Consider the following 230,686-nt stretch of genomic DNA (forward strand, 5'->3'; position numbering starts at 1 on the left):
GGTGACCACAAACCACCAGATCCATATCGTATTTCTTGATTGCATCGACCAGAACCTGGCCCAGGTCGCCGCTGCCGCTCAGGGTTTCAGTGATTGGGTAGCCTGCATTAGTGGAAAGCTCGGTCAGCGCATGATGTGTCTCTTCAGAGATGCGTTTCTGCATATCACCCAGATTCACATCAATAAGCCCGGTGTATAGGTCAGAGTAGTTTACATCTACGTGGATCAGAGAAACTTTCGCATTGTAGGGGCGAGCCATAGAGACTGCTTTCTCTACCAGAACTTTGCTTTCCGGGGAGAGATCGACCGCGATGAGAATGTGTTTATAAGCCATAGTGTTACTCCTTCCATAAAGTTGTCGATGACTGGCCAGCTAGCGTTTCTTGTGCCGTTACGTCACCCGCGTCCTGCGAACTACGTGCGCGGGGCTAACCCAGCCGTAAAGATTCAGTGTTAAGACCATCCTTACCTTATAGCGACCCGGATGATCCGTCAATCCGCCTTGCTTACCCGTTAGATAAACAAATTTTCGACATGAATATATTGATAGTGGTTAACCTTCTGGAAAAAAAACAACCTGATCTCCTACACTATCTATAGAGCCGCTCGGATGTTGGTCACCACAAAAGCGGTTTCTCCAGGACCTGGTGTTAACTGATTGGCAGCGTATCGGGAGCGGTAGCCCCGGGGTGGAACTCCGCGGGCAGGTCGCCGGGGAGGAGGTATGATAAGCACCGTCGCATTATTTTGGGCTTTATGTGTCGTTTGCATTGTTAACATGGCGCGCTATTTCTCATCACTACGCGCGTTGTTAGTGGTACTGCGTAACTGCGATCCATTGCTCTATCAATATGTTGATGGAGGGGGCTTTTTTACCTCACATGGCCAACCCAACAAACAGGTGCGTCTCGTTTGGTATATCTATGCCCAACGTTATCGCGATCATCACGATGATGAATTTATTCGCCGCTGTGAGCGGGTGCGTCGGCAGTTTATTCTGACCAGCGCATTGTGTGGTCTGGTGGTGGTCAGCCTGATTGCATTGATGATTTGGCATTAAGCACTTCAGCAATAATAACGCATAAAAAAAGCGGGCCAGTAAACTGACCCGCTCAAGACTGATTACAAACGCAAAATTGCCTGATGCGCTACGCTTATCAGGCCTACATAATCTCTGCAATCTATTGAATTTGCATGTTTTTGTAGGCCGGATAAGGCGTTCACGCCGCATCCGGCATGAACAAAGCGCACTATGTCACAATCTGAAGCGGGCCAGCTGACCCGCTCGTTTTGGTGCGTACGATTACAGGAACTGCAAGGAGAGCCAGTACAGCCCGCCGGAAAGCAGTACCGCAGCCGGAAGGGTAAACACCCAGGCCATCAGAATACTGGTTACGGTTTTACGCTGTAAGCCGCCGCCATCTACCACCATCGTCCCCGCGACAGAAGAGGAGAGTACGTGAGTAGTGGAAACCGGCATCCCGGTATAACTCGCCAGGCCGATAGACACTGCCGCCGTCATCTGGGCAGACATCCCCTGAGCGTAGGTCATGCCTTTCTTACCGATTTTCTCACCGATAGTCGTTGCCACACGGCGCCAGCCAATCATCGTACCGATACCTAACGCCAGCGCGACCGCCATGATGATCCACACCGGTGCATACTCGATGGTGCTAAGCATGTCGGACTTCAGTTTCTTCAACAGGCGCTGATCGTCAGCACTCACGCCAGGCATCTTCACCACTTTGTCGATAGTGTCAGAAACGCACAGCATAATGCGGCGCATCTGGCTACGTTGATCAAGCGACAGCTTGTCGTAGCTTTCCACATCGGTGGTCAACATACCTTTCAGGCGGTTGAGCGCGTTAATGGTATTCGACGGATGGCAGTGGAACTCCGCAGGTTGCGTTGCGCCAGCTTCCGGAGCCGGTACTAACTGATCAGCACCGGTAGCCTGTTTGAGCAGCGCAGGATGCTGCTCAAAGTAAGCTTCGACGTTGTTGATGGCATCACGGGTACGGGTGATTTCGTAGCCAGTGGCATTCATGTTCACCACGAAGCCTGCTGGCGCGACGCCAATCAATACCAACATAACCAGACCAATGCCTTTCTGACCATCGTTCGCGCCGTGCGAAAACGCCACGCCGATAGCGGAAAGGATCAGCGCGATACGTGTCCAGAACGGCGGCTTTTTCTTGCCGTCTTTCTTTTCACGCTCCGCTGGGGTCAGGTGGATACGGGCGCGTTTCTTGGTGCCGCTCCAGTAGCGACGCAGCAAGAAAATCAGACCGCCAGCAAACACCAGGCCGACAATAGGGGAAACGATCAGAGAACCGAAAATACTTAATACTTTCGGGATATTGAGTGCATCCACCACTGACGTCCCGGTCATCAACGCATTGGTTAAACCAATCCCGATGATCGCGCCAATCAGCGTATGAGAGCTGGATGCAGGTAAACCAAAGTACCAGGTACCCAGGTTCCAGATAATCGCCGCCAGCAACATAGAGAACACCATGGCAAGGCCATGAGACGATCCCATATTAAGCAGCAGATCCGTCGGCAGCATATGCACAATGGCATAGGCAACACTCAGACCACCCAGCAAAACACCCAAAAAGTTGAACACCGCCGCCATAACCACGGCGAGCTGAGAACGCATCGCGCGGGTATAGATAACGGTTGCCACGGCGTTGGCTGTGTCATGGAAACCATTGATGGCTTCGTAGAACAGCACAAAAGCCAGTGCAAGCAATAATAACAGCCCGGTATGCAAATCCAGGCCAGCAAACAAATGTAGCATAGGACGTTACGCCATTTTGAGGACATGAACGCGGCGCATTATCAGTGACTTTCGCGGCGCGGGCAAAGTGAAATATAGACTTTTTTTGATTTGCCTCCTGTATGGATTTCACTCAAAAAATAATTATCTTATATAATTCAGGCAAATACTTCCTTTTAGTAATATTGATGCTGGTGCGACCACTGAGGAATCTTTACAATTCACGCCCGTTTTTTCTAAGAGGAGCGCAACGTGGAAAGGTTTGATGCCATTATTATAGGCGCTGGTGCGGCGGGTATGTTCTGTTCTGCGCTGGCAGGTCAGGCAGGACGCCGGGTTCTGCTGATCGATAATGGTAAAAAACCAGGGCGCAAAATCCTTATGTCTGGCGGTGGGCGCTGCAACTTTACCAACCTTTATGTCGAACCAGGCGCTTATCTGAGCCAGAATCCGCATTTTTGTAAGTCTGCACTCGCACGTTTTACCCAGTGGGATTTCATTGATCTGGTCAATAAACACGGCATCGCATGGCACGAGAAAACGTTAGGGCAACTCTTCTGCGATGACTCCGCGCAGCAGATTGTCGACATGCTGGTGGATGAGTGCGAGAAGGGCAATGTGACCTTCAGATTGCGTAGCGAAGTGCTGAGTGTGGCGGAGGATGAAACAGGCTTCACGCTTGATCTGAACGGCATGACTGTCGGTTGCGAAAAGCTGGTCATGGCGACCGGTGGGCTGTCAATGCCGGGGCTGGGCGCGTCGCCGTTTGGTTATAAGATTGCCGAACAATTTGGCCTCAACGTGCTGCCGACCCGTGCGGGTCTGGTGCCATTCACTCTGCATAAACCGTTGCTCGAAGAGTTACAGGTGCTGGCGGGCGTGGCGGTGCCTTCCGTGATTACCGCTGAAAACGGCATCGTTTTCCGTGAGAACTTACTCTTCACCCATCGCGGCTTGTCTGGACCGGCGGTGTTGCAGATTTCCAGCTACTGGCAACCGGGTGAATTTGTCAGTATCAATCTGCTACCGGATGTGGATCTCGAAACCTTCCTGAATGAGCAGCGTAACGCACATCCGAATCAGAGCCTGAAAAACACACTGGCGGTTCATCTACCGAAGCGGTTGGTTGAACGCTTACAGCAACTCGGGCAAATCCCGAATGTTTCGCTAAAACAGCTCAACGTGCGTGACCAACAGGCACTGATTAGCACATTGACCGACTGGCGCGTACAACCCAACGGCACTGAAGGCTATCGCACTGCCGAAGTGACGCTCGGCGGCGTGGACACCAACGAACTCTCTTCACGGACGATGGAAGCGCGCAAAGTGCCTGGGCTGTACTTCATCGGCGAAGTGATGGACGTTACCGGCTGGCTGGGGGGCTATAACTTCCAGTGGGCGTGGTCGAGTGCGTGGGCTTGTGCGCAGGATTTGATTGCAGCGAAGTCGTCCTGACCTGTTACCTAAAGATGAAAATTATTAGAGCCGCATTAAAAATGAGCTAATTTTGATAGTGGCTATCTTGTGATTATTTTCTAATGAGCCCGTGAACTGAAACCCTCCAGGCTTAATATAAGGTGGAAGGAAAGGTGATTGAAAACTCACCCAGTGGCCAGATCTTTATAAAATATGAACAGGCTGAAAAAGACAGTAACTTTGTTGTTTTTTTATCCTTAACCACTATGCATTAATGCTGCGTTATTTCATGATGCCTAAGAAAAACCAGCGTTACGCAAATGGTCAACGCTGGTTTTATCCGGTACGTTGCAATTATTTTTTAGCAGAACCCGCTTCTAATATTGAAACGATTGAGAACAACGTAAAGCATACCGCTCCCAAACCGACCAGAACTCGCGAAGGAATAAAATATCCCATGTCGGTCTGCGCCATTTCCGCAAGAAATGATGCCAGGAAAAGGCAAAACAGGCAGGTGAAGACGGGTATCATCGGTATTCTGTTGGCTAACGAACAGGTACGTCTCCAGACCAGTGCCAGTAGCCAGACTTTTGAGAATATGCTGTAACAGATCATTCCGAGGCAAATAAGAATAATGCCGGGAGCCAGTCGGGCGCTTGCATCGGAACTGACTAAGACGTATATCCCCTGCAGTACCGTGATTGAGCCGAGAAAAATAACCCAATAACACCACAGCCAGTGTTCTTTAGTTGAAAACGTATTACGTGTTTGATGGACAATTGTGGCAACAAGGCCAATTAGACAGGCACAGATTGCGGTTAACCCAAGCAATACGTGACCCGCGACATAATGCGGAGTTATGTCAGCACTACGTAACAGCGTAATAGACCAAATGAAACCGAGCAGGGTGAGTAAAACGGGAACGGCAATGAGGCAATTACCGATTAATGAAGAATAAGCCTGTACCGGCGTTCCATCGCTCTTGCTCCCCGCTGCATTTTTGGGAATGAGCAGAAAGTGACCGGATGACGCTGCCACCGTCGATACACAGGCGGCAATCATACCAACGCCGAAAATAACATGGCCGGCGACAAACTCGTCTGCCATCACATCATTGCCTGCTAACAGTGCCCAACCCCATATCATGGTGATAATTGACCCCGCATAGCCAATAATGGGGAACAATGTATTGTAAAACGTATTAACGCCGCGCGTGAGCTGCGAAATGATAATAAATGCGGTAGTGAATAATGCCAGGCATATGGCCGCCAGAGAAATCAGCACATGACCCGCGACGAAATACTCGCTTTGCCCTGAACTTTCCAGCACAAAGCCACCTAACGCGATGCAAATTAATCCCATAATCAAAGGGATTAATTTGAAAAGCCACCCGATATATATGTTCACTTTAAACTCCTCAGGTATCCCTGCTAATAATGAAATGTGCATTAATGATAATTTCAGCCTGTTAATATAACGACGAGATATCATTAAAGACAAATGCATAGCATAACTATAGCGGGGTTTACTGTGCCGAGTGCCATTTTTTACCGGTTAAAAGGCCATGATAAATAAATATTTATCCTAAGATTAATTCTTATTCTGTTGTTTTTTTTTACAATTATCTTCCAGGGATGGATTGTTTTCCATTATTTAGTAAAAGACCGGATAGTCTCGGTGCTTAAAATCATCGAACATATAAGTATTATTGCTTTGTATCATCGTAAATATGTCTTTCAGACATGTATTGTTTATTTTGTTACTAACAAGTAAAAATATTACAGGTTATTTATGAAAGTATTTCACAATATATTTAAGCACTTCTCTTCAAACCATCAAGATAAGCATTCAGATAAAGTTAACAGTCATCAACACCATGGCAAGGTTGATAAAAAATATCGATCAAACACAGTTGAAGTTAATATGCTGAATGACTTTTCGCAAATAGATAACGATTTAGGCCTGAATATCATCTATTTCCTGCAACATGGTCACTGGAGGGTAAATGAACATAGTCTTCAGATGGAGAAAATATGGTTTTACAATAGTGAGCCATCTATAGATATTCAAGAATATAATAGTTTCGCCGATAATACTACTAACACGTTTATCTTTACAATTATACCAGACAATAACCATGTGATAAAATTATCGTCTCCCATTACAGTTAAGATTGAGTGTAAGGATGGTTATTATTTTATTAATTTCTCCGGAGATAAATCAGACATAATTTATAAATCAGACATAACTTATAAAGTTAATGGGCTTTCTATCATACCTGAAAATTTCTTTACTCTTCTTAGCGGTAATTTTAAAGCTGACTGGCGTTGGGATGTCTCTAAAGAGACGTTTCCTAAGGATAAGTTTGATAGCTATGTTAAATCTGTGTTTTCTAAAATAGACTTTTATAAACAATGTGGTGTGATTAACCCACAAAATGCCAACACGGCTTATTTTGGCGATACAGATGGAAGAGTAGGCGCTGTACTTTATGCATTGCTCGTTTCAGGGCATATAGGCATCAGGGAAAAGGGTTGGAGTTTATTATGTGAATTATTAAAACACGAAAACATGGCTTCATCTGCATACATACATAAAAATAATAAATTGCTCTACAATTTATTAAATACGAGAGACATGATATTGAATGAGTTGCATCAACATGTTTTTTTAAAGGACGATGCGATAACCCCTTGTATCTTCCTTGGGGATCATACAGGCGATAGATTTAGTACTATTTTTGGTGATAAATATATCCTTACTTTGCTAAATTCTATGCGAAATATGGATGGTAATAAAGATAGCCGTATTAATAAAAATGTCATCGTTCTGGCTGGAAATCATGAAATCAATTTTAATGGTAACTATACTGCACGACTAGAAAATTATAAACTCTCTGCCGGTGATACGTATAACTTAATTAAAACGCTCGATGTTTGTCATTATGACTCAGAAACGAAAGTTTTAACCAGTCATCACGGAATAATAAGAAATGAAGAAAATGAATGTTATTGTCTCGGTGCTTTGCAGGTTCCATTTAATCAGATGAAAGACCCAATTGATCCTGAGGAATTAGCAAATATATTTAATAAAAAACATAAACAACACATGGATGATCGTCTTATCCATCTAATTAGAAGCAATGCTGTAGCATCCACACCTGTATATGAAAATTATTTTAATAACACTACTGCTTTCAGACCAAAACCTGAAGATATCTTCAAATGTGGACAGACGCTCAAAAAAACTAAACAGAAATATGGCCATTATGGATTAGGGGTAGATCAGCATCAAAAAATTGATAATTATACCATGGGGCTAAATTCCTGGAAGATAGCACCTAACGAACGTGGTGATAAAAAAGGTGTCCCAGGGCTTAGTTGTTTTCAACCTCAATAAAACTTCATGAGTGCTGTGGTATCTCTTTTTAATTTTGCCAGTATTTCATAGGTTTTCTTAATCGATTGTAGAGGCATGTTCTGATGACGCCTCTACAATCTTTAGGGACTTTCTCTGCTATGAGATAAGAAATTTCATATTATGCTTTAAGGCTGAATGATTTGTGCAAAATATAATTATTTTCCCATCGAACATGAGGTGTATGTCATAAGATTAAATGTTAACTATGTATTCCTCGCGGTAAATAATATGAGGTAAAAGATGAAAATTGGAACTGTGGCAGGCACTAACGACAGTACAACGACAATCACAACAAATGATATGGTGCAAGAGCATGTTACCAACTTCACTAAAGAACTGTTTGGGTATATTGCAAATGGTATAGGTGATGATATATCAAGTATTGCCAGGACAATGCTCGGTGAGGTTGTGGAAAAAATAGATGATTGGCAAATAGAACGGTTCCAACAATCTATTCAAGATGACAAAATTTCATTTACCATACAAACGAATCATTCAGAAAAATATAGTATGCTATCGGGCATGCGCGCTCATATTCTACGTAGGAATAACTGTTATCAGTTTATTGTGACAATTAATAGTAAAAATTACGGTTGCCCTCTTGATAATACCGATATTAATTGGTGCAGCATTGTTTATTTACTTAATAATATGACAATAAATGATAATGCTAATGATGTTGCAGTTACTGAGTCGTACAAACCCATCTGGAACTGGAAAATATCGCAATACAATGTATTTGATATTAAATTCGAAACAATGATAAAACCCCAGTTCGCTGACAGAACCTATTTCTCCAATTGTTCACCTGTTGATCCCACAAGTACCAGACCGACCTATTTTGGCGATACCGATGGCTCAGTCGGTGCAGTTTTGTACGCGCTTTTTGCAACGGGACATTTGGGAATCATGGCTGAAGGAGAAAATTTCCTTAGCCAGTTGCTTAATATAGAAGATGAAGTTCTCAACGTATTGCTAAGGGAGAACTTTAATGAGCAACTTGACACTAATGTTAATATAATAATCAGTATCCTGAACAGAAGAGACATTGTTTTAGAAAGTCTTCAGCCTTATTTGGTTATTAATAAAGACGCAGTCACGCCATGTACGTTTCTGGGCGACCAGACTGGCGATCGATTTAGTAATATCTGTGGCGATAAATTTATCATCGATTTATTAAAACGCATAATGAGTATCAATGAAAACGTTCATGTATTAGCTGGAAATCATGAAACGAATTGCAATGGTAACTATATGCAGAACTTCACGCGCATGAAACCACTTGATGAGGATACCTACTCTGGGATAAAAGATTATCCTGTATGTTTCTATGACCCCAAATACAAAATAATGGCAAATCATCATGGGATAACTTTTGATGATCAGCGAAAACGTTACATTATAGGACCGATAACAGTCTCTAGTGATGAAATGACCAATGCTCTCGATCCGGTCGAATTAGCGGCAATTATCAATAAAAAGCACCATGCTGTAATTAATGGCAAAAAGTTTAAAAATAGCCGGGCTATCTCTTGTCGATCCTTTAATCGTTATTTTTCTGTTTCGACAGATTACAGACCTAAACTTGAAGCACTATTAGCATGCTCACAAATGTTAGGTATAAATCAAGTTGTTGCACATAACGGTAATGGTGGAAGAGAATGTATAGGTGAAACGGGGACAGTTTTAGGTCTTAACGCCCGTGACAGTAAACATGCTGGAAGAATGTTCAGCATGCATAATTGCCAAATTAACCCTGGTGCAGGGCCTGAGATAACCACTCCCTGGAAGTCTTACCAGCATGAAAAAAACAGAAATGGACTTATGCCTTTGATCAGAAGGCGCACAATGTTACAGCTCTGAACCATAGACAACATGAATATTAATGTTACTATCTGGTTGAGACTGTTGATAAAACGTAAAAAGGAATGCTCTGTTCCTGCAACTGAACAGGCGTGAAACGCTATCCAACAGGATGGATACCGTTTTGTCAGCCAGTTTTATAGATCACACTTATGAGTATGCGTGTTTCATTTACGGCCAGGAATGCTGATGATGACAACATTACTACCCGTTTTCACTAAGCCTTCCCCGTTGGCGCTCAATGCTCTGCGCGCTGGTCGTATTTGTCGTTTCCTTCTTATCCCGGATGGAAGAATCCGCTGAACGTCGTTCGGCGGCAGTTGTAACACGCGTCGTTTGCTTGCAGGGATTATGGCGGGTCGATTATGGATAAGAGTAAGCGCCATCTGGCGTGGTGGGTTGTCGGGTTACTGGTGGTGGCTGCCGTCGTGGCGTGGTGGCTGTTGCGCCCGGCGGGTGTGCCGGAAGGCTTTGCTGTCAGCAATGGGCGCATTGAAGCGACGGAAGTGGATATCGCCAGCAAAATTGCCGGGCGTATCGACACCATTCTGGTGAAAGAAGGCCAGTTTGTTCGCGAAGGCGAAGTGCTGGCGAAGATGGATACTCGCGTGTTGCAGGAGCAGCGACTGGAAGCCATCGCGCAAATCAAAGAAGCACAAAGTGCCGTTGCTGCCGCGCAGGCTTTGCTGGAGCAACGGCAAAGCGAAACTCGTGCCGCGCAGTCGCTGGTTAATCAACGCCAGTCCGAACTGGACTCCGTGGCTAAACGTCATACGCGTTCCCGCTCGCTCGCCCAACGAGGGGCTATTTCTGCGCAACAGCTGGATGACGATCGCGCCGCCGCTGAGAGCGCCCGAGCTGCGCTGGAATCGGCAAAAGCTCAGGTATCGGCTTCTAAAGCGGCTATAGAAGCGGCCCGTACCAATATCATTCAGGCCCAAACTCGCGTCGAAGCCGCGCAAGCCACTGAACGGCGTATTGCCGCAGATATCGATGACAGTGAACTGAAAGCCCCGCGTGACGGACGCGTGCAGTATCGGGTTGCTGAGCCAGGGGAAGTGCTGGCGGCAGGCGGTCGGGTGCTGAATATGGTCGATCTCAGCGACGTCTATATGACTTTCTTCCTGCCAACCGAACAGGCGGGCACGCTGAAACTTGGCGGTGAAGCCCGGCTGATCCTCGATGCCGCGCCAGATCTGCGTATTCCGGCGACCATCAGTTTTGTCGCCAGTGTCGCCCAGTTCACGCCAAAAACCGTCGAAACCAGCGATGAACGGCTGAAACTGATGTTCCGCGTCAAAGCGCGTATCCCACCGGAATTACTCCAGCAGCATCTGGAATATGTCAAAACCGGTTTACCGGGCGTAGCGTGGGTGCGGGTGAATGAAGAACTTCCGTGGCCTGACGACCTCGTGGTGAGGTTGCCGCAATGACGCATCTGGAACTGGTTCCCGTCCCGCCTGTCGCGCAACTGGCGGGCGTGAGCCAGCATTATGGAAAAAACGTTGCGCTGAACAATATTACTCTCGATATTCCGGCCCGCTGTATGGTCGGGCTGATTGGTCCGGATGGCGTCGGGAAGTCGAGCTTATTGTCGTTGATTTCCGGTGCCCGCGTCATTGAGCAGGGCAATGTGATGGTGCTGGGCGGCGATATGCGCGACCCGAGGCATCGCCGCGACGTCTGCCCGCGCATCGCCTGGATGCCGCAGGGGCTGGGCAAAAACCTCTACCACACCTTGTCGGTGTATGAAAACGTCGATTTTTTCGCTCGCCTGTTCGGTCACGACAAAGCGGAGCGGGAAGTGCGAATTAATGAGCTGCTGACCAGCACGGGGTTAGCACCGTTTCGCGATCGTCCGGCAGGGAAACTCTCCGGCGGGATGAAGCAAAAACTTGGGCTGTGCTGCGCGTTAATCCACGACCCGGAACTGTTGATCCTTGATGAGCCAACAACGGGGGTTGACCCGCTCTCCCGCTCCCAGTTCTGGGATCTGATCGACAGTATTCGCCAGCGGCAGAGCAATATGAGCGTGCTGGTCGCCACCGCCTATATGGAAGAGGCCGAACGCTTCGACTGGCTGGTAGCGATGAATGCCGGAGAAGTGCTGGCAACTGGCAGCGCCGAAGAGCTACGGCAGCAAACGCAAAGCGCTACGCTGGAAGAAGCATTTATAAATCTGTTACCGCAAGCGCAACGCCAGGCGCATCAGGCGGTAGTGATCCCACCGTATCAACCTGAAAACGCAGAGATTGCCATCGAAGCGCGCGATCTGACCATGCGTTTTGGTTCCTTCGTTGCCGTTGATCACGTTAATTTCCGCATTCCACGCGGGGAGATTTTTGGTTTTCTTGGTTCGAACGGCTGCGGTAAATCCACCACCATGAAAATGCTCACCGGACTGCTGCCCGCCAGCGAAGGTGAGGCGTGGCTGTTCGGGCAACCGGTTGATCCAAAAGATATCGATACCCGCCGTCGGGTGGGCTATATGTCGCAGGCGTTTTCGCTCTATAACGAACTCACCGTGCGGCAAAACCTTGAGTTACATGCCCGTTTGTTTCACATCCCGGAAGCGGAAATTCCCGCAAGAGTGGCTGAAATGAGCGAGCGTTTTAAGCTCAACGACGTTGAAGATGTTCTGCCGGAGTCATTGCCGCTCGGCATTCGCCAGCGGCTTTCGCTGGCGGTGGCGGTGATTCATCGCCCGGAGATGTTAATCCTCGATGAGCCTACTTCTGGTGTCGATCCGGTGGCGAGGGATATGTTCTGGCAGTTGATGGTCGATCTCTCGCGCCAGGACAAAGTGACTATCTTCATCTCTACCCACTTTATGAACGAAGCGGAACGTTGCGACCGCATCTCACTGATGCACGCCGGAAAAGTGCTTGCCAGCGGTACACCGCAGGAACTGGTTGAGAAACGCGGAGCCGCCAGTCTGGAAGAGGCATTTATCGCCTATTTGCAGGAAGCGGCAGGGCAGAGCAACGAAGCCGAAGCGCCGCCCGTGGTACACGACACCACCCACGCGCCGCGTCAGGGATTTAGCCTGCGCCGTCTGTTTAGCTACAGCCGCCGCGAAGCGCTGGAACTGCGACGCGATCCAGTACGTTCGACGCTGGCGCTGATGGGAACGGTGATCCTGATGCTGATAATGGGTTACGGCATCAGTATGGATGTGGAAAACCTGCGCTTTGCGGTGCTCGACCGCGACCAGACCGTCAGTAGCCAGGCGTGGACACTCAACCTCTCCGGTTCCCGTTACTTTATCGAACAGCCGCCGCTCACCAGTTATGACGAGCTTGATCGTCGGATGCGTGCGGGCGATATCACGGTGGCGATTGAGATCCCGCCCAATTTCGGGCGCGATATCGCGCGTGGTACGCCTGTGGAACTCGGCGTCTGGATCGACGGAGCGATGCCCAGTCGTGCCGAAACGGTAAAAGGTTACGTGCAGGCAATGCACCAGAGTTGGCTTCAGGATGTGGCGAGCCGACAATCGACACCCGCCAGCCAAAGCGGGCTGATGAACATTGAGACGCGCTATCGCTATAACCCGGACGTAAAAAGCCTGCCAGCGATTGTTCCGGCGGTGATCCCGCTTCTGCTGATGATGATCCCGTCAATGCTAAGCGCCCTTAGCGTGGTGCGGGAAAAAGAGCTAGGGTCGATTATCAACCTTTACGTGACCCCCACCACCCGTAGCGAATTTTTGCTTGGCAAACAGCTGCCGTACATCGCGCTGGGGATGCTGAACTTTTTCCTGCTCTGCGGCCTGTCGGTGTTTGTGTTTGGCGTACCGCATAAAGGCAGTTTCCTGACGCTCACCCTGGCGGCGCTGCTGTATATCATCATTGCCACCGGAATGGGGCTGCTGATCTCCACCTTTATGAAAAGCCAGATTGCCGCCATTTTCGGAACGGCGATTATCACGTTGATCCCGGCGACACAGTTTTCCGGGATGATCGATCCGGTAGCTTCGCTGGAAGGGCCTGGACGTTGGATCGGCGAGGTTTACCCGACCAGTCATTTTCTGACTATCGCCCGCGGAACGTTCTCGAAAGCGCTGGATCTGACTGATTTGTGGCAACTTTTTATCCCGTTGCTGATAGCCATCCCGCTGGTGATGGGCTTAAGCATCCTGCTGCTGAAAAAACAGGAGGGATGATGCGCCATTTACGCAATATTTTTAATCTGGGTATCAAAGAGTTGCACAGTCTGCTCGGTGATAAAGCGATGCTGACGCTGATTGTCTTCTCGTTTACGGTGTCGGTGTATTCGTCAGCGACCGTTACGCCAGGATCGTTGAACCTCGCGCCGATCGCCATTGCCGATATGGATCAATCGCAGTTATCGAACCGGATCGTTAACAGCTTCTATCGTCCGTGGTTTTTGCCACCGGAGATGATCACCGCCGATGAGATGGATGCCGGACTGGACGCCGGACGCTATACCTTCGCGATAAATATTCCGCCTAATTTTCAGCGTGATGTCCTCGCCGGACGCCAGCCGGATATTCAGGTGAACGTCGATGCCACGCGCATGAGCCAGGCATTTACCGGCAATGGGTATATCCAGAATATTATCAACGGTGAAGTGAACAGCTTTGTCGCGCGCTACCGTGATAACAGCGAACCGTTGGTATCGCTGGAAACCCGGATGCGCTTTAACCCGAACCTCGATCCCGCGTGGTTTGGCGGGGTGATGGCGATCATCAACAACATTACCATGCTGGCGATTGTATTGACCGGATCGGCGCTGATCCGCGAGCGTGAACACGGCACGGTGGAACACTTACTGGTGATGCCGATAACGCCGTTTGAGATCATGATGGCGAAGATCTGGTCGATGGGGCTGGTGGTGCTGGTGGTATCGGGATTATCGCTGGTGCTGATGGCGAAAGGTGTACTGGGCGTACCGATTGAAGGCTCGATCCCGCTGTTTATGCTGGGCGTGGCGCTCAGTCTGTTTGCCACCACGTCAATCGGCATTTTTATGGGGACGATAGCGCGTTCAATGCCGCAACTGGGGCTGCTGGTGATTCTGGTGCTGCTGCCGCTGCAAATGCTTTCCGGTGGATCCACGCCGCGCGAAAGTATGCCGCAGATGGTGCAGGACATTATGCTGACCATGCCGACGACACACTTTGTTAGCCTCGCGCAGGCCATTCTCTACCGGGGTGCCGGATTCGAAATCGTCTGGCCGCAGTTCCTGACGCTGATGGCAATTGGCGGCGCGTTTTTCACCATTGCGCTGCTGCGATTCAGGAAGACGATTGGGACAATGGCGTAAGGAAGGGAAACTTGACTTCATACTGTGATGTCATACTATTGATGTCATAAAGTGAAGTCATAAGGACATGCCATGAGAACCAAGGTACAGGCTTTACGGAAGAAAAAAAAATACATTGGATCAAATATTTAAAACTCCTGTTCCTCAAGGGATCAAGTGGTCTGATATAGAGTCACTGGTTAAAGCATTAGGCGGAGAAATTAAGGAAGGAAGAGGTTCGCGTTGTAAGTTCATACTAAATATGAGCGTTGCGTGTTTCCATCGGCCTCATCCGTCGCCAGATACCGATAAAGGCGCTGTAGAAAGCGTGCGTGACTGGTTACTAAGTATAGGGGTAAAACCATGATCAAACTGAAGACGCCAAACTCTATGGAGATTGCCGGGCAACCAGCTGTTATTACCTACGTGCCAGAACTGAATGCATTTCGTGGCAAATTCCTGGGCTTGTCAGGTTATTGTGATTTTGTCTCTGACAGCATTCAGGGGCTGCAAAAAGAAGGGGAACTTTCCCTGCGAGAGTATCTTGAGGATTGTAAAGCTGCGGGTATTGAGCCGTATGCGCGTACAGAAAAGATTAAGACCTTTACGTTACGCTATCCAGAATCGCTGAGTGAACGCCTTAATAATGCGGCTGCGCAGCAACAAGTCTCTGTTAATACCTATATTATTGAAACACTGAATGAGCGTTTGAATCATTTATAAATTTTAGCGGCGTACATTACGCAGAATATCTGCCTTTACAGGATCTATCTATGCAACTGAACTTAATTTTATAAATTAAGTTCAGTTAATATCTTTTCTTTCCTCGTTTCAGAAATAACTCAATCTTCCTTCGGCAAGCACTGCAAATGCCCATGCCGCACGCCGCGCTGGGCGATAACGTCATCGGCAAAATGCTGCACGTCGCCCATATCACCTTTCAGCACGGCGATTTCCAGACAGTCGTCGTGATTGATATGCACATGCAGCGTGGCGACGGAGAGATCGTGGTGATGGTGCTGGGTGGAGACAATGCGGCTGGCTAAGTCGCGTTTTTCGTGTTCATACACATAGGAGAGCACCGCGAAACCTTGCGTGCCGTGCTGCTGAGTGGCCTCCTGGGCCAGGGCGCTACGCAGAATATCGCGGATAGCTTCGGAACGGTTGTTATAACCACGACGCTGGCTCAGGCTGTCCAGCGTCTCCAGTAAATCGTCATCAAGCGTGATGGTGACTCGTTGCATTTGCGTTAAACCTTTTCTGTGGTGCGACGGCGCACGGGGAATGCGGGTAATACCGCGTTTTGTAGCACACGTCCGGCGTCAGAGGAAAAGGTTAATTTATCTCCCACCACCTGGGTTTCGACGATTTGTCCGTTGTCCATCACCATCACCCGCTGACAGAAGCGTTCCACCAGGCGTAAGTCGTGGGTGATGAACAGGCAGGCGGTGCCAAACTGTTGTTGTAGCTTTTTCAGCAGGCGAATGACGCCCGCCTGTAACACGAGATCAAGGTTAGAAACGGCTTCATCCAGAATCAGTAGTTTCGGTTCGACCGCCAGCGCGCGAGCCAGGCAGACGCGCTGGAGCTGGCCGCCGCTTAACTGCGGTGGGCGTTTGTCGAGAACGCTGTCATCGAGATCGACCGCCTTCAGCATTTCGCTGGCGCGCGCCAGTTGTTCGGATTTTTTCAGTGATAGCAGGTGGCGCATCGGTTCACGCAGGATCTCGCGCACGGTTTTGCGCGGATTCACGGCGCTGATGGAGTCCTGAAATACCATCTGAATATCGCGGCGGAACGCTTTACGCTGGGCGCGATTGAGTTTCGCCAGCGGTTCGCCACGCCAGCTAATATTCCCCTGCGCGGGCGATTCTAAACCCACCAGCAACCGCGCGAGGGTACTTTTCCCGCAGCCGCTGCGCCCCAGCAGGGCGACGGTTTCGCCGCTTTTCAGGGTCAGGGAAACGTTATTCAGCACCGCCTGATGTTGATGTTTTCCGTTAAATCCACCGTGGGCATAGTGATGGGAAAGGCCGGAGACGTTAAGTAAAGTCATGATGCCAGCTCCATACCGTAGAGGGCGAGATGAGCGGAAACCAGGCTGCGCGTTACCGCATGTTTGGGGGCGTTAAACAGCGTTTCTACATCGCCCTGTTCGACAATTTTACCTTGTGACATCACCGCCACGTCATCCGCCAGACGCGCCACAACGCCCATATCATGGGTGACCAGCAGCATTCCCGGCGCTTGTTTTTGCATAATGCTTTCCAGCAGATCGAGGATGCGCGCCTGTGCTACCACGTCGAGGTCGGTGGTCGGTTCATCGGCGATGATAAACGGTGATTCACACAGCACCGCCATCGCAATCATCATGCGCTGCAACATGCCGCCGCTCATCTCGAACGGGTACAGCTTCAGCACGCGCGCGGCGTTTTCCAGCCCCACCGCTTCTATGGCAGCGGTAAGCGTAGCGTCATCGGCGGGTTTCCCTAACGCCAGGCAGGTTTCCCGCGCGTGGGTGTGCATGGTGTGTAGCGGATTAAAGGCGCTGCGCGGGTTCTGCATGATGGTGGCAATTTTGATGCCGCGCAGGGCGCAGGGATAAACCGCTTTGCCATCGGCTAAAATTTCCCCCGCCGTCTGGCGAACGCCAGCGGGCAAAATGCCCAGCGTCGCGGCGCAGGTTAATGATTTCCCGCTGCCGCTACCGCCGACTAACGCCAGCACGCGCCCGCGTTGCAGGGTTAACGATACACCGTGTACCAGCGGCTGCGCGGCCTGTAGCGCGATATTACGTAGTTCAATCTGTTGCGGCATTAGTGTGCGTGCTCCGTCACCAGATGAGGATCCAGATGATCGCGCAGTGCGTCACCCACCAGGTTAAAGGCCATCACGCTGATAAACAGCGCCAGCCCCGGCCAGAACATTTGCAGCGGCTGGGTCCAGATATACTGGCGCGCGTCGTTAATCATCACGCCCCATTCGGCGGTCGGCGCGGTCACACCGAGGCCAAGGAAAGACATCCCCGCGACGTGCAGCATCATATGGCCGATATCCAGCGTTGCCAGCACCAGCAGCGAAGGGATCACCGCGCCTGCCAGATGATCGACAAACACCCGCACATGGCCCGCACCGGAAAGCCGTGACGCCAGCACAAACTCGCGTTGGCGTAGTGAAATCACCAAGCTGCGCACCATGCGTGCATACCACGCCCAGTGCGACAGGGCGATGGCGATAATTACGTTGGTCAGCCCGGTGCCGAGCACGCCAACCATAAAGAACGACAGAATCGAGGTCGGGAAGGTCATAAACATATCGGCGACGCGCATGGTGGCCTGATCAACGCGCCCGCCAATCAACCCGGCGCTGCCGCCAATAACCAGCCCTAATGTCAGCACCAGCAGCAGGCAGGCCATTACCGAACCGAGCGACACGCGGGTCGCTGCCATCAGCCGCGAGAAAATATCGCGACCTAAGTGATCGGTGCCCAGCCAGTGCTGCGCATCCGGCGAAAGCAGGCGCGACGGCAAATCAATCGCCTGGGGGTCATACGGCAGCCACCACTGGCTGGTGAGCGCAATCAGCGCCAGCAGGGCGATAATGATCAGCGCCAGGCGTACCGACCAGCGGGAAGAGAGGAAAAAGTTCACGCGTGCGCTCCTTCATGACGACGAATGCGCGGGTCCAGCGCGGCGTTGAGCAAATCGACAATCAAATTACAGACCACAAAAACCACCACCATCATCAGCGTAAAGCACTGAATCACCGGATAGTCACGGTTAAAAATCGCCGACACCGCATAGCGCCCGACGCCCGGCCAGGCAAAGATGTTTTCGATAATCATCGTCCCGCCAATCAGTTCGCCGATGTGCATCCCCACGGCGGTGATCATCGGCAGCGAGGCATTGCGCAGAATATGGCGGCGTTCGGTCTGTTTGTCGTTCAGGCCGCGCAGACGCGCCCAAGTGACGTGACGCTGACCGGCGACGTCCAGCATACTGGCGCGCAGCAGTCGCGCGTTAATCGCCAGCGACATAAAGGCAATGGAAACCGCAGGCAAAATGATGTGCTGCCAGCCGCCGTAACCCATCGCGGGTAGCCATTGCAGATACACCGAAAACGCCATCACCAGTAAAAACGCCAGCCAGAAGTTAGGCATCGACACGCCAAGAAACGCGATGAAACGTACGGCGAAATCCGGCAGACGGTCGCGATGGCGCGCCGCCCAGATACCGAGCGGTACGGAAGTGAGCAGAATTAATACCAGCGCCGCACCTGCAAGTTCCAGCGTGGCGGGCAGGAAGTTCAGCATATCGTCCAGCACCGGGCGTTGGCTGGCGAATGAGATACCAAAGTCAAGATGCAGCGCCTTCCACAACCAGGTACCGTACTGGACGTACAGCGGCTGATCCAGCCCGAGCATGGTGCGGGTAGAGGCCAGCATCTCCGGCGTCGGCGGCAGGTTAGATAAACGCAGATAATCGAGCGCCGGGTCGCCGGTACCGAGGCGCAGCATCAGAAAAATGATCACCGAGGCGGCGAGCACCATCGGGATCAGCAGCAGAAAGCGGCGTAATACGTAACGCAACATTAAGGTTTCACCGGTTTAATCTGTTCGAACGGAATTTCGGTGGCGATCGGCGCGTAGGGGATATTACCCAGCTCCGGTTTTGATACCACCATCATCGAGATGTAGCTGATAGGCAGATAAACCGCCTCGTCATGCAGACGGGTCAAAATGTCGCGATACAGCGCCTGACGTTGCGTTTCGTCATGGGTCGCCAGCACTTCGCCGATCTCTTTATCAATCAGCGGCTTGTCGGCTAATCCTTGCTGTGCCTGGAAGTCAGCGTGCGACGGTACGCGCATTGAACTCAGGAAGGCGTGTGGATCGTATGGCGCGCCCCAGGTGCGGTGGAAAATCATGCCAAAACGACCGTCGCGCTGACGAGCATAGATACTGCTCTCTTCTTCGCCAATCAGCGAGACATCTGCGCCAATCTGGCGCATATCAGCCTGAATGATTTCCGCCATCGATTTGCTTAACGCATCGGTGCCGATGAACGACAGTTCAATGCGCAGCGGCTGACCATTTTTCTCGCGGATGTCTTTGCCCGCAGGCAGCGTCCAACCGGCTTTTTCCAGCAACTCTTTCGCTTTCTGCGGATCGTACTGGCGCGGTTTCAGGCCGAGATTAGCGTAAGGCACAGAAGGGGCAAACAGGGTGTCGGCGACCTGCTGGGTGCCATATAACGCGTTATCAATCAGCGATTTTTTGTTTACCGCGTAATTAAGAGCTTCACGTACTGCCAGCTCGTTGGTGGGGGCTTTGGCGGTATTGAGCGCCAGCATCACGGTTTCGATCGGCTGTGACAGTTGGGTGTGGTAAGCCGGATTCTGGCTAAAGCGGGCGAAGGTATCGAGCGGTAATAACCCTTCGTTTCCGTACAGCAGGTCGATATCGCCAGTTTCAAACGCCACCGCGCGGGTAGTCGGGTCCGGGATGACGTTAAAGGTGATCTTTTTAATCGCTGGCTTTTCGCCCCAGTAGTTTTCGTTACGGACGAAGACATCGTACTGATTCAGTTTCGATTCCTGCAAAATCCACGGTCCGGTGCCAATCGGCGCTTTAATTCCGTTCATGGTTTCATGGTTTTTAAACTGCGAGGGAGCGATAAAACGGAAAGGACGGGGCAGGGCCAGTTCTTGCAGGAAAGGATAGTAGGCGCTTTTCAGGGTAATTTGCAGCTCTGTTTTACTGAGTGCTTTAACATCAACAATCTGGTTTGCCAGCTCCAGCCAGGCGTGACGTTGACGGTTATCGAGCACTGCGCGGAAGTTTTCTGCCGCCGCCTCGGCATCGAACGGTTCACCGTTGGAGAATTTCACGTCATCACGCAGGGTGAAGGTCCAGGTTTTACCATCTTCTGAATGAGTCCAGCTTTTTGCCAGCCACGGGATCACCGAACCGTCTGCCTGATATTTCACCAATGGTTCATAAACCATGCTCTGGGCGAACATCTGGTTAGGCGTGTAAAGGTGCGGGTTTAGTGGCCCGACATTCACCGGCCAGGCGGTAGTGATTTCATCTGGTGCAGCGGCATGGACGATAAAAGACGCACAAGCCAGCAGCGCAAATAGAGTGCGGCGGAGTGTGGAGAGCATGGTAACCCCAATGGATTAAAATAGATGGCGGAAATAAGTATGACGATTTTAAGTATTCGTCATACTGATTACCTGTTCTGGATCAATAGATGGGCAGTCGGGTGGGCGGATCAGTTAACTGAATCGATCCATTGCACACTGTCGGCGGTGAGCGTAAAGGGGGTGGGGGTGCAGATCGCAAGGCTTAAATTTTCTAGCTGACAATGGCTGACTGACAGCGAGGAGTGATAGGTGCTATCTACGCTGACGATTTGCCAGGCGCTGCCGCCACGCTGTTTAACGATGGCTTCTTTGCGCGTCCAGATGCGCCAGAACATTTCCAGTTGCTGATCAGGATGCACGGCGTCCATTTCAGCGTGTTCCCCGAGGCTGAACACGGCGTTCGCCAGCCAGCGCCAGTTGGCGCGCGGGCGAATCACTTCGATATCGCAGCCGACTTCGCCTTCATCGCTCAACAGCAGAGCGATATCGTCACCGCTATGGCTTAAGTTGAACCATAGCGGCGTTTCCGGCGCGAATGCAGGTTTGCCTTGTTCGCCATAGATGATCTCCGGTAGCGGGGAAAGCGTGTGCGAAAGCAATGCACGCCCCGCCAGCCAGCGTTCGCGTCGTGGACCTTGCGGTGCTTGCTCGCGTAAACCCGGTGGCAGTGGAGCTGCGCTTAAGGTCGAAACTTTCCCCAGAACTATCCGATACATATCAGGGCCAACGTTTAATGGAAAATGAAAGTGCGTATCGTATCACTTGTCGCCTCATCCCGGTAACCGACTTTTCGGTCTGCCTGGCCCCAGTAAAATCGCCAGTTTGCTACCGCCTTTGGTGGTTTCCATCCAGATTTTACACACACTGGTTAATGGCACCGAAAGTAGCATCCCTACCGGGCCGAGCAGCCATCCCCAAATTAACAATGAAAGAAATACCACCATGGTGGACATCCCCAGGCGATGGCCCATCATCCGTGGTTCTAAAATATTGCCGATGACCATATGGACCACTAAAAACAATGCGCCGACCAGAATACATTCGTAAACACCATTAAACAGCAGCACCTGAATCATTGGCGGTACGGCGGAAATTACCGCGCCGATATTGGGCACGTAGTTGAGCAAAAACGCCAGTACTGCCCACATCAGCGCAAACTGCACCCCCATCAGCTCCAGCCCCAGCCAGACGATGACACCTGTCCATAAACTGAGTAGCGTCTTCAATGCAAGATAGTGCGAAACGCCTTTAAGTGCGCGGTGTAATCCTGCGATGTGAATCTGTGGGTTATTCAGCGCAAAACGCATTTTGTAAGGGACGTGGCGCACTTCAAACAGCATAAAAACTACGGTCATCACCAGCAAAAGCACGCTCGCCATTGCCCCGGAAAGCCCGGTCATTAGCGCTGTGGTGAAGGTAACCACTTTTTCCGAGTCCATCCGCTGCAGCATTCGCTCCGGCGACATATGCAAATTAAGAAAAGGCAACATCTCCTGCAATTTAAAAAGTTTGCGCGTCAGCTCCTTATTAAACTTCGGCAGCATAGAGATAAATTCGTTAAACGATGCCGCCAGTACGCCGACCAGCGCGGTTAGTGCGATCAGCATCACCACCACTACAATCGTAATGGCAACGGGGCGTTGTACTCCCCGACGAATAAACCAGGTAACGAGCGGGTTGAGGACGATGGCAAAAAACAGCGCCAGTAACAGCTGCACAATGATATCTGCCGCTGCGTGAATGCCCGCGAGGATCACTACCAGCGAGGCCAGCTTGAGCAGAATGTGCATGCCCGTTTTATCGGGTTGAGGGATTTCCATTGGGGCTTCCTTGTGACTTTTTGTATTAAGTGTAGCGGGAGTCACGCCAGCAATATTCTGATTCTTACTGCTGATTTTCACGTCAGCACGTGGTAAAAATGAAACACTGTTGTAAAAATGTGGTGATCCTCATGCCCGAACCCGTAGCCGAACCCGCGCTAAACGGATTGCGCCTGAATTTGCGCATTGTCTCCATTGTCATGTTTAACTTCGCCAGCTACCTCACCATCGGGTTGCCGCTCGCTGTATTACCGGGCTATGTCCATGATGTGATGGGCTTTAGCGCTTTCTGGGCAGGATTGGTTATCAGCCTGCAATATTTCGCCACCTTGCTGAGCCGTCCTCATGCCGGACGTTACGCCGATTTGCTGGGCCCCAAAAAGATTGTCGTCTTCGGTTTATGCGGCTGCTTTTTGAGCGGTCTGGGATATCTGACGGCAGGATTAACCGCCAGTCTGCCCGTCATCAGCCTGTTATTACTTTGCCTGGGACGCGTGATCCTTGGGATTGGGCAAAGTTTTGCCGGAACGGGATCGACCCTGTGGGGCGTTGGCGTGGTTGGCTCGCTGCATATCGGGCGAGTGATTTCGTGGAACGGCATTGTCAATTACGGGGCGATGGCGATGGGTGCGCCGTTAGGCGTCGTGTTTTATCACTGGGGCGGCTTGCAGGCGTTAGCGTTAATCATTATGGGCGTGGCGCTGGTGGCCATTTTGTTGGCGATCCCGCGTCCGACGGTAAAAGCCAGTAAAGGCAAACCGCTGCCGTTTCGCGCGGTGCTTGGGCGCGTCTGGCTGTACGGTATGGCACTGGCACTGGCTTCTGCCGGATTTGGCGTCATCGCCACCTTTATCACGCTGTTTTATGACGCTAAAGGTTGGGACGGTGCGGCTTTCGCGCTGACGCTGTTTAGCTGTGCGTTTGTCGGTACGCGTTTGTTATTCCCTAACGGCATTAACCGTATCGGCGGCTTAAACGTGGCGATGATTTGCTTTAGCGTTGAGATAATCGGCCTGCTACTGGTTGGCGTGGCGACTATGCTGTGGATGGCGAAAGTCGGCGTCTTACTGGCGGGGGCAGGGTTTTCGCTGGTGTTCCCGGCATTGGGCGTAGTGGCGGTAAAAGCGGTTCCGCAGCAAAATCAGGGGGCGGCGCTGGCAACTTACACCGTATTTATGGATTTATCGCTTGGCGTGACCGGACCACTGGCTGGGCTGGTGATGAGCTGGGCGGGCGTACCGGTGATTTATCTGGCGGCGGCGGGACTGGTCGCAATCGCGTTATTACTGACGTGGCGATTAAAAAAACGGCCTCCGGAACACGTCCCTGAGGCCGCCTCATCATCTTAAAACTTACTGAATAACCAGCGTATTAATGATGTTTTCTGCGGTGGTCTGCGCTTTTTGCTGATCGTCAGCTGGCAGAGTAATTTGCATGGTCAGCAGTTGATTACCCACGTTACCCAGAATAACGGAAGAGTACGCCGTCTGGCCTTTCGCGGAGATAATACTGTCTAACTGCTGCATTTTGTGACCTTTCAGCTCAATGGCTTTGTTGGTTACCACTTGCAGCTGCGGATCGCGGCTACGTTGCTGATCTTCCAGACGCTTCGCCAACACCGCCAGATCTTCTTTCGGATCATCGCCCATGATGACGATGACTGCTTTCTGCCCGGTGGCGTCGGACCAGACATGCATGTTATTGGCCTGCGTTCCCAGCTTACCGCTCTGGTCGGTCATATCCGCTGGCAGCGAGAAACTTAACTTGCCATCAAGCAGGTTGACGGGATTCCCGGTAGCGTTACTTTCCGCGACCGAACCCTGCGCCGTAGCGTTAGTGTCTTTATCATCACAGGCCGCAAGCCCCATAACCAGCAGGCCAATTCCGACATATTTAACCAGATTGCGCATTGACTTCTTCCTTTCGATAAACGGCCATAACGGCTCATTCATCCATCTTATCACAACTCTGATAACGAACCTTTAACTCGCCTGCAAAGCGTTGATTTCGGATTTATCTGCCAGTCTTTTCAACAGAATATTGAGTAATACGCCATACATTGGCAGGAAGAAAACGATACTGATTAACACTTTGAAACAGTAATCGACCAGCGCGATTTCCATCCAGTGTTCAGCCATAAAGGCATCCGGGCTACGCCAGAAGGCAATGAAGAAAAAGGCCAGCGTGTCGCTGACGTTACCGAACAGTGTGGACGCTGTCGGTGCCAGCCACCAGCGGCGACTCTGACGCAGGCGGTTAAAAACGTGCACGTCGAGGATCTGTCCCAGCGCGTAGGCCATGAAACTGGCGGTGGCGATACGGGCGACAAACAGGTTGAAGTGGGCGAGTGCGCCGAATCCCTGCCAGGAACCCATATAGAATAGCGACGAGATGACGTAGGAGATCAGCAACGCCGGGATCATCACCGCAAAGATGATACGACGGGCCAGCGGTGCGCCAAAAATACGCACGGTCAGGTCGGTAGCAAGGAAAATAAACGGGAAGCTAAACGCGCCCCAGGTGGTATGGAAACCCAAAATGGAGACGGGAAGCTGAACCAGATAGTTACTGGAGGTGATCACCAGCAGATGAAATAACGATAACCAGAACAACGCCTTATAGCGTTGAGTTTGCGAGAAAACGTTCATATTGTACCTTTTTGATTAACCATTGGGGTGAGGGAACCCAATACGTACGACACGTCTGTTACCTTAACATAATAACGTGCTTACCCTTTTTTCGAGCCGCCGCATGATACTGCTTTACGTTGACAATGCAATGGTTAATTTTCACGCAATCGTTAACCTGGTTTGCTTACGGACTCACAGGGCGTAAACTAGCGCCGTTTTTTTATGTGATGAGAAGAAAATGACCGATCTCTTTTCCAGCCCTGACCACACACTCGACGCACTTGGCCTGCGCTGCCCGGAACCCGTAATGATGGTGCGCAAAACTGTGCGCAATATGCAGCCTGGCGAAACGTTGCTGATTATCGCCGACGATCCGGCCACTACCCGCGATATTCCTGGGTTTTGTACCTTTATGGAACACGAACTGGTTGCGAAAGAGACGGATGGACTGCCTTATCGTTATTTGATTCGTAAAGGCGGTTGATGGGGAAAGATTGGCTTCGATGCCGCCTTTTCCCCTCACCCTAACCCTCTCCCCAGAGGGGCGAGGGGACCGATCGCGCTCAATGTTGCGATCGGTTTGCCTTATCTCCTGCGCAACAATCTTAACGCATTCGCTGTCACCAGCACCGTCGCACCCGTATCTGCCAGCACCGCCAGCCACAGGCCGGTCATCCCTAACAGCGTGGTGACGAGGAAGATCCCTTTCAGCCCCAGCGCAATGGTGATGTTCTGGCGGATATTGGCGTGAGTGGCGCGTGCCAGTTCAATCATTTGCACCAGGCCGCGCAGGTGGTTATGGGTTAATGCTGCATCAGCGGTTTCCAGCGCCACGTCTGTGCCACTGCCCATTGCAATCCCAATGGCGGCAGCTTTCATCGCTGGCGCGTCGTTAATACCATCACCGACCATCGCCAGGGGCGCATGTTGATTCAGCTTGGTCACCGCTTTGACTTTATCTTCCGGCAATAGGCCCGCTTTAAACTCCAGCCCCAGCTCCCCGGCGATTGCCGCCGCTGCACGTGGATTATCGCCGGTGAGGATCACTCCTTTGACCCCCAGCGCGTTCAGTTCACTGATGGCAGTTGCAGCATCGGCGCGCAGGGTATCCTGCAATGCAATGATACCCAGCACGTCATCATTACGTACTACCAGCACAACCGTTTGCCCGGCGCTTTCCAGTTCATTAATCAAACCAGCAAATGCATCAGCGGGATGTTTCCCGGCAGCGCAAATCAATACGCGCTCACCGTTAACCTGCGCTTCAATGCCAGACCCGACCAGCGCCCGCTGTGATTCGGCGGTGGGAATGGCGAGTTCAGCAACCTGTGCTTCGCGTACGATGGCTTGCGCCAGTGGATGCGTCGCGCCTTGCTCGACCGCCGCCGCCAGTGTCAGCAGTTCAGATTCACTAATACCCGTTGCCGGATGAATCGCGGTAACGCGCGGTTTACCGACGGTCAGCGTACCGGTTTTATCAAACGCCACCTGAGTAACACGACCTAGTTGTTCCAGCGCCGCTCCGCCTTTAATCAACGCCCCACGACGCGCTGCCGCCGCCAGCCCGGAGGTAATCGCCGCAGGCGTTGAGATAACTAACGCACACGGGCAGCCAATCAGCAGCAGCGTCAGCCCTTTATAAATCCACTCCTGCCAGCTGGCGGCAAACAGCAGCGGTGGCACCAGCGTCACCAGCAGAGCGACGGCCATAATCGCGGGCGTATAGATACGGCTGAAACGGTCGATAAACCGCTCAATGGGGGCGCGACGCTCTTCGGCTTCTTCGATCAGTTTCAGAATCCGGTCAATGGCGCTGGCACCCGGTTCTGACAGCACTTCCAGCGTTACCAGACGGTCTACGCTGGTGGCTCCTGCAGGAACTTTATCGCCCGTCGCGCGCTCCACCGGAATGGATTCTCCGGTCAGGGCGCTTTCATCAAAACTGGCAAACGGTGAGAGCAGTTTACCGTCGGCAGGCAAACGCCCACCTGCGGCGACTTCAATCACATCGCCAGGCCGCAGGCTGTTAATCGCCACCTCTTCCCGCTCACCGTTACGCAGGCGCGTGGCGGTTTCTGGTTTCAGCGCCATTAACGCGCTAACGCCCTGACGCGCGCGGCTGGCGGCCCAGCCTTCCAGTCGTTCACCAATCAAAAACAGCAGCAACACCATCGCAGCTTCAGCCGTTGCGCCAATAAACAGTGCACCAATAGCGGCTACGCTCATTAAGGTTTCAATGGCGAAGTAGCTGCCGGATTTGATCAGCCGTAATGCCTGACGAGCAATCGGGTACAGCCCAACCAGCGTGGTCGCGATAAACGCCAGTTGCCCGAACGGATGATTGAACTGCTCCAGACCCCAGCTGATTGCCATCATCACGATTAGTGTAATCAGCGGCAGATTCTCTTTCAGGCGCGATGCTTGTGGCTCGTCGGCGGCCTGCTCATCGCGCAGGGAATAGCCCGCTTTTTGCACCGCAGATTCAACTTGTGCACGAATGTCATTGTCGGCATCAACCACCAGTTTTTCGGTGGCGAACAACACCTGCACCTGATTCACACCTGCAAGCTGGCGCACGGCATTTTCTACCTTGCGCGCACAGGCGGCGCAGTCCATGCCACTGACTTTCCAGCTATAGCGGGTGCCGGAGACGTTTTCAGAGAGCGTTGGCGAGCTGGAGCATGCGCCGTCGCAGCAACAGTCGTTGGCGTTCTGTACCGTGGTTAGCGGTTTGAACGCAGCAAATTGAGGGGCTTTCTTGCCGTGATTGTCAGGTGTCGACATGGCATACTCCGGTTAAGTTTTTTCTCATTAACCGAAGGATACACTCTGGAGTCGACTCCAGAGTCAAGTTTTATCAGAGATACAGTGAGCGGATGATGAGGAAGTGACCGGCAAAGTAGCAGGCCGCAGCAATCGCGTTATCCGCACGGAAGCGTCGGCGATAGTGGCTCCCCAGCCAGACAAAGTTACTGATAAACAGCAACGAAGCGCCAACAAACGCAGAGAGCGCCGGAGCGGTCGGACGGAAGAACCACAGTTCACCTGCCAGCCACACCATCACCAGCGTCATGCCGATAAACGTGCAGATAGGCCAACGATACTCTTCCAGCCGCGTCCAGATAATCGCCAGTAACAGCGCACCCAGAACCAGCAACACCAGTGGCAGAGGCCAGAAGAAAGAGAGCGTCATCTGACTGGCGAAATAGATGGTGTACAGCAGGTGCGAGAGGAAAAACGCGCCGATGGCGTACATCAGACGTTGACGTGGCAACAGGGTTAGCGCATCGCCCAGCAGTGAGGCGCACAGCCCTGCCAGCACCAGATAGCTAATGGCGTCGAACATCGGCGCTTGCCAGGCCAGTAACAGCAGGAGAAGAAGGGTTAACGGTTTAAACACCCAGCGTTGCCAGGTTGGCCCACGATACGATGCATCCACAGATAGCCATGCGGAAAGACAGACAGCGATAAACGACCAAAGCATCTTAGTTCCTTGAATTCGTTATTTTTTCGTAAGCGGAATGCCTACGGTCTTGCTTCCAGTTTAGTGGCGAGGGTGGACGGATGACAACACCATAACTGGCAGGGTATGCTTATTTCCGCATTTTCCGATGAGGGATAAAGATGAGCAAACCACCTCTTTTCTTTATTGTTATCATTGGCTTAATTGTCGTCGCCGCATCGTTTCGTTTTATGCAACAGCGACGGGAAAAAGCTGATAATGATATGGCTCCGCTCCAGCAAAAGCTGGTGGTGGTGAGCAACAAGCGGGAAAAACCGATTAACGATCGCCGTTCGCGCCAGCAGGAAGTGACTCCGGCAGGCACCAGTATGCGCTACGAGGCAAGCTTCAAACCGCAAAGCGGAGGAATGGAGCAGACGTTTCGCCTCGACGCCCAGCAGTACCACGCCCTGACAGTGGGCGATAAAGGTACGCTGAGCTATAAAGGAACGCGCTTTGTTAGCTTTGTTGGCGAACAATAAGGTTATTTTTTAACTTTAAATTTCTTCTGCCAGACCAGCAGTTCAAACACGCCGAAAAGGAAAATCCGTACCTTTTCGGCGGTGGTCATCTGCGGGCCATCTTTCGGTAAAGTGGATTTCAATAGCGCCAGCTGCATACCATGCATCAGCACGGTAAAAATCAGCGCCACGTTAACGAAAATATTTAGCGGGCGCGGGAAGGGATGCACCAGATTGAGGATTAAAAATCCCCAAACGCAGAGCATTAACAAACGACCAATATTAATCAGCATCACTTTCTCCTTGTGCTTCGCGTTGATACAGCCGATAAGCCACCTGACCCGCCACTTTTTCCCGATGTAACGACCAGTTTGCCGGAACGGTGGGCAGACCGTTTTCGACTTCGCTTTCGACATAAATCAGGGCTTCGTCAGCCAGCCAGCCGTTATCTTCCAGTAAATTTATCGTCTCTTCTAACAAGCCACGGCGGAACGGTGGATCGACAAACACGATATTATGCGGTGTGCCTTTTTGCGCCAGGAATGACATCGCGTTGCTGTTCACCACGCGTGCATTGCCTGCTTTTAGTGTCGCCAGATTCTTAATTAACTGCTGAGAAACTGCACGATCCATCTCAATTAACGTGGCCCCCGCAGCGTAGCGCGATAACGCTTCCAGCCCCAGCGCGCCGCTCCCGGCGAAGCAATCCAGACATTGGGCGTCAACAATGACCGGAGCCAGCCAGTTAAACAACGTTTCGCGTACGCGGTCGGTGGTGGGGCGCAGACCTGGGCTATCAGGAACCGGGAGTTTACGGCCTCGCCACTGCCCGCCAATAATGCGGATTTGGCCGCTGCCGGAATGATTCGGTTTTTTCATGATAAATTGCTCAATCCGCCAGATAACACATACTTGCAGGCGGTGATGTGAATTAAGTTAAGTGATAGACTATTTCATCATTTTTTTAGCTGCTATGTACATAGCGTTAACGCTGTGCCATGAAGCAACAGCGAGGAGTGTAGTCGCAAATGGCGAAAGAAAAAAAACGTGGCTTTTTTTCCTGGCTGGGCTTTGGTCAAAAAGAGCAGACCCCGGAAAAAGAGACAGAAGTTCAGAATGAACAACCGGTTGTAGAAGAAATCGTTCAGGCGCAAGAGCCTGTGAAGGCTTCGGAACAAGCCGTTGAAGAGCAGCCGCAGGCGCATACTGAAGCCGAGGCGGAAACTTTTGCTGCCGACGTTGTGGAAGTCACTGAACAGGTTGTTGAAAGTGAAAAAGCGCAGCCTGAAGCGGAAGTTGTTGCACAGCCGGAACCGGTCGTAGAAGAAACGCCGGAGCCAGTGGCTATCGAACGTGAAGAGCTGCCGTTGCCGGAAGACGTCAACGCCGAAGAGGTTTCGCCAGAAGAGTGGCAGGCTGAAGCGGAAACCGTAGAGATTGTCAAAGCGGCGGAAGAAGAAGCGGCTAAAGAAGAAATCACCGACGAAGAGCTGGAAGCACAGGCGCTGGCAGCCGAAGCAGCAGAAGAGGCGGTGATGGTGGTTCCTCCGGCAGAAGAAGAGCAGCCGGTGGAAGAAATCGCTCAGGAGCAGGAAAAACCAACCAAAGAAGGTTTCTTCGCGCGCCTGAAACGCAGCCTGTTAAAAACCAAAGAAAATCTCGGTTCCGGATTTATCAGCCTGTTCCGCGGTAAAAAAATCGACGATGATCTGTTTGAGGAGCTGGAAGAGCAGCTTTTGATCGCCGATGTGGGCGTGGAAACCACACGTAAAATTATCACCAATCTGACGGAAGGCGCATCCCGCAAGCAGCTTCGTGATGCCGAGGCGCTCTATGGCCTGCTGAAAGAAGAGATGGGTGAGATTCTGGCGAAAGTCGATGAGCCGCTGAATGTTGAAGGTAAAACGCCGTTCGTGATCCTGATGGTGGGCGTCAACGGTGTGGGTAAAACCACGACGATTGGTAAGCTGGCACGTCAGTTTGAGCAGCAGGGTAAATCGGTGATGCTGGCGGCGGGCGATACTTTCCGTGCAGCAGCGGTTGAACAGCTTCAGGTCTGGGGTCAGCGCAACAATATTCCGGTGATTGCCCAGCATACCGGGGCGGATTCCGCCTCTGTTATCTTCGACGCCATTCAGGCAGCTAAAGCGCGTAATATCGACGTCCTGATTGCCGATACCGCCGGACGCCTGCAGAACAAATCGCACCTGATGGAAGAGTTGAAGAAAATCGTCCGCGTGATGAAGAAACTCGACGTTGAAGCGCCGCATGAAGTTATGCTGACTATTGATGCCAGCACCGGGCAGAACGCGGTAAGCCAGGCCAAACTGTTCCACGAAGCTGTTGGCTTAACCGGCATCACGCTAACGAAACTGGACGGCACGGCGAAAGGCGGGGTAATTTTCTCGGTGGCTGACCAGTTTGGTATCCCTATCCGCTACATTGGTGTCGGCGAACGTATTGAGGATTTGCGTCCGTTTAAGGCGGACGACTTTATAGAGGCACTTTTTGCCCGAGAGGATTAACAATGATTCGCTTTGAACATGTCAGCAAGGCTTATCTCGGTGGGAGACAGGCGCTGCAGGGCGTTACGTTCCATATGCAGCCGGGTGAGATGGCGTTTCTGACCGGTCATTCCGGCGCAGGGAAAAGTACCCTCCTGAAGCTGATCTGTGGGATTGAGCGGCCCAGCGCCGGGAAAATCTGGTTTAGCGGCCATGACATCACGCGTCTGAAAAACCGTGAAGTTCCGTTTCTGCGCCGCCAGATTGGCATGATTTTCCAGGATCACCATCTACTGATGGACCGTACTGTCTACGATAACGTGGCGATCCCGCTGATTATCGCTGGTGCCAGCGGTGACGATATTCGTCGCCGGGTGTCGGCGGCACTGGATAAAGTCGGGCTACTGGACAAAGCGAAGAACTTCCCTATTCAGCTTTCCGGCGGTGAACAACAGCGTGTTGGCATTGCCCGCGCGGTGGTGAATAAGCCCGCGGTACTGCTGGCGGACGAACCGACCGGTAACCTGGACGACGCGTTGTCGGAAGGGATTCTACGTCTGTTTGAAGAGTTTAACCGCGTTGGGGTAACCGTATTGATGGCAACGCACGACATCAACCTGATTTCACGGCGTTCCCATCGCATGCTCACCCTGAGCGATGGTCACTTGCATGGAGGCGTGGGCCATGAATAAGCGCGATGCAATCAATCATATTCGGCAGTTTGGTGGGCGTCTGGATCGCTTCCGTAAATCGGTCGGCGGCTCAGGCGACGGCGGTCGTAACGCACCGAAACGCGCGAAATCCTCGCCAAAACCGGTAAATCGCAAAACCAACGTTTTCAACGAACAGGTGCGCTATGCCTTCCACGGCGCATTGCAGGATCTGAAAAGCAAACCGTTCGCCACGTTTTTAACGGTGATGGTTATCGCCATCTCCCTGACGCTGCCCAGCGTCTGTTATATGGTGTACAAAAACGTTAATCAGGCGGCGACGCAGTATTATCCGTCACCGCAAATCACTGTTTACTTGCAAAAAACGCTGGACGATGACGCCGCTGCGGGCGTGGTGGCACAGTTGCAGGCCGAGCAAGGCGTGGAGAAAGTGAACTATCTTTCTCGTGAAGACGCACTGGGCGAGTTCCGTAACTGGTCTGGTTTTGGTGGTGCGCTGGATATGCTGGAAGAAAACCCGCTTCCGGCAGTGGCGGTGGTGATCCCGAAACTCGATTTTCAGGGGACGGAATCACTCAATACGCTGCGTGATCGTATCACGCAGATTAACGGCATTGACGAAGTGCGGATGGATGACAGCTGGTTTGCCCGTCTGGCGGCGTTGACCGGGCTGGTCGGGCGCGTTTCGGCGATGATCGGCGTGTTGATGGTGGCGGCAGTGTTCCTCGTCATCGGCAACAGCGTACGTCTGAGCATCTTTGCTCGCCGTGACTCCATCAACGTGCAGAAACTGATTGGTGCGACGGATGGTTTCATCCTTCGCCCGTTCCTGTATGGTGGCGCACTGCTGGGATTTTCTGGCGCATTGTTGTCATTAATTTTGTCAGAAATTCTGGTGCTGCGATTGTCATCGGCGGTTGCGGAAGTGGCACAGGTTTTCGGAACGAAGTTTGATATCAATGGTTTATCGTTCGATGAATGCCTGCTATTGCTGCTGGTATGCTCGATGATTGGCTGGGTGGCAGCGTGGCTTGCCACGGTACAACATTTACGCCACTTTACGCCTGAATAATAAAAGCGTGTTATACTCTTTCCCTGCAATGGGTTCCGTAGCAGGGAAAGAGATCCCGTTGTCTCTTCCCGGTATTTCATCTCTATGTCACATTTTGTGCGTAATTTATTCACAAGCTTGCATTGAACTTGTGGATAAAATCACTGTCTGATAAAACAGTGGATGATAACCTCGTTGCTCTTAAGCTCTGGCACAGTTGTTGCTACCACTGAAGCGCCAGAAGATATCGATTGAGAGGATTTGAATGACTGACAAAATGCAAAGTTTAGCTTTAGCCCCAGTTGGCAACCTGGATTCCTACATCCGGGCAGCTAACGCGTGGCCGATGTTGTCGGCTGACGAGGAGCGGGCGCTGGCTGAAAAGCTGCATTACCATGGCGATCTGGAAGCAGCTAAAACGCTGATCCTGTCTCACCTGCGGTTTGTTGTTCATATTGCTCGTAATTATGCGGGCTATGGCCTGCCACAGGCGGATTTGATTCAGGAAGGTAACATCGGCCTGATGAAAGCAGTGCGCCGTTTCAACCCGGAAGTGGGTGTGCGCCTGGTCTCCTTCGCCGTTCACTGGATCAAAGCAGAGATCCACGAATACGTTCTGCGTAACTGGCGTATCGTCAAAGTTGCGACCACCAAAGCGCAGCGCAAACTGTTCTTCAACCTGCGTAAAACCAAGCAGCGTCTGGGCTGGTTTAACCAGGATGAAGTCGAAATGGTGGCCCGTGAACTGGGCGTAACCAGCAAGGACGTTCGTGAGATGGAATCACGTATGGCGGCACAGGACATGACCTTTGACCTGTCTTCCGACGACGATTCCGACAGCCAGCCGATGGCACCGGTGCTCTATCTGCAGGATAAATCATCTAACTTTGCCGACGGCATCGAAGATGATAACTGGGAAGAGCAGGCGGCAAACCGTCTGACCGACGCGATGCAAGGTCTGGACGAACGCAGCCAGGACATCATCCGCGCGCGCTGGCTGGACGAAGACAACAAGTCCACGTTGCAGGAACTGGCTGACCGTTACGGTGTTTCCGCTGAACGTGTACGCCAGCTGGAAAAGAACGCGATGAAAAAACTGCGCGCTGCTATAGAAGCGTAATTTCCGCTATTAAGCAGAGAACCCTGGATGCGAGTCCGGGGTTTTTGTTTTTTGGGCCTCTACAATAATCAATTTCCCCTCCGGCAAAACGCCAATCCCCACGCAGATTGTTAATAAACTGTCAAAATAGCTATTCCAATATCATAAAAATCGGGTATGTTTTAGCAGAGTATGCTGCTAAAGCACGGGTAGCCATGCATAAAACGAAATAAAGTGCTGAACAACAACATCACAACACACGTAATAACCAGAAGAATGGGGATTCTCAGGATGAACATAAAGGGTAAAGCGTTACTGGCAGGATGTATCGCGCTGGCATTCAGCAATATGGCTCTGGCAGAAGATATTAAAGTCGCGGTCGTGGGCGCAATGTCCGGTCCGGTTGCGCAGTACGGTGACCAAGAGTTTACCGGCGCAGAGCAGGCGGTTGCGGATATCAACGCTAAAGGCGGCATTAAAGGCAACAAACTGCAAATCGTAAAATATGACGATGCCTGTGACCCGAAACAGGCGGTTGCGGTGGCGAACAAAGTCGTTAACGACGGCATTAAATATGTGATTGGTCACCTCTGTTCTTCATCAACGCAGCCTGCGTCTGACATCTACGAAGACGAAGGCATTTTAATGATCACCCCAGCGGCAACCGCGCCGGAGCTGACCGCCCGTGGCTATCAGCTGATCCTGCGCACCACCGGCCTGGACTCCGACCAGGGGCCGACGGCGGCGAAATATATTCTTGAGAAAGTGAAACCGCAGCGTATTGCTATCGTTCACGACAAACAGCAATACGGCGAAGGTCTGGCACGAGCGGTGCAGGACGGCCTGAAGAAAGGCAATGCTAACGTGGTGTTCTTTGATGGTATCACCGCCGGGGAAAAAGATTTCTCTACGCTGGTGGCGCGTCTGAAGAAAGAGAATATCGACTTCGTTTACTACGGCGGTTACCACCCGGAAATGGGGCAAATCCTGCGTCAGGCACGCGCGGCAGGGCTGAAAACTCAGTTTATGGGGCCGGAAGGTGTGGCTAACGTTTCGCTGTCTAACATTGCGGGCGAATCAGCGGAAGGGCTGCTGGTGACCAAGCCGAAGAACTACGATCAGGTTCCGGCAAACAAACCCATTGTTGACGCGATCAAAGCGAAAAAACAGGACCCAAGCGGCGCATTCGTTTGGACCACCTACGCCGCGCTGCAATCTTTGCAGGCGGGCCTGAATCAGTCTGACGATCCGGCTGAAATCGCCAAATACCTGAAAGCGAACTCCGTGGATACCGTAATGGGACCGCTGACGTGGGATGAGAAAGGCGATCTGAAAGGCTTTGAGTTCGGCGTATTTGACTGGCACGCCAACGGCACGGCGACAGATGCGAAGTAATCATTAATCGGCAACTTTGGGTTGCCGCCAAATTGCTAATATCGAGTACGTTGCTTCATGCCGGATGCGGCGTAAACGCCTTATCCGGCCTATAAGATCCAAAGAAATCAGTAAATTGCAACACACATTGTAGGCCTGATAAGCGTAGCGCATCAGGCAATTTCTCGTTGGTCATCACTTTTGAAATCAACTTGACGATTAACGCTTCTCCCAGCCGCCCTGTTGCGCCGTAAATCCCAGTGCCTGCATAAACGCTGTCATCACACCGCGATCTTCCACGCCTGCATCCGCTATCCACCAGCATGAAACGCCAGGATTGTTACGCAAAACCTCTTCCAGCAGATATTGCCCCACACCGCGACGTCGGGTGACTTCCCGCACACGCAGGGAATCCAGTGCTCCCTCGGTGCCGCTTAAGGTTACCCGTACGGCAGCGAGCAGGCGCTCGTTAAAACGCGCGGCGTAGATACGGTGGTTATCGTCAACCTGTAAAGAGGAAGGGGAATACTCCGGCCAGATCTTTTGCAGGTCAATCCGGTCCTGGTCGCTAAAGTTTTCTAATCGAATGATGGTCAGCTTCATGGGTAACCCGTGTAAATCACAAAAGTGGAACCAGTGTAGCGAAATAATTTAATCGGAGGCTTTCTCTTTTTTATTTCTTTTGGCAGGTGATTAATTTTTTAACAGCAATAATTACAAAGTTAAAACATTAGAGAATGAAAAATACCCAGCATAATCCCCTGAATGGTAGTGAATTATTCCGCCCTTTGTGCCGTTATTTTATGCTGACAAAGGCACTTTTTTCTGTTTATCTATCAATAAATTCAGAATATTATCTGTTCTTAATCGACTGAAAAATAGGGATTTTAATCACTGTTATCACAAAATACTGCGCTAAACCCTTAATCAGACAGGCAAAAACAGTGCAGTATAAAAAAAGAACAGTCTGATTTGTTAACACATAAAAACAAAGCAACACAACATCACGAATGGGGATTTTTGACTATGAAACGGAATGCGAAAACTATCATCGCAGGGATGATTGCACTGGCAATTTCACACACCGCTATGGCTGACGATATTAAAGTCGCCGTTGTCGGCGCGATGTCCGGCCCGATTGCCCAGTGGGGCGATATGGAATTTAACGGCGCGCGTCAGGCGATTAAAGACATTAATGCCAAAGGGGGAATTAAGGGCGACAAGCTGGTTGGCGTGGAATATGACGACGCCTGCGACCCGAAACAAGCCGTTGCGGTCGCCAACAAAATCGTTAATGACGGCATTAAATACGTTATTGGTCATCTGTGTTCTTCTTCTACCCAACCTGCATCAGATATCTACGAAGACGAAGGTATTCTGATGATCTCGCCGGGAGCGACCAACCCGGAGCTGACCCAACGCGGTTATCAACACATTATGCGTACTGCCGGGCTGGACTCTTCCCAGGGGCCAACGGCGGCAAAATACATTCTTGAGACGGTGAAGCCCCAGCGCATCGCCATCATTCACGACAAACAACAGTATGGCGAAGGGCTGGCGCGTTCGGTGCAGGACGGGCTGAAAGCGGCTAACGCCAACGTCGTCTTCTTCGACGGTATTACCGCCGGGGAGAAAGATTTCTCCGCGCTGATCGCCCGCCTGAAAAAAGAAAACATCGACTTCGTTTACTACGGCGGTTACTACCCGGAAATGGGGCAGATGCTGCGCCAGGCCCGTTCCGTTGGCCTGAAAACTCAGTTTATGGGGCCGGAAGGTGTGGGTAACGCATCATTGTCGAATATTGCTGGCGATGCTGCCGAAGGCATGTTGGTCACTATGCCAAAACGCTATGACCAGGATCCGGCAAACCAGGGCATCGTTGATGCGCTGAAAGCAGACAAGAAAGATCCGTCCGGGCCTTATGTCTGGATCACCTACGCGGCGGTGCAATCTCTGGCGACTGCCCTTGAGCGTACTGGCAGCGATGAGCCGCTGGCGCTGGTGAAAGATTTAAAAGCTAACGGTGCAAACACCGTGATTGGGCCGCTGAACTGGGATGAAAAAGGCGATCTTAAGGGATTTGATTTTGGTGTCTTCCAGTGGCACGCCGATGGTTCATCCACGGCAGCCAAGTGATCATCCCACCGCCCGTGAAATGCGGGCGGGTTTAGAAAGGTTACCTTATGTCTGAGCAGTTTTTATATTTCTTGCAGCAGATGTTTAACGGCGTCACGCTGGGCAGTACCTACGCGCTGATAGCCATCGGCTACACCATGGTTTACGGCATTATCGGCATGATCAACTTCGCCCACGGCGAGGTTTACATGATTGGTAGCTATGTCTCCTTTATGATCATCGCCGCACTGATGATGATGGGCATTGATACCGGCTGGCTGCTGGTGGCGGCGGGATTCGTCGGCGCAATCGTCATTGCCAGCGCCTACGGCTGGAGTATCGAACGGGTAGCCTATCGCCCGGTGCGTAACTCTAAGCGCCTGATTGCGCTCATCTCGGCAATCGGCATGTCCATCTTCCTGCAAAACTACGTTAGCCTGACCGAAGGTTCGCGTGACGTGGCGCTGCCCAGTCTGTTTAACGGTCAGTGGGTGGTGGGGCATAGCGAAAACTTCTCTGCCTCTATTACCACCATGCAGGCAGTGATCTGGATTGTTACTTTCCTCGCCATGCTGGCGCTGACGATTTTCATTCGTTATTCCCGTATGGGGCGCGCCTGCCGTGCCTGCGCGGAAGATCTGAAAATGGCGAGCCTGCTTGGCATCAACACCGACCGGGTGATTGCTTTGACCTTTGTTATTGGCGCGGCGATGGCGGCAGTGGCTGGCGTACTGCTCGGTCAGTTCTACGGCGTCATTAACCCCTATATCGGCTTTATGGCCGGGATGAAAGCCTTTACCGCTGCGGTGCTCGGTGGGATTGGCAGCATTCCAGGGGCGATGATTGGCGGGCTGATCCTGGGGATTGCGGAGGCGCTCTCTTCTGCCTATCTGAGTACGGAATATAAAGATGTGGTCTCATTCGCCCTGCTGATTCTGGTGCTGCTGGTGATGCCGACCGGTATTCTGGGTCGCCCGGAGGTAGAGAAAGTATGAAACCGATGCATATTGCAATGGCACTGCTCTCTGCCGCGATGTTCTTTGTCCTCGCTGGCGTCTTTATGGGCGTGCAACTGGAGCTGGATGGCACCAAACTGGTGGTCGACAGCGCTTCGGATGTCCGTTGGCAGTGGGTGTTTATCGGCACGGCGGTGGTCTTTTTCTTCCAGCTTTTGCGACCTGCTTTCCAGAAAGGGCTAAAAAGCGTTTCCGGGCCGAAGTTTATTCTGCCCGCGATTGATGGCTCCACGGTGAAGCAGAAACTGTTCCTCGTGGCGCTGCTGGTGCTTGCGGTGTCGTGGCCGTTTATGGTGTCACGTGGGACGGTGGATATCGCCACTCTGACCATGATCTACATTATCCTCGGTCTCGGGCTGAATGTGGTTGTTGGTCTTTCTGGTCTGCTGGTGCTGGGGTACGGCGGTTTTTACGCCATCGGCGCTTACACTTTTGCGCTGCTCAATCACTATTACGGTCTGGGGTTCTGGACCTGTTTGCCGATTGCCGGACTGATGGCAGCGGCGGCGGGCTTCCTGCTTGGTTTTCCGGTGTTGCGTCTGCGCGGTGATTATCTGGCGATCGTTACCCTCGGTTTCGGCGAAATTGTGCGCATATTGCTGCTCAATAACACCGAAATTACCGGCGGCCCGAACGGTATCAGTCAGATCCCGAAACCGACTTTCTTCGGCCTTGAGTTCAGCCGTACCGCCCGTGAAGGCGGTTGGGACACGTTCAGTAATTTCTTTGGCCTGAAATACGATCCCTCCGATCGCGTCATCTTCCTGTATCTGGTGGCGTTGCTGCTGGTGGTGCTAAGCCTGTTTGTCATTAACCGCCTGCTGCGGATGCCGCTGGGGCGTGCGTGGGAAGCGTTGCGTGAAGATGAGATCGCCTGCCGTTCGCTGGGCTTAAGCCCGCGTCGTATCAAGCTGACTGCCTTTACCATCAGTGCCGCGTTTGCCGGTTTTGCCGGAACGCTGTTTGCTGCGCGCCAGGGCTTTGTCAGCCCGGAATCCTTCACCTTTGCTGAATCGGCGTTTGTACTGGCGATAGTGGTGCTCGGCGGTATGGGATCGCAGTTTGCGGTGATTCTGGCGGCAATTTTGCTGGTGGTATCGCGCGAATTGATGCGTGATTTCAACGAATACAGCATGTTAATGCTCGGTGGTTTGATGGTGCTGATGATGATCTGGCGTCCGCAGGGCTTGCTGCCCATGACGCGCCCGCAACTGAAGCTGAAAAACGGCGCAGCGAAAGGAGAGCAGGCATGAGTCAGCCATTATTATCTGTGAACGGCCTGATGATGCGCTTCGGCGGCCTGCTGGCGGTGAACAACGTCAATCTTGAACTGTACCCGCAGGAGATCGTCTCGTTAATCGGCCCTAACGGTGCCGGAAAAACTACGGTTTTTAACTGTCTGACCGGATTCTACAAACCCACCGGCGGCACCATTTTACTGCGCAATCAGCACCTGGAAGGTTTACCGGGGCAGCAAATTGCCCGCATGGGCGTGGTGCGCACCTTCCAGCATGTGCGTCTGTTCCGTGAAATGACGGTAATTGAAAACCTGCTGGTGGCGCAGCATCAACAACTGAAAACCGGGCTGTTCTCTGGCCTGTTGAAAACGCCTTCTTTCCGTCGCGCCCAGAGCGAAGCGCTCGACCGCGCCGCCACCTGGCTTGAGCGCATTGGTTTGCTGGAACACGCCAACCGTCAGGCGAGTAACCTGGCCTATGGTGACCAACGCCGTCTGGAGATTGCCCGCTGCATGGTGACGCAGCCGGAGATTTTAATGCTCGACGAACCGGCGGCAGGTCTTAACCCAAAAGAAACCAAAGAGCTGGATGAGCTGATTGCCGAACTGCGCAATCATCACAACACCACTATCTTGTTGATTGAACACGATATGAAGCTGGTGATGGGGATTTCAGACCGAATTTATGTGGTCAATCAGGGGACGCCACTGGCAAACGGTACGCCGGAGCAAATCCGTAATAACCCGGACGTGATCCGTGCCTATTTAGGTGAGGCATAAGATGGAAAAAGTCATGTTGTCCTTTGACAAAGTCAGCGCCCACTACGGCAAAATCCAGGCGCTGCATGAGGTGAGCCTGCATATCAATCAGGGCGAGATTGTCACCCTCATTGGCGCGAACGGGGCGGGGAAAACCACCTTGCTCGGCACGTTATGCGGCGATCCGCGCGCTACCAGCGGGCGAATTGTGTTTGATGATAAAGACATTACCGACTGGCAGACGGCGAAAATCATGCGCGAAGCGGTAGCGATTGTCCCGGAAGGGCGTCGCGTCTTCTCGCGGATGACGGTGGAAGAGAACCTGGCGATGGGCGGCTTTTTTGCCGAACGCGACCAGTTCCAGGAGCGCATAAAGTGGGTGTATGAACTGTTCCCACGTCTGCATGAGCGCCGTGTTCAGCGGGCAGGCACCATGTCCGGCGGTGAGCAACAAATGCTGGCGATTGGTCGCGCGCTGATGAGCAACCCGCGTTTGCTGCTACTTGATGAGCCATCGCTTGGTCTTGCGCCGATTATCATCCAGCAAATTTTCGACACCATCGAGCAGCTGCGCGAGCAGGGGATGACTATCTTCCTCGTCGAGCAGAACGCCAACCAGGCGCTAAAGCTGGCGGATCGCGGCTACGTGCTGGAAAACGGCCATGTGGTGCTCTCCGATACTGGTGATGCACTACTGGCGAATGAAGCGGTGAGAAGTGCGTATTTAGGCGGGTAATAACACGTTGATTGATAAGGAGTCAAAAGACTCCTTTGAGACAGGTGACAAATGTAAAATTGCCTGATGCGCTGCGCTTATCAGGCCTACTGGGTGAGTTGCAATATATTGAATTTGCACGATCTTGTAGGCCGGATAAGGCGTTTACGCCGCATCCGGCATGAAACGATGAGTAATCTGTAGAGTTTGATTCAGACCTTCTATTTTTCCGCTTATCCGTGCCCCATCTCCCATTTTCCCTCACCCACGCCGTCACCGCCTTGTCATCTTTCTGACACCTTACTTGCAGGTTTATGAAGTTGGCACCGCCACCATGATGGCATCGAAAGCCATTAAACCGGTATATGACGTGTTTAAAGAGGCAGGGATTCAATTCGATGAGTCGCAGTTTGTGCCGACGGTTTCCGGTTACTACTCCGACAGCAAAACGGGCCACTTACTCTCCCAGCCATTCAACAGCTCGACTCCCGTTCTCTATTACAACAAAGACGCCTTCAAGAAAGCGGGGTTAGACCCGGAACAGCCGCCGAAAACCTGGCAGGATCTGGCGGACTCTTCCGCAAAACTGAAAGCCTCCGGTATGAAGTGCGGCTACGCCAGCGGCTGGCAGGGCTGGATCCAACTGGAAAACTTTAGCGCCTGGAACGGTCTGCCGTTTGCCAGCAAAAACAACGGCTTTGACGGCACGGACGCGGTGCTGGAGTTCAACAAGCCGGAGCAGGTGAAACACATTGCCATGCTCGAAGAGATGAACAAGAAGGGCGACTTCAGCTACGTCGGTCGTAAGGATGAATCCACCGAGAAGTTCTATAACGGTGATTGCGCGATGACCACCGCCTCTTCCGGTTCTCTCGCTAATATTCGTGAGTACGCCAAATTTAACTATGGCGTAGGCATGATGCCTTACGACGCCGATGCGAAAGATGCACCGCAAAACGCCATTATCGGCGGGGCCAGCCTGTGGGTGATGCAGGGCAAAAATAAAGAAACGTATACCGGCGTGGCGAAGTTCCTCGACTTCCTCGCGAAGCCAGAAAACGCTGCCGAGTGGCATCAGAAAACCGGTTATCTGCCAATCACCAAAGCAGCGTATGACCTGACCCGTGAGCAGGGCTTTTATGAGAAAAACCCAGGGGCGGATACCGCGACGCGTCAGATGCTGAATAAGCCGCCGTTGCCGTTCACCAAAGGGCTGCGTCTGGGCAACATGCCGCAGATCCGCGTGATTGTGGATGAAGAGCTGGAGAGCGTGTGGACCGGTAAGAAGACACCACAGCAGGCACTGGATACCGCCGTTGAGCGTGGAAATCAGTTGCTGCGCCGCTTTGAGAAATCGACGAAGTCTTAATCAGTGTAATGTCGGATGCGTTTCGCTTATCTGACCTGGCATCGCGTGTAGGCCGGATAAGCGAAGCGCATCCGGCACAGTTCAGGAATTAACCGTAATGTCATCATCCCGTCCGGTGTTCCGCTCGCGCTGGCTGCCTTATCTGCTGGTCGCGCCGCAGCTCATCATCACCGTTATCTTTTTTATCTGGCCTGCGGGCGAAGCGTTGTGGTACTCGCGGCAAAGCGTCGATCCGTTTGGTTTCTCCAGCCAGTTTGTCGGTCTGGATAACTTCGTCACGCTGTTCCATGACAGCTACTATCTAGACTCCTTCTGGACGACGATAAAATTCAGCACCTTTGTCACCGTCAGCGGTTTGCTGGTATCGCTGTTCTTTGCGGCGCTGGTGGAGTACATCGTGCGCGGCAGCCGTTTCTATCAAACCTTGATGCTGCTGCCGTATGCCGTGGCTCCCGCCGTTGCCGCCGTATTGTGGATCTTCCTGTTTAACCCCGGTCGCGGGCTGATCACCCATTTTCTCGCTGAGTTCGGCTACGACTGGAACCACGCGCAAAACAGCGGTCAGGCAATGTTTCTGGTGGTGTTTGCCTCGGTGTGGAAGCAAATCAGCTACAACTTTCTGTTCTTCTATGCCGCGCTGCACTCCATTCCCCGTTCGTTGATTGAAGCCGCAGCTATTGACGGCGCAGGGCCGATTCGCCGCTTCTTTAAGATTGCTCTGCCGCTTATCGCTCCGGTGAGTTTCTTCCTGCTGGTGGTGAACCTGGTGTACGCCTTCTTCGACACCTTCCCGGTGATCGACGCCGCCACGTCCGGCGGGCCGGTTCAGGCCACCACTACGCTGATTTATAAGATCTACCGCGAAGGCTTTACCGGACTGGATCTGGCTTCGTCTGCCGCGCAGTCGGTGGTGTTGATGTTCCTCGTCATCGTGCTGACGGTGGTGCAGTTCCGCTATGTTGAAAGCAAGGTGCGTTACCAATGATTGAGAACCGTCCGTGGCTGACGATATTCAGCCATACCATGCTGATCCTCGGGATCGCGGTGATCCTCTTCCCGCTGTACGTGGCGTTTGTCGCGGCGACGCTGGATAAACAGGCCGTCTATGCCGCGCCGATGACGCTCATCCCCGGCACACATCTGCTGGAAAATATCCACAACATCTGGGTTAACGGGGTAGGCACGAATAGCGCGCCGTTCTGGCGGATGTTGCTTAACAGCTTTGTGATGGCGTTCAGCATTACGCTCGGCAAAATTACCGTCTCGATGCTCTCGGCATTTGCCATTGTCTGGTTTCGTTTTCCGCTACGTAACCTCTTCTTCTGGATGATTTTTATCACCCTGATGCTGCCGGTTGAAGTACGTATCTTCCCGACGGTGGAAGTCATCGCCAACCTGAAAATGCTCGACAGCTACGCCGGTTTAACGCTGCCGCTGATGGCCTCGGCGACCGCCACGTTTCTGTTCCGCCAGTTCTTTATGACCCTACCGGATGAATTGGTGGAAGCCGCGCGGATCGACGGCGCGTCACCAATGCGTTTCTTTTGCGACATCGTTTTTCCGTTGTCCAAAACTAATCTGGCGGCGCTGTTTGTGATCACCTTTATCTACGGCTGGAATCAGTATTTGTGGCCGTTGTTGATTATTACCGACGTTGATCTCGGCACCACCGTGGCAGGGATCAAAGGGATGATCGCTACAGGCGAAGGCACCACGGAATGGAACTCGGTAATGGCGGCGATGTTGTTAACGCTTATCCCTCCGGTGGTGATTGTTTTAGTGATGCAGCGTGCCTTCGTGCGCGGCCTGGTCGATAGTGAGAAATAAGATGGCAGGACTGAAATTACAGGCAGTAACCAAAAGCTGGGATGGCAAAACCCAGGTCATTAAACCGCTGACCCTTGATGTGGCGGATGGCGAATTTATCGTGATGGTCGGGCCGTCTGGCTGCGGGAAATCGACGCTGCTGCGCATGGTTGCCGGGCTGGAGCGGGTGACAGAAGGCGATATCTGGATCAACGACCAGCGCGTGACCGAAATGGAGCCGAAAGATCGCGGGATTGCGATGGTGTTCCAGAATTACGCGCTTTATCCGCATATGAGCGTAGAGGAGAACATGGCGTGGGGGCTGAAAATTCGCGGCATGGGCAAGCAGCAAATTGCCGAGCGCGTTAAAGAAGCGGCGCGCATTCTGGAACTGGACGGTCTGCTTAAGCGTCGTCCGCGTGAGCTATCCGGCGGTCAGCGCCAGCGTGTGGCGATGGGCCGCGCGATTGTGCGCGATCCGGCGGTGTTCTTGTTTGATGAGCCGCTCTCTAACCTCGATGCCAAGCTGCGCGTGCAGATGCGTCTTGAACTGCAACAGTTGCACCGTCGCCTGAAAACGACTTCACTCTACGTTACTCACGATCAGGTTGAAGCGATGACGCTCGCCCAGCGAGTAATGGTGATGAACGGTGGCGTTGCCGAACAGATTGGCACACCAGTTGAAGTCTACGAAAAGCCCGCCAGCCTGTTTGTGGCGAGTTTTATCGGCAGCCCGGCGATGAACCTGCTGACAGGCCGCGTGAATAATGAAGGCACGCATTTCGAACTGGACGGCGGTATCGTGCTACCGCTAAACGGTGGCTACCGTCAGTATGCCGGGCGTAAAATGACTCTCGGCATTCGCCCGGAACATATAGCGCTAAGCTCGCAGGCAGAAGGTGGTGTGCCGCTGGTGATGGACACGCTGGAGATCCTCGGCGCAGATAACCTGGCGCACGGACGCTGGGGCGAGCAGAAGCTGGTGGTGCGACTGGCGCATCAGGAGCGCCCGACGGCAGGCAGCACGCTGTGGCTGCATTTGGCGGAAAATCAGCTGCATCTTTTTGATGGTGAAACAGGACAACGAGTATGAGTAACTGGCCTTATCCCCGCATCGTCGCTCATCGTGGCGGCGGTAAGCTGGCCCCGGAAAACACCCTGGCGGCAATCGACGTCGGGGCAAAATACGGTCATAAGATGATCGAATTTGACGCGAAGTTATCGAAAGATGGCGAGATCTTCCTGCTCCATGACGACAATCTCGAACGCACCAGCAACGGCTGGGGCGTCGCGGGTGAACTGAACTGGCAGGATTTACTGCGCGTGGATGCGGGCAGTTGGTACAGCAAAGCGTTTAAAGGTGAGCCGCTGCCGTTGCTTTCGCAGGTGGCGGAACGCTGTCGCGAACACGGGATGATGGCGAATATCGAAATCAAACCCACCACTGGCACTGGACCATTAACGGGCAAAATGGTGGCGCTGGCGGCACGCCAACTGTGGGCCGGTATGACGCCGCCGCTGCTGTCATCGTTTGAGATTGATGCTTTAGAAGCTGCACAACAGGCGGCACCGGAACTGCCGCGTGGTTTATTGCTTGATGAGTGGCGCGACGACTGGCGCGAACTGACCGCGCGGCTGGGCTGCGTCTCTATTCATCTCAATCATAAGTTACTCGATAAAGCGCGAGTGATGCAGTTGAAAGACGCCGGATTACGGATTCTGGTTTATACCGTCAATAAACCCCAGCGCGCGGCAGAGTTGCTGCGCTGGGGCGTGGATTGCATCTGTACCGATGCGATTGACGTGATTGGTCCGAACTTTACGGCCCAATAGTTTTCAACGGAATGTCAGGCTGCGGCGTGCTGGGCTGATTCAGCATGTCGCCGTTTCTCCTTTCCGGCAGCATATGCTGCTGATTCAACGAACTATCCGGATTACGGTTGCTGTTTAACATCCCGCCGTTGGTGTTGGGCAGCATTTGCTGCCGGGCGGGATTTCGCTCCCCCGGCTGTGACTGCAACACCCGCTGAGAATTATTGTTTATCTGGTTTTCTAAATGCTGCTGTTGCAACTGAGTTTGCGTTTTCAGTTGCTGATTCAGCATCCCTTTTTGCTGGATTTGCTGAGTCTGCATCTGGGTTTGCATCCGCTGCTGGCTGGGTATCTGATACCCCGGCTGGTTAGGGTTGTTCAGAGTATTAATGGGCTGTGCAAAGCCGACAAACGGCAGGAGTGCCGTAAGAATCAGAAGTCGTTTCATCGCGTATCCTCCTCTGAAGATATCCTTTAAGTTTACTCGCTTCCCGACAAAACGATGATTAATTCAGAGTTATATACCAGGCTTAGCTGGGGTTGCCCCTTAATCTCTGGAGAATAACGATGATAAAACCGACGTTTTTACGCCGGGTGGCCATTGCTGCTCTGCTCTCAGGAAGTTGTTTTAGCGCCGCCGCCGCGCCTCCTGCGCCGCCCGTCTCGTATGGTGTGGAGGAAGATGTCTTCCACCCGGTACGCGCGAAACAGGGAATGGTAGCGTCTGTGGACGCCACTGCCACTCAGGTGGGGGTGGATATCCTCAAGGAGGGCGGGAATGCCGTTGATGCCGCCGTGGCGGTGGGCTACGCGCTGGCGGTAACGCATCCGCAGGCAGGGAATCTGGGCGGTGGTGGTTTTATGTTAATCCGCTCGAAAAATGGCAATACCACGGCTATCGATTTCCGCGAAATGGCACCCGCCAAAGCGACCCGCGATATGTTCCTCGATGATCAGGGCAACCCGGACAGCAAAAAATCACTCACTTCGCATCTGGCTTCCGGCACACCGGGTACGGTAGCAGGTTTCTCGCTGGCGCTGGATAAATACGGCACCATGCCGCTGAACAAAGTCGTGCAGCCCGCGTTTAAACTGGCACGCGATGGTTTTATCGTTAACGACGCGCTGGCTGACGATCTCAAAACCTACGGTAGCGAAGTGTTGCCGAATCACGAAAACAGTAAAGCTATCTTCTGGAAAGAGGGCGAGCCGCTGAAAAAGGGCGACACGCTGGTGCAGGCGAACCTGGCAAAGAGCCTGGAGATGATTGCTGAAAACGGCCCGGACGAATTCTATAAAGGCACGATTGCGGAACAGATCGCCCAGGAGATGCAGAAAAACGGTGGCTTGATCACTAAAGAAGATTTAGCGGCCTATAAAGCGGTCGAACGCACTCCGATAAGCGGCGATTATCGCGGGTATCAGGTTTACTCCATGCCACCGCCATCCTCCGGCGGGATCCATATCGTACAAATCCTCAATATTCTGGAAAACTTCGATATGAAGAAATACGGCTTTGGCAGCGCCGATGCGATGCAAATCATGGCAGAAGCGGAGAAATACGCCTACGCCGACCGCTCGGAATATCTTGGCGACCCGGATTTTGTCAAAGTCCCGTGGCAGGCACTGACCAATAAAGCCTATGCCAAATCCATTGCCGATCAAATTGATATCAACAAAGCGAAGCCGTCCAGTGAGATTCGCCCTGGCAAGCTTGCGCCTTATGAGAGTAATCAAACTACCCATTACTCTGTAGTGGATAAAGACGGTAACGCGGTGGCGGTGACCTATACGCTGAACACCACCTTCGGTATGGGCATTGTCGCGGGCGAGAGCGGTATTCTGCTTAATAATCAGATGGATGATTTCTCCGCCAAACCGGGCGTACCGAACATTTACGGGCTGGTGGGCGGTGATGCCAACGCCGTCGGGCCGAATAAACGTCCGCTGTCATCGATGTCACCAACCATTGTGGTGAAAGACGGTAAAACTTGGCTGGTTACCGGTAGTCCTGGCGGGAGTCGGATTATTACCACCGTGCTGCAGGTAATGACTCCAACTTATTGATAGTGTTTTATGTTCAGATAATGCCCGATGACTTTGTCATGCAGCTCCACCGATTTTGAGAACGACAGCGACTTCCGTCCCAGCCGTGCCAGGTGCTGCCTCAGATTCAGGTTATGCCGCTCAATTCGCTGCGTATATCGCTTGCTGATTACGTGCAGCTTTCCCTTCAGGCGGGATTCATACAGCGGCCAGCCATCCGTCATCCATATCACCACGTCAAAGGGTGACAGCAGGCTCATAAGACGCCCCAGCGTCGCCATAGTGCGTTCACCGAATACGTGCGCAACAACCGTCTTCCGGAGACTGTCATACGCGTAAAACAGCCAGCGCTGGCGCGATTTAGCCCCGACATAGCCCCACTGTTCGTCCATTTCCGCGCAGACGATGACGTCACTGCCCGGCTGTATGCGCGAGGTTACCGACTGCGGCCTGAGTTTTTTAAGTGACGTAAAATCGTGTTGAGGCCAACGCCCATAATGCGTGCAGTTGCCCGGCATCCAACGCCATTCATGGCCATATCAATGATTTTCTGGTGCGTACCGGGTTGAGAAGCGGTGTAAGTGAACTGCAGTTGCCATGTTTTACGGCAGTGAGAGCAGAGATAGCGCTGATGTCCGGCAGTGCTTTTGCCGTTACGCACCACCCCGTCAGTAGCTGAACAGGAGGGACAGCTGATAGAAACAGAAGCCACTGGAGCACCTCAAAAACACCATCATACACTAAATCAGTAAGTTGGCAGCATCACCCGCAATGCGTACTTCTTACCAGTCCCTTCAATTTCAAAGCCGTATTTTTTATAGACCTTAATTGCCGGGGCGTTATCGACAAACACGGTTAGTTCAATGCGATCTACCCGCAACCAGTTGTCGCACATTTCAATCATCTCTCGCATCAGGGCGCTGGCGACGCCGCGGTTCTTCCAACGAGAGTCGACACAGATACCAAAATCGGCAACATGACTGCGGCGTGGGTGCTGTTGCACGTCAATGGTGAGATGGCCCACGACGTCTCCATCAATACAGGCGACGAGTTGCTTGATGCCGGGACGATCGGCGAGTCGCTCCTGCCACATATGATCGGAAGGATGAGGCACCTGTAGTGTGTTGCAATACACCTCCGGCTGGGCGTGAATCTGCCTGATGGCCTCGTAATCCCGTGTTTCTGCGTGGCGTATTACTATCTCACTCATTCCTTTGTCCTCTTTGGGGTAAATGTCCCTTTCAACATCATTGACTTTCAAATGCGAGTCAAATGCATTTTTTTTGCAAAAAGTGTTGGACAAGTGCGAATGAGAATGATTATTATTGTCTCGCGATCAGGAAGACCCTCGCGGAGAACCTGAAAGCACGACATTGCTCACATTGCTTCCAGTATTACTTAGCCAGCCGGGTGCTGGCTTTTTTTTTGATCTTTCGTTCTCAATTTATCCACGGGAGTGCTTGTGTTCGTTATGCGCACTCCAGTAGGAACCACGTCCGCTTTGCGCTAAGGTGTAAATAACCACCTTAAAAAGGACGAAATCATGGTCATCAACTGCGCCTTTATTGGCTTCGGCAAAAGCACCACCCGTTACCATCTGCCGTATGTACTTAACCGCAAGGATAGCTGGCATGTCGCGCATATTTTTCGTCGCCATGCGAAGCCGGAAGAACAGGCTCCCATTTACTCTCATATCCATTTCACCAGCGATCTCGACGAAGTGCTAAACGATCCCGATGTTAAGTTGGTTGTTGTCTGCACCCATGCGGACAGCCACTTCGAGTACGCGAAGCGCGCGCTGGAAGCCGGGAAAAATGTGCTGGTCGAAAAAACCGTTCACTCCGACACTTGCGCAGGCGAAAGAGCTGTTTGCACTGGCGAAAAGCAAAGGGCTGACCGTCACGCCATATCAGAATCGTCGCTTTGATTCCTGCTTCCTGACGGCGAAAAAAGCGATTGAAAGCGGTAAGCTGGGAGAGATTGTTGAAGTGGAAAGCCATTTTGACTATTACCGCCCGGTGGCAGAAACCAAACCTGGGTTGCCGCAGGATGGCGCGTTCTATGGCCTTGGTGTGCATACGATGGACCAGATTATTTCTCTGTTCGGTCGCCCGGATCACGTCGCTTATGACATCTGCAGCCTGCGTAATAAAGCCAATCCTGACGACACCTTTGAAGCGCAACTGTTTTATGGCGACCTGAAAGCCATCGTCAAAACCAGCCATCTGGTGAAAATCGATTATCCGAAATTTATCGTTCACGGTAAGAAAGGTTCGTTTATTAAATACGGTATCGACCAGCAGGAAACCAGCCTGAAGGCTAATATTATGCCGGGCGAACCGGGATTCGCAGCGGATGATTCGGTCGGTGTGCTGGAGTATGTCAATGACGAGGGCGTGACGGTCAGAGAAGAGATGAAGCCGGAGATGGGCGATTACGGGCGCGTTTATGATGCGTTGTATCAAACCATCACCCACGGTGCGCCAAATTACGTCAAGGAATCTGAAGTTCTTACCAATCTGGAAATCCTTGAACGCGGATTTGAGCAAGCCTCTCCCTCCACAGTGACTCTCGCGAAGTAAGTTTGATGGCCCCTCGAATAGTTCAATTTTTTTGAACAGAGGGGTCAATTTTCACCCTCTATCATCCCAGGCAGATCGGGTCCACACTAAGCCCATCGAAATCATTCATGGGGCGAATACAAATGATCTACTTACGCAAAGCAAATGAACGTGGTCATGCAAATCATGGCTGGCTGGACTCCTGGCATACTTTCTCTTTTGCCAACTATTACGATCCGAACTTTATGGGCTTCTCCGCGCTGCGCGTGATTAACGACGACGTGATTGAAGCAGGGCAGGGCTTCGGCACTCACCCGCATAAAGATATGGAAATTTTGACCTACGTGCTGGAAGGTACTGTTGAGCATCAGGACAGCATGGGCAATAAAGAGCAGGTTCCGGCGGGTGAGTTCCAGATTATGAGTGCGGGTACGGGTATTCGTCACTCAGAGTACAACCCAAGCAGCACCGAGCGTCTGCATCTGTATCAGATCTGGATCATGCCTGAAGAAAACGGTATTACGCCGCGTTATGAACAGCGTCGCTTCGATGCCGTACAGGGCAAACAGCTGGTGCTCTCGCCGGATGCGCGAGATGGTTCATTGAAAGTGCATCAGGATATGGAACTGTACCGCTGGGCGTTGCTGAAAGATGAGCAGTCGGTGCATCAGATTGCCGCTGAACGCCGCGTCTGGATCCAGGTGGTGAAAGGCAATGTCACCATTAACGGCGTGAAAGCCTCGACCAGCGATGGTCTGGCAATCTGGGATGAGCAGGCAATCTCCATCCATGCGGATAGCGACAGCGAAGTGTTACTGTTCGATCTGCCGCCGGTTTAAAACTCAACGGCATCTTTGAAGCCTGCCTTTTTGCAGGCTTCCTCGCTCGCTCCGGTCGCGTGCTGATGCACGCTTCCGGGGTTTTACCGCGTCGTTAGCACAATGCGATGCAATTGATTTAGTGTATATCTAATAATTGTAAACAAGCACTGTTTTCCCCGGGAAGGTTCTGATGCGTCCGTGTTAAACTAAGAGAATCTATCTCTTTTGTACCTTCAGGACGATGAAAAAGAAAAGACCCGTACTTCAGGATGTGGCTGACCGTGTAGGCGTGACCAAAATGACGGTCAGCCGTTTTTTACGCAACCCGGAGCAGGTTTCCGTCGCTCTACGCGGCAAGATTGCCGCCGCTCTTGATGAACTGGGCTATATTCCCAATCGTGCGCCCGATATCCTCTCTAACGCCACCAGCCGGGCGATTGGCGTCCTGTTACCTTCTCTCACCAACCAGGTTTTCGCGGAAGTATTACGCGGAATCGAAAGCGTCACCGACGCGCACGGTTATCAGACCATGCTGGCTCACTACGGTTATAAACCGGAAATGGAGCAAGAACGTCTCGAATCCATGCTCTCCTGGAATATCGACGGACTGATCCTCACCGAACGTACCCACACGCCGCGCACCTTAAAGATGATTGAAGTGGCGGGGATCCCGGTGGTGGAACTCATGGACAGCCAGTCGCCGTGCCTCGATATCGCCGTCGGTTTTGATAACTTTGAAGCGGCACGCCAGATGACCACCGCCATTATTGCTCGCGGGCATTGCCACATTGCCTATCTCGGCGCGCGTCTCGACGAACGTACTATCATCAAACAGAAGGGATACGAACAGGCGATGCTGGATGCAGGTCTGGTGCCGTATAGCGTGATGGTTGAGCAATCTTCTTCTTACTCTTCCGGTATTGAACTGATTCGCCAGGCGCGGCGGGAATATCCGCAGCTGGATGGCGTGTTCTGTACCAACGATGACCTGGCGGTCGGCGCGGCGTTTGAATGTCAGCGTCTGGGATTGAAGGTTCCTGACGATATGGCGATTGCCGGTTTCCACGGTCATGACATTGGCCAGGTGATGGAGCCGCGGTTAGCGAGCGTGCTGACGCCGCGTGAGCGGATGGGCAGTATTGGCGCTGAACGCCTGCTGGCGCGTATTCGTGGCGAATCTGTGACACCGAAAATGTTAGATTTAGGTTTCACCTTGTCACCGGGCGGATCTATTTAAGCCTACAAATTTGAAGTAGCTCACACTTATACACTTAAGGCACGGATGGATATTGCTTCTGATATTGTCCGGCTGGACAATGTTACCGATAACAGTTACCCGTAACATTTTTAATTCTTGTATTGTGGGGGCACCACTTTGAGCACGACTAACCATGATCACCACATTTACGTCTTGATGGGCGTATCGGGCAGCGGCAAATCTGCGGTCGCCAGTGAAGTGGCGCATCAACTTCATGCCGCGTTTCTTGATGGCGATTTCCTCCATCCACGGCGCAATATCGAAAAAATGGCGTCTGGCGAACCGCTGAATGACGACGATCGCAAACCCTGGTTGCAGGCGCTGAACGACGCCGCGTTTGCTATGCAGCGCACTAATAAAGTGTCACTGATCGTCTGTTCTGCATTGAAAAAACACTATCGCGACTTGCTGCGTGAAGGTAATCCGAATCTCTCTTTCATCTACCTGAAAGGCGATTTTGACGTGATTGAAAGCCGCCTGAAAGCGCGCAAAGGCCATTTCTTTAAAACCCAAATGTTGGTGACGCAGTTTGAAACGCTGCAGGAGCCGGGTGCGGACGAAACCGATGTACTGGTGGTGGATATCGATCAACCGCTGGAAGGTGTTGTGGCAAGCACCATTGAGGTTATTAAAAAAGGCAAATAAGTAGTGACTACATTAACGCTTGTTTTAACAGCAGTAGGGTCTGTTTTACTGCTGCTGTTTTTAGTCATGAAGGCGCGTATGCACGCTTTCCTGGCTTTGATGGTGGTGTCCATGGGGGCTGGCCTTTTTTCCGGTATGCCGCTCGATAAAATCGCAGCGACGATGGAAAAAGGGATGGGAGGCACCCTCGGCTTCCTGGCGGTGGTTGTCGCCCTGGGAGCTATGTTTGGCAAGATCTTACATGAAACCGGCGCAGTCGATCAGATTGCCGTCAAAATGCTCAAATCCTTCGGTCACAGCCGCGCGCATTATGCCATCGGCCTTGCGGGGCTGGTCTGTGCGCTACCGCTGTTCTTTGAAGTGGCGATTGTTCTGCTGATTAGCGTTGCTTTCTCAATGGCGCGCCACACCGATACGAACCTGGTGAAGCTGATAATCCCATTATTCGCAGGCGTGGCGGCAGCGGCGGCGTTCCTGGTGCCAGGGCCAGCGCCAATGCTGCTGGCATCGCAGATGAACGCCGATTTTGGCTGGATGATCCTGATTGGCCTGTGTGCGGCAATTCCGGGAATGATTATTGCCGGGCCGCTGTGGGGTAACTTCATCAGCCGTTACGTTGAGCTGCATATTCCTGACGACATCAGCGAGCCGCATCTCGGCGAAGGTAAAATGCCATCTTTCGGATTCAGCCTGTCGCTGATCCTGTTGCCGCTGGTGCTGGTGGGGCTGAAAACCATTGCCGCGCGTTTTGTGCCAGAAGGCTCTACCGCTTACGAATGGTTCGAGTTTATTGGTCATCCGTTTACCGCGATTCTGGTTGCTTGTCTGGTAGCGATTTATGGCCTGGCAATGCGTCAGGGCATGCCAAAAGACAAAGTGATGGAGATTTGCGGTCACGCGCTGCAACCGGCGGGGATCATTCTGCTGGTGATTGGTGCAGGCGGCGTGTTCAAACAGGTGCTGGTTGACTCTGGCGTAGGTCCGGCACTGGGCGAAGCGTTAACCGGCATGGGCCTGCCGATTGCTATCACCTGCTTCGTGCTGGCAGCTGCAGTGCGCATCATTCAGGGGTCTGCCACCGTTGCCTGTTTAACGGCGGTGGGGCTGGTGATGCCGGTCATTGAACAACTGAACAATTCCGGTGCGCAAATGGCGGCGCTGTCGATTTGTATCGCCGGTGGTTCGATTGTTGTCAGCCACGTTAACGACGCTGGTTTCTGGTTGTTCGGTAAATTTACCGGCGCGACCGAAGCCGAAACGCTGAAAACCTGGACCATGATGGAAACCATCCTCGGCACTGTTGGTGCCATTGTTGGGATGATTGCGTTCCAGCTGTTGAGTTAATTACTGCGACAAATTACTGCGAGCTTGCTCGCAGTAATTCATTTCTCTTATCTCCTGTCTTCATCTTTTTGATCTCTCTCGCAAAAAGACCGGAACATTATCCGTTCTAATCACTGCGTTAACGGACGAGGGAGAAGATGATGGAGAAACACGGAGCTGAATTGCTGTTACAGCGGATGTTAAGTAACACCAGCGCTACTTTCAGGGAAGGGCAATGGGAAGCTATAGATGCGGTGGTTAATCAGCGGCGAAAACTGCTGGTTGTCCAACGCACTGGCTGGGGGAAAAGTGCCGTGTACTTCATCGCCAGTAAAATCTTCCGCGATCGCGGCGCTGGCCCGACAATTATCATCTCTCCTTTGCTTGCCCTGATGCGTAACCAGGTTGCCGCCGCTGAACGGTTAGGTATTACGGCTGAAACGTTGAATTCTACAAACAGGGAAGAATGGCAGCGCATTAGCGATAAGTTGCTGCGGGGTGGTGTAGATTGTCTGCTGATTTCACCTGAACGGTTGGCGAATCAGGATTTTCTTGAAACTGCGAATACCCCTGTTCTGGGTACAACCGCGACAGCGAATAATCGTGTCGTTGAGGATATCCGTCAGCAATTGGGTGACATTGTGATTCAGCGTGGAACGCTGGCTCGCGAAAGTTTGGCGCTTGATGCCTTAGTCTTAGGTGAACAGTCATCCCGTCTGGCATGGTTAGCAACGGTTATCCCTCAGTTTTCCAAATCGGGAATTGTTTATACCCTGACTACTCGCGATGCCGAACTTGTCGCCGAGTGGTTAAGGACAAATGGTATCAGTGCATTTGCTTACTACAGCGGCGTGACTTGTGAAGGCGCGGAAGATTCTAATACTGCCAGGGAATATCTGGAGCAGGCGCTGCTGGCAAATAAAATCAAAGTGCTGGTCGCGACGACGGCATTAGGTATGGGGTTTGATAAACCTGATTTAGGTTTCGTCATTCATTATCAAATGCCGGGGTCTATTGTCGGTTACTACCAACAGGTAGGGCGTGCCGGGCGTGCTATAGATTCCGCAGTTGGCATATTGCTTTGTGGTGGTGAAGACCGCGCTATTCATAAATTCTTCCGTGAAAGCGCCTTTCCTGCGGAGGCGCAAATTCATGAAATACTCAACGTACTTAGCGAGAATGACGGTCTTACCCTACGAGGCATTGAACAACGGACGAATCTCCGTTATGGGCAAATAGAAAAAGCACTGAAATTATTGGTAGCTGAAAATCCATCGCCTGTGGTGTATACCGAGAAATTATGGCGCAGAACTATCGTCAGTTTCTCTCCTGACCATGAACGAATTAACCATTTGATGAATCAGAGAAAAAATGAGCTGGCAGATGTTGAAAGCTATATCACGACCAAGGAGTGCAAAATGCAATTTCTGCGCCGCGCACTCGATGAGCCAAGTGCCGAACGTTGTGGTAAATGTAGCAGTTGTCTTCAGCATCCGTTGTTGTCGCCCGATATTGATAGCGGCTTACTCCATGCGGCAAATTTATTTATTAAACACGCTGACCTGCCATTAAATCTCAATAAACAGGTAGCATCTGGAGCTTTTACGCAATACGGATTTAAAGGGAACTTGCCTGCGGGTTTACAAGGATCTACGGGGCGAGTCCTTTCTCGTTGGGGAGATTCCGGGTGGGGAAAGCAGGTAGCACAGGAGAAAAAAACGGGGCGATTCAGTGATGAGCTGGTGGAGGCATGTGCGGAAATGGTTCGCCAACGCTGGAATCCGCATCCTGAACCAACCTGGGTATGCTGCGTTCCTTCATTAAAGCACCTCGACCTGGTTCCTGATTTTGCCCGGCGACTGGCGGCGAAACTTGGCTTACCTTTTATTGATGCCATTGAAAAAGTCGTGGACAATCCACCGCAGAAAATGCAGCAAAACCGTTTCGGTGATGCTGCCAACTTACTGATTTAGTGTATGATGGTGTTTTTGAGGTGCTCCAGTGGCTTCTGTTTCTATCAGCTGTCCCTCCTGTTCAGCTACTGACGGGGTGGTGCGTAACGGCAAAAGCACTGCCGGACATCAGCGCTATCTCTGCTCTCACTGCCGTAAAACATGGCAACTGCAGTTCACTTACACCGCTTCTCAACCCGGTACGCACCAGAAAATCATTGATATGGCCATGAATGGCGTTGGATGCCGGGCAACTGCACGCATTATGGGCGTTGGCCTCAACACGATTTTACGTCACTTAAAAAACTCAGGCCGCAGTCGGTAACCTCGCGCATACAGCCGGGCAGTGACGTCATCGTCTGCGCGGAAATGGACGAACAGTGGGGCTATGTCGGGGCTAAATCGCGCCAGCGCTGGCTGTTTTACGCGTATGACAGTCTCCGGAAGACGGTTGTTGCGCACGTATTCGGTGAACGCACTATGGCGACGCTGGGGCGTCTTATGAGCCTGCTGTCACCCTTTGACGTGGTGATATGGATGACGGATGGCTGGCCGCTGTATGAATCCCGCCTGAAGGGAAAGCTGCACGTAATCAGCAAGCGATATACGCAGCGAATTGAGCGGCATAACCTGAATCTGAGGCAGCACCTGGCACGGCTGGGACGGAAGTCGCTGTCGTTCTCAAAATCGGTGGAGCTGCATGACAAAGTCATCGGGCATTATCTGAACATAAAACACTATCAATAAGTTGGAGTCATTACCAACCGTTTCCACCAGTGTCAAAATCTCGACGGGGCGTTTGTTATTACCCCTCCTTTGATGCCTGGTCCGGCGTTGCTGGTTGACGATATCGTGGATTCTGCATGGACGCTGACAGTTCTGACAGCACTGTTACGCCAGGCAGGTTGCCCGACGGTTTATCCTCTTGCCCTTGCTTCTACCTCGGTAAAAAATTGATGAATCTTTCAGCCAATGCACAAGCAACTCTCCTGCTAACCAGCGATTTTTCTCGCGCGGCGGCGAGTGAGTATAAACCTCTTAGTAATAGTGAATGGGGGAAGTTTGCATTATGGCTGAAGCACCAACGTATCAGTCCCGCCGAGCTTCTGGTGCCGCAACCGCAAGAGAAACTTACAGGCTGGAGCGATCCGCGTATTTCTCAGGAGCGTATTCTTGGCTTGCTGGCGCGTGGTCATAGTCTGGTGTTGGCGGTAGATAAGTGGCAACGCGCCGGTTTATGGATCTTAACCCGCGGAGATGCTGATTATCCCGTTCGCTTGAAAAACCGATTGCGAACGGATGCACCTCCCGTTTTATTTGGCTGCGGGAATAAAGCATTACTGCAAGCGGAAGGTATGGCGATTGTTGGCTCGCGAGATGCTCCGACTGACGATTTGCGCTATACCCAACAACTGGCCGCGAAACTGGCCCAACAGGGGATTTGCGTTATCTCTGGTGGTGCGCGAGGTATTGATGAATGTGCAATGGCGTCGGCACTGGAGGCCGGGGGAACTGCCGTTGGCGTATTAGCTGATAGCTTGTTAAAAACGAGTACGTTAGTGAAATGGCGTGAAGGGCTTATAGCAGGCAACCTGGTGTTGATTTCGCCGTTTTACCCAGAGGTACGTTTCACCGTCGGCAATGCGATGGCGCGAAATAAATATATTTATTGCCTTGCTGAAAGCGCAATGGTTGTACGTGCGGGAATGACCGGTGGAACGATAACCGGGGCGATGGAGGCATTAAAACATCAGTGGCTGCCTGTGCAGGTTAAACCAAATCAGGATATGCAATCAGCCAATTCACGATTAGTAGAAAATGGGGCGTCATGGAGTGCTGAACAGGCTGAGAATGTGACGATCAGACTGCCAGACGTTCCTGGGCTGATGTATGACAGAGCACTCCGTAACGCTCAACCAGAACTGTTTTCGCTGCATGAAGATGACGCAAATTACGCAGTAATGCCCGCGTATACGCCTGTCGATTTTTATCAACTCTTTGTGGCGGAACTGGCGATCCTTGCAAAGGAATCGATAAGTATTGAAAGGCTGGCGTCTTGTACTGGTTTAACCATCGAACAAATTAGTGTGTGGCTGAACCGCGCAGAAGAAGAGGGAAGGGTTATCCGATTGGGCGAAGGTCATTATCAGTTCAGGTAATAAAACAGGTGCCGCGTCTGGTTGTGTGCAGCACCTGTTTGAACCTTACCCCTTCATCCACATTCGAATGCCGTCGAGGAACATCTGGGTTGCCATCATCACCAGAATCAATCCCATCAGGCGTTCAAGTGCGTTCACCCCTTTCTCGCCCAGCAGACGTAAAAATAGCGAAGACTGTAGCAGGATGACAAAGGTGCCGCCCCAGGCCAGCAGCAGAGCAATCACCAGATGTCCCATCTGATTCGGGTACTGATGAGACAACAACATCAGCGTGGCGAGAATAGTCGGCCCGGCGACTAACGGAATTGCCAACGGCACGATAAATGGCTCTTCACCTGCCGGAAGCCCGCTGCTATTTCCTGAAGCGCTGGGGAAAATCATCTTAATGGCGATTAGAAACAGAATGATGCCGCCAGAAATGGAGACGGTTTCTGCTCGCAGGCTGAGAAATGCCAGAATTTTCTCACCCGCAAACAGGAACACCAGCATTACCAGGAGAGCAATAAGCAACTCTCGCACCATGATTGCCCGCCGTCTTTTCGGTTCAGTATGTTTCAGTACGGACATGAAAATAGGCAGGTTTCCGAGCGGATCCATAATCAGGATCAATAAAACTGCTGCAGAAATGATTTCATTCATAACTCAAATTCCCTGATAATTGCCGCGGACTTTCTGCGTGCTAACAAAGCAGGATAAGTCGCATTACTGATGGCTTCGCTATCATTGATTAATTTCACTTGCGACTTTGGCTGCTTTTTGTATGGTGAAAGATGTGCCAAGAGGAGACCGGCACATTTATACAGCACACATCTTTGCAGGAAAAAACGCTTATGAAAAATGTTGGTTTTATCGGCTGGCGCGGTATGGTCGGCTCCGTTCTCATGCAACGCATGGTTGAAGAGCGCGACTTCGACGCCATTCGCCCTGTCTTCTTTTCTACTTCTCAGCTTGGCCAGGCTGCGCCGTCTTTTGGCGGAACCACTGGCACACTTCAGGATGCCTTTGATCTGGAGGCGCTAAAGGCCCTCGATATCATTGTGACCTGTCAGGGCGGCGATTATACCAACGAAATCTATCCAAAGCTTCGTGAAAGCGGATGGCAAGGTTACTGGATTGACGCAGCATCGTCTCTGCGCATGAAAGATGACGCCATCATCATTCTTGACCCCGTCAATCAGGACGTCATTACCGACGGATTAAATAATGGCATCAGGACTTTTGTTGGCGGTAACTGTACCGTAAGCCTGATGTTGATGTCGTTGGGTGGTTTATTCGCCAATGATCTTGTTGATTGGGTGTCCGTTGCAACCTACCAGGCCGCTTCCGGCGGTGGTGCGCGACATATGCGTGAGTTATTAACCCAGATGGGCCATCTGTATGGCCATGTGGCAGATGAACTCGCGACCCCGTCCTCTGCTATTCTCGATATCGAACGCAAAGTCACAACCTTAACCCGTAGCGGTGAGCTGCCGGTGGATAACTTTGGCGTGCCGCTGGCGGGTAGCCTGATTCCGTGGATCGACAAACAGCTCGATAACGGTCAGAGCCGCGAAGAGTGGAAAGGGCAGGCGGAAACCAACAAGATCCTCAACACATCTTCCGTAATTCCGGTAGATGGTTTATGTGTGCGTGTCGGGGCATTGCGCTGCCACAGCCAGGCATTCACTATTAAATTGAAAAAAGATGTGTCTATTCCGACCGTCGAAGAACTGCTGGCTGCGCACAATCCGTGGGCGAAAGTCGTTCCGAACGATCGGGAAATCACTATGCGTGAGCTAACCCCAGCTGCCGTTACCGGCACGCTGACCACGCCGGTAGGCCGCCTGCGTAAGCTGAATATGGGACCAGAGTTCCTGTCAGCCTTTACCGTGGGCGACCAGCTGCTGTGGGGGCCGCGGAGCCGCTGCGTCGGATGCTTCGTCAACTGGCGTAATCTTTATTCATTAAATCTGGGGCGCGATGCCGCCCCTGTTAGTGCGTAATACAGGAGTAAGCGCAGATGTTTCATGATTTACCGGGAGTTAAATAGAGCATTGGCTATTCTTTAAGGGTGGCTGAATACATGAGTATTCACAGCCTTACCTGAAGTGAGGACGACGCAGAGAGGATGCACAGAGTGCTGCGCCGTTCAGGTCAAAAAAATGTCACAACCAGAAGTCAAAAATCCAATTGGATGGGGTGACACAATAAAACAGGAAGACAAGCATGTCCGATCGTATCGATAGAGACGTGATTAACGCGCTAATTGCAGGCCATTTTGCGGATCCTTTTTCCGTACTGGGAATGCATAAAACCACCGCGGGACTGGAAGTCCGTGCCCTTTTACCCGACGCTACCGATGTGTGGGTGATTGAACCGAAAACCGGGCGCAAACTCGCAAAACTGGAGTGTCTCGACTCACGGGGATTCTTTAGCGGCGTCATTCCGCGACGTAAGAATTTTTTCCGCTATCAGTTGGCTGTTGTCTGGCATGGTCAGCAAAACCTGATTGATGATCCTTACCGTTTTGGTCCGCTAATCCAGGAAATGGATGCCTGGCTATTATCTGAAGGTACTCACCTGCGCCCGTATGAAACCTTAGGCGCGCATGCAGATACTATGGATGGCGTCACAGGTACGCGTTTTTCTGTCTGGGCTCCAAACGCCCGTCGGGTCTCGGTGGTTGGGCAATTCAACTACTGGGACGGTCGCCGTCACCCGATGCGCCTGCGTAAAGAGAGCGGCATTTGGGAACTGTTTATCCCTGGGGCGCATAACGGTCAGCTCTATAAATACGAGATGATTGATGCCAATGGCAACTTGCGTCTGAAGTCCGACCCTTATGCCTTCGAAGCGCAAATGCGCCCGGAAACCGCGTCTCTTATTTGCGGGCTGCCGGAAAAGGTTGTACAGACTGAAGAGCGCAAAAAAGCGAATCAGTTTGATGCGCCAATCTCTATTTATGAAGTTCACCTGGGCTCCTGGCGTCGCCACACCGATAACAATTTCTGGTTGAGCTACCGCGAGCTGGCCGATCAACTGGTGCCTTATGCTAAATGGATGGGCTTTACCCACCTCGAACTACTGCCCATTAACGAGCATCCCTTCGATGGCAGTTGGGGTTATCAGCCAACCGGCCTGTATGCACCAACCCGCCGTTTTGGTACTCGCGACGACTTCCGTTATTTCATTGATGCCGCACACGCAGCGGGTCTGAACGTGATTCTCGACTGGGTGCCAGGCCACTTCCCGACCGATGACTTTGCGCTTGCCGAATTTGATGGCACGAACTTGTATGAACACAGCGATCCGCGCGAAGGCTATCATCAGGACTGGAATACGCTGATCTACAACTATGGTCGCCGTGAAGTCAGTAACTTCCTCGTCGGTAACGCGCTTTACTGGATTGAACGTTTTGGTATTGATGCGCTGCGCGTCGATGCGGTGGCGTCAATGATTTATCGCGACTACAGCCGTAAAGAGGGGGAGTGGATCCCGAACGAATTTGGCGGGCGCGAGAATCTTGAAGCGATTGAATTCTTGCGTAATACCAACCGTATTCTTGGTGAGCAGGTTTCCGGTGCGGTGACAATGGCTGAGGAGTCTACCGATTTCCCTGGCGTTTCTCGTCCGCAGGATATGGGCGGTCTGGGCTTCTGGTACAAGTGGAACCTCGGCTGGATGCATGACACCCTGGACTACATGAAGCTCGACCCGGTTTATCGTCAGTATCATCACGATAAACTCACCTTCGGGATTCTCTACAACTACACTGAAAACTTCGTCCTGCCGTTGTCGCATGATGAAGTGGTCCACGGTAAAAAATCGATTCTCGACCGCATGCCGGGCGACGCATGGCAGAAATTCGCTAACCTGCGCGCCTACTATGGCTGGATGTGGGCATTCCCGGGCAAGAAACTGCTGTTCATGGGGAACGAATTTGCCCAAGGCCGTGAGTGGAACCATGACGCCAGCCTCGACTGGCATCTGTTGGAAGGCGGCGATAACTGGCACCACGGTGTCCAGCGTCTGGTGCGCGATCTGAACCTCACCTACCGCCACCATAAAGCAATGCATGAACTGGATTTTGACCCGTACGGCTTTGAATGGCTGGTGGTGGATGACAAAGAACGCTCGGTGCTGATCTTTGTGCGTCGCGATAAAGAGGGTAACGAAATTATCGTTGCCAGTAACTTTACGCCGGTGCCGCGTCATGATTATCGCTTCGGCATTAATCAGCCAGGCAAATGGCGTGAAATCCTCAATACCGATTCCATGCACTATCACGGCAGTAATGCAGGCAATGGCGGCACGGTACACAGCGATGAGATTGCCAGCCACGGTCGTCAGCATTCACTAAGCCTGACACTACCACCGCTGGCCACTATCTGGCTGGTTCGGGAGGCAGAATGACACGACTCGCCATTGGCAAACCCGCTCCCCTCGGCGCGCATTACGACGGTCAGGGCGTCAACTTCACACTTTTCTCCGCTCATGCCGAGCGGGTAGAGCTGTGTGTCTTTGACGCCAATGGCCAGGAACATCGCTATGACTTGCCAGGGCACAGTGGCGACATTTGGCACGGTTATCTGCCGGATGCGCGCCCGGGTTTGCGTTATGGTTATCGCGTTCATGGCCCCTGGCAACCCGCCGAGGGGCATCGCTTTAACCCGGCGAAGTTGTTGATTGATCCTTGCGCGCGGCAAATTGAAGGGGAATTCAAAGATAACCCGCTGCTGCACGCCGGTCATAATGAACCTGACTATCGCGACAACGCCGCCATTGCGCCGAAATGCGTAGTGGTGGTTGATCACTATGACTGGGAAGATGATGCCCCGCCGCGCACGCCGTGGGGCAGCACCATCATTTATGAAGCCCATGTTAAAGGATTAACGTACCTGCACCCGGAGATCCCGGTCGAGATCCGTGGCACTTATAAAGCCCTCGGGCATCCGGTGATGATCAACTATTTGAAACAGTTGGGCATTACCGCGCTGGAACTGCTGCCGGTGGCGCAGTTTGCCAGTGAACCACGTCTGCAACGCATGGGGCTAAGTAACTACTGGGGTTACAACCCGGTGGCGATGTTTGCGCTGCATCCGGCGTATGCCTGCTCGCCAGAAACGGCGCTGCATGAGTTTCGCGATGCAATCAAAGCACTGCATAAAGCGGGTATCGAAGTCATTCTTGATATCGTGCTCAACCATAGTGCGGAACTGGACCTCGACGGCCCGTTATTCTCGCTGCGTGGGATCGACAACCGTAGCTATTATTGGATAAGAGAAGACGGCGATTATCACAACTGGACCGGTTGTGGCAACACGCTCAATTTGAGTCATCCGGCGGTGGTGGATTATGCCTGCGCCTGCCTGCGTTATTGGGTAGAAACCTGTCACGTCGATGGTTTCCGCTTTGATCTGGCGGCAGTCATGGGCCGTACGCCAGAGTTCCGTCAGGATGCGCCGTTGTTTACCGCTATCCAGAACTGCCCGGTGCTCTCGCAGGTGAAGTTAATTGCTGAACCGTGGGATATCGCCCTTGGTGGTTATCAGGTGGGAAATTTCCCGCCGCTGTTTGCCGAGTGGAACGATCATTTCCGCGATGCTGCCCGTCGTTTCTGGCTACATTATGATTTGCCTCTGGGGGCGTTTGCCGGGCGTTTTGCTGCCTCCAGCGATGTTTTTAAACGTAATGGTCGTCTGCCGAGTGCCGCGATTAATCTCGTCACTGCGCATGACGGTTTTACGCTTCGCGACTGCGTTTGCTTCAACCATAAACACAATGAAGCAAACGGAGAAGAAAATCGCGACGGGACCAACAACAATTACAGTAACAATCATGGTAAAGAAGGGTTAGGCGGTTCTCTTGACCTGGTTGAACGGCGGCGCGACAGTATTCACGCCCTGTTAACAACGTTGTTGCTCTCCCAGGGTACGCCGATGTTACTGGCCGGTGACGAACACGGTCACAGCCAGCATGGCAATAACAATGCCTACTGTCAGGATAACCAATTAACCTGGTTGGACTGGTCGCAGGCAAGCAGTGGTTTAACCGCATTTACCGCCGCGTTAATCCATCTGCGCAAGCGCATTCCCGCTTTGGTGGAGAATCGCTGGTGGGAAGAAGGCGACGGCAATGTCCGTTGGCTAAATCGATATGCTCAACCTTTAAGCACGGATGAGTGGCAAAACGGGCCGAAACAGCTGCAAATTCTGCTCTCGGATCGCTTTTTGATCGCAATTAACGCCACGCTTGAGGTAACAGAGATTGTTTTACCTGCTGGGGAGTGGCACGCCATTCCCCCATTCGCTGGAGAGGATAACCCAGTGATTACGGCTGTCTGGCAGGGACCTGCACACGGATTGTGTGTGTTCCAGAGATGATAAAAAAGGAGTTAGTCATGGTTAGTTTAGAGAAGAACGATCACTTAATGTTGGCGCGCCAGCTGCCATTGAAATCTGTTGCCCTGATACTGGCGGGAGGACGTGGTACCCGCCTGAAGGATTTAACCAATAAGCGAGCAAAACCGGCCGTACACTTCGGCGGTAAGTTCCGCATTATTGACTTTGCGCTGTCTAACTGCATCAACTCTGGGATCCGTCGTATGGGCGTGATCACCCAGTACCAGTCCCACACTCTGGTGCAGCACATTCAGCGCGGCTGGTCATTCTTCAATGAAGAAATGAACGAGTTTGTCGATCTGCTGCCAGCACAGCAGAGAATGAAAGGGGAAAACTGGTATCGCGGCACCGCAGATGCGGTCACCCAAAACCTCGACATTATCCGCCGTTATAAAGCGGAATACGTGGTGATCCTGGCGGGCGACCATATCTACAAGCAAGACTACTCGCGTATGCTTATCGATCACGTCGAAAAAGGCGCACGTTGCACCGTTGCTTGTATGCCAGTACCGATTGAAGAAGCCTCCGCATTTGGCGTTATGGCGGTTGATGAGAACGATAAAATTATCGAATTCGTTGAAAAACCTGCTAACCCACCGTCAATGCCGAACGATCCGAGCAAATCTCTGGCGAGTATGGGTATCTACGTCTTTGACGCCGACTATCTGTATGAACTGCTGGAAGAAGACGATCGTGATGAGAACTCCAGCCACGACTTTGGCAAAGATTTGATTCCCAAGATCACCGAAGCCGGTCTGGCCTATGCGCACCCGTTCCCGCTCTCTTGCGTACAATCCGACCCGGATGCCGAGCCGTACTGGCGCGATGTGGGTACGCTGGAAGCTTACTGGAAAGCGAACCTCGATCTGGCCTCTGTGGTGCCGGAACTGGATATGTACGATCGCAATTGGCCAATTCGCACCTACAATGAATCATTACCGCCAGCGAAATTCGTGCAGGATCGCTCCGGTAGCCACGGGATGACCCTTAACTCACTGGTATCCGGCGGCTGTGTGATCTCCGGTTCGGTGGTGGTGCAGTCCGTTCTGTTCTCGCGCGTTCGCGTGAATTCATTCTGCAACATTGATTCCGCCGTATTGTTACCGGAAGTATGGGTAGGTCGCTCGTGCCGTCTGCGCCGCTGCGTCATCGATCGTGCTTGTGTTATTCCGGAAGGCATGGTGATTGGTGAAAACGCAGAGGAAGATGCACGTCGTTTCTATCGTTCAGAAGAAGGCATCGTGCTGGTAACGCGCGAAATGCTACGGAAGTTAGGGCATAAACAGGAGCGATAATGCAGGTTTTACATGTATGTTCAGAGATGTTCCCGCTGCTTAAAACCGGCGGTCTGGCTGATGTTATTGGGGCATTACCCGCAGCACAAATCGCAGACGGCGTTGACGCTCGCGTACTGTTGCCTGCATTTCCCGATATTCGCCGTGGCGTGACCGATGCGCAGGTAGTATCCCGTCGTGATACCTTCGCCGGACATATCACGCTGTTGTTCGGTCATTACAACGGGGTTGGCATATACCTGATTGACGCGCCGCATCTCTATGATCGTCCGGGAAGCCCGTATCACGATACCAACTTATTTGCCTATACCGACAACGTATTGCGTTTTGCGCTTCTGGGGTGGGTTGGGGCAGAAATGGCCAGCGGGCTTGACCCATTCTGGCGTCCTGATGTGGTGCATGCGCACGACTGGCATGCAGGCCTTGCGCCTGCGTATCTGGCGGCGCGCGGGCGTCCTGCGAAGTCGGTGTTTACTGTGCACAACCTGGCCTATCAAGGCATGTTTTATGCACATCACATGAATGACATCCAATTGCCATGGTCATTCTTTAATATTCATGGGCTGGAATTCAACGGACAAATCTCTTTCCTGAAGGCCGGTCTGTACTATGCCGATCACATTACGGCGGTCAGTCCAACCTACGCTCGCGAGATCACCGAACCGCAGTTTGCCTACGGTATGGAAGGTCTGTTGCAACAGCGTCATCGTGAAGGGCGTCTTTCCGGCGTACTGAACGGCGTGGACGAGAAAATCTGGAGTCCAGAGACGGACTTACTGTTGGCCTCGCGCTACACCCGCGATACGTTGGAAGATAAAGCGGAAAATAAGCGCCAGTTACAAATCGCAATGGGGCTTAAGGTTGACGATAAAGTGCCGCTTTTTGCAGTGGTGAGCCGTCTGACCAGCCAGAAAGGTCTCGACCTGGTGCTGGAAGCCTTACCGGGTCTTCTGGAGCAGGGCGGGCAGCTGGCGCTACTCGGCGCGGGCGATCCGGTGCTGCAGGAAGGTTTCCTTGCGGCGGCAGCGGAATACCCCGGTCAGGTGGGCGTTCAGATTGGCTATCACGAAGCATTTTCGCATCGCATTATGGGCGGCGCGGACGTCATTCTGGTGCCCAGCCGTTTTGAACCGTGCGGCTTAACGCAACTTTATGGATTGAAGTACGGTACGCTGCCGTTAGTGCGGCGCACCGGTGGGCTTGCTGATACGGTTTCTGACTGTTCTCTTGAGAACCTTGCAGATGGCGTCGCCAGTGGGTTTGTCTTTGAAGATAATAATGCCTGGTCGCTGTTACGGGCTATTCGGCGTGCTTTTGTACTGTGGTCCCGTCCTTCACTGTGGCGGTTTGTGCAACGTCAGGCTATGGCAATGGATTTTAGCTGGCAGGTCGCGGCGAAGTCGTACCGTGAGCTTTACTATCGCTTGAAATAGTTTTCAGGAAACGCCTATATGAATGCTCCGTTTACATATTCATCGCCCACGCTTAGCGTAGAAGCTCTTAAGCACTCTATCGCTTACAAGCTGATGTTTACGATTGGAAAGGACCCGGTCGTCGCCAATAAACATGAATGGCTGAACGCAACGTTATTTGCTGTGCGCGATCGTCTCGTGGAGCGCTGGTTACGTTCAAACCGTGCCCAGTTGTCGCAAGAAACACGTCAGGTTTACTACCTGTCGATGGAGTTTTTGATTGGCCGTACGCTCTCCAACGCCATGTTGTCGCTAGGAATTTACGAAGATGTACAGGGCGCACTGGAAGCGATGGGGTTAAATCTCGAAGAGCTGATTGATGAAGAAAATGACCCAGGCCTCGGTAACGGTGGCCTGGGACGTCTGGCGGCTTGCTTCCTTGATTCTCTGGCGACGTTAGGGTTGCCGGGGCGCGGTTACGGCATCCGCTATGACTACGGTATGTTCAAGCAGAACATCGTTAACGGTAGCCAGAAAGAGTCGCCAGACTACTGGCTGGAATACGGTAACCCGTGGGAATTCAAACGCCACAACACGCGCTATAAAGTCCGTTTTGGCGGTCGCATTCAGCAGGAAGGTAAAAAAACGCGCTGGATTGAAACCGAAGAGATTCTGGGAGTCGCTTACGATCAGATAATCCCTGGTTACGACACCGACGCGACCAACACGCTGCGTTTGTGGAGTGCGCAAGCCAGTAGCGAAATTAACCTCGGTAAATTCAACCAGGGTGACTACTTCGCGGCAGTGGAAGATAAAAACCACTCCGAGAACGTATCTCGCGTACTGTATCCGGATGACTCCACCTACTCCGGGCGTGAGCTGCGCCTGCGTCAGGAATACTTCCTGGTTTCCTCGACCATTCAGGACATTTTAAGCCGCCATTATCAGTTGCATAAAACCTACGATAACCTGGCGGATAAAATCGCGATTCATCTCAATGATACCCATCCGGTACTGTCGATTCCTGAGATGATGCGTCTGCTGATCGATGAGCACCAATTTAGCTGGGACGACGCGTTTGAGGTGTGTTGTCAGGTCTTCTCCTACACTAACCACACGCTGATGAGCGAGGCGCTGGAAACCTGGCCGGTTGATATGCTGGGTAAAATTCTGCCGCGTCACCTGCAGATCATCTTTGAAATCAACGACTATTTCCTGAAAACCTTGCAGGAACAGTATCCGAACGATACCGATCTGCTGGGACGGGCGTCGATCATTGATGAATCCAACGGTCGTCGTGTGCGTATGGCCTGGCTGGCGGTTGTTGTGAGCCACAAAGTTAACGGTGTATCGGAACTGCACTCTAATCTGATGGTGCAATCGTTGTTTGCCGACTTTGCGAAAATCTTCCCGGGTCGTTTCACCAACGTCACCAACGGTGTGACGCCGCGTCGCTGGCTGGCGGTAGCGAACCCATCGCTTTCAGCCGTGCTGGACGAACACCTGGGCCGTAACTGGCGCACCGACCTTAGCCTGCTTAATGAGCTGCAACAACACTGTGATTTCCCAATGGTTAATCACGCTGTGCATCAGGCGAAGCTGGAGAACAAAAAGCGTCTGGCAGAGTATATCGCCCAGCAGCTGAATGTGGTGGTGAATCCAAAGGCGTTGTTCGATGTACAAATCAAACGTATTCACGAATACAAACGTCAATTGATGAATGTGTTGCATGTGATTACCCGCTATAACCGCATCAAGGCCGACCCGGATGCGAAGTGGGTACCGCGCGTGAATATTTTTGGCGGTAAGGCGGCTTCGGCCTATTACATGGCGAAGCACATTATTCATTTGATCAATGACGTAGCGAAAGTGATCAACAACGATCCGCAGATTGGCGATAAGCTGAAAGTCGTGTTCATCCCGAACTACAGCGTTAGCCTGGCGCAGTTGATCATTCCGGCGGCAGATCTGTCTGAACAGATTTCGCTGGCAGGGACGGAAGCTTCCGGCACCAGTAACATGAAGTTTGCGCTTAACGGTGCGCTGACTATCGGTACGTTGGACGGTGCGAATGTCGAGATGCTGGATCATGTCGGTGCTGACAATATCTTTATTTTTGGTAACACAGCGGAAGAAGTGGAAGAACTGCGTCGTCAGGGCTACAAACCGCGTGAATACTACGAGAAAGATGAGGAGCTGCATCAGGTGCTGACGCAAATCGGCAGCGGTGTATTCAGTCCGGAAGATCCGGGTCGCTATCGCGATCTGGTTGATTCGCTGATCAACTTCGGCGATCACTATCAGGTTCTGGCGGATTATCGCAGCTATGTCGATTGTCAGGATAAAGTCGACGAACTCTACGAGCTTCAGGAAGAGTGGACCGCAAAAGCGATGCTGAACATTGCCAATATGGGCTACTTCTCTTCTGACCGTACTATCAAAGAGTACGCCGATCATATCTGGCATATCGATCCGGTGAGATTGTAAGTTCACCAATAAATAGAACGGGGCCAAAGGGTCTAATGCCAGTCAGTTAAGCAACTGACTGGCTCTTTTTCGGGGCTGTGGGGTATTTCCAGGGCCTCTCCTTTACCACTCTCGGGAAGGCCCTTTCCCTTCTCGTCGGTAATTTCACAAGTTGTCCCATACTTGCAAGATCGCGCATCAGCTCCGGTATACGTCCCGGTGAAGCGCCCTGCAATGTCATCAGCATTCTCATCACCATTCCGCATGATTCTGAGAAACTCAGTTGATTCGGCCAGTAACCTTTCAGATGTTCCGCCATTTTAATCATCTGATATCTCACCAGATTATAAGCCAGTAAGACACCCCACAGCTCTTGCTCCACAAGCTCCGGCTTTTTACTTCTCAGCGTCAGCCTGCTCAGTTGCATCGTCTGTTTTATCTCCCTGTATCCCAGTTCGATTTCCCAGCGATGACTGTACAGATCCGCCATTTCTCCTCCGGGGAAGCGCATGGCGTCCGTCATCGACGTCAGCAGATGGCAGACTTTTCCTTTGCGCGTCACGGTCAGCAGGCGGGCTGTCACTTCATTTCCCAGTCCCGGCCACTTTTTTCGTGCCTGCGGGCTGGTTTTCAGCTTCACCAGATGATCGCCTTTACCCAGTTTTCTGAGCTCTTCATATTGCGCTCCCTTTCTGAGAGGTATCATCCAGTGGCGGTGTTCTCCCGCCAGGCTCCAGGCATTTAACAGTCCCAGTGAGTAATAACCTTTATCCATTAACGTCAGAGTGTTATCGCCGGTTTGTTCTATAAGTTGCTCAGCAAGCTCATTTTCGCTGTTCTTCATCGTGCCGAAGGCTGCAGCCGTCAGCAGATGGCTGGTCAGTTCCATCTGGCAGACCATTTTGACCTGCGGGTAGAGCGCCGGGTTCCCGGCATGTGTCTGGCGGGGGAAGGCTGCATCGTTCTCTGGTGTATCCGGTGTGCGCCAGAACACACCATCGATGGCCAGCAGGGTCAGGCCGCACCAGTGCGGATGCGGCGTGGCGTTATGCCAGAGCTGCGCTGTTTTCGTGAACACGCGGCGGACAGCCTCACTTCCCAGGCGCTGGCGGGCCTGAATAACGGCACTGGGGGCAACGAAGGGGCGATTGCCCGGCAGCATGATGTCCAGGCGATTCACAATCTGGTGAAGAGGTTCTTTACGCTCAAGCGCCATGCCAACAATACACCAGACCATCATTTCGAGGGGAAGACGGCGCTTGCGTAGCGTTACAGTACCTGATTCGGCAAGGCAACGAGAGATGAGTTCGGGGTCGAGGTAATCCCCCAGAGAAGTCAGTGGGTTACGCAGAGAATCGTAACGGGATACCAGATCAAGAGCCTGTCCAATGTGCATAAAAAAATCCGGAAACAAGTGAGCGTTTCCGGATTCTTACACAGCCACTGGATCGGTCAACTGATCCTTAACTGATCGGCATTAGGCCAAAGGGTCCCGTTTTTTTCCGCCATCATTTCGGAAAAGTGTCCAGAAGGGGCAAGGGGACTCGGGGAGTATAATTTCACCATTCAAAAAGAATGGAAAGAATAATGCAAAACAGAAAATGGATTTTGTCCTCGCTGGTAATGACTTTTTTCGGCATCCCCATACTGACGCAATTTTTGGCGGCGGTTGTTGCTATGCTGGGTGTCGGACTTGCCGGTATTATTGAAGTTTGTAATATCCTTATCACGCCAACAAGTTACCTTCTGCTCAACATTTTTATGCTGGCGCTGGGCGCATTAATGCTATTTTTCTCGGGGCGAGTATGGGCAGGCGATAGTGCACCAGAAAAAAGAGAAATAGCCGTCTGGCGACAATGTCTTTTTTTAGTACCCGGTTTATTAATCCTGGTTGGCTGGATAATCGCGCTGCATCTGGCAGATTATCAATTTCACCAGATGGGATCGGGTTGGTTGGCTGATCTTATGCTCCCCTGGCTGGGCGTTTTGTTAGTCTCAGTAGTCGGAGGTGAGTACTGGTGGATAGTCATTATACCCGTTGGCGCGCATATCAGTTTTTCGCTGGGGTACGGCCGGCCAACCAGACATCCTTTAACCGGTACATCCGGGCTACGTTGCCGTAATTCCCTCCTGTTTATCCTTCTCATGCTTGGTTTTGTCGCTGGTTATCAGGGTTATTTATATAAACAGCTCAATCCCGGTGTCGGTGTGCGCGAAAATATTGATACCTGGGCCTGGCGACCCGATAAACTCAATAATCAACTGACACCACTGCGTGGTAAACCGCAAATTCAGTTTACGCAAAACTGGCCGCGACTCGATGGTGCTACGGCGGCGTACCCAATTTATGCCTCTGCATTTTATGCTTTAAGCGTTATACCGGAAGATTTTCACACCAGGGAATATCTGGAGAGCTCTCGTACCCCCGATGCGTATAACAGGATTGTTAAAGGTGATGCTGATATTATTTTTGTGGCGCAATCTTCCGGTGGGCAGAAAAAACGCGCTGAGGAATCGGGCGTTACTTTGCTGTACACGCCTTTTGCCCGTGAAGCGTTTGTTTTCATCGTCAATGCGGATAATCCGGTTAATTCCCTGACTGAACAACAGGTGCGTGACATCTTCAGTGGTGCAATTACCAACTGGCGTACTGTTGGCGGTAACGATCAGGAGATCCAGACCTGGCAACGCCCGGAAGACTCTGGTAGCCAGACGGTGATGCAATCCCAGGTCATGAAAAATGTCCGCATGATCTCGCCGCAGGAAACAGAAGTGGCAAGTATGATGGAGGGAATGATTAAAGTCGTTGCCGAATACCGTAATACAAACAACGCAATAGGTTACACCTTCCGGGTAATGACTCCAACTTATTGATAGTGTTTTATGTTCAGATAATGCCCGATGACTTTGTCATGCAGCTCCACCGATTTTGAGAACGACAGCGACTTCCGTCCCAGCCGTGCCAGGTGCTGCCTCAGATTCAGGTTATGCCGCTCAATTCGCTGCGTATATCGCTTGCTGATTACGTGCAGCTTTCCCTTCAGGCGGGATTCATACAGCGGCCAGCCATCCGTCATCCATATCACCACGTCAAAGGGTGACAGCAGGCTCATAAGACGCCCCAGCGTCGCCATAGTGCGTTCACCGAATACGTGCGCAACAACCGTCTTCCGGAGACTGTCATACGCGTAAAACAGCCAGCGCTGGCGCGATTTAGCCCCGACATAGCCCCACTGTTCGTCCATTTCCGCGCAGACGATGACGTCACTGCCCGGCTGTATGCGCGAGGTTACCGACTGCGGCCTGAGTTTTTTAAGTGACGTAAAATCGTGTTGAGGCCAACGCCCATAATGCGTGCAGTTGCCCGGCATCCAACGCCATTCATGGCCATATCAATGATTTTCTGGTGCGTACCGGGTTGAGAAGCGGTGTAAGTGAACTGCAGTTGCCATGTTTTACGGCAGTGAGAGCAGAGATAGCGCTGATGTCCGGCAGTGCTTTTGCCGTTACGCACCACCCCGTCAGTAGCTGAACAGGAGGGACAGCTGATAGAAACAGAAGCCACTGGAGCACCTCAAAAACACCATCATACACTAAATCAGTAAGTTGGCAGCATCACCCACCTTCCGTTATTACGCAACACAAATGAACGCCGATAAAAATATAAAACTGCTAGCGATTAACGGTATTGCACCGACTGCCGAAAACATTCGCAACGGCAAATATCCCTATATCGTCGATGCCTTTATGGTAACGCGGGAAAATACGACGTCAGAGACACAAAAATTGTTGGAGTGGTTTTTAACGCCGCAGGGACAGAGTTTGGTGGAAGATGTAGGTTATGTCCCGATGTATAAGACGCTACCTTAAAGCTGGATAATAAAAATGGAATTAGTTAATACATTATTTGCAAGCCTTGCCGGTACTGATCCCTTCACAGGCGTGGATATTACGATTGCCAACTGCAAATCGGCATACTGGGATGAAGGCATTGTTCAGCAACTTATTAACCAGGCCTTGGATGAAGGGGAAAAGTTCGTCGGTGCTGACGGTCTTGAGGGATTGCTTCGATATGATGTCACATTAAATATTGGCTTAACCTCCAGCAAGGTATGGCCGGGATTTTCCCTCGATACCGCCACCATTAGCCGTCTTTGTGCCTGTGGTGCTGATTTTGGATTTGACCCCTATATCAGTGATGTACCAGATGTTCAATGTGACCTGAACACGACAAATGACGTCACCGTACAATTTACGGCGATGCTAAATCCGGATGAGCGGGTGATAATAGCAAAGCGCCCGCTTAAAAAATGTGACTCCTGGATTGAGGATGTCTATATCTTTCAGGTCTTTAAAGATGCCTGGAAATTTCATAACAATAACAGTTTACGCGGATTTCGCGATAAGCAGGCCGAACTGAAACTCTACACGCGTCATTACTCAGTGGAAAATTGCGCAGAGGAAAGCTGTCGAGACTGCAATAGTTGCATTCGCCCCAGCTTTTCCCTTTCGCGTAGCGCCCTTATTCGCCTGAACGCGGCGAATGCTCGTTTTGTCTATCAACCGTTTACACGCGATCAGCGGGCGAGGGGGTAACTATGCAACCCAGCCCCGCCATGCAGGCATTAATTGAGCAGATTTATCACACCTTTCGTCGTTATCGGGTGCCGCAGAAATTTGTGGTTTGTTGTGAATATTGCCTGAGTCAGCAGGAACAAAAGGCATTACGGAGTACATCGTTACGAGCGATCCCGTATTCCTTAATCAATGCCTGGAATAGTAGCCCAGGGCCTGATCCGCAAAATAGCGATGAGGTCCGCTATTTTCTGCCGCGTTTACTGGAATTTGTTGCACAGGGGCATTTTGACAATATTCACGTAGTTTTTTCTCTGCGCCGTATCAACCTTGCCAACAAAGAAAACTGGCGTGCGGATGAACGGGCAATTTTAGGTAATGACTCCAACTTATTGATAGTGTTTTATGTTCAGATAATGCCCGATGACTTTGTCATGCAGCTCCACCGATTTTGAGAACGACAGCGACTTCCGTCCCAGCCGTGCCAGGTGCTGCCTCAGATTCAGGTTATGCCGCTCAATTCGCTGCGTATATCGCTTGCTGATTACGTGCAGCTTTCCCTTCAGGCGGGATTCATACAGCGGCCAGCCATCCGTCATCCATATCACCACGTCAAAGGGTGACAGCAGGCTCATAAGACGCCCCAGCGTCGCCATAGTGCGTTCACCGAATACGTGCGCAACAACCGTCTTCCGGAGACTGTCATACGCGTAAAACAGCCAGCGCTGGCGCGATTTAGCCCCGACATAGCCCCACTGTTCGTCCATTTCCGCGCAGACGATGACGTCACTGCCCGGCTGTATGCGCGAGGTTACCGACTGCGGCCTGAGTTTTTTAAGTGACGTAAAATCGTGTTGAGGCCAACGCCCATAATGCGTGCAGTTGCCCGGCATCCAACGCCATTCATGGCCATATCAATGATTTTCTGGTGCGTACCGGGTTGAGAAGCGGTGTAAGTGAACTGCATTTGCCATGTTTTACGGCAGTGAGAGCAGAGATAGCGCTGATGTCCGGCAGTGCTTTTGCCGTTACGCACCACCCCGTCAGTAGCTGAACAGGAGGGACAGCTGATAGAAACAGAAGCCACTGGAGCACCTCAAAAACACCATCATACACTAAATCAGTAAGTTGGCAGCATCACCCAATTTTACAGCGATTTGCCTGCCAGTATATGACTGATTGGGTATCCGGCGATGAAGCTGTCGAATTACAGTATATGCTGGAAATGTTTTTCCGTGCCGATATCGCTCTTGCGCCATTGCTGGATGCCATTAATTCAGTTCCCGGCTTTTGGTCGACCGTTTCTCTTGCCTGTTTATTGAACAGATATTGTGAGGATTATATCAGAGATAACCAGGACGATATCGATAACGCCATTACCACCCAAATCAATGCCTGGGCTAGAAATAATCATCCTTTACTGAAAGAAAGAGCGCGGCAAGCGATTGAGAACCCGCTAAAACAGCCCGAACCAATGACAGAATATCAGGTCTGGGAAGATGACTGGATAATTGATGAGTGTTTATGCGCGATGTATGACGCATCATCCGAATCACCAGGAAAATAAAAATGATTAAATTCCGGCTTTATATTCCCCCTGTAATTCTCGGTTTTGTTATCGTGCCATTATTGGTATGGCCGACGGTTATTGTCTTAGCCGTGCTTATATTCACGTTAACTTTTCTGGCAGAAATAATATTCTCCTTTCCGCTCCTGGTTGTGCGTATTTCTCTTCAGGAATTACAACTTGAGTTAATGGTTGAATATGCACTTTTTTTCAGTGTAATGGCTGGCATCGGTTGGCAATTCTCCCGCAGAACGCCTCCTGAATTAAAAAACAGACTGCATTGCTGGCTGGTCTTTTCGCCGGTCTATTTCTGGTTAATTCTCTCGAATTTCATTCTTTATATTTCTCCAGAGAAATCAGCGTTGCTGGAAAATATCCGAAATTTCTTTCTGACGTTTGTCTGGCCTCCCCTGAATTTTTCCCCTTTTTGGCCGCAGCCTTGGACTGATTTTGTCGGCCCGATTAGTGCACAGCTTGGTTTTGCATTGGGATATTATTGCCATTGGTGCAGAAAAAATAGAAACCAGAGGAAGAAGTGGGGCGATTGGGTAACGTGCTTAAGTTTGGCGATTTTAGCTCAGGGGCCGTTATTCAATTATTTACAATGAATAGTCTAAGGAATCCAAATAGCCCGGTTGCACTTCAACCGGGCATCATCCTTACGACGCCAGCGACAACTTCTGCTGCGTATATTCCACCAGCCACTGACTCACACGAGATTGTTGATCCGCATTCAGCCACATGCCTTGTTTTGTGCGACGCCAAAGGGCATCGTCGGTGCGGCGGACCCATTCGTGATCCACCAGGTATTTCAGTTCCGCTTCGTAGAACTCATGACCGAAATCCTCCCCGAGGTCGCTTATCGCCCCCGCATTGCCGAGCAGCAGCTCGCTGTTGCTGCCGTAAGTGCGTGCGTAATGACGCGCCAGCGATTCAGTCAGGAATGGATAGCGACGGCGCAGACGAGCTGCGTAATCGTCGCGGTCGCCTTCAATGGCACCACCCGGCAGCACGCTCTCTTTCGTCCATGCCGGGCCAATGCCCTGATAATACGGCGTCAGTTTTTCCAGCGCATGTTCCGCCAGTTTGCGGTAGGTGGTCAACTTACCGCCGAATACCGACAGCAGCGGTGCTTTGCCGTTTTCATCATGGATATCAAGGGTGTAATCACGGGTAATAGCCTGCGGCGAGTCGGACTCATCATCACACAGCGGACGCACACCGGAGTAGGTCCAGACGATATCGTCACGGCTTAACTGCTTTTTAAAGTGCGTGTTATACACTTTCAGCAGGTAATTGATTTCACTCTCTTCAATCTTCACCGCTTTCGGATCGCCTTTGTATTCCACATCGGTGGTGCCGATGATGGAAAACTCGTCCATCCACGGGATCACGAACACAATGCGTTTATCTTCGTTTTGCAGAATGTAGGCCTGCTTTTGGGTATGCACGCGCGGCACCACAATATGGCTGCCTTTGATCAGGCGAATGCCATAAGGCGAAGGCAGATGCATCCTGTCGTCGAAGAACTGTTTCACCCACGGGCCGGTGGCGTTAACCAAGCCGCGCGCTTGCCAGCTATATTTTTTGCCGGTATCGATATCTTCCGCTTCCACAATCCACAGGCCGTTTTCGCGGCGAGCAGAGGTGGCGCGAGTCCGAGTAAGCACTTCGCCGCCTTTACGCACCACCATCTGGGCGTTGGCGAGTACCAGACGGGCGTCGTCTACCCAACAGTCAGAATATTCGAATCCGCGCTTAATTTCCGGTTTTAACACTGAATTTGCGCCAAAACGCAAACCAGTTGATCCCGGCAGGCTGGTGCGTTTACCCAGATGATCGTACATAAACAGACCAATGCGAATCATCCACGCCGGGCGCAGATGCGGACGATGTGGCAGGCGAAAACGCATCGGGAAGGCGATATGCGGAGCCATTTTCAGCAGCACTTCACGTTCAGCCAGCGCCTCGCTGACCAGGCGGAATTCATAGTGCTCAAGGTAGCGCAGGCCACCGTGAATGAGTTTTGAACTGGCGGAAGAGGTCGCGCAAGCGAGATCCTGCGCCTCCAGCATCAGCACGGATAAACCGCGTCCAGCGGCGTCTGCCGCGATACCAGCACCATTGATGCCGCCACCTATCACAATCAGATCTTTGGTTTCCATGCTGCCCTCATTCACTTTCGTTAAAGCTCATAAATGTTCGTTATCGAACATATTAGCAAAGAATCGCGCTTTAGGTAACATTGAAAAAACATTTTAGAGTGATATGTATAACATTATGGCGTTTATCTGCCGCTTCGACGTAAACTGTGCGGTAAATTTGCCCACTTGTTTGTAAAGAAAGAGAGACGCATGGATCAGTTCGAATGTATTAACGTTGCCGACGCGCACCAGAAGTTGCAGGAAAAAGAGGCGGTGCTGGTCGATATTCGCGATCCACAGAGTTTCGCTATGGGGCATGCGGTGCAGGCTTTCCATTTAACCAACGACACGCTGGGCGCGTTTATGCGTGATAACGACTTTGACACTCCGGTGATGGTGATGTGTTATCACGGCAATAGCAGCAAAGGCGCGGCGCAGTATCTGCTGCAACAGGGCTACGATGTGGTCTATAGCATTGACGGCGGCTTTGAAGCCTGGCAACGTCAGTTTCCCGCAGAGGTGGCGTACGGCGCGTAACGCTTTATACTGTCCCCTTTTGTGTGGAATAAGCGACAGCAACGATGTTGATGATTACCTCTTTTGCTAACCCCCGCGTGGCGCAGGCGTTTGTTGATTACATGGCGACGCAGGGTGTTATCCTCACGATTCAACAACATAACCAAAGCGATGTCTGGCTGGCGGATGAGTCCCAGGCCGAGCGCGTACGGGCGGAGCTGGCGCGTTTTCTCGAAAACCCGGCAGATCCGCGTTATCTGGCGGCCAGCTGGCAGGCAGGCCATACCGGCAGTGGCCTGCATTATCGCCGTTATCCTTTCTTTGCCGCCTTGCGTGAACGCGCAGGTCCGGTGACCTGGGTGATGATGATCGCCTGCGTGGTGGTGTTTATTGCCATGCAAATTCTCGGCGATCAGGAAGTGATGTTATGGCTGGCCTGGCCATTCGATCCAGCACTGAAATTTGAGTTCTGGCGTTACTTCACCCACGCGTTAATGCACTTCTCGCTGATGCATATCCTCTTTAACCTGCTCTGGTGGTGGTATCTCGGCGGTGCGGTGGAAAAACGCCTCGGTAGCGGTAAGCTAATTGTTATTACTCTCATTAGCGCCCTGTTAAGCGGCTATGTGCAGCAAAAATTCAGCGGGCCGTGGTTTGGCGGGCTTTCTGGCGTGGTGTATGCGCTGATGGGCTACGTCTGGCTACGTGGTGAACGCGATCCGCAAAGTGGCATTTACCTGCAACGTGGGTTAATTATCTTTGCGCTGATCTGGATTGTCGCCGGATGGTTTGATTTGTTTGGGATGTCGATGGCGAACGGAGCACACATCGCCGGGTTAGCCGTGGGTTTAGCGATGGCTTTTGTTGATTCGCTCAATGCGCGAAAACGAAAATAATTCCAGGGATTTATAAATGAAACAAACACAACGTCACAACGGTATTATCGAACTGGTTAAACAGCAGGGTTATGTCAGTACTGAAGAGCTGGTAGAGCATTTCTCCGTCAGCCCGCAGACTATTCGCCGCGACCTCAATGAGCTGGCGGAGCAAAACCTGATCCTGCGTCACCATGGCGGTGCGGCGCTGCCTTCCAGTTCGGTTAACACGCCGTGGCACGATCGCAAAGCCACCCAGACCGAAGAAAAAGAGAGGATTGCCCGCAAAGTGGCGGAGCAAATCCCCAACGGCTCGACACTGTTTATCGATATCGGCACCACGCCGGAAGCGGTGGCGCACGCGCTGCTTAATCACAGCAATTTGCGTATTGTCACCAACAATCTCAATGTTGCTAACACGTTGATGGTAAAAGAAGATTTCCGCATTATTCTCGCCGGTGGCGAATTACGCAGCCGCGATGGCGGGATCATTGGCGAAGCGACGCTCGATTTTATCTCCCAGTTCCGCCTTGATTTCGGCATTCTGGGGATAAGCGGCATCGATAGCGACGGCTCGCTGCTGGAGTTCGATTACCACGAAGTTCGCACCAAGCGCGCCATTATTGAGAACTCGCGCCACGTTATGCTGGTTGTCGATCACTCGAAATTTGGCCGTAACGCGATGGTCAATATGGGCAGCATCAGCATGGTAGATGCCGTCTACACCGACGCCCCGCCGCCAGTAAGCGTAATGCAGGTGCTGACGGACCATCATATTCAACTGGAGCTGTGCTGATCCTGCACGGCTTCCCACGTCAGACCAAAACGCGCCAGGTATTTGCGTAGCCGATCCGCGTCATTGACGCTGGCTTTGCCCTGGCGCGAAACATCAAAAAGCTGTCGTCCGGCTGCAGAAAGCGACTTTGCCTGGCGGCAGATAGCGATAACGTGTTCCAGTTGCATACGGTCGAAGAGATTGATGTTTTCTGCCTCTGCGCCCAGCAACGCCGTAAGCGCGGAGGGGCGGCTCTCCTGCCAGTTATAGCGCAGACGGTTTATCTCATCTTCAACCACGTCCAGAGTGATGCGTCCGCTAGTGGCAAAGGTGGCCATCCGCGTGACGCTGGCAGAAAGTTCGCGAAAGTTACCGCGCCATGTTGCCTGGGGAGAGGTCGCAAAAGCCAACCAGGCGCGCCGCGCTTCGGTGTTAAAACGCACGCTGTCGCCAGTGAGTGTGGCGTGGCGCTCCACTTCATAATCAAGGTTCGGTTCAATATCTTCCTGGCGCTGGCGTAGACCCGGCAGGGTGAAGGTCCAGAGATTGATCCGCGCGTACAGATCTTCGCGAAATTTGCCTTCGGCAACCAGCTGGCGCAAATCGCGCACCGTTCCGGCGATAAGCTGAAAATCACTGCTCACCTGGCGATCGCTGCCAAACGGGTAAAAGGTTTTCTCTTCAATGGCTTTTAGCAGCATTGCCTGTTCGTCTGCGCCCAGTTCGCCAATCTCATCAAGAAACAACATTCCGCCGTTGGCGCTGCGTAATAAACCTTCACGAGATTACCGCGCCCCGGTAAACGCGCCTTTTACATGACCAAACAGCGTCGACATGGCGGTATCGCCGCGCAGGGTGGCGCAGTTCACTTCCACAAACGCGCCGCTAAACTGATGCCGCGCCTGTTTTAACTCGAAGATGCGTCGCGCCAGAAATGACTTGCCCGCGCCGGTTGGACCGTTAAGCAGAATCGGCGCGCGGGATTTGATCGCCACTTTTTCGATCTGCTCAATCATGCGGTTGAAGTGGGGGTTACGCGTGGCAATGCCGGACTTAAGAAAATCAAGCGTTTGCTGGCGTTCCTCGGCAAAGCGGCTGGCGATGGCGTTATAACGGCTTAAATCGAGATCGATAATCGTCACTTCACCTGCGCCGCGCGGCTGTTCTTTTTTGCGCGGAGGTGAAGATTGTATCAGCCGGGCGGGCAGGTAACGCGCTTCCGCCAGCAGAAACCAGCAAATCTGCGCGACGTGGGTGCCGGTGGTGATGTGAATTAAATAGTCTTCTTTTTCTGGCTGAAACTCGTAACCACGGGCGAAATCATGCAGGCAGGCGTAAACCTCTTCGAAATCCCACGGGTTATGCAGTTCAATCTCAACGCCCACGACTTCTGTTTCTGGCGAAACGCTGGCGATATCGCGTTTAAGCGTTTCGAATAGCGAGCGCGAGCGAGTGTCGTGCAACAATTCCAGCCGATCGATGACTAACGATTCTTGCTGGCATAAACAAAGCGTCGGACGCCATTTCGACCAGCGCTGACTGCCGCGTCCGGCATAATCCAGCACGGTACCGACAAAGCCAAAAGCCACTGTTTTACGCATCTTAGATATCCTTATAAAAGACGATATTTCATTATCGGTGAATTGGTTTTGTGGAAAATCTCCGTTTACGGACGTAAAGATTTAACCTATTTAAAAACAATGAATTAAAAAATTAATCTGCTTATTTAATTTTCTGGCACGACGGTTGCAATTATCACGACAGCAAACAACGAAGGTGATGCTGCCAACTTACTGATTTAGTGTATGATGGTGTTTTTGAGGTGCTCCAGTGGCTTCTGTTTCTATCAGCTGTCCCTCCTGTTCAGCTACTGACGGGGTGGTGCGTAACGGCAAAAGCACTGCCGGACATCAGCGCTATCTCTGCTCTCACTGCCGTAAAACATGGCAACTGCAGTTCACTTACACCGCTTCTCAACCCGGTACGCACCAGAAAATCATTGATATGGCCATGAATGGCGTTGGATGCCGGGCAACTGCACGCATTATGGGCGTTGGCCTCAACACGATTTTACGTCACTTAAAAAACTCAGGCCGCAGTCGGTAACCTCGCGCATACAGCCGGGCAGTGACGTCATCGTCTGCGCGGAAATGGACGAACAGTGGGGCTATGTCGGGGCTAAATCGCGCCAGCGCTGGCTGTTTTACGCGTATGACAGTCTCCGGAAGACGGTTGTTGCGCACGTATTCGGTGAACGCACTATGGCGACGCTGGGGCGTCTTATGAGCCTGCTGTCACCCTTTGACGTGGTGATATGGATGACGGATGGCTGGCCGCTGTATGAATCCCGCCTGAAGGGAAAGCTGCACGTAATCAGCAAGCGATATACGCAGCGAATTGAGCGGCATAACCTGAATCTGAGGCAGCACCTGGCACGGCTGGGACGGAAGTCGCTGTCGTTCTCAAAATCGGTGGAGCTGCATGACAAAGTCATCGGGCATTATCTGAACATAAAACACTATCAATAAGTTGGAGTCATTACCAACAACGAAAAGAGAAAAACAAAATGAATTACGAATTACTGACCACTGAAAATGCCCCGGTAAAAATGTGGACCAAAGGCGTGCCGGTAGAAGCCGATGCGCGTCAGCAACTTATTAATACGGCGAAGATGCCGTTTATTTTCAAACATATTGCGGTAATGCCTGATGTACACCTGGGTAAAGGTTCCACCATTGGTAGCGTGATCCCGACCAAAGGGGCGATTATTCCGGCGGCGGTGGGCGTGGATATTGGCTGTGGAATGAACGCGCTGCGTACCGCGTTAACGGCGGCAGACCTGCCTGAAAACCTGGCGGAGCTGCGTCAAGCGATTGAAACGGCCGTACCACACGGGCGTACTACCGGGCGTTGTAAACGTGATAAAGGCGCATGGGAAAACCCGCCTTTTAACGTCGATGCGAAATGGGCTGAGCTGGAGGCCGGTTATCAGTGGTTAACGCAAAAATATCCGCGTTTCCTTAACACTAACAACTATAAACACCTGGGAACGGGTAACCACTTTATTGAAATCTGCCTTGATGAGTCGGAGCAGGTGTGGATTATGCTGCACTCCGGTTCACGCGGAATTGGTAACGCCATCGGGACTTACTTTATCGATCTGGCGCAAAAAGAGATGCAGGACCAACTTGAGACGTTGCCGTCGCGTGATCTGGCGTACTTTATGGAAGGTACGGAATACTTTGATGATTACCTAAGAGCCGTGGCCTGGGCGCAGCTTTTCGCCAGCCTTAACCGCGATGCGATGATGGAAAACGTGGTAACGGCATTGCAGAGCATTACGCAGAAAACGGTCAGACAGCCACAAACGCTGGCGATGGAAGAGATCAACTGTCACCACAACTATGTGCAAAAAGAACAGCACTTTGGTGAAGAGATCTACGTGACGCGTAAAGGCGCGGTGTTTGCGCGTGCTGGTCAATATGGAATTATTCCAGGGTCGATGGGAGCAAAAAGCTTTATCGTCCGTGGGCTGGGAAATGAAGAATCTTTCTGTTCGTGCAGCCACGGTGCCGGGCGGGTAATGAGCCGTACTAAAGCGAAAAAACTGTTCAGCGTGGAAGATCAAATTCGTGCCACCGCGCATGTGGAATGCCGTAAAGATGCCGAAGTGATCGACGAAATCCCGATGGCGTATAAAGATATTGATGCGGTGATGGCGGCACAAAGCGATCTGGTGGAAGTTATCTATACCCTGCGTCAGGTGGTGTGCGTAAAAGGATAAATGATGAAAAGGATGATTGCGCTGGATGGCGCACAGGGCGAAGGTGGCGGGCAGATCCTGCGCTCGGCGCTGAGCCTGTCGATGATAACCGGCCAGCCATTTACCATCACCAGCATTCGTGCCGGGCGGGCGAAACCGGGGCTGTTGCGCCAGCATCTGACCGCGGTAAAAGCGGCTGCGGAAATTTGTAGGGCAACGGTGGAAGGCGCGGAGCTGGGGTCGCAGCGTCTGGTCTTCCGGCTTGGCACCGTGCGCGGCGGCGAGTACCGCTTTGCTATCGGTAGTGCCGGAAGCTGTACGCTGGTGCTGCAAACGGTGCTGCCCGCGCTGTGGTTTGCCGATGGACCTTCGCGTGTTGAAGTGAGCGGAGGCACCGATAACCCGTCGGCCCCGCCTGCGGATTTTATCCGCCGGGTGCTGGAGCCGCTGCTGGCGAAAATAGGAATTCATCAGCAAACCACGCTGTTACGTCACGGTTTTTATCCTGCCGGAGGCGGCGTGGTGGCAACGGAAGTCTCGCCCGTGGCATCGTTTAACACCTTGCAACTTGGCGAGCGCGGGAACATTGTGCAGATGCGTGGAGAAGTTCTATTAGCTGGTGTGCCGCGCCATGTTGCTGAGCGTGAAATCGCTACACTGGCGGGGAGTTTTTCCCTGCATGAACAGAATATTCATAACCTGCCGCGCGACCAGGGGCCGGGTAATACCGTCTCGCTGGAAGTCGAAAGTGAAAATATCACTGAACGCTTTTTCGTCGTCGGTGAAAAGCGCGTCAGTGCCGAGGTGGTAGCCGCGCAGTTAGTGAAAGAGGTGAAACGCTACCTGGCAAGCCCGGCGGTAGTGGGGGAATATCTCGCCGACCAGCTGGTGCTACCGATGGCGCTGGCGGGCGCGGGAGAATTTACGGTCGCCCATCCTTCATGCCATCTGCTGACCAATATCGCCGTGGTGGAGCGTTTCTTGCCGGTGCGGTTTGGTTTGATAGAAACAGATGGCGTAACGCGGGTGAGTATTGAATGATGTAAAGATGTAAACCGGATCCAATGCATTATCCGGCTAAACTCACACCCCATATCCCATCATCTTCAGCAGTTTCTGCGCGTGTTGTACCGCGGCCTGACGGTGGGCGACGCCGAGTTTTTGGTACAGATTGCGGATATGCGTCTTGATGGTGGTTGCCGCCACTTCCAGCTCGCCCGCAATTTGCTCATTGCTGTAACCGGAGTAGATCAGCCCCAGGACCTGCCATTCACGTTGGGTCAACGGGCTGGTGCGGATCAGTTCTGGCACTTCCGGATGATTCAGCAGACGTTCAACGAAATTCTCATCGAAATGGGCGAATTTATGCCGATGATGTTGATTGATTTCTCGCAGAATACGCTGCGCGCGATGCTGTTCCAGTTCCGGCAGCGTATTGAGTTGAATCAGCTGGCGCAGTTGTTGCGCCATCGCTTCGCCTTCGATGACAAAATGACTGATAAATCCGGTGCGATTCGCCAGTTTTAATGCGTCCAGCAACACGCGCTGGGCGTCACTTTTACGTCCGGCCTGCCAGTACAGTTGATTAAGCAGCAACAGGTTACGGTTGAGATCGCTCATCAACCGCAGACTGCGGGCATTTTCATTGAGTTCTTCGAGAACAATTTCCGCAGGTTCAAACTCGCCCAGCAAGATTTGTGCGCGGGCAATGTTGCGCCATTGACCTTGCAGGAAGTGGTTGTTCGCAAACTCCGGTTTAGCCGTATGACGCAACCAGTTGGCAGCGGCGGCTTTATCGCCGGTCATTTGCCAGTAAATCACCCGGACTTTGTTGGCGTTAGAGATCCAGTCGCTGTGATATTTGCCATTCCCCAGCAGGTTTTCCAGACGGTTCAGCTGGCTACGGGCGTTATCTAAATCACCACGGGCCAGCGAGCATTGAATCAACATTGCCAGGCACTGAAGCTGTTGCTGTGGCTGATAAGACGACAAGACTTCAATCCCGCTACGCGCCGACGCTTCGGCTTCATCCAGCCGTGCCCAGGCCCATAACAGTTGTGCTCGGATGCGCACCAGAAACTCATGCATCGGCAGCTGTTCCAGATGCTGCTCGTTGATCAGCTGGAACGTTTTTTCCTGTGTTTCCCACGCGGTTTGCAGGAACCCTTGGGCAAACAGAATTTCACTTTGCTGGATTAAACTCCATAAGGCGTAGTGCCAGACGTCGTGCTGGCGTGCCATCTGTTCGGTTTGCTGCATTAGCGCCAGTGAGCGGGTCAATTCGCCTTTGCAGTGCAGCACTTCACCCAGCACCGAGGTTGCTACAATGCGGCTATAGAACCAGCCCGGTGGCAGCTCTTCCAGTGCCAGTTTTGCCAGCCGTTCCGCTTCATCCGGATTACCATCGTTAATCGCCACCTGGGCGCGCAGAGCGTTAAATTCTGCGTGCATGGTGCCTTCTCTGATGTCCTTGATTTCATGTTCAGCACGGGCTAGCAGGGTGTTAACTTCGCCATAGCGATGTTGGCTTTGCATTAGCCACGCCTGCAATAACACTAACTGCGGATTTTCCAGCAAACTGTCCCACGGCAGGGCCTTAAGCGACTCTTCCAGCAGCGACAGTTCGCTATGGTTGAACAAACTCCAGGCGTGATTAAGCAGAATATCGCGCAGCATCAGCGCATCGCCTGCCGCCAGCGCATGATGAATCGCTTCGCTGGGAAATCCCTGGGCCATCCAGCTTTCTGCGGCGGCACGGTGGATTTCCGGCAGCTCCGCCGCCAGTTCCCACTGGCAGCGCTGGCGCAGGAAGTTGCCAAACAGCGGGTGATAGCAGAACCACTCGCCGGTATCATCCATCCGCTGTAAAAACAGCCCCTGACGCTCAATCTCTTCGAGACGCATTTGCCCGTTTTCTTCGCCAGTCACACGGGTGATGAGGGCATCGTTCATTGAGCGCAAAATGGCGCTTTTCAACAGAAAATGGCGCGTTGCGAGATCGACGTTATCCAAAACCTCATCGACCAGATAATCCGAAAGATGGCTGGCATTGATTCCCGCCAGGCGGCGTGCCGACTTATGGGCTGAGTGGGTATTCTGCCGGGCGGAGAGGGCGATTAGCTGTAGTGCCGTCGCCCAACCGGAAACGTCATCGCAAATCCAACTGCTTTCTGCGGCTTCAATCGGCGATGACAGACGGCAATCAAAAAACTGCTTCGCTTCCTGATGGGTAAATGCCAGTTGCTGACTGCCAATTTCCAGCAGTTGGTCACGAACACGCAGATTGGCAATGCCCAGTTGCGGAAGGTTGCGTGACAACACCACCAGGGTGAGATTTTCTGGTTGATGGCGAATAAAGAAGCGCATTGACTCGTGGATCACTGGATTAGTGATCAGATGATAGTCATCGATGACCAGATAAAGTGGGCTATGCCATTCCGCCAGCTCAATGAAAAGCTGGGCGAAGAGTGACGTCAGGCTGGCATATTGCCGTTTTTGCGCCATCGTCTCACATATCGCACAGTGACCGTTGGTTGCCTGCTGCACGGCGGCAATGAGATAGCTGGCGAAACGCTCTTGCTGGTTATCACCTTCATCCAGCGAGTACCAGCCGATATCGTTTTTGCCTGCCGCCCACTGGGAAATGAGGGTGGTCTTTCCGTAGCCCGCAGGACTCGTGATCAGCGCCAGCCGGAAGTTGTTCGCGCCGGAAAGTTTAGCCAGCAGGCGCTCACGAACCACGGTATGGTCGAGTCGAACCGGACGACTTAGTTTTGACGGAATCAGCATAGTTAATCACTTCACTGTGGAAAATGAGGAAATATTATTTTTTTGCGCTTCGTAATTAATGGTTATAAGGTCGGCCAGAAACCTTTCTAATGCAAGCGATGACGTTTTTTTATGTGTCTGAATTTGCACTGTGTCACAATTCCAAATCTTTATTAACAACTCACCTAAAACGACGCTGATCCAGCGTGAATACTGGTTTCCCTTATGTTCATCAGATTCATTTAAGCAAGGGTTTCTTCTTCATTCCTGATGAAAGTGCCATCTAAAAAGATGATCTTAATAAATCTATTAAGAATGAGATGGAGCACATTGGATATTTTACTTGTGAAACTGTTTCACTCCTTTACTTAATTTATAGAGTTACCTTCCGCTTTTTGAAAATACGCAACGGCCATTTTTTGCACTTAGATACAGATTTTCTGCGCTGTATTGCATTGATTTGCTGCTAATCCTGTGGTTTGCACTAGCTTTAAGTGGTTGAGATCACATTTCCTTGCTCATCCCCGCAACTCCTCCCTGCCTAATCCCCCGCAGGATGAGGAAGGTCAACATCGAGCCTGGCAAACTAGCGATAACGTTGTGTTGAAAATCTAAGAAAAGTGGAACTCCTATGTCACAACCTATTTTTAACGATAAGCAATTTCAGGAAGCGCTTTCACGTCAGTGGCAGCGTTATGGCTTAAATTCTGCGGCTGAAATGACTCCTCGCCAGTGGTGGCTAGCAGTGAGTGAAGCACTGGCCGAAATGCTGCGTGCTCAGCCATTCGCCAAGCCGGTGGCGAATCAGCGACATGTTAACTACATCTCAATGGAGTTTTTGATTGGTCGCCTGACGGGCAACAACCTGTTGAATCTCGGCTGGTATCAGGATGTACAGGATTCGTTGAAGGCTTATGACATCAATCTGACGGACCTGCTGGAAGAAGAGATCGACCCGGCGCTGGGTAACGGTGGTCTGGGACGTCTGGCGGCGTGCTTCCTCGACTCAATGGCAACTGTCGGTCAGTCTGCGACGGGTTACGGTCTGAACTATCAATATGGTTTGTTCCGCCAGTCTTTTGTCGATGGCAAACAGGTTGAAGCGCCGGATGACTGGCATCGCAGTAACTACCCGTGGTTCCGCCACAACGAAGCACTGGATGTGCAGGTAGGGATTGGCGGTAAAGTGACGAAAGACGGACGCTGGGAGCCGGAGTTTACCATTACCGGTCAAGCGTGGGATCTCCCCGTTGTCGGCTATCGTAATGGCGTGGCGCAGCCGCTGCGTCTGTGGCAGGCGACGCACGCGCATCCGTTTGATCTGACTAAATTTAACGACGGTGATTTCCTGCGTGCCGAACAGCAGGGCATCAATGCGGAAAAACTGACCAAAGTTCTCTATCCAAACGACAACCATACTGCCGGTAAAAAGCTGCGCTTGATGCAGCAGTACTTCCAGTGTGCCTGTTCGGTAGCGGATATTTTGCGTCGCCATCATCTGGTGGGGCGTAAACTGCACGAACTGGCGGATTACGAAGTTATTCAGCTGAACGATACCCACCCAACTATCGCGATTCCAGAACTGCTGCGCGTGCTGATCGATGAGCACCAGATGAGCTGGGATGACGCTTGGGCCATTACCAGCAAAACTTTCGCTTACACCAACCATACCCTGATGCCAGAAGCGCTGGAACGCTGGGATGTGAAACTGGTGAAAGGCTTACTGCCGCGCCATATGCAGATTATTAACGAAATTAATACTCGCTTTAAAACGCTGGTGGAGAAAACCTGGCCGGGCGATGAAAAAGTGTGGGCCAAACTGGCGGTGGTGCACGATAAACAAGTGCATATGGCGAACCTGTGTGTGGTTGGCGGTTTCGCGGTGAACGGTGTTGCGGCGCTGCACTCGGATCTGGTGGTGAAAGATCTGTTCCCGGAATATCACCAGCTATGGCCGAACAAATTCCATAACGTCACCAACGGTATTACCCCACGTCGCTGGATCAAACAGTGCAACCCTGCACTGGCGGCTCTGTTGGATAAATCACTGCAAAAAGAGTGGGCTAACGATCTCGATCAGCTGATCAATCTGGAAAAATTCGCTGATGATGCGAAATTCCGTCAGCAATATCGCGAGATCAAGCAGGCGAATAAAGTCCGTCTGGCGGAGTTTGTGAAAGTTCGTACCGGTATTGAGATCAATCCACAGGCGATTTTCGATATTCAGATCAAACGTCTGCATGAGTACAAACGCCAGCACCTGAATCTGCTGCATATTCTGGCGTTGTACAAAGAAATTCGTGAAAACCCGCAGGCTGATCGCGTACCGCGCGTCTTCCTCTTCGGCGCGAAAGCGGCACCGGGCTACTACCTGGCGAAGAATATTATCTTTGCGATCAACAAAGTGGCTGACGTGATCAACAACGATCCACTGGTTGGCGATAAGTTGAAGGTGGTGTTCCTGCCGGATTATTGCGTTTCGGCGGCGGAAAAACTGATCCCGGCGGCGGATATCTCCGAACAAATTTCGACTGCAGGTAAAGAAGCTTCCGGTACCGGCAATATGAAACTGGCGCTCAATGGTGCGCTTACTGTCGGTACGCTGGATGGTGCGAACGTTGAAATCGCCGAGAAAGTCGGTGAAGAAAATATCTTTATTTTTGGTCATACCGTGGAACAAGTGAAGGCAATTCTGGCCAAAGGCTACGACCCGGTGAAATGGCGGAAGAAAGATAAGGTGCTGGACGCAGTATTGAAAGAGCTGGAAAGCGGTAAATACAGCGACGGCGATAAGCATGCCTTCGACCAGATGCTGCACAGTATCGGCAAACAAGGCGGCGATCCGTATCTGGTGATGGCGGATTTCGCAGCCTATGTTGAGGCACAAAAGCAGGTGGATGTGCTGTACCGCGACCAGGAGGCCTGGACTCGCGCGGCGATCCTCAATACCGCCCGCTGCGGTATGTTTAGCTCGGATCGCTCTATTCGCGATTATCAGGCTCGTATCTGGCAGGCAAAACGCTAAGGAAGCTCGATGGAAAGCAAACGTCTGGATAATGCCGCGCTGGCGGCGGGGATTAGCCCCAATTACATCAATGCCCACGGTAAACCGCAGTCGATTAGCGCCGAAACCAAACGGCGTTTGCTTGACGCGATGCATCAACGTACCGCCACGAAAGTGGCGGTAACGCCAGTCCCGAATGTCATGGTTTATACCAGCGGCAAAAAAATGCCGATGGTGGTGGAGGGCAGCGGCGAATATAGCTGGCTGCTGACCACCGAAGAAGGAACACAGTACAAAGGCCATGTAACGGGGGCAAAGCGTTCAATCTACCGACGAAGCTGCCGGAAGGTTATCACACGCTGACACTCACCCAGGACGACCAGCGCGCGCATTGCCGGGTGATTGTCGCCCCGAAACGCTGTTACGAACCGCAGGCGTTGCTGAATAAACAAAAGCTGTGGGGTGCCTGCGTTCAGCTTTATACGCTGCGATCGGAAAAAAAACTGGGGTATTGGGGATTTTGGCGATCTCAAAGCGATGCTGGTGGATGTGGCAAAACGTGGCGGGTCGTTCATCGGCCTGAACCCGATTCATGCGCTCTATCCGGCAAATCCGGAGAGTGCCAGCCCATACAGCCCGTCTTCTCGCCGTTGGCTGAATGTGATTTATATCGACGTTAAAGCCGTCGAAGATTTCCATCTTAGCGAAGAGGCTCAGGCCTGGTGGCAGTTGCCGACCACGCAACAGACGCTGCAACAAGCGCGGGATGCCGACTGGGTCGATTACTCCACGGTTACCGCCCTAAAAATGACAGCATTACGAATGGCGTGGAAAGGTTTCGCGCAACGTGATGATGAGCAGATGGCCGCGTTTCGCCAGTTTGTTGCAGATCAAGGCGACAGCCTGTTCTGGCAGGCAGCCTTTGATGCGCTACATGCCCAGCAAGTGAAAGAGGACGAAATGCGCTGGGGCTGGCCTGCATGGCCAGAGATGTATCAGAACGTGGATTCACCAGAAGTGCGTCAGTTCTGCGAAGAACATCGTAATGACGTCGATTTTTATCTCTGGTTGCAGTGGCTGGCTTACAGCCAGTTTGCCGCCTGCTGGGAGATAAGCCAGGGCTATGAAATGCCGATTGGCTTGTATCGTGATCTGGCGGTTGGCGTAGCGGAAGGTGGGGCGGAAACCTGGTGTGACCGTGAACTATATTGCCTGAAAGCGTCGGTTGGCGCGCCGCCGGATATCCTCGGCCCGTTGGGGCAGAACTGGGGATTACCGCCAATGGACCCGCATATCATCACCGCGCGTGCCTATGAACCGTTTATCGAGCTGTTGCGTGCCAATATGCAAAACTGCGGCGCATTACGAATTGACCATGTGATGTCGATGCTGCGTTTGTGGTGGATACCGTATGGCGAGACGGCAGATCAGGGCGCGTATGTTCACTATCCGGTGGATGATCTGCTCTCGATTCTGGCACTCGAAAGTAAACGTCATCGCTGTATGGTGATTGGTGAAGATCTCGGTACCGTACCGGTAGAGATTGTCGGTAAGCTGCGCAGCAGCGGTGTGTACTCCTACAAAGTGCTCTATTTCGAAAACGACCACGAGAAGACGTTCCGTGCACCGAAAGCGTATCCGGAGCAGTCGATGGCGGTTGCGGCGACACATGACCTGCCTACGCTACGCGGTTACTGGGAGAGCGGGGATCTAACGCTGGGCAAAACCCTGGGGCTGTATCCGGATGAAGTGGTACTGCGCGGTCTGTATCAGGATCGCGAACTGGCGAAGCAAGGGCTGCTGGATGCACTGCATAAATATGGTTGTCTGCCAAAACGTGCCGGGCATAAGGCATCGTTGATGTCGATGACGCCGACGCTGAACCGTGGTTTGCAGCGCTACATTGCCGACAGTAACAGTGCTCTGTTAGGACTACAGCCGGAAGACTGGCTGGATATGGCCGAACCGGTGAATATTCCTGGCACCAGTTACCAGTATAAAAACTGGCGACGCAAGCTTTCCGCAACGCTTGAGTCGATGTTTGCCGATGATGGCGTGAACAAGTTGCTGAAGGATTTGGACAGACGGCGCAGAGCTGCAGCGAAGAAGAAGTAGAGTGCGGTTGATGCCGGATGCGATGCATCCGGCAGTCAGTGTTATCAAATCACCATATTCAGCAGCAGACAGCCTACCAGACCGCACACCGAGATAATGGTTTCCAGCATCGACCAGGATTTGATGGTCTCGCCGATAGTCAGGTTAAAGTACTCTTTGAACAGCCAGAAGCCCGGATCGTTCACATGAGAGAAAATCACACTACCGGAACCCACCGCAATAACCATCAGCTCTGGGCTAACACCCGTCGTTGCAATCAGCGGTGCCGCGATACCACCCGCAGTGATTGCCGCAACGGTTGCGGAACCCAGCGCGATACGCAGTACGGCAGCAATCGACCAGGCCATCAGCAGCGGAGAAATGTTGGTTTCGTGCATCATGGAAGCAATGTATTTGTCCACGCCGCTGTCTACCAGCACCTGCTTGAACGCACCGCCACCACCGATGATCAACAGCATCATCGCAATGATTTTGATGGAAGAAACCAGCGTGTCGTTAATCTGATCCATTGAACGACCACGGTTCAGACCAAAGGTGAACATCGCAATCAGCACGGCAATCAGCGTTGCCATTACCGGGTCACCGAGGAACTCCGCTACCGGCAGGAAAGCGTGACCTTTCGGCAGGATCATTTCGGCAATCGCACGCATCGCCATCAGCACAACCGGCACCAGAGAAGTCCAGACGCTGACGCCAAAGCTCGGCATCTCTTCTTCGCTGAAGGTTTTCGCGCTGTAGAGACCTTCCGGGATTGGCTTATCGATACCTTTCAACACGCGAGCGTAAACCGGACCGGCGAGAATCACGGTCGGGATTGCCAGAATAGTACCGTACAGCAGGGTTTTACCCATATCGGCATTGAAAATGGTGGCAATCGCAGTCGGGCCCGGATGCGGTGGCAGGAAGCCGTGGGTCACAGACAGTGCAGCCGCCATTGGTACACCAACATACAGCAGTGGAATATTCGCGGAAGCCGCGATGGTAAACACCAGCGGCAGCATCAGCACGAAGCCCACTTCATAGAACAGGGCAAAACCAACGGTAAAACCGGTTAACACCACCGCCCACTGGATGTGCTTTTTACCAAATTTGGCAATCAGCGTGGTGGCGATACGTTGTGCGCCACCGCAGTCTGCCAGCATTTTGCCCAGCATTGCGCCAAAACCCATGATCAGGGCAAGGCTACCGAGCGTCCCGCCGACACCGACTTTGATGGAGTCAATAACTTTATCCAGCGGCATTCCTTGCATTAATCCAACAGCAAGCGCCACGAGGACGAGAGCGATGAAGCCGTTCATTTTGAAGCGGATCATCAGGAGCAACAACAAGATTACACCGATAGCAACAATGACTAATGGCATGATTTACCTGGCCTTTCATTTGTTATGGGTAACGTCAATTTTCTGACGACAAACTCTAATTATCCCAATCGGGAACAGAGATATTGCGGCACCACGACTGATACCCACTAAAACTAATTATTGTAGTCAGATGTCAGGAGTATGTTTGGTACCCATGTGAATGATACGGGTAACATTTGGCGTTTGAGAATCACCAGAGCGGGGTAAATTTAAATTATGAGAGGTTGGTCATATTATCGCGGGGAAACGAAGGGAGGGATTTGCCAAAGCAATGCTGTGCCAACGTCTGGCACATGTTCAACGTAGGCCCGAAATGACGCTTTAGCGTCGCATCGGGCAATCTACAAAAGAGGGGATAACTTAGTAGTAGGAGTGTTCGCCGCGCTGGTGTTCGGTGAGATCGCGCACACCTTTCAGCTCCGGGAATTCGTTCAGCAGCTGCTTCTCGATCCCTTCTTTCAGCGTCACATCGACCATGGAACAACCGTTACAGCCGCCGCCAAATTGCAGAATGGCGTAACCGTCTTCGGTGATTTCCATCAGCGAAACGCGACCACCGTGACCAGCAAGCTGTGGGTTGATCTGCGACTGCAGCATATACTCCACGCGCTCCATCAGCGGTGCATCGTCTGCCACTTTACGCATTTTGGCGTTCGGGGCTTTCAGCGTTAACTGAGAACCCAACTGGTCGGTAACAAAGTCGATCTCTGCATCTTCCAGGTATGGTGCGCTTAACTCATCAACATACGCGGTCAGCAGGTCAAATTTCAGGGCAGTGTCGGTGGCTTCCACGGCATCCGGCGGACAATAAGAAACACCACATTCAGCGTTAGGCGTGCCAGGGTTAATCACAAATACGCGGATTTGTGTCCCTTCTTCCTGATTTGCCAGCAGTTTGGCAAAGTGCGCTTGTGCAGCATCGGAAATACGGATCATAGTAATGGCCTAATAGTTGACTATTTTAGTTGGTTATAATACGCCCATCATCGAGGCTCTACAAGGTTCGACAAAGGCACCAGACCTGGACAGTCGCCGCACCATTGCGTAAAAGCAACTGCGCAATCTCTGCGACGGTACTTCCGGTGGTAACGACATCATCCACAATCACCATATGGCGACCTTGCACGGGCAATTCAAGACGAAAGGCATTTTTCAGGTTGCGCTTGCGCAGCCGGGCACTGAGAAAATGCTGGGTCGCAGTGGCCCGTGTACGTGTGACGGCTTCGCTATCCCATTGGCAGTGCAACCAGCGTGATAACGGCTGACACAGCAAATCGCTCTGATTAAATCCCCGACGCCAGTGACGCCGCTGCCATAACGGAACGCTGATGATGCGATCCGGCAATTGCAACCCGGTGGTGCGACGAGCGTGTAAGACTTCCAATAGTAACAGACGTGACAGGGCGCTGGCGATTTCACTGCGCCGGGAAAATTTAAGCTGGTGGATGAGCAGACTTAACGGCGGCGCATAGTCGGCAACCGTGACCAGTCTTTGCCAGGGCGGCGGTTTTTGCAGGCAGCGACCGCAGGGAAGATGGGAGTGTGTGGCGGGTAATCCACATTGTGGGCATAACGTTTTATCTGTGCGGGTGGCGCGTGAACAGACCGAACAAATCCCCCAATGACCTAACGCCAGTGGCATTCGGCATAGCCAGCATAATCCCGGTACTGTTAGCATATGTTCATCCTTGTAAGTCAAAAGAGAACAATAGCGGATGAATAACATTTGGTGGCAGACCAAAGGTCAGGGGAATGTTCATCTTGTGCTGCTGCACGGATGGGGACTGAATGCCGAAGTGTGGCGTTGCATTGACGAGGAACTTAGCTCGCATTTTACGCTGCACCTTGTTGATCTGCCCGGCTTCGGGCGCAGCCAGGGATTTGGTGCGCTGTCACTTGCTGATATGGCCGAAGCCGTGCTGCAACAGGCACCTGATAAAGCCATTTGGTTAGGCTGGAGTCTGGGCGGGCTGGTGGCAAGCCAGATTGCGTTAACCCATCCCGAGCGTGTTCAGGCGCTGGTCACCGTGGCGTCGTCACCTTGTTTTAGTGCTCGTGACGATTGGCCGGGGATAAAACCGGACGTGCTGGCGGGATTTCAGCAGCAACTCAGTGATGATTTTCAGCGTACAGTGGAGCGGTTCCTGGCGTTACAAACCATGGGGACTGAAACGGCGCGCCAGGATGCGCGGGCGTTGAAGAAAACCGTTCTGGCGTTACCGATGCCGGAGGTTGACGTGCTTAATGGCGGGCTGGAAATCCTGAAAACGGTTGATCTCCGTCAGCCGCTGCAAAACGTGCCCATGCCGTTTTTGCGATTGTATGGCTATCTCGATGGTCTGGTGCCGCGCAAAGTGGTGCCGATGCTGGATAAACTCTGGCCTCGCAGCAAATCATATATCTTCGCCAAAGCGGCCCATGCGCCGTTTATTTCGCATCCGGTCGAGTTTTGTCACCTGCTGGTGGCGTTGAAGCAGAGGGTGTAGGCAACTTTTGAAATGGCGAGACAGAAATTTACTGGCTCGCCGCAGCCAACTCTTCTTCTGACACCCCGGTAAAGCGCATGATGTCCGCAAGAGGGACTCCGGATTCAAGCATTATTTTGGCTATATGCAGGGCTTTGGATTGTTCCCCCTCCTGCCGCAATCTTTCCGCAATTGTCATTAAACTCTCCTTGTGTTTCGGTGAACGTTCGGCAACGCCGTCGATAAAATCGTTAAAACGTACCGCGTCGCCGGTTTGCAGTATGTAATTAAACAGCCCTTTGATTTGTCTGTCATTAGCGTATCCACTACTTAATAAGCAGGCCATTTGCTCTACCAGCCCCATCAGGTCGCGGGTGATGCTGCCAACTTACTGATTTAGTGTATGATGGTGTTTTTGAGGTGCTCCAGTGGCTTCTGTTTCTATCAGCTGTCCCTCCTGTTCAGCTACTGACGGGGTGGTGCGTAACGGCAAAAGCACTGCCGGACATCAGCGCTATCTCTGCTCTCACTGCCGTAAAACATGGCAACTGCAGTTCACTTACACCGCTTCTCAACCCGGTACGCACCAGAAAATCATTGATATGGCCATGAATGGCGTTGGATGCCGGGCAACTGCACGCATTATGGGCGTTGGCCTCAACACGATTTTACGTCACTTAAAAAACTCAGGCCGCAGTCGGTAACCTCGCGCATACAGCCGGGCAGTGACGTCATCGTCTGCGCGGAAATGGACGAACAGTGGGGCTATGTCGGGGCTAAATCGCGCCAGCGCTGGCTGTTTTACGCGTATGACAGTCTCCGGAAGACGGTTGTTGCGCACGTATTCGGTGAACGCACTATGGCGACGCTGGGGCGTCTTATGAGCCTGCTGTCACCCTTTGACGTGGTGATATGGATGACGGATGGCTGGCCGCTGTATGAATCCCGCCTGAAGGGAAAGCTGCACGTAATCAGCAAGCGATATACGCAGCGAATTGAGCGGCATAACCTGAATCTGAGGCAGCACCTGGCACGGCTGGGACGGAAGTCGCTGTCGTTCTCAAAATCGGTGGAGCTGCATGACAAAGTCATCGGGCATTATCTGAACATAAAACACTATCAATAAGTTGGAGTCATTACCCAGGTCGCGTTGACGAATATGTTTTTGAATTAACTCCAGCAGCGCCATACGTCGGTGCTGCATGATTTCATCATCAGGCATGACGGTGACATCAATCAGCGGAAATGCGGAGGCATAAAGCTGCCTTGCCAGTTTGGGATCGGCGAAACAATCCAGCCAACACAGCGAATAGGGATAGGGGCTTTCAATACCGTGGTAAAACAACAATAGCACCACCATCGGCAACGTTTTGTATCCAGCATCAAGGTGATTTTGCATTGCGGCAATAGCGTAACGCATCATGCGAAATGCGATCAGTTTGTTTGAGGTGCTTTGATGTTCAATCAGACAATAGATGTATCCTGGTCCTTGTTCCGTTTTCACCGACCACAGCACATCGGAATAGCTTTCACGCAGATCGTCATCAATAAAGCTGCTCGACTCCAGCTTGAGGGTTTTCATATCACAAAGCGCGTGAATGGGTGCCGGTAAATGAAACGCAAGAAAATCACGAGCCGTGTCCGGTTGGCGTAAAAAGAGTTTGAACAGCGCATCGTGTGGGGTGGAACTCTGCTTTTTGCTCATGGCGTTCCTTCACCTGTTGTTTGAATGCCGCGACTCTACGCGCCACTCCACACCTGTGCATTAGCGAGTTTTCATCCCTGCGAGATGCTTTCAAAGGAACTTACGCCGTGCTGCAAGAGTTGCATTTTTATGGAAAGCCGCACGCAAAAAAGCCCGGATGCAGACGCATACCGGGCTTTCCAAAACAGGCGATGGAGTAAGGTTAACGCAGCGCCCACCACTCGCGCAGACAGGCTTTTCCTTCCGGGCAGCTTTTACAACTGCCAGAGAGGCAGCCGTCAGGTTCTTCCTGAATCCGCACGGCTTTGCCCATACTTTCCAGTTGTTGCAGCATGGCGTTAATCATTGGCTGCGGAGTGTTCAATGTCTGGCTTATCTGGGTCGCTTCCATACGGCCCCGTAACGCCAGCAAATCACGTACCTGAATAAGTGAAGCCATTAATGGCAATCACCGGTGGTGCTGGCTGCGCAGCAACTGCTTACCGACTTGCGGGTTGCCAGCAGTTCGATATCCACCCGGCTACGCGCGCGGCGCAGCAGACCGATAACTACGATGTTAAACAGGATTACCGCCAGAATGCACACCAGGCTGTAAGTTGGGTGCTGACTGTAGCTGGCGACCTGATAGAACAATGTTGCCAGTGAGTAAGCGATATTCAGCCCCCACAGGATGGAGAAGCCCATCCAGCCACGGCTTGATTCACGGGCGATGGCTCCCATCACCGAGATACATGGTACATACAGCAGGACGAAAATCAGGTAGCTGTATGCGGCAGCTGCGCTACCGAATTTCTGATCCATCACGCCCATCGCCCCGGTACCCATTTCACCGTCGCCTTTGCTAGCTTCAATGGGGTTCATCAGTACGCTAAGGCTGAAGGTGTCTTTCAGGCTCTGCCAGGTTTCATCTACCGCACTGAACAGCTCTTCACCGAGGTTGAATTCCGCCGGATTGAACTCTTCGTCCTGAATATTTTCTGCGGTGTAGAGGGTGTTGAGCGTACCCACCACCACTTCTTTTGCCATTGCGCCCGTAAACAGGCCAACCGTTGCCTGCCAGTTATCTTCATGTACGCCAATCGGCTTGAAGACAGGGGTTATCACCCGGCTGACGGACGCCAGCGCCGAGTCGTTGATGTTATCGACGATTTTCCCGCTCAACGAGAAGCTGTTGAAAGCGCTCAGGAAAATGCTGACGATGATAATCACTTTACCAGCACGCAGAACGAAGCCCTTCAGACGCTGCCAGGTCTGGATAATCAGGCTTTTAACGTGTGGTACATGGTAGACCGGCAGCTCCATGACAAACGGCGTCGCTTCACCGCGCATGATGGTGTACTTGAGCATCAGGCCAGTCAGCACCGCCATCACGATACCGAGCATATACAGCGAGAAAACCGCCAGGGCACCGTTCTGCCCGAAGAAGGCAGCCGCGAATACTGCGAAGATAGCCAGACGCGCGCCGCAGGACATAAACGGTGCCATCATGATGGTCATCAGACGTTCACGCGGTGCATCAAGCGTACGTGCGCCCATTACCGACGGTACGTTACAACCGAAACCGACGATCAGCGGCACAAAGGATTTCCCCGGCAAGCCCAGCGCCTGCATCAGGCGGTCCATCACAAACGCTGCACGCGCCATATAGCCGGAGTCCTCAAGGAAGGAGAGGAACAGGTACATCATGCCGATCTGCGGCACCAGTGGCAGCACGGTGTTAATACCGCCACCCAGGCCCTGGGCGAGGAAGATAGTCAGCCAGTCCGGGAAGTGGAGCGTGTAGCCAATCCATTGAATACCATGCACAAATAGCGCCACGGAGCCGACGTCAAACAGCGGCTGTAACGCCCCGCCGATGTTGATAGCCAGCAGGAACATCAGGTACATCACAAAGAGGAAAATCGGCAGACCGAGGAAACGGTTGAGCACGATTTTATCTACCGCAGTGGTGAAACGGCTGGGTTCTGCCGTCAGGGTGTTGCTTACCACATCACAGATGGCAGCTATGCACTGGTAACGCGCATCGGCAATGTGCAGCGCCGGATCATCCATTTCATTACGCAGACGGGCAAGGGCGGCATCCAGATGCTGCGACGCTTCACCGGCGTAGGCGCGGCTGTAGATATCGCCTTCCAGCATTTGCAGGCCCAGCCAGCGACGTTGTTTCAGCGGGATGTCGGAAGGCATCACTTTTGCCAGTGAATCTGCTTCGTTGAGTAGCGGCTGTGCGTAATGCACCAGTTCCACATTCTCGTTAGCTTTATAGCGATCAATCGCCAGCTTGAGCGCTTCAATACCGCGACCACGGGTTGAAACCAGCGGGATCACTGGGCAGCCAAGACGCGCCGACAGAGCATCAATTTCAATACGAATATTTTGCTTCTCGGCAATGTCGAGCATGTTCAGTGCCACGATGCAGGGAATGCCGAGTTCCAGCAGTTGTAGCGTCAGGTACAGGTTACGCTCAAGGTTAGACGCATCCACCACGTTAATCAGCAGGTCGGCGTCGCCACTCAAAATGTAGTGACAGGCGATTTGCTCATCGAGCGAGGTCTGCGATGAGATGGTGGTCAGAGAATAGGTGCCGGGCAGGTCCACCAGCGTGACCTGATGATCGGTGGTGGAGAATTGCCCTTCTTTACGTTCGACGGTAACGCCAGCCCAGTTACCTACACGCTGACGTGCGCTAGTGAGCTGGTTAAATAAGGTTGTCTTGCCAGAATTTGGATTACCAATTAAGCCAATGGTTAATTTTTTCATTGTTGTTATCACCGTATTAACAGGAAACCGCTTCCACTTCTAATAAGGCCAGATCTTTTTTGCGTAATACCAGGCTCACACGACGGGTTTCGATATGAATGGGGTCGCCGAGTGGAGCGACGCGCACCACATTAAAAGAGGAGCCAGGTAACATGCCAAGAGAAAGCAGTTTTTGGCGATATGCCGGGCTGATTTCACGGGAAAAGCCAGTGATTTTCCACGCAGTATCTGGAGTGTATTGCATAGGTGCCTACTTGTTTCTCATTAACTGGATAACTACCTCATGGGGCGTTTGACAGCGACATGAGACCAGATGATTTGCCAACAAAGGAGAGATTAAATAATCAACAACACAATGATAATGAGAATGGTTTCTATCAGCAATACTTAAAATGTGTGCGAATGTTGGTTTGAATAATAATCTGACTCAATGTTGATGTGGCTCAAGGTTATATCGCAGCGAAAATATAATTCGAATAGTGAATTACCCGGACTGGCTAATGTTTAATTAAGGTTTCAGTTGTTAATGAAGTGATAAATATTGCCGGAATATATTATGAGTTTGGTTGTGGAATAAAAAGGCCGGAGATATTCTCCGGCACTTTTATGTCAGGCAAGGCGTTCGTTGCCAGATGCGGCGTGAACGCCTTATCGCGCAGGTTTAGGGGCCAGTCCGGGCGTTTAACGTTTTTTGCCCATTGCCGCCGCCAGCGCATCCATCATCGCGCTATTACCGGCAGGCTGCGCTTCACGACCGCGTGGTTTGGCTGCCGGGCGGTTGTTTTGCGGGCGTTCATTACCGCCGCCGCGACGGGCGTTGGTTTCGCCAGGCTGCTCGTCCAGACGCATGGTCAGGGCGATACGTTTACGCTGAAGATCCACTTCCAGCACTTTCACCTTCACAATGTCGCCCGCTTTCACCACGGTATGCGGATCTTCCACAAACTTGTTCGACAATGAAGAGATGTGAACCAGGCCGTCCTGATGCACGCCAATATCGACAAACGCGCCAAAGTTGGTGACGTTGGTGACAGCGCCTTCGAGGATCATACCCGGTTGCAGGTCGTTCATTGTCTCGACGCCATCGGCAAACTGAGCGGTTTTAAATTCCGGACGCGGATCGCGACCCGGTTTTTCCAGCTCTTTGATGATGTCAGTTACTGTCGGCACACCGAATTTTTCATCAGTAAAGTCAGACGCTTTCAGGTTACGCAGTTCGCTGCTGTTACCCATCAGATCTTTCAGTGCCTGCTGTGTTGCTGCCAGAATGCGTTCCACCACCGGATAGGCTTCCGGGTGAACGGTAGAGGCGTCCAGCGGGTTATCACCGTGGTTAATGCGCAGGAAGCCCGCGCACTGCTCGAAGGCTTTCGGCCCCAGACGGCTGACTTTCAGCAGTTGCTGACGGTTCTTGAACTGGCCGTTCTCATCGCGCCAGGCCACGATGTTTTGCGCCATCATGCGCGTCAGGCCCGCCACGCGAGTTAATAGCGGAACAGAAGCGGTGTTGAGATCGACGCCAACGGCGTTTACGCAGTCTTCTACTACTGCATCCAGTTTGCGGGCCAGTTGCGTCTGGCTGACGTCATGCTGATACTGACCTACGCCGATAGATTTCGGATCGATTTTCACCAGCTCCGCCAGCGGATCCTGCAAACGGCGGGCGATAGATACCGCACCACGCAGCGAAACGTCGAGATCCGGGAACTCCTGCGCTGCCAGCTCGGAAGCTGAGTAAACCGACGCGCCAGCTTCGCTGACGATCACTTTCTGTGCGGTCACTTTCGGGAACTGCTTCTGCACGTCGAGATAGAAACGTTCAGTTTCGCGGGAAGCTGTACCGTTGCCGATCGCCACCAGTTCAACGTTATGTTTTTCACACAAGGCAGCAACGGTCATCGCTACTTTTGCGGCTTGTCCGGTGTGCGGGTAAATGGTATCGGTCGCCACCAGTTTGCCAGTGGCATCGACCACTGCCACTTTTACCCCGGTACGCAGACCCGGATCGAGGCCCATCGTTGCACGCAGTCCGGCAGGGGCCGCCATCAGCAGATCGTGCAGGTTACGGGCAAAGACGTTGATTGCTTCATCTTCCGCGCGTTCGCGCACGGTACCCATCAGTTCGGTTTCCAGATGCATCAGCACCTTGATGCGCCAGGTCCAGCTCACTACGCCTTTGCGCCAGCTATCCGCCGGGGCATTGTTCAGGCGCAGGCCAAGGTGATCCATGATGATTTGCTCGCAATAGCTCTCTTTGGGCGGCTCATCGAACTGCGGATCGGCATTCAGCGAAAGCTGGAGTACGCCTTCGTTACGCCCACGGAACATCGCCAGCGCGCGGTGAGAAGGCACCGTGGACAACGGTTCGTGATGATCGAAATAGTCGCGGAATTTCGCCCCTTCCTCTTCTTTACCGCTCACCACCGTAGAAACCAAATGCGCGTTCTTCCACAGATAATCACGCACTTTCGCCAGCAGCGCGGCATCTTCGGCAAACCGTTCCATCAGGATATAGCGCGCGCCGTCCAGCGCGGCTTTGGTATCTGCCACGCCTTTATCGGCATCAATATATTGCGCAGCGGCGACTTCTGGTGTGTGTGACGGATCGCTCCACAGCAGGTCAGCCAACGGCTCAAGCCCTGCTTCAATGGCGATTTGCCCGCGGGTGCGGCGTTTAGGTTTGTAGGGCAGGTAGAGGTCTTCGAGTTCGGTTTTGCTTAGGGTGGCGTTGATGGCCTTCGCCAGATCATCGGTGAGTTTGCCTTGCTCGGAAATGGACTTGAGGATCGCCTGACGTCTCTCTTCCAGCTCGCGCAGATAGCTCAGACGCGTTTCCAGATTACGCAGCTGCGTGTCATCCAGACCGCCGGTGATTTCCTTACGATAACGTGCGATAAACGGCACGGTATTCCCTTCGTCAAGCAGGCGAACGGCAGCGTCAACCTGTTCCGGGCGCGCCTGAATTTCACCCGCAATAATGCGGCAGAACGAATCATTCATCATGGTTTGAGTTCATCTTTTCGGATCAAAAATCAGGGGATAGTTATACGGACTGGCTGGCAAAAATGCCAGCCATCGGCAGGAGGTTAAGACTCTTCATTACGGTTTCACGTATTCGATAGCATTAACATACCAGCTCGCTTCCCCGGCAGGGGTATTCACCACCGCCAGATCGCCGACTTCTTTTTTCAGCAATGCGCGGGCCATCGGGGAATCGATAGAGATGTAATCTTTACGGCCAAAAATTTCATCGTAGCCGACAATACGGAAACGGTGAGTCACGCCATCGTCGTTTTCAATCTCCACCCACGCGCCAAAAAAGACTTTGCCTTCCTGCTGAGGGGAGTAATTGACGATTTTGAGATTTTCCATGCATTTAGTGAGATAGCGCACGCGACGGTCGATTTCACGCAGACGCTTTTTATTATACTGATAGTCAGCATTTTCGCTGCGGTCGCCCAGACTTGCGGCCCAGGTCACCTTTTTTGTGACCTCCGGGCGTTCTTCACGCCAGAGATAATTAAGCTCTTGTTTGAGTTTTTCATACCCTTCCCGGGTAACCAGGGGCGTTTTCATCTCGTTGATTCCCTTTGTCTGTTTGATAATGCGCACATTGGGTATAACGTGATCATATCAACAGAATCAATAATGTTTCGCCGAATAAATTGTATACTTAAGCTGCTGTTTAATATGCTTTGTAACAATTTAGGCTGAAATTCATACCAGATTTAGCTGGTGACGAACGTGAGCTTTTTTAAGAATACACGCTTACAAATTGTTGCGAACCTTTGGGAGTACAAACAATGCAAGAGAACTACAAGATTCTGGTGGTCGATGACGACATGCGCCTGCGTGCGCTGCTGGAACGTTATCTCACCGAACAAGGCTTCCAGGTTCGAAGCGTCGCTAATGCAGAACAGATGGATCGCCTGCTGACTCGTGAATCTTTCCATCTTATGGTACTGGATTTAATGTTACCTGGTGAAGATGGCTTGTCGATTTGCCGACGTCTTCGTAGTCAGAGCAACCCGATGCCGATCATTATGGTGACGGCGAAAGGGGAAGAAGTGGACCGTATCGTAGGCCTGGAGATTGGCGCTGACGACTACATTCCAAAACCGTTTAACCCGCGTGAACTGCTGGCCCGTATTCGTGCGGTGCTGCGTCGTCAGGCGAACGAACTGCCAGGCGCACCGTCACAGGAAGAGGCGGTAATTGCTTTCGGTAAGTTCAAACTTAACCTCGGTACGCGCGAAATGTTCCGCGAAGATGAGCCGATGCCGCTCACCAGCGGTGAGTTTGCGGTACTGAAGGCACTGGTCAGCCATCCGCGTGAGCCGCTCTCCCGCGATAAGCTGATGAACCTTGCCCGTGGTCGTGAATATTCCGCAATGGAACGCTCCATCGACGTGCAGATTTCGCGTCTGCGCCGCATGGTAGAAGAAGATCCAGCGCATCCGCGTTACATTCAGACCGTTTGGGGCCTGGGCTACGTCTTTGTACCGGACGGCTCTAAAGCATGAGGCGATTGCGCTTCTCGCCACGAAGTTCATTTGCCCGTACGTTATTGCTCATCGTCACCTTGCTGTTCGCCAGCCTGGTGACGACTTATCTGGTGGTGCTGAACTTCGCGATTTTGCCGAGCCTCCAGCAGTTTAATAAAGTCCTCGCGTACGAAGTGCGTATGTTGATGACCGACAAACTGCAACTGGAGGACGGCACGCAGTTGGTTGTGCCTCCCGCTTTCCGTCGGGAGATCTACCGTGAGCTGGGGATCTCTCTCTACTCCAACGAGGCTGCCGAAGAGGCAGGTCTGCGTTGGGCGCAACACTATGAATTCTTAAGCCATCAGATGGCACAGCAACTGGGCGGCCCGACGGAAGTGCGCGTTGAGGTCAACAAAAGTTCGCCTGTCGTCTGGCTGAAAACCTGGCTGTCGCCCAATATCTGGGTACGCGTGCCGCTGACCGAAATTCATCAGGGCGATTTCTCTCCGCTGTTCCGCTATACGCTGGCGATTATGCTATTGGCGATAGGCGGGGCGTGGCTGTTTATTCGTATCCAGAACCGACCGTTGGTCGATCTCGAACATGCTGCTTTGCAGGTCGGTAAAGGGATTATTCCGCCGCCGCTGCGTGAGTATGGCGCGTCCGAGGTGCGTTCCGTTACCCGCGCCTTTAACCATATGGCGGCTGGTGTTAAGCAACTGGCGGATGACCGCACGCTGCTGATGGCGGGGGTAAGTCACGACTTGCGCACGCCGCTGACGCGTATTCGCCTGGCGACTGAGATGATGAGCGAGCAGGATGGCTATCTGGCAGAATCGATCAATAAAGATATCGAAGAGTGCAACGCCATCATTGAGCAGTTTATCGACTACCTGCGCACCGGGCAGGAGATGCCGATGGAAATGGCGGATCTTAATGCAGTGCTCGGTGAGGTGATTGCTGCCGAAAGTGGCTATGAGCGGGAAATTGAAACCGCGCTTTACCCCGGCAGCATTGAAGTGAAAATGCACCCGCTGTCGATCAAACGCGCGGTGGCGAATATGGTGGTCAACGCCGCTCGTTATGGCAATGGCTGGATCAAAGTCAGCAGCGGAACGGAGCCGAATCGCGCCTGGTTCCAGGTGGAAGATGACGGTCCGGGAATTGCGCCGGAACAACGTAAGCACCTGTTCCAGCCGTTTGTCCGCGGCGACAGTGCGCGCACCATTAGCGGCACGGGATTAGGGCTGGCAATTGTGCAGCGTATCGTGGATAACCATAACGGGATGCTGGAGCTTGGCACCAGCGAGCGGGGCGGGCTTTCCATTCGCGCCTGGCTGCCAGTGCCGGTAACGCGGGCGCAGGGCACGACAAAAGAAGGGTAAATAAACGGGAGGCGAAGGTGCCTCCCGTTTTGCTTTCTATAAGATACTGGATAGATATTCTCCAGCTTCAAATCATTACAGTTTCGGACCAGCCGCTACCAGCGCGGCACCCGCAGGGGTGTCGGTGTATTTATCGAAGTTGTCGATAAACAGTTTCGCCAGGGTTTCGGCTTTTTCCTGCCACTGTTCCGGAGAAGCGTAGGTGTTACGCGGATCGAGAATCTTCGTGTCTACGCCCGGCAGTTCGGTTGGGATCGCCAGGTTAAACATCGGCAGAGTGAAGGTTTCTGCATTATCCAGCGAACCGTTGAGGATGGCGTCGATAATGGCGCGGGTATCTTTAATCGAGATACGTTTGCCAGTGCCGTTCCAGCCAGTGTTAACCAGATAAGCCTGCGCGCCCGCCGCCTGCATACGTTTCACCAGCACTTCTGCGTACTGAGTCGGGTGCAGCGACAGGAACGCCGCGCCGAAGCAAGCGGAGAAGGTTGGCGTCGGTTCGGTGATGCCACGCTCAGTACCGGCCAGTTTGGCGGTGAAGCCAGAGAGGAAGTGATACTGGGTTTGATCGGCAGTCAGGCGAGAAACCGGCGGCAACACGCCGAAAGCATCAGCAGTCAGGAAGATAACCTTAGTCGCGTGGCCCGCTTTGGAAACCGGCTTAACGATGTTATCGATGTGATAGATTGGATAAGAAACGCGGGTGTTCTCGGTTTTTGAACCATCATCAAAGTCGATAGTGCCATCTTCACGCACGGTGACGTTTTCCAGCAGCGCATCACGACGGATAGCGTTGTAGATTTCAGGTTCCGCTTCTTTCGACAGCTTGATAGTTTTTGCGTAGCAGCCGCCTTCGAAATTAAACACGCCGTCATCGTCCCAGCCGTGTTCGTCATCGCCAATCAGGCGGCGTTTCGGGTCGGTGGAAAGGGTGGTTTTACCGGTGCCGGAAAGGCCGAAGAACACCGCAACATCGCCTTTCTCGCCAACGTTGGCGGAGCAGTGCATAGAAGCGATACCTTTCAGCGGCAGCAGGTAGTTCATCATCGAGAACATCCCTTTCTTCATTTCGCCGCCGTACCAGGTGCCGCCAATCAGCTGCATGCGCTCGGTCAGGTTAAACGCCACGAAGTTTTCGGAGTTCAGACCCTGTTCTTTCCACTGCGGGTTAGTGCACTTCGCGCCGTTCATAACGATAAAGTCTAGTTTGAAACCTGCCAGCTCTTCATCGCTCGGGCGAATAAACATGTTTTTGACAAAATGCGCCTGCCAGGCCACTTCGGTGATGAAACGGACGGAAAGACGAGTATCCGGGTTCGCACCACAGAAAGCGTCGACAACGAACAGACGTTTGCCGGAAAGCTGCCTGGTCACCAGGCCTTTCAGATGCTGCCAGGTTTCCGGAGAGAGAGGTTTGTTGTCGTTCTTACCTTTGCCTTTGTCTGCCCACCAGAAAGTATCGCGAGTGGTATCGTCACGGACGATATACTTATCTTTTGGTGAACGACCGGTGAAGATCCCGGTATCGACGGCAACGGCACCCAGATTAGTTAACACCCCGCGCTCATAACCTGTCAGGCTCGGATCGAGCTCTTCCTGATACAGCAGGTCGTAGCTTGGGTTGTAAACGATATCATGTACGTCACTGATACCATAAGCCTCGAGTTCTTGCGGGGTCAAACCATTGTTAACGCGCATTTCACTGCTCCTTAGCCAATATGTATTGCCTGAATAGTAAAGTCTTTTTGGGGGTGTTAACCGCGACAAGGCTCATAGATTTACGTATCTGGAGAAATTCATATTTGACAAAAAACTCCGTGATTCCTGTCACGAAACGGTTGCTATTATCGCAGAAATAGCATTTTAGGTGTGGAAAATGTTCTCAAAAGGTTAAATCTTGGTTTATATGGCGGGAATATTGTGAGTGGAATCGCATTCCTGAATGAAATTGATGCAAATTCAACCGGTAAAGTATCGATTCACCACGCTAACTTTTTTTGATTATTTTCTGAAAAAAGCAAAATACTACTGCCCGGATGCGATAATTAACCCACCTTTTGATTCTGGATAACCAACATGGATAACGTTGAACTTTCACCGGCAACACGCTGGGGGATGATTGCTACCGGATTACTTCAGGGGCTGGTTTGCTACCTGCTTATCGCCTGGCTTGCCGGAAAAAATCACAGTTGGATTGTTTATGGCGTGCCTGCGACCGTCGCGTTTTCATCCGTTTTACTCTTCTCCGTGATCTCTTTTAAACAGAAGCGCCTTTGGGGATGGCTGGCGCTGGTGTTTATTGCCACGACAGGGATGAGCGGTTGGCTGAAGTGGCAAACTGATGGCATGAACCCCTGGAGAGCTGAAAAGGCGATTTGGGATTTTGGCTGATATCTGCTGTTGATGGCAATGTTGTTGCTACCGTGGATACAACAAAGCCTTCGTATCCGCAATGGCAGTAGCCGCTATAGCTACTTTTACCAGTCAGTATGGCATAACGTACTTATATTACTGGTGATTTTTCTCTCCAATGGCCTGACGTGGCTGGTGCTTTTACTGTGGGGTGAGTTGTTTAAACTTGTTGGCATCACGTTTTTCAATACGCTCTTTTTTGCAACCGACTGGTTTATGTATCTTACATTTGGTCTGGTTACCGCACTGGTGGTGATCCTCGCGCGTACACAGTCACGTTTAATCGACTCTATTCAAAAGTTGTTCACGCTAATCGCCACGGGGTTGCTGCCGTTAGTATCATTGCTAACCCTGATGTTTATCATCACCCTGCCGTTTACGGACCTGAGCGCGATTTCTCGCCACATCTCCGCCGCCGGGTTGCTGTTAACGCTGGCCTTTTTGCAATTGATCTTAATGGCTATTGTCCGCGATCCGCAAAAAGCGTCACTTCCCTGGACGGGGCCGTTGCGTTGCCTGATTAAAACCGCTTTGCTGGTTGCTCCGCTGTATGTGTTCGTCGCCGCCTGGGCGTTATGGCTGCGGGTCGCTCAGTACGGCTGGACTGTCGACCGCTTGCAGGGCGCGCTGGCGGTGCTGGTGTTACTGGTGTGGTCGCTGGGGTATTTTGTCAGTATCGTCTGGCGTAATGGGCAAAATCCCCTTGTTCTTCAGGGCAAAGTGAACCTTGCGGTTTCGTTATTGGTGTTGGTGATACTGGTGCTTCTTAATTCGCCGGTGCTGGACAGTATGCGCATTAGCGTGAACAGTCATATGGCGCGTTATCAGAGCGGCAAAAACACGCCAGACCAGGTAACTATCTACATGCTCGAACAGAGCGGTCGCTATGGACGTGCGGCGCTTGAGTCGCTGAAAAGCGATGCCGGGTTTATGAAAGACCCGAAACGCGCGCGGGATCTGCTGATGGCGTTAGATGGAGAGCAACATCTTCAGGAACAGGTATCGGAAAAAGTATTAGCCGAAAATGTGTTAATTGCTCCTGGTTCTGTTAAACCGGATGCGACATTCTGGTCGGCCTTAATCCAGGATCGCTATAACGTGATGACCTGTATTGAAAAAGACGCCTGCGTCCTGGTCGAGCAAGATCTGAATAGTGATGGTCAGGCGGAGCGGATCCTGTTTGCTTTTAATGATGACAGAGTCATTGTCTATGGCTTTGACTCAGACAGAAAAGAATGGGACGCGCTTGATATGAGTTTACTTCCGAACGAAATAACGAAAGAAAAATTACTCACAGCTGCGAAGGATGGAAAACTGGATCTGACGGTAGATGGTGAAACGCTGGAAATAAACTTAAGTAAGTGACAACTCTTTTAACGGATACGACGCTGTATCTGACCAACAATAATTTGCGATTTATTTCACAGGCCTGGTAAGCGCAGCACATCAGGCCATTACGTCGTAAAATCCGGCAGAGCCCTCTCTGCCGGACATACTCATTAATGAACTTGCGGATCTGCCGGAGACGCGTTGTTGCGGATTTCAGCAATATCCATCGCATTGAACAGATAGTGGTTACCGCAGTAATCACAATGCATGTCAATTTCGCCATCTTCCGCCAGGATGCTATCGACTTCTTCATCAGGCAGCGTTTTCAGCGCGTCGGCGCAACGTTCACGCGAGCAGGTGCATTTGAACTCCACATCCTGCGGATCGTAAACCGTCACCTCTTCTTCGTGATACAAACGCCACAACACTTCGTTTGCCGGTAAGGTCAGCAGTTCTTCGGTTTTGATGGTTTCGGTTAGCGTCGCCAGGTGGTCAAAGTCGTCCTGCTGGGCATTTTGCGCAGGCATTACCTGCAACAACATACCGCCTGCAGCCGGTTTGCCGTCTACGTCGCCGGTGCGAATAAACAGGCGCGTCGGCAGCTGTTCAGAACGCATAAAGTAATCTTCCAGGCAGGCCGCCAGGGTATCACCTTCCAGACCAACCACGCCCTGATAGCGTTCGCCTTCGCTCGGGGTAATGGTGATCACCACGTAACCATTGCCGACCAGCGTTTTCAGGTCGGCATTTTCTGGAATTTCGCCCTGCACGCGCGCCACACCGCGCATTTGCTGGTTATTGTTACCGTTAATAACCGCCAGATTCATCGGACCGTCGCCTTGCAGCTGTACGGTGATATCACCATCAAACTTCAGCGTAGCGGTTAACAGGCTGGTCGCAACCAGCAGTTCTGCCAGCACGTTTTTAACGGGCTGCGGATAATCGTGATTCTCAAGGATCTGTTGCAGGGTTTCCGAAACGGTTACCAGTTCGCCGCGCACGGCAAAGTTTTCAAACAGATAGCGATGTAATTGGTCATGTTGCGGCATAATCATCTCTCTTGCAGGTGACAGTTATTCACTGTCGCCGTGTTTAAATCGTAACAGGTCGCGGCGCTCTTTTTTGTCCGGGCGTCGGTCCGGGTGCGGCATGGTTAAGGCATTAAGTTTACGTGCCAGCGCCATTTTTTCGCGTTTCTCTACACTTTCCGCAGTCTCTTCATACAGCAAGGCTGCCTCGCTGGCGGGGCGACGCTGTTCAGTAATCGCCTTTACAATCACCGTGCGTTCGTCATTTCCCTGGCGCAGAGTGAGCGTGGCATTCAGCTCGACGATTTTGCTCGGCTTGCTGCGCTGCCCGTTGTAATGCACCTTACCGCCTTCAATCATTTCACGGGCCAGCGCGCGGGTTTTATAAAAACGGGCAGCCCATAGCCATTTATCCAGTCGAACCTCAACAGCAGGTTTTTCTTTCATGGCGTCTCCTTCACATTAGCGAGGGGATCAGGCGGCGGTAGTCATTCAGTGACGGATGGCGTTGATACTGTTTCTCGGCAATCCCGGAATCAGGATTAGTCACGCCGAGGCAGTAACGAATACCAAATTGCGCGGCAGCATCGAGAATCGCTTCGCTGTCATCAATAAACAGCGTTCTTTCAGCTTTCAGACCCGTAGCTTCGGCCACCGCATGCCATAACCGCTGATCCTCTTTCGGATAACCAAATGTGTGGGTGGAAAGTAATAAATCAAGGTGTGCGTCCAGACCGGTATGCTCAAGTTTTACCGCCAGGTTGTGCGGATGCGCATTGGTGAGCAAAATTCGCTGCTTACCGCTGGCTTTCAGTGCCTCAAGAAACGGAATGGTATCTTCACGCAGTACGGCACGCGGTCCCATCTCGGTGGTCATCGCACAGATATCCAGACCCAGTTGCTCACTCCAGTAATCAAGACAGTACCAGTTTAGCGTATGCTGTACGTCGTGATATTGCTGGCGCATATATTCCATCGCTTCCTGTGGCGTAACCCCGTTTTTCGCGCCCCATGTTTCAGGCACCAGCTTTTGCCAGAAATAGTTATCGAAGGCGAGGTCGAGCAACGTGCCGTCCATATCCAGCAGAACGGTATCTACGTCCTGCCAGGCAATGTTGATATGCATGAGGGAAATCTCCAGAGTGAAGCAATTTGCGCGACAGGGTAGCATAACCTGCCGCGCAAACGTGTTATTCGATAAGGCTTTCTGAAGGGGTGATCAGTTGCGGGTTCAGGCAGCTTTCATAATAGGCCTGAATCTTCATCATGCGAGTGCGATGACGCTGGTAACGACGCCAGGCCTGTACGCCATTGTAAATGGCGCTACCCAGCATCGTCAGTAGCAGCAATGTGGTGCTGAGATAGCGCCACAGGCCGGAACGATCCGGGATTGGATGAAGGCCAATATGCTGCGTACCATTGGCGTCAGTGAAGATTTTTGTGACGATACCCTCGGCGTTAAACGGCGTATGCATCAGCATTTGTGCCAGTTTCTGGAAAGCGTTCCACTGTTCTTGCGGCGGGTAGTCGTAAAGTGATGCCGAAGGCCAGGGCTGATCAACAAAATCGCTGCCTTCGTCGCTGACAATCAGGAATCCGCCGGGGGCCGGACTGTTTAGTGATTGTGCCGCTCGCGCCGTTTCATGCGTGATAAACGGCGCGGTGGAGGTTGCCACCAGGTTATCCAGCGATTCCGCACTCACCGGGCGTAATAACACATTCACGCCATCGAGCTTCCCGGCGTTGGCGCGTTTTACCAGCGCGTCCCAGTCTTTACTGTTGCCGAGATTGACCAGCGCATTTTTCAGTCGCACACAGTCATCTTTGGCAGAACATAAATCCGCTGTCTTCAGTACAATGTCGCCAAAATCATCAAGCAATACCATGCCGGATTTTTGAATTGCTGAACGTAATGAGGCACTGACGCGAGATCCATCTTCCGGTTTAGGGTGCAGCTGGCGATTAACTGCTTCAGTCAATGCCGTCGCTTTGTTGACCAGTTCAGATTCTGGTAATGGCAATGAGCGGGCGTCGTTCCAGATGATCTGCGAGCAGTCAAACGGTAAAAAAGGTGAATTGGTTTTCGCGCTCCAGGTTCCGGAAGTGCGAATATTACACATTCCCGTACCGCTGATACGCAATGTATCGCCTACCCGCACGCCAGCGTCAGCCAGTTGTTTTACGCTGGTGGCTTCAATGGTCTGTGCGCCTTTCATCCATGAGAGAGTGAATTTCAGCGGCATATCCAGCGGGATCCAGAATAACAGCATAAACAGCACCAGCAGCGAGCCCGCAGCGATAATCGTACTGCGCAGCCAGTGCTGTAACGGAAAGTTTTTTACTTCATCATGCAGCGAAAGATATCGCCCCTGACGCACTACGTGGCGGTCGAGATAGATATCAATATCGGTTTGTTGACCGAGATCCTGAGCAATGTATGGCTGCCAGTGTGCGGGATAGACCAGGTCGATAATACCGAGTGAAATATTGTTGATCTGTTCCTGATCGTTTTCGCCAAACAATCCCCAACGACGGGGTGTACCGCGCAGACAATGAATTTCCCGCAGGGAGGATTTTGCCGGGGGCGCGAATAGCCCCCACAGACCTGCGCCCAGCAGCAGTAATGCGCCGCCTGCCAGCCACGGAACAAATACATCCGGGGTAATCAGGCAGAAAAAGAACATCAGGAAGGAGGCGACGATCAGCAACGCTTCACGCAGCCCGCGCGGACGACTCAGCGCATATTCTTCATGCGTTTCTTTGCGAATATTGAGTAGCTCGATTTGCTCACTCTCTTCCCCGCGAATCGACGCCTGCGTGGACGGAACAGGTTGCAAGGCATAGCCGCGCGTTTCCTGCATGTACTCCTGCAGCGTATGACCGTTGAGTGAAATAACCAGCGGCAGCGAATCGGTATAAATCAGTTCAACGGTATTCTCATCGTTGATGTATTGTTCCCAGAAAGGGGGCAGGTGGACTTCTACCGAATCGAGGTAGTAACGCCATTTATTCGGATCGTCGGTAGAGATGCCGTAACGCGTGATAGCGTGTGTCAGCATCATGACGTTGTTGCTTTCGGCATTCAGCGCCAGAGAGATCGGTGCCGCGCTAGCTCCCGTTGGGCCAGGCACCTGTAATACCTGCGTCAGGCTCTCAAGATAATTTTCAACGGCGCTACGTTCTTCAGGTGTGAGTTTACGCGTTTGCGCATCCGCGAAGGCGTTGGTCCAGGGCAGCTGACGCCGTCTGGATCGCACTTTTATCAGCCATCCCGCAAGTAGTGAGCAGGCCAGCAAAGCAGCTAAAAAAATCACAATGGTGCTCATGCTTTCCCCATCTTACTTAGTCTGTCAGGCGTGGTCAGTCGCACCAGACACAATACATGATTCTGCGGTTGGCTATCGGCAAGCGTGGAGTTTAACTTGAGCATCATTAAGCACATCACAGTAACCGCTGATCATAGCAAACCCTCTGAAGGCGGGATATCAGCAAATTCCTGGAGTTATTTCAACCTATTGACTTTTAATTTGATTTGAGGACAATTATTTATTAAGTTACATAAATGTAAATAACATGCAATTCACATTGCCGAAAGCGTGTCCGATATCGCACAATAACCGCTGATTTCACAGCATAGATCCCACGATGAGCAAATCATTACAAAAACCCACCATTCTGAATGTTGAAACTGTAGCCCATTCCCGACTGTTTACCGTCGAGAGCGTGGATCTGGAGTTCAGCAATGGCGTGCGGCGTGTTTATGAACGAATGCGTCCAACCAACCGGGAAGCAGTGATGATTGTGCCGATTGTGGACGATCACCTGATCCTGATCCGCGAATACGCAGTGGGAACTGAATCCTACGAATTAGGTTTTTCGAAAGGATTAATTGATCCGGGTGAAAGCGTCTACGAAGCCGCTAACCGCGAGCTAAAAGAAGAGGTTGGATTTGGTGCGAACGATCTGACTTTTTTGAAGAAGCTCAGCATGGCACCGTCTTACTTTTCCAGCAAAATGAATATCGTGGTCGCGCAAGATCTCTACCCGGAATCGCTGGAAGGCGATGAGCCAGAGCCGCTACCACAGGTGCGCTGGCCGCTGGCGCATATGATGGATTTGCTGGAAGACCCTGACTTCAACGAAGCGCGTAATGTCAGCGCGCTGTTCCTCGTGCGCGAATGGTTGAAAGGGCAGGGGCGAGTGTAAATGCGTGAAGTTTGCCTGATGCACAACGATTATCAGGCTTATGGGGTTCCTGCAATATATTGATTTTTCACGATTTTGTTAGCCGGATAACGCGTTCACCCGCATCCGGCATAAACAAATGCACTTTGTCAGCCAACTGAAAAGGCGCCGAAGCGCCTTTTTAATCAGAACAATTCCTGTGCCTCACCATTATCGATAATGGTTGTTCCCACCTCGTGCACCGCCTGTTGTGTCGGCTGCGTACCTTCGATGAAATACTCTTCGCGGCTGTTGCCACCATTAGCTAACTGCCCGGTGCTGCGATCGATATTCACCGTCACAATACCCGGAGGCGGCGTCAGCGGCTGCTCCGGCACACCTTCAAGAACGGCTTTCATATAAGCGTCCCATGCAGGCTGGGCACTCTTGGCACCGCCTTCGTAACCTGAGATCTGATCTTTAATCGCTCCGGAAGCCGTTGTATGACCGAGATTACGACGGTGATCATCAAAGCCAATCCAGACCGAGGTCACAACGCCCGGACCGTAACCCGAGAACCACGCATCTTTCGAACTGTTAGTGGTACCGGTTTTCCCGCCGATATCGCGACGCTGCAAATCACGACCTGCACGCCAGCCGGTACCCTGCCAGCCTGGTTCACCAAAGATATTGGTGTTCAAAGCACTCTTAATCAGGAATGCCAGCGGAGTGTTGATGACGTGCGGTGCGTACTCCTGCGCGCCAGTCTTCGCCACTAACGCCTGATTTGCCTGCTCCAGCTGCGGCATTGGTACAGAAACATTCTGCTGCTCGCGGGAGATAGCGACATCTTCAACATCGTTATTTTCCAGCACGTTCGATTTCTGCGTATCACCGTAAATCACCGGAATATCGCATTCCGGGCAGGCTACTTTCGGTTTCGCTTCGAAAATCACGCCGCCCTGATCGTTTTCAATTTTGCTGATAAACCACGGGTCCACCAGGAAGCCGCCGTTCGCCATGACCGCGTAGCCGCGCGCCACCTGCATTGGGGTGAAGGACGCTGAACCCAGCGCCAGCGATTCGGTGTGGACAATGTTTTGCGCCGGGAAGCCGAAGCGTTGCAGATATTCTGCAGCGTAGTCGACGCCCATCGCCCGCATTGCACGTACCATCACCACGTTTTTCGACTGACCCAGCCCCTGACGTAAGCGAATTGGACCAGCATACTGCGGTGGTGAGTTCTTCGGCTGCCAGTCAGAACCGACACCTGCATCCCAGCGAGAAATTGGCACATCGTTCAACATACTTGCCAGCGTCAGACCTTTATCCATCGCCGCGGTGTAGAGGAACGGTTTGATGTTGGAACCCACCTGACGCAGTGCCTGGGTGGCGCGGTTAAACTTGCTCTGATTGAAATCAAAGCCACCGACCAGCGCCATAACGGCACCATTTTGCGGATTGATCGACACCAGCGCCGAGTTCACTTCCGGCACTTGTGCCAGCCACCATGCATCGCCAACCTGACGAACCCAGATTTGCTGACCCGTTTGCAGAACATCGGTCACTTTACGCGGCGTCGGTCCCTGCTGAGTATCCGAACGGTAAGGACGCGCCCAGCGAACGCCGTCCATACTCAATGCGACAGTCGACCCGTCCGCCAGCATTGCCGTCGCTTCCTGAGGATTGGCGCTGGTGACTGCGGCAGGCAGCAGCGGACCATAGGTCGGCAGCGCCTTCAGCGTATCGGTAATCTTGTTGTTATCCCACGCCGACTCGCCCACTTTCCACAGCACATTTGCCGGGCCGCGATAGCCGTGGCGCATGTCGTAGTCCAGCACGTTATTACGTACCGCCTGCTGTGCGGCCTGCTGCACTTTGCGGGTGATGGTGGTGTAAATGCGATAACCGTCTTCATAGGCACTTTCGCCATAACGGTTATACATCTCCTGGCGCACCATTTCGCTCAGGTACGGCGCAGAGAAAGCAATCTCCGGCGCGTGATAGTTAGCGTTAATCGCCTCAGTGCGTGTCTGATCGAACTGTTGTTGGGTGATATACCCTTCATCCAGCATCCGCGACAGTACGACGTTACGCCGCGCGACGGCACGATCCATTGAGTAGAGCGGATTAAAGGTGGAAGGCGCTTTCGGCAGCCCGGCTATCACAGCCATTTCGTTCAGCGTCAGTTGGTCGACCGTTTTACCGAAATAGACTTGTGCCGCAGCACCGACACCATAGGCGCGGTAACCGAGGTAAATCTTGTTCAGATAAAGCTCGAGGATCTCGTCTTTCGTCAGCAACTGTTCAATGCGAATCGCGAGGAAGACTTCCTTAATCTTACGCATCAGCGTGCGTTCTGGACTGAGGAAGAAGTTTCTCGCCAGCTGCTGGGTAATGGTACTCGCCCCTTGTGACGCGTGGCCGGAGAACAGCGCCACACTTGCCGCACGGAAGATCCCCACCGGGTCAACGCCGTGATGCTCGTAGAAGCGGCTGTCTTCCGTCGCGATAAAGGCTTTCACCATCTCCGGCGGGATTTGATCCAACGTAACCGGAATACGACGTTTCTCACCGTATTGAGCAATCAGCTCGCCATCGGCGCTGTAAATCTGCATCGGAATTTGCAGGCGAACATCTTTTAATGTCGCCACATCCGGCAGTTGTGGCTCGATGTAGCGGTATAGGCCATAAATCGAGCCTGCTCCCAGCAGAATGCAACAGACTGCAAGGATCAAAAAATACTTTACGAACTTCACTGGAAATTTCCCATTTAGTTTCATTTGGGCAGTTTATAAACAAACGTGCGGTAGTATAAAGGCAAGCCAGACGCATTGATATACCCGTCAGAGTGACGGGTGATAAGGAGATCATCACAATGGCATTTAAGATCTGGCAAATTGGTTTGCATTTACAACAGCAAGAAGCAGTAGCGGTTGCGATCGTGCGGGGCGCAAAAGAATGCTTTTTGCAACGCTGGTGGCGGTTGCCGCTGGAGAACGACATTATCAAAGATGGGCGGATTGTTGATGCGCAGCGGCTGGCTAAAACGTTGTTACCGTGGAGTCGCGAACTGCCGCAGCGTCATCACATTATGTTGGCGTTTCCCGCCAGTCGCACATTACAGCGGTCATTTCCGCGCCCGTCGATGTCCCTCGGTGAGCGGGAGCAAACGGCCTGGCTGTCAGGGACGATGGCCCGCGAGCTGGATATGGATCCGGACTCCCTGCGTTTCGATTACAGCGAAGACTCACTCAGTCCCGCCTATAACGTGACTGCCGCGCAAAGCAAAGAGCTGGCAACGCTACTCACTCTGGCAGAAAGGTTGCGTGTTCATGTGAGCGCGATCACCCCGGATGCCAGTGCATTACAGCGATTCCTGCCTTTTTTACCTTCTCATCAGCAATGTCTGGCCTGGCGTGATAACGAACAGTGGCTGTGGGCGACACGCTGTCGCTGGGGGCGCAAACTGGCGGTGGGGATGACTAGCGCGAAGGAGCTGGCGGCAGCGTTATCCGTTGATCCCGAAAGCGTCGCGATATGTGGCGAAGGCGGATTTGATCCCTGGGAGGCCGTTTCTGTTCGTCAGCCGCCGCTACCGCCGCCAGGTGGAGACTTTGCCATCGCGCTGGGGCTGGCGCTTGGGAAGGCGTACTGATGAACCCGCCAATTAATTTTTTGCCCTGGCGACAGCAACGCCGGACCGCTTTTCTTCGTTTCTGGTTGCTGATGTTCGTTGCGCCTCTGCTGCTGGCCGTCGGGATAACGCTAATACTGCGTCTGACAGACAACGCCGAAGCACGCGTAAACACCGTTTTGCTTCAGGCGGAACAACAACTCGCCCGCAGCTTACAGATAACGAAACCACGTTTGCTGGAGCGCCAACAAATTCGTGAGCAGCGTTTGCAACGGCAGCGCCAGCGACAATTTACCCGCGACTGGCAATCTGCGCTGGAAGCACTGGCGGCGCTTTTACCCGAGCACGCCTGGCTGACAACGATAAGCTGGCAGCAGGGAACGCTGGAGATCAAGGGGCTGACAACAAGCATTACCGCGTTAAACGCACTAGAAACGTCACTCCGCCAGGATGCGTCTTTTCATCTCAATCAGCGGGGAGCCACGCAGCAGGATGCGCAGGGACGCTGGCAATTTGAGTATCAGTTAACAAGGAAGGTTAGCGATGAACATGTTCTTTGACTGGTGGTTCGCCACATCACCCCGCCTCCGCCAGTTTTGCTGGGCATTCTGGTTGCTGATGTTAGTTACGCTCATTTTTCTGTCATCGACACACCATGAAGAGCGCGACGCATTAATTCGACTACGGGCAAGTCATCACCAGCAGTGGGCCACACTGTATCGCCTGGTTGACACCACTCCCTTCAGCGAAGAAAAAACGCTGCCCTTTTCGCCACTGGATTTTCAGTTGCCCGGCGCGCAACTGGTTTCCTGGCATCCATCCGCGCAGGGAGGCGAGTTGGCGTTGAAAACGCTGTGGGAAGCAGTGCCGTCGGCATTTACACGGCTGGCAGAGCGCAACGTCAGCGTGAGCCGTTTTTCATTAAGCGTGGAAGGTGATGATCTTTTGTTCACGCTACAACTGGAGACGCCGCATGAGGGTTAAACGCTGGTTGTTGGCAGGTATTGTATTGTGCCTTTTAACCGGTATGCGTGACCCTTTTAAACCGCCGGAAGATCTATGCCGGATTAGCGAACTTAGCCAGTGGCGCTATCAGGGGATGGTAGGGCGAGGCGAGCGCATCATCGGTGTAATAAAAGACGGGCAAAAGAAATGGCGACGGGTGCAGCAAAACGATGTGCTGGAAAACGGCTGGACAATTTTACAGCTGACGCCAGACGTACTAACGCTGGGTACCGGGACAAACTGCGAACCGCCACAATGGTTGTGGCAACGGCAAGGAGATACAAATGAAGCAATGGATAGCCGCACTACTGTTGATGCTGATACCCGGCGTACAGGCGGCAAAGCCGCAAAAAGTGACGCTGATGGTGGATGACGTTCCGGTAGCTCAGGTGTTGCAGGCGCTGGCTGAACAGGAGAAGTTGAACCTGGTCGTGTCGCCAGACGTCAGCGGTACGGTGTCGTTACATCTAACAGATGTTCCCTGGAAGCAGGCACTACAAACTGTAGTGAAAAGCGCCGGACTGATAACGCGGCAGGAAGGCAACATTCTCTCAGTGCATTCCATTGCCTGGCAGAATAACAATATCGCCCGCCAGGAGGCGGAGCAGGCGCGGGCGCAGGCAAATCTGCCGCTGGAAAATCGCAGTATAACCCTGCAATACGCCGACGCGGGAGAACTGGCGAAAGCGGGGGAGAAGCTACTGAGTGCCAAAGGGAGTATGACCGTCGATAAACGCACCAATCGCCTTTTGCTACGAGATAACAAAACGGCGTTAAGCGCGCTTGAACAGTGGGTAGCGCAAATGGATCTGCCGGTCGGGCAGGTTGAGCTGTCGGCGCATATTGTCACCATTAATGAAAAAAGTTTGCGTGAGTTAGGCGTGAAATGGACGCTGGCCGATGCGCAACACGCTGGTGGCGTTGGGCAAGTCACCACGCTTGGTAGCGACCTCTCCGTAGCGACGGCGACAACGCATGTCGGTTTTAACATTGGGCGCATCAACGGACGCTTGCTGGATCTTGAGCTTTCCGCGCTCGAACAAAAACAGCAGCTGGATATTATCGCCAGTCCGCGTCTGCTGGCCTCACATCTTCAGCCTGCCAGCATTAAACAGGGGAGCGAAATTCCATATCAGGTTTCCAGCGGGGAAAGTGGCGCGACGTCGGTGGAATTTAAAGAGGCCGTCCTGGGGATGGAAGTTACGCCCACAGTGTTACAAAAAGGTCGCATCCGGCTGAAATTACACATCAGCCAGAACGTTCCGGGGCAGGTGCTACAGCAGGCCGATGGCGAAGTGCTGGCGATTGATAAGCAGGAGATCGAAACGCAGGTCGAGGTCAAAAGCGGAGAAACGTTGGCGCTGGGCGGCATTTTTACCCGTAAAAATAAATCGGGTCAGGATAGCGTACCGTTGCTTGGCGACATTCCCTGGTTCGGGCAATTATTTCGTCATGACGGAAAAGAAGATGAACGACGCGAGTTAGTGGTGTTTATCACGCCACGACTGGTTTCCAGTGAGTAAACAGCCGTAAAAGCGGTAATGTTTTTACGCTGAACGTGTTTCATCTATTTGACGCGCGCAGGTATTTAGCATACAAGGAGTACCGATTTGAGAGTTGGTGCTCTTCGCTGCCTGCGTTCCATGATGATGATTTATCATTCAGGCGGCATTTTGCTGTCTTTTTTACGCTAATCTTACCCGGTGATTTATCGCCAGAGCGGTGGTAGCAAGGCAGCGCGCTTGCAGCGACCAGATATGCAGAGGGATGGGTGATTTATTCAGTTGCCAAACCCGCTGGAGTATTGAGATAATTTTCAGTCTGACTCTCGCAATATCTTATGAGGTTTCAGTTCATGTCCTGCGGCGCTCTCTGAGCGAAGCGGGTTTATCATTAACGAATAGTCTTAGTAGTACCGAAAAAATGGCAGAGAAACGCAATATCTTTCTGGTTGGGCCTATGGGTGCCGGAAAAAGCACTATTGGGCGCCAGTTAGCTCAACAACTCAATATGGAATTTTACGATTCCGATCAAGAGATTGAGAAACGAACCGGAGCTGATGTGGGCTGGGTTTTCGATTTAGAAGGCGAAGAAGGCTTCCGCGATCGCGAAGAAAAGGTCATCAATGAGTTGACCGAGAAACAGGGTATTGTGCTGGCTACTGGCGGTGGCTCTGTGAAATCCCGTGAAACGCGTAACCGTCTTTCCGCTCGTGGCGTTGTCGTTTATCTTGAAACGACCATCGAAAAGCAACTTGCACGCACGCAGCGTGATAAAAAACGCCCGTTGCTGCACGTTGAAACACCGCCACGTGAAGTTCTGGAAGCGTTGGCCAATGAACGCAATCCGCTGTATGAAGAGATTGCCGACGTGACCATTCGTACTGATGATCAAAGCGCTAAAGTGGTTGCAAACCAGATTATTCACATGCTGGAAAGCAACTAATTCTGGCTTTATATACACTCGTCTGCGGGTACAGTAATTAAGGTGGATGTCGCGTTATGGAGAGGATTGTTGTTACTCTCGGGGAACGTAGTTACCCAATTACCATCGCATCTGGTTTGTTTAATGAACCAGCTTCATTCTTACCGCTGAAATCGGGCGAGCAGGTCATGTTGGTCACCAACGAAACCCTGGCTCCTCTGTATCTCGATAAGGTCCGCGGCGTACTTGAACAGGCGGGTGTTAATGTCGATAGCGTTATCCTCCCTGACGGCGAGCAGTATAAAAGCCTGGCTGTACTCGATACCGTCTTTACGGCGTTGTTACAAAAGCCGCATGGTCGCGATACTACGCTGGTGGCGCTTGGCGGCGGCGTAGTGGGCGATCTGACCGGCTTCGCGGCGGCGAGTTATCAGCGCGGTGTTCGTTTCATTCAAGTCCCGACGACGTTACTGTCGCAGGTCGATTCCTCCGTTGGCGGCAAAACTGCGGTCAACCATCCCCTCGGTAAAAACATGATTGGCGCGTTCTACCAGCCTGCTTCAGTGGTGGTGGATCTCGACTGTCTGAAAACGCTTCCCCCGCGTGAGTTAGCGTCGGGGCTGGCAGAAGTCATCAAATACGGCATTATTCTTGACGGTGCGTTTTTTAACTGGCTGGAAGAGAATCTGGATGCGTTGTTGCGTCTGGACGGTCCGGCAATGGCGTACTGTATTCGCCGTTGTTGTGAACTGAAGGCAGAAGTTGTCGCCGCCGACGAGCGCGAAACCGGGTTACGTGCTTTACTGAATCTGGGACACACCTTTGGTCATGCCATTGAAGCTGAAATGGGGTATGGCAATTGGTTACATGGTGAAGCGGTCGCTGCGGGTATGGTGATGGCGGCGCGGACGTCGGAACGTCTCGGGCAGTTTAGTTCTGCCGAAACGCAGCGTATTATAACCCTGCTCAAGCGGGCTGGGTTACCGGTCAATGGGCCGCGCGAAATGTCCGCGCAGGCGTATTTACCGCATATGCTGCGTGACAAGAAAGTCCTTGCGGGAGAGATACGCTTAATTCTTCCGTTGGCAATTGGTAAGAGTGAAGTTCGCAGCGGCGTTTCGCACGAGCTTGTTCTTAACGCCATTGCCGATTGTCAATCAGCGTAACAACAAGAAAGGTCAGGCCGCTTATCAAGCGGTCTATTAGCTTCAGGTTAATTGCAACGTGGTAAGCATTAACCTTTTAGTGGGGTGTTAAATGGATGAATTCAAACCAGAAGACGAGCTGAAACCCGATCCCAGCGATCGTCGTACTGGTCGTTCTCGTCAATCTTCTGAACGTTCTGAGCGTACTGAACGTGGCGAACCGCAGATCAATTTTGATGATATTGAACTTGATGACACTGACGATCGCCGTCCGACTCGTGCGCAAAAAGAGCGCAATGAGGAACCGGAAATCGAAGAAGAAATTGACGAATCCGAAGATGAAACCGTGGATGAAGAGCGCGTAGAGCGTCGTCCGCGTAAGCGCAAAAAAGCAGCCAGTAAACCCGCTTCTCGTCAGTATATGATGATGGGCGTCGGCATTCTGGTTCTACTGCTGTTGATCATCGGTATCGGTTCTGCGCTAAAAGCCCCCTCGACCTCTTCCAGCGATCAAACCGCGTCTGGCGAGAAGAGTATTGATCTTGCAGGCAATGCGACCGATCAGGCGAATGGGGTGCAGCCAGCGCCGGGAACCACGTCTGCGGAAAATACTCAGCAGGATGTTTCTCTGCCACCGATCTCTTCTACGCCGACTCAAGGGCAAACCCCGGCGGCAACGGATGGTCAACAACGTGTTGAAGTGCAGGGTGACCTGAACAATGCGCTGACCCAGCCACAAAATCAGCAACAGTTGAACAATGTGGCGGTCAATTCCACATTGCCGACCGAACCCGCGACTGTCGCGCCTGTTCGCAATGGCAATGCATCGCGTGACACGGCGAAAACGCAAACCGCTGAACGTCCGTCCACTACGCGCCCAGCTCGTCAGCAGGCGGTGATTGAACCGAAAAAACCGCAAGCAACCGTGAAAACGGAGCCGAAGCCGGTAGCACAGACGCCGAAGCGTACTGAACCAGCTGCCCCTGTGGCGAGCACGAAGGCACCGACTGCGACTTCTACGCCAGCACCAAAAGAGACGGCGACTACGGCTCCAGTACAGACGGCATCCCCGGCGCAAACCACGGCAACACCAGCCGCTGGAGGGAAGACCGCAGGTAATGTTGGTTCGTTGAAATCGGCACCGTCCAGCCATTACACTCTGCAGCTGAGCAGTTCCTCTAACTACGACAACCTGAACGGTTGGGCGAAGAAAGAGAATCTGAAAAACTACGTTGTCTATGAAACGGCGCGTAATGGTCAGCCGTGGTATGTCCTGGTTTCTGGCGTGTACGCTTCGAAAGAAGAGGCGAAAAAAGCGGTATCTACATTGCCAGCAGATGTTCAGGCCAAAAACCCGTGGGCGAAACCGCTGCGTCAGGTACAGGCCGATCTGAAGTAATCAAGGTTATCTCCCGCAATGGTTTATCGTTGCGGGAGCTGCCTGAAGCGCTGGATGCTGTCGGAGCTTTCTCCACAGCCGGAGAAGGTGTAATTAGTTAGTCAGCATGAAGAAAAATCGCGCTTTTTTGAAGTGGGCAGGGGGCAAGTATCCCCTGCTTGATGATATTAAACGGCATTTGCCCAAGGGCGAATGTCTGGTTGAGCCTTTTGTAGGTGCCGGGTCGGTGTTTCTCAACACCGACTTTTCTCGTTATATCCTTGCCGATATCAATAGCGACCTGATCAGTCTCTATAACATTGTGAAGATGCGTACTGATGAGTACGTACAGGCCGCACGCGAGCTGTTTGTTCCCGAAACAAATTGCGCCGAGGTTTACTATCAGTTCCGCGAAGAGTTCAACAAAAGCCAGGATCCGTTCCGTCGGGCGGTACTGTTTTTATATTTGAACCGCTACGGTTACAACGGCCTGTGTCGTTACAATCTGCGCGGTGAGTTTAACGTGCCGTTTGGCCGCTACAAAAAAACCTATTTCCCGGAAGCAGAGTTGTATCACTTCGCTGAAAAAGCGCAGAATGCCTTTTTCTATTGTGAGTCTTACGCCGATAGCATGGCGCGCGCAGATGATGCATCCGTCGTCTATTGCGATCCGCCTTATGCACCGCTGTCTGCGACCGCCAACTTTACGGCGTATCACACAAACAGTTTTACGCTTGAACAACAAGCGCATCTGGCGGAGATCGCCGAAGGTCTGGTTGAGCGCCATATTCCAGTGCTGATCTCCAATCACGATACGATGTTAACGCGTGAGTGGTATCAGCGCGCAAAATTGCATGTCGTCAAAGTTCGACGCAGTATAAGCAGCAACGGCGGCACACGTAAAAAGGTGGACGAACTGCTGGCTTTGTACAAACCAGGAGTCGTTTCACCCGCGAAAAAATAATTCTCAAGGAGAAGCGGATGAAACAGTATTTGATTGCCCCCTCAATTCTGTCGGCTGATTTTGCCCGCCTGGGTGAAGATACCGCAAAAGCCCTGGCAGCTGGCGCTGATGTCGTGCATTTTGACGTCATGGATAACCACTATGTTCCCAATCTGACGATTGGGCCAATGGTGCTGAAATCCTTGCGTAACTATGGCATTACCGCCCCTATCGACGTACATCTGATGGTGAAACCCGTCGATCGCATTGTGCCTGATTTCGCTGCCGCTGGTGCCAGCATCATTACCTTTCATCCAGAAGCCTCCGAGCATGTTGACCGCACGCTGCAACTGATTAAAGAAAATGGCTGTAAAGCGGGTCTGGTATTTAACCCGGCGACACCTCTGAGCTATCTGGATTACGTGATGGATAAGCTGGATGTGATCCTGCTGATGTCCGTCAATCCTGGTTTCGGCGGTCAGTCTTTCATTCCTCAAACACTGGATAAACTGCGCGAAGTACGTCGCCGTATCGACGAGTCTGGCTTTGACATTCGTCTGGAAGTGGACGGTGGCGTGAAGGTGAACAACATTGGCGAAATCGCTGCGGCGGGCGCGGATATGTTCGTCGCCGGTTCGGCAATCTTCGACCAGCCAGACTACAAAAAAGTCATTGATGAAATGCGCAGTGAACTGGCAAAGGTAAGTCATGAATAAGTTTGAAGATATTCGCGGCGTCGCTTTTGATCTTGATGGTACGCTGGTCGACAGTGCTCCCGGTCTTGCTGCTGCGGTAGATATGGCGCTGTATGCGCTGGAGTTGCCCATCGCAGGTGAAGAACGCGTTATTACCTGGATTGGTAACGGCGCAGATGTTCTGATGGAGCGCGCATTGACCTGGGCGCGTCAGGAACGTGCGACTCAGCGTAAAACAATGGGTAAACCGCCCGTTGATGACGACATTCCGGCAGAAGAACAGGTACGTATTCTGCGTAAACTGTTCGATCGCTACTATGGCGAGGTTGCCGAAGAGGGGACGTTTTTGTTCCCGCACGTTGCCGATACGTTGGGCGCGTTGCAGGCTAAAGGCCTGCCGCTAGGCCTGGTCACCAACAAACCGACGCCGTTCGTCGCACCGCTGCTCGAAGCCTTAGATATTGCCAAATACTTTAGCGTGGTTATCGGCGGCGATGATGTGCAAAACAAAAAACCGCATCCGGACCCGCTGTTACTGGTGGCTGAGCGGATGGGAATTGCCCCACAACAGATGCTGTTTGTCGGCGACTCACGCAATGATATTCAGGCGGCAAAAGCGGCAGGTTGCCCATCAGTTGGCTTAACCTACGGATATAACTACGGCGAGGCTATCGATCTCAGCCAGCCTGATGTAATTTATCAGTCTATAAATGACCTTCTGCCCGCATTAGGGCTTCCGCATAGCGAAAATCAGGAATCGAAAAATGACTAAGCCCATCGTTTTTAGTGGCGCACAGCCCTCAGGTGAATTGACCATTGGTAACTACATGGGTGCGCTGCGTCAGTGGGTAAACATGCAGGATGACTACCATTGCATTTACTGTATCGTTGACCAACACGCGATCACCGTGCGCCAGGATGCACAGAAGCTGCGTAAAGCGACGCTGGATACGCTGGCCTTGTATCTGGCTTGTGGTATCGATCCTGAGAAAAGCACCATTTTTGTTCAGTCCCACGTACCAGAACATGCGCAGTTAGGCTGGGCACTGAACTGTTATACCTACTTCGGCGAACTGAGTCGCATGACGCAGTTTAAAGATAAATCTGCGCGTTATGCCGAGAACATCAACGCTGGTCTGTTTGACTATCCGGTGCTGATGGCTGCGGACATCCTGCTGTATCAAACTAATCTGGTACCGGTGGGTGAAGACCAGAAACAGCACCTGGAACTGAGTCGCGATATCGCCCAGCGTTTCAACGCGCTGTATGGCGAGATCTTTAAGGTGCCGGAGCCGTTTATTCCGAAATCTGGCGCGCGCGTAATGTCGCTGCTGGAGCCGACCAAGAAGATGTCCAAGTCTGACGATAACCGCAATAACGTTATCGGCCTGCTGGAAGATCCGAAATCGGTAGTGAAGAAAATCAAACGCGCGGTCACTGACTCCGACGAGCCGCCGGTAGTTCGCTACGATGTGCAGAACAAAGCGGGCGTTTCCAACCTGCTGGATATCCTTTCTGCGGTAACGGGCCAGAGCATCCCAGAACTGGAAAAACAGTTCGAAGGCAAGATGTATGGTCATCTGAAAGGTGAAGTGGCTGATGCCGTTTCCGGTATGCTGACTGAATTGCAGGAACGCTATCACCGTTTCCGCAACGATGAAGCCTTCCTGCAACAGGTGATGAAAGACGGCGCAGAAAAAGCCAGTGTACACGCTTCCCGTACGCTGAAAGCGGTGTACGAAGCGATTGGTTTTGTGGCGAAGCCGTAATTTAACATTAATGCCAAAAACCGGGGAAACCCGGTTTTTTTATCCTCATTTGCAATAATCCGAAAAAATGTGAAGCGCCTCGCCGTTTCCACATCTCGTCGTTGCCACTTATCTTCATTTTAATGAAGATATAAATATTCATTTTATTGAAAATATATTATGCGTCGAACGTTTATCAAAAAAGAAGGCGTCGTCATCATGACGCTGGCCCGTTATTTGTTGGGTGAAAAATGCGGTAATCGACTGAAAACCATAGATGAGCTGGCAACTGAATGCCGTTCATCGGTTGGCCTGACGCAGGCCGCGTTGAAAACGTTGGAATCAAGCGGAGCGATACGGATTGAACGCCGTGGGCGCAATGGCAGTTATCTGGTCGAGATGGATAACAAAGCATTGCTGAGTCATGTGGATATCAACAACGTGGTATGTGCGATGCCTTTGCCCTATACCCGCTTGTACGAAGGTTTAGCGAGCGGGCTGAAAGCTCAGTTTGATGGCATTCCTTTTTACTATGCGCATATGCGCGGCGCGGATATTCGCGTGGAGTGTTTACTTAACGGCGTGTATGACATGGCGGTGGTTTCCCGACTGGCGGCGGAAAGTTATCTCACGCAAAAAGGGTTATGCCTCGCGCTGGAGTTGGGGCCGCACACCTACGTTGGCGAGCACCAGTTGATTTGCCGTAAAGGCGAGTCCGCAAACGTGAAGCGCGTGGGGCTGGATAACCGTTCGGCGGATCAGAAAATCATGACCGATGTCTTTTTTGGCGATAGTGATGTGGAACGTGTCGATCTCTCTTATCACGAGAGTTTACAACGCATTGTTAAAGGCGATGTCGATGCGGTTATCTGGAACGTGGTGGCGGAAAACGAACTGACCATGCTGGGATTAGAGGCGACGCCGCTCACAGACGATCCGCGATTTTTACAGGCCACCGAAGCCGTGGTCCTGACGCGAGTCGATGATTACCCAATGCAACAACTGCTGCGTGCCGTTGTAGATAAACACGCCCTGCTCGCCCATCAACAACGGGTAGTGAGTGGGGAACAGGAACCGAGTTATTAAACGAAAGGCATCTGATATGGAAACCAGACTCAACCTGCTTTGCGAGGCAGGCGTTATTGATAAGGACATCTGCAAAGGCATGATGCAGGTCGTCAACGTACTGGAAACAGAGTGCCATCTGCCGGTGCGCAGTGAGCAAGGAACGATGGCGATGACACATATGGCGAGTGCACTGATGCGCAGTCGCCGTGGTGAAGAAATAGAGCCGCTGGATAACGAATTGCTGGCAGAGCTGGCGCAATCCAGCCACTGGCAAGCCGTTGTGCAATTGCATCAGGTGTTGTTGAAGGAATTCGCACTGGAAGTTAACCCGTGTGAAGAAGGCTATTTGCTGGCCAACCTTTATGGATTATGGATGGCTGCTAACGAAGAGGTTTGAAGCTCCCGACAAATCCACGTCGCACAACCTAAATATTCAAAAAAATGAATATTTAATTCAAGGAACAGAAACGAGGCAACAAGATGTTTGTAGAAGCATTGAAACGCCAGAACCCGGCGCTGATTTCCGCCGCACTAAGTTTGTGGCAGCAGGGCAAGATCGCCCCGGACAGCTGGGTGATCGACGTGGATCAGGTACTGGAAAACGGTAAGCGACTGATTGAGACGGCGCGGCTTTACGGCATTGAACTGTATCTGATGACCAAGCAGTTTGGCCGTAACCCATGGCTGGCGGAAAAATTGCTGGCATTAGGTTACAGCGGCATTGTGGCGGTGGATTACAAAGAGGCGCGAGTCATGCGCCGCGCTGGTTTGTCGGTGGCACATCAGGGGCATCTGGTACAAATCCCTTGTCATCAGGTTGCTGACGCCGTTGAACAGGGCACCGACGTCATCACCGTGTTTACTCTCGACAAAGCGCGGGAAGTTTCTGCGGCAGCGGTGAAGGCCGGACGTGTGCAGTTTGTGCTGCTCAAAGTTTATAGCGACGATGATTTTCTTTATCCGGGGCAGGAGAGCGGTTTTGTACAGCATTCGCTGCACGAGGTGGTTGCTGAAATTAAGAAACTGCCGGGGCTGCATTTAGCCGGACTTACCCATTTCCCTTGCCTGCTTTGGGATGAGGCTGCCGGAAAAGTTTTGCCGACACCGAATCTTCACACGCTGATACAGGCACGGGATCAACTGGCGAAATCTGGTATTGCACTTGAGCAACTGAACGCGCCTTCAGCGACCAGCTGCACTTCGCTGCCATTACTGGCGTAATACGGTGTGACTCATGCCGAACCCGGTCATGCGCTGACGGGCACTATTCCGGCAAACCAGCAGGGCGATCAGTCTGAACGTATCGCGATGCTCTGGTTGAGTGAAATCTCCCATCATTTCCGTGGCGACAGCTACTGCTACGGCGGCGGTTACTACCGTCGTGGTCATGCGCAACATGCGTTGGTGTTTACGCCAGAAAATCAAAAGATTACTGAAACCAATCTCAAAACTGTGGATGACAGCAGTATCGACTACACCCTGTCGCTGGCAGGCGAGTTTCCGGTAAGCAGTGCAGTGGTGCTCTGTTTCCGCACGCAGATTTTTGTCACCCGTAGCGATGTGGTGCTGGTGTCCGGTATTCACCGTGGCGAACCGAAAATAGTTGGTCGTTATGACAGTCTTGGAAACTCTCTGGGGGCGTAATGGCGCGATTTGTGGTGTTAGTGATTGATAGCTTTGGCGTAGGGGCAATGAAAGATGTCACGCTGGTGCGTCCGCAAGATGCGGGAGCGAATACATGTGGTCACATCCTGAGCCAGTTGCCGCATTTGCAGCTACCAACGCTGGAGAAGCTGGGGCTAATCAACGCATTGGGTTATGCGCCAGGCGATATGCAGCCGTCAGATTCCGCAACCTGGGGCGTGGCAGAGCTGCAACATGAAGGTGGCGATACCTTTATGGGGCATCAGGAAATTTTAGGCACGCGCCCGTTACCGCCGCTGCGGATGCCTTTTCGCGATGTGATTGACCGTGTTGAGCAGGCATTAGTATCCGCCGGTTGGCAGGTGGAGCGCCGTGGCGATGAACTGTAATTTCTGTGGGTCAATCAGGCGGTTGCGATTGGCGATAATCTCGAGGCGGATTTAGGCCAAGTCTATAACATTACCGCCAATCTCTCTGTGATCTCTTTTGACGACGCAATCAAAATTGGTCGTATCGTGCGTGAGCAGGTACAGGTCGGTCGGGTCATTACATTTGGTGGCCTGTTAACCGACAGTCAACGCATTCTCGATGCCGCAGAAAGCAAAGAAGGGCGCTTTATTGGTATCAATGCGCCGCGTTCTGGCGCTTATGACAACGGCTTCCAGGTCGTGCATATGGGCTACGGTGTCGATAAAAAAGTGCAGGTGCCGCAAAAACTGTATGAGGCGGGCGTGCCAACCGTGCTGGTGGGTAAGGTGGCAGATATCGTCAGCAATCCTTATGGCGTGAGCTGGCAAAACCTGGTGGATAGCCAGCGGATTATGGATATCACCCTCGACGAATTTAACACCCATCCGACGGCGTTTATTTGCACCAATATCCAGGAAACCGACCTCGCTGGTCATGCAGAAGACGTCGCACGTTATGCCGAACGTTTGCAGGTCGTTGACCGTAACCTTGCCCGGCTTGTTGATGCGATGCAGCCAGATGATTGCCTGGTCGTGATGGCGGATCACGGCAACGATCCGACCATTGGTCACAGCCACCATACCCGCGAAGTGGTGCCGCTGCTGGTTTATCAGCAAGGCCTGGCTGCTACGCAGCTCGGTGTGCGCACCACGCTTTCTGATGTGGGAGCTACCGTGTGTGAATTTTTCCGTGCGCCACCGCCACAAAATGGTCGCTCTTTTCTTTCCTCCCTCCGGTTTGCAGGAGACACCCTATGAGTTTTGATCCGACGGGTTACACCCTGGCCCATGAGCATCTGCATATTGATCTCTCCGGCTTTAAAAACAACGTGGACTGCCGCCTTGATCAGTATGCGTTCATTTGCCAGGAGATGAACGACCTGATGACCCGGGGTGTACGTAATGTGATTGAGATGACCAACCGTTACATGGGGCGCAATGCGCAATTTATGCTCGGTGTAATGCGCGAAACCGGGATCAACGTGGTGGCCTGTACTGGTTATTACCAGGATGCGTTTTTCCCGGAACATGTGGTGACCCGCAGCGTGCAGGAACTGGCGCAGGAGATGGTCGATGAAATTGAACAGGGTATCGATGGCACGGAGCTGAAAGCCGGGATCATCGCGGAGATCGGCTCCAGCGAAGGAAAGATTACGCCGCTGGAAGAGAAGGTATTTATTGCCGCTGCGCTGGCGCATAACCAGACCGGACGCCCGATCTCCACGCATACGTCGTTCAGCACCATGGGGCTGGAACAACTGGCTCTGTTGCAAGCCCACGGAGTTGATCTTTCGCGCGTCACCGTTGGTCACTGCGATCTGAAAGACAACCTCGACAACATTTTGAAGATGATCGATCTCGGCGCGTACGTGCAGTTCGACACCATTGGTAAGAACAGTTACTACCCGGACGAAAAGCGCATTGCGATGCTCCACGCGCTACGTGACCGTGGGTTGCTGAACCGCGTCATGCTGTCGATGGATATTACGCGCCGCTCCCATTTAAAAGCCAATGGTGGTTATGGCTATGACTATTTATTGACCACCTTTATTCCGCAATTGCGCCAGTCAGGATTCAGTCAGGCCGATGTGGATGTGATGTTACGTGAAACTCCCTCTCAATTTTTCCAATAAGGACAGACTCATGAAAAAGATTGGCGTTGCAGGCTTACAGCGTGAGCAGATTAAAAAAACCATTGAAGCGACGGCTCCTGGCAGTTTTGAAGTTTTCATTCACAACGACATGGAAGCGGCAATGAAAGTGAAATCCGGGCAACTGGATTACTACATCGGTGCGTGTAATACCGGTGCGGGCGCGGCATTGTCGATTGCCATCGCGGTGATTGGCTATAACAAAAGTTGCACCATTGCCAAACCAGGCATTAAAGCGAAAGACGAGCATATCGCCAAAATGATCGCTGAAGGAAAAGTGGCGTTTGGCCTTTCCGTTGAGCACGTCGAACACGCGATTCCGATGCTGATTAACCATCTGAAATAAAAGGCACGACTATGGATCTGTATATTCAGATTATCGTGGTGGCGTGCCTGACGGGTATGACATCGCTTCTGGCGCATCGCTCGGCGGCTGTTTTTCATGACGGTATCCGCCCGATCCTGCCGCAACTGATTGAAGGCTATATGAACCGTCGCGAGGCGGGGAGTATCGCTTTTGGTCTGAGCATTGGTTTTGTGGCCTCGGTGGGGATCTCTTTTACCCTGAAAACCGGGCTGCTCAACGCATGGTTACTCTTTCTTCCTACCGATATCCTCGGCGTACTGGCGATAAACAGCCTGATGGCGTTTGGTCTTGGCGCTATCTGGGGCGTGTTGATCCTTACTTGCCTGTTGCCAGTAAACCAGCTGCTGACCGCGCTGCCGGTGGATGTATTAGGTAGCCTCGGGGAATTAAGCTCGCCGGTGGTTTCTGCTTTTGCACTGTTCCCGCTGGTGGCGATTTTCTACCAGTTTGGCTGGAAGCAAAGTCTGGTCGCCGCCGTGGTTGTTCTGATGACCCGTGTGGTAGTCGTGCGCTATTTCCCACATCTTAACCCTGAATCCATCGAAATCTTTATTGGCATGGTGATGCTGCTGGGGATCGCGATAACTCACGACCTGCGTCATCGTGATGAAAATGATATTGATGCCAGCGGGCTTTCGGTGTTTGAAGAACGCACGTCGCGGATTATCAAAAACTTACCCTATATCGCCATCGTGGGAGCATTGATTGCCGCCGTTGCCAGCATGAAGATTTTCGCCGGCAGTGAAGTGTCGATCTTCACTCTGGAGAAAGCGTACTCCGCAGGCGTAACGCCGGAACAATCGCAAACGCTGATCAACCAGGCGGCACTGGCAGAATTTATGCGCGGGCTGGGTTTTGTACCGTTGATTGCCACCACCGCCTTAGCAACGGGTGTGTATGCAGTTGCGGGCTTTACCTTTGTTTATGCGGTGGGCTATCTCTCGCCGAATCCGATAGTTGCAGCGGTATTAGGCGCAGTGGTTATTTCGGCGGAAGTCTTGCTGCTTCGTTCGATCGGCAAATGGCTGGGACGCTACCCGTCGGTGCGTAATGCGTCGGATAACATCCGTAACGCCATGAATATGCTGATGGAAGTGGCGCTGCTGGTCGGTTCGATTTTCGCAGCAATTAAGATGGCGGGTTATACCGGATTCTCTATCGCGGTTGCCATTTACTTCCTCAACGAATCCCTGGGCCGTCCGGTACAGAAAATGGCGGCACCGGTCGTGGCAGTAATGATCACCGGTATTCTGCTGAATGTTCTTTACTGGCTTGGCCTGTTCGTTCCGGCTTAAGGAAGGCACCTATGAAGACGTTTCCTCTGCAAAGTCTGACGATTATTGAGGCGCAGCAAAAGCAGTTTGCGCTGGTGGATAGCATTTGTCGCCATTTCCCCGGCAGCGAGTTTCTTACTGGCGGTGATTTAGGCTTAACGCCAGGACTGAATCAACCGCGCGTTACCCAGCGTGTGGAACAGGTGCTGGCTGATGCATTTCACGCACAGGCTGCGGCGCTGGTGCAGGGTGCGGGTACTGGCGCGATTCGTGCGGCGTTGGCGGCTTTGCTCAAACCGGGGCAGCGTCTTCTGGTACATGATGCGCCTGTTTACCCGACGACACAGGTCATTATTGAGCAGATGGGGCTGACGCTTATTACTGCTGATTTCAATGACCTGTCGGCACTGAAGCAGGTCGTCGACGAGCAACTACCGGATGCGGCGCTGGTGCAGCATACGCGCCAGCAGCCGCAGGACGGCTACATTCTGGCAGATGTGCTGGCAACATTGCGCTCGGCTGGCGTTCCTGCATTAACCGATGACAACTATGCGGTGATGAAAGTGGCGCGAATTGGCTGCGAATGCGGGGCAAATGTCTCGACTTTTTCCTGCTTCAAGCTGTTTGGGCCGGAGGGTGTTGGCGCGGTGGTAGGCGATGCCGATGTTATTAGTCGGATTCGCTCCACGCTCTATTCCGGCGGCAGCCAGATTCAGGGCGCTCAGGCGCTGGAAGTCTTGTGTGGGCTGGTGTTTGCGCCAGTGATGCACGCGGTGCAGGCGGGGGTATCTGAACGGTTGCTGGCTTTGCTTAACGGTGGTGCGGTGCCGGAAGTGAAAAGCGCGGTGATTGCTAATGCGCAGTCGAAGGTGTTGATTGTCGAGTTTCATCAGCCGATTGCCGCCAGAGTGCTGGAAGAGGCGCAAAAGCGCGGTGCCTTGCCTTACCCGGTGGGTGCAGAGTCGAAATATGAAATCCCGCCGCTCTTTTATCGCCTTTCCGGAACGTTTCGCCAGGCGAATCCACAATCAGAACATTGTGCGATTCGCATTAACCCGAATCGCAACGGTGAAGAGACGGTGCTGCGGATTTTGCGTGAGAGTATTGCCAGTATTTAATGCTGGATAGCACCGTCAAGCTAAATTCCGTACTGAACGGTCCCCTCGCCCCTTTGGGGAGAGGGTTAGGGTGAGGGGAACGTACGGGATGTAAAATTCAACGCGCCAGCATCGCCGGATGCGATGCTGGCGCATCTTATCCGGCCTACGGTTAATGTCTTTTATTATCAATCGTTAAGGTGATGCGATTGGCGCGGCAGAAGAGTTCGGAGACGTGCACCGGTTTGTCATTCTGATCAAAGGCGATTTTGCTGATGCGAAACAACGGTTCGCCCAGTTCGCATTTCAGCCATTTTGCCTGCGGGCGGGTGGCGGCAAAGATATCGATGGTCTTTTTGTCGCTGACCACTCGCGTGTCAAAACGCTCCTGAAATAACTGATAGGTGGAGCTTCCTTCGACGTAAATCTCATCAAAGTCAGGATAACGCGACAGCGGGATCCATGAACTATCAATAAACAGCGGCTCTTTATCGAGATACATCACCCGGCAGAGATGGAACACTTCGCTGTTTCCGGGGATGTTCAGCTTTTCGCAAAACGGCGCGGCGCTGACCCGTTCCTGTTCGATCACTTTCTCTTTCGTCGCCTTGCCTTGTGAGACGCCAAAATCGGTAAAACCACTGACAGTAAGCAGGGCGTTTTCAACTTTCTGGCTTTGTACAAAGGTGCCTTTGCCCTGCCAGCGGATCAGTACGCCGTCTGCCACTAAGTCGCTGATAGCTTTGCGAATAGTAATGCGGCTGACGTTATATTGCGTACAAAGCTCGTTTTCGGTAGGGATCTGTTGCCCGGCCTGGTAAACCCCCTGCGCGATATCATCCAGCAGCCGCTGGCGGACGGTAGCGTAGAGGAGTTGATGAGAGTAGCGGTCCGTAGCTGACATAATCGACCCTGAAATAAAGAATGAATTACACGGATTATAGGGTCGTTTTCCGGCAAGTAACAGCACGTTGGCGCGGAGATGCTCACGCCAACGTTATACCTACCAGGCACCGTGATACTGAATGGTTTTCGCCGCGCACGCCGTTCCCTGCGCCATCGCCTGCGGTAATGTCATCCCCGCAGACCAGCCGCAAAGGAATCCGGCAATGAACGAATCTCCGGCACCCATGGTGTCGATAACCGTCACCGGTTCAGGAGCCTGACGCCAGAACTGCGCGCCATCCCAGGCAATGCTGCCGTTTTCACCCAGCGTGACAATCACTGTTCCTGCGCCACGGGCAACAATCGCTTTCATCTTCAGACGCAGCGCTTCGTCTTCTTGCGGTGCGGAGGCAAAGGCAAAATCGAGATGCGGCACCAGTGTCTGCCAGAGCGGGCTGTCCCACTTGTCGGAGAAGTCGAAAGCGGTAAGTTTGCCCGCAGCGTGCAGCTGTGGGAATGCGTCTTCCGCATGTCCCCAGATTGCCGCGTGCACAATGTCATACTGCGCCAGCCAGGCGTAATCCTCTTCACTCAGGGCAAAGTCGGCCATCACGCCTTCGGTGTAGTCGCCAAAAACGCGATCATTGTCGTGCAGTTCCACCTGAGTTTGTGCGGTAACGCCGTGTTTCGTATGGACATGGCTGATATCGACGCCCATGCGGGCGAGATCCTGCTTCAGCTTTGTGCCGTAGTCATCGTCACCCACCAAGGTAATGCATCCCGGCTGTATGCCGTAGCGAGTGCAGTACACCGCCACATTGACCGCATTACCGCCAGAAAACGCTTTATTCAGTTGCGGGTAGATATCGACGCAGTTATCGCCGATTGTCGCCAGGGTTTTCATCTCTCATCCTCCGGCAGCAGCGCGCGAAAGCGTTCCAGCGCCTGGCGGGCATAGAGTCTGGGCTCGTTCATATACATCGTCACCAGCTCCACCGTACAGTAACCCTCATAGCCCCGCTCAATAATATCGCGCATCAGTTCCCGCAGCGGCATTTTGCCTTCTCCAGGAATGTAATGCGTGTCGCTGGCCCCGTCGCTGTCGACAATATGCAGATGACGATAATTTATCGCCCAGTTTGTCGAAATAACTCATCACCGGTTCCGCCTGGACATACGGCGCGCAAATGTCGACCATGCTGAACAGGCGCGGCGAAGGCACCAGCGCCAGCGCATGAAGCACATCATTAGCATTACACACGACGTTCGATTCATACGGCGTTAACGGTTCGAGGATTAGATCCATGCCGATGTTTTCCGCGTACTCACACAGTTCGCTTAGGTTCTCTGCCAGCCGTCCCCAGATAACATTAGGTGGCGTGAGATAGCCTGCGTGGGCCGCGGAAATCAGCGTATAACCCGCGTTCATCTCTTTTGCCATATCCATCGCCAGCTTGATCATGTCGAGGCTTTCGCGACGCATATGTTCATCGCCCAGCATCATGTTATACGGATAGCCGTTGGTTTCTGGCGTATAGCCGATAATCGGCATCTGATACGTCTGCGCCAGCGCCTTGATTTGTTTGATGCCGCCCGCTTTTAAGTCCGGCGCGAACGCGTGCGGGCGACCGCCCCAAATTTCGATGCCGTCGTAACCCAGCTCGCTTGCATCACGAAATGCGTGTTCAATAGGCAGCCGCTGGTGGCCGCAGGTAAACATACCTGTTTTCATCGGGTAACTCCTTGCGTAAATCCGGCCCGTTGCCGGGCCGGGAGAGGGATTAATATTCCACCAGACCACCGTAATAGCGGCGTTCATCCGGGTTGTGATCTTTGTAAATAGACAGGTAGTAGCAGAGCCACTCCATTGGCACGAACATCAGGAACGGTGCCAGCCACGGGTGCAGCCCTTGCGAAATTTCGGCGTAATCGATGACGATCACGTTGTCAGTACGCTGTTTAACAAAGTTAATGGCGCGTTCGGTGGTGTGGCGACTTTCATCATTGCCGAGCAGGAACAGGAACGGAACGCCCGGTTCGACAATCTCCAGCGGGCCATGGCGGAACTCTCCGCTCTCAATCACGCAGCCGTGCGTCCAGGTAAATTCCATCAGCGTTACAATGCCTTCTTTGTAACCCAGCGGACGCAGCGGACCCGCAGCAACGGTATAAATCATCGGCCACTGGCTGGCCAGTTCACCAAGCTGGCGGCCTTTTTCTTCCCAGGTGCGTACCAGATGACCGAGCGCATTCGGCAACGGCTTGAGATCGTTTTTGATCTTGCCGATTTCCGCGTTCGGCGCGAGGCGGGTGATCATCTCCAGCACCACGCTGTAGCAGAGCAGCAGGTGAATTTCCCAGATACAGTCGGCCTGATAATCAATGCTAAATTCCGCCGCCGAGGTAATCGGGCTGTCCGCGCGTTTGGTGAACGCCGCAGTGAGTGCGCCGCAGGCCCGGCCCAGCTCCAGCGCTTTGATTACCTCTTCCGTTTTACCGTAGTCAGAAACGCCAATCACCGCGCAACGATCGTCGAGGCGATACGGGGTGTTATCGCAGAACTCCCAGCCGGAAATGGCGTAGACCTGAAGATCGGAAAAGCGATCCGCCAGATGTTTCGCCGTTTGCGCCGCGTTGAGTGGCGAGCCGCAGGCAACGAAATAAATACGATCAATGTCGCGCTTCACCATCTCTTCCACGATGGCGTGCACCAGCGGAACGTCATGGCTGAGAACTTTTTCCACTTCCTGAACCATATTTTCGGTGACCAGAAAGTCCACGGTGCTTTTATCAATATCCAACATTTTATTTTCTCCAGATAACATTACGACAAAGCGTTGAGCTGGCGGCTACGCTTCGCCCAGAAGGCGTAAGCAGGCAGACCAGTAGCAATAACGATGACGGCGCAGATAAGGCCGGGAATCGGTGCCCAGACAAAGGTTGAGGCGACCAGAATGAGGCTTGACGCAATGGCGAGGGTGGTCATCAGCCCGAAAGCCGGAGTACGCCACAGCGGTTTGTAATCGTCGCGTTTACGACACCAGATGATGGAGCCGAAGGTGAGGGTATTTTTGAAACACATCACCAGGGTGAAATAACCCAGCAGGCTGGTGAGATCGGAAACGAAGATGAAGAAGATCCCCAGCGCCCCTTGCAGGATGATGGAGACATCCGGCGTGTTGTATTTCGGATGCACATGGCCGAAGCATTTAAAGAACAGGTTGTCTTTCGCCATCGCGTATTCCAGCCGCGGCTGGTACATCACGCAGCTGGAAAGCGAACCAAGAATGACGATCATCGCCGTGATGGCAACAAAGATCCCAGCGGTGCTGCCGAGTGCGGGGATCCAGGTCAGGGCGTCGGAAATCGGCGTTTCAGAATTGGCGAGTTTGTCGAAGGGCATCAGGCCGGAAATCACCAGCGCCAGCAGGGTGTAGAGCACCAGAACCAGCAGACAGGAACCAATCAGCGCTCGTGGCATGGTTTTTCCGGGGTTTTTAATTTCGCCGGTCATATAACAGATAGAGGCCATGCCGGTATACGACCAACTGGTGGCAGAGATCCCCGCCAGCAGCGCCATAAAGCTGCCCGTTGCGCCAATCGCAGTGGTGGTAGGGGCGGCAAAATTCTCCGCTTTAAACCAGAAGATCCCAAGGCCAATGACGATAGTGAACGGGATAATTTTGGCGATGGTAATTAGCGTCTGAAACGCTGCGCCGCCTTCAACGGAGCGCAGGTGTAGCAACATAAAGGCGATAATTAATCCGGCGGCGATAAATTTACCGAGCAACGGATCGATAGGCGTTAAAAAGCCAAGATTGCTGACAATCGCCAGCGCCATAATCGACAATGACGGTGCATCGTTGGCCCAGAAGCTGGCCCAGCCGGAGAGGAAAGCCAGCGGTCGGCTTCCGGCATTTTTCAGATAAACATAATCTGCGCCATTTTCCGGATAAGCGGTGGATAGTTCCGCATAGACGCACATTTGCGGGATCACAATTAACCCGCCAATGACAAACGCGAGCACCGTAAGCCACGGCGTGCCCGCTGCTTTTGCCACTTCACCCACAGATACAAAAATACCGGAGCCGACGGTTGTCCCGACGGCGATTGCAAGAACGGCCCAAAATCCGAGCTTGCGTTGGAGTTCCTGGCTTCCCATAGCGATACCTTTTTCTTGTCCAATACGTTGTAGGGGAGAGTTTGCAGTCATTTAAAAGGTAACATGACAATGCATGATGAATATAACAACATATGATGTTATGTAATGTGGAGGAAGATCACAAAATTTCGCACAGGATCGCGCTGTGGCTAATGGATGTAGTTATCAAATTGAATTTAAAGTGAAAATATTTTTACGGGCGGGGGCAAGAAGGACATAGAAACAAATACGCCCTCGGAAAATCCAGAGGGCGTCGGGCAATTAAACCGGTGTTAGCCGATTTCTGTCAGAGACTTACTGTGCAGTAGGACCGCAACCGCCAATGATTTTAGAAATAGAAATTGCCGGGTGCAGCAGGTAGTCGTAAGAGCAGTTCTTATCACGGTTTTCAATATGACCAGTACATGCAGTTAACGTAGCCAGTACTGCACCTACCAGTGCAACTTTAATAAATTTGTTCATTTACATTCCCTATGTATTATATATTAATTAATATTCATTGATTATATGAATATAAGCAGACTGCTCGTTAAGAACGATACAGGAATATTTAATTGGCGTCAGTGAGCGAATGACTTAATTTTGTAAGTCGCTGTAACGGTGAATATAACCCATTAGCAGATAATATTTATTAAGGGGTTATGTTTTATTTGCTGAATATATAAAAAGAGTCATTAAGAAGGCCAGAATTCTCTGGCCCGGGTTAAATTAATGGTTGGAGAACCAGTTCAGTTTATCGCGCAGGCCAACAACCCGACCAATAATAATTAGCGATGGACTGTTCATTTGCTGAGCAAGTTCACCGAGTTGCGTGAGCGTACCGTCAATCACGCGCTGCGTGACTGCCGTTCCGTTTTCGACAATTGCCACCGGCATTTCGCCAGGCATACCGTGTTCAATCAGCTTTTGCTGAATAGTCGCGGCCTGATTCAATCCCATATAGAACACCAGCGTCTGTTTTTCTGCCGCCAGGTTTTCCCAGTCCAGCTCGCCACCGGTTTTTAAGTGTCCGGTAATTAAGCGTACGCTCTGGGCATAATCGCGATGCGTGAGTGGAATACCCGAATAGGCAGAGCAACCAGAAGCTGCGGTAATACCCGGAACCACCGAGAACGGAATACCCGCGTTGCACAGTGTTTCCAGCTCTTCGCCACCACGGCCAAAAATAAACGGATCGCCACCTTTCAGCCGCACCACGCGTTTGCCTTTTTGCGCTTCCCGCAGCAGGATCTGGTTAATCTCTTCCTGCGGTACACAGTGGTATCCCGCGCGTTTGCCGACGAAAACGCGATCAGCATCGCGGCGTACCAGATTCATAATATCGTCAGAAACCAGACGGTCGTAGACCACCACATCTGCCTGCTGAATTTGTTGCAGTCCTTTCAGCGTCAGCAGCCCGGCATCGCCCGGACCTGCACCAACCAGCACCACTTCACCGCGATGGTCGAGCGGTTCGTTGATTAACTGTTCGGTCGTTTCAGTAATGGCTTTCTGATCGTTGTTTGCCAGCGACTGCGCCAGGCGGTCGTTAACGAACAATTTCTCCCAGAAACGGCGACGCTCACTCATCGTGGCGAACTGTTGTTTCACTCGCCCGCGTAATTGCCCGGCATATTTCGCCACCTGGCCCAGATGCAACGGCAGCAGTGATTCGAGTTTTTCGCGCAACAGGCGCGCCAGAACCGGAGAGGTGCCGCCAGAGGAGACCGCTACCATTAGCGGTGAGCGGTCAATAATCGACGGCATAATAAAGCTGGCGGCTTTCGGCGCATCGACTACGTTACAGAAGATGCGACGAGCTTCAGCGGCTTCGCTGACGCGCTGGTTAAGCGTGTCATCATCCGTCGCTGCAATCGCCAGCCAGCAGGTGTCGAGAAGGCTTTCATCAAATGGCCCTTCGACGAGGGTTAACATGCCTGCATCTGCCCATGCGGTGAACTGTGGAATAAACGCTAATGCATTCACCGTTAAGCGAGCGCCTGCGTCTAACAGCAACCTTGCTTTGCGTTCCGCGACATCACCACCGCCGACAATCAGACAGTCGCGATCGCGTAATTGGCAAAATATAGGCAAATGATCCACGTAAAAACCCCTTAGTAATTAACCGGCAGCCGTTTCAGTTTGATTAAATTTGTCCGCAACCGGACGATTCGCTTTCGGCGTAGCATACCAATAACCCAATCCCATGAATACGGCACCCGATAAAGTATTACCCAGCGTCACCCACAGCAGGTTATGACCAATACCCGCCAGCGTGTAGGCTTCGCTGTGGTTGCCGAACCAGGAGAGGGCGAACAGCGTCATGTTAGCGATGGAGTGCTCGTAGCCGGACGCGATAAATGCCAGCAGACACCACCAGATAGCGATAAATTTCGCCGCCCCTTCAGTGCGCAGCGCCATCCAGATAGCCAGGCAAACCAGCCAGTTACACAATGCACCTTTGAAGAACAGTACCATTGCCGGTGCAGTGGTTTTAGCCAGCGCGACGGAGTGAACGATGCTGGTATCTACCGGCAGCAGGCTACCGCCGCCCCAGCTATAGAGCATGGCAACGAAGACGGAACCGACCAGGTTACCCAGCCAGGTTTGCGGCAGGATTGCCCACATTTGCCCGTGGCTGATGCTGCCCGCTTTTACCCCAAAGGTGAGGAACATGGCGTGTCCGGTGAACAGTTCAGAACCGGCGATAATCACCAGCGTTAAGGCGATACCAAAGGTCGCGCCCATCACCAGCGGACGTACGGACGGGTCGAGCAAATTACCGAGCGTGAAAATCAGGATGATCCCAAGACCCACATATGCGCCCGCCATGGCGGAGCTGACCCAAAAGCCGAGCGGGTTATTTGCCGACAGGCGTGCAATGCGCGCAGCATTAGCCGCACACTTATTAATAGTGTCTGTAAACATTTGATTATCCTTTAAAAAATAAAAACAAAAAATAAAACAAAAAGTTTAAAAAATGTTCTGCAATATACCGAAGGTCATTACAGGACCATGCAAAAAGGGGAGGCATTGCGCCTCCCGTTAAAACATTAACCGCGCAGCTGCACCACGCCGTCTTTCACTCGCGCTTCGTAATGTTTGACGGAAAACTGTTCGTCTTCCATGCACAAGCCATCACTTAAGCGAAAACGCTGTTTTTTCAGCGGGCTGGCGACCCACAGCTCGCCCTGGTGTTCCGCAATCAGCCCGCGTGATAGCACGCTGGACTCGAAGAACGGATCAATGTTGCTGATCGCAAACACCTGGTCGCTGTGATACGGGCGGAAAATCGCTACCTGCTCGTCACCTAACAGCGCGCAGACGCCGGTTTCAGGCAGGATGTCATCGATTTTGCAGATGTCTTTCCACTGGCTCATGCGTTGTCCTCCACCAGAGTTACCGGGATACGTTCATACGGCGTTGCCGGACGGTGCTGTTCGCGCTCTGGCACCATCTGCACGTTCGGGTCACGCTTGTCGCTGTTGATGAAGTGTTTGAAGCGAGTCTGCGCAGACGGCGTATTGACCGTTTCAGTCCACTCACACACTACCGCTTCACGCAGGCGCGCCATCTCTTCTTCCAGATGAGCGTTCAGCCCCAGTTTGTCGTCAATGATCACCGCTTTCAGGTAATCGATGCCGCCTTCGAGGTTTTCTAACCACGGCGCGGTACGCGTCAGTTTGTCGGCGGTACGGATGTAGAACATCATGAAGCGGTCGAGATATTTGATCAGCGTTTCGCGATCGATATCCGCTGCCAGCAGATCCGCATGACGCGGTTTCATGCCGCCGTTACCGCAAACATACAGGTTCCAGCCTTTTTCAGTGGCGATAATACCCACGTCTTTACCCTGAGCTTCTGAACATTCACGGGTACAGCCGGAGACACCGAACTTCATTTTGTGCGGCGTACGGATGCCTTTGTAGCGGTTTTCCAGTTCCACGCCGAGGCCGACGCTATCGCCAACACCGTAGCGGCACCAGGTGCTACCCACGCAGGTTTTCGCCATACGCAGTGCTTTCGCATAGGCATGACCGGTTTCGAAGCCAGCTTCAATCAGCTGACGCCAGATTTCCGGCAGATCGTCTTTCTGTGCGCCAAACATCGCCAGGCGCTGGGAGCCGGTGATTTTGGTGTAGAGATTAAATTCACGCGCGATACGACCCACTGCCATCAGCCCTTCCGGGGTGATTTCACCGCCCGGAGAACGCGGGATCACCGAGTAGGTGCCGTCTTTCTGGATGTTAGCGAGGAAGTTGTCGTTAGAATCCTGCAGCGGAGTATGTTCCGGCTTCAGAATGTATTCGTTCCAGCAGGAGGCCAGCAGCGAACCGACGGTTGGTTTACAAACTTCACAACCGTAGCCTTTGCCGTGTTTCGCCAGCAGTTCTTCGAAGGTTTTAATGCCTTCAACGCGGATCAAATGGAACAGTTCCTGACGCGAATAAGCAAAGTGTTCGCACAGGTTGTTGTTAACTTCGATGCCCTGTTTCGCCAGTTCCGCGTTCAGTACCTGAGTGACCAGCGGGATACAGCCACCGCAGCCAGTACCCGCTTTGGTTTCAGCTTTCAGCGCCGCAACTGTGTGGCAGCCTTTGTTGATGGCAGCAATCAGATCACCTTTAGTGACGTCGAAGCAGGAGCAGATTTGCGCGCTGTCCGGCAGTTTATCAACACCGATAGACGGCTTGCCGCTACCAGAGTGTGCTGGCAGGATCAGGGAATCCGGGTTTTCCGGCAGTTCGATAGCGTTCAGCACCAGTTGCAGCAGGTTACCGTAGTCGCTGGTATCGCCCACCAGTACCGCACCGAGCAGGGTTTTGTTGTCTTCGCTGACAATCAGGCGTTTGTAGATCTCTTTACTTTCGTCGAGGTAAACGTAGCTACGTGCGCCAGGCGTGCGACCGTGCGCATCACCAATACCGCCTACGTCTACGCCCAGCAGTTTCAGCTTGGCGCTAAGGTCAGCACCTTCAAAGGCGTTTTCGCTACCGAGAATATGGTCAACGGCGACCTGCGCCATTTTGTAGCCAGGTGCTACCAGACCAAATACACGGTTGTTCCAGCTTGCGCATTCACCGATGGCGTAGATATCCGGATCGGAAGTCTGGCAGGAATCATTAATGACGATACCCCCACGCGGAGCAACGTCCAGACCACACTGGGTTGCCAGCTTATCGCGCGGACGGATACCGGTAGAGAAGACGATAAAGTCGACTTCCAGTTCGCTGCCGTCGGCAAAACGCATGGTTTTACGCGCTTCGACACCTTCCTGCACAATCTCAAGGGTGTTTTTGCTGGTGTGAACGCGCACGCCCATACTTTCGATTTTGCGACGCAGCTGCTCGCCACCCATCTGATCAAGCTGTTCCGCCATCAGCATAGGGGCAAATTCGATAACGTGGGTTTCAATACCTAAGTTTTTCAGCGCGCCAGCGGCTTCCAGACCTAACAGGCCGCCACCAACAACGGCACCGCGTTTGCTGCGACGGGCGCAGGATTCAATGGCGTTGAGGTCTTCAATGGTGCGATAGACAAAGCAGTCCTGAGTATCAGAACCTTTGATTGGTGGGATCCACGGGTAGGAACCGGTTGCCATGATCAGCTTGTCATAAAAAACGGTACGTCCGGCGCTGGAGTGAATCACCTTCTCCTGACGGTTGATGGTGATAGCGCGTTCGCCGACCAGAACTTTGATGCCGTGTTTCTCGTAGAAGCCTTCGCGCACCAGCGACAGCTCTTCGGCGGTGTGGTGAGAGAAGTAAGACGAGAGGTGTACGCGGTCATAAGCGATGCGCGGTTCTTCACAGAAAACGGTAATATCAAAGTTGGCCGCATCAGATTTATCAAGAAGATCTTCGATAAAGCGATGGCCGACCATACCGTTACCGATAATTGCGAGTCTGACTTTGCTCATTTTTGCCTCGATTTCTTTTCTATTACCGCCTACCTTAACGATTCAGCAACCCCGCTTATTGATGTAAATCAAATTCACCTTTATATACTCCTTAAGTGGTATGTTGCTGATTTGTATAAATTTTCTTAAGTCACGGAATTGTCTGACATTTCATGTTTGTGCAAAAAATGGACAAAATGAACGGGTTTATAGAAATAGATGCACGTAGCGGGGGAAGAGAGGAAAAGGCCGGACGACGATAGTGCCGTCCGGCATTAGCAATTAATGAGAGGTCAGGGTGTTATGCTGACGGTGACGGCTGACGAAACCTAACAGGAAGCACATCACAAAGACGACAGCGTACAGACCGTTTGCTGTAAGCAGTGCCGCCTGCGGACCGCTATGTTCAACAATCGGGCCGGTAACCACAAAGGTCAACATAGTACCGATGGTTCCGCAGGTCAGGACAAAGTTAACCAGTTTTGGCGACGGTACTTTGGTCTGCTGTGAACCCAGGGTGATGATGGTGGTATAGATCGCGCTGGAGAAGAAGCCCAGAGCGAGAATTGACCACGCCATATGTGCTGGTGTTCCGGTGTTAAAGACGTACATCAGAATCGCAGCCAGACCAGCCAGTACGGTCAGAATGCGTTGCAAATCAAAGAAGCGAAGAATAAAGCTGAACGCCCACATGCCGACCATGTATGACATCCAGAAGTTACTCACCAGCGTGCCCGCGTCGTTCAGGCTCATGCCCAGGCCTTTGGCATACTCAGGCACCCAGGAGATAAAACCTAACTGACCGAGGATGTAGCACAGCGCCGCAACAGAGAGAAACAGTACGCCGATCCCCCACTTTTCTTTCTCTACCGGAGCATCCGTTTTTGGTGCATGTTTGCCCAGTGCCGGGAACTCACAGCCGAAGGTCAGAATAAAAATAGCGACATACACCAGCCCGATGCAGGCATAAACCCAGTACCACTCAATGCTGCGCGCCAGTAGAAACGCGGCGATCATTGGGAAAATCATCCCAGCCATACTGAAGAAGGAGTCAGTAAATAACAGGCGGGAACCGCGCTGACGCCCTTCATACATTTGTGTTATCAGGAATGTACCAATCGACATAGTAATGCCGCTGACCACCCCGAGAATGAACATCGCCGTCGAGAACAGCGCCAGGCTGTGGCTGAACATCAAACCGGCAACCGCCAGCACCATCAGGAGAAAGCCAAAACGTAACTGCGTTTTCAACGGGACGATTTCCATCAGCCAGGCGTTGAGGAAGATAGAGATTAAAATGCCGGCGTTGAGGAAGGTGAAGGTGTTACTCATACTGGAAACAGGCAGATTGAAATAATCGGCGATATTTCCCATCACCATCCCGGTGACAATAACCAACGCACCAGTCAGTGCGTAGGAGAGAAAGCTAATCCATGTGAGCTTGATGCGATTGCTGTTAGTCATGATTGGCCTGCGTTCAAAAATAAAATGGCATAGCGGGATATGCCGCGAGCGGGCGATTTTAGGTGATTTTGTGATCTGTTTAAATGTTTTATTGCAATCGGTTGCTAAATTGCATTTTAAGAGGTGATTTTGATCACGGAATAAAAAGTGATCGTCAGGTTACATATATTTCAGATACGTAAAATTAGGTAAAGGGATGGCCTTGTTCTTGAAGGCTATTTAGAATCTCTTCACTTGCTTTTTTTCTGCTCTGTTTGTTAAGGAAATCTCATGTTCAAATCGACCCTGGCGGCGATGGCTGCTGTTTTCGCTCTTTCTGCTCTTTCTCCCGCAGCAATGGCAGCGAAAGGGGACCCGCACGTATTGTTGACAACCTCAGCTGGTAACATCGAACTGGAGCTGGATAAACAAAAAGCGCCAGTGTCTGTGCAAAACTTTGTCGATTATGTGAACAGCGGTTTTTATAACAACACTACCTTTCACCGCGTCATTCCTGGCTTTATGATTCAGGGCGGCGGTTTCACCGAGCAGATGCAGCAGAAAAAACCAAACCCGCCAATCAAAAATGAAGCCGATAACGGCCTGCGCAACACGCGTGGCACCATCGCGATGGCGCGTACCGCTGACAAAGACAGCGCCACCAGCCAGTTCTTTATCAACGTTGCCGATAACGCCTTCCTTGACCATGGTCAGCGTGATTTCGGTTACGCGGTATTTGGTAAAGTGGTGAAAGGCATGGACGTTGCCGATAAGATTTCCCAGGTGCCGACTCATGATGTTGGTCCGTACCAGAATGTGCCGTCAAAACCGGTAGTTATCCTTTCCGCTAAAGTCCTGCCGTAATGATTTCTCGCGCGGGCAATCTTGCCCGCGCTTCTGCTCTCCCGGCGTAACCCGGATTTGCCGCTTATACTTGTGGCAAATGGACACGTTCAGGGAGGCATCAAGTGAAGAAACTCACCGATAAGCAAAAGTCCCGTCTCTGGGAGCTTCAGCGTAATCGTAATTTCCAGGCCAGTCGCCGTCTTGAAGGCGTCGAGATGCCTTTAGTCACTCTTACTGCCGCAGAGGCTTTAGCGCGCCTTGAAGAGCTGAGGAGGCACTATGAGCGATAAATTCGGCGAAGGGCGCGATCCGTATCTTTATCCTGGCCTTGATATCATGCGTAACCGGCTGAACATCCGTCAGCAGCAGCGGCTGGAACAGGCCGCTTACGAAATGACGGCGCTGCGTGCTGCGACCATTGAGCTTGGTCCGCTGGTGCGCGGTTTACCGCATTTGCGCACTATCCATCGCCAGCTGTACCAGGATATTTTCGACTGGGCAGGGCAACTGCGTGAAGTTGATATTTATCAGGGCGATACGCCGTTCTGCCACTTTGCTTATATCGAAAAAGAGGGCAATGCCCTGATGCAGGATCTGGAGGAAGAAGGTTATCTGGTTGGCCTGGAGAAAGCGAAGTTCGTCGAGCGGCTGGCGCATTACTATTGTGAAATCAACGTGCTGCATCCCTTCCGGGTGGGAAGTGGTCTGGCACAGCGGATCTTCTTCGAGCAACTGGCGATTCATGCCGGATATCAACTGAGCTGGCAGGGTATCGAAAAAGAGGCCTGGAATCAGGCAAATCAGAGTGGGGCAATGGGGGATCTCACCGCACTGCAGATGATATTTAGCAAAGTGGTAAGCAAAGCCGGGGAATCTGAGTAAAATAGCGCGGTTCTTTCGTACCGGAGCCGCCATGATCCTGCTTATAGATAACTACGATTCTTTTACCTGGAACCTCTACCAGTACTTTTGTGAACTGGGGGCGGATGTGCTGGTTAAGCGCAACGATGCGTTGACGCTGGCGGATATCGACGCCCTTAAACCACAAAAAATTGTCATCTCACCTGGCCCCTGTACGCCAGATGAAGCCGGGATCTCCCTTGACGTTATTCGTCACTATGCCGGGCGCTTGCCGATTCTTGGCGTCTGCCTCGGTCATCAGGCAATGGCGCAGGCATTTGGCGGCAAAGTTGTGCGCGCCGCAAAGGTCATGCACGGCAAAACCTCGCCGATTACACATAGCGGTGAGGGCGTATTTCGGGGGCTGGCAAATCCACTTACCGTGACACGCTACCATTCGCTGGTGGTGGAACCTGACTCATTACCAGCGTGCTTTGACGTGACGGCCTGGAGCGAAACCCGCGAGATTATGGGGATTCGCCATCGCCAGTGGGATCTGGAAGGTGTGCAGTTCCATCCAGAAAGTATTCTTAGCGAACAAGGACATCAACTGCTGGCTAATTTCCTGCATCGCTGATTTCTGATTGCCATTTAGTGATTTTTTATGCATATTTTGTGATTATAATTTCACATTTGTTTATGCGTAACAGGGTGATCATGAGATGGCAATTGAACAAACAGCAATTACACGCGCGACTTTCGATGAAGTGATCCTGCCGATTTATGCTCCGGCAGAGTTTATTCCGGTAAAAGGTCAGGGCAGCCGAATCTGGGATCAGCAAGGCAAGGAGTATGTCGATTTCGCGGGTGGCATTGCAGTTACGGCGTTGGGCCATTGCCATCCTGCGCTGGTGAACGCGTTAAAAACCCAGGGCGAAATTCTGTGGCATATCAGTAACGTTTTCACCAATGAACCGGCGCTGCGTCTTGGGCGTAAACTGATTGAGGCAACGTTTGCCGAACGCGTGGTGTTTATGAACTCCGGCACGGAAGCTAACGAAACCGCCTTTAAACTGGCACGTCATTACGCCTGTGTGCGTCATAGCCCGTTCAAAACCAAAATTATTGCCTTCCATAACGCTTTTCATGGTCGCTCGCTGTTTACCGTTTCGGTGGGTGGGCAGCCAAAATATTCCGACGGCTTTGGGCCGAAACCGGCAGACATCATCCACGTTCCCTTTAACGATCTCCACGCAGTGAAAGCAGTGATGGATGATCACACCTGTGCGGTGGTGGTTGAGCCGATCCAGGGCGAGGGCGGCGTGACGGCTGCGACGCCAGAGTTTTTGCAGGGCTTGCGCGAGCTGTGCGATCAACATCAGGCATTATTGGTGTTTGATGAAGTGCAGTGCGGGATGGGGCGGACCGGCGATTTGTTTGCTTACATGCACTACGGCGTGACGCCGGATATTCTGACCTCTGCGAAAGCGTTAGGCGGCGGCTTCCCGATTAGCGCCATGCTGACCACGGCGGAAATTGCTTCTGCGTTTCATCCTGGTTCTCACGGTTCCACCTACGGCGGTAATCCTCTGGCCTGTGCAGTAGCGGGGGCGGCGTTTGATATCATCAATCCCCCTGAAGTGCTGGAAGGCATTCAGGCGAAACGCCAGCGTTTTGTTGACCATCTGCAGAAGATCGATCAGCAGTACGATGTGTTTAGCGATATTCGCGGTATGGGGCTGTTGATTGGCGCAGAGCTGAAACCACAGTACAAAGGTCGGGCGCGTGATTTCCTGTATGCGGGCGCAGAGGCTGGCGTAATGGTGCTGAATGCCGGACCGGATGTGATGCGTTTTGCACCGTCGCTGGTGGTGGAAGATGCGGATATCGATGAAGGGATGCAACGTTTCGCCCACGCGGTGGCGAAGGTGGTTGGGGCGTAAATACGAAGCATCAGGCAAAAGATGTCGGATGCGGCGTGAATGCCTTATCCGATGGTTTAGCCTGCATTACGCCTTCGAATCCCGCAACTTGCGACTCAGCCAAATCCCGTGATGCGGTCGCTGACGCCATGCCATCGACGAAATGGTGTGCATGGTGTTCAGATGACCAATAACCCGCTGTAAATGCTGCTCCAGCGTACCTGCCGCGCCTTCGTGCGGCTGCATCTCCGGCGAATCCATGATATTGGCATCGCCAGAACTCCCCGGTTCGTCATATTCCAGTCGCTGCTGACAACGCTGAATGGCGATTTCACAAGACTGTAAATACTCTTGTGCCAGTTCAGGTGGCAATGCCCGGTGTTCCCGCGCCAGCGTGGTCATGGCATTAATATGCTCAACAATAAACTGGCTGTGCGTTACCCACAGTTTCATATCTGCCAGATAATGGCTGTTAAACGCCGGTTCCTGCATCGCCTGATTCAATGAGTTATACAGAGTGTTATGTGCCTGATTTACCCGCATTCGCTGCCAGGCCAGTGGCGTAGGTTGCGGATCCTCGCTAAGAATCAAGCGAATCGCTTCCTGATAGGCTTCTAAAGCGTCATGGGCGTTTTTACGCAATAACCCGCTCTGCCACTGCGGCCACAGCCAGACAGTACCGCCGAAAGCAATTAAACAACCAATAATGGTATCGATAAGACGCGGAAGGATGTATTGCTCGCCGTTCAACCACAATAGTTGCAGGGTATACACTGCGGTAATAGTAAAACCGACCGTCGCCCAGCCGTAGTTTTTGCGCAATATCAGGTAGCTGGCGAGGGTGGTAATCAGCATCAACGTCAGGGTGTAACCTTCGGGAATTTTAAAGTGCAGCGCCACGCCCGCAATGATTAACCCGACCACGGTTCCCACGGAGCGATTCACAATCCTCAGACGGGTTGCGCCATAGCCATTTTGTGTCACCAGCAATACCGTCATCAGGATCCAGTACGACTTCGGCAGATGCAGCGCGGTGCCCATCAGGCTGGCAACGCTTAACATCACACTGAGTCGTCCGGCATTGCGTAGCGCCGGAGACTTTAGTGACAGATAACTTTTCAGCGCCGGAAGTAACGGCATTCGCCGCTGTTTATCGGCCAGTAAGTCACGGGCATAGAGCGGTTTTTGGGTGCGCAGCACGCGGGCGATGCGGCTGAAATGCCAGTAGCAGAATTGCCCAACCGGATTATCCGGATGCTGGCGGGCGATTTTTTCCAGTGCGCCAATTTGCTTTTCCATCGTAAAACGCGTTGGCAGGCGATGGTAAAGAATGTCATCAGCCAGCACGCGCAGGCGAGCGGCGACGGTTTGCGCATTCCAGCGGATAACTTCTTCCGCATGGCTACGCTCGACCAGCTTTTGCACCTCTTCCGGCTGATGCAAACTGACCGAAATATGTTCCTGTAAATCCAGCGCCTCCTGGAAAATACGCAGCATCCGCTTGTAATCAGTATTATTTTGCGCGGAAAGCATATGCATTTGCTGATAGCACTGGGTAATTAGATCGACCGCTTTTTGCTGGCGCACCAGCAGCGGCGGCAGCGCTTTTTCAGGGTCGGTGTGCTGGGTAAGCAGGCTGTATTTGGCTTCACAATAATCTGCCAGTTCGCGGTACAGCAGACTTAGTGACTCGCGCAGCGGTTGTTCGCGCCAGATCCAGAACCAAAACCAGTTAAACAATCCGTACCAGAGAGTGCCCAACGCATAGATGAGCAACGGTTCCCAGACCGGCATGTATCCCGCCAGACTGAGGGTAAAAATGGCGGCGAGCAGCGATGCAGGAAGCAATTTTGCGTGCAATGGCCCCAGCTCAGCAGTGACGCCAAGTACCAGCGTTAATCCGGTCAGCAAAAAGGGCAGGGGAACATCTTTTGCCAGTAGTAGCTGTGTCAGCAAGCTACAGGTGGCAAACAGCGACGCACCAATGATTAAGCGTTTGAAAAAACGTTTATGAGGCGTATCAAGGCCCGCAATATTGCAACAGGCAGGAACGAGGGAGAAGAGCAGACCGAATCGTAATTCGCCAAGCATTAACCCAACGGCCACGGGCAAACATAGCACCAGCGTTTGTCGAAGTGCATAGTTGATATCGGGGTGATAAATCAGTCTGCGCCACATCGGGGGAAACAAAATGGCGCGCTACCAGGTAACGCGCCACTCCGACGGGATTAACGAGAGCCGTAAACGACGATGGTTTTACCGTGTGCGGAGATCAGGTTCTGATCTTCCAGCATCTTCAGAATGCGTCCCACGGTTTCACGAGAACAGCCGACAATCTGACCGATTTCCTGACGGGTAATTTTGATTTGCATACCGTCCGGGTGAGTCATAGCGTCTGGTTGTTTTGCCAGATTCAGCAGAGTCTGTGCAATGCGGCCCGTCACGTCGAGGAACGCCAGGTTGCCCACTTTCTCTGAAGTGACTTGCAGACGACGCGCCATCTGTGCAGACAGACGCATCAGAATGTCCGGGTTTACCTGAATCAATTGGCGAAATTTTTTGTACGAAATTTCAGCCACTTCACAGGCGGTTTTCGCACGTACCCATGCGCTACGTTCCTGGCCCTCTTCAAACAGGCCCAGTTCGCCAATAAAATCACCCTGATTCAGATAGGAGAGGATCATTTCTTTACCCTCTTCGTCTTTGATCAGCACTGCCACAGAGCCTTTAACGATGTAGTACAGCGTTTCCGCTTTTTCACCCTGGTGAATAAGCGTGCTCTTGGATGGGTACTTATGAATGTGGCAATGAGACAAGAACCATTCGAGAGTCGGGTCTGTTTGCGGTTTGCCAAGCACCATGCGCGGTTATCCTCTGTTATAAGCTTTCTCCAGAGCCAGATAACGCCGCTGTCTCTGGATTGCCGAAATATGCTTCCCGCTACCTGGGAAGGGGCTATCAACTGTACTGCACGGTAATGTGACGTCCTTTGCATACATGCAGTACATCAATGTATTACTGTAGCATCCTGACTGTTTTAGCATAGCTTTCGCTTTGTGTCTCCTGGTGTCTCGCTTCAGCATGACCCAGGTTGCCTTCCGTTGCGCGATTTGGTTAGTACGCGTACTCTGTCAGGAAAATTGACGCAGTGGAGTAGCAAAAATGCAAGCGCGAGTGAAGTGGGTCGAAGGGTTAACTTTTCTGGGCGAATCCGCCTCTGGTCACCAGATTTTAATGGACGGCAACTCAGGCGATAAAGCACCAAGTCCGATGGAAATGGTGTTGATGGCGGCGGGTGGTTGCAGTGCCATCGATGTGGTTTCTATCCTGCAAAAAGGGCGTCAGGATGTGGTCGATTGTGAAGTAAAATTGACCTCTGAACGCCGCGAAGAGGCACCACGCCTGTTTACGCACATTAATCTGCATTTTATCGTCACCGGTCGCGACCTGAAAGACGCAGCGGTTGCGCGTGCGGTTGATCTCTCTGCTGAGAAATATTGTTCAGTGGCGTTGATGCTGGAAAAAGCGGTGAATATTACTCACTCGTATGAAGTGGTTGCCGCGTGATTTAACTATCCCGTTGTGAAGCCGGATAGTATTTTATCCGGCGTAATAGCAGAGTTACTCGATTTTCTTTCCTTCCATCAATCGTTGCACCAGCGGCAGCATAATTAATTCCATTGCCAGACCCATTTTGCCGCCCGGTACCACTAACGTATTGATGTGGGAAATGAATGAGCCTTGCAACATCGCCAGCAGCCAGGGGAAATCGATCCCTTCCAGATTACGAAAATGGATCACCACAAAGCTTTCATCGAGCGACGGGATACCTTTTGCCGCGAACGGGTTTGAAGTGTCGACGGTGGGAACGCGCTGGAAGTTAAGATGGGTGCGGGAAAACTGCGGTGTGATGTAGTTGATATAGTCTTCCATTGAACGCACTACTGAGTCCATCACTGCTTCTCGTGAGTGCCCGCGCTCGCTGGTGTCGCGGATCAGTTTTTGAATCCACTCAAGGTTAACGATAGGCACCACGCCGACCAGTAAGTCCACATGCTGCGCAACGTTATGCTGTGGCGTGACTACGCCGCCGTGTAAACCTTCATAAAACAGTACATCAGTGGGTTCCGGTAAAGGTTGCCAGGGGGTGAATGTCCCCGGTACCTGATTCCACGGTACGGCTTCGTCGTAGGTATGCAGATATTTGCGAGATTTCCCTTTGCCGCTCTGACCGTATTCAATGAAGGTTTGTTCCAGCAGGCCGAAGTCGTTAGCCTCGGGGCCGAAGTAGCTGATATGCCGCCCGGCGTCGCGCGCTTTGCGGATCGCCATGTCCATTTCCGGGCGGGTGTAACGGTGAAAACTGTCGCCTTCCACCTCAGCTGCATGCAGATTTAACTGCGCGAATATTTTACGAAACGCGAGGCTGGTGGTGGTGGTCCCCGCGCCGCTGGATCCTGTTACCGCAATGACCGGATGTTTGGCAGACATAGTAACTCCATGACTTAGCTATCATTATTATCTCGTCCGCCGACGGTTGCAGGCTATTCGCGAAACTGACTGCGCGGCATGATATTGACCGTTTCGTGCAGCTCCGACCATACCAGCACCGCTTCTCCGCACTGTAGCTGGCGTTTGACGTCGGCGACTTTCTGTTCAAGTGTACGCTCATGTTCACCATAATCGGTGCCTTCACGTAACACAAAGCTTTCAATTAAATTTTCCAGCGTTTCGGGGGAGAGGTCTTGCCACGGAATCAACATGATTTCGCCTCCAGATACGTTGTTAACCAGTCAGGAATGCGTGACTCCAGCCACATTTGCGGATGAAGTAATGTACCGCCAATAAAGCCAACATGACCGCCATGTTCAGTCAGTTGATACTCCACCTGCGGGGGGAGACTTTCCGGTTTCGGGATCACCTGATGATCCATAAACGGATCGTCTTTGGCGTGAATAATCAGCGTCGGTTTGGCGATCCGGTTCAGCATCGGCATGGCGCTACACTGACGATAATAGTCGATAGCGTCGGCGTAGCCGTGAATTCTGGCGGTGATTAGATCGTCAAATTCACGGATGCGACGTACCGATTTTAACTGCGCGAGATTAATCGGCAGCGTTCCGGGGTAGGCTGCCAGCTTGCGCGCGGCATTGGCTTTTAACAGGTTCAGCAAGTAACGCTGATAAACGCGGGAAAAGCCCTTTTCCATATGATAGCTACAGGCTTCCAGCATAAACGGCGCAGAGACAATCACCGCCGCATCAACCGGGAGATCATTGCCTTCCTTTGCCAGCAAACAGGCCAGCATATTACCGCCGAGCGAATAGCCGACGGCAGCCGTTGGCGCATGACCAAATTCGCGTTGCAGCCAGCGTAAAAACCAACTGGCGTCTTCGGTTTCGCCCGAATGGTAAATGCGGTGCATACGGTTTGGTTCACCGCTGCATCCGCGAAAATGCATCACCACGCCCAGCCAGCCGCGCTTTTGCGCCGCCTCAACCAGACCGTGGGCGTAAGGGCTATTGAGACTGCCTTCCAGCCCGTGAAATACCACTAAACGCGGTTTATGCCGAGCCTGTGCAGGGGCTTCACTCCACGCGAGATCGACAAAATCGCCGTCGGGCAACTCCAGCCGCTGCCAGTACGGGGTGAATTTCACCTGACGACGAAACAAACGCGGCAGCATAGTTTGTAGATGACAATTGCTAAAGCCGCGCATAGGGGTGAATTCAGCACTGCTGCTGAATTCATTGGCATCGGTCGTCGTTATCTGCGCCATCAGTTGCTTTGGCCTTCCAGCAGCATCTGCTCAAGCTGCTCCTGGGCTTCCAGCCACGCCATTTCGCACTCTTCCAGGCCGGATTTGGCGCTGGCTTGCTGTTGCAGGCAGGCGGTCAACTCCGCTTTACGGCTCTGGTCATACAGTTCGCTGTCTCCGAGTTTCTCTTCCGCCTGCGCCAGTTGCGCGTTCAGCTTCTCCATCTCTTTTTCCAGACGGGCAATCTCTTTACGCAGCGGCTGGGTTTGCGCACGCAGCTCCGCTTCCCGACGCTTCTGATCTTTACGTGCCTGGGCGCTGTTCGCGTTCTCTTTTGGCGCTTCGTCGGTCTGGTTTTCCTGCTTTTGTACGTCGCTCAACCACTGTTGATAATCTTCCAGATCGCCGTCGAACGGTTCGACTTTACGATCGTGAACCAGGTAGAGATCGTCAGTGGTGGAACGCAGCAAATGACGGTCGTGCGAAACGACAACCAGCGCGCCTTCAAACTCGATTAATGCTTCGGTGAGTGCCTGACGCATGTCGAGGTCAAGGTGGTTAGTCGGTTCGTCGAGCAGCAGCAGATTCGGACGCTGCCAGACAATTAATGCCAGCACCAGGCGGGCTTTTTCCCCACCGGAGAAGCGGCGCGTTTCTTCGGTTACTTTATCGCCCTGGAAACCAAAGCCGCCGAGGTAGTCACGCAGTTTTTGTTCCAGCTCCTGCGGCGCTAAACGTGCCAGATGTTGAATAGGTGATTCGTCGGCGCGCAGGTATTCAAGTTGATGCTGGGCGAAGTAGCCGAGCTTGATCCCTTTCGCCAGACCAATTTCACCGCTGACTGGCGCAAGTTCACCGGCTAACAGTTTGATTAATGTCGATTTACCCGCGCCGTTGCGGCCTAACAGACCAATGCGCGAGCCGGGCACCAGGTTCAGTTTAATCGAGTCGAGAATAATGCGATCGCCATAGCCCGCGCTGACTTTTTCCATCTTCAGTAACGGATTTGGCAGGCTTTCCGGCGCGCGGAAGCTAAAGCGGAACGGGTTGTCGACGTGCGCGGGGGCAATCAGCTCCATACGCTCAAGCATCTTAATGCGGCTCTGGGCCTGCTTCGCTTTGGTGGCTTTGGCACGGAAACGGTCGATATAACTTTGCAGATGTGCCACGCGTTCCTGCTGGCTTTCATACATCGCTTGTTGCTGCGCCAGACGGGTGGCGCGCTGTACTTCAAACGAACTGTAGTTGCCGGTGTACTCGAACATGCTTTGTTGTTCGATATGAATAATTTTATCAACGATCGGATCGAGGAAGTCGCGGTCGTGAGAGATCAGGATCAGCGTGCCCTGATAGCTCTTCAACCATTTTTCCAGCCAGATAACGGCATCGAGATCGAGGTGGTTAGTCGGTTCGTCGAGCAGCAGCAAGTCTGAACGGCAAATCAGCGCCTGGGCAAGGTTAAGACGCATACGCCAGCCACCGGAGAAATCACTTACCGGGCGCTCCAGTTGTTCATTGCTGAAACCGAGGCCGTGCAGCAGGCTGGCGGCACGGGAGCGAATACTCCATGCGTCAATAGCATCCAGCTTGCCATGAATGGTCGCAATGGCGTGCCCGTCGTTACGTTCGTTGGCGTCGTGCAGCTGCGCTTCCAGTTGACGATATTCACGGTCGCCGTCAATGACATATTCCAGCGCCGCTTGCGGTAACGCTGGCGTTTCCTGATTCACCCACGCCAGTTGCCAGCTTCCCGGAAAGGTGTAGCTGCCGCCGTCGGCGCTGATTTCATTTTTCAGCAATGCCAGCAGGGTAGATTTACCACAGCCGTTTTTACCCACCAGGCCGACTTTCTGCCCGGGGTTGATGGTGGCGGTGGCATTATCCAGCAGGACGCGCACGCCGCGACGAATTTGTAACGAGGAGAAAACAATCATAAGGCGCCGTATGTTCAGACTATGTTAACTTATCATTATGATAATGTAATGTATGGGCGAGCTGCCGCACCGGGCGCAATGGTAGCCCAAAACAGCGACTATACACAAAAACCATACCGGGAGGGGGATGATGTCTCAGCCAGCGAAAGTTTTGCTGCTGTATGCCCATCCGGAATCTCAGGACTCGGTGGCAAACCGGGTACTGCTTAAACCGGCCACGCAGCTCAGCAATGTTACCGTGCACGACCTTTACGCGCACTATCCCGATTTTTTTATTGATATCCCCCGTGAGCAGGCATTACTGCGCGAGCACGAGGTGATTGTCTTTCAGCATCCTCTTTATACCTATAGCTGCCCGGCGCTACTGAAAGAGTGGCTGGACCGGGTATTAAGTCGTGGTTTTGCCAGCGGGCCGGGAGGAAACCAACTGGCGGGAAAGTACTGGCGTAACGTGATTACCACCGGCGAGCCGGAAAGTGCTTACCGTTATGACGCGCTGAATCGCTACCCGATGAGCGATGTGCTGCGCCCCTTTGAACTGGCGGCGGGCATGTGCCGGATGCATTGGTTAAGTCCCATCATTATTTACTGGGCGAGACGGCAAAGCGCAAAGGAGCTGGCGAGCCACGCCAGAGCCTACGGTGACTGGCTGGCAAATCCGCTGTCTCCAGGAGGCCGCTGATGGAAGGTTCCGATTTTTTACTCGCAGGAGTGCTGTTTCTCTTCGCGGCGGTGGCTGCGGTGCCGTTGGCATCGCGGCTGGGGATTGGCGCTGTGTTGGGATATTTGCTGGCAGGGATTGCAATTGGCCCGTGGGGGCTGGGGTTTATTAGCGACGTCGATGAGATCCTCCACTTTTCGGAACTCGGCGTGGTATTCCTGATGTTTATCATCGGCCTTGAGTTGAATCCCTCCAAACTTTGGCAACTGCGGCGTTCGATTTTTGGCGTAGGCGCGGCACAGGTGCTGTTAAGCGCGGCGTTGCTGGCGGGATTATTGATGCTGACGGATTTCGCCTGGCAGGCGGCGGTGGTCGGTGGCATTGGCCTTGCGATGTCTTCAACTGCAATGGCGTTGCAATTGATGCGTGAGAAAGGGATGAATCGCAGCGAATCCGGCCAGCTCGGGTTTTCGGTTCTGCTGTTTCAGGATCTGGCAGTGATCCCAGCACTGGCGTTAGTGCCGTTGTTGGCGGGGTCGGCAGACGAACATTTCGACTGGATGAAGATCGGCATGAAGGTGCTGGCGTTTGTCGGCATGCTGATTGGTGGGCGCTATTTACTGCGTCCGGTATTCCGCTTTATTGCAGCTTCTGGCGTGCGGGAAGTGTTCACCGCCGCGACGCTGCTGCTGGTGTTGGGTTCCGCATTGTTTATGGATGCGCTGGGGCTGTCGATGGCGCTCGGTACATTTATTGCGGGCGTGCTGCTGGCGGAAAGTGAATATCGCCATGAACTGGAAACGGCTATCGATCCCTTCAAAGGCTTGCTGCTCGGTTTGTTCTTTATCTCTGTCGGCATGTCGCTCAACCTCGGGGTGCTTTATACCCATCTGTTGTGGGTAGTGATAAGCGTGGTTGTGCTGGTGGCGGTGAAAATTCTCGTGCTGTATCTGCTGGCGCGATTGTATGGCGTGCGTAGCTCAGAGCGGATGCAGTTTGCTGGCGTGTTGAGTCAGGGCGGTGAGTTTGCCTTTGTCCTCTTTTCTACCGCTTCTTCACAACGTTTATTCCAGGGCGACCAGATGGCGCTGTTGCTGGTGACGGTGACGCTTTCCATGATGACCACGCCGTTGCTGATGAAGCTGGTGGATAAATGGCTATCCCGCCAGTTTAACGGACCGGAAGAAGAAGACGAAAAACCGTGGGTCAACGATGATAAACCCCAGGTCATTGTCGTGGGCTTCGGGCGTTTTGGTCAGGTGATTGGTCGTTTGCTGATGGCAAATAAAATGCGCATTACCGTGCTGGAGCGGGATATCAGCGCCGTTAACCTGATGCGTAAATATGGCTACAAAGTTTATTACGGCGACGCCACGCAGGTCGATCTATTACGTTCTGCGGGTGCAGAGGCCGCTGAGTCTATCGTCATTACCTGTAACGAGCCGGAAGACACCATGAAGCTGGTGGAAATATGCCAGCAGCACTTTCCGCATTTGCATATTCTTGCGCGAGCGCGCGGACGTGTGGAAGCGCATGAGTTATTACAGGCAGGGGTGACGCAGTTTTCCCGTGAAACATTCTCCAGTGCGTTAGAGCTGGGGCGCAAGACTTTGGTCACGCTTGGGATGCATCCGCATCAGGCGCAGCGGGCGCAACTGCATTTTCGCCGCCTGGATATGCGGATGCTGCGAGAGCTCATCCCAATGCATGCCGATACTGTACAAATTTCTCGCGCCAGGGAAGCCCGACGCGAACTGGAAGAGATTTTCCAGCGTGAAATGCAACAAGAACGACGCCAGCTGGACGGCTGGGATGAATTTGAGTAGAGGGTAAAGATGGCAATCCGAAAACGTTTTATTGCGGGCGCAAAATGCCCGGCCTGTCAGGCACAGGATTCAATGGCGATGTGGCGCGAAAATAATATTGATATTGTTGAATGCGTTAAGTGCGGACATCAGATGCGAGAAGCAGACAAAGAAGCCCGCGATCACGTTCGCAAAGATGAGCAAGTGATCGGGATTTTTCATCCGGACTAGCGATATGCGCCGAGTTTTTTTAAGCTAGTGAGTACACGGCTGCAGAATTCCGCTACAATCTGCGCCACTATTCTTCCCATGCTCAGGAGATATCATGAAAGTAGCAAAAGACCTGGTGGTCAGCCTGGCCTATCAGGTACGTACAGAAGACGGTGTGTTGGTTGATGAGTCTCCGGTGAGTGCGCCGCTGGACTACCTGCATGGTCACGGTTCCCTGATCTCTGGCCTGGAAACGGCGCTGGAAGGTCATGAAGTTGGCGACAAATTTGATGTCGCTGTTGGCGCGAACGACGCTTACGGTCAGTACGACGAAAACCTGGTGCAACGTGTTCCTAAAGACGTATTTATGGGCGTTGATGAACTGCAGGTAGGTATGCGTTTCCTGGCTGAAACCGACCAGGGTCCGGTACCGGTTGAAATCACTGCGGTTGAAGACGATCACGTAGTGGTTGATGGTAACCACATGCTGGCCGGTCAGAACCTGAAATTCAACGTTGAGGTTGTGGCGATTCGTGAAGCGACCGAAGAAGAACTGGCTCATGGTCACGTTCACGGCGCGCACGATCATCACCACGATCACGACCACGACGGTTGCTGCGGCGGTCATGGCCACGATCACGGTCATGAACACGGTGGCGAAGGCTGCTGTGGCGGTAAAGGCAACGGCGGTTGTGGTTGCCACTAATACCGAAAAGGTGACAAAAAAGCGGGGAATCCCCGCTTTTTTTACGCCTCAATAATGTGGCGGTGGCGTTTCTTCAGCCTGCGACGCGATGTTCGACGGCTGGCTGGCTTTTAACTTCTCGGTCAGCAGACGCAGATGATCGCGCAGTTTCGCCATCTCCATTTCATGAGCGGTCACCGTGACGTTCAGTTCTTCAATGGTGATTTCCTGAAAAGCCAGTCGGCTCTCCAGCTCTGCCAGGCGTGCTTCCAATGATAAATCCTGCATGATTCACCTCTTTTGTCGAATGGTCGCCGCGGATTCTACTTAACTTTGCTGCCCGAGACAGCACTCATTTCGCGGTCATCGAAACTAATTTAAACAAAAAGAGTCTGAAAATAGATGATAATAGGGCGTGTCTGTATGTAGATTTGTTCGACAACGCTTTATAGTACCCTTCTGATAATAGTTAACCCTGGGGTGAGATGCCCCGATCCTGGAGATATGGATGAAATCACTGTTTAAAGTAACGCTGCTGGCGACCACAATGGCCGTTGCCCTGCATGCACCAATCACTTTTGCTGCTGAAGCTGCAAAACCTGCTACAACTGCTGACAGCAAAGCAGCGTTCAAAAATGACGATCAGAAATCAGCTTATGCACTGGGTGCTTCGCTGGGTCGTTACATGGAAAACTCTCTTAAAGAACAAGAAAAACTGGGCATCAAACTGGATAAAGATCAGCTGATCGCTGGTGTTCAGGATGCATTTGCTGATAAGAGCAAACTCTCCGACCAAGAGATCGAACAGACTCTGCAAGCATTCGAAGCTCGCGTGAAGTCTTCTGCTCAGGCGAAGATGGAAAAAGACGCGGCTGATAACGAAGCAAAAGGTAAAGAGTACCGCGAGAAATTTGCCAAAGAGAAAGGTGTGAAAACCTCTTCAACTGGTCTGGTTTATCAGGTAGTAGAAGCCGGTAAAGGCGAAGCACCGAAAGACAGCGATACTGTTGTAGTGAACTACAAAGGTACGCTGATCGACGGTAAAGAGTTCGACAACTCTTACACCCGTGGTGAACCGCTCTCTTTCCGTCTGGACGGTGTTATCCCGGGGTGGACAGAAGGTCTGAAGAACATCAAGAAAGGCGGTAAGATCAAACTGGTTATTCCACCAGAACTGGCTTACGGCAAAGCGGGTGTTCCGGGGATCCCACCGAATTCTACCCTGGTGTTTGACGTAGAGCTGCTGGATGTGAAACCAGCGCCGAAGGCTGATGCAAAGCCGGAAGCTGATGCGAAAGCCGCAGATTCTGCTAAAAAATAAGCATTAAGAACCGCCGCCTGACCAGGCGGCGGTTTTTTTATTACAGGCCGGATATAATTAGTGCTGGAAAGCGGAACCTCCGCTGTATTAATTTAGTTACCCGCATCATTAATGAGCCTGCCCTGAAAAGTTAACGACAGGCTCCTGAAAAGGAGTGTTTTTTTTCATGTCCAGGTCGCTTTTAACCAACGAAACCAGTGAGTTGGATTTACTGGATCAACGTCCTTTCGACCAGACCGATTTTGATATTCTGAAATCCTACGAAGCGGTGGTGGACGGGTTAGCGATGCTTATTGGCTCCCACTGTGAAATCGTTTTGCACTCTTTGCAGGATCTAAAATGTTCAGCCATTCGCATTGCTAACGGTGAACATACAGGCCGGAAGATTGGTTCGCCAATTACTGACCTGGCGCTACGTATGCTGCACGATATGACGGGAGCGGATAGCAGCGTTTCTAAATGCTACTTTACTCGCGCCAAAAGCGGCGTATTAATGAAGTCCCTGACTATCGCGATTCGTAACCGCGAACAGCGTGTAATTGGTCTGCTGTGCATCAATATGAATCTTGATGTTCCCTTCTCGCAGATTATGAGCACTTTTGTGCCGCCAGAAACCCCGGATGTCGGTTCAAGCGTCAACTTTGCCTCTTCTGTTGAAGATCTGGTTACCCAAACGCTGGAGTTCACCATCGAAGAAGTAAATGCCGATCGCAATGTTTCTAATAACGCCAAAAATCGTCAGATCGTGCTGAATCTCTACGAGAAAGGGATCTTCGATATTAAAGACGCGATCAACCAGGTTGCTGACCGCCTGAACATCTCCAAACACACTGTCTATCTCTACATCCGCCAGTTCAAAAGCGGTGATTTCCAGGGGCAAGATAAGTAATGCGTTTTGCCATCGTGGTGACCGGGCCAGCATACGGTACGCAACAGGCGAGTAGTGCTTTTCAGTTTGCGCAGGCGCTGATAGTAGAAGGCCATGAGTTAAGCAGCGTCTTTTTTTATCGGGAAGGGGTCTATAACGCTAACCAATTGACCTCACCGGCAAGCGACGAATTTGACCTTGTGCGCGGCTGGCAACAGTTGAATGCGCAACATGGTGTGGCGCTGAATATCTGCGTAGCGGCAGCATTACGCCGTGGCGTTGTTGATGAAACGGAGGCCGGAAGGCTGGGGCTGGCCTCGTCAAACCTTCAGCCGGGATTTACCTTAAGCGGACTTGGCGCGCTGGCGGAAGCCTCGCTGACCTGTGACAGGGTGGTACAGTTCTGATGAAACGAATTGCGTTTGTTTTTTCTACTGCGCCTCATGGTACAGCTGCTGGTCGGGAAGGTTTAGATGCTTTACTGGCAACTTCCGCATTAACTGATGATCTGGCTGTCTTCTTTATAGCTGATGGCGTTTTTCAGCTGCTGCCAGGACAAAAGCCCGATGCAGTGCTGGCGCGTGATTACATTGCCACTTTTAAATTGTTGGGTCTGTACGACATTGAACAGTGCTGGGTTTGTGCGGCTTCACTGCGCGAACGCGGGTTAGATCCGCAGACCCCCTTTGTTGTCGAAGCCACGCCGCTCGAAGCAGATGCCTTACGCCGCGAACTCGCCAACTACGATGTTATTTTGAGGTTTTGAGGCTTTTATGCTGCACACATTACATCGTTCACCCTGGCTGGCGGATTTTGCTGCGCTGCTGCGTCTGCTCAGTGAAGGCGACGAACTGCTATTATTGCAAGATGGCGTAACTGCCGCAGTTGACGGTAACCGCTACCTTGAAAGTCTGCGTAATGCCCCCATTAAGGTCTATGCCCTGAACGAAGACCTTATTGCCCGCGGTTTGACTGGTCAAATTTCGAACGACATCATTCCCATTGACTATACTGATTTCGTCAGACTTACGGTTAAGCACTCCAGCCAGATGGCCTGGTGATGGCGGGATCGTTGTATATTTCTTGACATCTTTTCGGCATCGCCCTAAAATTCGGCGTCCTCATATTGTGTGAGGACGTTTTATTACGTGTTTACGAAGCAAAAGCTAAAACCAGGAGCTATTTAATGGCAACAGTTAACCAGCTGGTACGCAAACCACGTGCTCGCAAAGTTGCGAAAAGCAACGTGCCTGCGCTGGAAGCATGCCCGCAAAAACGTGGCGTATGTACTCGTGTATATACTACCACTCCTAAAAAACCGAACTCCGCGCTGCGTAAAGTATGCCGTGTTCGTCTGACTAACGGTTTCGAAGTGACTTCCTACATCGGTGGTGAAGGTCACAACCTGCAGGAGCACTCCGTGATCCTGATCCGTGGCGGTCGTGTTAAAGACCTCCCGGGTGTTCGTTACCACACCGTACGTGGTGCGCTTGACTGCTCCGGCGTTAAAGACCGTAAGCAGGCTCGTTCCAAGTATGGCGTGAAGCGTCCTAAGGCTTAATGGTTCTCCGTTAAGTAAGGCCAAACGTTTTAACTTAAATGTCAAACTAAACTCGTAGAGTTTTGGACAATCCTGAATTAACAACGGAGTATTTCCATGCCACGTCGTCGCGTCATTGGTCAGCGTAAAATTCTGCCGGATCCGAAGTTCGGATCAGAACTGCTGGCTAAATTTGTAAATATCCTGATGGTAGATGGTAAAAAATCTACTGCTGAATCTATCGTATACAGCGCGCTGGAGACCCTGGCTCAGCGCTCTGGTAAATCTGAACTGGAAGCATTCGAAGTAGCTCTCGAAAACGTGCGCCCGACTGTAGAAGTTAAGTCTCGCCGCGTTGGTGGTTCTACTTATCAGGTACCAGTTGAAGTCCGTCCGGTTCGTCGTAATGCTCTGGCAATGCGTTGGATCGTTGAAGCTGCTCGTAAACGCGGTGATAAATCCATGGCTCTGCGCCTGGCGAACGAACTTTCTGATGCTGCAGAAAACAAAGGTACTGCAGTTAAGAAACGTGAAGACGTTCACCGTATGGCCGAAGCCAACAAGGCGTTCGCACACTACCGTTGGTAATCCCTTCGGAGTTTTAGTCACCAGGCGGGCGCTTCCAGTAAGCAGCCCGCTTTGGGCTACTTAAATTGAACGCCTAAAAGATAAACGAGGAAACAAATGGCTCGTACAACACCCATCGCACGCTACCGTAACATCGGTATCAGTGCGCACATCGACGCCGGTAAAACCACTACTACCGAACGTATTCTGTTCTACACCGGTGTAAACCATAAAATCGGTGAAGTTCATGACGGCGCTGCAACCATGGACTGGATGGAGCAGGAGCAGGAACGTGGTATTACCATCACTTCCGCTGCGACTACTGCATTCTGGTCTGGTATGGCTAAGCAGTATGAGCCGCATCGCATCAACATCATCGACACCCCGGGGCACGTTGACTTCACAATCGAAGTAGAACGTTCCATGCGTGTTCTCGATGGTGCGGTAATGGTTTACTGCGCAGTTGGTGGTGTTCAGCCGCAGTCTGAAACCGTATGGCGTCAGGCAAACAAATATAAAGTTCCGCGCATTGCGTTCGTTAACAAAATGGACCGCATGGGTGCGAACTTCCTGAAAGTTGTTAACCAGATCAAAACCCGTCTGGGCGCGAACCCGGTTCCGCTGCAGCTGGCGATTGGTGCTGAAGAACATTTCACCGGTGTTGTTGACCTGGTGAAAATGAAAGCTATCAACTGGAACGACGCTGACCAGGGCGTAACCTTCGAATACGAAGATATCCCGGCAGACATGGTTGAACTGGCTAACGAATGGCACCAGAACCTGATCGAATCCGCAGCTGAAGCTTCTGAAGAGCTGATGGAAAAATACCTGGGTGGTGAAGAACTGACTGAAGCAGAAATCAAAGGTGCTCTGCGTCAGCGCGTTCTGAACAACGAAATCATCCTGGTAACCTGTGGTTCTGCGTTCAAGAACAAAGGTGTTCAGGCGATGCTGGATGCGGTAATTGATTACCTGCCATCCCCGGTTGACGTACCTGCGATCAACGGTATCCTGGACGACGGTAAAGACACTCCGGCTGAGCGTCACGCAAGTGATGACGAGCCGTTCTCTGCACTGGCGTTCAAAATCGCTACCGACCCGTTTGTTGGTAACCTGACCTTCTTCCGTGTTTACTCCGGTGTGGTTAACTCTGGTGATACCGTACTGAACTCCGTGAAAGCTGCACGTGAGCGTTTCGGTCGTATCGTTCAGATGCACGCTAACAAACGTGAAGAGATCAAAGAAGTTCGCGCGGGCGACATCGCTGCTGCTATCGGTCTGAAAGACGTAACCACTGGTGACACCCTGTGTGACCCGGATGCGCCGATCATTCTGGAACGTATGGAATTCCCTGAGCCGGTAATCTCCATCGCAGTTGAACCGAAAACCAAAGCTGACCAGGAAAAAATGGGTCTGGCTCTGGGCCGTCTGGCTAAAGAAGACCCGTCTTTCCGTGTATGGACTGACGAAGAATCTAACCAGACCATCATCGCGGGTATGGGCGAACTGCACCTCGACATCATCGTTGACCGTATGAAGCGTGAATTCAACGTTGAAGCGAACGTAGGTAAACCGCAGGTTGCTTACCGTGAAACTATCCGCCAGAAAGTTACCGATGTTGAAGGTAAACACGCGAAACAGTCTGGTGGTCGTGGTCAGTATGGTCATGTTGTTATCGACATGTACCCGCTGGAGCCGGGTTCAAACCCGAAAGGCTACGAGTTCATCAACGACATTAAAGGTGGTGTAATCCCTGGCGAATACATCCCGGCCGTTGATAAAGGTATCCAGGAACAGCTGAAAGCAGGTCCGCTGGCAGGCTACCCGGTAGTAGACATGGGTATTCGTCTGCACTTCGGTTCTTACCATGACGTTGACTCCTCTGAACTGGCGTTTAAACTGGCTGCTTCTATCGCCTTTAAAGAAGGCTTTAAGAAAGCGAAACCAGTTCTGCTTGAGCCGATCATGAAGGTTGAAGTAGAAACTCCGGAAGAGAACACCGGTGACGTTATCGGTGACTTGAGCCGTCGTCGTGGTATGCTCAAAGGTCAGGAATCTGAAGTTACTGGCGTTAAGATCCACGCTGAAGTACCGCTGTCTGAAATGTTCGGATACGCAACTCAGCTGCGTTCTCTGACCAAAGGTCGTGCATCATACACTATGGAATTCCTGAAGTATGATGAAGCGCCGAGTAACGTTGCTCAGGCCGTAATTGAAGCCCGTGGTAAATAAGCCTAAGGGTTAATACCAAAGTCCCGTGCTCTCTCCTGAAGGGGAGAGCACTATAGTAAGGAATATAGCCGTGTCTAAAGAAAAATTTGAACGTACAAAACCGCACGTTAACGTTGGTACTATCGGCCACGTTGACCACGGTAAAACTACTCTGACCGCTGCAATCACCACCGTACTGGCTAAAACCTACGGCGGTGCTGCTCGTGCATTCGACCAGATCGATAACGCGCCGGAAGAAAAAGCTCGTGGTATCACCATCAACACTTCTCACGTTGAATATGACACCCCGACCCGTCACTACGCACACGTAGACTGCCCGGGGCACGCCGACTATGTTAAAAACATGATCACCGGTGCTGCTCAGATGGACGGCGCGATCCTGGTAGTTGCTGCGACTGACGGCCCGATGCCGCAGACTCGTGAGCACATCCTGCTGGGTCGTCAGGTAGGCGTTCCGTACATCATCGTGTTCCTGAACAAATGCGACATGGTTGATGACGAAGAGCTGCTGGAACTGGTTGAAATGGAAGTTCGTGAACTTCTGTCTCAGTACGACTTCCCGGGCGACGACACTCCGATCGTTCGTGGTTCTGCTCTGAAAGCGCTGGAAGGCGACGCAGAGTGGGAAGCGAAAATCCTGGAACTGGCTGGCTTCCTGGATTCTTACATTCCGGAACCAGAGCGTGCGATTGACAAGCCGTTCCTGCTGCCGATCGAAGACGTATTCTCCATCTCCGGTCGTGGTACCGTTGTTACCGGTCGTGTAGAACGCGGTATCATCAAAGTTGGTGAAGAAGTTGAAATCGTTGGTATCAAAGAGACTCAGAAGTCTACCTGTACTGGCGTTGAAATGTTCCGCAAACTGCTGGACGAAGGCCGTGCTGGTGAGAACGTAGGTGTTCTGCTGCGTGGTATCAAACGTGAAGAAATCGAACGTGGTCAGGTACTGGCTAAGCCGGGCACCATCAAGCCGCACACCAAGTTCGAATCTGAAGTGTACATTCTGTCCAAAGATGAAGGCGGCCGTCATACTCCGTTCTTCAAAGGCTACCGTCCGCAGTTCTACTTCCGTACTACTGACGTGACTGGTACCATCGAACTGCCGGAAGGCGTAGAGATGGTAATGCCGGGCGACAACATCAAAATGGTTGTTACCCTGATCCACCCGATCGCGATGGACGACGGTCTGCGTTTCGCAATCCGTGAAGGCGGCCGTACCGTTGGCGCGGGCGTTGTTGCTAAAGTTCTGGGCTAATTACACGTTAATTAGTTTTGAATTGAAAAGGGCGCTTCGGCGCCCTTTTTGCATTTGTTGACTGCATATCTTATTCGTACTGTCAGAACGAATAAATTATTCATATTTAAAATATCAATTCAATTTAATATTTTAAATATGAATGTTTCTGTTTTTAAAATTCTTCATTTGTCAGGCTTTTTTCTTATTTTTAATGCCTCACTTTAATTCATATTGAAGGGTTCTCGTAAAACGTAAATAATTCCTGCGTAGGACTTTTGTTTTGCAGTTTTTACGTCACAAGGGATTATAATGAAATTAAATATATTTACTAAATCTATGATTGGTATGGGGCTGGTGTGTTCCGCTCTGCCAGCATTGGCAATGGAAGCATGGAATAACCAACAAGGTGGTAATAAATATCAGGTTATTTTCGATGGCAAAATTTATGAAAATGCCTGGTGGGGTTTTTCTACAAATTGCCCGGGAAAAGCGAAAGCAAATGATGCAACTAACCCGTGGCGTTTAAAGCGTACCGCAACAGCTGCTGAAATTAGTCAGTTTGGCAATACACTTTCCTGCGAAAAGAGCGGCAGCTCATCTTCTTCAAATTCAAATACGCCTGCATCCAATACGCCGGCTAATGGCGGTTCGGCTACACCAGCACAGGGCACTGTTCCGTCTAATTCTTCTGTAGTTGCCTGGAATAAACAGCAGGGCGGTCAGACCTGGTATGTCGTCTTTAATGGTGCGGTATATAAAAATGCTTGGTGGGTAGCCTCTTCTAACTGTCCGGGTGATGCGAAAGGCGGTAATGACTCCAACTTATTGATAGTGTTTTATGTTCAGATAATGCCCGATGACTTTGTCATGCAGCTCCACCGATTTTGAGAACGACAGCGACTTCCGTCCCAGCCGTGCCAGGTGCTGCCTCAGATTCAGGTTATGCCGCTCAATTCGCTGCGTATATCGCTTGCTGATTACGTGCAGCTTTCCCTTCAGGCGGGATTCATACAGCGGCCAGCCATCCGTCATCCATATCACCACGTCAAAGGGTGACAGCAGGCTCATAAGACGCCCCAGCGTCGCCATAGTGCGTTCACCGAATACGTGCGCAACAACCGTCTTCCGGAGACTGTCATACGCGTAAAACAGCCAGCGCTGGCGCGATTTAGCCCCGACATAGCCCCACTGTTCGTCCATTTCCGCGCAGACGATGACGTCACTGCCCGGCTGTATGCGCGAGGTTACCGACTGCGGCCTGAGTTTTTTAAGTGACGTAAAATCGTGTTGAGGCCAACGCCCATAATGCGTGCAGTTGCCCGGCATCCAACGCCATTCATGGCCATATCAATGATTTTCTGGTGCGTACCGGGTTGAGAAGCGGTGTAAGTGAACTGCATTTGCCATGTTTTACGGCAGTGAGAGCAGAGATAGCGCTGATGTCCGGCAGTGCTTTTGCCGTTACGCACCACCCCGTCAGTAGCTGAACAGGAGGGACAGCTGATAGAAACAGAAGCCACTGGAGCACCTCAAAAACACCATCATACACTAAATCAGTAAGTTGGCAGCATCACCGGCAGCATCTTTATTATGATTCGCCAGATGGAAGGGGAAACGTAGTGTGGGCACGATGTATGTTCTAATAAAATAGATTGGGTGGGTTGTATATTGACGTTAGTATAAATAGTATTAATGCCGCTTGCATGAATCAAGCAAAATTTATTTATATTAGTAATATGTATTTAATTAATAAATACATACATTATTTTTATGATTAAGGATAATCAATAATTAAAACAGGAAGTTCTATGTCTACGAGAAGAGAAGTTATTCTTTCCTGGTTGCGTGAGAAACGTCAGACCTGGCGTCTGTGCTATTTGTTGGGTGAGGCTGGAAGTGGAAAAACCTGGCTGGCGCAGCAACTGCAAAAAGATAAACATCGCCGTGTGATTACTTTAAGCCTCGTTGTTTCCTGGCAAGGTAAGGCCGCATGGATCGTTACCGACGATAACGCGGCTGAACAGGGCTGCCGTGACAGCGCCTGGACGCGAGATGAGATGGCGGGGCAATTACTGCATGCGCTTCATCGAACTGATAGTCGCTGCCCTCTTATTATTATTGAAAATGCTCACCTGAATCACCGCCGCATACTTGATGATCTCCAACGCGCGATATCTCTTATTCCTGACGGTCAATTTTTGCTGATCGGCAGACCCGATCGAAAAGTCGAACGTGATTTTAAAAAACAGGGCATTGAACTTGTCTCGACAGGACGTCTGACGGAGCACGAACTTAAGGCAAGCATCCTTGAAGGTCAGAATATTGACCAACCCGATCTCCTTTTAACCTCCAGAGTTCTGAAACGGATAGCTTTATTATGTCGGGGCGATCGCAGAAAGCTGGCGCTTGCCGGCGAAACAATTCGCTTATTACAGCAAGCCGAGCAGACCAGCGTTTTCACTGCAAAACAATGGCGAATGATTTACCGCATATTGGGTGATAACCGCCCCCGGAAAATGCAGCTTGCCGTGGTAATGAGTGGAACCATTATCGCTATTACCTGTGGTTGTCAGCGCCAGTGATATAAGACGGTAATTCGCCATTTGGATTGTCCGCTCCACCCAACATGTTGTTTCCTTAAGGTTCTCACACCAGAAAGGACATCAACATGCTGAGCAGAGAGGACTTTTACATGATAAAGCAAATGCGCCAGCAGGGCGCGTACATCGTCGATATTGCGACTCAGATTGGTTGCTCTGAACGGACGGTCAGACGCTACCTCAAATACCCTGAACCGCCAGCCAGAAAGACCCGCCACAAAATGGTTAAGCTGAAACCGTTTATGGATTACATCGACATGCGCCTGGCAGAGAATGTCTGGAATAGCGAGGTTATCTTCGCGGAGATTAAGGCAATGGGTTATACGGGCGGACGTTCCATGCTGCGTTACTACATCCAGCCCAAACGTAAAATGCGTCCGTCAAAAAGAACAGTTCGCTTCGAAACTCAGCCTGGATACCAGCTCCAGCATGACTGGGGCGAAGTTGAGGTGGAGGTTGCCGGGCAACGGTGCAAAGTTAACTTTGCGGTTAATACGCTGGGGTTCTCCCGCAGCTTCCATGTCTTCGCCGCACCAAAACAGGATGCTGAGCATACCTACGAATCACTGGTTCGCGCCTTCCGCTACTTCGGTGGTTGTGTGAAAACGGTGCTGGTTGATAACCAGAAGGCTGCGGTGCTGAAGAATAACAACGGGAAAGTCGTGTTCAACTCCGGATTCCTGTTGCTGGCTGACCACTATAACTTCCTGCCACGGGCATGCCGTCCACGCAGGGCCAGAACAAAAGGTAAGGTTGAGCGGATGGTGAAATACCTCAAGGAGAACTTCTTCGTCCGGTACCGCAGGTTCGACAGCTTCACTCATGTCAATCAACAACTGGAGCAATGGATAGCCGATGTGGCTGACAAACGGGAGCTTCGCCAGTTCAAAGAAACGCCGGAACAGCGCTTCGCGCTGGAGCAGGAACATCTGCAGCCGTTACCGGATACAGACTTCGATACCAGTTACTTCGATATCCGCCATGTGTCCTGGGACAGCTATATCGAGGTTGGTGGTAATCGTTACAGCGTTCCCGAAGCGCTGTGTGGTCAGCCGGTATCGATACGAATATCGCTGGATGACGAGTTGCGGATCTACAGTAATGAGAAACTGGTGGCCTCACATCGCCTCTGTTCAGCATCGTCTGGCTGGCAGACAGTGCCGGAGCATCACGCCCCGCTCTGGCAGCAGGTCAGTCAGGTGGAACATCGACCACTGAGTGCCTATGAGGAGCTGTTGTGATGCATGAACTGGAAGTCCTGCTGAGTCGCCTGAAAATGGAGCATCTGAGTTATCACGTTGAAAGCCTGCTGGAACAGGCAGCTAAAAAAGAGCTGAACTACCGGGAGTTCCTGTGCATGGCGCTACAGCAGGAATGGAACGGCAGGCATCAGCGCGGTATGGAGTCCAGGCTGAAGCAGGCTCGTCTGCCGTGGGTCAAAACGCTGGAGCAGTTCGACTTTACCTTCCAGCCGGGCATCGACCGTAAGGTTGTCCGGGAACTGGCTGGTCTGGCGTTCGTGGAGCGCAGCGAAAACGTGATCCTGCTGGGCCCTCCTGGTGTCGGAAAAACTCATCTGGCCATAGCTCTTGGCGTGAAAGCGGTGGATGCGGGACATCGGGTACTGTTTATGCCACTGGACAGACTGATCGCGACACTGATGAAAGCGAAACAGGAAAACCGGCTGGAGCGTCAGCTACAGCAACTGAGTTATGCCCGGGTGTTGATCCTGGATGAAATAGGCTATCTGCCGATGAACAGAGAGGAAGCCAGTCTGTTCTTCCGGCTACTGAACCGTCGATATGAAAAAGCGAGCATCATACTGACGTCAAACAAAGGGTTCGCAGACTGGGGAGAAATGTTCGGAGATCACGTACTGGCAACAGCGATCCTGGATCGGCTGCTACATCACTCAACCACGCTGAATATCAAAGGAGAGAGTTACCGGTTAAAAGAGAAACGTAAAGCTGGAGTGCTGACCAAAAACACAACGCCAATCAGTGATGATGAAATGGTGGAAAGCGGACAGCATCAGTAACGAAAGTATTTAGCGGGCATGAAAATGGCAAATAACGGTCAAACATCGTGGCGTTGACAATGCTTCTTTAATGGGCGCTTTGGATAGTAAAAGCAGAAGTCACTGTAGAGGCTGAAACGCCCGCTTTTAAACAATCAACACAACACTATTTCTTCAAAAAACAGCCACTCCCCGTCGTCGAATCCGTCGAGGAGGAAGATGACCCAGACGTCGCGGTTGAGAATGCTCCCTCTTCTTCTGAAGACGAAGAAAATACTGTAAAAGAAAGCGACGAGAAAGCCGGTTTAAGAGAGCGTGTCAAAAATGCGCTGAACGAACTTGAGAGATAACCCGAAGGCTGTTTACTTTACTAGCAATACGCTTGCGTTCGGTGGTTAAGTATGTATAATGCGCGGGCTTGTCGTAGTTGACAGCAGGTTCAATCTGAACCTCAGTTAGCCGAATTTGGCTACCTAACAATGCTCCCAATCGGGGAGCTACGTAAGAACGGTTACACTCTCCCATCAATCGTAATGGGTCTGAGGAGTAATCATTTTCGTTTATAAAATAATTGGAGCTCTGGTCTCATGCAGAACCAAAGAATCCGTATCCGCCTGAAAGCGTTTGATCATCGTCTGATCGATCAAGCAACCGCGGAAATCGTCGAGACTGCCAAGCGCACTGGTGCGCAGGTCCGTGGTCCGATCCCGCTGCCGACACGCAAAGAGCGCTTCACTGTTCTGATCTCCCCGCACGTCAACAAAGACGCGCGCGATCAGTACGAAATCCGTACTCACTTGCGTCTGGTTGACATCGTTGAGCCAACCGAGAAAACCGTTGATGCTCTGATGCGTCTGGATCTGGCTGCCGGTGTAGACGTGCAGATCAGCCTGGGTTAATCAGGTCATTGAGCGATTGAGAGGTTGAAACAATGATTGGTTTAGTCGGTAAAAAAGTGGGTATGACCCGTATCTTCACAGAAGACGGCGTTTCTATCCCAGTAACCGTAATCGAAGTTGAAGCAAACCGCGTTACTCAGGTTAAAGACCTGGCTAACGATGGCTACCGTGCTATTCAGGTGACCACCGGTGCTAAAAAAGCTAACCGTGTGACCAAGCCTGAAGCTGGCCACTTCGCTAAAGCTGGCGTAGAAGCTGGCCGTGGTCTGTGGGAATTCCGCCTGGCTGAAGGCGAAGAGTTCACTGTAGGTCAGAGCATTAGCGTTGAACTGTTTGCTGAGGTTAAAAAAGTTGACGTAACTGGCACCTCTAAAGGTAAAGGTTTCGCAGGTACCGTTAAGCGCTGGAACTTCCGTACCCAGGACGCTACTCACGGTAACTCCTTGTCTCACCGCGTTCCGGGTTCTATCGGTCAGAACCAGACTCCGGGCAAAGTGTTCAAAGGCAAGAAAATGGCAGGTCAGATGGGTAACGAACGTGTAACCGTTCAGAGCCTTGACGTAGTACGCGTTGACGCTGAGCGCAACCTGCTGCTGGTTAAAGGTGCTGTCCCGGGTGCAACCGGTAGCGACCTGATCGTTAAACCAGCTGTGAAGGCGTAAGGAGATAGCAATGGAATTAGTATTGAAAGACGCGCAGAGCGCGCTGACTGTTTCCGAAACTACCTTCGGTCGTGATTTCAACGAAGCGCTGGTTCACCAGGTTGTTGTTGCTTATGCAGCTGGTGCTCGTCAGGGTACTCGTGCTCAGAAGACTCGTGCTGAAGTAACTGGTTCCGGTAAAAAACCGTGGCGCCAGAAAGGCACCGGCCGTGCGCGTTCTGGTTCTATCAAGAGCCCGATCTGGCGTTCTGGTGGCGTGACCTTTGCTGCTCGTCCGCAGGACCACAGTCAAAAAGTTAACAAGAAGATGTACCGCGGCGCGCTGAAAAGCATCCTGTCCGAACTGGTACGTCAGGATCGTCTGATCGTTGTCGAGAAGTTCTCTGTAGAAGCGCCGAAAACTAAGCTGCTGGCACAGAAACTGAAAGACATGGCTCTGGAAGATGTGCTGATCATCACCGGTGAGCTGGACGAAAACCTGTTCCTGGCTGCGCGCAACCTGCACAAGGTTGACGTACGCGATGCAACTGGTATCGACCCGGTTAGCCTGATCGCCTTCGACAAAGTCGTAATGACTGCTGATGCTGTTAAGCAAGTTGAGGAGATGCTGGCATGATTCGTGAAGAACGTCTGCTGAAGGTGCTGCGTGCACCGCACGTTTCTGAAAAAGCGTCTACTGCGATGGAAAAATCCAACACCATCGTACTCAAAGTTGCTAAAGACGCGACCAAAGCAGAAATCAAAGCTGCTGTGCAGAAACTGTTTGAAGTCGAAGTCGAAGTCGTTAACACCCTGGTAGTTAAAGGGAAAGTTAAACGTCACGGACAGCGTATCGGTCGTCGTAGCGACTGGAAAAAAGCTTACGTCACCCTGAAAGAAGGCCAGAATCTGGACTTCGTTGGCGGCGCTGAGTAAGTCGGAGGAGTAATACAATGGCAGTTGTTAAATGTAAACCGACATCTCCGGGTCGTCGCCACGTAGTTAAAGTGGTTAACCCTGAGCTGCACAAGGGCAAACCTTTTGCTCCGTTGCTGGAAAAAAACAGCAAATCCGGTGGTCGTAACAACAATGGCCGTATCACCACTCGTCATATCGGTGGTGGCCACAAGCAGGCTTACCGTATTGTTGACTTCAAACGCAACAAAGACGGTATCCCGGCAGTTGTTGAACGTCTTGAGTACGATCCGAACCGTTCCGCGAACATCGCGCTGGTTCTGTACAAAGACGGTGAACGCCGTTACATCCTGGCCCCTAAAGGCCTGAAAGCTGGCGACCAGATTCAGTCTGGCGTTGATGCTGCAATCAAACCAGGTAACACCCTGCCGATGCGCAACATCCCGGTTGGTTCTACTGTTCATAACGTAGAAATGAAACCAGGTAAAGGCGGTCAGCTGGCACGTTCCGCTGGTACTTACGTTCAGATCGTTGCTCGTGATGGTGCTTATGTCACCCTGCGTCTGCGTTCTGGTGAAATGCGTAAAGTAGAAGCAGACTGCCGTGCAACTCTGGGCGAAGTTGGCAATGCTGAGCATATGCTGCGCGTTCTGGGTAAAGCAGGTGCTGCACGCTGGCGTGGTGTTCGTCCGACCGTTCGCGGTACCGCGATGAACCCGGTAGACCACCCACATGGTGGTGGTGAAGGTCGTAACTTTGGTAAGCACCCGGTAACTCCGTGGGGCGTTCAGACCAAAGGTAAGAAGACCCGCAGCAACAAGCGTACTGATAAATTCATCGTACGTCGCCGTAGCAAATAATTTTAGAGGATAAGCCATGCCACGTTCTCTCAAGAAAGGTCCTTTTATTGACCTGCACTTGCTGAAGAAGGTAGAGAAAGCGGTGGAAAGCGGAGACAAGAAGCCCCTGCGCACTTGGTCCCGTCGTTCAACGATCTTTCCTAACATGATCGGTTTGACCATCGCTGTCCATAATGGTCGTCAGCACGTTCCGGTATTTGTGACCGACGAAATGGTCGGTCACAAACTGGGTGAATTCGCACCGACTCGTACTTATCGCGGCCACGCTGCTGATAAAAAAGCGAAGAAGAAATAAGGTAGGAGGAAGAGATGGAAACTATCGCTAAACATCGCCATGCTCGTTCTTCTGCTCAGAAGGTTCGCCTTGTTGCTGACCTGATTCGCGGTAAGAAAGTGTCGCAGGCTCTGGATATTTTGACCTACACCAACAAGAAAGCGGCTGTACTGGTCAAGAAAGTTCTGGAATCTGCCATTGCTAACGCTGAACACAACGATGGCGCTGACATTGACGATCTGAAAGTTACGAAAATTTTCGTAGACGAAGGCCCGAGCATGAAGCGCATTATGCCGCGTGCAAAAGGTCGTGCAGATCGCATCCTGAAGCGCACCAGCCACATCACTGTGGTTGTGTCCGATCGCTGAGACTCTGGAGACTAGCAATGGGTCAGAAAGTACATCCTAATGGTATTCGCTTGGGTATTGTAAAGCCATGGAACTCTACCTGGTTTGCGAACACCAAAGAATTCGCTGACAACCTGGACAGCGATTTTAAAGTACGTCAGTACCTGACTAAGGAACTGGCTAAAGCGTCCGTATCTCGTATCGTTATCGAGCGTCCGGCTAAGAGCATCCGTGTAACCATTCACACTGCTCGCCCGGGTATCGTTATCGGTAAAAAAGGTGAAGACGTAGAAAAACTGCGTAAGGTCGTAGCGGACATCGCTGGCGTTCCTGCACAGATCAACATCGCCGAAGTTCGTAAGCCTGAACTGGACGCAAAACTGGTTGCTGACAGCATCACTTCTCAGCTGGAACGTCGCGTTATGTTCCGTCGTGCTATGAAGCGTGCTGTACAGAACGCAATGCGTCTGGGCGCTAAAGGTATTAAAGTTGAAGTTAGCGGCCGTCTGGGCGGCGCGGAAATCGCACGTACCGAATGGTACCGCGAAGGTCGCGTACCGCTGCACACTCTGCGTGCTGACATCGACTACAACACCTCTGAAGCGCACACCACTTACGGTGTAATCGGCGTTAAAGTGTGGATCTTCAAAGGCGAGATCCTGGGTGGTATGGCTGCTGTTGAACAACCGGAAAAACCGGCTGCTCAGCCTAAAAAGCAGCAGCGTAAAGGCCGTAAATAAGGAGCGTCGCTGATGTTACAACCAAAGCGTACAAAATTCCGTAAAATGCACAAAGGCCGTAACCGCGGTCTGGCGCAGGGTACGGATGTTAGCTTCGGCAGCTTCGGTCTGAAAGCTGTTGGCCGTGGTCGTCTGACTGCCCGTCAGATCGAAGCAGCACGTCGTGCTATGACCCGTGCAGTTAAGCGTCAAGGTAAGATCTGGATCCGTGTGTTCCCGGACAAACCGATCACTGAAAAGCCGCTGGCAGTGCGTATGGGTAAAGGTAAAGGTAACGTGGAGTATTGGGTTGCCTTGATTCAGCCGGGTAAAGTCCTGTATGAAATGGACGGTGTTCCGGAAGAGCTGGCCCGTGAAGCATTCAAGCTGGCAGCAGCGAAACTGCCGATTAAAACCACCTTTGTAACTAAGACGGTGATGTAATGAAAGCAAAAGAGCTGCGTGAGAAGAGCGTTGAAGAGCTGAACACCGAGCTGCTGAACCTGCTGCGTGAGCAGTTCAACCTGCGTATGCAGGCTGCAAGTGGCCAGCTGCAACAGTCTCACCTGTTGAAGCAAGTGCGTCGCGATGTCGCACGCGTTAAGACTTTACTGAACGAGAAGGCGGGTGCGTAATGACCGATAAAATCCGTACTCTGCAAGGTCGCGTTGTTAGCGACAAAATGGAGAAATCCATTGTTGTTGCTATCGAACGTTTTGTGAAACACCCGATCTACGGTAAATTCATCAAGCGTACGACCAAACTGCACGTACATGACGAGAACAACGAATGCGGTATCGGTGACGTGGTTGAAATCCGCGAATGCCGTCCGCTGTCCAAGACTAAATCCTGGACGCTGGTTCGCGTTGTAGAGAAAGCGGTTCTGTAATACAGTACACTCTCTCGATACGAATAAACGGCTCAGAAATGAGCCGTTTATTTTTTCTACCCATATCCTTGAAGCGGTGTTATAATGCCGCGCCCTCGATATGGGGATTTTTAACGACCTGATTTTCGGGTCTCAGTAGTAGTTGACATTAGCGGAGCACTAAAATGATCCAAGAACAGACTATGCTGAACGTCGCCGACAACTCCGGTGCACGTCGCGTAATGTGTATCAAGGTTCTGGGTGGCTCGCACCGTCGCTACGCAGGCGTAGGCGACATCATCAAGATCACCATCAAAGAAGCAATTCCGCGTGGTAAGGTCAAAAAAGGTGATGTGCTGAAGGCGGTAGTGGTGCGCACCAAGAAGGGTGTTCGTCGCCCGGACGGTTCTGTCATTCGCTTCGATGGTAATGCTTGTGTTCTTCTGAACAACAACAGCGAGCAGCCTATCGGTACGCGTATTTTTGGGCCGGTAACTCGTGAGCTTCGTAGTGAGAAGTTCATGAAAATTATCTCTCTGGCACCAGAAGTACTCTAAGGAGCGAATCATGGCAGCGAAAATCCGTCGTGATGACGAAGTTATCGTGTTAACCGGTAAAGATAAAGGTAAACGCGGTAAAGTTAAGAATGTCCTGTCTTCCGGCAAGGTCATTGTTGAAGGTATCAACCTGGTTAAGAAACATCAGAAGCCGGTTCCGGCCCTGAACCAACCGGGTGGCATCGTTGAAAAAGAAGCCGCTATTCAGGTTTCCAACGTAGCAATCTTCAATGCGGCAACCGGCAAGGCTGACCGTGTAGGCTTTAGATTCGAAGACGGCAAAAAAGTCCGTTTCTTCAAGTCTAACAGCGAAACTATCAAGTAATTTGGAGTAGTACGATGGCGAAACTGCATGATTACTACAAAGACGAAGTAGTTAAAAAACTCATGACTGAGTTTAACTACAATTCTGTCATGCAAGTCCCTCGGGTCGAGAAGATCACCCTGAACATGGGTGTTGGTGAAGCGATCGCTGACAAAAAACTGCTGGATAACGCAGCAGCAGACCTGGCAGCAATCTCCGGTCAAAAACCGCTGATCACCAAAGCACGCAAATCTGTTGCAGGCTTCAAAATCCGTCAGGGCTATCCGATCGGCTGTAAAGTAACTCTGCGTGGCGAACGCATGTGGGAGTTCTTTGAGCGCCTGATCACTATTGCTGTACCTCGTATTCGTGACTTCCGTGGCCTGTCCGCTAAGTCTTTCGACGGTCGTGGTAACTACAGCATGGGTGTCCGTGAGCAGATCATCTTCCCAGAAATCGACTACGATAAAGTCGACCGCGTTCGTGGTTTGGATATTACCATTACCACTACTGCGAAATCTGACGAAGAAGGCCGCGCTCTGCTGGCTGCCTTTGACTTCCCGTTCCGCAAGTAAGGTAGGGTTACTAAATGGCTAAGCAATCAATGAAAGCACGCGAAGTAAAACGCGTAGCTTTAGCTGATAAATACTTCGCGAAACGCGCTGAACTGAAAGCGATCATCTCTGATGTGAACGCTTCCGACGAAGATCGTTGGAACGCTGTTCTCAAGCTGCAGACTCTGCCGCGTGATTCCAGCCCGTCTCGTCAGCGTAACCGCTGCCGTCAAACAGGTCGCCCGCATGGTTTCCTGCGGAAGTTCGGGTTGAGCCGTATTAAGGTCCGTGAAGCCGCTATGCGCGGTGAAATCCCGGGTCTGAAAAAGGCTAGCTGGTAATTGTCACCAATTGAATCACGGGAGTAAAGACAGATGAGCATGCAAGATCCGATCGCGGATATGCTGACCCGTATCCGTAACGGTCAGGCCGCGAACAAAGCTGCGGTCACCATGCCTTCCTCCAAGCTGAAAGTGGCAATCGCCAACGTGCTGAAGGAAGAAGGTTTTATTGAAGATTTTAAAGTTGAAGGCGACACCAAGCCTGAACTGGAACTTACTCTGAAGTATTTCCAGGGCAAAGCTGTTGTAGAAAGCATTCAGCGTGTCAGCCGCCCAGGTCTGCGCATCTATAAACGTAAAGATGAGCTGCCGAAAGTTATGGCGGGTCTGGGTATCGCAGTTGTTTCTACCTCTAAAGGTGTTATGACTGATCGTGCAGCGCGCCAGGCTGGTCTTGGTGGCGAAATTATCTGCTACGTAGCCTAATCGGAGGAAAAAATGTCTCGTGTTGCTAAAGCACCGGTCGTTGTTCCTGCCGGCGTTGACGTAAAAATCAACGGTCAGGTTATTACGATCAAAGGTAAAAACGGCGAGCTGACTCGTACTCTCAACGATGCTGTTGAAGTTAAACATGCAGATAATACCCTGACCTTCGGTCCGCGTGATGGTTACGCAGACGGTTGGGCACAGGCTGGTACCGCGCGTGCCCTGCTGAACTCAATGGTTATCGGTGTTACCGAAGGCTTCACTAAGAAGCTGCAGCTGGTTGGTGTAGGTTACCGTGCAGCGGTTAAAGGCAATGTGATTAACCTGTCTCTGGGTTTCTCTCATCCTGTTGACCATCAGCTGCCTGCGGGTATCACTGCTGAATGTCCGACTCAGACTGAAATCGTGCTGAAAGGCGTTGATAAGCAGGTGATCGGCCAGGTTGCAGCGGATCTGCGCGCCTACCGTCGTCCTGAGCCTTATAAAGGCAAGGGTGTTCGTTACGCCGACGAAGTCGTGCGTACCAAAGAGGCTAAGAAGAAGTAAGGTAACACTATGGATAAGAAATTTGCTCGTATCCGTCGTGCGACCCGCGCACGCCGCAAGCTCCAGGAGCTGGGCGCAACTCGCCTGGTGGTACATCGTACCCCGCGTCACATTTACGCACAGGTAATTGCACCGAACGGTTCTGAAGTTCTGGTAGCTGCTTCTACTGTAGAAAAAGCTATCGCTGAACAACTGAAGTACACCGGTAACAAAGACGCGGCTGCAGCTGTGGGTAAAGCTGTCGCTGAACGCGCTCTGGAAAAAGGCATCAAAGATGTATCCTTTGACCGTTCCGGGTTCCAATATCATGGTCGTGTCCAGGCACTGGCAGATGCTGCCCGTGAAGCTGGCCTTCAGTTCTAAGGTAGAGGTGTAAGATGGCTCACATCGAAAAACAAGCTGGCGAACTGCAGGAAAAGCTGATCGCGGTAAACCGCGTATCTAAAACCGTTAAAGGTGGTCGTATTTTCTCCTTCACAGCTCTGACTGTAGTTGGCGATGGTAACGGTCGCGTTGGTTTTGGTTACGGTAAAGCGCGTGAAGTTCCAGCAGCGATCCAGAAAGCGATGGAAAAAGCCCGTCGCAATATGATTAACGTCGCGCTGAATAACGGCACTCTGCAACACCCTGTTAAAGGTGTTCACACGGGTTCTCGCGTATTCATGCAGCCGGCTTCCGAAGGTACCGGTATCATCGCCGGTGGTGCAATGCGCGCCGTTCTGGAAGTCGCTGGGGTTCATAACGTTCTGGCTAAAGCATATGGTTCCACCAACCCGATCAACGTGGTTCGTGCAACTATTGATGGCCTGGAAAATATGAATTCTCCAGAAATGGTCGCTGCCAAGCGTGGTAAATCCGTTGAAGAAATTCTGGGGAAATAAACCATGGCAAAGACTATTAAAATTACTCAAACCCGCAGTGCAATCGGTCGTCTGCCGAAACACAAGGCAACGCTGCTTGGCCTGGGTCTGCGTCGTATTGGTCACACCGTAGAGCGCGAGGATACTCCTGCTATTCGCGGTATGATCAACGCGGTTTCCTTCATGGTTAAAGTTGAGGAGTAAGAGATGCGTTTAAATACTCTGTCTCCGGCCGAAGGCTCCAAAAAGGCGGGTAAACGCCTGGGTCGTGGTATCGGTTCTGGCCTCGGTAAAACCGGTGGTCGTGGTCACAAAGGTCAGAAGTCTCGTTCTGGCGGTGGCGTACGTCGCGGTTTCGAGGGTGGTCAGATGCCTCTGTACCGTCGTCTGCCGAAATTCGGCTTCACTTCTCGTAAAGCAGCGATTACAGCCGAAGTTCGTCTGTCTGACCTGGCTAAAGTAGAAGGCGGTGTTGTAGACCTGAACACGCTGAAAGCGGCTAACATTATCGGTATCCAGATCGAGTTCGCGAAAGTGATCCTGGCTGGCGAAGTAACGACTCCGGTAACTGTTCGTGGCCTGCGTGTTACTAAAGGCGCTCGTGCTGCTATCGAAGCTGCTGGCGGTAAAATCGAGGAATAAGTAGCAGATGGCTAAACAACCGGGATTAGATTTTCAAAGTGCCAAAGGTGGCTTAGGCGAGCTGAAACGCAGACTGCTGTTTGTTATCGGTGCGCTGATTGTGTTCCGTATTGGCTCTTTTATTCCGATCCCTGGTATTGATGCCACTGTACTTGCCAAACTGCTTGAGCAACAGCGAGGCACCATCATTGAGATGTTTAACATGTTCTCTGGTGGTGCTCTCAGCCGTGCTTCTATCTTTGCTCTGGGGATCATGCCGTATATTTCGGCGTCGATCATTATCCAGCTGCTGACGGTGGTTCACCCAACGTTGGCGGAAATTAAGAAAGAAGGGGAGTCTGGTCGTCGTAAGATCAGCCAGTACACCCGCTACGGTACTCTGGTGCTGGCAATATTCCAGTCGATCGGTATTGCTACTGGTCTGCCGAATATGCCTGGTATGCAAGGCCTGGTGATTAACCCGGGCTTTGCATTCTACTTCACCGCTGTTGTAAGTCTGGTCACAGGAACGATGTTCCTGATGTGGTTGGGCGAACAGATTACTGAACGAGGTATCGGCAACGGTATTTCAATCATTATCTTCGTCGGTATTGTCGCGGGACTCCCGCCAGCCATTGCCCATACTATCGAGCAAGCGCGTCAAGGCGACCTGCACTTCCTCGTGTTGCTGTTGGTTGCAGTATTAGTATTTGCAGTGACGTTCTTTGTTGTATTTGTTGAGCGTGGTCAACGCCGCATTGTGGTAAACTACGCGAAACGTCAGCAAGGTCGTCGTGTTTATGCTGCACAGAGCACACATTTACCGCTGAAAGTGAATATGGCGGGGGTAATCCCGGCAATCTTCGCTTCCAGTATTATTCTGTTCCCGGCGACCATCGCGTCATGGTTCGGGGGCGGTACTGGTTGGAACTGGCTGACAACAATTTCGCTGTATTTGCAGCCTGGGCAACCGCTTTATGTGTTACTCTATGCGTCTGCAATCATCTTCTTCTGTTTCTTCTACACGGCGTTGGTTTTCAACCCGCGTGAAACAGCAGATAACCTGAAGAAGTCCGGTGCATTTGTACCAGGAATTCGTCCGGGAGAGCAAACGGCGAAGTATATCGATAAAGTAATGACCCGCCTGACCCTGGTTGGTGCGCTGTATATTACCTTTATCTGCCTGATCCCGGAGTTCATGCGTGATGCAATGAAAGTACCGTTCTACTTCGGTGGGACCTCACTGCTTATCGTTGTTGTCGTGATTATGGACTTTATGGCTCAAGTGCAAACTCTGATGATGTCCAGTCAGTATGAGTCTGCATTGAAGAAGGCGAACCTGAAAGGCTACGGCCGATAATTGGTCGCCCGAGAAGTTACGGAGAGTAAAAATGAAAGTTCGTGCTTCCGTCAAGAAATTATGCCGTAACTGCAAAATCGTTAAGCGTGATGGTGTCATCCGTGTGATTTGCAGTGCCGAGCCGAAGCATAAACAGCGCCAAGGCTGATTTTTTCGCATATTTTTCTTGCAAAGTTGGGTTGAGCTGGCTAGATTAGCCAGCCAATCTTTTGTATGTCTGTGCGTTTCCATTTGAGTATCCTGAAAACGGGCTTTTCAGCATGGAACGTACATATTAAATAGTAGGAGTGCATAGTGGCCCGTATAGCAGGCATTAACATTCCTGATCATAAGCATGCCGTAATCGCATTAACTTCGATTTATGGCGTCGGCAAGACCCGTTCTAAAGCCATCCTGGCTGCAGCGGGTATCGCTGAAGATGTTAAGATCAGTGAGCTGTCTGAAGGACAAATCGACACGCTGCGTGACGAAGTTGCCAAATTTGTCGTTGAAGGTGATCTGCGCCGTGAAATCAGCATGAGCATCAAGCGCCTGATGGATCTTGGTTGCTATCGCGGTTTGCGTCATCGTCGTGGTCTCCCGGTTCGCGGTCAGCGTACCAAGACCAACGCACGTACCCGTAAGGGTCCGCGCAAACCGATCAAGAAATAATCGGGGTGATTGAATAATGGCAAAGGCACCAATTCGTGCACGTAAACGTGTAAGAAAACAAGTCTCTGACGGCGTGGCTCATATCCATGCTTCTTTCAACAACACCATCGTGACTATCACTGATCGTCAGGGTAACGCGTTGGGTTGGGCAACAGCCGGTGGTTCCGGTTTCCGTGGTTCTCGCAAATCCACTCCGTTTGCAGCTCAGGTTGCAGCAGAGCGTTGCGCTGACGCCGTGAAAGAATACGGCATCAAGAATCTGGAAGTTATGGTTAAAGGTCCGGGTCCAGGCCGCGAATCTACTATTCGTGCTCTGAACGCCGCAGGTTTCCGCATCACTAACATTACTGATGTGACTCCGATCCCTCATAACGGTTGTCGTCCGCCGAAAAAACGTCGCGTATAACGCCTCGTTTTCCAGGTTTGTTGGAGAAAGAAAATGGCAAGATATTTGGGTCCTAAGCTCAAGCTGAGCCGTCGTGAGGGCACCGACTTATTCCTTAAGTCTGGCGTTCGCGCGATCGATACCAAGTGTAAAATTGAACAAGCTCCTGGCCAGCACGGTGCGCGTAAACCGCGTCTGTCTGACTATGGTGTGCAGTTGCGTGAAAAGCAAAAAGTTCGCCGTATCTATGGTGTGCTGGAGCGTCAGTTCCGTAACTACTACAAAGAAGCAGCACGTCTGAAAGGCAACACCGGTGAAAACCTGTTGGCTCTGCTGGAAGGTCGTCTGGACAACGTTGTATACCGTATGGGCTTCGGTGCCACTCGTGCAGAAGCACGTCAGCTGGTTAGCCATAAAGCAATTATGGTAAACGGTCGTGTTGTTAACATCGCTTCTTATCAGGTTAGTCCGAATGACGTTGTAAGCATTCGTGAGAAAGCGAAGAAGCAGTCTCGCGTGAAAGCCGCTCTGGAGCTGGCTGAGCAGCGTGAAAAGCCAACCTGGCTGGAAGTTGATGCTGGCAAGATGGAAGGTACGTTTAAGCGTAAGCCGGAGCGTTCTGATCTGTCTGCGGACATTAACGAACACCTGATCGTCGAGCTTTACTCCAAGTAAAGCTTAGTACCAAAGAGAGGACACAATGCAGGGTTCTGTGACAGAGTTTCTAAAACCGCGCCTGGTTGATATCGAGCAAGTGAGTTCGACGCACGCCAAGGTGACCCTTGAGCCTTTAGAGCGTGGCTTTGGCCATACTCTGGGTAACGCACTGCGCCGTATTCTGCTCTCATCGATGCCGGGTTGCGCGGTGACCGAGGTTGAGATTGATGGTGTACTACATGAGTACAGCACCAAAGAAGGCGTTCAGGAAGATATCCTGGAAATCCTGCTCAACCTGAAAGGGCTGGCGGTGAGAGTTCAGGGCAAAGATGAAGTTATTCTTACCTTGAATAAATCTGGCATTGGCCCTGTGACTGCAGCCGATATCACCCACGACGGTGATGTCGAAATCGTCAAGCCGCAGCACGTGATCTGCCACCTGACCGATGAGAACGCGTCTATTAGCATGCGTATCAAAGTTCAGCGCGGTCGTGGTTATGTGCCGGCTTCTACCCGAATTCATTCGGAAGAAGATGAGCGCCCAATCGGCCGTCTGCTGGTCGACGCATGCTACAGCCCTGTGGAGCGTATTGCCTACAATGTTGAAGCAGCGCGTGTAGAACAGCGTACCGACCTGGACAAGCTGGTCATCGAAATGGAAACCAACGGCACAATCGATCCTGAAGAGGCGATTCGTCGTGCGGCAACCATTCTGGCTGAACAACTGGAAGCTTTCGTTGACTTACGTGATGTACGTCAGCCTGAAGTGAAAGAAGAGAAACCAGAGTTCGATCCGATCCTGCTGCGCCCTGTTGACGATCTGGAATTGACTGTCCGCTCTGCTAACTGCCTTAAAGCAGAAGCTATCCACTATATCGGTGATCTGGTACAGCGTACCGAGGTTGAGCTCCTTAAAACGCCTAACCTTGGTAAAAAATCTCTTACTGAGATTAAAGACGTGCTGGCTTCCCGTGGACTGTCTCTGGGCATGCGCCTGGAAAACTGGCCACCGGCAAGCATCGCTGACGAGTAACCGGATCACAGGTTAAGGTTTTACTGAGAAGGATAAGGTCATGCGCCATCGTAAGAGTGGTCGTCAACTGAACCGCAACAGCAGCCATCGCCAGGCTATGTTCCGCAATATGGCAGGTTCACTGGTTCGTCATGAAATCATCAAGACGACTCTGCCTAAAGCGAAAGAGCTGCGCCGCGTAGTTGAGCCGCTGATTACTCTTGCCAAGACTGATAGCGTTGCTAATCGTCGTCTGGCATTCGCCCGTACTCGTGATAACGAGATCGTGGCAAAACTGTTTAACGAACTGGGCCCGCGTTTCGCGAGCCGTGCCGGTGGTTACACTCGTATTCTGAAGTGTGGCTTCCGTGCAGGCGACAACGCGCCGATGGCTTACATCGAGCTGGTTGATCGTTCAGAGAAAGCAGAAGCTGCTGCAGAGTAATCTGAAGCAATGTAAAAAAACCCGCCCCGGCGGGTTTTTTTATACCCGTAGTATCCCCACTTATCTACAATAGCTGTACTCTTTTTGTTCATCCCCTGGAGTATTTATGTGGTTACTTGACCAGTGGGCAGAGCGCCATATAGCAGAAGCGCAAGCGAAAGGTGAGTTTGATAACCTGGCAGGTAGCGGCGAACCATTGATACTGGATGATGATTCTCACGTGCCACCGGAATTACGTGCGGGGTATCGCTTGCTGAAGAATGCCGGTTGCTTACCGCCAGAACTTGAGCAACGGAGAGAAGCAATTCAGCTTCTGGATATTCTCAAAGGTATCCGTCACGATGATCCGCAATATCAAGAGGTTAGCCGTCGATTGTCATTACTGGAATTGAAGCTGCGACAAGCTGGATTGAGTACCGATTTTTTACGCGGCGATTATGCTGACAAGTTGTTGGACAAAATCAACGATAACTAGTGGAGTATGTATGTATCGCATTGGTGAGCTGGCAAAAATGGCGGAAGTAACACCTGACACGATTCGTTATTACGAAAAACAGCAGATGATGGAGCATGAAGTGCGTACTGAAGGCGGGTTTCGCCTGTATACCGAAAGCGATCTCCAGCGATTGAAATTTATCCGCCATGCCAGACAACTAGGTTTCAGTCTGGAGTCGATCCGCGAGTTGCTGTCGATCCGCATCGATCCTGAACACCATACCTGTCAGGAGTCAAAAGGCATTGTGCAGGAAAGATTGCAGGAAGTCGAAGCACGGATAGCCGAGTTGCAGAGTATGCAGCGTTCCTTGCAACGCCTTAACGATGCCTGTTGTGGGACCGCCCATAGCAGTGTTTATTGCTCGATTCTTGAAGCTCTTGAACAAGGGGCGAGTGGCGTTAAGAGTGGCTGTTGATTTTTTGCACTGACAGGATTACACTCGCGCCGTTAAATAACCAACTGGAGTTTTTATGAGCCGATATCAGCATACTAAAGGGCAGATAAAGGATAATGCGATAGAAGCATTACTACATGATCCCTTATTCCGACAGCGAGTAGAGAAAAATAAGAAAGGGAAAGGCAGTTACATGCGAAAAGGAAAACATGGCAATCGGGGGAACTGGGAGGCCAGTGGCAAGAAAGTAAATCACTTTTTTACCACTGGTCTTCTGCTTTCAGGCGCTTGTTAAGAGCGGTTATTCTGCTCTTTCAGCAAATCACGAATTTCTGCCAGTAATACTTCTTCTTTAGTTGGTGCAGGTGCGGCAGCTGGTTCTTCTTTTTTCCGATTCAGTTTGTTGATTAGCTTAATCGCCATAAAGATGGCAAAGGCCACAATCAGAAAATCAAAGACGTTTTGAATGAAGACACCGTAATGCATCACAACAGCAGGGATATCCCCCTGCGCATCGCGTAGCGTGACAGCAAACTGTTTAAAGTCGATCCCGCCAATTAATAAGCCCAGAGGTGGCATGATGATATCGGCAACCAGTGAAGATACAATCTTCCCGAATGCCGCACCGATAATGACACCCACCGCCAAATCCACCACGTTCCCGCGCATCGCAAATTCGCGAAATTCTTTAATAATGCTCATGTTATTCTCCCTATGAAGCCGACAACCATAAGTCTAACAAATGTTAAGCCATTTTCCTGCCAGGAATGAATTTAATTAATCCTTGATAATCAAAGGGAAATAATAAGGCGTCATTAGACGCCTTATTAATTACAAGAAGAAAGGGCTTGGCTGGAAGAGTCTTTCGACGTCGGTAATAAACTTTTTATCTGTGAGGAACATAATTACGTGATCGCCTTGCTCAATGCGCAGATTGTCATTGGCAATCATCACGTCGTTTCCACGTACCACCGCTCCAATAATCGTTCCTGGCGGTAGCTTGATTTCGTCAATGACTCTGCCGACAACGCGTGAGGTGCTTTCATCACCGTGAGCAACGGCTTCAATAGCTTCTGCTACGCCGCGGCGCAATGAGGAAACACCAACAATATCTGCTTTTCGCACATGGCTAAGCAACGCAGAAATAGTTGCTTGTTGTGGTGAAATTGCAATATCGATCACGCTCCCCTGAACCAGATCCACATAAGCGCGACGCTGGATCAATACCATCACCTTTTTCGCACCCATACGTTTGGCAAGCATGGCGGACATGATATTGGCCTCGTCATCGTTGGTGACGGCAATAAACAGATCAACTTGATCGATATGTTCTTCGGCCAGCAGTTCTTGATCCGACGCATCACCAAAAAAGACGATCGTATTCTGCAACTTTTCCGCCAGTTCGGCAGCGCGCTGCTGATTACGTTCGATGAGTTTAACGCTGTAATCTTTTTCCAGACGACGCGCCAGCCCTGCACCGATATTACCGCCACCAACCAGCATGATCCGCTTATACGGTTTTTCCAGTCGCTGTAATTCACTCATCACCGCGCGGATATGCTGTGAAGCGGCAATAAAGAACACTTCATCACCAGCTTCAACAATGGTCGAACCTTGTGGACGAATGGGGCGATCGTGGCGGAAAATTGCTGCCACACGAGTATCGATATGTGGCATATGTTCGCGCATGGTCGAAAGTGCATTACCAATCAGCGGGCCGCCATAATAGGCTTTAACTACAGCGAGGCTGACTTTACCCTCAGCGAAGTTCACCACCTGCAATGCGCCTGGATACTCAATCAGTCGGTAAATATTATCGATAACCAACTGCTCTGGTGCGATCAGATGATCAATCGGTACAGCATCTGAATGAAATAGCTTATCGGCATCGCGTACGTAGTCTGGTGAGCGGATGCGAGCGATGCGATTAGGGGTGTTGAAAAGTGAGTAGGCTACCTGGCAGGCAACCATATTGGTTTCATCTGAACTGGTTACAGCAACCAGCATATCGGCGTCGTCGGCACCTGCCTCCCGCAATACGCGTGGATGAGAGCCATGCCCCTGCACGACTCGCAGGTCAAATTTATCCTGCAAGGTCCGCAGACGCTCACCGTTGGTATCGACAACAGTAATATCGTTGTTCTCGCCAACCAGGTTTTCCGCCAGTGTGCCGCCAACCTGGCCGGCACCCAGAATGATAATTTTCATCAGTCTCGACCCGTTATCTCATCACTTTTTGATTAGCTTAGCGTAAAAGAAGCCGTCGCCCTCTTCGGCACCAGGCAGATTTTGTTTACCCGGTTGCTCTGGTGTTCCTGTTTCGCAAAGTTCGGCATCAGCGGTACGTTGCAAAAAAGCTTTAATCTGCAGGCTATTCTCTTCCGGTAACACCGAACAGGTGGCATAGACCAGGGTTCCACCGGATTTTAAATGCGGCCAAATGGCGTCGAGAATTTCAGACTGCAATTGCGCGAGTTCCGGGATATCGCGATCGCGACGTAACCATTTAATATCCGGATGGCGACGAATCACCCCCGTTGCTGAACAAGGCGCATCTAATAAAATGCGATCAAACTGTTGCTCGCCACACCATTGGGAAGGGTAACGGCCATCACCTTGTTTCACGGTCGCCTTCATACCAAGGCGTTTTAAATTGTCGTGAACGCGAGAGAGGCGCTGTTCGTCAATATCAACCGCAACAACCTGCGCTTCTGGTGCCACCTCAAGGATATGCGTTGTTTTACCGCCGGGGGCGGCACAAAGATCCAGAATGTGTTCACCGTTTTGTGGCGCAAGCCAGGTCATGCAACCTTGTGCTGATGCATCCTGAACGGTAACCCATCCGTCTTCAAAACCAGGTAGCGCATGAACAGGTGCAGGTGTTTCCAGCCGTACAGCATCAGGGTAATCCGCATGCGGGAAACCTTTCATTCCTGCTTCATCCAACAATGCAAGCCAGCTGTCGCGGGAATGATGCGTACGATTAACGCGCAGCCACATTGGCGGACGCTGGTTATTGGCTTCGACGATGGATTGCCACTGCTCTGGATACGCTTTTTGCAGACGCTTCAGCAACCAGGAAGGATGCAGATAACGTGCATCACTGGTATTAAACTCGGCTAATAACTCTTCTTGCTGATGCTGGAACTGGCGTAATACACCGTTAATCAACCCTTTAAGTTGCGGACGCTTAATTGCGATAGCGCCTTCAACCGTTTCAGCCAGCGCAGCATGAGGTGGAATGCGGGTATAAAGCAGTTGATACAAACCAACCATAATCAGGTAATGCACAGTGCGCTGTTTGCCGGTCATCGGACGGGCCATTAACTTATTAATCAGCCAGTCTAACTGCGAAAGCGTACGCAGTACGCCAAAGCACAACTCTTGAAGAAGTGCTTTGTCTTTATCAGAAACTTTTTGCTGGAGCGGTGGCAGAATGTTGCTTAATGATTGCCCTTGCTCGACGACTTGTTCAACGGCCTGGGCCGCCATGCTACGTAAATTACGTTGTTTTTTCATAAGTATAAAAATGCCCGGTAAGACCGGGCTTAGAAGAGTGGACTATCAGGCCAGACGGTTGCCCGGAACAAACCATTCCCGACGAGAATTCAGGAGGTCTTGCGCGCTCATCGCTTTCTTACCCGCAGGTTGTAACGAGAGCAGGTTCAGGATGCCATCACCAGTCGCAACCTGAATGCCTTGTTTGTTGGCTTCAAGGATCGTTCCTGGTGCAGCGTTGGTTGCCGTATCAATGACCGACGCTTTCCAGACTTTAACCGGTTGTCCTTCAATTTCCAGCCAGCTCATTGGCCATGGGTTGAAAGCGCGAATGCAGCGTTCAAGCTGCGCTGCCGAAAGCGACCAGTCAATACGCGCTTCTTCTTTACTCAACTTCTCGGCGTAAGTGACAAGAGTTTCGTCCTGAACTTCTGGTTTCGCCGTGCCGTCTGCTAGTTGTTTCAACGTGGTGATTAGCCCTTGTGGGCCAAGCTCTGCCAGCTTGTCGTACAGCGTACCACTGGTATCTTCTGCAGTAATCGGGCAGGAGAGCTTATAGAGCATATCACCGGTGTCTAAACCGACATCCATTTGCATAATGGTCACACCAGTTTCTGCATCACCCGCCCATAGTGAGCGTTGGATTGGTGCAGCACCGCGCCAGCGTGGCAGCAGTGAACCATGAACGTTGATACAGCCAAGACGCGGCATCTCCAGCACTGCTTTAGGCAGAATTAAGCCATAGGCGACGACGACCATAACATCAGCCTGCAGATCGGCGACCAGTTGCTGGCTTTCTTGTGGACGCAGGGAAACAGGTTGAAAAACGGGCAGACCTTTTTCCTCAGCCAGAACTTTAACCGGGCTGGGCATCAGTTTTTTACCGCGTCCTGCCGGTCGGTCTGGCTGGGTGAACACGCCAACGACGTTATGACCAGAAGACAACAGCGCGTCGAGATGACGCGCTGCAAAGTCAGGTGTACCCGCAAAAATAATACGTAGTGATTCTGACACGTTAGTTCTTATCCTTAAGCCCGGGCTTTCAGACGATCTAGTTTTTCAACTTTCTGACGAATACGTTGTTGTTTCAGCGGTGACAGATAATCCATAAACAGTTTGCCGACCAGGTGATCCATCTCATGCTGAATACAGATGGCTAACAGCCCCTCTGCTTCCAGTTCAAATGGTTTACCGTCGCGGTCAAGGGCGCGAATTTTAACTTTCTCTGCGCGCGGCACTAAAGCACGTTGTTCAGGGATCGACAGGCAACCTTCTTCAATGCCTGTTTCGCCGCTTTTTTCTAAAAGCTCCGGATTGATTAACACCAGCCGTTCGTCACGGTTTTCCGAAACATCAATAACAATGATACGTTGATGGATATCAACCTGGGTTGCCGCCAGGCCAATACCTTCTTCTGCGTACATCGTCTCGAACATATCATCGACGATACGCTGTATTTCTGCATTCACTTCTTCTACCGGTTTAGCAACTTTGCGAAGCCGCTCGTCCGGAATATGTAACACTTGCAAAACTGACATAAATCTCCAGAGATGTGTTCAGGGGTTAGAAAGATTATTTCTTCTATTCTAGACAAATCCCCCTCTGATTGACAGCATCACTGACCAATCGCAAAGATTGCTAAGGCTGCTTATGGCAGGGAGATAAGGATGGTCGATACAGAAATTTGGCTGCGTTTAATGAGTATCAGCAGCTTGTACGGCGATGATATGGTCCGTATAGCTCACTGGCTGGCAAAACAGTCGCAAATTGATGCGGTTGGATTGCAGCAAACAGGGCTTACATTGCGGCAGGCACAACGCTTTCTTTCATTTCCGCGAAAGAGTATCGAAAGCTCACTTTGTTGGTTGGAGCAACCCAACCATCATTTAATCCCTGCGGACAGCGAATTTTATCCTCCTCAACTTCTGGTGACGACAGATTACCCCGGCGCACTGTTTGTTGAAGGAGAACTGCACGCGCTGCATTCATTTCAGCTTGCCGTAGTGGGGAGTCGGGCGCATTCATGGTATGGCGAGCGATGGGGACGGTTATTTTGCGAAACTCTGGCGACGCGTGGAGTGACAATTACGAGTGGACTGGCGCGTGGAATCGATGGTGTGGCGCATAAAGCTGCCTTACAGGTAAATGGCGTCAGCATTGCTGTATTGGGGAATGGACTTAATACCATTCATCCCCGCCGCCATGCCCGACTGGCTGCCAGTCTGCTTGAACATGGCGGAGCTCTCGTCTCGGAATTTCCCCTCGATGTTCCACCCCTTGCTTACAATTTCCCACGAAGAAATCGCATTATCAGTGGTCTAAGTAAAGGTGTACTGGTGGTGGAAGCGGCTTTGCGCAGTGGTTCGCTGGTGACAGCACGTTGTGCGCTTGAGCAGAGGCGTGAAGTTTTTGCCTTGCCAGGTCCAATAGGGAATCCGGGAAGCGAAGGGCCTCACTGGTTAATAAAACAAGGTGCGATTCTTGTGACGGAACCGGAAGAAATTCTGGAAAACTTGCAATTTGGATTGCACTGGTTGCCAGACGCCCCTGAAAATTCATTTTATTCACCAGATCAGCAAGACGTGGCATTGCCATTTCCTGAGCTCCTGGCTAACGTAGGAGATGAGGTAACACCTGTTGACGTCGTCGCTGAACGTGCCGGCCAACCTGTGCCAGAGGTAGTTACTCAACTACTCGAACTGGAGTTAGCAGGATGGATCGCAGCTGTACCCGGCGGCTATGTCCGATTGAGGAGGGCATGCCATGTTCGACGTACTAATGTATTTGTTTGAAACCTATATTCACACTGAAGCTGAGTTGCGTGTGGATCAAGACAAACTTGAACAGGATCTTACCGACGCAGGTTTTGAGCGAGAAGATATCTACAATGCCCTGCTATGGCTGGAAAAACTTGCTGATTATCAGGAAGGGTTGGCAGAACCGATGCAACTGGCCTCGGATCCTCTCTCCATGCGTATTTATACACCGGAAGAGTGTGAACGACTGGATGCCAGCTGCCGTGGGTTTCTGCTTTTCCTTGAGCAGATTCAGGTGCTCAACCTTGAAACTCGTGAAATGGTGATAGAGCGAGTGCTCGCGCTGGATAACGCAGAGTTCGAACTGGATGATCTGAAATGGGTGATCCTGATGGTGTTGTTCAACATCCCGGGGTGCGAAAATGCGTACCAGCAAATGGAAGAATTACTCTTTGAAGTGAATGAAGGTATGCTGCATTAATCATTTCTTTAATTCAGCATAAGTTGTTATGGCAAAATCAGCACTGTTCACGGTGCGTAATAATGAGTCCTGCCCAAAGTGCGGGGCTGAACTGGTTATTCGATCCGGGAAACACGGTCCGTTTCTTGGATGCTCACAGTATCCGGCGTGTGACTACGTCCGTCTTCTGAAATCTTCAGCGGATGGACATATTGTCAAAGTTCTGGAGGGGCAGGTTTGCCCTGCATGTGGCGCAAATCTGGTATTACGCCAGGGACGCTTTGGTATGTTTATTGGTTGCAGTAACTACCCTGAATGCGAACATACCGAACTTATCGATAAACCGGACGAAACAGCAATTACATGCCCCCAATGTCGGACGGGCCATCTGGTCCAGCGCCGCTCCCGTTATGGCAAAACATTTCACTCCTGTGATCGCTACCCGGAGTGTCAATTTGCCATTAACTTCAAACCAATAGCTGGAGAATGCCCTGAGTGTCATTATCCGCTACTCATCGAAAAGAAAACCGCGCAGGGTGTAAAACACTTTTGTGCCAGTAAACAATGTGGAAAGCCGGTTTCGGCGGAATAATAACGTGAATAATAACCTGCAAGGAGACGCTATCGCAGCTGCGATAGATGTCCTCAATGAAGAACGTGTCATCGCCTATCCAACGGAAGCCGTTTTCGGTGTTGGGTGCGATCCTGATAGCGAAACAGCAGTGATGAGACTGTTGGAGTTAAAACAGCGTCCGGTTGATAAGGGGCTGATTTTAATCGCGGCAAATTACGAGCAGCTTAAACCCTATATTGATGACACCATGCTGACTGATGCGCAGCGTGAAACCATTTTTTCCCGCTGGCCAGGTCCTGTCACCTTTGTCTTTCCCGCGCCTGCGACAACACCGCGCTGGTTGACGGGCCGCTTTGATTCGCTTGCTGTACGAGTCACCGACCATCCGTTGGTGGTTGCTTTGTGCCAGGCTTATGGTAAACCGCTGGTTTCTACCAGTGCCAACTTGAGTGGATTGCCACCTTGTCGAACAGTAGACGAAGTTCGCGCACAATTTGGCGCGGCGTTCCCGGTTGTGCCTGGTGAAACGGGGGGCGTTTAAATCCTTCAGAAATCCGCGATGCCCTGACGGGTGAACTGTTTCGACAGGGGTAACATAATGGAAACCTATGCTGTTTTTGGTAATCCGATAGCCCACAGCAAATCGCCATTCATTCATCAGCAATTTGCTCAGCAACTGAATATTGAACATCCCTATGGGCGCGTGTTGGCACCCATCAATGATTTCATCAACACACTGAACGCTTTCTTTCGTGCTGGTGGTAAAGGTGCGAATGTGACGGTGCCTTTTAAAGAAGAGGCTTTTGCCAGAGCGGATGAGCTTACTGAACGGGCAGCGTTGGCTGGTGCAGTTAATACCCTCAAGCGGTTAGAAGATGGACGCCTGCTGGGTGACAATACCGATGGTGTAGGCTTGTTAAGCGATCTGGAACGTCTGTCTTTTATCCGCCCTGGTTTACGTATTCTGCTTATCGGCGCTGGTGGAGCATCTCGCGGCGTACTACTGCCACTTCTTTCCCTAGACTGTGCGGTGACAATCACTAATCGGACGGTATCCCGCGCGGAAGAGTTGGCTAAATTGTTTGCGCACACTGGCAGTATTCAGGCGTTGGGTATGGACGAACTGGAAGGTCATGAGTTTGATCTCATTATTAATGCAACATCCAGTGGCATCAGTGGTGATATTCCGGCGATCCCGTCATCGCTCATTCATCCAGGCATTTATTGCTATGACATGTTCTATCAGAAAGGAAAAACTCCTTTTCTGGCATGGTGTGAGCAGCGAGGCTCAAAGCGTAATGCTGATGGTTTAGGAATGCTGGTGGCACAGGCGGCTCATGCCTTCCTTCTTTGGCATGGCGTTCTGCCTGATGTAGAACCGGTCATCAAACTATTGCAACAGGAATTGTCAGCGTGAATCAGGCCATCCAGTTTCCGGATAGGGAAGAGTGGGACGAGAATAAAAGATGTGTATGTTTTCCTGCTCTCGTGAATGGTATGCAACTGACATGTGCGATCTCTGGCGAGAGTCTGGCGTATCGCTTTACTGGAGGTACGCCAGAACAGTGGTTAGCGAGTTTTCGTCAGCATCGCTGGGACCTGGAAGAAGAAGCGGAAAACTTAATTCAGGAACAAAGTGAAGATGATCAAGGTTGGGTCTGGTTACCTTGATCCAGATATTCGTCCTTCCATTTCACGTAGTTATTTGCGGAATAGCGTAACCCAGCCTTCTCTTCATCACTTAACGGGCGGATCTGTTTGACGGGACTACCGAGATACAGATATCCGCTCTCCAGCCGTTTATTTTGTGGGACCAGGCTACCCGCACCAATCATCACATCATCTTCTACTATTGCGCCATCAAGTAAAATTGAGCCCATCCCAACCAAAACTCGATTGCCAATGGTGCAGCCGTGGAGCATCACCTTGTGACCAACAGTGACATCTTCGCCAATGGTTAATGGGTTGCCATCTGGGTTGTACGAGGATTTATGAGTGACATGCAACATACTGCCATCCTGGATATTGGTGCGTGCTCCGATCTGTACATAATGTACATCTCCACGAATCACAACGAGCGGCCAGATCCCCACATCATCAGCCAGACGAACGTCACCAATCACGACGCTGCTATCGTCGATCATTACGCGCTGGCCGATTTGTGGAAAAAGATCGCGGTATGGGCGTAAAACATCAGACATACTCACCTCAACAATAAATGATTTCCTAATGACTTTGGGTGCATTATTAGCCTTGTGCAAGTCTTTTAGTATGCAAAAAAGCACCGTTTTGTGTGCGAATGCAGCAAAAAGGGTGAAAAAACAACAAACAGAAAAAAAGATCAAAAAAGTACTTGTGCAAAAAATTGGGATCCCTATAATGCGCCTCCGTTGAGACGACAACGTGAAACACTTCACAGGATGGTCGGAACAACGAAGAGAAAAAATTCTGAAATTCAGGGTTGACTCTGAAAGAGGAAAGCGTAATATACGCCACCTCGCGACAGTGAGCTGAAAGCCGCGTCGCAACTGCTCTTTAACAATTTATCAGACAATCTGTGTGGGCACTCGAAGATACGGATTCTTAACGTCGCAAGACGAAAAATGAATACCAAGTCTCAAGAGTGAACACGTAATTCATTACGAAGTTTAATTCTTTGAGCATCAAACTTTTAAATTGAAGAGTTTGATCATGGCTCAGATTGAACGCTGGCGGCAGGCCTAACACATGCAAGTCGAACGGTAACAGGAAGCAGCTTGCTGCTTCGCTGACGAGTGGCGGACGGGTGAGTAATGTCTGGGAAACTGCCTGATGGAGGGGGATAACTACTGGAAACGGTAGCTAATACCGCATAATGTCGCAAGACCAAAGAGGGGGACCTTCGGGCCTCTTGCCATCGGATGTGCCCAGATGGGATTAGCTTGTTGGTGGGGTAACGGCTCACCAAGGCGACGATCCCTAGCTGGTCTGAGAGGATGACCAGCCACACTGGAACTGAGACACGGTCCAGACTCCTACGGGAGGCAGCAGTGGGGAATATTGCACAATGGGCGCAAGCCTGATGCAGCCATGCCGCGTGTATGAAGAAGGCCTTCGGGTTGTAAAGTACTTTCAGCGGGGAGGAAGGGAGTAAAGTTAATACCTTTGCTCATTGACGTTACCCGCAGAAGAAGCACCGGCTAACTCCGTGCCAGCAGCCGCGGTAATACGGAGGGTGCAAGCGTTAATCGGAATTACTGGGCGTAAAGCGCACGCAGGCGGTTTGTTAAGTCAGATGTGAAATCCCCGGGCTCAACCTGGGAACTGCATCTGATACTGGCAAGCTTGAGTCTCGTAGAGGGGGGTAGAATTCCAGGTGTAGCGGTGAAATGCGTAGAGATCTGGAGGAATACCGGTGGCGAAGGCGGCCCCCTGGACGAAGACTGACGCTCAGGTGCGAAAGCGTGGGGAGCAAACAGGATTAGATACCCTGGTAGTCCACGCCGTAAACGATGTCGACTTGGAGGTTGTGCCCTTGAGGCGTGGCTTCCGGAGCTAACGCGTTAAGTCGACCGCCTGGGGAGTACGGCCGCAAGGTTAAAACTCAAATGAATTGACGGGGGCCCGCACAAGCGGTGGAGCATGTGGTTTAATTCGATGCAACGCGAAGAACCTTACCTGGTCTTGACATCCACAGAACTTTCCAGAGATGGATTGGTGCCTTCGGGAACTGTGAGACAGGTGCTGCATGGCTGTCGTCAGCTCGTGTTGTGAAATGTTGGGTTAAGTCCCGCAACGAGCGCAACCCTTATCCTTTGTTGCCAGCGGTCCGGCCGGGAACTCAAAGGAGACTGCCAGTGATAAACTGGAGGAAGGTGGGGATGACGTCAAGTCATCATGGCCCTTACGACCAGGGCTACACACGTGCTACAATGGCGCATACAAAGAGAAGCGACCTCGCGAGAGCAAGCGGACCTCATAAAGTGCGTCGTAGTCCGGATTGGAGTCTGCAACTCGACTCCATGAAGTCGGAATCGCTAGTAATCGTGGATCAGAATGCCACGGTGAATACGTTCCCGGGCCTTGTACACACCGCCCGTCACACCATGGGAGTGGGTTGCAAAAGAAGTAGGTAGCTTAACCTTCGGGAGGGCGCTTACCACTTTGTGATTCATGACTGGGGTGAAGTCGTAACAAGGTAACCGTAGGGGAACCTGCGGTTGGATCACCTCCTTACCTTAAAGAAGCGTTCTTTGCAGTGCTCACACAGATTGTCTGATGAAAATGAGCAGTAAAACCTCTACAGGCTTGTAGCTCAGGTGGTTAGAGCGCACCCCTGATAAGGGTGAGGTCGGTGGTTCAAGTCCACTCAGGCCTACCAAATTTGCATCGCAAATTTGAAGAGGTTTTAACTACATGTTATGGGGCTATAGCTCAGCTGGGAGAGCGCCTGCTTTGCACGCAGGAGGTCTGCGGTTCGATCCCGCATAGCTCCACCATCTCTGTAGTGATTAAATAAAAAATACTTCAGAGTGTACCTGCAAAGGTTCACTGCGAAGTTTTGCTCTTTAAAAATCTGGATCAAGCTGAAAATTGAAACACTGAACAATGAAAGTTGTTCGTGAGTCTCTCAAATTTTCGCAACACGATGATGAATCGCAAGAAACATCTTCGGGTTGTGAGGTTAAGCGACTAAGCGTACACGGTGGATGCCCTGGCAGTCAGAGGCGATGAAGGACGTGCTAATCTGCGATAAGCGTCGGTAAGGTGATATGAACCGTTATAACCGGCGATTTCCGAATGGGGAAACCCAGTGTGATTCGTCACACTATCATTAACTGAATCCATAGGTTAATGAGGCGAACCGGGGGAACTGAAACATCTAAGTACCCCGAGGAAAAGAAATCAACCGAGATTCCCCCAGTAGCGGCGAGCGAACGGGGAGCAGCCCAGAGCCTGAATCAGTGTGTGTGTTAGTGGAAGCGTCTGGAAAGGCGCGCGATACAGGGTGACAGCCCCGTACACAAAAATGCACATATTGTGAGCTCGATGAGTAGGGCGGGACACGTGGTATCCTGTCTGAATATGGGGGGCCCATCCTCCAAGGCTAAATACTCCTGACTGACCGATAGTGAACCAGTACCGTGAGGGAAAGGCGAAAAGAACCCCGGCGAGGGGAGTGAAAAAGAACCTGAAACCGTGTACGTACAAGCAGTGGGAGCACGCTTAGGCGTGTGACTGCGTACCTTTTGTATAATGGGTCAGCGACTTATATTCTGTAGCAAGGTTAACCGAATAGGGGAGCCGAAGGGAAACCGAGTCTTAACTGGGCGTTAAGTTGCAGGGTATAGACCCGAAACCCGGTGATCTAGCCATGGGCAGGTTGAAGGTTGGGTAACACTAACTGGAGGACCGAACCGACTAATGTTGAAAAATTAGCGGATGACTTGTGGCTGGGGGTGAAAGGCCAATCAAACCGGGAGATAGCTGGTTCTCCCCGAAAGCTATTTAGGTAGCGCCTCGTGAATTCATCTCCGGGGGTAGAGCACTGTTTCGGCAAGGGGGTCATCCCGACTTACCAACCCGATGCAAACTGCGAATACCGGAGAATGTTATCACAGGAGACACACGGCGGGTGCTAACGTCCGTCGTGAAGAGGGAAACAACCCAGACCGCCAGCTAAGGTCCCAAAGTCATGGTTAAGTGGGAAACGATGTGGGAAGGCCCAGACAGCCAGGATGTTGGCTTAGAAGCAGCCATCATTTAAAGAAAGCGTAATAGCTCACTGGTCGAGTCGGCCTGCGCGGAAGATGTAACGGGGCTAAACCATGCACCGAAGCTGCGGCAGCGACGCTTATGCGTTGTTGGGTAGGGGAGCGTTCTGTAAGCCTGTGAAGGTGTGCTGTGAGGCATGCTGGAGGTATCAGAAGTGCGAATGCTGACATAAGTAACGATAAAGCGGGTGAAAAGCCCGCTCGCCGGAAGACCAAGGGTTCCTGTCCAACGTTAATCGGGGCAGGGTGAGTCGACCCCTAAGGCGAGGCCGAAAGGCGTAGTCGATGGGAAACAGGTTAATATTCCTGTACTTGGTGTTACTGCGAAGGGGGGACGGAGAAGGCTATGTTGGCCGGGCGACGGTTGTCCCGGTTTAAGCGTGTAGGCTGGTTTTCCAGGCAAATCCGGAAAATCAAGGCTGAGGCGTGATGACGAGGCACTACGGTGCTGAAGCAACAAATGCCCTGCTTCCAGGAAAAGCCTCTAAGCATCAGGTAACATCAAATCGTACCCCAAACCGACACAGGTGGTCAGGTAGAGAATACCAAGGCGCTTGAGAGAACTCGGGTGAAGGAACTAGGCAAAATGGTGCCGTAACTTCGGGAGAAGGCACGCTGATATGTAGGTGAAGTCCCTTGCGGATGGAGCTGAAATCAGTCGAAGATATCAGCTGGCTGCAACTGTTTATTAAAAACACAGCACTGTGCAAACACGAAAGTGGACGTATACGGTGTGACGCCTGCCCGGTGCCGGAAGGTTAATTGATGGGGTCAGCGCAAGCGAAGCTCTTGATCGAAGCCCCGGTAAACGGCGGCCGTAACTATAACGGTCCTAAGGTAGCGAAATTCCTTGTCGGGTAAGTTCCGACCTGCACGAATGGCGTAATGATGGCCAGGCTGTCTCCACCCGAGACTCAGTGAAATTGAACTCGCTGTGAAGATGCAGTGTACCCGCGGCAAGACGGAAAGACCCCGTGAACCTTTACTATAGCTTGACACTGAACATTGAGCCTTGATGTGTAGGATAGGTGGGAGGCTTTGAAGTGTGGACGCCAGTCTGCATGGAGTCGACCTTGAAATACCACCCTTTAATGTTTGATGTTCTAACGTGGACCCGTGATCCGGGTTGCGGACAGTGTCTGGTGGGTAGTTTGACTGGGGCGGTCTCCTCCTAAAGAGTAACGGAGGAGCACGAAGGTTGGCTAATCCTGGTCGGACATCAGGAGGTTAGTGCAATGGCATAAGCCAGCTTGACTGCGAGCGTGACGGCGCGAGCAGGTGCGAAAGCAGGTCATAGTGATCCGGTGGTTCTGAATGGAAGGGCCATCGCTCAACGGATAAAAGGTACTCCGGGGATAACAGGCTGATACCGCCCAAGAGTTCATATCGACGGCGGTGTTTGGCACCTCGATGTCGGCTCATCACATCCTGGGGCTGAAGTAGGTCCCAAGGGTATGGCTGTTCGCCATTTAAAGTGGTACGCGAGCTGGGTTTAGAACGTCGTGAGACAGTTCGGTCCCTATCTGCCGTGGGCGCTGGAGAACTGAGGGGGGCTGCTCCTAGTACGAGAGGACCGGAGTGGACGCATCACTGGTGTTCGGGTTGTCATGCCAATGGCACTGCCCGGTAGCTAAATGCGGAAGAGATAAGTGCTGAAAGCATCTAAGCACGAAACTTGCCCCGAGATGAGTTCTCCCTGACCCTTTAAGGGTCCTGAAGGAACGTTGAAGACGACGACGTTGATAGGCCGGGTGTGTAAGCGCAGCGATGCGTTGAGCTAACCGGTACTAATGAACCGTGAGGCTTAACCTTACAACGCCGAAGATGTTTTGGCGGATGAGAGAAGATTTTCAGCCTGATACAGATTAAATCAGAACGCAGAAGCGGTCTGATAAAACAGAATTTGCCTGGCGGCCGTAGCGCGGTGGTCCCACCTGACCCCATGCCGAACTCAGAAGTGAAACGCCGTAGCGCCGATGGTAGTGTGGGGTCTCCCCATGCGAGAGTAGGGAACTGCCAGGCATCAAATTTAGCGTGCTGATATGGCTCAGTTGGTAGAGCGCACCCTTGGTAAGGGTGAGGTCCCCAGTTCGACTCTGGGTATCAGCACCACTTTTTAGGTTAAAGTTCGGCAGATTAGAAAAGAATTTGTCTGGCGGCAGTAGCGCGGTGGTCCCACCTGACCCCATGCCGAACTCAGAAGTGAAACGCCGTAGCGCCGATGGTAGTGTAGGGTCTCCCCATGCGAGAGTAGGGAACTGCCAGACATCAAATCAAGCGAAAGGCCATCCGAAAGGATGGCCTTTTTGCTTTTCGAACTAACATTCAATTAATGGATTACCTGCGATAAAAATGCCCTCGTACGCTCTGATTTAGGATGCGCAAAAAATTCATCAGGTGCAGCTTGCTCCACTATTTCCCCACGATCCATAAAAATCACCCGGTCAGCGACGGTTCGCGCAAACCCCATCTCATGCGTTACACACAACATTGTCATACCCGATTGCGCCAGCCCAATCATCGTATCCAGCACCTCTTTCACCATCTCCGGATCGAGCGCCGACGTTGGCTCATCAAACAACATAATTTTCGGCTTCATACACAGCGAACGCGCAATGGCAACGCGTTGCTGCTGACCACCAGAAATTTGTCCGGGAAACTTATGCGCATGTTCGGCAATTCTCACCCGCTCAAGGTAATGCATCGCCAGAGCTTCAGCCTCTTTCTTTGGCATCTTGCGTACCCAAATCGGTGCCAGGGTACAGTTCTGTAGAACGGTCAGATGAGGGAAGAGATTGAAATGCTGAAAGACCATTCCCACTTCCTGCCTGACGCGCTCAATATTGCGGATATCTTCATTAAGTTCGATGCCATCTACTACGATCCGTCCCTGTTGATGTTCTTCCAGATGATTAATACAACGAATGGTTGTCGATTTACCGGAACCAGAAGGGCCACACAGAACGATCCGTTCTCCCAGTTGCACGGTTAAATTTATATTTTTCAAAACATGGAATTGTCCATACCATTTATTGACGTTTTCCAGCGTAATCATCGCGTTAGCAGGTTGCAGTAAAATTTGGCTCATAGTGTCCTCAATGCGGTGTACGCCCGGTGTTAAAACGTTTTTCCAGATGCTGGCTATAGCGCGACATGCTGAAACAGAAGATCCAGTAGATCAGTGCGGCGAAAACATACCCTTCCGTCGACATACCCAACCAGGCGGGATCAACGGTTGCCTGCTGAACGCTACTGAAAAGATCGAACAACCCGATAATGATCACCAGGCTGGTATCTTTGAAGAGTGCGATGATGGTATTTACCAGCCCAGGAATTACCAGCTTCAACGCCTGTGGCAGAATAACCAGCCCCTGAGTTTTCCAGTAACCCAATGCCAGTGACTCTGCCGCTTCATATTGCCCTTTAGGCAGCGCCTGTAATCCGCCTCGCACGACTTCCGCAACATATGCTGACTGAAACAGGATCACGCCAACCAGCGCGCGGATCAGTTTGTCGATATTGGTGCCTTCTGCCATAAACAAAGGCAGCATGACCGAAGACATAAACAATACGGTAATCAGCGGTACGCCGCGCCAGAACTCGATAAAAATGACCGATAAGATACGCACAATCGGCATATGGGAGCGGCGACCTAACGCCAGTAAGATCCCCCACGGTAGCGCCCCCGCAATCCCAACGGATGCAATAATTAAAGTTAGCGTCAGCCCGCCCCATTGCCGGGTTTCAACCCGCTCCAGACCAAAAAAACCGCCATACATCAGCCACCAGACAATCAGTGGGTAAATCACCGCCCAGACCGCAATATAGCGACCGCGATGCGGGAGTATTTTCCAGAACATTGGTGCGATTGACACAAGGCCAATCAGTAATGCCAGGTTAATTCGCCAGCGTTGGTCGTGTGGGTAAAGTCCATACATAAACTGACCAAATCGTTCGTGGATGAAGACCCAACAGGCACCGGCTTTTGTGCAGTCGGCACGCGTTGAGCCAACCCAATTAGCCTGCAAAAATGCCCAGTTCAGCAACGGTGGGATCAGTTCCCACATCAACCATATGCAGCCAATAGTCAGCAGGCTATTGCTCCAGCTGGAGAACAGATTTTTTCGCACCCACACCATCGCGCGGCTTGAGTTATGGCTCGCTGGGCGCGAGGGCTGAGACAGCAATACTTTTGTCATCATGACTCCTTAGCGTTCAACGATCGCGATGCGGCGGTTATAGATATTCATCAGCAGCGAGATAGTCAGGCTGATAATCAGATAGACCGACATGGTCATGGCTATCGTCTCGATGGCTTGCCCCGTCTGGTTCAGCACGGTGCCAGCAAACAGCGAAACCATATCGGGATAGCCAATAGCGGCGGCAAGAGAGGAGTTTTTGACGATGTTGAGATACTGGCTGGTTAACGGCGGAATAATCACTCGCAGTGCCTGGGGAATAATGACCTAGCGTAGCGTAACCGGGTTGGGTAATCCCAGTGACCGAGCCGCTTCATGTTGACCATAAGGCACTGCCTGGATCCCAGCGCGGATAATCTCGGCGATAAATGCAGATGTATAAACCGAAAGTGCCAGCGTTAAGGCTGCCAGTTCAGGAATTAAAACCATCCCGCCGCGGAAGTTAAAGCCTCGTAGGGCTGGGACATCCCAGTGTAGTGCTGCGCCAAAAAGCCATTGCGCCAGTAAAGGCAAACCAATGATCAACACTGCGGCGATCGGCCAGGTGCGGCGCAGTTGTCCGGTCTTTATCTGGTATGTTTTATTAAAGCGGAATAGCCCAACAGAAAGGACTATAGCCATAACAACAGCCAGGATAAACGCAATAAATCCGTCTCCCAGCTGCGGTGACGGAATATAAAGCCCACGATTGCTCAAAAAGGCCAGATCAAACGCGCTCACAGCCTGGCGTGGTCCGGGCAAATTGCGCAACACGGCAAAGTACCAGAAGAAGATTTGCAGCAGCGGGGGAATATTACGGAAGATCTCAATATAAATTGTGGAAAGCTTTCGTAGCAGCCAGTTATCCGAAAGTCTCGCCAGACCGATAAAGAAGCCCAAAACAGAAGCGAACACAATACACAATGCAGAAACCAGTAGCGTATTGAGTAAGCCGACAATAAAAACGCGTCCGTAGGTGTCGCCCTGCTGGTAATCGATCAAATGCTGGACAATACCGAAGCCAGCGCCGCGATCCAGAAAGGCAAAACCTGAAGTAATGCCACGATTATTGAGATTCGTTACAGTGTTGTGAAATAACCAACCAACAATGCCGACAACAGCAACAACGGCAAGGATCTGGAATAACCAGGCACGAACCGTAGGGTTGGCAAAAGAGAGTGAGCCTTTAACGGTTGAGCGGCGATGAGACATAGAAACCTCGGAAAGCATAACGCTGAAGAGAGCGCCGCCGTAGCGACGCTCGTTACCTCACACCGACTTAACGCACGGGCGGCGCGTACTGAATACCGCCGTTATTCCAGAGATTATTTTGCCCACGTTTAATTTTCAGCGGGCTTTCTGAACCTACGTTACGCTCGAAAATTTCCGAGTAGTTACCCACCTGTTTGATGATGTTATAGGCCCATTTATTATCCAGCTTCAGATCCTTGCCGTAATCGCCTTCTTTACCCAGCAGATGTGCCATATCAGGCGTTGCTGGATTAGCCGCTTTTTCATCGACGTTCTGGGAATTGATGCCCATCTCTTCAGCATTCAGCATTCAGCATGGCGAAAAGCGTCCAGCGTACAATCGAGAACCATTCATCATCGCCACGACGAACTACCGGCCCAAGCGGTTCTTTAGAGATAACCTCCGGTAAGACAATCCATTCAGCTGGGTTGCTTAATTTGATGCGCAGGGCATACAGTTGCGACTGATCCGAGGCCAGCGTATCGCAGCGACCAGATTCCAGTGCCTTCGCTGATTCGTCAGAGCGATCGAAAGTCACCGGTGTGTACTTCATATTGTTTGCCTTGAAATAGTCGGCGACGTTGAGTTCGGTATCTGTACCCGCCTGAATACAGACGGTAGCGCCATCCAGTTCTTTCGCGCTTTTTAGCCCCGCTTTATCGTGCGTCAGGAAGCCAATGCCGTCGTAATCAGTGACGCCAGTAAATGCCATTCCCATCCCGGCATCGCGAGATGAAGTCCAGGTCGTATTACGGGAGAGCAAATCCACCTCCCCTGACTGTAAAGCGGTGAAGCGTTCTTTTGCAGTGAGCGGGGTATATTTCACTTTCGTGTCGTCACCAAATACAGCAGCGGCAACACCACGACAAACATCTACATCAATACCTGAAAACTTACCGTCTGCATCGGCATAAGAGAACCCAGGTAATCCATCACTGATCCCGCATTGCACAAAACCTTTTTTCTGTACGGCATCAAGCGTCGCGCCAGCATGCGCCTGATTTGCAACGGCAAGCAGCACGCTGGCGGCAGCCAGTGTGGCTATCATCATCTTTTTCATAATGCTTCCTGTGAGGCGAAAATTATCGTTATAGGACGTTTGGGAAACGTCTTTTACCTGTCTGTGGCCATCCTCTTATAAGCAAAAGTAGTGCCATCTTTTGCGCACGATTTCGCGTCGCAATAAGCTGAGTGTAGACAGGAAATAATAAAAACAGCGCCCCGCAATGGTGCGAAAATGAAACATGCGCCACATTTTGGCGCAAAATATTTACGCGTGTTTTACTAAGCAGAATAATGATTGTTAGCGTGAGTATATTTCTGGTGGGAGGTGTGAAAGTTAAATTGATGCGTTATTTCGAAAGCAGCGAAATAACGCGATATAACATGCTAAGGTAATGACTCAAACTTATTGATAGTGTTTTATGTTCAGATAATGCCCGATGACTTTGTCATGCAGCTCCACCGATTTTGAGAACGACAGCGACTTCCGTCCCAGCCGTGCCAGGTGCTGCCTCAGATTCAGGTTATGCCGCTCAATTCGCTGCGTATATCGCTTGCTGATTACGTGCAGCTTTCCCTTCAGGCGGGATTCATACAGCGGCCAGCCATCCGTCATCCATATCACCACGTCAAAGGGTGACAGCAGGCTCATAAGACGCCCCAGCGTCGCCATAGTGCGTTCACCGAATACGTGCGCAACAACCGTCTTCCGGAGACTGTCATACGCGTAAAACAGCCAGCGCTGGCGCGATTTAGCCCCGACATAGCCCCACTGTTCGTCCATTTCCGCGCAGACGATGACGTCACTGCCCGGCTGTATGCGCGAGGTTACCGACTGCGGCCTGAGTTTTTTAAGTGACGTAAAATCGTGTTGAGGCCAACGCCCATAATGCGTGCAGTTGCCCGGCATCCAACGCCATTCATGGCCATATCAATGATTTTCTGGTGCGTACCGGGTTGAGAAGCGGTGTAAGTGAACTGCAGTTGCCATGTTTTACGGCAGTGAGAGCAGAGATAGCGCTGATGTCCGGCAGTGCTTTTGCCGTTACGCACCACCCCGTCAGTAGCTGAACAGGAGGGACAGCTGATAGAAACAGAAGCCACTGGAGCACCTCAAAAACACCATCATACACTAAATCAGTAAGTTGGCAGCATCACCAACTCTCTTATTAACGAGCTGAATGCCATTTTATCACCGGAGGTTATAAATATTGCGGAATGAATAATGACAAATTATGTGAATTGTAAAAATAGTGAAGGGAGCGGGAACTATAGAAAGTTTTTAAAGAGTGAGTAGAAGAATATATTATTAATTTTTATGGGTTTCACTGAAAATAATAAAGGCACCCGAAAGTGCCTTTATGTTTCTGATTTATCCTTTAAAGCAACGGCGGATCACCACAAAGAACACCGGTACGAAGAAGATTGCCAGCAACGTTGCAGAGACCATTCCTCCCATTACCCCGATACCCACTGCGTTCTGCGCGCCACTGCCGGCACCGTTACTGATAGCTAGCGGTAATACGCCGAGAATAAAGGCGAGAGAGGTCATCAGGATAGGACGCAGACGCATACGTACTGCCATCAGTGTCGCTTCAACAACACCTTTACCCTTTTTCTCCATGAGATCTTTAGCGAACTCAACAATCAAAATAGCGTTTTTGGCCGACAAGCCAATTGTCGTTAGCAAGCCCACCATAAAGTAGACGTCATTTTTTTGATTAAAGAGTGTTGCCGCCAGTAGCACGCCGACAATCCCTAACGGCACGACCAACATAACCGAGACAGGAATTGACCAGCTTTCATAGAGTGCAGCAAGGCACAGGAAGACAACCACAAAGGAAATTGCTACCAGAGCGGGAGCCTGGTTTCCCGATAAGCGTTCCTGATACGACATACCTGTCCAGTCATAACCAATGCCCGCAGGTAATTTTGACGCAAGGTTTTCCATCAATGCCATGGCATCGCCGGAACTGGTTCCTGGCGCGGCTTCCCCCTGAATCTCCATTGACGGCAGACCGTTGTAGCGTTCCAGTCGCGGAGAGCCATACACCCAATGTGAAGTGGTAAAGGCAGAGAATGGCACCATTTCGCCGTTGGCGCTGCGGACATAAAGTTTATCGACATCTTCTGGCAGCATACGGAATTTGGCATCCGCCTGAACATACACCTTTTTCACGCGACCACGGTCGATGAAGTCGTTAACGTAAGTCCCACCCAGCGCCGTTGAAATGGTCTGATTGATGTCAGAAAGTGAAACACCTAATGCCTGCGCCTTTTCCTGGTCAACTTCCAGTTTAAACTGCGCGGTGTCTTCCAGACCATTAGGACGCACGCTGACTAAGCTGGCAGGATGTTGCGCCGCCATGCCAAGCAACTGGTTACGGGCCTGGGTCAGGGCATCGTGACCCAGCCCAGCCTGATCAATTAACTCAAAGTCGAAACCCGTTGCCGTGCCCAGTTCAACAATGGCTGGCATATTGAATGGAATGACAAAACCGTCGCGGATCTTGCCCAATTCCATTTTGGCACGATGGATTACCGCTTCCGCACTGTTTTCGTCACCACTACGCTCTTCCCACGGTTTCAGACTGACGAAAGCCATACCGGCGTTTTGTGCCTGGCCGCTGAAGCTAAAGCCGTTAACCGTAAAGACACTTTCTACGTTCGCTTTCTCGTTATTCAGATAGTAATCCGTCACTTGATCCAACACTTTTTGCGTCCGCTCTTGCGTCGCGCCAGCGGGTAACTGAATCATGGTCAGAAAGACACCCTGATCCTCTTCAGGTAAGAAGGAAGACGGAAGACGTAAAAACAACACCACCATTCCTGCAACAATCAGCGCATAGATCAGTAAATATCGTCCTGTGGAACCGAGGATTTTGCCGACGCTGTTGGTGTAGTGGTTAACGCTATGATCGAAGGTGGTATTAAACCAGCCGAAGAAACCGCCCTTATTTTCGTGATGCTCAGCAGAGACGGGTTTAAGCAGCGTTGCACATAACGCAGGGGTAAGAATCAATGCCACCAGAACAGAAAGCGCCATTGCCGAAACGATGGTGATAGAGAACTGGCGATAAATTGCCCCAGTAGAACCGCCGAAGAATGCCATCGGAATAAATACCGCTGACAGCACCATCGCGATACCCACCAGTGCGCCCTGAATTTGCGACATCGATTTTTCCGTCGCTTCTTTTGGCGGGAGCTTATCCTCCATCATCACGCGCTCGACGTTCTCCACCACCACTATCGCATCATCGACGAGCAGCCCGATGGCAAGCACCATCCCGAACATCGTTAGTGTGTTGATGGAGTAACCAAAAGCGGCGAGGATGGCAAACGTCCCTAACAACACCACGGGTACCGCAATGGTGGGGATCAGCGTTGCTCGCATATTCTGCAAGAACAGATACATCACCAGGAACACCAGCATAATGGCTTCGAACAGCGTTTTTACCACTTCGTGAATAGAAAGCTGGACGAATGGCGTGGTGTCATAAGGGTAGAGAACCTTCATTCCCTGCGGGAAGAATGGCTGTAATTCCGCCAGTTTTGCCTTAATGGCTTTCGCGGTATCGAGAGCGTTCGCGCCGGTTGCTAGCTTAATCCCCAGGCCCGCCGCCGGTTTTCCGTTGATACGAGCGATAACGTTATAGTTTTCACCGCCAAGTTCAACTCGTGCGACATCTTTCAGGCGTACCACCGAGCCGTCACTGTTTACGCGCAGGGTTACTTTGCCGAATTCTTCCGGATTTTTTAACCGCGTCTGAGCAATAATCGAGGCGTTCAACTGTTGCCCTGGTAACGCTGGCGTTCCGCCCAACTGCCCGGCAGCGATCTGATCGTTCTGTACCTTCAACTGGTTAATCACATCAACCGGTGTCAGTTTATATTTGTTTAGCAGATCGGCGTCCAGCCAGATACGCATCGCATACTGTGCGCCGAAAAGCTGTACGTCACCGACGCCATTCAGACGGCTAAGCGTATCTTTAACGTTAGAGGCCACATAGTCCGAGATATCGTCCTGTGTGGTGTCTGGGTTATCAGAGACAAAGCCCGCCACCATCAAATAGCTGCTACTGGACTTTTCAACACTGATCCCCTGCTGCTGAACCTCCTGCGGCAGCAACGGCGTGGCGAGCTGGAGTTTGTTCTGCACCTGCACTTGCGCGATATCAGGATCGGTCCCGGACTGGAAGGTAAGGGTAATTGTCACGCTACCGGCGGAATCGCTGGTGGAGGACATATACATCAGGTTATCGATACCATTCATATTCTGTTCGATAACCTGCGTCACCGTATCCTGCACGGTCTGCGCATCAGCACCTGGATAGTTTGCCTAAACAGAAACCGCAGGCGGTGCAATGGTTGGATACTGAGCGACGGGCAATTGTAGGATCGCCAGTGCGCCCGCCATCATCAGAATAATGGCCAGCACCCATGCAAATATCGGTCGTCGAATAAAAAAGTTTGCCATGTCAGATTACCTTACTTCGATGCAGTATCTGCGGGGGTATCGGTAGTGGCTTTAACCTGCTCTCCCGGACGCGCTTTTTGCAGGCCGCTGACAATGACTTGATCGCCAGATTTCAGACCTTCGCTAATCAACCATTTATCGCCAATCGCCTGACTGGCAACGACAGGGCGCGCTTCCACCTGACTTTTATCGTTAACAATCAGCACGGTTGCATCACCACGCGGTGTGCGGCTAACGCCTTGTTGCGGGATAAGAATGGCGTCAGGTTGGACGCCTTCATCAATCCGTGCACGCACAAACATACCCGGCAAAAGCGTATGTTGCGGGTTAGGGAAGACAGCACGTAGGGTTATGGAGCCGGTGCATTCATCAACGGTCACATCAGAGAATTGCAGCGTACCTTTCAGGGGATAGGTTTGACCGTTTTCCATGACCAACTCTACGTTGCTGGTGGCGTTTTCCTTATGCAAATTTCCTTGCTCTACGGATTGCTTCAGCCTCATAAAATCGTTGCTGGATTGGGTCACATCAACGTAGATAGGATCGAGCTGCTGGACAGTCGCCAGTTCAGTCGTTTGCCCATTAGTGACAAGAGCGCCTTCGGTCACGGTCGATTTGCCGATACGTCCGCTAATTGGCGCAGTCACTTTGGTATAAGCGAGATTGATGCGAGCGCTTTCGACTGTGGCTTTTGCGGCAATCACGGCGGCATCGGCCTGGCGAGCATCAGCAATGGCCTGGTCGTACTCCTGCTGGCTGATGTATTTCGTACCCACGAGCGGAACGTAACGTTTTACCGTCAAATGCGCGATGGCGGCGGCGGCTTCACTTTTCGCCAGTTCGCCTTTCGCGCTGTCATAATTTGCCTGATAGGTCGCGGGATCGATCTGGTACAGGGACTGGCCTGCTTGTACATCGCTGCCTTCAGTGAAATTACGATTCAGTACGATCCCGCTAACCTGTGGGCGAACTTCGGCTATACGGTAAGCATTGGTGCGGCCTGGTAATTCAGTCTTAACTTCTAACGGGGCCGTTTTCACAATATGAACGGTAACCTGCGGTTCACCGACGTGAGCTTTCTCTTCTCCCTTATCGTTACAACCGACGATTAAAGCCGCGGAGATCAGAATAAAGGAGGGCAGGAGGAAAAACCTGGCATGTTTCGTCATTACTATTCCTCAAAAAAACAAAAGCGCGTTATTTACCCAGAAAGGCAACGCGTTAACTCGCAGAAAGAAAAATACAGTTTGCTATCCTACAAATTATCATTCGTCGATGTAAGGAATAGTTATGAATACTGGCGTCTCAAGGCACATAAACACAAAAAAAGATTAATATTCTACTGTTTTATTTTGACGCGGGTTGAAAGAGGCAGAATTAAAACCTCGTAAATTGAAATATATATTCATGTGGCGAATGTATTTTAGGTAAATAATATATATTATTTATTTGACGATTTATAGCAACTCAATGTTACCCTCTCGTATAAATACACATTAGATGATAGATTAACCTTCGCTATTTTCTCACCCTGTGTCGAATATATTTATTTCCTGAATAATTAATCATGGCAAAAAGAACCAAAGCCGAAGCTCTGAAGACCCGGCAAGAACTGATTGAAACTGCCATCGCCCAGTTTGCGCAACATGGCGTAAGCAAGACGACGTTCAACGACATTGCCGATGCCGCTAACGTTACGCGTGGCGCTATCTACTGGCACTTCGAGAACAAGACCCAACTGTTTAATGAGATGTGGTTGCAACAGCCTTCATTGCGGGAGTTAATCCAGGAACACTTGACGGCTGGATTAGAGCATGACCCGTTTCAACAATTGCGTGAAAAATTGATTGTCGGCTTGCAATATATTGCCAAAATTCCCCGCCAGCAGGCGTTGCTGAAAATCTTATATCACAAATGTGAATTTAATGATGGGATGCTGGCCGAGGGAGTGATACGCGAAAAGATGGGCTTTAATCCGCAGACTCTCCGCGAAGTATTGCAGGCGTGTCAGCAACAAGGTTGTGTAGCAAATAACCTCGATTTAGATGTTGTGATGATTATTATTGATGGTGCCTTCAGCGGAATTGTTCAAAACTGGTTAATGAATATGGCGGGTTATGATCTTTATAAACAAGCACCCGCGCTGGTCGATAACGTATTAAGAATGTTCATGCCAGATGAAAACATAACGAAATTAATTCATCAAACGAATGAATTAAGTGTCATGTAAATTCACATTCTGTCCTGAAAATTCAGTTCGTCACAGTTAACCAGTTTTAGTGGATAAACTGAGTTCATATTACGGCATTTGTCTGTTTCTGTTGTCAGCAGTTCAATCCACTGCATCAGTAAAGTATCAAACAGAAAAACGAAGACAGCGAAAACGACGAGCCACCAATACTTGCGAATCATTACCTGAGCCTGTGCATGTTTAACCAAGTCTGGCAGGAAATATACACGAAATGAATAATCTGAAAACCAGGCTTACACTTCCTTTACTTTGCAATGAGATCGGGGTCAACTTCGCTTAACCGGCTTCGTTTTGACAGGTTGCCGGTCTTTCTTTTTTTCACTTTCGCCAGTTCTTCCGCGGAGTAATGCGACGCGACATCCAGCCGTCGAAGCCCCATTTTGATGTACTCGCTGTTGATCTCAATACCAATGAATTTTCGTCCGCTGGCGATGGCTACGGCACCGGTAGTAAAGCTACCGGCAAACGGGTCGAGAACGATATCGCCTGGGTTGGAAGAGGCGAGAATAATGCGTTTCAGTAAGGCTTCCGGTTTTTGCGTCGGGTGGTTCTCATATTCATCCATCAAATAACGCACGCGCGGAAAATCCCAGACGTTACCCGGTACTTTTTGATGATTGTATGGCTGTGGAGGATTTTTGCGATAATCGATCAACGCGCGCTGCGATCCGGTTTTGGCTTCTACCAGAATAGCATCACCGTTGAATGTGTAGTTCTTTGCGTCTTTCACCATCATCAGGATGGGTTCGTACATGGAGCCGTAGTGTTTTTTCGCCTGTACTCCAGAACTGTCATATGACCAGACGATGCGACTTTTGATGGTAAAAAGCTTGCGGCACTGGAGATCGATAAAGGGCATGTTTTCCGTACTGTTCATAATGTACATGCTGCCCTGCTTTTTCAGAACGCGGTGGCACTCTACAATCACTTCAAACAGCCAGTCGATAAACAGATCTTCTTTCCAGGCTTCGATCAGACCATCAAAATTTTTACCGATGTTATACGGTGGGTCGGCAAAGATCAGATCGACGCTTTCAGTAGGTAGCTTTTTAAGTTCGGCAAGGGCATCACCGTGAATAATGGTCTTAGCTTCATTACCAAACCGGGTCGGTTCACATCCTGTTCTCATGGTCACTCCCTTTGTGACACCTATAAAAAAGGCGCTTCCCCATGCCGAGTAGCGCCTTTTTAATCAAGCATTTAGCTAACCTGAATTAGTTCATGCCGTATTTTTTCAATTTTTTACGCAGCGTACCACGGTTGATGCCCATCATCAGCGCAGCACGGGTCTGGTTACCACGGGTGTATTGCATCACCATGTCCAACAGGGGCTGTTCTACTTCAGCCAGTACCAGCTCATAGAGGTCATTCACATCCTGACCATTCAGTTGAGCAAAATAGTTCTTCAGTGCCTGTTTAACCGAGTCACGCAGGGGTTTTTGGGTTACCTGATCCTGAGAGTTAACGGTAGAAACGGTCAGTACGTCAGAATTTACGCGTTGTTCGAACATAGTTCTGTCAGCTCTTTATTTCTGTTTACGCAAAATTTTCGAAGTATGCCTCCAACGCCTCCAGCTGTTCGCTGGCATCCTCAATGGCGTTGAATGTGCGCCGAAACTGGTCATTTGGAGCGTGTTCCTGGAGATACCAGGAAACGTGTTTACGTGCAATTCGGTACCCTTTTGCCGGACCATAAAAGTCATGCAGTTCCCGAACGTGCGCGCAAAGCAAGCGCTTAACCTCTGCCAAAGGCAGCGGGGGCAGCAACTCCCCAGTGTCCAGATAATGCTGGATTTCCCGAAAGATCCAGGGTCTTCCCTGAGCTGCGCGGCCTATCATCAGGGCATCCGCCCCTGTATAGTCGAGCACAGCTCTGGCTTTAAGCGGGTCAGTAATGTCGCCATTCGCGATAACCGGAATGGAAACTTTCTGCTTAACTGCCCGAATACTGTCGTACTCAGCTTCTCCATTGAACAAACAGGCGCGTGTACGGCCATGAATGGTCAGAGCCTGAATGCCACAGTCTTCAGCCAGTTGGGCAATCTCTTCGCAGTTACGGTGTTCCGGTGCCCAGCCGGTGCGAATCTTCAGGGTAACAGGAACGTCCACTGCATTGACGACCTCGGTAAGGATCGATTTAACGACATCCGGGTACTGCAAGAGGGCTGAACCTGCGAGCTTGCGATTCACTTTTTTAGCCGGGCAACCCATATTGATATCAATAATCTGGGCACCGCTTTCCACGTTAATACGTGCTGCATCTGCCATTTCTTTCGGATCGCTACCAGCAATTTGCACGGTGCGAATACCGGGTTCATCAATGTGCACCATCCGTAAACGAGATTTGTCGCTTTCCCAAACCTGTGGGTTAGAAGACATCATCTCGGATACTGTCAATCCGGCTCCCATCTCGTAGCACAACGTCCGAAAAGGTCTGTCTGTAATGCCAGCCATGGGCGCTGCGATCAGGCGATTTCTGAGCTGATATTGTCCGATGCGCATGAGTTAAGAAATGACCATACTGTGACTGCAAGGCGGCGTATATTACGCATTTTTTGCACGAGATGAAAGGCCAAACTTTGACCAATCCTCTGAGATGGATCAAAGAATTGCATTTAAAATGAGCGTGGTGAGATAATTACTCATAAAAATCATCATATTAGAAAATAGTGACTAAAATTTACACTCAAAGAAATTTGAGTAAGTTCTCAATTTTTCTTTATGAATGAAAATTTTGGCACGCAAATTTGCGTAAATAACCGGCAAATTTACGTGCCTTTTGTGAGCTTGCTCGCACTTCGCCCCGCGTCACCCTACGGCGATGCGAAGGTTAATTCTTACGACCGGTAATGCGGCACCACTCTTCTTTTTCCACGACCGGGTCCAGTGCGAAGCTGTCGACATAAGCTTCACAAACGCTCTCTGCCTGGCTTGCCAGAATACCGGAAAGGCCCAGCAAACCGCCTGAAACCGGCAGGACGCTGATTAACGGTGCCAGTTCACGTAATGGGCCTGCAAGGATGTTAGCGACCACCACGTCGGCTTTCATTTCTTCTGGCTGATCTTTCGGTAAGTAGAGTTCCAGACGGTCAGAAACGCCATTACGTTCGGCGTTGTCGCGGCTAGCCTGAATCGCCTGCGGATCGATATCAATACCAATGGCTTTTGCTGCACCCAGTTTCAGCGCCGCGATAGCCAGAATGCCGGAACCACAGCCAAAGTCGATGACTATTTTACCGGTTAAATCGAGGCTGTCGAGCCACTGCAGGCACAGAGAGGTAGTTGGATGGGTACCCGTACCAAACGCCAGCCCTGGATCTAACATCACGTTGACGGCGTTTTCGTCCGGCACATCACGCCAGCTAGGGCAGATCCACAGTCGTTCACCAAAGCGCATCGGGTGGAAATTATCCATCCATTCGCGCTCCCAGTCTTTATCTTCCAGTTGTTCGATTTTATGCGCGAAGCCTGCGCCGAGCAGCGGATGGTTTTCCAGAATCGCCACCACGTCGTTCATATCGGTTTCAGCGTCGAACAGACCAATCACATCGGTGTCGCCCCACAGGCGCGTTTCGCCCGGCAGCGGCTCAAATACTGGCGTATCGTGGGTATCCTGAAAAGTGATAGAAACGGCACCCGCTTCCATCAGCGCATCGCTAAGATCTTCAGCGTTCGCGCCGGTGGTGTTCAGTTTCAGTTGGATCCAAGGCATGGCAAAACTCTTTATTTATCAGTAGTCAAAACGGTAGCTTGCGGGACGGATGTACCGAAACGGTTTCCGACCAGGAAAGCCAGCAAACTTAGTAGTAACGAGGGCACGATAGGGTGGAAGCCCAGGTACTGAATATTCAGCGTCGCGAGTACGGCATACAGCACGCCGCCAACGATCATCGCACTTAGCGCGCCTTTGGCGTTGGCGCGTTCCCAGTAAAGACCCAGCACCAGCGGCCACAGGAAAACGGCTTCCAGCCCACCGAAGGCCAGCAAATTCAGCCAGATGATCATTTCTGGCGGCTTCCAGGCGGCAAGCAGCAGCAACGCGCCGAGAACTAACGTAATTACCGCCGACATCCGCTTCAGACGCGTCTCGTTTTGCATTTGATCCGGACGGATATTCAGATAGAGATCTTTAATGATCGTAGCGGAACTTTGTAGCAATTGGGCGTTAATTGTCGACATGATCGCAGCCATAGGTGCAGCCAGAAAGATCCCGGCAGCAAACGGTGGCAGCACTTTTACCATTAACGTCGGGATCACCAGATCCGGTACGGTGAGATCGGGGATCACTGCACGACCTAACGCTCCGGCTAGGTGCATACCGAACATCAGGATTGCGACTACAATCGTACCGATGATGATCCCCCGGTGTACCGCTTTGCTGTCTTTATAAGAGATACAGCGCACCGCAGTATGCGGCAGGCCAATCACGCCAAAGCACACCAGTACCCAGAACGACGTCATAAAGGCAGGCGACAGAATATCGTCAGCGCCTTGTGGCGTAACCAGTTGCGGATCGATGGTTTGCAAGGTCTGTACTGCGTTGCTTAAGCCGCCAGCGGCATGTACCACGCCAATAAGCAGCACAACGGTGCCAATCAGCATCACAAGCCCTTGCATGGTGTCGTTCAGCACGCTGGCGCGAAAGCCGCCAAAGGCGGTATACAACGCAATGCTGATACCGAAAATCAGCAGCCCGGTTTCATAAGGAATACCCGCCGCGGTTTCCAGCAGGCGCGCACCGCCGATAAACTGCACGGTCATTGCCCCAACGAACGCAACCAGCAAACTCAAACTCGCCAGCCACACCAGAAGACGACTCTGGTAGCGGGCAAACAGCATGTCGTTCAGCGTCACTGCATTGTAGCGGCGCGCAAGAATCGCAAACTTCTTGCCGAGAATACCGAGTGAAAGCCAGACTGCAGGAAGCTGAATCATCGCCAGCAATACCCAGCCCAGCCCGTATTTATAAGCAGCTCCTGGCCCGCCGATAAACGAACTGGCACTGATATAGGTCGCGGTGAGCGTCATCGCCAGCACAATACCGCCCATAGAGCGGCTGCCGAGGAAATACTCATTAAGGAAGGTGCCGGTGCTCCGTTTACGCATCGCATAAACCGAGATACCGAACACCACCACCAGATAGGCGACCAGCGGTAGAATTACTTCAAGCTGCATCGTCATCCTCCAGTGGGATATCGCGATAGATAAATTTCACCATCGCCCAGCACAGTCCAATAAACAGTAGCGGCGTCAGGATGCAGGCCATCTCAAACCAGCGCGGAAAGCCGGTAAAACCGGGGGCAACGCCAGGTAAGTAAGCGGCTACTAACCAAACTGCCAGATACAAAAGGGTCAGCCCCAGCGCCCAGCGCGCCTCTTTATGGGCCTGAACAAAACGAGTGTCCATTTTTTGTCCCTGATGGGTGAAGAAAGCGAGGATTGTACCTTATGGGGGTTGTCGATCCCCAGTAATAAAAAAGGCCGGAAAATCCGGCCTTTTGACGCTTTTGCAGTCTTATTTTTCCTGAAGACCGAGTTTTTTCTCCAGATAGTGGATGTTAGTGCCACCATGCTGGAAGTTCTCGTCATTCATGATGCGGATCTGCAGATCAACGTTGGTTTTGATACCGTCGATGATCAGCTCCTGCAGCGCATTCTTCATGCGGGCAATCGCCACGTCACGGTTTTCACCGTAGCAAATCAGCTTACCGATCATTGAGTCATAGTACGGCGGTACGGTGTAGCCCGCGTAGATATGAGACTCCCAACGTACGCCAAAACCGCCAGGTGCGTGGAAACGGGTGATTTTGCCTGGGCTTGGCAGGAAGGTGTTCGGATCTTCGGCGTTGATACGACATTCCACCGCATGGCCGCGAACGTGAACTTCTTCTTGCTTGATCGACAGCGGTTGACCGGCAGCGATACGGAGCTGTTCTTTGATCAGGTCAACGCCAGTGATCATTTCGGTAACCGGGTGTTCTACCTGAATACGGGTGTTCATTTCGATGAAATAGAACTCGCCGTTTTCGAACAGAAACTCGAAAGTACCTGCACCGCGATAGCCGATATCAACACACGCTTTAGCGCAACGTTCGCCGATGTAGCGACGCAGTTCCGGGGTAATGCCCGGTGCTGGCGCTTCTTCGACCACTTTCTGGTGGCGGCGCTGCATGGAGCAGTCACGTTCCGCCAGATAGATAGCGTTGCCCTGACCGTCAGCCAGTACCTGAATCTCGACGTGGCGAGGATTTTCCAGGTATTTCTCCATGTAAACCATATCGTTGCTGAAAGCAGCTTTCGCTTCCGCACGGGTCATGGAGATGGATTGTGCCAGTTCAGCGTCGCCGCGCACTACGCGCATACCGCGACCACCGCCGCCGCCGGAGGCTTTGATAATCACCGGATAACCAATGCGTTTAGCAATGGCACGGTTTTTATCCATATCGTCGCCCAACGGGCCGTCAGAACCCGGTACGCAAGGGACGCCCGCTTTTTTCATCGCCGCGATTGCGGATACTTTGTCGCCCATCAGGCGAATGGTTTCTGCTTTCGGGCCGATGAAGATAAAGCCGGAGCGTTCAACCTGCTCGGCAAAGTTGGCGTTCTCGGAGAGGAAGCCGTAACCCGGATGGATTGCTACTGCGCCGGTGATTTCAGCGGCGCTGATGATTGCCGGGATGTTCAGATAACTTTTTACTGACGGAGCAGGGCCAATACAGACCGTTTCATCTGCCAGTAATACGTGTTTTAGATCGCGATCCGCGCTGGAGTGCACAGCGACAGTCTTGATGCCCAGTTCTTTACAGGCACGAAGAATACGCAATGCAATCTCGCCGCGGTTGGCAATAACAATTTTATCCAGCATGTTCGCCTCGTTACTCGATGACGACCAGCGGCTCGTCAAATTCTACCGGTTGTCCACTTTCGACCAGAATTGCTTTCACGGTACCGGATTTGTCCGCTTCGATCTGGTTCATCATTTTCATGGCTTCAACGATGCACAGGGTATCGCCCACGTTGACTTTCTGACCCACTTCGATGAACGCTTTTGCGTCCGGGCTTGGGGTGCGGTAGAAAGTACCAACCATCGGGGAACGTACGATGTGACCACTGATTTCCGCTGCTGCTGGCGCTTCCATGGAAGGAACGGTCGCCGGAGCGGCTGCGTTAGATTGAGCTGGCTGCTGCATCATTGGTGCAGCGTAAGCTTGTTGCATCACAGGGAAACTTGCGGCAGGAGCTGCACGGCTAATGCGTACTGACTCTTCGCCTTCAGAAATTTCCAGTTCGGAGATGCCTGATTCTTCAACCAGCTCGATCAGTTTTTTAATCTTACGAATATCCATGAGTGGGTTCCGTACTCTTTGTTTAGTGTGATTGTGACAGGCGTTTCACCGCCGTCTGTAAAGCGTATGCCCCGACAGCTGTATGCATAGCGATAAATTCCAGCAGGCCGGGACGCCGGTCTATTTTGCCCCAGAGTATCAATGTTAGACTTGACGGACATTGTGCAGCGATCTGCTGCTATCCTCCGGCAAAAAACAAAATATACCTTCGTTGCGCCAATGTCACCTTTTCCGCAGCGCAAAAACTGCGTCAGGGAGGACGAGGTCGCACATTATAACGATTTCGTAGCAATTGGCAGCTAAATACTGGTCTCATCAGGGAAGATAATCAACAGCTAACATGTAAATAACCTTCAACACCGTGTAATTTGCAACAAGCCGCACAATTCACGAAATTAGCGCCATCATCGACGGAACTTCTTATAACGTAAGGTGAAAAGCTGTAAAGCCAGCCCTGCGAAGATGAGGGGCTGCAATGAGATAATCTTCACAGACCACAAATAATGTAGGGATGCCAGGATCGCGACAAGATAGACGACATTACGCAGCGGTTGCTGGGGATTACCCAATTTTCACTGCATCGTCTGGATAGATGTGAATGCTAAAGCACGCAAAATCAACCGACTGACAATTCTCAGCATTAAATAGGTTCGAGTGGTTAATTTGTAGTCAAATAAAATCAGATTATTCACCCCATGGTACCAGAAATCAGTAACAGGTTAAGCGTAGTGTCGCCCAGGCAAAGCACCATAAACCTAACAGGCGACGGAGGCGTATCAATAATGGCTGTTTAGAGGAGTATCAATGCGCATCAATTTGTGGTCAGTCGAAATCATGACTTTCCAGTTTGGATGATGTTGTACAACTTCCTGACCAAGGTGTTCGACGAAAGCTGTCCGGCTAACCGCTTTTCCCGTTAACCGATTGAATAATGATGTCAAAATGAGTTCCCTCTCTTATTATTCCTTGCTAAATGGTTAGTTAACCTTCACCAGCGTGCGACCCTGGATCTGGTTATTAATGATGGCCTCGGCAAAGTTCGGTGCCTCTGACAGAGATATCTCTTTTGCCGCCTGGGTATAGAATGATTCCGGTAAATCGGCGACCAGTCGCTGCCAGGCTTGTGCGCGGCGTTCTGGTGGCGTCATTACTGAATCCACCCCTTGCAAACGGACATTACGCAGAATAAATGGCATGACCGTGGTTGGCAGAGTAAAACCACCCGCCAGACCACAGGCCGCCACGCAGCCGCCGTAATTCATTTGCGCCAGCACTTTTGCCAGCACTTTGTCGCCAACAGTGTCAATTGCCCCAGCCCAGACTTGTTTTTCCAGAGGACGGGATTCGGCAAACTCATCACGAGGGAGAATACGGCTGGCACCTAAACTTTTCAGATATTCATGGGTACTTTCGCGACCGGAAACGGCAACGACCTGATAACCCAACTTATGCAGCAGCGCCACGGCGGTACTGCCGACGCCACCACTGGCACCCGTCACGACAATCTCCCCGTCCTGCGGGCGAACACCGGCATCTTCCAGCGCCATCACACACAGCATGGCGGTAAAACCGGCAGTACCGATAATCATTGCTTTACGCGCGTCCAGCCCTTGCGGCATGGCAACCAGCCAGTCACCTTTCACTCGCGCCTGCTCCGCCAGCCCACCCCAGTGGTTTTCACCAACGCCCCAGCCAGTGAGTAACACCTCCTGACCGGCATGAAAACGCGGATCTTCGCTGGTGCGTACAGTTCCGGCAAAATCGATCCCAGGAATCATCGGAAAATTACGGATGATTTTTCCCTTACCGGTAATCGCCAGCGCATCTTTATAGTTCAGGCTCGACCAGTGAACATCGACCGTGACATCGCCCTCCGGCAGGCGACTTTCGTCCAGAGTCTGTACTGATGCGAGAGTTTTGCCGTCCTGCTGTTCTAAAAGTAACGCCTGCATAAGTGGTCCTCATGTGCATGATGGATTGGAAAATAATTTCTGAAGATTATACTCGCTAATGGAAAAGCAAAGCCGATGAAGCGCAATAAATTGCGAGATAAATCTGATTTGCTAGTATGCCCGCTTCCTCACTATCGGAGTTAACACAAGGATGAGATTAACGACGAAATTTTCGGCCTTTGTTACGCTGCTCACCGGGTTAACAATTTTTGTGACTTTGCTGGGCTGTTCGCTAAGTTTCTACAACGCAATTCAGTATAAGTTTAGTCATCGCGTTCAGGCGGTGGCGACGGCGATTGATACCCACCTTGTGTCGAATGACTTCAGCACATTAAGGCCACAAATTACCGAATTAATGATGTCGGCAGATATCGTTCGTGTAGACCTGCTCCATGGTGATAAACAGGTTTATACCCTGGCCAGAAATGGTAGTTATCGTCCGGTTGGCTCCAGCGATCTGTTTCGCGAACTGAGTGTTCCGTTGATAAAGCATCCGGGGATGTCGCTGCGTCTGGTTTATCAGGATCCGATGGGCAACTATTTCCATTCTTTAATGACTACCGCGCCGCTCACGGGGGCGATTGGCTTTATCATTGTTATGCTCTTCCTGGCGGTACGCTGGTTACAACGGCAACTTGCCGGGCAAGAATTGCTGGAAACCCGGGCTACTCGTATCTTAAACGGTGAGCGTGGCTCTAATGTGTTGGGAACCATCTATGAATGGCCGCCCAGAACCAGCAGTGCGCTAGATACGCTGCTTCGTGAAATTCAGAACGCACGCGAACAACACAGCCGTCTTGATACGCTGATCCGCTCTTATGCCGCCCAGGACGTGAAAACCGGCCTCAATAACCGACTCTTTTTCGATAATCAGTTAGCAACGTTACTGGAAGATCAGGAGAAAGTAGGTACCCACGGGATCGTGATGATGATTCGTCTGCCGGATTTCAATATGTTGAGCGATACTTGGGGGCACAGCCAGGTTGAAGAACAGTTCTTCACTCTGACTAATCTGCTGTCGACATTTATGATGCGCTACCCTGGCGCACTGCTGGCGCGTTACCACCGCAGTGATTTTGCTGCGCTGTTACCGCACCGGACGTTAAAAGAGGCAGAGAGCATCGCCGGTCAGTTAATCAAAGCCGTCGATACCTTGCCGAACAATAAAATGCTCGATCGCGACGATATGATCCACATTGGTATCTGCGCCTGGCGTAGTGGTCAGGATACCGAGCAGGTAATGGAACATGCAGAGTCTGCCACGCGTAATGCGGGATTGCAGGGCGGCAATAGCTGGGCTATTTACGATGACTCGTTGCCTGAAAAAGGACGCGGTAATGTTCGCTGGCGTACGCTTATCGAGCAAATGCTCAGTCGCGGCGGCCCGCGCCTTTATCAAAAACCGGCGGTTACTCGCGAAGGTCAGGTTCATCATCGCGAACTCATGTGCCGCATCTTCGATGGTAATGAAGAGGTTAGCTCGGCGGAGTATATGCCGATGGTCTTGCAGTTTGGCTTATCGGAAGAGTATGACCGTCTGCAAATCAGCCGTCTTATTCCACTATTGCGTTACTGGCCAGAGGAAAATCTGGCGATTCAGGTTACCGTTGAGTCGCTGATTCGCCCGCGTTTTCAGCGTTGGCTGCGCGATACGTTAATGCAATGTGAAAAATCACAACGAAAACGCATAATTATTGAACTTGCAGAGGCCGATGTAGGTCAACATATCAGTCGTTTACAACCTGTTATTCGTTTAGTGAATGCTTTAGGGGTACGGGTAGCCGTCAACCAGGCTGGTTTGACGCTGGTAAGCACCAGTTGGATCAAAGAACTTAATGTTGAGTTACTCAAGCTCCATCCGGGGCTGGTCAGAAACATTGAGAAGCGAACGGAGAACCAGCTGCTGGTTCAAAGCCTGGTGGAAGCCTGCTCCGGGACCAGCACCCACGTTTACGCCACCGGCGTGCGTTCGCGAAGCGAGTGGCAGACCCTGATTCAGCGCGGTGTTACAGGCGGGCAAGGGGATTTTTTCGCGTCCTCACAGCCACTTGATACTAACGTGAAAAAATATTCACAAAGATACTCGGTTTAACCTGCCGTTTAATCCGTTTTCACGTAGAATAACGCGCGCTGCGTCTCATGGGAGTGTGCTTGTCTGCTCGCCAGATTGTTGCAGCACATATGCAGATGAATGACCTTACGCGGTTGCAAACAGGCGAGGAATGCTGCTGATGCATTAAGCCTTTCTGGACTCAGGCAGAGATTTGTAACAAAGGAAACGAACTGCACTAATTTTCACCGTAGCAGATGATTTTTGCGCCTTGTCGCTGCTGCGTGTGGTTGGTAAAGTAAGCGGATTTTCTTTTCCGCCCCAGCTTTCAGGATTATCCCTTAGTATGTTGAAAAAATTTCGTGGCATGTTTTCCAATGACTTGTCCATTGACCTGGGTACTGCGAATACCCTCATTTATGTAAAAGGACAAGGCATCGTATTGAATGAGCCTTCCGTGGTGGCCATTCGTCAGGATCGTGCCGGTTCACCGAAAAGCGTAGCTGCAGTAGGTCATGACGCGAAGCAGATGCTGGGCCGTACGCCGGGCAATATTGCTGCCATTCGCCCAATGAAAGACGGCGTTATCGCCGACTTCTTCGTGACTGAAAAAATGCTCCAGCACTTCATCAAACAAGTGCACAGCAACAGCTTTATGCGTCCAAGCCCGCGCGTTCTGGTTTGTGTACCGGTTGGC

At 51.7% G+C, this 230,686-nt stretch carries 209 protein-coding genes, 3 tRNA genes, 4 rRNA genes and 26 pseudogenes (2 of these 242 cut by a window edge); 155 read left to right on the plus strand and 87 right to left on the minus strand.

Going from position 1 to position 230,686, the window contains the following annotated elements; all coding sequences use genetic code 11:
- Positions 1-334 carry the 5' portion of a universal stress protein UspA gene (uspA, locus tag C1P89_RS21140; protein WP_000323571.1) on the minus strand. It extends 101 nt beyond the left edge of the window, so 334 of the gene's 435 nt are visible here — the first part of the coding sequence; it begins with the start codon at positions 332-334; its stop codon lies beyond the left edge, outside the window.
- A gap of 390 nt (positions 335-724) precedes the next feature.
- Between uspA and uspB the strand changes: the two genes are divergently transcribed.
- Positions 725-1,060 (plus strand): universal stress protein UspB, encoded by a 336-nt coding sequence (uspB, locus tag C1P89_RS21145; protein ID WP_000626187.1) that lies wholly within the window; start codon positions 725-727, stop codon positions 1,058-1,060.
- 243 nt (positions 1,061-1,303) lie between these two features.
- On the opposite strand, the gene pitA is transcribed toward uspB, so the two are convergent.
- The gene (gene pitA / locus C1P89_RS21150; protein WP_000902780.1) at positions 1,304-2,803 is read right to left on the minus strand and encodes an inorganic phosphate transporter PitA; all 1,500 of its coding nucleotides are present in this window, start codon (positions 2,801-2,803) and stop codon (positions 1,304-1,306) included.
- Positions 2,804-3,034: 231 nt separating this feature from the next.
- On the opposite strand from pitA, the gene C1P89_RS21155 reads away from it, so the two are divergent.
- Positions 3,035-4,237, plus strand: coding sequence for a BaiN/RdsA family NAD(P)/FAD-dependent oxidoreductase (locus tag C1P89_RS21155; RefSeq protein ID WP_000439166.1), 1,203 nt, complete (start codon positions 3,035-3,037; stop codon positions 4,235-4,237).
- A 315-nt stretch (positions 4,238-4,552) separates the two neighbouring features.
- On the opposite strand, the gene C1P89_RS21160 is transcribed toward C1P89_RS21155, so the two are convergent.
- Positions 4,553-5,605, minus strand: coding sequence for a DUF2776 domain-containing protein (locus tag C1P89_RS21160; protein WP_001028905.1), 1,053 nt, complete (start codon positions 5,603-5,605; stop codon positions 4,553-4,555).
- 384 nt (positions 5,606-5,989) lie between these two features.
- Between C1P89_RS21160 and C1P89_RS21165 the strand changes: the two genes are divergently transcribed.
- The 8 genes and pseudogenes from C1P89_RS21165 to C1P89_RS21195 all read left to right on the plus strand — a co-directional run bounded on the left by C1P89_RS21165 (position 5,990) and on the right by C1P89_RS21195 (position 15,472).
- The gene (locus C1P89_RS21165; protein ID WP_000862313.1) at positions 5,990-7,597 is read left to right on the plus strand and encodes a DUF4049 domain-containing protein; all 1,608 of its coding nucleotides are present in this window, start codon (positions 5,990-5,992) and stop codon (positions 7,595-7,597) included.
- Between the two features lie 261 nt (positions 7,598-7,858).
- Positions 7,859-9,481 (plus strand): DUF4049 domain-containing protein, encoded by a 1,623-nt coding sequence (locus C1P89_RS21170; protein ID WP_005143817.1) that lies wholly within the window; start codon positions 7,859-7,861, stop codon positions 9,479-9,481.
- 189 nt (positions 9,482-9,670) lie between these two features.
- On the plus strand, positions 9,671-9,784 hold the full coding sequence (yhiY, locus tag C1P89_RS26150) for a protein YhiY (protein ID WP_001296785.1): 114 nt from the start codon (positions 9,671-9,673) through the stop codon (positions 9,782-9,784).
- Between the two features lie 62 nt (positions 9,785-9,846).
- Positions 9,847-10,914: an HlyD family secretion protein gene (locus C1P89_RS21175; RefSeq protein WP_000361520.1), complete on the plus strand. Its 1,068-nt coding sequence runs from the start codon at positions 9,847-9,849 to the stop codon at positions 10,912-10,914.
- Positions 10,911-13,646, plus strand: coding sequence for a ribosome-associated ATPase/putative transporter RbbA (gene rbbA, locus C1P89_RS21180; protein ID WP_000149089.1), 2,736 nt, complete (start codon positions 10,911-10,913; stop codon positions 13,644-13,646). The genes C1P89_RS21175 and rbbA overlap by 4 nt, the downstream gene beginning before the upstream one ends.
- Positions 13,646-14,770 carry an ABC transporter permease gene (locus C1P89_RS21185; RefSeq protein ID WP_005143813.1) on the plus strand — a complete coding sequence of 375 codons (1,125 nt, stop codon included), beginning with the start codon at positions 13,646-13,648 and terminating at the stop codon, positions 14,768-14,770. Before rbbA ends, C1P89_RS21185 begins: the two co-directional genes overlap by 1 nt.
- Positions 14,771-14,842: 72 nt before the next feature.
- Positions 14,843-15,116 (plus strand): annotated as a pseudogene (locus C1P89_RS21190) (type II toxin-antitoxin system HicA family toxin).
- Positions 15,113-15,472, plus strand: coding sequence for a type II toxin-antitoxin system HicB family antitoxin (locus C1P89_RS21195; RefSeq protein ID WP_000593555.1), 360 nt, complete (start codon positions 15,113-15,115; stop codon positions 15,470-15,472). Before C1P89_RS21190 ends, C1P89_RS21195 begins: the two are co-directional and overlap by 4 nt.
- Positions 15,473-15,591: 119 nt before the next feature.
- Here the strand turns inward: C1P89_RS21195 and nikR are convergent, their stop codons facing one another.
- The 8 genes from nikR to C1P89_RS21235 all read right to left on the minus strand — a co-directional run bounded on the left by nikR (position 15,592) and on the right by C1P89_RS21235 (position 22,716).
- Positions 15,592-15,993 carry a nickel-responsive transcriptional regulator NikR gene (nikR, locus tag C1P89_RS21200; protein WP_001190062.1) on the minus strand — a complete coding sequence of 134 codons (402 nt, stop codon included), beginning with the start codon at positions 15,991-15,993 and terminating at the stop codon, positions 15,592-15,594.
- Between the two features lie 5 nt (positions 15,994-15,998).
- Positions 15,999-16,805 carry a nickel import ATP-binding protein NikE gene (gene nikE / locus C1P89_RS21205; RefSeq protein ID WP_000173703.1) on the minus strand — a complete coding sequence of 269 codons (807 nt, stop codon included), beginning with the start codon at positions 16,803-16,805 and terminating at the stop codon, positions 15,999-16,001.
- A complete protein-coding gene (gene nikD / locus C1P89_RS21210; RefSeq protein ID WP_001136223.1) occupies positions 16,802-17,566 on the minus strand; it encodes a nickel import ATP-binding protein NikD in 765 nt (254 codons plus the stop codon). The genes nikE and nikD overlap by 4 nt, the downstream gene beginning before the upstream one ends.
- Positions 17,566-18,399: a nickel ABC transporter permease subunit NikC gene (gene nikC / locus C1P89_RS21215; RefSeq protein ID WP_001008963.1), complete on the minus strand. Its 834-nt coding sequence runs from the start codon at positions 18,397-18,399 to the stop codon at positions 17,566-17,568. Before nikC ends, nikD begins: the two co-directional genes overlap by 1 nt.
- Positions 18,396-19,340: a nickel ABC transporter permease subunit NikB gene (nikB, locus tag C1P89_RS21220; protein WP_000947068.1), complete on the minus strand. Its 945-nt coding sequence runs from the start codon at positions 19,338-19,340 to the stop codon at positions 18,396-18,398. Before nikB ends, nikC begins: the two co-directional genes overlap by 4 nt.
- Positions 19,340-20,914, minus strand: coding sequence for a nickel ABC transporter substrate-binding protein (gene nikA / locus C1P89_RS21225; protein ID WP_000953356.1), 1,575 nt, complete (start codon positions 20,912-20,914; stop codon positions 19,340-19,342). Before nikA ends, nikB begins: the two co-directional genes overlap by 1 nt.
- Positions 20,915-21,024: 110 nt before the next feature.
- Entirely contained in the window at positions 21,025-21,612 is a 588-nt protein-coding gene (acpT, locus tag C1P89_RS21230; protein WP_000285784.1) for a 4'-phosphopantetheinyl transferase AcpT, read from the minus strand.
- A gap of 54 nt (positions 21,613-21,666) precedes the next feature.
- Complete coding sequence (locus tag C1P89_RS21235; RefSeq protein WP_005140442.1) at positions 21,667-22,716, minus strand: AI-2E family transporter; 1,050 nt, start codon at positions 22,714-22,716, stop codon at positions 21,667-21,669.
- Between the two features lie 131 nt (positions 22,717-22,847).
- On the opposite strand from C1P89_RS21235, the gene C1P89_RS21240 reads away from it, so the two are divergent.
- The gene (locus tag C1P89_RS21240) at positions 22,848-24,065 is read left to right on the plus strand and encodes an MFS transporter (protein ID WP_005143808.1); all 1,218 of its coding nucleotides are present in this window, start codon (positions 22,848-22,850) and stop codon (positions 24,063-24,065) included.
- 3 nt (positions 24,066-24,068) lie between these two features.
- Here C1P89_RS21240 and dcrB read toward each other — a convergent pair whose 3' ends face one another.
- Positions 24,069-24,626, minus strand: a complete 558-nt coding sequence (gene dcrB / locus C1P89_RS21245) for a phage sensitivity protein DcrB (RefSeq protein ID WP_001245295.1) — start codon at positions 24,624-24,626, stop codon at positions 24,069-24,071.
- A 72-nt stretch (positions 24,627-24,698) separates the two neighbouring features.
- Positions 24,699-25,364 carry a 7-cyano-7-deazaguanine/7-aminomethyl-7-deazaguanine transporter gene (locus C1P89_RS21250; RefSeq protein WP_001100468.1) on the minus strand — a complete coding sequence of 222 codons (666 nt, stop codon included), beginning with the start codon at positions 25,362-25,364 and terminating at the stop codon, positions 24,699-24,701.
- 220 nt (positions 25,365-25,584) lie between these two features.
- Here C1P89_RS21250 and tusA point away from each other — a divergent pair, with 220 nt between their 5' ends.
- A complete protein-coding gene (tusA, locus tag C1P89_RS21255) occupies positions 25,585-25,830 on the plus strand; it encodes a sulfurtransferase TusA (protein WP_000130621.1) in 246 nt (81 codons plus the stop codon).
- 101 nt (positions 25,831-25,931) lie between these two features.
- Here the strand turns inward: tusA and zntA are convergent, their stop codons facing one another.
- Together zntA and C1P89_RS21265 are read right to left on the minus strand one after the other, a co-directional pair.
- On the minus strand, positions 25,932-28,130 hold the full coding sequence (zntA, locus tag C1P89_RS21260) for a Zn(II)/Cd(II)/Pb(II) translocating P-type ATPase ZntA (protein WP_000106527.1): 2,199 nt from the start codon (positions 28,128-28,130) through the stop codon (positions 25,932-25,934).
- A 73-nt stretch (positions 28,131-28,203) separates the two neighbouring features.
- Positions 28,204-28,830: a lysoplasmalogenase gene (locus C1P89_RS21265; RefSeq protein WP_000964716.1), complete on the minus strand. Its 627-nt coding sequence runs from the start codon at positions 28,828-28,830 to the stop codon at positions 28,204-28,206.
- Between the two features lie 140 nt (positions 28,831-28,970).
- Between C1P89_RS21265 and C1P89_RS21270 the strand changes: the two genes are divergently transcribed.
- Positions 28,971-29,330, plus strand: a complete 360-nt coding sequence (locus C1P89_RS21270; protein WP_000042900.1) for a DUF2500 domain-containing protein — start codon at positions 28,971-28,973, stop codon at positions 29,328-29,330.
- A 2-nt stretch (positions 29,331-29,332) separates the two neighbouring features.
- Here the strand turns inward: C1P89_RS21270 and C1P89_RS21275 are convergent, their stop codons facing one another.
- Together C1P89_RS21275 and rsmD are read right to left on the minus strand one after the other, a co-directional pair.
- Complete coding sequence (locus C1P89_RS21275) at positions 29,333-29,602, minus strand: DUF1145 family protein (protein WP_001295207.1); 270 nt, start codon at positions 29,600-29,602, stop codon at positions 29,333-29,335.
- A complete protein-coding gene (gene rsmD, locus C1P89_RS21280; RefSeq protein ID WP_000743193.1) occupies positions 29,592-30,188 on the minus strand; it encodes a 16S rRNA (guanine(966)-N(2))-methyltransferase in 597 nt (198 codons plus the stop codon). Before rsmD ends, C1P89_RS21275 begins: the two co-directional genes overlap by 11 nt.
- Positions 30,189-30,337: 149 nt before the next feature.
- Between rsmD and ftsY the strand changes: the two genes are divergently transcribed.
- From ftsY to livJ, 5 genes are all read left to right on the plus strand, one after another.
- Positions 30,338-31,834, plus strand: coding sequence for a signal recognition particle-docking protein FtsY (gene ftsY, locus C1P89_RS21285; RefSeq protein WP_001040672.1), 1,497 nt, complete (start codon positions 30,338-30,340; stop codon positions 31,832-31,834).
- Between the two features lie 2 nt (positions 31,835-31,836).
- On the plus strand, positions 31,837-32,505 hold the full coding sequence (ftsE, locus tag C1P89_RS21290; protein WP_000617722.1) for a cell division ATP-binding protein FtsE: 669 nt from the start codon (positions 31,837-31,839) through the stop codon (positions 32,503-32,505).
- Entirely contained in the window at positions 32,498-33,556 is a 1,059-nt protein-coding gene (gene ftsX, locus C1P89_RS21295; RefSeq protein WP_001042003.1) for a permease-like cell division protein FtsX, read from the plus strand. Before ftsE ends, ftsX begins: the two co-directional genes overlap by 8 nt.
- A gap of 244 nt (positions 33,557-33,800) precedes the next feature.
- The gene (gene rpoH / locus C1P89_RS21300; protein ID WP_000130217.1) at positions 33,801-34,655 is read left to right on the plus strand and encodes an RNA polymerase sigma factor RpoH; all 855 of its coding nucleotides are present in this window, start codon (positions 33,801-33,803) and stop codon (positions 34,653-34,655) included.
- 270 nt (positions 34,656-34,925) lie between these two features.
- Positions 34,926-36,029 (plus strand): branched chain amino acid ABC transporter substrate-binding protein LivJ, encoded by a 1,104-nt coding sequence (gene livJ, locus C1P89_RS21305; protein ID WP_001021996.1) that lies wholly within the window; start codon positions 34,926-34,928, stop codon positions 36,027-36,029.
- Positions 36,030-36,227: 198 nt separating this feature from the next.
- Here livJ and panM read toward each other — a convergent pair whose 3' ends face one another.
- Positions 36,228-36,611: an aspartate 1-decarboxylase autocleavage activator PanM gene (gene panM, locus C1P89_RS21310; RefSeq protein ID WP_000778788.1), complete on the minus strand. Its 384-nt coding sequence runs from the start codon at positions 36,609-36,611 to the stop codon at positions 36,228-36,230.
- Between the two features lie 423 nt (positions 36,612-37,034).
- Here panM and livK point away from each other — a divergent pair, with 423 nt between their 5' ends.
- From livK to ugpQ, 10 genes and pseudogenes are all read left to right on the plus strand, one after another.
- Positions 37,035-38,144 carry a high-affinity branched-chain amino acid ABC transporter substrate-binding protein LivK gene (gene livK, locus C1P89_RS21315; protein ID WP_000827696.1) on the plus strand — a complete coding sequence of 370 codons (1,110 nt, stop codon included), beginning with the start codon at positions 37,035-37,037 and terminating at the stop codon, positions 38,142-38,144.
- A gap of 47 nt (positions 38,145-38,191) precedes the next feature.
- Complete coding sequence (gene livH / locus C1P89_RS21320) at positions 38,192-39,118, plus strand: high-affinity branched-chain amino acid ABC transporter permease LivH (RefSeq protein WP_001295111.1); 927 nt, start codon at positions 38,192-38,194, stop codon at positions 39,116-39,118.
- Entirely contained in the window at positions 39,115-40,392 is a 1,278-nt protein-coding gene (gene livM, locus C1P89_RS21325) for a branched chain amino acid ABC transporter permease LivM (RefSeq protein ID WP_000803788.1), read from the plus strand. The genes livH and livM overlap by 4 nt, the downstream gene beginning before the upstream one ends.
- A complete protein-coding gene (livG, locus tag C1P89_RS21330; RefSeq protein ID WP_000082110.1) occupies positions 40,389-41,156 on the plus strand; it encodes a high-affinity branched-chain amino acid ABC transporter ATP-binding protein LivG in 768 nt (255 codons plus the stop codon). The genes livM and livG overlap by 4 nt, the downstream gene beginning before the upstream one ends.
- A 1-nt stretch (position 41,157) precedes the next feature.
- Positions 41,158-41,871, plus strand: coding sequence for a high-affinity branched-chain amino acid ABC transporter ATP-binding protein LivF (gene livF / locus C1P89_RS21335; protein ID WP_000416895.1), 714 nt, complete (start codon positions 41,158-41,160; stop codon positions 41,869-41,871).
- 283 nt (positions 41,872-42,154) lie between these two features.
- Positions 42,155-43,219 (plus strand): annotated as a pseudogene (ugpB, locus tag C1P89_RS21340) (sn-glycerol-3-phosphate ABC transporter substrate-binding protein UgpB); the annotation flags it as partial.
- 97 nt (positions 43,220-43,316) lie between these two features.
- Positions 43,317-44,204: a sn-glycerol-3-phosphate ABC transporter permease UgpA gene (gene ugpA, locus C1P89_RS21345; RefSeq protein WP_000099299.1), complete on the plus strand. Its 888-nt coding sequence runs from the start codon at positions 43,317-43,319 to the stop codon at positions 44,202-44,204.
- A complete protein-coding gene (gene ugpE, locus C1P89_RS21350) occupies positions 44,201-45,046 on the plus strand; it encodes a sn-glycerol-3-phosphate ABC transporter permease UgpE (RefSeq protein WP_000572164.1) in 846 nt (281 codons plus the stop codon). Before ugpA ends, ugpE begins: the two co-directional genes overlap by 4 nt.
- Before the next feature lies 1 nt (position 45,047).
- Positions 45,048-46,118, plus strand: a complete 1,071-nt coding sequence (gene ugpC / locus C1P89_RS21355) for a sn-glycerol 3-phosphate ABC transporter ATP binding protein UgpC (RefSeq protein WP_000907798.1) — start codon at positions 45,048-45,050, stop codon at positions 46,116-46,118.
- A complete protein-coding gene (gene ugpQ, locus C1P89_RS21360) occupies positions 46,115-46,858 on the plus strand; it encodes a glycerophosphodiester phosphodiesterase (protein WP_000073597.1) in 744 nt (247 codons plus the stop codon). The genes ugpC and ugpQ overlap by 4 nt, the downstream gene beginning before the upstream one ends.
- On the opposite strand, the gene C1P89_RS21365 is transcribed toward ugpQ, so the two are convergent.
- The gene (locus C1P89_RS21365) at positions 46,845-47,285 is read right to left on the minus strand and encodes a DUF2756 family protein (RefSeq protein WP_000825996.1); all 441 of its coding nucleotides are present in this window, start codon (positions 47,283-47,285) and stop codon (positions 46,845-46,847) included. The genes ugpQ and C1P89_RS21365 overlap by 14 nt on opposite strands.
- A 119-nt stretch (positions 47,286-47,404) precedes the next feature.
- Between C1P89_RS21365 and ggt the strand changes: the two are divergent.
- Positions 47,405-48,889 (plus strand): annotated as a pseudogene (gene ggt, locus C1P89_RS21370) (gamma-glutamyltransferase); the annotation flags it as partial.
- A gap of 8 nt (positions 48,890-48,897) precedes the next feature.
- On the opposite strand, the gene C1P89_RS21375 reads toward ggt, so the two are convergent.
- Positions 48,898-49,595, minus strand: a protein-coding gene (locus C1P89_RS21375; RefSeq protein ID WP_094096600.1) for an IS1-like element IS1A family transposase whose coding sequence is annotated in 2 segments (ribosomal slippage) — positions 48,898-49,346 and positions 49,346-49,595 — 699 coding nt in all. Because the reading frame shifts where the segments join, the coding sequence is not laid out codon by codon here.
- A gap of 33 nt (positions 49,596-49,628) precedes the next feature.
- Positions 49,629-50,093, minus strand: a complete 465-nt coding sequence (gene yhhY / locus C1P89_RS21380) for an N-acetyltransferase (RefSeq protein WP_014334077.1) — start codon at positions 50,091-50,093, stop codon at positions 49,629-49,631.
- 333 nt (positions 50,094-50,426) lie between these two features.
- Between yhhY and C1P89_RS21385 the strand changes: the two are divergent.
- From C1P89_RS21385 to C1P89_RS21425, 9 genes and pseudogenes are all read left to right on the plus strand, one after another.
- Positions 50,427-51,465 (plus strand): annotated as a pseudogene (locus tag C1P89_RS21385) (oxidoreductase).
- Positions 51,466-51,587: 122 nt separating this feature from the next.
- Complete coding sequence (gene yhhW / locus C1P89_RS21390) at positions 51,588-52,283, plus strand: quercetin 2,3-dioxygenase (protein ID WP_000639811.1); 696 nt, start codon at positions 51,588-51,590, stop codon at positions 52,281-52,283.
- 223 nt (positions 52,284-52,506) lie between these two features.
- Positions 52,507-53,502, plus strand: coding sequence for a gluconate operon transcriptional repressor GntR (gene gntR, locus C1P89_RS21395; protein WP_000730258.1), 996 nt, complete (start codon positions 52,507-52,509; stop codon positions 53,500-53,502).
- A 138-nt stretch (positions 53,503-53,640) separates the two neighbouring features.
- The gene (gntK, locus tag C1P89_RS21400; RefSeq protein ID WP_000108330.1) at positions 53,641-54,168 is read left to right on the plus strand and encodes a gluconokinase; all 528 of its coding nucleotides are present in this window, start codon (positions 53,641-53,643) and stop codon (positions 54,166-54,168) included.
- A 3-nt stretch (positions 54,169-54,171) separates the two neighbouring features.
- The gene (gene gntU / locus C1P89_RS21405) at positions 54,172-55,512 is read left to right on the plus strand and encodes a gluconate transporter (protein ID WP_000210100.1); all 1,341 of its coding nucleotides are present in this window, start codon (positions 54,172-54,174) and stop codon (positions 55,510-55,512) included.
- Between the two features lie 140 nt (positions 55,513-55,652).
- Positions 55,653-57,464, plus strand: a complete 1,812-nt coding sequence (locus tag C1P89_RS21410) for a helicase-related protein (RefSeq protein WP_005140413.1) — start codon at positions 55,653-55,655, stop codon at positions 57,462-57,464.
- A 28-nt stretch (positions 57,465-57,492) separates the two neighbouring features.
- Positions 57,493-58,190, plus strand: a protein-coding gene (locus C1P89_RS21415) for an IS1-like element IS1A family transposase (RefSeq protein ID WP_094096600.1) whose coding sequence is annotated in 2 segments (ribosomal slippage) — positions 57,493-57,742 and positions 57,742-58,190 — 699 coding nt in all. Because the reading frame shifts where the segments join, the coding sequence is not laid out codon by codon here.
- Positions 58,191-58,205: 15 nt separating this feature from the next.
- Positions 58,206-58,400, plus strand: a pseudogene (locus C1P89_RS26530) (hypothetical protein); the annotation flags it as partial.
- Entirely contained in the window at positions 58,307-59,602 is a 1,296-nt protein-coding gene (locus C1P89_RS21425) for a DNA-processing protein DprA (protein ID WP_014334076.1), read from the plus strand. The pseudogene C1P89_RS26530 and the gene C1P89_RS21425, both read left to right, overlap by 94 nt.
- Before the next feature lie 45 nt (positions 59,603-59,647).
- Here the strand turns inward: C1P89_RS21425 and yhgN are convergent, their stop codons facing one another.
- Positions 59,648-60,241, minus strand: a complete 594-nt coding sequence (yhgN, locus tag C1P89_RS21430) for an NAAT family transporter YhgN (protein ID WP_001002544.1) — start codon at positions 60,239-60,241, stop codon at positions 59,648-59,650.
- Positions 60,242-60,432: 191 nt separating this feature from the next.
- On the opposite strand from yhgN, the pseudogene asd reads away from it, so the two are divergent.
- The 6 genes and pseudogenes from asd (at position 60,433) to glgP (ending at position 71,176) form a co-directional block, all read left to right on the plus strand.
- Positions 60,433-61,535: pseudogene (gene asd, locus C1P89_RS21435) on the plus strand (aspartate-semialdehyde dehydrogenase).
- A gap of 272 nt (positions 61,536-61,807) precedes the next feature.
- The gene (glgB, locus tag C1P89_RS21440) at positions 61,808-63,994 is read left to right on the plus strand and encodes a 1,4-alpha-glucan branching enzyme (protein WP_001283723.1); all 2,187 of its coding nucleotides are present in this window, start codon (positions 61,808-61,810) and stop codon (positions 63,992-63,994) included.
- Positions 63,991-65,964: a glycogen debranching protein GlgX gene (gene glgX / locus C1P89_RS21445; RefSeq protein ID WP_000197379.1), complete on the plus strand. Its 1,974-nt coding sequence runs from the start codon at positions 63,991-63,993 to the stop codon at positions 65,962-65,964. The genes glgB and glgX overlap by 4 nt, the downstream gene beginning before the upstream one ends.
- Before the next feature lie 17 nt (positions 65,965-65,981).
- On the plus strand, positions 65,982-67,277 hold the full coding sequence (gene glgC, locus C1P89_RS21450) for a glucose-1-phosphate adenylyltransferase (protein WP_000253975.1): 1,296 nt from the start codon (positions 65,982-65,984) through the stop codon (positions 67,275-67,277).
- Entirely contained in the window at positions 67,277-68,710 is a 1,434-nt protein-coding gene (gene glgA, locus C1P89_RS21455; RefSeq protein WP_001197643.1) for a glycogen synthase GlgA, read from the plus strand. The genes glgC and glgA overlap by 1 nt, the downstream gene beginning before the upstream one ends.
- A gap of 18 nt (positions 68,711-68,728) precedes the next feature.
- Positions 68,729-71,176 (plus strand): glycogen phosphorylase, encoded by a 2,448-nt coding sequence (gene glgP, locus C1P89_RS21460; RefSeq protein ID WP_000993449.1) that lies wholly within the window; start codon positions 68,729-68,731, stop codon positions 71,174-71,176.
- Between the two features lie 46 nt (positions 71,177-71,222).
- Here glgP and C1P89_RS21465 read toward each other — a convergent pair whose 3' ends face one another.
- Entirely contained in the window at positions 71,223-72,569 is a 1,347-nt protein-coding gene (locus tag C1P89_RS21465; protein ID WP_000483769.1) for an IS4-like element IS4 family transposase, read from the minus strand.
- Between the two features lie 173 nt (positions 72,570-72,742).
- Between C1P89_RS21465 and C1P89_RS26375 the strand changes: the two are divergent.
- Positions 72,743-74,008: pseudogene (locus tag C1P89_RS26375) on the plus strand (PstS family phosphate ABC transporter substrate-binding protein); the annotation flags it as partial.
- Between the two features lie 14 nt (positions 74,009-74,022).
- Here the strand turns inward: C1P89_RS26375 and C1P89_RS21475 are convergent.
- A protein-coding gene (locus tag C1P89_RS21475) for an IS1-like element IS1A family transposase (RefSeq protein WP_094096600.1) occupies positions 74,023-74,720 on the minus strand; the annotation gives its coding sequence in 2 pieces (ribosomal slippage) (positions 74,023-74,471 and positions 74,471-74,720; 699 coding nt in all).
- Positions 74,721-74,776: 56 nt separating this feature from the next.
- Here C1P89_RS21475 and C1P89_RS21480 point away from each other — a divergent pair.
- The 3 genes and pseudogenes from C1P89_RS21480 to C1P89_RS21490 form a co-directional block, all read left to right on the plus strand.
- Positions 74,777-75,025: pseudogene (locus C1P89_RS21480) on the plus strand (phosphate ABC transporter substrate-binding protein); the annotation flags it as partial.
- 15 nt (positions 75,026-75,040) lie between these two features.
- Complete coding sequence (locus C1P89_RS21485; protein WP_000424543.1) at positions 75,041-75,751, plus strand: YbbD family protein; 711 nt, start codon at positions 75,041-75,043, stop codon at positions 75,749-75,751.
- 2 nt (positions 75,752-75,753) lie between these two features.
- Positions 75,754-76,104, plus strand: a pseudogene (locus C1P89_RS21490) (hypothetical protein); the annotation flags it as partial.
- A gap of 15 nt (positions 76,105-76,119) precedes the next feature.
- Here the strand turns inward: C1P89_RS21490 and C1P89_RS21495 are convergent.
- Positions 76,120-76,817 (minus strand): IS1-like element IS1A family transposase gene (locus C1P89_RS21495; RefSeq protein WP_237158176.1). Its coding sequence is split into 2 segments (ribosomal slippage): positions 76,120-76,568 and positions 76,568-76,817, totalling 699 coding nucleotides; the frame shifts between segments, so codons are not numbered across the junction.
- 57 nt (positions 76,818-76,874) lie between these two features.
- Here C1P89_RS21495 and C1P89_RS21500 point away from each other — a divergent pair.
- Positions 76,875-77,297: pseudogene (locus tag C1P89_RS21500) on the plus strand (hypothetical protein); the annotation flags it as partial.
- 2 nt (positions 77,298-77,299) lie between these two features.
- The gene (locus C1P89_RS21505) at positions 77,300-77,905 is read left to right on the plus strand and encodes a hypothetical protein (protein WP_000589359.1); all 606 of its coding nucleotides are present in this window, start codon (positions 77,300-77,302) and stop codon (positions 77,903-77,905) included.
- Positions 77,906-77,956: 51 nt separating this feature from the next.
- On the opposite strand, the gene glpD is transcribed toward C1P89_RS21505, so the two are convergent.
- The gene (gene glpD, locus C1P89_RS21510; protein ID WP_000448138.1) at positions 77,957-79,462 is read right to left on the minus strand and encodes a glycerol-3-phosphate dehydrogenase; all 1,506 of its coding nucleotides are present in this window, start codon (positions 79,460-79,462) and stop codon (positions 77,957-77,959) included.
- Between the two features lie 189 nt (positions 79,463-79,651).
- Between glpD and glpE the strand changes: the two genes are divergently transcribed.
- Genes glpE through C1P89_RS21525 form a run of 3 tightly spaced genes read left to right on the plus strand, consistent with a single transcriptional unit; the run spans position 79,652 to position 81,628 of the window.
- The gene (gene glpE, locus C1P89_RS21515) at positions 79,652-79,978 is read left to right on the plus strand and encodes a thiosulfate sulfurtransferase GlpE (protein ID WP_000371928.1); all 327 of its coding nucleotides are present in this window, start codon (positions 79,652-79,654) and stop codon (positions 79,976-79,978) included.
- A gap of 44 nt (positions 79,979-80,022) precedes the next feature.
- Positions 80,023-80,853, plus strand: coding sequence for a rhomboid family intramembrane serine protease GlpG (gene glpG / locus C1P89_RS21520; protein WP_000928722.1), 831 nt, complete (start codon positions 80,023-80,025; stop codon positions 80,851-80,853).
- A gap of 16 nt (positions 80,854-80,869) precedes the next feature.
- Positions 80,870-81,628, plus strand: a complete 759-nt coding sequence (locus C1P89_RS21525; RefSeq protein WP_000815099.1) for a DeoR/GlpR family transcriptional regulator — start codon at positions 80,870-80,872, stop codon at positions 81,626-81,628.
- On the opposite strand, the pseudogene rtcR reads toward C1P89_RS21525, so the two are convergent.
- Positions 81,610-83,208, minus strand: a pseudogene (gene rtcR / locus C1P89_RS21530) (DNA-binding transcriptional regulator RtcR). The gene C1P89_RS21525 and the pseudogene rtcR overlap by 19 nt on opposite strands.
- A 229-nt stretch (positions 83,209-83,437) precedes the next feature.
- Between rtcR and C1P89_RS21535 the strand changes: the two are divergent.
- The 3 genes from C1P89_RS21535 (at position 83,438) to rtcA (ending at position 86,411) form a co-directional block, all read left to right on the plus strand.
- Positions 83,438-84,135, plus strand: a protein-coding gene (locus C1P89_RS21535; RefSeq protein WP_094096600.1) for an IS1-like element IS1A family transposase whose coding sequence is annotated in 2 segments (ribosomal slippage) — positions 83,438-83,687 and positions 83,687-84,135 — 699 coding nt in all. Because the reading frame shifts where the segments join, the coding sequence is not laid out codon by codon here.
- Between the two features lie 38 nt (positions 84,136-84,173).
- Positions 84,174-85,391: an RNA-splicing ligase RtcB gene (gene rtcB / locus C1P89_RS21540; RefSeq protein ID WP_001105453.1), complete on the plus strand. Its 1,218-nt coding sequence runs from the start codon at positions 84,174-84,176 to the stop codon at positions 85,389-85,391.
- Positions 85,392-85,394: 3 nt separating this feature from the next.
- Positions 85,395-86,411 (plus strand): RNA 3'-terminal phosphate cyclase, encoded by a 1,017-nt coding sequence (rtcA, locus tag C1P89_RS21545; RefSeq protein WP_005140388.1) that lies wholly within the window; start codon positions 85,395-85,397, stop codon positions 86,409-86,411.
- Positions 86,412-86,453: 42 nt separating this feature from the next.
- Here the strand turns inward: rtcA and malT are convergent, their stop codons facing one another.
- Positions 86,454-89,159 carry an HTH-type transcriptional regulator MalT gene (malT, locus tag C1P89_RS21550; RefSeq protein ID WP_000906997.1) on the minus strand — a complete coding sequence of 902 codons (2,706 nt, stop codon included), beginning with the start codon at positions 89,157-89,159 and terminating at the stop codon, positions 86,454-86,456.
- Positions 89,160-89,769: 610 nt separating this feature from the next.
- Between malT and malP the strand changes: the two genes are divergently transcribed.
- Together malP and malQ are read left to right on the plus strand one after the other, a co-directional pair.
- Positions 89,770-92,163 carry a maltodextrin phosphorylase gene (gene malP, locus C1P89_RS21555; RefSeq protein WP_000081917.1) on the plus strand — a complete coding sequence of 798 codons (2,394 nt, stop codon included), beginning with the start codon at positions 89,770-89,772 and terminating at the stop codon, positions 92,161-92,163.
- Positions 92,164-92,172: 9 nt separating this feature from the next.
- Positions 92,173-94,257, plus strand: a pseudogene (gene malQ / locus C1P89_RS21560) (4-alpha-glucanotransferase).
- A gap of 44 nt (positions 94,258-94,301) precedes the next feature.
- Here the strand turns inward: malQ and gntT are convergent.
- From gntT to gntX, 3 genes are all read right to left on the minus strand, one after another.
- Positions 94,302-95,618 (minus strand): gluconate transporter, encoded by a 1,317-nt coding sequence (gene gntT / locus C1P89_RS21565; protein WP_001131729.1) that lies wholly within the window; start codon positions 95,616-95,618, stop codon positions 94,302-94,304.
- 360 nt (positions 95,619-95,978) lie between these two features.
- The gene (nfuA, locus tag C1P89_RS21570; RefSeq protein ID WP_000619389.1) at positions 95,979-96,554 is read right to left on the minus strand and encodes a Fe-S biogenesis protein NfuA; all 576 of its coding nucleotides are present in this window, start codon (positions 96,552-96,554) and stop codon (positions 95,979-95,981) included.
- Positions 96,555-96,612: 58 nt separating this feature from the next.
- Positions 96,613-97,296 (minus strand): DNA utilization protein GntX, encoded by a 684-nt coding sequence (gene gntX, locus C1P89_RS21575; RefSeq protein ID WP_001297265.1) that lies wholly within the window; start codon positions 97,294-97,296, stop codon positions 96,613-96,615.
- A 37-nt stretch (positions 97,297-97,333) separates the two neighbouring features.
- Here gntX and bioH point away from each other — a divergent pair, with 37 nt between their 5' ends.
- Positions 97,334-98,104, plus strand: coding sequence for a pimeloyl-ACP methyl ester esterase BioH (gene bioH, locus C1P89_RS21580; RefSeq protein WP_001060056.1), 771 nt, complete (start codon positions 97,334-97,336; stop codon positions 98,102-98,104).
- Between the two features lie 28 nt (positions 98,105-98,132).
- Here the strand turns inward: bioH and C1P89_RS21585 are convergent.
- Positions 98,133-98,456, minus strand: a pseudogene (locus C1P89_RS21585) (Rpn/YhgA-type helix-turn-helix domain-containing protein); the annotation flags it as partial.
- A 55-nt stretch (positions 98,457-98,511) separates the two neighbouring features.
- Here C1P89_RS21585 and C1P89_RS21590 point away from each other — a divergent pair.
- Positions 98,512-99,209 (plus strand): IS1-like element IS1A family transposase gene (locus tag C1P89_RS21590; RefSeq protein WP_094096600.1). Its coding sequence is split into 2 segments (ribosomal slippage): positions 98,512-98,761 and positions 98,761-99,209, totalling 699 coding nucleotides; the frame shifts between segments, so codons are not numbered across the junction.
- Between the two features lie 15 nt (positions 99,210-99,224).
- Here C1P89_RS21590 and C1P89_RS21595 read toward each other — a convergent pair.
- The 6 genes and pseudogenes from C1P89_RS21595 to greB form a co-directional block, all read right to left on the minus strand.
- Positions 99,225-99,788 (minus strand): annotated as a pseudogene (locus C1P89_RS21595) (Rpn family recombination-promoting nuclease/putative transposase); the annotation flags it as partial.
- 202 nt (positions 99,789-99,990) lie between these two features.
- On the minus strand, positions 99,991-100,227 hold the full coding sequence (gene feoC, locus C1P89_RS21600; protein ID WP_001295699.1) for a [Fe-S]-dependent transcriptional repressor FeoC: 237 nt from the start codon (positions 100,225-100,227) through the stop codon (positions 99,991-99,993).
- The gene (gene feoB, locus C1P89_RS21605) at positions 100,227-102,548 is read right to left on the minus strand and encodes a Fe(2+) transporter permease subunit FeoB (RefSeq protein WP_000737049.1); all 2,322 of its coding nucleotides are present in this window, start codon (positions 102,546-102,548) and stop codon (positions 100,227-100,229) included. The genes feoC and feoB overlap by 1 nt, the downstream gene beginning before the upstream one ends.
- Before the next feature lie 16 nt (positions 102,549-102,564).
- Positions 102,565-102,792: a ferrous iron transporter A gene (feoA, locus tag C1P89_RS21610; RefSeq protein ID WP_001200455.1), complete on the minus strand. Its 228-nt coding sequence runs from the start codon at positions 102,790-102,792 to the stop codon at positions 102,565-102,567.
- A 437-nt stretch (positions 102,793-103,229) separates the two neighbouring features.
- The gene (locus C1P89_RS21615) at positions 103,230-105,551 is read right to left on the minus strand and encodes a Tex family protein (RefSeq protein WP_000980696.1); all 2,322 of its coding nucleotides are present in this window, start codon (positions 105,549-105,551) and stop codon (positions 103,230-103,232) included.
- Between the two features lie 96 nt (positions 105,552-105,647).
- Positions 105,648-106,124: a transcription elongation factor GreB gene (gene greB, locus C1P89_RS21620; protein WP_000856748.1), complete on the minus strand. Its 477-nt coding sequence runs from the start codon at positions 106,122-106,124 to the stop codon at positions 105,648-105,650.
- A 227-nt stretch (positions 106,125-106,351) separates the two neighbouring features.
- On the opposite strand from greB, the gene ompR reads away from it, so the two are divergent.
- Together ompR and envZ are read left to right on the plus strand one after the other, a co-directional pair.
- Positions 106,352-107,071 carry an osmolarity response regulator transcription factor OmpR gene (gene ompR, locus C1P89_RS21625; protein WP_001157751.1) on the plus strand — a complete coding sequence of 240 codons (720 nt, stop codon included), beginning with the start codon at positions 106,352-106,354 and terminating at the stop codon, positions 107,069-107,071.
- The gene (envZ, locus tag C1P89_RS21630) at positions 107,068-108,420 is read left to right on the plus strand and encodes a two-component system sensor histidine kinase EnvZ (protein ID WP_001253696.1); all 1,353 of its coding nucleotides are present in this window, start codon (positions 107,068-107,070) and stop codon (positions 108,418-108,420) included. The genes ompR and envZ overlap by 4 nt, the downstream gene beginning before the upstream one ends.
- 75 nt (positions 108,421-108,495) lie before the next feature.
- Here envZ and pckA read toward each other — a convergent pair whose 3' ends face one another.
- Positions 108,496-110,118, minus strand: coding sequence for a phosphoenolpyruvate carboxykinase (ATP) (pckA, locus tag C1P89_RS21635; RefSeq protein ID WP_005140382.1), 1,623 nt, complete (start codon positions 110,116-110,118; stop codon positions 108,496-108,498).
- 378 nt (positions 110,119-110,496) lie between these two features.
- Between pckA and C1P89_RS21640 the strand changes: the two are divergent.
- Positions 110,497-112,197: pseudogene (locus C1P89_RS21640) on the plus strand (DUF4153 domain-containing protein).
- A gap of 134 nt (positions 112,198-112,331) precedes the next feature.
- Here C1P89_RS21640 and hslO read toward each other — a convergent pair.
- The 4 genes from hslO to igaA form a co-directional block, all read right to left on the minus strand.
- Positions 112,332-113,210, minus strand: a complete 879-nt coding sequence (hslO, locus tag C1P89_RS21645) for an Hsp33 family molecular chaperone HslO (RefSeq protein ID WP_001135574.1) — start codon at positions 113,208-113,210, stop codon at positions 112,332-112,334.
- Between the two features lie 24 nt (positions 113,211-113,234).
- On the minus strand, positions 113,235-113,636 hold the full coding sequence (gene hslR / locus C1P89_RS21650) for a ribosome-associated heat shock protein Hsp15 (protein WP_000660483.1): 402 nt from the start codon (positions 113,634-113,636) through the stop codon (positions 113,235-113,237).
- Positions 113,637-113,646: 10 nt separating this feature from the next.
- Positions 113,647-114,315 (minus strand): GMP/IMP nucleotidase, encoded by a 669-nt coding sequence (yrfG, locus tag C1P89_RS21655; protein WP_001295168.1) that lies wholly within the window; start codon positions 114,313-114,315, stop codon positions 113,647-113,649.
- Positions 114,316-114,379: 64 nt separating this feature from the next.
- On the minus strand, positions 114,380-116,515 hold the full coding sequence (igaA, locus tag C1P89_RS21660) for an intracellular growth attenuator protein IgaA (RefSeq protein ID WP_000104551.1): 2,136 nt from the start codon (positions 116,513-116,515) through the stop codon (positions 114,380-114,382).
- Positions 116,516-116,834: 319 nt separating this feature from the next.
- Here igaA and nudE point away from each other — a divergent pair, with 319 nt between their 5' ends.
- Positions 116,835-117,395, plus strand: a complete 561-nt coding sequence (gene nudE / locus C1P89_RS21665; protein WP_000045732.1) for an ADP compounds hydrolase NudE — start codon at positions 116,835-116,837, stop codon at positions 117,393-117,395.
- 164 nt (positions 117,396-117,559) lie between these two features.
- On the opposite strand, the gene mrcA is transcribed toward nudE, so the two are convergent.
- Positions 117,560-120,112: a peptidoglycan glycosyltransferase/peptidoglycan DD-transpeptidase MrcA gene (gene mrcA, locus C1P89_RS21670; RefSeq protein ID WP_005143739.1), complete on the minus strand. Its 2,553-nt coding sequence runs from the start codon at positions 120,110-120,112 to the stop codon at positions 117,560-117,562.
- 119 nt (positions 120,113-120,231) lie between these two features.
- On the opposite strand from mrcA, the gene hofM reads away from it, so the two are divergent.
- The 20 genes and pseudogenes from hofM to C1P89_RS21775 all read left to right on the plus strand — a co-directional run bounded on the left by hofM (position 120,232) and on the right by C1P89_RS21775 (position 137,918).
- The gene (gene hofM, locus C1P89_RS21675) at positions 120,232-121,011 is read left to right on the plus strand and encodes a DNA utilization protein HofM (RefSeq protein WP_005140374.1); all 780 of its coding nucleotides are present in this window, start codon (positions 120,232-120,234) and stop codon (positions 121,009-121,011) included.
- The gene (gene hofN, locus C1P89_RS21680; RefSeq protein ID WP_001069310.1) at positions 121,011-121,550 is read left to right on the plus strand and encodes a DNA utilization protein HofN; all 540 of its coding nucleotides are present in this window, start codon (positions 121,011-121,013) and stop codon (positions 121,548-121,550) included. Before hofM ends, hofN begins: the two co-directional genes overlap by 1 nt.
- Positions 121,534-121,974: a DNA utilization protein HofO gene (gene hofO / locus C1P89_RS21685; RefSeq protein WP_001055754.1), complete on the plus strand. Its 441-nt coding sequence runs from the start codon at positions 121,534-121,536 to the stop codon at positions 121,972-121,974. The genes hofN and hofO overlap by 17 nt, the downstream gene beginning before the upstream one ends.
- Positions 121,964-122,368: a DNA utilization protein HofP gene (gene hofP / locus C1P89_RS21690; protein WP_005143737.1), complete on the plus strand. Its 405-nt coding sequence runs from the start codon at positions 121,964-121,966 to the stop codon at positions 122,366-122,368. Before hofO ends, hofP begins: the two co-directional genes overlap by 11 nt.
- Positions 122,280-123,518 (plus strand): DNA uptake porin HofQ, encoded by a 1,239-nt coding sequence (gene hofQ / locus C1P89_RS21695; protein ID WP_000815987.1) that lies wholly within the window; start codon positions 122,280-122,282, stop codon positions 123,516-123,518. Before hofP ends, hofQ begins: the two co-directional genes overlap by 89 nt.
- 400 nt (positions 123,519-123,918) lie before the next feature.
- Positions 123,919-124,440 carry a shikimate kinase AroK gene (gene aroK / locus C1P89_RS21700; RefSeq protein ID WP_000818618.1) on the plus strand — a complete coding sequence of 174 codons (522 nt, stop codon included), beginning with the start codon at positions 123,919-123,921 and terminating at the stop codon, positions 124,438-124,440.
- A 56-nt stretch (positions 124,441-124,496) separates the two neighbouring features.
- Positions 124,497-125,585 (plus strand): 3-dehydroquinate synthase, encoded by a 1,089-nt coding sequence (gene aroB, locus C1P89_RS21705; protein ID WP_000439846.1) that lies wholly within the window; start codon positions 124,497-124,499, stop codon positions 125,583-125,585.
- Positions 125,586-125,676: 91 nt separating this feature from the next.
- Positions 125,677-126,963 carry a cell division protein DamX gene (gene damX / locus C1P89_RS21710; RefSeq protein WP_000343200.1) on the plus strand — a complete coding sequence of 429 codons (1,287 nt, stop codon included), beginning with the start codon at positions 125,677-125,679 and terminating at the stop codon, positions 126,961-126,963.
- A 106-nt stretch (positions 126,964-127,069) separates the two neighbouring features.
- On the plus strand, positions 127,070-127,906 hold the full coding sequence (dam, locus tag C1P89_RS21715) for an adenine-specific DNA-methyltransferase (protein WP_000742154.1): 837 nt from the start codon (positions 127,070-127,072) through the stop codon (positions 127,904-127,906).
- A gap of 17 nt (positions 127,907-127,923) precedes the next feature.
- Entirely contained in the window at positions 127,924-128,601 is a 678-nt protein-coding gene (gene rpe, locus C1P89_RS21720) for a ribulose-phosphate 3-epimerase (RefSeq protein ID WP_000816280.1), read from the plus strand.
- A complete protein-coding gene (gene gph, locus C1P89_RS21725) occupies positions 128,594-129,352 on the plus strand; it encodes a phosphoglycolate phosphatase (RefSeq protein WP_001031707.1) in 759 nt (252 codons plus the stop codon). Before rpe ends, gph begins: the two co-directional genes overlap by 8 nt.
- Positions 129,345-130,349: a tryptophan--tRNA ligase gene (gene trpS, locus C1P89_RS21730; RefSeq protein WP_000165553.1), complete on the plus strand. Its 1,005-nt coding sequence runs from the start codon at positions 129,345-129,347 to the stop codon at positions 130,347-130,349. The genes gph and trpS overlap by 8 nt, the downstream gene beginning before the upstream one ends.
- Positions 130,350-130,508: 159 nt before the next feature.
- Entirely contained in the window at positions 130,509-131,414 is a 906-nt protein-coding gene (yhfZ, locus tag C1P89_RS21735) for a GntR family transcriptional regulator YhfZ (protein WP_001254784.1), read from the plus strand.
- A gap of 16 nt (positions 131,415-131,430) precedes the next feature.
- Positions 131,431-131,793 carry a PRD domain protein gene (locus C1P89_RS21740; protein ID WP_001295165.1) on the plus strand — a complete coding sequence of 121 codons (363 nt, stop codon included), beginning with the start codon at positions 131,431-131,433 and terminating at the stop codon, positions 131,791-131,793.
- A gap of 83 nt (positions 131,794-131,876) precedes the next feature.
- Positions 131,877-133,040, plus strand: a pseudogene (locus tag C1P89_RS21745) (YhfX family PLP-dependent enzyme).
- Positions 133,040-134,266, plus strand: a pseudogene (locus C1P89_RS21755) (phosphopentomutase). Before C1P89_RS21745 ends, C1P89_RS21755 begins: the two co-directional pseudogenes overlap by 1 nt.
- Complete coding sequence (locus tag C1P89_RS21760) at positions 134,263-135,141, plus strand: phosphotriesterase-related protein (protein WP_000007025.1); 879 nt, start codon at positions 134,263-134,265, stop codon at positions 135,139-135,141. Before C1P89_RS21755 ends, C1P89_RS21760 begins: the two are co-directional and overlap by 4 nt.
- 10 nt (positions 135,142-135,151) lie before the next feature.
- On the plus strand, positions 135,152-135,505 hold the full coding sequence (locus C1P89_RS21765) for a DUF2620 domain-containing protein (protein WP_001297518.1): 354 nt from the start codon (positions 135,152-135,154) through the stop codon (positions 135,503-135,505).
- A gap of 11 nt (positions 135,506-135,516) precedes the next feature.
- Positions 135,517-136,821: a YhfT family protein gene (locus C1P89_RS21770; protein ID WP_000366875.1), complete on the plus strand. Its 1,305-nt coding sequence runs from the start codon at positions 135,517-135,519 to the stop codon at positions 136,819-136,821.
- A gap of 11 nt (positions 136,822-136,832) precedes the next feature.
- On the plus strand, positions 136,833-137,918 hold the full coding sequence (locus C1P89_RS21775) for an aminotransferase class I/II-fold pyridoxal phosphate-dependent enzyme (RefSeq protein ID WP_000847133.1): 1,086 nt from the start codon (positions 136,833-136,835) through the stop codon (positions 137,916-137,918).
- 151 nt (positions 137,919-138,069) lie between these two features.
- Here C1P89_RS21775 and frlR read toward each other — a convergent pair whose 3' ends face one another.
- The 11 genes and pseudogenes from frlR to tsgA form a co-directional block, all read right to left on the minus strand.
- On the minus strand, positions 138,070-138,801 hold the full coding sequence (frlR, locus tag C1P89_RS21780) for a DNA-binding transcriptional regulator FrlR (RefSeq protein ID WP_001276847.1): 732 nt from the start codon (positions 138,799-138,801) through the stop codon (positions 138,070-138,072).
- Between the two features lie 99 nt (positions 138,802-138,900).
- Positions 138,901-139,686, minus strand: coding sequence for a fructoselysine 6-kinase (gene frlD / locus C1P89_RS21785; RefSeq protein ID WP_000853342.1), 786 nt, complete (start codon positions 139,684-139,686; stop codon positions 138,901-138,903).
- Positions 139,683-140,514, minus strand: a pseudogene (gene frlC, locus C1P89_RS21790) (fructoselysine 3-epimerase). Before frlC ends, frlD begins: the two are co-directional and overlap by 4 nt.
- A 49-nt stretch (positions 140,515-140,563) precedes the next feature.
- Positions 140,564-141,586, minus strand: a complete 1,023-nt coding sequence (gene frlB, locus C1P89_RS21795; RefSeq protein WP_005143727.1) for a fructoselysine 6-phosphate deglycase — start codon at positions 141,584-141,586, stop codon at positions 140,564-140,566.
- A gap of 20 nt (positions 141,587-141,606) precedes the next feature.
- Positions 141,607-142,944 (minus strand): fructoselysine/psicoselysine transporter, encoded by a 1,338-nt coding sequence (gene frlA / locus C1P89_RS21800; RefSeq protein ID WP_000535505.1) that lies wholly within the window; start codon positions 142,942-142,944, stop codon positions 141,607-141,609.
- Between the two features lie 294 nt (positions 142,945-143,238).
- Positions 143,239-143,406, minus strand: a complete 168-nt coding sequence (locus tag C1P89_RS21805) for a YhfL family protein (protein ID WP_001031834.1) — start codon at positions 143,404-143,406, stop codon at positions 143,239-143,241.
- Positions 143,407-143,652: 246 nt separating this feature from the next.
- A complete protein-coding gene (gene cysG / locus C1P89_RS21810) occupies positions 143,653-145,026 on the minus strand; it encodes a siroheme synthase CysG (protein ID WP_000349881.1) in 1,374 nt (457 codons plus the stop codon).
- Positions 145,027-145,044: 18 nt separating this feature from the next.
- Complete coding sequence (nirC, locus tag C1P89_RS21815; RefSeq protein WP_000493552.1) at positions 145,045-145,851, minus strand: nitrite transporter NirC; 807 nt, start codon at positions 145,849-145,851, stop codon at positions 145,045-145,047.
- 125 nt (positions 145,852-145,976) lie between these two features.
- The gene (gene nirD, locus C1P89_RS21820; RefSeq protein WP_000084764.1) at positions 145,977-146,303 is read right to left on the minus strand and encodes a nitrite reductase small subunit NirD; all 327 of its coding nucleotides are present in this window, start codon (positions 146,301-146,303) and stop codon (positions 145,977-145,979) included.
- The gene (gene nirB / locus C1P89_RS21825; protein ID WP_000049213.1) at positions 146,300-148,843 is read right to left on the minus strand and encodes an NADPH-nitrite reductase large subunit; all 2,544 of its coding nucleotides are present in this window, start codon (positions 148,841-148,843) and stop codon (positions 146,300-146,302) included. The genes nirD and nirB overlap by 4 nt, the downstream gene beginning before the upstream one ends.
- A 261-nt stretch (positions 148,844-149,104) precedes the next feature.
- Positions 149,105-150,286: an MFS transporter TsgA gene (gene tsgA / locus C1P89_RS21835; RefSeq protein WP_000185258.1), complete on the minus strand. Its 1,182-nt coding sequence runs from the start codon at positions 150,284-150,286 to the stop codon at positions 149,105-149,107.
- 270 nt (positions 150,287-150,556) lie between these two features.
- Between tsgA and ppiA the strand changes: the two genes are divergently transcribed.
- The 5 genes from ppiA to argD all read left to right on the plus strand — a co-directional run bounded on the left by ppiA (position 150,557) and on the right by argD (position 153,894).
- Positions 150,557-151,129: a peptidylprolyl isomerase A gene (gene ppiA / locus C1P89_RS21840; RefSeq protein WP_000477225.1), complete on the plus strand. Its 573-nt coding sequence runs from the start codon at positions 150,557-150,559 to the stop codon at positions 151,127-151,129.
- 104 nt (positions 151,130-151,233) lie between these two features.
- Positions 151,234-151,401 (plus strand): YhfG family protein, encoded by a 168-nt coding sequence (locus C1P89_RS21845; RefSeq protein WP_000736860.1) that lies wholly within the window; start codon positions 151,234-151,236, stop codon positions 151,399-151,401.
- Positions 151,391-151,993 carry a putative adenosine monophosphate-protein transferase Fic gene (locus tag C1P89_RS21850; protein WP_001280642.1) on the plus strand — a complete coding sequence of 201 codons (603 nt, stop codon included), beginning with the start codon at positions 151,391-151,393 and terminating at the stop codon, positions 151,991-151,993. The genes C1P89_RS21845 and C1P89_RS21850 overlap by 11 nt, the downstream gene beginning before the upstream one ends.
- Positions 151,994-152,024: 31 nt before the next feature.
- Positions 152,025-152,588, plus strand: coding sequence for an aminodeoxychorismate synthase component 2 (gene pabA, locus C1P89_RS21855; protein WP_000601856.1), 564 nt, complete (start codon positions 152,025-152,027; stop codon positions 152,586-152,588).
- Between the two features lie 85 nt (positions 152,589-152,673).
- A complete protein-coding gene (gene argD, locus C1P89_RS21860; RefSeq protein WP_000963765.1) occupies positions 152,674-153,894 on the plus strand; it encodes a bifunctional acetylornithine/succinyldiaminopimelate transaminase in 1,221 nt (406 codons plus the stop codon).
- Between the two features lie 66 nt (positions 153,895-153,960).
- On the opposite strand, the gene C1P89_RS21865 is transcribed toward argD, so the two are convergent.
- A complete protein-coding gene (locus tag C1P89_RS21865; protein WP_001345983.1) occupies positions 153,961-156,051 on the minus strand; it encodes a YccS/YhfK family putative transporter in 2,091 nt (696 codons plus the stop codon).
- 50 nt (positions 156,052-156,101) lie between these two features.
- A complete protein-coding gene (gene crp, locus C1P89_RS21870) occupies positions 156,102-156,734 on the minus strand; it encodes a cAMP-activated global transcriptional regulator CRP (RefSeq protein ID WP_000242754.1) in 633 nt (210 codons plus the stop codon).
- A 301-nt stretch (positions 156,735-157,035) separates the two neighbouring features.
- Here crp and C1P89_RS21875 point away from each other — a divergent pair, with 301 nt between their 5' ends.
- Complete coding sequence (locus C1P89_RS21875; protein WP_001148908.1) at positions 157,036-157,440, plus strand: OsmC family protein; 405 nt, start codon at positions 157,036-157,038, stop codon at positions 157,438-157,440.
- 54 nt (positions 157,441-157,494) lie between these two features.
- On the opposite strand, the gene C1P89_RS21880 is transcribed toward C1P89_RS21875, so the two are convergent.
- The 4 genes from C1P89_RS21880 to C1P89_RS21895 are packed head-to-tail and all read right to left on the minus strand — an operon-like array spanning position 157,495 to position 161,565.
- Positions 157,495-158,364: a phosphoribulokinase gene (locus C1P89_RS21880; RefSeq protein ID WP_001274680.1), complete on the minus strand. Its 870-nt coding sequence runs from the start codon at positions 158,362-158,364 to the stop codon at positions 157,495-157,497.
- A gap of 53 nt (positions 158,365-158,417) precedes the next feature.
- On the minus strand, positions 158,418-158,636 hold the full coding sequence (locus tag C1P89_RS21885; RefSeq protein ID WP_000907085.1) for a YheU family protein: 219 nt from the start codon (positions 158,634-158,636) through the stop codon (positions 158,418-158,420).
- On the minus strand, positions 158,630-159,652 hold the full coding sequence (locus C1P89_RS21890; RefSeq protein ID WP_000057400.1) for a hydrolase: 1,023 nt from the start codon (positions 159,650-159,652) through the stop codon (positions 158,630-158,632). The genes C1P89_RS21885 and C1P89_RS21890 overlap by 7 nt, the downstream gene beginning before the upstream one ends.
- Positions 159,652-161,565 (minus strand): ABC transporter ATP-binding protein, encoded by a 1,914-nt coding sequence (locus C1P89_RS21895; RefSeq protein WP_000634798.1) that lies wholly within the window; start codon positions 161,563-161,565, stop codon positions 159,652-159,654. The genes C1P89_RS21890 and C1P89_RS21895 overlap by 1 nt, the downstream gene beginning before the upstream one ends.
- A gap of 130 nt (positions 161,566-161,695) precedes the next feature.
- Here C1P89_RS21895 and kefG point away from each other — a divergent pair, with 130 nt between their 5' ends.
- From kefG to slyD, 4 genes are all read left to right on the plus strand, one after another.
- A complete protein-coding gene (kefG, locus tag C1P89_RS21900) occupies positions 161,696-162,247 on the plus strand; it encodes a glutathione-regulated potassium-efflux system ancillary protein KefG (protein WP_001445921.1) in 552 nt (183 codons plus the stop codon).
- Positions 162,247-164,052, plus strand: a complete 1,806-nt coding sequence (gene kefB / locus C1P89_RS21905; RefSeq protein ID WP_000399122.1) for a glutathione-regulated potassium-efflux system protein KefB — start codon at positions 162,247-162,249, stop codon at positions 164,050-164,052. Before kefG ends, kefB begins: the two co-directional genes overlap by 1 nt.
- Before the next feature lie 9 nt (positions 164,053-164,061).
- A complete protein-coding gene (locus C1P89_RS21910) occupies positions 164,062-164,262 on the plus strand; it encodes a YheV family putative zinc ribbon protein (protein ID WP_001007730.1) in 201 nt (66 codons plus the stop codon).
- Between the two features lie 94 nt (positions 164,263-164,356).
- Entirely contained in the window at positions 164,357-164,947 is a 591-nt protein-coding gene (gene slyD / locus C1P89_RS21915; protein WP_000861334.1) for a peptidylprolyl isomerase, read from the plus strand.
- A 48-nt stretch (positions 164,948-164,995) separates the two neighbouring features.
- Here slyD and C1P89_RS21920 read toward each other — a convergent pair whose 3' ends face one another.
- On the minus strand, positions 164,996-165,214 hold the full coding sequence (locus C1P89_RS21920) for a protein SlyX (RefSeq protein ID WP_001153615.1): 219 nt from the start codon (positions 165,212-165,214) through the stop codon (positions 164,996-164,998).
- A 220-nt stretch (positions 165,215-165,434) separates the two neighbouring features.
- On the opposite strand from C1P89_RS21920, the gene fkpA reads away from it, so the two are divergent.
- From fkpA to C1P89_RS21970, 10 genes and pseudogenes are all read left to right on the plus strand, one after another.
- Entirely contained in the window at positions 165,435-166,247 is an 813-nt protein-coding gene (gene fkpA / locus C1P89_RS21925; RefSeq protein ID WP_000838261.1) for an FKBP-type peptidyl-prolyl cis-trans isomerase, read from the plus strand.
- Positions 166,248-166,413: 166 nt separating this feature from the next.
- Positions 166,414-167,136, plus strand: a complete 723-nt coding sequence (locus C1P89_RS21930) for a helix-turn-helix transcriptional regulator (protein ID WP_000091466.1) — start codon at positions 166,414-166,416, stop codon at positions 167,134-167,136.
- On the plus strand, positions 167,136-167,522 hold the full coding sequence (gene tusD, locus C1P89_RS21935) for a sulfurtransferase complex subunit TusD (RefSeq protein ID WP_001209713.1): 387 nt from the start codon (positions 167,136-167,138) through the stop codon (positions 167,520-167,522). Before C1P89_RS21930 ends, tusD begins: the two co-directional genes overlap by 1 nt.
- Complete coding sequence (gene tusC, locus C1P89_RS21940; protein WP_000820714.1) at positions 167,522-167,881, plus strand: sulfurtransferase complex subunit TusC; 360 nt, start codon at positions 167,522-167,524, stop codon at positions 167,879-167,881. Before tusD ends, tusC begins: the two co-directional genes overlap by 1 nt.
- Positions 167,882-167,888: 7 nt before the next feature.
- Complete coding sequence (gene tusB / locus C1P89_RS21945; RefSeq protein WP_000903367.1) at positions 167,889-168,176, plus strand: sulfurtransferase complex subunit TusB; 288 nt, start codon at positions 167,889-167,891, stop codon at positions 168,174-168,176.
- A gap of 125 nt (positions 168,177-168,301) precedes the next feature.
- On the plus strand, positions 168,302-168,676 hold the full coding sequence (gene rpsL / locus C1P89_RS21950) for a 30S ribosomal protein S12 (RefSeq protein ID WP_000246815.1): 375 nt from the start codon (positions 168,302-168,304) through the stop codon (positions 168,674-168,676).
- Between the two features lie 96 nt (positions 168,677-168,772).
- A complete protein-coding gene (gene rpsG, locus C1P89_RS21955) occupies positions 168,773-169,243 on the plus strand; it encodes a 30S ribosomal protein S7 (protein ID WP_001138043.1) in 471 nt (156 codons plus the stop codon).
- 96 nt (positions 169,244-169,339) lie between these two features.
- Positions 169,340-171,454, plus strand: a complete 2,115-nt coding sequence (gene fusA, locus C1P89_RS21960) for an elongation factor G (protein ID WP_000124700.1) — start codon at positions 169,340-169,342, stop codon at positions 171,452-171,454.
- Positions 171,455-171,524: 70 nt separating this feature from the next.
- Positions 171,525-172,709 carry an elongation factor Tu gene (tuf, locus tag C1P89_RS21965; RefSeq protein WP_000031783.1) on the plus strand — a complete coding sequence of 395 codons (1,185 nt, stop codon included), beginning with the start codon at positions 171,525-171,527 and terminating at the stop codon, positions 172,707-172,709.
- A 291-nt stretch (positions 172,710-173,000) separates the two neighbouring features.
- A pseudogene (locus C1P89_RS21970) lies at positions 173,001-173,513 on the plus strand (lysozyme); the annotation flags it as partial.
- Here the strand turns inward: C1P89_RS21970 and C1P89_RS21975 are convergent.
- Both C1P89_RS21975 and C1P89_RS26160 read right to left on the minus strand, forming a co-directional pair.
- Positions 173,514-174,211 (minus strand): IS1-like element IS1A family transposase gene (locus C1P89_RS21975; RefSeq protein ID WP_237158176.1). Its coding sequence is split into 2 segments (ribosomal slippage): positions 173,514-173,962 and positions 173,962-174,211, totalling 699 coding nucleotides; the frame shifts between segments, so codons are not numbered across the junction. It abuts the pseudogene before it with no gap.
- A gap of 31 nt (positions 174,212-174,242) precedes the next feature.
- A pseudogene (locus C1P89_RS26160) lies at positions 174,243-174,320 on the minus strand (hypothetical protein); the annotation flags it as partial.
- Between the two features lie 179 nt (positions 174,321-174,499).
- On the opposite strand from C1P89_RS26160, the pseudogene gspA reads away from it, so the two are divergent.
- The 35 genes and pseudogenes from gspA to arfA form a co-directional block, all read left to right on the plus strand.
- Positions 174,500-175,258, plus strand: a pseudogene (gene gspA, locus C1P89_RS21980) (type II secretion system protein GspA); the annotation flags it as partial.
- A 101-nt stretch (positions 175,259-175,359) separates the two neighbouring features.
- A complete protein-coding gene (gene istA, locus C1P89_RS21985; protein WP_000952382.1) occupies positions 175,360-176,532 on the plus strand; it encodes an IS21-like element IS21 family transposase in 1,173 nt (390 codons plus the stop codon).
- Positions 176,532-177,329 (plus strand): IS21-like element IS21 family helper ATPase IstB, encoded by a 798-nt coding sequence (gene istB / locus C1P89_RS21990; protein ID WP_000544828.1) that lies wholly within the window; start codon positions 176,532-176,534, stop codon positions 177,327-177,329. The genes istA and istB overlap by 1 nt, the downstream gene beginning before the upstream one ends.
- A 71-nt stretch (positions 177,330-177,400) precedes the next feature.
- Positions 177,401-177,658, plus strand: a pseudogene (locus C1P89_RS21995) (type II secretion system protein GspB, cryptic system variant); the annotation flags it as partial.
- A gap of 237 nt (positions 177,659-177,895) precedes the next feature.
- Positions 177,896-178,207 (plus strand): 30S ribosomal protein S10, encoded by a 312-nt coding sequence (gene rpsJ, locus C1P89_RS22000; protein ID WP_001181004.1) that lies wholly within the window; start codon positions 177,896-177,898, stop codon positions 178,205-178,207.
- 32 nt (positions 178,208-178,239) lie between these two features.
- Entirely contained in the window at positions 178,240-178,869 is a 630-nt protein-coding gene (gene rplC / locus C1P89_RS22005; protein ID WP_000579835.1) for a 50S ribosomal protein L3, read from the plus strand.
- 10 nt (positions 178,870-178,879) lie between these two features.
- Positions 178,880-179,485, plus strand: a complete 606-nt coding sequence (rplD, locus tag C1P89_RS22010; RefSeq protein WP_000424395.1) for a 50S ribosomal protein L4 — start codon at positions 178,880-178,882, stop codon at positions 179,483-179,485.
- Positions 179,482-179,784, plus strand: a complete 303-nt coding sequence (gene rplW / locus C1P89_RS22015; protein ID WP_000617544.1) for a 50S ribosomal protein L23 — start codon at positions 179,482-179,484, stop codon at positions 179,782-179,784. Before rplD ends, rplW begins: the two co-directional genes overlap by 4 nt.
- A 17-nt stretch (positions 179,785-179,801) precedes the next feature.
- Positions 179,802-180,623 (plus strand): 50S ribosomal protein L2, encoded by an 822-nt coding sequence (gene rplB, locus C1P89_RS22020; protein ID WP_000301864.1) that lies wholly within the window; start codon positions 179,802-179,804, stop codon positions 180,621-180,623.
- A gap of 16 nt (positions 180,624-180,639) precedes the next feature.
- On the plus strand, positions 180,640-180,918 hold the full coding sequence (rpsS, locus tag C1P89_RS22025) for a 30S ribosomal protein S19 (RefSeq protein ID WP_001138117.1): 279 nt from the start codon (positions 180,640-180,642) through the stop codon (positions 180,916-180,918).
- A gap of 14 nt (positions 180,919-180,932) precedes the next feature.
- Positions 180,933-181,265 carry a 50S ribosomal protein L22 gene (rplV, locus tag C1P89_RS22030; protein WP_000447529.1) on the plus strand — a complete coding sequence of 111 codons (333 nt, stop codon included), beginning with the start codon at positions 180,933-180,935 and terminating at the stop codon, positions 181,263-181,265.
- Between the two features lie 17 nt (positions 181,266-181,282).
- Entirely contained in the window at positions 181,283-181,984 is a 702-nt protein-coding gene (gene rpsC / locus C1P89_RS22035) for a 30S ribosomal protein S3 (protein ID WP_000529945.1), read from the plus strand.
- Between the two features lie 12 nt (positions 181,985-181,996).
- Entirely contained in the window at positions 181,997-182,407 is a 411-nt protein-coding gene (gene rplP / locus C1P89_RS22040; RefSeq protein ID WP_000941212.1) for a 50S ribosomal protein L16, read from the plus strand.
- Positions 182,407-182,598 (plus strand): 50S ribosomal protein L29, encoded by a 192-nt coding sequence (gene rpmC / locus C1P89_RS22045; protein ID WP_000644741.1) that lies wholly within the window; start codon positions 182,407-182,409, stop codon positions 182,596-182,598. Before rplP ends, rpmC begins: the two co-directional genes overlap by 1 nt.
- Positions 182,598-182,852 carry a 30S ribosomal protein S17 gene (gene rpsQ / locus C1P89_RS22050; protein WP_000130100.1) on the plus strand — a complete coding sequence of 85 codons (255 nt, stop codon included), beginning with the start codon at positions 182,598-182,600 and terminating at the stop codon, positions 182,850-182,852. Before rpmC ends, rpsQ begins: the two co-directional genes overlap by 1 nt.
- A gap of 164 nt (positions 182,853-183,016) precedes the next feature.
- Complete coding sequence (gene rplN, locus C1P89_RS22055; RefSeq protein ID WP_000613955.1) at positions 183,017-183,388, plus strand: 50S ribosomal protein L14; 372 nt, start codon at positions 183,017-183,019, stop codon at positions 183,386-183,388.
- A 10-nt stretch (positions 183,389-183,398) separates the two neighbouring features.
- Positions 183,399-183,713 (plus strand): 50S ribosomal protein L24, encoded by a 315-nt coding sequence (gene rplX, locus C1P89_RS22060; protein ID WP_000729185.1) that lies wholly within the window; start codon positions 183,399-183,401, stop codon positions 183,711-183,713.
- 14 nt (positions 183,714-183,727) lie between these two features.
- Positions 183,728-184,267: a 50S ribosomal protein L5 gene (rplE, locus tag C1P89_RS22065; RefSeq protein ID WP_001096200.1), complete on the plus strand. Its 540-nt coding sequence runs from the start codon at positions 183,728-183,730 to the stop codon at positions 184,265-184,267.
- Between the two features lie 14 nt (positions 184,268-184,281).
- The gene (gene rpsN / locus C1P89_RS22070; RefSeq protein ID WP_001118930.1) at positions 184,282-184,587 is read left to right on the plus strand and encodes a 30S ribosomal protein S14; all 306 of its coding nucleotides are present in this window, start codon (positions 184,282-184,284) and stop codon (positions 184,585-184,587) included.
- Positions 184,588-184,620: 33 nt separating this feature from the next.
- Complete coding sequence (gene rpsH, locus C1P89_RS22075; protein WP_000062611.1) at positions 184,621-185,013, plus strand: 30S ribosomal protein S8; 393 nt, start codon at positions 184,621-184,623, stop codon at positions 185,011-185,013.
- A gap of 12 nt (positions 185,014-185,025) precedes the next feature.
- Positions 185,026-185,559: a 50S ribosomal protein L6 gene (gene rplF, locus C1P89_RS22080; RefSeq protein ID WP_000091946.1), complete on the plus strand. Its 534-nt coding sequence runs from the start codon at positions 185,026-185,028 to the stop codon at positions 185,557-185,559.
- 9 nt (positions 185,560-185,568) lie between these two features.
- Positions 185,569-185,922 (plus strand): 50S ribosomal protein L18, encoded by a 354-nt coding sequence (gene rplR, locus C1P89_RS22085; RefSeq protein WP_000358314.1) that lies wholly within the window; start codon positions 185,569-185,571, stop codon positions 185,920-185,922.
- 14 nt (positions 185,923-185,936) lie between these two features.
- On the plus strand, positions 185,937-186,440 hold the full coding sequence (rpsE, locus tag C1P89_RS22090) for a 30S ribosomal protein S5 (protein ID WP_000940121.1): 504 nt from the start codon (positions 185,937-185,939) through the stop codon (positions 186,438-186,440).
- 3 nt (positions 186,441-186,443) lie between these two features.
- Positions 186,444-186,623 (plus strand): 50S ribosomal protein L30, encoded by a 180-nt coding sequence (gene rpmD / locus C1P89_RS22095; protein ID WP_001140433.1) that lies wholly within the window; start codon positions 186,444-186,446, stop codon positions 186,621-186,623.
- Between the two features lie 3 nt (positions 186,624-186,626).
- Positions 186,627-187,061, plus strand: a complete 435-nt coding sequence (rplO, locus tag C1P89_RS22100) for a 50S ribosomal protein L15 (RefSeq protein WP_001238917.1) — start codon at positions 186,627-186,629, stop codon at positions 187,059-187,061.
- Between the two features lie 7 nt (positions 187,062-187,068).
- Positions 187,069-188,400, plus strand: coding sequence for a preprotein translocase subunit SecY (secY, locus tag C1P89_RS22105; RefSeq protein ID WP_001118867.1), 1,332 nt, complete (start codon positions 187,069-187,071; stop codon positions 188,398-188,400).
- A gap of 31 nt (positions 188,401-188,431) precedes the next feature.
- Positions 188,432-188,548: a 50S ribosomal protein L36 gene (rpmJ, locus tag C1P89_RS22110; protein ID WP_000868187.1), complete on the plus strand. Its 117-nt coding sequence runs from the start codon at positions 188,432-188,434 to the stop codon at positions 188,546-188,548.
- 146 nt (positions 188,549-188,694) lie between these two features.
- Positions 188,695-189,051, plus strand: a complete 357-nt coding sequence (gene rpsM / locus C1P89_RS22115) for a 30S ribosomal protein S13 (protein WP_000090775.1) — start codon at positions 188,695-188,697, stop codon at positions 189,049-189,051.
- A gap of 16 nt (positions 189,052-189,067) precedes the next feature.
- The gene (gene rpsK / locus C1P89_RS22120; protein ID WP_001029684.1) at positions 189,068-189,457 is read left to right on the plus strand and encodes a 30S ribosomal protein S11; all 390 of its coding nucleotides are present in this window, start codon (positions 189,068-189,070) and stop codon (positions 189,455-189,457) included.
- A gap of 33 nt (positions 189,458-189,490) precedes the next feature.
- Positions 189,491-190,111: a 30S ribosomal protein S4 gene (rpsD, locus tag C1P89_RS22125; RefSeq protein ID WP_000135224.1), complete on the plus strand. Its 621-nt coding sequence runs from the start codon at positions 189,491-189,493 to the stop codon at positions 190,109-190,111.
- A 25-nt stretch (positions 190,112-190,136) separates the two neighbouring features.
- Positions 190,137-191,126 (plus strand): DNA-directed RNA polymerase subunit alpha, encoded by a 990-nt coding sequence (locus C1P89_RS22130; protein ID WP_001162094.1) that lies wholly within the window; start codon positions 190,137-190,139, stop codon positions 191,124-191,126.
- A gap of 40 nt (positions 191,127-191,166) precedes the next feature.
- A complete protein-coding gene (gene rplQ, locus C1P89_RS22135; RefSeq protein WP_001216368.1) occupies positions 191,167-191,550 on the plus strand; it encodes a 50S ribosomal protein L17 in 384 nt (127 codons plus the stop codon).
- A gap of 106 nt (positions 191,551-191,656) precedes the next feature.
- Positions 191,657-192,025, plus strand: a complete 369-nt coding sequence (locus C1P89_RS22140; RefSeq protein ID WP_000266486.1) for a DnaJ family domain-containing protein — start codon at positions 191,657-191,659, stop codon at positions 192,023-192,025.
- A 10-nt stretch (positions 192,026-192,035) separates the two neighbouring features.
- Positions 192,036-192,461 (plus strand): Zn(2+)-responsive transcriptional regulator, encoded by a 426-nt coding sequence (zntR, locus tag C1P89_RS22145; protein ID WP_000285607.1) that lies wholly within the window; start codon positions 192,036-192,038, stop codon positions 192,459-192,461.
- Positions 192,462-192,516: 55 nt separating this feature from the next.
- On the plus strand, positions 192,517-192,735 hold the full coding sequence (arfA, locus tag C1P89_RS22150) for an alternative ribosome-rescue factor ArfA (RefSeq protein ID WP_000092696.1): 219 nt from the start codon (positions 192,517-192,519) through the stop codon (positions 192,733-192,735).
- Here arfA and mscL read toward each other — a convergent pair.
- The 5 genes from mscL to def all read right to left on the minus strand — a co-directional run bounded on the left by mscL (position 192,732) and on the right by def (position 197,476).
- Positions 192,732-193,142: a large-conductance mechanosensitive channel protein MscL gene (gene mscL / locus C1P89_RS22155; RefSeq protein WP_000022439.1), complete on the minus strand. Its 411-nt coding sequence runs from the start codon at positions 193,140-193,142 to the stop codon at positions 192,732-192,734. The genes arfA and mscL overlap by 4 nt on opposite strands.
- A gap of 129 nt (positions 193,143-193,271) precedes the next feature.
- A complete protein-coding gene (gene trkA / locus C1P89_RS22160; protein WP_000691382.1) occupies positions 193,272-194,648 on the minus strand; it encodes a Trk system potassium transporter TrkA in 1,377 nt (458 codons plus the stop codon).
- 21 nt (positions 194,649-194,669) lie between these two features.
- Positions 194,670-195,959, minus strand: a complete 1,290-nt coding sequence (rsmB, locus tag C1P89_RS22165; protein WP_000744776.1) for a 16S rRNA (cytosine(967)-C(5))-methyltransferase RsmB — start codon at positions 195,957-195,959, stop codon at positions 194,670-194,672.
- A 45-nt stretch (positions 195,960-196,004) separates the two neighbouring features.
- On the minus strand, positions 196,005-196,952 hold the full coding sequence (fmt, locus tag C1P89_RS22170; protein WP_000004476.1) for a methionyl-tRNA formyltransferase: 948 nt from the start codon (positions 196,950-196,952) through the stop codon (positions 196,005-196,007).
- Between the two features lie 14 nt (positions 196,953-196,966).
- Positions 196,967-197,476, minus strand: coding sequence for a peptide deformylase (def, locus tag C1P89_RS22175; RefSeq protein ID WP_000114986.1), 510 nt, complete (start codon positions 197,474-197,476; stop codon positions 196,967-196,969).
- A 129-nt stretch (positions 197,477-197,605) separates the two neighbouring features.
- On the opposite strand from def, the gene dprA reads away from it, so the two are divergent.
- The 6 genes and pseudogenes from dprA (at position 197,606) to C1P89_RS22205 (ending at position 201,399) form a co-directional block, all read left to right on the plus strand.
- Entirely contained in the window at positions 197,606-198,730 is a 1,125-nt protein-coding gene (dprA, locus tag C1P89_RS22180; protein WP_000228536.1) for a DNA-protecting protein DprA, read from the plus strand.
- Positions 198,702-199,175, plus strand: a complete 474-nt coding sequence (gene smg, locus C1P89_RS22185) for a DUF494 family protein Smg (protein ID WP_000460680.1) — start codon at positions 198,702-198,704, stop codon at positions 199,173-199,175. Before dprA ends, smg begins: the two co-directional genes overlap by 29 nt.
- Before the next feature lie 28 nt (positions 199,176-199,203).
- Positions 199,204-199,746: a DNA topoisomerase family protein gene (locus C1P89_RS22190; RefSeq protein ID WP_001129716.1), complete on the plus strand. Its 543-nt coding sequence runs from the start codon at positions 199,204-199,206 to the stop codon at positions 199,744-199,746.
- A 4-nt stretch (positions 199,747-199,750) separates the two neighbouring features.
- Positions 199,751-200,322, plus strand: a pseudogene (tsaC, locus tag C1P89_RS22195) (L-threonylcarbamoyladenylate synthase type 1 TsaC).
- Between the two features lie 4 nt (positions 200,323-200,326).
- Complete coding sequence (gene aroE / locus C1P89_RS22200) at positions 200,327-201,145, plus strand: shikimate dehydrogenase (RefSeq protein WP_000451216.1); 819 nt, start codon at positions 200,327-200,329, stop codon at positions 201,143-201,145.
- Positions 201,142-201,399, plus strand: coding sequence for a DUF1488 family protein (locus C1P89_RS22205; protein ID WP_001070568.1), 258 nt, complete (start codon positions 201,142-201,144; stop codon positions 201,397-201,399). Before aroE ends, C1P89_RS22205 begins: the two co-directional genes overlap by 4 nt.
- Here the strand turns inward: C1P89_RS22205 and C1P89_RS22210 are convergent.
- A complete protein-coding gene (locus tag C1P89_RS22210; RefSeq protein WP_001286216.1) occupies positions 201,375-201,929 on the minus strand; it encodes a gamma carbonic anhydrase family protein in 555 nt (184 codons plus the stop codon). The genes C1P89_RS22205 and C1P89_RS22210 overlap by 25 nt on opposite strands.
- 472 nt (positions 201,930-202,401) lie before the next feature.
- On the opposite strand from C1P89_RS22210, the gene C1P89_RS22215 reads away from it, so the two are divergent.
- The 7 genes from C1P89_RS22215 to rrf (C1P89_RS22245) all read left to right on the plus strand — a co-directional run bounded on the left by C1P89_RS22215 (position 202,402) and on the right by rrf (C1P89_RS22245) (position 207,748).
- Positions 202,402-203,943: ribosomal RNA gene (locus tag C1P89_RS22215) — 16S ribosomal RNA — on the plus strand.
- Positions 203,944-204,011: 68 nt separating this feature from the next.
- Positions 204,012-204,088: transfer RNA gene (locus tag C1P89_RS22220), tRNA-Ile, on the plus strand.
- A 42-nt stretch (positions 204,089-204,130) separates the two neighbouring features.
- A tRNA-Ala gene (locus C1P89_RS22225) sits at positions 204,131-204,206 on the plus strand.
- Positions 204,207-204,389: 183 nt separating this feature from the next.
- A 23S ribosomal RNA gene (locus C1P89_RS22230) occupies positions 204,390-207,293 on the plus strand.
- A gap of 94 nt (positions 207,294-207,387) precedes the next feature.
- Positions 207,388-207,503: ribosomal RNA gene (gene rrf, locus C1P89_RS22235) — 5S ribosomal RNA — on the plus strand.
- 14 nt (positions 207,504-207,517) lie between these two features.
- A tRNA-Thr gene (locus tag C1P89_RS22240) sits at positions 207,518-207,593 on the plus strand.
- A gap of 39 nt (positions 207,594-207,632) precedes the next feature.
- A 5S ribosomal RNA gene (gene rrf / locus C1P89_RS22245) occupies positions 207,633-207,748 on the plus strand.
- The 16S, 23S and 5S rRNA genes sit together here with 3 tRNA genes alongside, the layout of an rRNA operon.
- 62 nt (positions 207,749-207,810) lie before the next feature.
- On the opposite strand, the gene C1P89_RS22250 is transcribed toward rrf (C1P89_RS22245), so the two are convergent.
- From C1P89_RS22250 to acrE, 7 genes and pseudogenes are all read right to left on the minus strand, one after another.
- Entirely contained in the window at positions 207,811-208,569 is a 759-nt protein-coding gene (locus tag C1P89_RS22250; RefSeq protein WP_000078327.1) for an amino acid ABC transporter ATP-binding protein, read from the minus strand.
- Positions 208,570-208,576: 7 nt separating this feature from the next.
- Positions 208,577-209,680: an amino acid ABC transporter permease gene (locus tag C1P89_RS22255; protein ID WP_001397447.1), complete on the minus strand. Its 1,104-nt coding sequence runs from the start codon at positions 209,678-209,680 to the stop codon at positions 208,577-208,579.
- A 9-nt stretch (positions 209,681-209,689) separates the two neighbouring features.
- A pseudogene (locus C1P89_RS22260) lies at positions 209,690-210,871 on the minus strand (amino acid ABC transporter permease).
- A 67-nt stretch (positions 210,872-210,938) separates the two neighbouring features.
- Positions 210,939-211,971, minus strand: a pseudogene (locus C1P89_RS22265) (amino acid ABC transporter substrate-binding protein).
- A 348-nt stretch (positions 211,972-212,319) separates the two neighbouring features.
- A protein-coding gene (locus C1P89_RS22270; RefSeq protein WP_094096600.1) for an IS1-like element IS1A family transposase occupies positions 212,320-213,017 on the minus strand; the annotation gives its coding sequence in 2 pieces (ribosomal slippage) (positions 212,320-212,768 and positions 212,768-213,017; 699 coding nt in all).
- 268 nt (positions 213,018-213,285) lie between these two features.
- A pseudogene (gene acrF / locus C1P89_RS22275) lies at positions 213,286-216,390 on the minus strand (multidrug efflux RND transporter permease subunit AcrF).
- Between the two features lie 11 nt (positions 216,391-216,401).
- A complete protein-coding gene (gene acrE, locus C1P89_RS22280; RefSeq protein WP_000160373.1) occupies positions 216,402-217,559 on the minus strand; it encodes a multidrug efflux RND transporter periplasmic adaptor subunit AcrE in 1,158 nt (385 codons plus the stop codon).
- A gap of 398 nt (positions 217,560-217,957) precedes the next feature.
- Here acrE and acrS point away from each other — a divergent pair, with 398 nt between their 5' ends.
- On the plus strand, positions 217,958-218,620 hold the full coding sequence (acrS, locus tag C1P89_RS22285) for a multidrug efflux transporter transcriptional repressor AcrS (protein ID WP_001129494.1): 663 nt from the start codon (positions 217,958-217,960) through the stop codon (positions 218,618-218,620).
- Between the two features lie 2 nt (positions 218,621-218,622).
- On the opposite strand, the gene C1P89_RS22290 is transcribed toward acrS, so the two are convergent.
- The 10 genes from C1P89_RS22290 to acuI all read right to left on the minus strand — a co-directional run bounded on the left by C1P89_RS22290 (position 218,623) and on the right by acuI (position 227,939).
- Positions 218,623-218,802 carry a DUF2556 family protein gene (locus C1P89_RS22290; protein ID WP_011310302.1) on the minus strand — a complete coding sequence of 60 codons (180 nt, stop codon included), beginning with the start codon at positions 218,800-218,802 and terminating at the stop codon, positions 218,623-218,625.
- Positions 218,803-218,885: 83 nt separating this feature from the next.
- The gene (gene yhdJ / locus C1P89_RS22295) at positions 218,886-219,770 is read right to left on the minus strand and encodes an adenine-specific DNA-methyltransferase (RefSeq protein ID WP_001258924.1); all 885 of its coding nucleotides are present in this window, start codon (positions 219,768-219,770) and stop codon (positions 218,886-218,888) included.
- A gap of 85 nt (positions 219,771-219,855) precedes the next feature.
- Positions 219,856-220,152, minus strand: coding sequence for a DNA-binding transcriptional regulator Fis (fis, locus tag C1P89_RS22300; protein ID WP_000462905.1), 297 nt, complete (start codon positions 220,150-220,152; stop codon positions 219,856-219,858).
- 25 nt (positions 220,153-220,177) lie between these two features.
- The gene (gene dusB, locus C1P89_RS22305) at positions 220,178-221,143 is read right to left on the minus strand and encodes a tRNA dihydrouridine synthase DusB (RefSeq protein ID WP_001219652.1); all 966 of its coding nucleotides are present in this window, start codon (positions 221,141-221,143) and stop codon (positions 220,178-220,180) included.
- Between the two features lie 328 nt (positions 221,144-221,471).
- Positions 221,472-222,353 (minus strand): 50S ribosomal protein L11 methyltransferase, encoded by an 882-nt coding sequence (gene prmA / locus C1P89_RS22310; RefSeq protein WP_001145818.1) that lies wholly within the window; start codon positions 222,351-222,353, stop codon positions 221,472-221,474.
- Between the two features lie 11 nt (positions 222,354-222,364).
- Entirely contained in the window at positions 222,365-223,816 is a 1,452-nt protein-coding gene (panF, locus tag C1P89_RS22315) for a sodium/pantothenate symporter (RefSeq protein WP_001175728.1), read from the minus strand.
- On the minus strand, positions 223,806-224,048 hold the full coding sequence (locus C1P89_RS22320; protein WP_000381170.1) for a YhdT family protein: 243 nt from the start codon (positions 224,046-224,048) through the stop codon (positions 223,806-223,808). The genes panF and C1P89_RS22320 overlap by 11 nt, the downstream gene beginning before the upstream one ends.
- A gap of 108 nt (positions 224,049-224,156) precedes the next feature.
- Entirely contained in the window at positions 224,157-225,506 is a 1,350-nt protein-coding gene (gene accC / locus C1P89_RS22325; protein WP_000884639.1) for an acetyl-CoA carboxylase biotin carboxylase subunit, read from the minus strand.
- 10 nt (positions 225,507-225,516) lie between these two features.
- Complete coding sequence (gene accB / locus C1P89_RS22330; protein WP_000354622.1) at positions 225,517-225,987, minus strand: acetyl-CoA carboxylase biotin carboxyl carrier protein; 471 nt, start codon at positions 225,985-225,987, stop codon at positions 225,517-225,519.
- A gap of 977 nt (positions 225,988-226,964) precedes the next feature.
- A complete protein-coding gene (acuI, locus tag C1P89_RS22335; protein WP_001148478.1) occupies positions 226,965-227,939 on the minus strand; it encodes an acrylyl-CoA reductase (NADPH) in 975 nt (324 codons plus the stop codon).
- A 151-nt stretch (positions 227,940-228,090) separates the two neighbouring features.
- Here acuI and csrD point away from each other — a divergent pair, with 151 nt between their 5' ends.
- Entirely contained in the window at positions 228,091-230,031 is a 1,941-nt protein-coding gene (gene csrD / locus C1P89_RS22340) for an RNase E specificity factor CsrD (protein ID WP_001241433.1), read from the plus strand.
- A gap of 304 nt (positions 230,032-230,335) precedes the next feature.
- Positions 230,336-230,686, plus strand: partial view of a rod shape-determining protein MreB gene (gene mreB, locus C1P89_RS22345; RefSeq protein ID WP_000913396.1) — the beginning only. Its footprint extends 693 nt past the window's final position; only the first 351 of its 1,044 coding nucleotides appear in the window; the start codon lies at positions 230,336-230,338; its stop codon lies beyond the right edge, outside the window.

This window comes from Shigella sonnei (assembly GCF_002950395.1).
GTDB lineage: Bacteria > Pseudomonadota > Gammaproteobacteria > Enterobacterales > Enterobacteriaceae > ECMA0423.

Excerpts from the sequence above, each read along its gene's own strand:
- C1P89_RS21765 (WP_001297518.1), top strand. The coding sequence starts at position 135,152 with ATGAAAAAGATTGGCGTTGCAGGCTTACAGCGTGAGCAGATTAAAAAA.
- smg (WP_000460680.1), top strand. The coding sequence starts at position 198,702 with ATGTTCGACGTACTAATGTATTTGTTTGAAACCTATATTCACACTGAA.
- nudE (WP_000045732.1), top strand. The coding sequence starts at position 116,835 with ATGAGCAAATCATTACAAAAACCCACCATTCTGAATGTTGAAACTGTA.
- tusA (WP_000130621.1), top strand. The coding sequence starts at position 25,585 with ATGACCGATCTCTTTTCCAGCCCTGACCACACACTCGACGCACTTGGC.
- tusB (WP_000903367.1), top strand. The coding sequence starts at position 167,889 with ATGCTGCACACATTACATCGTTCACCCTGGCTGGCGGATTTTGCTGCG.
- C1P89_RS21770 (WP_000366875.1), top strand. The coding sequence starts at position 135,517 with ATGGATCTGTATATTCAGATTATCGTGGTGGCGTGCCTGACGGGTATG.
- arfA (WP_000092696.1), top strand. The coding sequence starts at position 192,517 with ATGAGCCGATATCAGCATACTAAAGGGCAGATAAAGGATAATGCGATA.
- rplD (WP_000424395.1), top strand. The coding sequence starts at position 178,880 with ATGGAATTAGTATTGAAAGACGCGCAGAGCGCGCTGACTGTTTCCGAA.
- C1P89_RS21910 (WP_001007730.1), top strand. The coding sequence starts at position 164,062 with ATGGCAATCCGAAAACGTTTTATTGCGGGCGCAAAATGCCCGGCCTGT.
- C1P89_RS21880 (WP_001274680.1), bottom strand. The coding sequence starts at position 158,364 with ATGTCTGCCAAACATCCGGTCATTGCGGTAACAGGATCCAGCGGCGCG.
- C1P89_RS21865 (WP_001345983.1), bottom strand. The coding sequence starts at position 156,051 with ATGTGGCGCAGACTGATTTATCACCCCGATATCAACTATGCACTTCGA.
- rbbA (WP_000149089.1), top strand. The coding sequence starts at position 10,911 with ATGACGCATCTGGAACTGGTTCCCGTCCCGCCTGTCGCGCAACTGGCG.
- zntA (WP_000106527.1), bottom strand. The coding sequence starts at position 28,130 with ATGTCGACACCTGACAATCACGGCAAGAAAGCCCCTCAATTTGCTGCG.
- yhhY (WP_014334077.1), bottom strand. The coding sequence starts at position 50,093 with ATGAGTGAGATAGTAATACGCCACGCAGAAACACGGGATTACGAGGCC.
- fusA (WP_000124700.1), top strand. The coding sequence starts at position 169,340 with ATGGCTCGTACAACACCCATCGCACGCTACCGTAACATCGGTATCAGT.
- dcrB (WP_001245295.1), bottom strand. The coding sequence starts at position 24,626 with ATGCGCAATCTGGTTAAATATGTCGGAATTGGCCTGCTGGTTATGGGG.
- C1P89_RS21425 (WP_014334076.1), top strand. The coding sequence starts at position 58,307 with ATGGACGCTGACAGTTCTGACAGCACTGTTACGCCAGGCAGGTTGCCC.
- C1P89_RS21485 (WP_000424543.1), top strand. The coding sequence starts at position 75,041 with ATGGAATTAGTTAATACATTATTTGCAAGCCTTGCCGGTACTGATCCC.
- pckA (WP_005140382.1), bottom strand. The coding sequence starts at position 110,118 with ATGCGCGTTAACAATGGTTTGACCCCGCAAGAACTCGAGGCTTATGGT.
- nikR (WP_001190062.1), bottom strand. The coding sequence starts at position 15,993 with ATGCAACGAGTCACCATCACGCTTGATGACGATTTACTGGAGACGCTG.
- hofP (WP_005143737.1), top strand. The coding sequence starts at position 121,964 with ATGAGGGTTAAACGCTGGTTGTTGGCAGGTATTGTATTGTGCCTTTTA.
- C1P89_RS21760 (WP_000007025.1), top strand. The coding sequence starts at position 134,263 with ATGAGTTTTGATCCGACGGGTTACACCCTGGCCCATGAGCATCTGCAT.
- ftsE (WP_000617722.1), top strand. The coding sequence starts at position 31,837 with ATGATTCGCTTTGAACATGTCAGCAAGGCTTATCTCGGTGGGAGACAG.
- yhfZ (WP_001254784.1), top strand. The coding sequence starts at position 130,509 with ATGCGTCGAACGTTTATCAAAAAAGAAGGCGTCGTCATCATGACGCTG.
- dusB (WP_001219652.1), bottom strand. The coding sequence starts at position 221,143 with ATGCGCATCGGACAATATCAGCTCAGAAATCGCCTGATCGCAGCGCCC.
- frlD (WP_000853342.1), bottom strand. The coding sequence starts at position 139,686 with ATGAAAACCCTGGCGACAATCGGCGATAACTGCGTCGATATCTACCCG.
- nirC (WP_000493552.1), bottom strand. The coding sequence starts at position 145,851 with ATGTTTACAGACACTATTAATAAGTGTGCGGCTAATGCTGCGCGCATT.
- panF (WP_001175728.1), bottom strand. The coding sequence starts at position 223,816 with ATGCAGCTTGAAGTAATTCTACCGCTGGTCGCCTATCTGGTGGTGGTG.
- rpsG (WP_001138043.1), top strand. The coding sequence starts at position 168,773 with ATGCCACGTCGTCGCGTCATTGGTCAGCGTAAAATTCTGCCGGATCCG.
- malT (WP_000906997.1), bottom strand. The coding sequence starts at position 89,159 with ATGCTGATTCCGTCAAAACTAAGTCGTCCGGTTCGACTCGACCATACC.
- nikB (WP_000947068.1), bottom strand. The coding sequence starts at position 19,340 with ATGTTGCGTTACGTATTACGCCGCTTTCTGCTGCTGATCCCGATGGTG.
- istA (WP_000952382.1), top strand. The coding sequence starts at position 175,360 with ATGCTGAGCAGAGAGGACTTTTACATGATAAAGCAAATGCGCCAGCAG.
- aroB (WP_000439846.1), top strand. The coding sequence starts at position 124,497 with ATGGAGAGGATTGTTGTTACTCTCGGGGAACGTAGTTACCCAATTACC.
- kefB (WP_000399122.1), top strand. The coding sequence starts at position 162,247 with ATGGAAGGTTCCGATTTTTTACTCGCAGGAGTGCTGTTTCTCTTCGCG.
- C1P89_RS22130 (WP_001162094.1), top strand. The coding sequence starts at position 190,137 with ATGCAGGGTTCTGTGACAGAGTTTCTAAAACCGCGCCTGGTTGATATC.
- C1P89_RS21275 (WP_001295207.1), bottom strand. The coding sequence starts at position 29,602 with ATGCTGATTAATATTGGTCGTTTGTTAATGCTCTGCGTTTGGGGATTT.
- kefG (WP_001445921.1), top strand. The coding sequence starts at position 161,696 with ATGTCTCAGCCAGCGAAAGTTTTGCTGCTGTATGCCCATCCGGAATCT.
- feoC (WP_001295699.1), bottom strand. The coding sequence starts at position 100,227 with ATGGCTTCACTTATTCAGGTACGTGATTTGCTGGCGTTACGGGGCCGT.
- rpsK (WP_001029684.1), top strand. The coding sequence starts at position 189,068 with ATGGCAAAGGCACCAATTCGTGCACGTAAACGTGTAAGAAAACAAGTC.
- nikD (WP_001136223.1), bottom strand. The coding sequence starts at position 17,566 with ATGCCGCAACAGATTGAACTACGTAATATCGCGCTACAGGCCGCGCAG.
- C1P89_RS21875 (WP_001148908.1), top strand. The coding sequence starts at position 157,036 with ATGCAAGCGCGAGTGAAGTGGGTCGAAGGGTTAACTTTTCTGGGCGAA.
- livF (WP_000416895.1), top strand. The coding sequence starts at position 41,158 with ATGGAAAAAGTCATGTTGTCCTTTGACAAAGTCAGCGCCCACTACGGC.
- C1P89_RS22290 (WP_011310302.1), bottom strand. The coding sequence starts at position 218,802 with ATGATTCGCAAGTATTGGTGGCTCGTCGTTTTCGCTGTCTTCGTTTTT.
- argD (WP_000963765.1), top strand. The coding sequence starts at position 152,674 with ATGGCAATTGAACAAACAGCAATTACACGCGCGACTTTCGATGAAGTG.
- rplP (WP_000941212.1), top strand. The coding sequence starts at position 181,997 with ATGTTACAACCAAAGCGTACAAAATTCCGTAAAATGCACAAAGGCCGT.
- fkpA (WP_000838261.1), top strand. The coding sequence starts at position 165,435 with ATGAAATCACTGTTTAAAGTAACGCTGCTGGCGACCACAATGGCCGTT.
- glpG (WP_000928722.1), top strand. The coding sequence starts at position 80,023 with ATGTTGATGATTACCTCTTTTGCTAACCCCCGCGTGGCGCAGGCGTTT.
- rpe (WP_000816280.1), top strand. The coding sequence starts at position 127,924 with ATGAAACAGTATTTGATTGCCCCCTCAATTCTGTCGGCTGATTTTGCC.
- ompR (WP_001157751.1), top strand. The coding sequence starts at position 106,352 with ATGCAAGAGAACTACAAGATTCTGGTGGTCGATGACGACATGCGCCTG.
- ugpQ (WP_000073597.1), top strand. The coding sequence starts at position 46,115 with ATGAGTAACTGGCCTTATCCCCGCATCGTCGCTCATCGTGGCGGCGGT.
- glgC (WP_000253975.1), top strand. The coding sequence starts at position 65,982 with ATGGTTAGTTTAGAGAAGAACGATCACTTAATGTTGGCGCGCCAGCTG.
- rplN (WP_000613955.1), top strand. The coding sequence starts at position 183,017 with ATGATCCAAGAACAGACTATGCTGAACGTCGCCGACAACTCCGGTGCA.
- ugpE (WP_000572164.1), top strand. The coding sequence starts at position 44,201 with ATGATTGAGAACCGTCCGTGGCTGACGATATTCAGCCATACCATGCTG.
- rplQ (WP_001216368.1), top strand. The coding sequence starts at position 191,167 with ATGCGCCATCGTAAGAGTGGTCGTCAACTGAACCGCAACAGCAGCCAT.
- tusD (WP_001209713.1), top strand. The coding sequence starts at position 167,136 with ATGCGTTTTGCCATCGTGGTGACCGGGCCAGCATACGGTACGCAACAG.
- tsgA (WP_000185258.1), bottom strand. The coding sequence starts at position 150,286 with ATGACTAACAGCAATCGCATCAAGCTCACATGGATTAGCTTTCTCTCC.
- ftsX (WP_001042003.1), top strand. The coding sequence starts at position 32,498 with ATGAATAAGCGCGATGCAATCAATCATATTCGGCAGTTTGGTGGGCGT.
- C1P89_RS21885 (WP_000907085.1), bottom strand. The coding sequence starts at position 158,636 with ATGTTGATTCCGTGGCAAGACCTCTCCCCCGAAACGCTGGAAAATTTA.
- rtcA (WP_005140388.1), top strand. The coding sequence starts at position 85,395 with ATGAAAAGGATGATTGCGCTGGATGGCGCACAGGGCGAAGGTGGCGGG.
- rsmD (WP_000743193.1), bottom strand. The coding sequence starts at position 30,188 with ATGAAAAAACCGAATCATTCCGGCAGCGGCCAAATCCGCATTATTGGC.
- rpsQ (WP_000130100.1), top strand. The coding sequence starts at position 182,598 with ATGACCGATAAAATCCGTACTCTGCAAGGTCGCGTTGTTAGCGACAAA.
- zntR (WP_000285607.1), top strand. The coding sequence starts at position 192,036 with ATGTATCGCATTGGTGAGCTGGCAAAAATGGCGGAAGTAACACCTGAC.
- rplR (WP_000358314.1), top strand. The coding sequence starts at position 185,569 with ATGGATAAGAAATTTGCTCGTATCCGTCGTGCGACCCGCGCACGCCGC.
- C1P89_RS22320 (WP_000381170.1), bottom strand. The coding sequence starts at position 224,048 with ATGGACACTCGTTTTGTTCAGGCCCATAAAGAGGCGCGCTGGGCGCTG.
- livH (WP_001295111.1), top strand. The coding sequence starts at position 38,192 with ATGTCTGAGCAGTTTTTATATTTCTTGCAGCAGATGTTTAACGGCGTC.
- C1P89_RS21365 (WP_000825996.1), bottom strand. The coding sequence starts at position 47,285 with ATGAAACGACTTCTGATTCTTACGGCACTCCTGCCGTTTGTCGGCTTT.
- C1P89_RS21270 (WP_000042900.1), top strand. The coding sequence starts at position 28,971 with ATGAGCAAACCACCTCTTTTCTTTATTGTTATCATTGGCTTAATTGTC.
- C1P89_RS21265 (WP_000964716.1), bottom strand. The coding sequence starts at position 28,830 with ATGCTTTGGTCGTTTATCGCTGTCTGTCTTTCCGCATGGCTATCTGTG.
- rplX (WP_000729185.1), top strand. The coding sequence starts at position 183,399 with ATGGCAGCGAAAATCCGTCGTGATGACGAAGTTATCGTGTTAACCGGT.
- rpmD (WP_001140433.1), top strand. The coding sequence starts at position 186,444 with ATGGCAAAGACTATTAAAATTACTCAAACCCGCAGTGCAATCGGTCGT.
- hslR (WP_000660483.1), bottom strand. The coding sequence starts at position 113,636 with ATGAAAGAAAAACCTGCTGTTGAGGTTCGACTGGATAAATGGCTATGG.
- dam (WP_000742154.1), top strand. The coding sequence starts at position 127,070 with ATGAAGAAAAATCGCGCTTTTTTGAAGTGGGCAGGGGGCAAGTATCCC.
- feoA (WP_001200455.1), bottom strand. The coding sequence starts at position 102,792 with ATGCAATACACTCCAGATACTGCGTGGAAAATCACTGGCTTTTCCCGT.
- livJ (WP_001021996.1), top strand. The coding sequence starts at position 34,926 with ATGAACATAAAGGGTAAAGCGTTACTGGCAGGATGTATCGCGCTGGCA.
- C1P89_RS21805 (WP_001031834.1), bottom strand. The coding sequence starts at position 143,406 with ATGAACAAATTTATTAAAGTTGCACTGGTAGGTGCAGTACTGGCTACG.
- nikA (WP_000953356.1), bottom strand. The coding sequence starts at position 20,914 with ATGCTCTCCACACTCCGCCGCACTCTATTTGCGCTGCTGGCTTGTGCG.
- hofQ (WP_000815987.1), top strand. The coding sequence starts at position 122,280 with ATGAAGCAATGGATAGCCGCACTACTGTTGATGCTGATACCCGGCGTA.
- gph (WP_001031707.1), top strand. The coding sequence starts at position 128,594 with ATGAATAAGTTTGAAGATATTCGCGGCGTCGCTTTTGATCTTGATGGT.
- rpsL (WP_000246815.1), top strand. The coding sequence starts at position 168,302 with ATGGCAACAGTTAACCAGCTGGTACGCAAACCACGTGCTCGCAAAGTT.
- yhiY (WP_001296785.1), top strand. The coding sequence starts at position 9,671 with ATGATGACAACATTACTACCCGTTTTCACTAAGCCTTCCCCGTTGGCG.
- rpsC (WP_000529945.1), top strand. The coding sequence starts at position 181,283 with ATGGGTCAGAAAGTACATCCTAATGGTATTCGCTTGGGTATTGTAAAG.
- C1P89_RS21525 (WP_000815099.1), top strand. The coding sequence starts at position 80,870 with ATGAAACAAACACAACGTCACAACGGTATTATCGAACTGGTTAAACAG.
- ftsY (WP_001040672.1), top strand. The coding sequence starts at position 30,338 with ATGGCGAAAGAAAAAAAACGTGGCTTTTTTTCCTGGCTGGGCTTTGGT.
- yhdJ (WP_001258924.1), bottom strand. The coding sequence starts at position 219,770 with ATGAGAACAGGATGTGAACCGACCCGGTTTGGTAATGAAGCTAAGACC.
- envZ (WP_001253696.1), top strand. The coding sequence starts at position 107,068 with ATGAGGCGATTGCGCTTCTCGCCACGAAGTTCATTTGCCCGTACGTTA.
- crp (WP_000242754.1), bottom strand. The coding sequence starts at position 156,734 with ATGGTGCTTGGCAAACCGCAAACAGACCCGACTCTCGAATGGTTCTTG.
- rpmC (WP_000644741.1), top strand. The coding sequence starts at position 182,407 with ATGAAAGCAAAAGAGCTGCGTGAGAAGAGCGTTGAAGAGCTGAACACC.
- rplE (WP_001096200.1), top strand. The coding sequence starts at position 183,728 with ATGGCGAAACTGCATGATTACTACAAAGACGAAGTAGTTAAAAAACTC.
- nirD (WP_000084764.1), bottom strand. The coding sequence starts at position 146,303 with ATGAGCCAGTGGAAAGACATCTGCAAAATCGATGACATCCTGCCTGAA.
- glgB (WP_001283723.1), top strand. The coding sequence starts at position 61,808 with ATGTCCGATCGTATCGATAGAGACGTGATTAACGCGCTAATTGCAGGC.
- aroK (WP_000818618.1), top strand. The coding sequence starts at position 123,919 with ATGGCAGAGAAACGCAATATCTTTCTGGTTGGGCCTATGGGTGCCGGA.
- C1P89_RS21170 (WP_005143817.1), top strand. The coding sequence starts at position 7,859 with ATGAAAATTGGAACTGTGGCAGGCACTAACGACAGTACAACGACAATC.
- C1P89_RS22210 (WP_001286216.1), bottom strand. The coding sequence starts at position 201,929 with ATGTCTGATGTTTTACGCCCATACCGCGATCTTTTTCCACAAATCGGC.
- C1P89_RS21740 (WP_001295165.1), top strand. The coding sequence starts at position 131,431 with ATGGAAACCAGACTCAACCTGCTTTGCGAGGCAGGCGTTATTGATAAG.
- slyD (WP_000861334.1), top strand. The coding sequence starts at position 164,357 with ATGAAAGTAGCAAAAGACCTGGTGGTCAGCCTGGCCTATCAGGTACGT.
- yrfG (WP_001295168.1), bottom strand. The coding sequence starts at position 114,315 with ATGCATATCAACATTGCCTGGCAGGACGTAGATACCGTTCTGCTGGAT.
- panM (WP_000778788.1), bottom strand. The coding sequence starts at position 36,611 with ATGAAGCTGACCATCATTCGATTAGAAAACTTTAGCGACCAGGACCGG.
- rplO (WP_001238917.1), top strand. The coding sequence starts at position 186,627 with ATGCGTTTAAATACTCTGTCTCCGGCCGAAGGCTCCAAAAAGGCGGGT.
- glgA (WP_001197643.1), top strand. The coding sequence starts at position 67,277 with ATGCAGGTTTTACATGTATGTTCAGAGATGTTCCCGCTGCTTAAAACC.
- yhgN (WP_001002544.1), bottom strand. The coding sequence starts at position 60,241 with ATGAATGAAATCATTTCTGCAGCAGTTTTATTGATCCTGATTATGGAT.
- gntR (WP_000730258.1), top strand. The coding sequence starts at position 52,507 with ATGAAAAAGAAAAGACCCGTACTTCAGGATGTGGCTGACCGTGTAGGC.
- nfuA (WP_000619389.1), bottom strand. The coding sequence starts at position 96,554 with ATGATCCGTATTTCCGATGCTGCACAAGCGCACTTTGCCAAACTGCTG.
- ppiA (WP_000477225.1), top strand. The coding sequence starts at position 150,557 with ATGTTCAAATCGACCCTGGCGGCGATGGCTGCTGTTTTCGCTCTTTCT.
- rpsN (WP_001118930.1), top strand. The coding sequence starts at position 184,282 with ATGGCTAAGCAATCAATGAAAGCACGCGAAGTAAAACGCGTAGCTTTA.
- C1P89_RS21410 (WP_005140413.1), top strand. The coding sequence starts at position 55,653 with ATGGAGAAACACGGAGCTGAATTGCTGTTACAGCGGATGTTAAGTAAC.
- prmA (WP_001145818.1), bottom strand. The coding sequence starts at position 222,353 with ATGCCTTGGATCCAACTGAAACTGAACACCACCGGCGCGAACGCTGAA.
- rpsD (WP_000135224.1), top strand. The coding sequence starts at position 189,491 with ATGGCAAGATATTTGGGTCCTAAGCTCAAGCTGAGCCGTCGTGAGGGC.
- C1P89_RS21185 (WP_005143813.1), top strand. The coding sequence starts at position 13,646 with ATGCGCCATTTACGCAATATTTTTAATCTGGGTATCAAAGAGTTGCAC.
- rplW (WP_000617544.1), top strand. The coding sequence starts at position 179,482 with ATGATTCGTGAAGAACGTCTGCTGAAGGTGCTGCGTGCACCGCACGTT.
- ugpA (WP_000099299.1), top strand. The coding sequence starts at position 43,317 with ATGTCATCATCCCGTCCGGTGTTCCGCTCGCGCTGGCTGCCTTATCTG.
- glgX (WP_000197379.1), top strand. The coding sequence starts at position 63,991 with ATGACACGACTCGCCATTGGCAAACCCGCTCCCCTCGGCGCGCATTAC.
- C1P89_RS21240 (WP_005143808.1), top strand. The coding sequence starts at position 22,848 with ATGCCCGAACCCGTAGCCGAACCCGCGCTAAACGGATTGCGCCTGAAT.
- yhhW (WP_000639811.1), top strand. The coding sequence starts at position 51,588 with ATGATCTACTTACGCAAAGCAAATGAACGTGGTCATGCAAATCATGGC.
- gntX (WP_001297265.1), bottom strand. The coding sequence starts at position 97,296 with ATGCTAACAGTACCGGGATTATGCTGGCTATGCCGAATGCCACTGGCG.
- frlB (WP_005143727.1), bottom strand. The coding sequence starts at position 141,586 with ATGTTGGATATTGATAAAAGCACCGTGGACTTTCTGGTCACCGAAAAT.
- def (WP_000114986.1), bottom strand. The coding sequence starts at position 197,476 with ATGTCAGTTTTGCAAGTGTTACATATTCCGGACGAGCGGCTTCGCAAA.
- pabA (WP_000601856.1), top strand. The coding sequence starts at position 152,025 with ATGATCCTGCTTATAGATAACTACGATTCTTTTACCTGGAACCTCTAC.
- acrS (WP_001129494.1), top strand. The coding sequence starts at position 217,958 with ATGGCAAAAAGAACCAAAGCCGAAGCTCTGAAGACCCGGCAAGAACTG.
- hofN (WP_001069310.1), top strand. The coding sequence starts at position 121,011 with ATGAACCCGCCAATTAATTTTTTGCCCTGGCGACAGCAACGCCGGACC.
- frlA (WP_000535505.1), bottom strand. The coding sequence starts at position 142,944 with ATGGGAAGCCAGGAACTCCAACGCAAGCTCGGATTTTGGGCCGTTCTT.
- frlR (WP_001276847.1), bottom strand. The coding sequence starts at position 138,801 with ATGTCAGCTACGGACCGCTACTCTCATCAACTCCTCTACGCTACCGTC.
- dprA (WP_000228536.1), top strand. The coding sequence starts at position 197,606 with ATGGTCGATACAGAAATTTGGCTGCGTTTAATGAGTATCAGCAGCTTG.
- gntT (WP_001131729.1), bottom strand. The coding sequence starts at position 95,618 with ATGCCATTAGTCATTGTTGCTATCGGTGTAATCTTGTTGTTGCTCCTG.
- acrE (WP_000160373.1), bottom strand. The coding sequence starts at position 217,559 with ATGACGAAACATGCCAGGTTTTTCCTCCTGCCCTCCTTTATTCTGATC.
- uspB (WP_000626187.1), top strand. The coding sequence starts at position 725 with ATGATAAGCACCGTCGCATTATTTTGGGCTTTATGTGTCGTTTGCATT.
- livM (WP_000803788.1), top strand. The coding sequence starts at position 39,115 with ATGAAACCGATGCATATTGCAATGGCACTGCTCTCTGCCGCGATGTTC.
- aroE (WP_000451216.1), top strand. The coding sequence starts at position 200,327 with ATGGAAACCTATGCTGTTTTTGGTAATCCGATAGCCCACAGCAAATCG.
- C1P89_RS21250 (WP_001100468.1), bottom strand. The coding sequence starts at position 25,364 with ATGAACGTTTTCTCGCAAACTCAACGCTATAAGGCGTTGTTCTGGTTA.
- C1P89_RS21505 (WP_000589359.1), top strand. The coding sequence starts at position 77,300 with ATGATTAAATTCCGGCTTTATATTCCCCCTGTAATTCTCGGTTTTGTT.
- livG (WP_000082110.1), top strand. The coding sequence starts at position 40,389 with ATGAGTCAGCCATTATTATCTGTGAACGGCCTGATGATGCGCTTCGGC.
- rpsS (WP_001138117.1), top strand. The coding sequence starts at position 180,640 with ATGCCACGTTCTCTCAAGAAAGGTCCTTTTATTGACCTGCACTTGCTG.
- C1P89_RS21615 (WP_000980696.1), bottom strand. The coding sequence starts at position 105,551 with ATGATGAATGATTCGTTCTGCCGCATTATTGCGGGTGAAATTCAGGCG.
- C1P89_RS22190 (WP_001129716.1), top strand. The coding sequence starts at position 199,204 with ATGGCAAAATCAGCACTGTTCACGGTGCGTAATAATGAGTCCTGCCCA.
- nirB (WP_000049213.1), bottom strand. The coding sequence starts at position 148,843 with ATGAGCAAAGTCAGACTCGCAATTATCGGTAACGGTATGGTCGGCCAT.
- C1P89_RS21930 (WP_000091466.1), top strand. The coding sequence starts at position 166,414 with ATGTCCAGGTCGCTTTTAACCAACGAAACCAGTGAGTTGGATTTACTG.
- damX (WP_000343200.1), top strand. The coding sequence starts at position 125,677 with ATGGATGAATTCAAACCAGAAGACGAGCTGAAACCCGATCCCAGCGAT.
- mscL (WP_000022439.1), bottom strand. The coding sequence starts at position 193,142 with ATGAGCATTATTAAAGAATTTCGCGAATTTGCGATGCGCGGGAACGTG.
- feoB (WP_000737049.1), bottom strand. The coding sequence starts at position 102,548 with ATGAAAAAATTAACCATTGGCTTAATTGGTAATCCAAATTCTGGCAAG.
- hofM (WP_005140374.1), top strand. The coding sequence starts at position 120,232 with ATGGCATTTAAGATCTGGCAAATTGGTTTGCATTTACAACAGCAAGAA.
- C1P89_RS21175 (WP_000361520.1), top strand. The coding sequence starts at position 9,847 with ATGGATAAGAGTAAGCGCCATCTGGCGTGGTGGGTTGTCGGGTTACTG.
- hslO (WP_001135574.1), bottom strand. The coding sequence starts at position 113,210 with ATGCCGCAACATGACCAATTACATCGCTATCTGTTTGAAAACTTTGCC.
- rpmJ (WP_000868187.1), top strand. The coding sequence starts at position 188,432 with ATGAAAGTTCGTGCTTCCGTCAAGAAATTATGCCGTAACTGCAAAATC.
- livK (WP_000827696.1), top strand. The coding sequence starts at position 37,035 with ATGAAACGGAATGCGAAAACTATCATCGCAGGGATGATTGCACTGGCA.
- bioH (WP_001060056.1), top strand. The coding sequence starts at position 97,334 with ATGAATAACATTTGGTGGCAGACCAAAGGTCAGGGGAATGTTCATCTT.
- C1P89_RS21895 (WP_000634798.1), bottom strand. The coding sequence starts at position 161,565 with ATGATTGTTTTCTCCTCGTTACAAATTCGTCGCGGCGTGCGCGTCCTG.
- C1P89_RS21850 (WP_001280642.1), top strand. The coding sequence starts at position 151,391 with ATGAGCGATAAATTCGGCGAAGGGCGCGATCCGTATCTTTATCCTGGC.
- igaA (WP_000104551.1), bottom strand. The coding sequence starts at position 116,515 with ATGAGCACCATTGTGATTTTTTTAGCTGCTTTGCTGGCCTGCTCACTA.
- istB (WP_000544828.1), top strand. The coding sequence starts at position 176,532 with ATGCATGAACTGGAAGTCCTGCTGAGTCGCCTGAAAATGGAGCATCTG.
- glpD (WP_000448138.1), bottom strand. The coding sequence starts at position 79,462 with ATGGAAACCAAAGATCTGATTGTGATAGGTGGCGGCATCAATGGTGCT.
- acuI (WP_001148478.1), bottom strand. The coding sequence starts at position 227,939 with ATGCAGGCGTTACTTTTAGAACAGCAGGACGGCAAAACTCTCGCATCA.
- hofO (WP_001055754.1), top strand. The coding sequence starts at position 121,534 with ATGAACATGTTCTTTGACTGGTGGTTCGCCACATCACCCCGCCTCCGC.
- rpoH (WP_000130217.1), top strand. The coding sequence starts at position 33,801 with ATGACTGACAAAATGCAAAGTTTAGCTTTAGCCCCAGTTGGCAACCTG.
- rpsH (WP_000062611.1), top strand. The coding sequence starts at position 184,621 with ATGAGCATGCAAGATCCGATCGCGGATATGCTGACCCGTATCCGTAAC.
- rplF (WP_000091946.1), top strand. The coding sequence starts at position 185,026 with ATGTCTCGTGTTGCTAAAGCACCGGTCGTTGTTCCTGCCGGCGTTGAC.
- C1P89_RS21775 (WP_000847133.1), top strand. The coding sequence starts at position 136,833 with ATGAAGACGTTTCCTCTGCAAAGTCTGACGATTATTGAGGCGCAGCAA.
- C1P89_RS22140 (WP_000266486.1), top strand. The coding sequence starts at position 191,657 with ATGTGGTTACTTGACCAGTGGGCAGAGCGCCATATAGCAGAAGCGCAA.
- pitA (WP_000902780.1), bottom strand. The coding sequence starts at position 2,803 with ATGCTACATTTGTTTGCTGGCCTGGATTTGCATACCGGGCTGTTATTA.
- rtcB (WP_001105453.1), top strand. The coding sequence starts at position 84,174 with ATGAATTACGAATTACTGACCACTGAAAATGCCCCGGTAAAAATGTGG.
- glpE (WP_000371928.1), top strand. The coding sequence starts at position 79,652 with ATGGATCAGTTCGAATGTATTAACGTTGCCGACGCGCACCAGAAGTTG.
- rplB (WP_000301864.1), top strand. The coding sequence starts at position 179,802 with ATGGCAGTTGTTAAATGTAAACCGACATCTCCGGGTCGTCGCCACGTA.
- glgP (WP_000993449.1), top strand. The coding sequence starts at position 68,729 with ATGAATGCTCCGTTTACATATTCATCGCCCACGCTTAGCGTAGAAGCT.
- C1P89_RS21235 (WP_005140442.1), bottom strand. The coding sequence starts at position 22,716 with ATGGAAATCCCTCAACCCGATAAAACGGGCATGCACATTCTGCTCAAG.
- accC (WP_000884639.1), bottom strand. The coding sequence starts at position 225,506 with ATGCTGGATAAAATTGTTATTGCCAACCGCGGCGAGATTGCATTGCGT.
- ugpC (WP_000907798.1), top strand. The coding sequence starts at position 45,048 with ATGGCAGGACTGAAATTACAGGCAGTAACCAAAAGCTGGGATGGCAAA.
- rplC (WP_000579835.1), top strand. The coding sequence starts at position 178,240 with ATGATTGGTTTAGTCGGTAAAAAAGTGGGTATGACCCGTATCTTCACA.
- accB (WP_000354622.1), bottom strand. The coding sequence starts at position 225,987 with ATGGATATTCGTAAGATTAAAAAACTGATCGAGCTGGTTGAAGAATCA.
- C1P89_RS21195 (WP_000593555.1), top strand. The coding sequence starts at position 15,113 with ATGATCAAACTGAAGACGCCAAACTCTATGGAGATTGCCGGGCAACCA.
- greB (WP_000856748.1), bottom strand. The coding sequence starts at position 106,124 with ATGAAAACGCCCCTGGTTACCCGGGAAGGGTATGAAAAACTCAAACAA.
- C1P89_RS22255 (WP_001397447.1), bottom strand. The coding sequence starts at position 209,680 with ATGACAAAAGTATTGCTGTCTCAGCCCTCGCGCCCAGCGAGCCATAAC.
- rplV (WP_000447529.1), top strand. The coding sequence starts at position 180,933 with ATGGAAACTATCGCTAAACATCGCCATGCTCGTTCTTCTGCTCAGAAG.
- malP (WP_000081917.1), top strand. The coding sequence starts at position 89,770 with ATGTCACAACCTATTTTTAACGATAAGCAATTTCAGGAAGCGCTTTCA.
- csrD (WP_001241433.1), top strand. The coding sequence starts at position 228,091 with ATGAGATTAACGACGAAATTTTCGGCCTTTGTTACGCTGCTCACCGGG.
- rpsE (WP_000940121.1), top strand. The coding sequence starts at position 185,937 with ATGGCTCACATCGAAAAACAAGCTGGCGAACTGCAGGAAAAGCTGATC.
- C1P89_RS21920 (WP_001153615.1), bottom strand. The coding sequence starts at position 165,214 with ATGCAGGATTTATCATTGGAAGCACGCCTGGCAGAGCTGGAGAGCCGA.
- trkA (WP_000691382.1), bottom strand. The coding sequence starts at position 194,648 with ATGAAAATTATCATTCTGGGTGCCGGCCAGGTTGGCGGCACACTGGCG.
- nikE (WP_000173703.1), bottom strand. The coding sequence starts at position 16,805 with ATGACTTTACTTAACGTCTCCGGCCTTTCCCATCACTATGCCCACGGT.
- C1P89_RS22250 (WP_000078327.1), bottom strand. The coding sequence starts at position 208,569 with ATGAGCCAAATTTTACTGCAACCTGCTAACGCGATGATTACGCTGGAA.
- C1P89_RS21165 (WP_000862313.1), top strand. The coding sequence starts at position 5,990 with ATGAAAGTATTTCACAATATATTTAAGCACTTCTCTTCAAACCATCAA.
- trpS (WP_000165553.1), top strand. The coding sequence starts at position 129,345 with ATGACTAAGCCCATCGTTTTTAGTGGCGCACAGCCCTCAGGTGAATTG.
- fis (WP_000462905.1), bottom strand. The coding sequence starts at position 220,152 with ATGTTCGAACAACGCGTAAATTCTGACGTACTGACCGTTTCTACCGTT.
- C1P89_RS21890 (WP_000057400.1), bottom strand. The coding sequence starts at position 159,652 with ATGGCGCAGATAACGACGACCGATGCCAATGAATTCAGCAGCAGTGCT.
- rsmB (WP_000744776.1), bottom strand. The coding sequence starts at position 195,959 with ATGAAAAAACAACGTAATTTACGTAGCATGGCGGCCCAGGCCGTTGAA.
- secY (WP_001118867.1), top strand. The coding sequence starts at position 187,069 with ATGGCTAAACAACCGGGATTAGATTTTCAAAGTGCCAAAGGTGGCTTA.
- tusC (WP_000820714.1), top strand. The coding sequence starts at position 167,522 with ATGAAACGAATTGCGTTTGTTTTTTCTACTGCGCCTCATGGTACAGCT.
- acpT (WP_000285784.1), bottom strand. The coding sequence starts at position 21,612 with ATGTATCGGATAGTTCTGGGGAAAGTTTCGACCTTAAGCGCAGCTCCA.
- rpsJ (WP_001181004.1), top strand. The coding sequence starts at position 177,896 with ATGCAGAACCAAAGAATCCGTATCCGCCTGAAAGCGTTTGATCATCGT.